The following is a 225,186-nucleotide window of genomic DNA, read 5'->3' as shown; positions in this document are numbered from 1 at the left end:
ACGACCCCCGCGCCCAGGACGAGGTCTGGGGCGCCGACCCCGACACCCGCATCTGCTCCTCCTACGCCCCCACCGGCAAGGTCACCCCCGTCGACGGAGGATTCACCCTCACCGGCCGCTGGCACTTCTCCTCCGGCTGCGACCACGCCGACTGGGCCCTGCTCGGCGGGCTCGTCACCGACGCCGAGGGCCGGCCCGTGGACATGCGGACCTTCCTCGTCCCGCGCACCCAGTACCGCATCGACGAGGTCTGGGACACCGTCGGGCTGCGCGGCTCCGGCTCCAACGACCTCGTCCTGGAGCAGGTGTTCGTCCCCGAACACCGCGCGCTGAGCTTCGGCCCGGTCACCGCCCTCAAGGTCCCCGGCCACGCGGTCAACCCCGAACCGCTCTACCGGCTCCCGTACGCCGCCGTCTTCACCACCACCATCTCCACCCCGATCGTCGGGATCGCCGAGGGCGCCTACGAGGGCTACGTAGCCGCGACCCGCGACCGGCTGCGCGTCTCCTACGGCCAGCAGGTCGCCGAGGACCCCTTCGCCCAGGTCCGCATCGCCCGCGCCGCCAGCGACATCGACGCCTCCTGGCTCCAGCTCCGGCGCAACATCGACGAGCTCTACGCCCTCGCCGAACGCGGCGCCGAACTCCCGCTGCCGCTGCGCACCCGGGCCCGCCGCGACCAGGTCATCGCCACCGAACGGTGCGTCGCCGCCGTCGACCTGCTGATGGAGAACGCGGGCGGCAGCGCCATGCGGACCGGCCCGAACCCGGTCCAGCGGGCCTGGCGCGACGTCCACACCGGGCGGGGGCACGCCGCCAACGACCCCGAGCGGGCCCTGGTCCTCTTCGGCCAGGGTGCACTCGGCCTCGACATCCAGGACACGATGTTGTGATGATCACTTACGAGAACACCTCGCGCACCGCCCGGGCCGGAAAGCTCACCCTCCACTTCCACGAGGCGGGTCCGAGCGAAGCCCCCGTCCTCATCCTGCTCCACGGCGGCGGACCCGGCGCTTCCGCATGGTCCAACTTCGGCCGCAACCTGCCCTTCTTCGCCGAGCGGTTCCGCACCCTGCTCGTCGACCAGCCCTGCTACGGCCGCTCCGACAAGCCCGAACCCGACCGCGACTACTTCAGCTTCAGCGCCGCCGCGATCGCCGCCCTCATGGACGAACTCGGCATCGACAAGGCCCACTTCATCGGCAACTCCCTGGGCGGCGGCGCAGCCGTCCGGATGTCCCTCGACCACCCCGAGAAGGTCGACAAGCTCCTGCTCATGGGCCCCGGCGGCATCTCCGTCAACCTCTTCTCGGCCGACCCCACCGAAGGCATCCGGCGCCTCTTCGAGTTCAGCCTCGCCGCCGAACCGACCCGCGAGCAGATGCGCGCCTTCCTCACGACCCTCGTGCACGACCCCTCGCTCGTCACCGACGAACTCGTCGAGGAGCGCTACACCCAGGCCATGGACCCCGACGCCCGGCTCGGCAACGCCCGGATGGGCGCCTCCTTCGCCAACCCGGCCTGGCAGCAGGACACCCTGCTCTGGCGCGAGGCCCACCGCATCTGCCACCCCACCCTGCTCACCTGGGGCCGCGAGGACCGCGTCAACCCCCTCGACGGCGCGCTGCTCGCGCTCAAGGCCATCCCCGACGCCCGGCTGCACGTCTTCCCGCGCTGCGGCCACTGGGCGCAGACCGAGGCCTTCGACGAGTTCAACCGCCTGGCCGCCGACTTCTTCGCGCATTGACCACAGAACCGAGGACACCCATGGGTACGGACATCCGCACGCTCGGCTACCTCCGCATCGAGACCACCGACCTCCCCGCCTGGCGCACCTACGTCCTGGACGTCCTCGGCATGACCGAGGCCGAGGGCACCACCGACACCCTGCTGAACGTCCGCATCGACGACCGCGTCCACCGCTTCCAGTTCGTCGCCGGCAGCCGGGACCGGCTGCTCGCCGCAGGCTTCGAAGTCGCCTCCGCCAGGGCCCTGCAGGAGGCGGCCGCCGTCCTGGAGGCCACCGGGCACGCCGTCAAGGCGGCCGACGACGAGACCCTCGCCGACCGGCGCGTCCAGGGCCTGATCCACTGCACGGACCCCAGCGGCAACCCGTTGGAGATCTACTGGGGCCAGGCACAGGACCACAGCCCGCTCGCCGCCCCGTACGGGAACCGCTTCGTGACCGCGACCGCCTCCGGCGAGCCGCTGGGCCTGGGCCACGTGGTCCTGCCCGCCCCCGACACCGAGGCCACCCTCGACTTCTACGAGAACCTCCTCGGCTTCCAGCTGCGCGACTCGATGAAGCTGCCCCCGGCCGCGGTCCCCACCGGCAGGCCCGGCCGGGACCCCTACCGGATGCACTTCCTCAGCCCGAACCGCCGCCACCACAGCCTCGGCCTCTACCCCGGCGAACTGCCGCCCGGCATCGTCCACTTCATGGTCGAGCTGGCGACCCTCGACGACGTCGGCTACTGCCTGGACCGGATGAACGCCGCGGGCATCCCCATCGCCTCCACCCTCGGCCGGCACTCCAACGACCACATGGTCTCCTTCTACGCGCAGGCCCCCGGCGGGTTCCAGGTCGAGTACGGCTGGGACGGGCTCGTCGTGGACCCCGCCACCTGGACGGCGAAGGAGATCACCGCGGACAGCTTCTGGGGCCACCAGTGGAGCGCCTGATCGACCCACGGGCCTTCCGCGAGGTCCTCGGAGCCTTCGCCTCCGGCATCACCGTCGTGGCGGCCGTCGGGGAGGACGGCCGCCCGGCGGGCCTGGCCTGCCAGTCCTTCGCCTCGCTCTCCCTGGACCCGCCGCTGGTCCTGCTGTGCGTGGGCAGGTCCTCCTCCAGCTGGCCCGCCGTACGGGCGGCCGGCCGCTTCGGGATCAGCATCCTCGCCGAGGAGCAGCGCACGGTCTGCGAGCAACTCGGGCGCCGGGGAGGCGACAAGTTCCAGGGGGTGGGGTGGGAGGCGTCGCGGCACGGCGCCGTCCACATCACCGGGGCGCTCGCCACCCTCGACTGCGCCCTCGAAACCGTCCACGAGGCCGGGGACCACCACCTCGTGACCGCCCGGATCCTCGGCCTGGCCGCCCGCGACGGCGGCGCGCCCCTGCTCTACTTCCGCAGCGACTACGCCACCGGAGCCTTCGCATGACCTCTGTGAACGACCCCGAGTACGACGTGGTGGTCGTGGGATCCGGCGCCGCCGGCTTCGCCGCGGCCGTCACCGCCCGGCTGCGCGGCCTGAGCGTCCTCGTGGTCGAGAAGACCGACAAGTACGGCGGCTCCACCGCCCTGTCCGGCGGCGCGATCTGGGTCCCCGGCAACCTCCACCTCGACCGGGCGGCCCTCGCCGACACCCGGGAGAAGGCCCGCGCCTACCTCGACGCCACCGTCGGCGACCGGGTCCCGGCCGCCCGCAAGGACGCGTACCTCACCCACGGGCCGCGCATGGTCGCGGAGTTCCACGAACGCACCGAGATCCGCTTCATGTACACCCCCGGCTACTCGGACTACTTCCCCGAGGCCCAGGGCGGCATGGCGCAGGGCCGCTCCGTCGAACCGTGCATCGTGGACCTCGGTCGGCTGGGGGAGGCCCGCCACACCATGCGCCGGGCGGGCCTGCCCACGTACGGACTGACCATGACGTCCCACGACTTCCGCTTCCTGAACATGGCCGGCCGGACCTGGGCGGGCCGCAGGACCTCCCTCAAGGTCGCCGCGCGGGCGCTCGGGGCCCTGGTCACCGGCCGCAGGCTGCTCTCCCTCGGCGAGGCGCTGATCGCCCGGATGCGGCTCTCGCTGGACCGCCTCGGCGGCGACCTGTGGCTGTCGGCGCCGCTGACCGGGCTGGTCACGGACGCGGCGGGCCGGGTGACGGGCGTACGGGTCACCCGGGCCGGGCGGACGGTGACCGTACGGGCCCGGGGCGGGGTGGTGCTGGCCTCGGGCGGGTTCTCGCACGACCAGGCGCTGCGCGAGAAGCACCTGCCGCACCCGACGTCGACGGCCTGGACGCACGCCTCGGAGGGCCAGACCGGCGACGCCCTGCGCTGCGGTGAGGCGTTGGGGGCCGCCACCGACCTGCTGGACCAGGTGTGGGGCGCGCCCTCGGTGTGCCCGCCCGGCGAGAAGCCGTTCTTCCTCGTCGCCGACCGGGGCATCCCGGGCATGGTCATCGTCAACGAGGCGGGGGAGCGGTACGCCAACGAGGCCGCCCCCTACCACGCGTTCGTCGACCGGATGTACGCCGCCGACCGCCCCGGGGCGCGGACCGTACCGTCCTGGCTGGTCCTCGACGCCCGCTCCAAGGCCCGGTACCTCTTCGCCGGCCTCCTCCCCGGACAGCCCTTCCCCGGGCGGTGGCTGGAGAGCGGGTTCCTGAAGAAGGCCGACACGGTGGAGGAGCTGGCCCGCCGGATCGCGGCGCCCGGCCTGCCCGCCGCGATCCGCCGCTTCAACGGCTTCGCCGAGCGGGGCACCGACGAGGACTTCGGCCGGGGGACCAGCGTCTACGACCGCTACTACGGCGACCCGACGCTGGCCAACCCCAACCTGGCGCCCCTCGACAAGGGGCCCTTCTACGCGGTCCCCGTGCACCCGGGCGACATCGGCACCAAGGGCGGCCTCGTCACGGACGGGGACGGCCGGGTGCTCCGCGAGGACGGCGCGCCGATCGCCGGCCTCTACGCCTCCGGGAACTGCTCGGCGGCGGTGATGGGCGCGACCTACCCGGGCCCGGGCGCCACGATCGGCCCGGCGATGGCCTTCGGCTGGGCGGCGGCCAACGCCATCGCCGCGGCGCTCGCACCCCCGGGCGGGGAACCCTCGGGTCAGGACAGCTTGCCGTTGTAGTCCGGCAGCTTGACGGTGCGTTCGGCGTGACCGCCGACGAGGTCGGTCGGGCTGTTGCCGATGTTGGCGATGATCGTGTAGCCGCGGGCCTCGATCTCCGCGCGCTTGCCCGTCTTGTAGGCGCTCACCTCGTCGAACAGGTCGGGCAGGTCACGGACGTAGAGCCCCGAGACCGGGTAGCCGACCGCCTTGAGGTTGCGCTCGGTGAGGGAGTGGATGATCCCCGGGCGGGCGGTGACGAAGAAGACGGCGACCCCGTGCGCGTTCGCGTACTGGGTCAGGTCGCGGACCTTGGCGATCGCCGGGGTCGGGAACGTCCAGAACCAGTGGAAGTCCGTCTCCAGCGAGGTGTTGTCGATGTCGAGGACGAGGGCCGGCTTCTCGCCGGCGGTCGAGGCGGCGATGCGCTGCTCGATGCCGGGGCGGGCCGCGTCGACGGCGGCGGCCACGTCCCGCTGCCAGGTGGCGTAGTCGATGCCGAGGATCGCCGCGTTGCCGCCGGGAGCGGAGGCGGACACGGAGACGGACGCGGGCGCCGTCGCCGGCGCGGCGGCGGGGGCCGCCTGGGCGGCGGCGGCCGGAACCAGCGTCATGACGGTGGCGGCTGCGGCCACGCCGACGGCGGCGGTACGGGACATGCGGGTGCGGCGGGTGCTGCGCATGGGGGGCGCTCCTCGGTCACGAATTGACGTGTACGCGACCAGAGTTGGCGAGATCCGCCCCCATGTCTACTGGCCGGTAAGAAACTTTTCGTGGCCGACCGGTGAATGAAGATCGTCCGGATGCCTCCTGGCACTAGGTCTCGCAGTCGAGCACGGTGCGGCACAGGCCGCACCGGGCCCGGAGCCGCCCGCGCACCGGCAGCCGCAGCCGCTGCCCGCAGACCGGGCAGGGGAAGCTCACCCGCAGTCCGGGTCCGGAGCCGTCGGCCTCGAAGCGGTACCCCGGTCCGTCCGCGGGTCCGTCCGCCGGTCCGTCGGTCGAGGTGATTCCGGCGCGCCGCGCCTTCGCGTACCGCCGCCGGGCCAGCGGGCCCGCGGCCGCCAGCGGGGGCCGGCGGTGGTCCCGCTCGGCCTGCGCACGCCCGCGCACGTACGCCTCGTACGCCTGCGGGCTGGTGAACCAGGTGGAGGGGTCCTCGCCGAACAGGGCCGCCCGTCGGGCGAGGACGTAGCCGAACTCCTCCGGTGTGAGGTAGCCGAACTTCTGATGGGTGAGCGCGTCCTCGCGGTAGGCGTCGAGCAGCAGCCAGCCCGCCCCGAGGTAGACGGCGGCGGTGTCGGTGAGGATCTCGTTCGCCCCGGTGCCGGGGGAGCGCAGGCCCAGCCGGTGCAGCAGCACGTGGGTGACCTCGTGGGACAGAGCCGCCGCCAGGTCCCGGCGGTGGGTGCGGAAGCGGTCGCTGACCTCGACGAAGTACTCGGGGCCCGCGGCCAGTTCCACGGTGGCCGCCTGCTCCATCGGCCGGAAGGCGACCACCATGCGCGCATCGGGCAGCCGGAGGGCGCGCACCATGGCCGAGGCCACCCGCTGCGCGCCCAGGTGCAGGTCGTCGGCGGCGTCGAAAGCGGCGTCGGCGGGCGCGACGCTCGCGGCGTAGGCGCGGATCCCCTCCGCCGACAGGCGCCGGAAGAGCGCGGTGATCGCGGCCCGCACCGTCGCGAGGTGCGGAAATCCGTGCTCGATCGGACCTCCCGGCCCGCCGTTCTGCGTCATCGCGTCCCCTTCGCCGCAATCCCTGCCGTTCGAACGAATGATTGGCCGAAAATGCGTTCTTGATGGCGCCCGCACCTCTGATGTGTCATGGACCCGTCATTCACCCAATGACACGCACGGCCCAACCCCCCACGAAAGGCAGTGTGTTGACTGTGACCACCCTTGTGCAGTTCATGAAGCGCAGCCTCGCCGTCGGAGCCGTCGCCCTCGCGGCCGTCAGCCTCCAGCCCGGCTCCGCCTCGGCCGGAACGGCCCCCGTCGTCGGCGGCACCCGCGCCGCGCAGGGCGAGTTCCCCTTCATGGTGCGCCTCTCCATGGGCTGCGGCGGCGCCCTCTACACCCAGCAGATCGTCCTCACCGCCGCCCACTGCGTGAACGGCTCCGGCAACAACACCTCCATCACCGCCACCGCCGGAGTCGTCGACCTCAACAGCTCCAGCGCCATCAAGGTCAAGTCCACCAAGGTCCTCCAGGCCCCCGGCTACAACGGCAAGGGCAAGGACTGGGCCCTGATCAAACTCGCCAAGCCCATCAACCTCCCCACCCTCAAGATCGCCGACACGAAGGCCTACGACAACGGCACCTTCACCGTCGCCGGCTGGGGCGCCGCCCGCGAAGGCGGCGGCCAGCAGCGCTACCTCCTGAAGGCCCAGGTCCCCTTCGTCTCCGACGCCAGCTGCCAGTCCTCCTACGGCAGCGACCTCGTCCCCGGCGAGGAGATCTGCGCCGGCCTGCCCCAGGGCGGCGTCGACACCTGTCAGGGCGACTCCGGCGGCCCCATGTTCCGCCGCGACAACAACAACGCCTGGATCCAGGTCGGCATAGTCAGCTGGGGCGAAGGCTGCGCCCGCCCGAACTACCCCGGCGTCTACACCGAGGTCTCCACCTTCGCCGCCGCGATCAAGAGCGCCGCGGCGAGCATGTAGCACCCCCTCGTCCTTTCGGCCGGGCGCGCACGGCGCGATCCGGCCGGAAGGACGAGGCGCACCGCCCCGCCCGTGCGTAAGGTCGGTCGGAGCACCGCACGAGCCACCCGGCGGTCCGCCGTGCGGTTGCGGGCCGACGCGCGCACCGGTCCCATGGGAAGCAACCGGAGGCGGCAGCGGCGGGCGAGAGCGGGGCAGGTGGCGCATGGCGATCAGAGTGGTCATCGCGGACGACCAGGACATGGTCAGAACCGGCTTCCGGATGATCCTCGAAAGCCAGCCGGACATCGAGGTCGTCGCCGACGTCGTCGACGGCGAGGCGGCCCTGGCGGCCGTCGCCGAGCACCGCCCCGATGTCCTCCTCCTCGACATCCGGATGCCCAAGCTCGACGGCCTCGAAGTGACCCGGCGCCTGTCCGGCAGCGACACCCCGCACATCGTCATCGTCACCACCTTCGACCTCGACGAGTACGTCCACGCGGCACTTCACGGCGGAGCGTCCGGCTTCCTCCTGAAGGACGCCAGCCCGGCCATGCTGGTTGAAGCGGTCCGCGCGGCGGCCGTCGGCGACTCCCTCGTCTCGCCCGCCATCACGGTGCGGCTGCTGCGCGAGTTGGCCCCGAAGACCCCGGCCTCCCAGGCCCGCCGCCCCGCCGAACCCCTCACGGAACGGGAACGCGAGGTCGTCCGCTGCCTCGCGCGCGGCCTGACCAACGCCGAGATCGCCGGGGAACTCTTCGTCTCCCTGTCCACGGTCAAGACCCACCTGGCCAACGTCCAGGCCAAACTCGACGCCCGCAACCGCGTCGAGATCGCCGCCTGGGCCTGGGAAAGCGGCCTGGCCGCCAGTGCGGCGTGACGCCGCACCCCGAACAGCCCACCACCCCCACGGCCAAGGCCCGCCCAGCCACCCCGCGCGCGCCCCGACCGCGCACCATTCAGCGCCGCGGGCGTTCGAGGGGCGGGGGTCCGGGGGCGGGGCACTCAGCTGGCCTGCGGGCGCCTCTGCCGGGGCTTCTGGTGCCGGTGTGCCCGAGGGCCGAGCTCTCGGCAGCCCTGCCCGCGGCCCCGCCATGGCCTCCGGCGCGGCCGCGCACCATTCAGCCCCGCCGGCGGTTGAGGCGCGGGGTCCGGGGTGGGGCCCCGGGGGGCTTCGGCGCAGCCGGGCCGTACCCGCGCAGCCGGGCCCGCACGTGCACCCGTACCCGGCCAGGGGGCACCCGGTGAGCCCCCTGTCCAGCTGGGCCCGCCGCCACCCGCACACCGCCGACGGGCTCCGCCTCTCCCTCTCCCTCGTCCTCCTCGCCCTCGTCACCTTCGAGGGCGTCGTCCTGGCCCGCCAGCCCAGCCTCCCGCACGCCGCCGTCTGGGTGTCCGGCATCCTCGTCTGCCTCAGCGCCGCGCCCTGGCCCGCCATCCCGCTGCTGACCCGCGCCTGGTTCGCCGCCGCCGTCACCTGGACCGTCACCCTCTTCCTGATGTTCGGCCACCACCCGCTGGTGGTCTGGGGCGGCGGCGAGGCCATCGCCCTCCTCGTCCTGCTCTCGCAGGTCCTGCTCCGCGCCCCCGCCCGCACCGCCGCCGTCCTCGGCCCGCTGCTCGGCCTCGGCTGTATGGCCGTACCCGTCCGGGACACCGACCCCGGCCGGTTCACCCTGCTCTTCTCCGTCCTCGCCGTCGTCGTCGGCGCGTACTCCCTCCTCCTGCGCCTCCAGTCCGTGCAGCGCGTACGCGACCTGCACGCCGTCCGCACCGCCGAGCGCCTCGAACTCGCCCGCGAGCTCCACGACCTCGTCGCCCACCACGTCACCGGCATCGTCGTCGAGGCGCGGGCCGCCCGCTTCACCCAGGTCTCCGCCGAACGCGCGGGCGAGATCTTCGGCCGCATCGAGACCGCCGGGGACGAGGCCCTCGTCTCGATGCGCCGTCTCGTCAAGATCCTCCGCGAGAACGACGACGGCTCCACGGCCGCCACCGCCACCGCCCCCGTCGCCGGACTCGCCGAGATCCGCGGGCTCACCGAGCGCTTCGCCCGGACCGGACCGCCCGTCGCCCTTTACATCGAGAACGGCCTGGAGGACCGCCTCCCCGCCCACGTGGCGGCCACCGCGCACCGCATCGTCCTCGAAGCCCTCACCAACATCGGCAAGCACGCCGCGACCGCGACCGCCGTCCGTGTCGGCCTGCGCGTCGTGCCCGCCGGGCTCGAACTGCGCATCGCCAACGACGGCGGTCGCCCCGCCAGGCTCTCCGAGGACGCGCGCGGTGGTGGCTACGGCCTGGCGGGCATGGCCGAACGCGCGGAAGCCCTCGGCGGGTCCCTCACCGCCGGCCCCACCCCCGAAGGCGGCTGGCTCGTCACGGCGACCTTGCCGCTGTAACGCCGCCGCCTCCCGGTGCGGCCCCGCCACTGGTGTCCGCCCGGCCCCCGCGCCTCAATCGCCGGCGAGGCTGGACGGTGCGGCTCAAAGCCCGGGGCTCGGCCCCGCACCCCGCGCCTCAATCGCCGGCGGGGCTGAATACGGTGCGGCGAAGCCGGAGGCGGTGCGGCTCAAAGCCCGGAGCTCGGCCCCGCACCCCGCTCCTCAATCGCCGGAGGGGCTGAATACGGTGCGGCGAAGCCGGAGGCGGTGCGGCTCAAAGCCCGGGGCTCGGCCCCAGACCCCGCGCCTCAAACGCCGGCGAGGCTGGATTTGGTGCGGCGGGGTCGGATTGTGCGGCGAGGCTGGATTTTGGTGCGGCGAGGCCGGAGGTGGTGCGGCGGGGTTGGATGGTGCGGGTCAAAGATCGGGGCTCCGCCCCGGACCCCGCGCCTCAAACGCCGGCGAGGCTGGAGTGGTGCGGCGAGGCTGGACTTGGTGCTGCGAGGCTGGAGTGCTTTCGGCGTAGCCGAATGGTCGCTGGAGCTGGGATCGAAGCGGGCCGGTTGGGGCGGGGTCGGGTGTGTGTCGGGGTGATCCCCGCAGGGCGTCGAACGCACTGCCGCCGAGGTCTCCGACCCCTCGTCACGTTCGGCGTCCGAGGAGACACCCCGGCGCGCGCCCGGCCCCGCCCCAACCGGCCCCCGCCGTACCCGGCTCGAGCGGCGCAGCCAACCGGCGCCCGGCCCCGCCCCAACCGGCCCCCACGCACCCGGCCCGAGCGGCGCAGCCAACCGGGGCCCGGCCCCGCCCCAACCGGCCCCCGCCGTACCCGGCTCGAGCGGCGCAGCCAACCGGGGCCCGGCCCCGTCACAACCGGCCCCCCGCCGTACGCGGCCCGAGCGGCGCAGCCAACCGGGGCCCGGCCCCGCCCCAACCGGCCCCCGCCGTACCCGGCTCGAGCGGCGCAGCCAACCCGCGCAACCGGCCCCCGCCCCGCCCGCTCGGCCTCGGCCCAACCGGCCCCCCGTACCCCGCCCGAGCGGCGCAGCCAACCGGTCTAGCCCAGCGCGATCGCCCGCAGTGCGGCCAGGTGGCGCTGGTAGACGGTCCGGCCCTCGGGGGTCAGTGAGAGCCAGGTGCGCGGGCGACGCCCGACGCGCCCCTTGCGGACCGCCACCCATCCCGCCTCCTCCAGCGCCGCGACCTGCTTGGACAGCACCGAGTCCGTGACCTCGACCAGGTCCCGTACGAAACCGAACTCGGCCTTGTCCAGCGGTTCCAGTGCCGCCACCACCGACAGCCGTACGGGCGCGTTGAGCAGCGGCGCGAGGTCGTGCCGCGGATGACCGGCCCGCTTCCCCTCCGCGCCCCCGGCCGGGCCGGCCGGGCCGGCCGGGCCCGCCCCGGCCGTGATCCCCTCGCCCGTCATGCCGCACCCCGCATCTCCGACCACGCCCCCAGCGCGAGCGGCAGCGCGCACGCCAGCGCGGCCCCCGCCGCGAACGGCACGCTGCGGCCGAACACCGTGGTGCCGAGCAGGACCATCAGGGCGAAGACCACCGCCCAGGACCCCACCAGCACCCCGTGCTTCACCCCGAACCCCCGCCGCACCACGCGCTGCCGCGCCGCGTACAGGCTCAGCCCGCTCACGAGCAGCACGTTGATCACCCCCATCAGGATCACCGCGACCGGACCGCGCCCCAGTACGGCCAGTGGTACGAGCACCAGCTGCCCCGCGGCGAACGCCCACAGGTAGCGCGCGTACCAGCCGCTCCGCGCCCGGGCCGCCTTCTCCATCCCGGCCGCCCGGCCCAGTGCCCCGGCCGCCTCCACTGCCTTGCCCATGACTCCCCCTTGCTCGAACTCAACGCAACGCAACGCAACGCATCGCAACGCAACGCATCGGTCAATTTCCAATATGGCGAGTACTTTCCACTTTGGCAAGTGTCTGGCCCGGGCACACCCCGCCGCCCGCCCCCGTCTCACAGATCGACTGCCCGGAGACTCACCGGCCGGCGCCACGTATTCTCGGGAACCATGAACATCAGCGACCTCGACAACGGCGCGGGCCCGGGCGCGGGCACCGGCAAGGGCGCCGCCGGCGGCATCGACGAGAGCGTCACCGCCGAACTCGCCCGCCTGCGGGACAGCATCGACAACATCGACGCGGCCGTGGTCCACATGCTCGCCGAACGCTTCAAGTGCACCCAGCAGGTCGGCCACCTCAAGGCCCGGCACCAGCTGCCGCCCGCCGACCCGGGTCGCGAGGCCAGCCAGATCGCCCGGCTGCGCCAGCTCGCCGAGAACGCCAAGCTCGACCCCGCCTTCGCCGAGAAGCTCCTCAACTTCATCATCGCCGAGGTCATCCGCCACCACGAGACGATCGCCGCGGGCGAGGAGTAGCCGCTCGGGAGCCGCGGACCGGAGCAGCGGCCGCGCAGCGAAAGACGGAACCCTAGGGCGGGCCCGGTAGACGGAACCGGCCGACCGAAGCGGCCGGCGGACCGGAAGATCGAGCTCCGCCGCCCGCTGGGGCAGCATGGCCCCCATGTCCGCACTGACGCGCAACGAAGCGCAGCTCCGAGCCCGGCTCCTCGACGTCCACCACTACGCCGTCACCCTCGACCTCACCGGCGACGACGACGAAACCTTCGACTCGACCACCGTCATCCGGTTCACCGCCCGCACCGCCGGTGACACCTTCGTCGAGCTGAAGCCGCAGGAGCTGCGCTCCGTCACCCTCGACGGCAGCCCCCTCGACCCGGCCGCCCTCGAGGACAACCGCCTCCCGCTCACCGGCCTCACCCAGGGCCCCCACGAGCTGCACCTCGACACCCGCATGCGCTACTCCCGCACCGGTGAGGGCCTGCACCGCTTCACCGACCCCGCGGACGGGGAGACGTACCTCTACAGCCAGATGTTCATGGACGACGTGCAGCGGGTCTTCCCGGCCTTCGACCAGCCCGACCTCAAGGCCGTCTTCGAGTTCACCGTCACCGCCCCCGCACACTGGACCGTCCTCGCCAACGGCATCACCACCCGCCTCGCCGACCGTGACACGGACGGCGCCGGCATCTGGCAGTCCGCCCCCACCCCCGTCATCTCCACCTACCTCGCCGCCGTCGCCGCAGGCCCCTGGCACAGCGTGACCACCGAACACGCCGGGCTCCCCTTCGGCATCCACTGCCGCCAGTCCCTCGCACCCCACATGGACGCCGACGCCGACGAGATCCTGTCCATCACCAAGGACTGCTTCGACCGGTACCAGGAGAAGTTCAGCGAGCCGTACCCCTTCGACTCGTACGACCAGGCCTTCGTCCCCGAGTTCAACGCCGGCGCCATGGAGAACCCCGGACTGGTCACCTTCCGCGACGAGTTCATCTACCGCTCCGCCGTCACCGACACCGAACGCCAGTCCCGGGCCATGGTCATCGCCCACGAGATGGCCCACATGTGGTTCGGCGACCTCGTCACCCTCGCCTGGTTCGACGACATCTGGCTCAACGAGTCCTTCGCCGAGTACATGGGCTACCAGACCCTCACCGAAGCCACCCGCTTCACCGACACCTGGACCGACTTCGGCGTCACCCGCAAGCCCTGGGGCTACGACGCCGACCAGCGGCCCTCCACCCACCCCGTCGCCCCCGCCCCCGACGACGTCCCCGACACCGCCTCCGCCCTCCTCAACTTCGACGGCATCTCCTACGCCAAGGGCGCCTCCGCCCTGCGCCAGCTCGTCGCCTGGCTCGGCGAGAAGGACTTCCTGGCCGGCATCAACACCCACTTCGCCCGCCACAAGTTCGCCAACGCCTCCCTCGCCGACTTCATCGACTCCCTCGCCGCCCACACCGAACGCGACGTCCGCGCCTGGGCCGACATCTGGCTGCGCACCACCGGGATCGACACCCTCACCCCGCGCATCGAGGAAGCCGCCCACGGCGCCGCCGGCTGGACCCTCACCGTCGACCGCCGCGGCAGCCGCCCGCACCACATCACCGTCGGCATCTACGACCGCCACCCCGCCGACGGCAGCACCCTGGAACCCCGCGAACCCCTCGCCCTCGACATCCCCTCCGACGAGGTCGTCTCCGTGAGCGGCGCCCGCCCCGCGCTGCTCCTCCTCAACGACGGGGACTTCACCTACGCCAAGGTCCGCCTCGACGAAACCTCCCTCGAAACGGTCCTGCGCGGCCTGTCGGGCATCCCCGACGCCCTCACCCGCGCCGTCGTCTGGAACGCCCTGCGCGACATGGTCCGCGACGGCGAACTGGACCCGCAGGACTACCTGTCGACCGCCGGGGCGCACCTGCCGCAGGAACACGACCTGGCCATCGTCCAGGGCGTGCTCTCCTTCGCCCGAACCCAGGTCGCCGTCCGCTACGTCGCCCCCGAGGACCGGACCGCCGCCCTGGCCACCCTCACCACCATCGCCCGCGACCTGATCCGCCGCACCGAGGACGGCTCGGAGCCCGGCCTGCGGCTCACCGCCGTACGCACCCTCATCGACAGCGCCACCCGGCCCGACACGATCGACTCCTGGCTCGCCGACGACACCGTCCCCGGCGGCCCCGCACTCGACCCCGAGCTGCGCTGGCGCATCCTCGCCCGCCTCGCCGTCCTCGGCACCATCGAGGAGGAGGACATCGACGCCGCCCTCGCCGCCGACCCCAGCGCCACCGGCCAGGAAGGCGCCGCCCGCTGCCGCGCCTCCCTCCCCACCCGCGAGGCCAAGGCCGCCGCCTGGGACCGGCTCTTCCACGACGACAGCCTGTCCAACTACCTCTTCAGCGCCACCGCCCAGGGCTTCTGGCAGCCCGAGCAGGCCGAACTCGTCGAGGAGTACGTCACCCGCTACTACCCCGACGCCGTCGCCCTCGGCGCCCGCCGCGGCCCCGCCATCGGCGAAGCCGCCGGCCGCTGGGCCTTCCCCGCCTACGCCATCGACGAGGCCAACCTCCAGGCCGGCCACGCCTGCCTCGCCGACCCGGACATCCTCCCCCTCCTGCGCCGCAAACTCGTCGACCAGCTCGACGACCTCACCCGCGCCCTCCGCGTCCGCACGGGCTGACCGGCCCCACCCGGTCCCCGGGGCTCCGCCCCGCTCCTTCAGCCCCTCCGGCGATCGAGGAGCGGGGTCCGGGGCGCAGCCCCGGGTCTTCGAGCCCCGCCGGCGACGGAGGCGGGGCCGGGGCGCCACACCCACCGGAAACACCGGACAAACCCCGGCGGTTACCCCATTCGGGTCGGATCGTTGTACTGGCAGGGTGCCCCGCACCGCACCCCTCCCAGCACCGGAGGACCCGATGACCGCGCCGCCCGGCACTGGCACTGGCACAGGCCCAGGCACACCGCCCCCGCTCGCCGGCGGAGCCGGCGGCCCCGCGGCCCTGCGGCCCCTCCTCGACACCGTCCTCGACGCCCTGCAGGCCGGAGCCCGCGACCGCGGCGGGCCCCTGCCCGCCGGCGGACCCGAGGCGCAGGCCGCCCGCGTCCGGGCCGCACTGGGCGACGTACTGCCCACACGCGGAACCGGCGACCACGAAGCGCTCCGCACCCTCGTACACACCCTCGCCGCCGGCGCCGCCGACCCCGCCGACCCCCTCTGCGCGGCCCACCTGCACTGCCCGCCGCTCGCCGTCGCGGCCGCCGCCGACCTCGCCGCCAGCGCCCTCAACCCCTCCCTCGACTCCTGGGACCAGGCGCCCGCCGCCTCCGCCGTCGAAGCCCTCCTCACCCGGGCCCTCGCCGCCGAGTTCTACGACACCCCCCACGCCGACGCCCTCGTCACCACCGGCGGCACCGAAGCCAACCAGCTCGCCCTGCTCCTCGCCCGCGAACGCCACGGCCCCGCCCTGACCGTCCTCCACGGAGCCAACGCCCACCACTCCATCCCGCGCGCCGCCTGGCTCCTCGGCCTCCGCCCGGCCACCGAACTCCCCACACCCGCCGGCGTCCTCGACCCGGCCCGGCTCGCCGTCGCCCTCGCCGCCACCCCCGGCCCCACCCTCGTCACCGCCACCGCCGGCACCACCGACGCCGGACTCATCGACCCCCTCCACCGCATCGCCGACCTCTGCGACCGGTACGGCGCCGACCTCCACATCGACGCCGCGTACGGGGGCCTCCTCGCCCTCAGCCCCCGCCACCGCGGCAAACTCGCCGGACTCGGCCGCGCCCGCTCCCTCACCGTCGACCTGCACAAACTCGGCTGGCAGCCCGTCGCCGCAGGACTCCTCGCCGTTCCCGACCGAGCCCTGCTCGCCCCCCTCGCCCACCAAGCCGACTACCTCAACGCCACCGACGACACCGAAGCCGGCCTGCCCGACCTGCTCGGCCGCTCCCTGCGCACCACCCGGCGCCCCGACGCCCTCAAGATCGCCACCACCCTGCGCTCACTCGGCCGCGACGGCCTCGCCCGCCTGATCGACCGCACCTGCGAACTCGCCCACGACCTCGCCGCACTCCTCGACGCCCACCCCGGCTTCGAACTCCACTCCGTCCCCACCCTCACCACCGTCCTCTTCCGGCCCACCCACGCCGACGACGACCAGCTCGCCACCCTGCGCCGCACCCTCCTGCACGAAGGCCGCGCCGTCCTCGGCCGCACCCACGCCGACGGCCGCCTGTGGCTCAAAGCCACGCTGCTCAACCCGCACACCACCGCGGGGGACATGGACACCCTCATCGCCCTCCTGGAAGGCAGCACCCACCGATGACCGCCCAGCTCGATGCCCCCCACGACCTCGTCGGAATCGGCATCGGACCCTTCAACCTGTCCCTCGCGGCCCTCGCCCACGGCCTGCCGCAGCAGGGCGTGGGCGAACTCGCCACCGCCTTCTACGACCAGCGCCGCGACTTCCGCTGGCACCCGGGCCTCCTCATCGAAGGAGCCACCCTCCAAGTCCCCTTCCTCGCCGACCTGGTCACCCTCGCCGACCCCACCAGCCCCTGGAGCTTCCTCAGCTACCTCAGGCACAAGGAACGGCTCTTCCCCTTCTACTTCGCCGAGCAGTTCCACATCCACCGCGCCGAATACGACGCCTACTGCCGCTGGGTCGCCGGCCGCGTCCCCGGACTCCACTTCGGCCACCAGGTCGACGCCGTCCGCTGGAACCCCGAACGCGACCTCTTCGAAGTCGACTTCACCCAACTCGACGCCGACGGCGAAGTCGAAGCCCTCGGCCGCACCCACACCCGCCACCTCGCCCTCGGCATCGGCACCGCCCCCTACGTCCCCGAACCCCTGCGCCCCCTCGCCGAAGCCCCCACCGTCCCCGTCATCCACTCCGCCGACTACCTCGACAACCGCCAACGCATCCTCGGCGCCGACCACGTCACCGTCATCGGATCCGGCCAGTCCGGCGCCGAGGTCTTCCTCGACCTCCTCCGCGCCCGCCCCGCCGGCCGCGAACGCCTCACCTGGCTCGCCCGGACCCCCTCCTTCGCCCCCATGGAGTACTCGAAGCTCGGCCTCGAACACTTCACCCCCGACTACACCCGCTACTTCCACTCCCTCCCCGAACCCGTACGCAACCAGCTCGTCCCCGCCCAATGGCAACTCCACAAGGGCATCGACGCCGACACCATCGCCGCCATCCACCAAGAGCTCTACCGCCGCACCCTCCACGGCGGCTGGCCCGACGCCGTCCTCACCCCCGGCGTCAGCGTCCGCACCGCCGGCCGCGTCGCCACCACCAAGGTCGAACTCCACCTCGAACACGTCGAGCAGGGCACCCGCTCCCGCCTCACCACCGACGCCGTCGTCCTCGCCACCGGCTACCGCGAACGCCCCCTCACCAGCCTCCTCGCCGGCCTCGACCCCTACCTGCGCAAGGACTCCGCCGGCCGCCCCCGCATCGACGACCGCTACCGGATGATCACCGACCCCGCCGTCACCGGCTCCGTCTTCGTCCAGAACGGCGAACGCCACACCCACGGCGTCGGCGCCCCCGACCTAGGCCTCGCCGCCTGGCGCAGCGCCGCCATCCTCAACACCCTCACCGGCAAAGAGCCCTACCCCCAACCCACCCGCACCGCCTTCACCACCTTCGGCCTCGAACAGCGGGAGCACACCCGCCCCCGACCCGCGGGCGAACTGCTCCCCCTCGTCGAACACCCCTGACCCGCCACCCAGCCCGCCGCACCGCCGCGCACACACTCCCGCACGACGACGCTCCTCCTCGACGGCGGGCCGCCCCCCCCCCGGCCGCCCCGGCGACCTCCCCGCCCCCACGCACAGCGGCCGGGACCCCGCCCCAGCAGGTCCCGGCCGCACCACCCGCGAACGGACTAGAACACCGGCACGCCGGCCCGCGTCAGCCGCCAGTCCACCGAAGCGAACTGCGCCGGATCGATCGTCCCCTTCGCCTTCACCCACTGGATGATCGTGTTGCGGATCTCGTCCGAGTTGGACCACAGCTGCTTGGCCTGCGGCACGTGCGGGAAGTTCCCACCGCCCGACGCCCGGTAGTTGTTCACCGCGAACACGAACTGAGCCGCCGGATCCACCGCCTTCCCCTGGAAGGTCAGCCCCGTGATCCGCGAACCCGCCGGCTGCGCGATGTCGATGTCGTACGCCAGCCCGTACACGGCGTCGTAGTTGTAGTCCGGAATGCTCTCGGCGTTCGTCAGCTTCGCCGGATCCACCGCGTCACCCGGCGCCGTCCGCACGAAGTAGCGCGCCGAGTACTCCAGGTAGTCCTTCAGCTGCGCACCCGTCAGCAGCCGCGCCTCCATCGTGTTCTCGAACGGGTACAGCCCCGCCGCGTCCTTGATCGTCACCTGACCGGCCGGGATCGCCGCCGTCCGCGAGAAGCACGAGGCCTGCGACAGCACCGGAAGCGCCGCCCACTCCGTACCCGCCAGCGCCGCCTTCACCGTCTCCGCCTGTACGTGGTTGATCAGATCGATGATCGCCACGTCCTTGACCGGGCCGTCCGCCGAGGACATCGCCTGCGTGGACGTACCGATCACCTGGTTCACGTACGCCACGACCTTGCGGTGCTCGTCCGACAACAGCCGCGTGATCTTCGGGTCCTCCGCCACCGTGTTGGAGTTCAGCACCTTCGCCGCGACCTTCGCCACCGACCAGCGGCCCTTCGCCCACGTCAGCTCGAAGTCGAACAGCGTCAGCCGCTGCCCCCACTTCAACGGCTCCGACAGCACCACGTCCTTGCCGGTCGCCTTGTTCTTCACCCGGTACTCGGGGATCTCCGTGTGCGCGTGCCCCACCAGGATCGCGTCGATCCCCGGCACCTGTTCCGCCACCAGCCCGGCCGCGTTCTCGATGTGGGGCAGCTGGTCCCCGTACGAGGACGTACCGCTCGACCCCGAGTGCGCCGACACGATCACCACGTCGGCGCCCATGGAACGCAGCTTCGGCACGTACTTCGCCGCCTGCTCCTCCAGCCCCGGGAACGTCATCTTGCCCTGCACATTGGCCTTGTCCCAGATCGCGATCCCCGGGTTCGTCAGCCCCAGCACCGCCACCTTCACGTCCCGCCCGCAGGGCGTCCGCAGCCGGTGCATGCTGTACGGCGCGAACGCCGGCCGCAGCGTCTTCGCATCCAGGGCGTTCGCCCCGAGCAGCGGGAAGTCACACTGCTCCTCGAACTTCCGCAGCACCGGTATCCCGTAATTGAACTCGTGGTTCCCCAGCGCCGCCGCGTCATAGCCGATCGCGTTCATCGCCTGCGCCATCGGGTGCACCGGGCCCCGCCGCGCCGTGATCGGATCCACCTTGGCGTAGTAGTAGGACAGCTGCGTGCCCTGGATCGTGTCACCGGCATCGATCAGCAGCGTGTTGCGCCGCCCCTTCTCCGCCCGCACCTGGTTCACCAGGGTGGAGATCTTCGCCAGACCGACGTCGTTGTGCGCCTTGTCGTCGAACTCCTTGTCCGTGAAGTAGTCCCAGTTGAATACGTTCCCGTGCAAGTCGGTCGTGCCCATCACCGTGAACGCGTACGTCCGCGGCGCCGGGCCCTTCACATCCTGCTGCTGCGCGGCGGCCGGGGTGCTCGTGGCCCCCGCCAGCGCGACGGCCGCACCTGTCGCGGCCGTGGTCCCCAGAAAAGTCCTGCGGTCGAACGCCATGCCATCTCCCCTTTTGAGGCGTGAACAACGCGCGTAGATTCTGACCCACCGGTAACAGGCGGCAACACCCCCGTCAGGTTTCGATCCGGTGACCACACCCCCGTACGGGCGACAGTGCGAGAGTGAATCCATGACCCAGGACGCATCGCACCAGCCCTACGGCACCCCCGAAGTACCCCGCGTCGCAGTCCGCGGCGAAGCCCACATCGAAGTCGACCCCGAGATCGCCCGCATCGGCATCACCGTCAGTGCCCGCGGCGCCGACCGGCGCACCGCACTCGAAGACCTCACCCGGCGCAACAACACCGTCCTCGACCTCATCAAGAGCTACGGCGAACCCGTCGAGAAGCTGGAAACCGGCTCCTTCTCCATCACCCCCGAACTCACCCGCCACGGCCGCGCCGAACGCGTCCGCGCCTACCACGGCCGCGTGCACATCACCGCCGAGGTGAGCGACTTCACCGCCCTCGGCGAACTCACCACCCGCCTCGCCGACCTCGAACTCACCCAGGTCGACGGCCCCTGGTGGGCCCTGCGGCCCACCTCGCCCGCCCACGGCCAGGCCCGCCGCCAGGCCGTGCTCGAAGCCGTCCAGCGCGCCCGCGAATACGCCGAGGCACTCGGCGCCCAACTCGCCGCCCTCGTCGAACTCGCGGACCTCGGCGCCGAAGACGCGAGCCCCTACCCCGTCCCCGCCGGCGCCGGAATGCGCACCATGGCCTTCAGCGCCGCCGAGGACGCCGGCCCCCCGCCGCTCGACCTCGAACCGCAGCGCCAGACCGTCCACGCCCAGGTGAACGCCCGCTTCACGATGACCCCTCCGCGGCTCTGAAGAACCCGTGAAATCGGCGCGCCGGGGGTGCTCATCAGAGCACCCCCATGCACATTCAACAGTTGTCAACAACCTTTTGCTCAAAGGTTGTTGAGTGGACACCCGGAAGCGATTACCTACTCTCTGGTAGGGGAATACGCTCGCCTCATGCGCCGAGCGAAAATCGTATGTACCCTGGGCCCCGCCACCGACTCATACGACCAGATCAAAGCCCTGGTCGAAGCCGGAATGGACATCGCCCGCTTCAACCTCAGCCACGGCACCTACGCCGAACACGAGGAGCGTTACCAGCGCGTACGCAAGGCCTCCGACGAGACCGGCCGCAGCGTCGGCATCCTCGCCGACCTTCAAGGCCCGAAGATCCGCCTCGGCCGCTTCCGCGAAGGACCCGTACTCCTTGAACGCGGTGACGAGTTCACCATCACCGTCGAAGAACACGAAGGCGACCGCCACACCTGCGGCACCACCTACAAGGGACTCGCCACCGACGTCACCACGGGCGAACGCATCCTCGTCGACGACGGCCGCGTCACCCTCGAGGTCACCGCCGTCGACGGACCCCGCGTCCACACCCGCGTCATCGAAGGCGGCATGGTCTCCGACCACAAGGGCCTCAACCTCCCCGGCGTGGCCGTCTCCGTCCCCGCCCTGTCCGAGAAGGACATCGAAGACCTCCGCTGGGCCCTGCGCATCGGCGCCGACGTCATCGCCCTCTCCTTCGTGCGCAGCGGCCGCGACATCGAAGACGTACACCGCATCATGGACGAGGAGGACCGCCGCCTCCCCGTCATCGCCAAGATCGAGAAGCCCCAGGCCGTCGACAACATCGACGACATCGTCGCCGCCTTCGACGGCATCATGGTCGCCCGCGGCGACCTCGGCGTCGAAATGCCCCTGGAACAGGTCCCGATCGTCCAGAAGCGAGCCGTCAAGCTCGCCAAGCGCAACGCCAAGCCCGTCATCGTCGCGACCCAGATGCTCGACTCGATGATCGAGAACTCCCGGCCCACCCGCGCCGAAGCCTCCGACGTCGCCAACGCCGTCATCGACGGAACCGACGCCGTCATGCTGTCCGGCGAGACCAGCGTCGGCAAATACCCCGTCGAAACCGTGCGGACCATGTCCCGCATCGTCGAAGCCGCCGAAGAGGACATCCTCGCCAAGGGCCTGCCGCCCCTGACCGACCGCAACAAGCCCCGCACCCAGGGCGGAGCCGTCGCCCGCGCGGCAGCCGAAATGGGCGACTTCCTCGACGCCAAGTTCCTCGTCGCCTTCACCCAGAGCGGAGACACCGTCCGCCGGCTCTCCCGCTACCGCTCACCCATCCCCCTCCTCGCCTTCACCCCCGACCCCTCCACCCGCTCCCAGCTCAACCTCACCTGGGGCGTGGAAACCTTCCTCGGCCCCCACGTCGACTCCACCGACGCCATGGTGGCCCAGGTCGAGGAAGAACTCCTGCGGATCGGCCGCTGCGTCCCCGGCGACACCGTCGTCATCACCGCCGGCTCGCCCCCCGGCGTCAGCGGATCCACCAACCTCGTCCGCATCCACCACATCGGCGACGCGGTCCGCTGAACCCGCCCGCCGCGGCAGCCGCGGCCACGGCACCCCCCGTACGAGACGCACCGCGTCGGGCGGCCCCACCGGCCCGACGCGGTCACCGCACCCGGCCCTACCAGCCGAAGCGCCGATCGACCACGGCCGCGAACTCCTCGAAGGTCAACACCTCGTCCCCGTTCGCATCGGCCGCATCGAACAGAGCCGACGACGCGTGCGCGTCACCCAGGCCCCAGAACGGCAGGTCCCCGCGCGCGGCCAACGTCGGCCCCTTCGACCGCAGGGCCGAAATCACCTCCACCCGGGTCAACTGACCGTCCTCGTTCAGATCGAGCGCGTCGAACAGCCTGCGGGCCTTCTCACTCATCACGGAGTCCCCTCTTCCTTGTCGCCCTTGACCTCAACCTAACCTGAGGTCATACGGTCATCACATGACGATCAAGGAATACCCCCAGGAGCAGCTCGCCGCCCAGCCCATCGGCTACTGGACCCGCGAAGCCGCCAACCTCGTCATCGGCGGCCTCCGCGCCGCCCTCGCCGAGGAGAACCTCACCCAACCCCACTGGTGGAGCCTCAACCACATAGCCGGCGCCCCGGGGGAATGGACCCGCGCCGCCCTCACGGCGAAGCTGACCCCCTTCGACGACCAGCACACCGACTTCGAAGCCCTCTACGCCGACCTCACCGCCCGCGGCTGGATCGCCGAAACCGACGACCGCCTCACCCTCACCGAAGCCGGCGAAGCAGGCCGCCTCCGCGCCCACGACCGCAACGCCAAGGTCCACGCCCGCATGCGCGAGGGCATCGACGACGCCACCTACGCGGCCACCATCGACACCCTCCGCCTCGTCGTCGCCAACCTCGGCGGCAACCCCGACCTCCCCTGATCACGGACCGGATCAGCCGCCACGAGCGGCTCGATCCGGTCCCACATCAAGGCGACAGCGACACGCGTCAGCCCTCGGCACCGGCCGGTGACGTGGCCCCCACCGGGGTGGGGGCGTTGGGGCGATCGGACTGACAGCGCTGCTTCTCCGAGGCCGTCAGAGGGCCGGTCCGCTGATAGATGCGGTCGGAGAGATCGGTCGAGGGGTGATCGAGAACGGTGTGGATGCGCCAGTCGTTATTGGGGTCAGCGGCCTTCGTGGTGGCGGTGAACCACCCCTCGGTGCGCCGGCGTCCCGCCTGCGTCTCGATCCAGGAAACCTCCGCCGGCTGGACGATCTCGGTGACCGAGCGCTCCTGGCTGGTGCTCCAGGCGGGGCTGAGACCCGTGCCCCGCGTGTACTGCTGGGCCATGTTGGTCGGAGCTCCGGTACCGCTCCCGGGCAGCCCGGCGACCGCGGGCAGATCACCGTAGGACCGGTTGGCCGTGGAGACGGGACGGATGCGGTTGAGGGTGTTGCGGGTGCAGTTGAGGTAAGTCTCCGCAGCAACGCGGGCGGGGGCGTAGTAGCTGAACGAGTAGTCCTCCTCGGCCGTGAACGTGCAGCGGTTCACGGCGCCGTTGCAGTACGCGACAGCGTCCGCAGTGGTACTACGGCGATCGTTGCCCATGAAGGCTTCGGAGGCCGGCAGGGCGCCGGCCGGGATGGTCTTGTCGACAGGCGGAGGCTCCTGGGTGGCACGGACATTGGTGATCATCGGCCCGCAGTTGCCGCTGGCGTTCTGCGCGTTGGGGACGCTGGAGGTGAAGGTGATCAGCGGCTCGTTCGCGTTGGCGGTGAAGCTGTAGGTGACGTTGGTGCGCCAGGCCGGCTTCCAGTAGTTGCTGGGCAGTTTCTCGGTGGTGGGCAGGGTGGTACCGCTGGTGAGCGGGCCGCCTTCGCCCTCGATGGTGTAGGTCTGGCCCTCAGCGAGTGCGGCGGCGGTGCAGGTGTTGATAACGCCGGGGCTTTCGTCATAGGTGACGGTGACCCGTGCCCCGCTGCGCACACCGCGCAGCCGCTGCTTGAGGCCGTGGGCGGCGTTGGGGAAGCGGAGACTGGCGGCGGTCAGGCCGTCGGGGTGGCCGCTGGTGGCGGCGTTCCAGCGGTAGACACCGGTGGTGGTGCCGGTCCCCGCGGTGGAACCGACCGACCAGGCGTACGGGTTGACGCCGGTGTAGGCGGCGGTGAAGGCGGGTTGGGCGAAGTCGCCGTTGAGGACGGTGACCGGTACGGGGGCCGCGGCCCGGGCGGGCGGGACGGCCGCGTGGGCGAGGGGTGTTCCGGCGAGCAGGCCGAGGGACAGACACACGCCGATGACCGGCGCGGTACGGGTGAGGACGCCGGCGGGGGCGGCAGAGCGTGGGCGGGATGCCATGGGGTTCTCCACAGTGGTTCTCGCGGGTGGTCAGGACGTGGCGGGGGTGAGCACGTCACGGTCCTTGAACCGGGAACCCTCGGGCAGGTTCGCGGGCGTCAGGCCGCGGGGCGGGGCCGGTGCGGTGGTGTCCTCGGTACCGGTCTTGCCCTCCGGCCGCAGGCGGTCGCAGGTGTTGCCGGGCACGGTGAAGGTGTCCGCGACGAAGGTGCTGGTGTTCACCGTGGAGGGCCCGTCGACGACGACCCTGCGGATACCAGAGCCGGTGCCGGTGGTGATCTCTCCCGCGATGCGCTGCATGGCGGAGCTCGCACCGAAGACGAGCGCGTCGCCCGGGCGGACCTTGGTGCTGTAAGTGGTCTTCTCGGTCTGCTCGGTCGTCCAGCTGCGCTGGTAGGCGAGCTTGAAAGCGCCCTCGAAGGCTCCCTTGACGCCGAGGGAACCGGCGATCTTCCCGCTGCCCGAGGCCCCGGCCTCCGCGCCGACGGTGGCGGTCGGGCCCTTCGACTTGTCCGGGGTGGAGAACTCGCCGGTCGCCTTCCCGTTGACGCCGGCGGTCACCTCGCCGGAGGTGTTGATCGTGCCCTCGATCGCGATCTTCCCGGTGATCTCCCCGCCGAGGTTGTCGCTGCTCGCGGTGCGCAGGGTGATCTCCCGCGCGACGGTGATCTCGTCCTTGGTGCAGTTCACGACCGCGTTGCCCAGCGACTTGACGGCGCTGTAGTAGTCGCCGGACCCGGCACGGTTGATCTCGAACCGGCAGCCTCCGGGATGCGAGGCGCAGTACTCGGTGACCTTCTGCGTCGTGGCGAGCTCGGTGTTGCCCTCGTAGGCGACCGGAGTCGGTACCTCGGGCGGCGCGGCCGCGTACGAGGAGCCGGTGGTGCAGGTCAGGGCGAGGAGGGCTGCCGTGGCGGCCAGGGCCGCGCGCCGTCCGGGCATGGCGATGGTCATCTTCACCGGTTCATCTCCCCGCACAGAGAGGTCATTTCGGGGGCATCGGACAGACCGGCCGGGAGGTCGGCGGAGAAGGAGGCGCAGCTGCCGTCGAGGGCGGTCTCGGCGTTGCCGGACGGCGCCGGCTTCATGGTGTCCAGCTCGCCGCGGGCCTGTGCCATATCGGTCTCCTGCGTCGTGCCGCCGCCGATCAGCTCAGTCATGCACGCCTTGGACTCCGCCGTGCACTTCTGGGCGGCCTGCTTGGCGGCCCCGATGTCCTCCTTCGCCGCGGCGGCGTCCTGCTTGGCGGCAGCGCGGTCCCCGTCGACGGCCCCGCGCTCCTCGGGAGAGGCCGAGCACGGCTTGGCCTCTCCACCGGGGCACGGCTCCTCGTCATCAAGGGGCGCCAGGACAGCGGCGGTTCGGTGGAACTGGACGGGTGAGGCGGGCAGTAGTGGGGAGGCCGCCGCGGGCGAGAGCCCGCAGACGAGGGCGAGGACCGCGATGGACGCGGCGATGGGGATACGGGGGAATCTGCGCATGCCGAATAGGCCCCTTCCGGGGGTAACGGGACGAACGAGAGTTCGCAGTCCGAATGGATGCGCACGCAAAGTAACAGACGACTACCGACCGTTACCAGTTTCGTGATCATGGTTCCCCGGATTGGCCGCATGCACACAACAGGCCACCGCCTGAGGTGAGGCCGTCGAGGCCGTCGGGTGCGTCAGTCGACGCGCCGGGCCAGCACCTGGCCCGGCCAGTCCCCGGACAGGAAACGCTCGGTGGCGGCGAACCCGTTGCGCTCGTAGAACCCGACCAGCTCGCCCCCGCCGCCCGCCCAGCAGTCCACCCGCAGCAACTCCACACCGGCCCGCCGGGTCTCCTCGGCGGCGTGCTCCAACAGGGCCGCCCCGATCCCCAGCCCCGCGTGGCGCCGGTCCGAGACCAGCAGCCGGACGTACCGCTCCGGCTCGTCGGCCGGCGCGATCGGCATCTGCGGACTGGGCCCGGTGTCCAGCACCAGGGCCCCGACCGGTACCCCGCCCAACTCCGCGACGTAGGGCACGTTCTCGGTCGTGTACCGCTCGACGCGCTCCACCCCACCGGGCCGCTGCGAGTACGGGATCGTGCCCCACTGCTCGGTATTGCCCCGCGCGTTCATCCAGGCGACGGCGGAGTCGAGCATCCCGAGAATGCCCGCCGCGTCGTCCGGTCCGCCCGGCCTGATCCGTATGCCATGAGTCGTGTCGTTCACGAAGGCAGCCTAAGTCGGGTGGGTACGCAGCCTGATCGAATTCCCGGCCCGTACACCTCGGACAGTCGGTGTTCGGCCACGACTTGCTCCACGCTCAGGAGCTTCGCCATTGTTCGTCCGGTTGGCCGCAATTCGAAGTTTCGTTCACCGTGACGAGTGAAGATCGCAGAATAGGCTTGGCGACCTTGAAATTGAAGGAGAAGTACCCCGGGTCGGATTCGAACCGACGCTGAATGGGTTTTGAATCCATTGCCTCTACCGCTGGGCTACCGGGGCCCCTTCGAAACGAAGGATACAGAAGACCCTCCGTGTCACAAACATACAGGAGCTAGGTAGGCTCGGGGGAGCTGAATCGCCTTGCACCAAGGAGCCCCCGTGACCGCCGAGCACGAGTCGACGCCCACGCCCGACGCCGACCAGTCGCACGTTCCGCCGCTGACGACCCGCGTCGTCATCGCCGAGGACGAGGCGCTCATCCGCCTGGACCTGAAAGAGATGCTGGAGGAGGAGGGCTACTCCGTCGTCGGCGAGGCCGGGGACGGCCAGACGGCCGTGGAGCTCGCGCGTGAGCACCGGCCCGACCTCGTCATCCTCGACGTGAAGATGCCCGTCCTGGACGGGATCTCCGCGGCCGAGAAGATCGCGGAGGAGTCCATCGCCCCCGTGCTCATGCTCACCGCGTTCTCGCAGCGCGACCTCGTCGAGCGGGCCCGGGACGCCGGGGCCATGGCGTACCTGGTGAAGCCGTTCAGCAAGAGCGACGTGGTGCCGGCCATCGAGATGGCCGTCTCCCGCTTCGCGGAGCTGCGCGCGCTGGAGCAGGAGGTCGCCGACCTCTCCCAGCGGCTGGAGACCCGCAAGCTGGTGGACCGGGCGAAGAGCATCCTGCAGACGCAGTACGGGCTCACGGAGCCGGCCGCGTTCCGCTGGATCCAGAAGTCCTCCATGGACCGCCGGATGTCCATGCAGCAGGTCGCCGAGGTGGTCATCGAGGACGCCGAGGCGAAGAAGAAGGACAGCGGCAAGTAGGTCCACCCCGCACATGCGTGAGGCCCGCCTCCCCCCGAGGGGAGGCGGGCCTCACGCGTACAGGACGGCTCAGTCCTCGCCGAGGTAGGCCTTGCGGACGTCCTCGTTGTGGAGGAGGTCCCGGCCGGTGCCGGAGAGAACGACCTTGCCGATCTCCATGACGTGCGCCTGGTCGGCGAGCGAGAGCGCCGCCTGGGCGTTCTGCTCGACGAGCAGGATCGTCATGCCGGTGGCCTTGAGCTCCTTGATGGTCGCCATGATCTTCTGCATCATCAGCGGGGACAGGCCCATGGAGGGCTCGTCCAGCATGAGCAGCTTGGGCTGGGACATGAGCGCGCGGCCCATGGCGAGCATCTGCTGCTCACCGCCCGAGAGGGTGCCGGCGGCCTGCTTGCGGCGTTCGCCCAGGATGGGGAACATCTCGTAGGCGCGCTGGATGTCCTTCTCGATGCCCTCCTTGTCGGTGCGCAGGAAGGCGCCGAGCTGGAGGTTTTCGGCGATCGTCAGCCGGGGGAAGATGTGGCGTCCCTCGGGGGAGTGGGCGAGGCCCAGGGAGACGATCTTGTGGGCGGGGACGCTGGCGAGGGGCTTGCCGTCGAAGGTGATGCTGCCGCTCTTGGGCTTGATGAGCCCGGAGAGGGTGCGCAGGGTGGTCGTCTTGCCGGCGCCGTTGGTGCCGACGAGGCAGACGATTTCGCCTTCGTTGACTTCGAAGGAGATTCCCTTGACGGCTTCGATCTTGCCGTAGGCGACCTTGAGGTCCTCGACCTTGAGCAGTGCGGTCACTTGGCCTCTCCTTCCGTGCTGGTGGTGCGGGTGGTGCTGTCCGAGTCGGTGTCCGTGGCGGTGTCCGTGGACTCCGCGTCGGCCTGGGTCTCCGGCTCGGCTTCCGCCTCGGCGGTGGCTTCGGCCTCGGCCTCGGCTTCCGGCTCGGCTTCGGCCTCGGCCTGGGGCTCCGCCTCGGCTTCGGCTTCCGCCTCGGCCTCCGGCTCGGCGGCGGCCTCGGTCTTGGTCTCCGCGGCCTCTTCCGCAGCGGCTTCCGCTGCCTCGACCTCGGCGACCTCCGCGGCGCCCGGGTCGCCCTCGAAGGGCTCGCCCAGGTAGGCGGCGATGACGCGCTCGTCGCCCTGGACCTCGGACGCGGTGCCTTCGATGAGCTTCTCGCCCTGGACGAGGCAGGCGACGCGGTCGCAGAGGTTGAAGATGAAGCGCATGTCGTGCTCGATGACGAGGACGGCGATGCCCATGTCGCGGATGGCGAAGATGAGTTCTTCGGCAGCGCGGGTTTCCTGCGGGTTCATGCCGGCGGTGGGCTCGTCCAGGAGGATGAGTCCGGGGTCGCTGGCGAGGGCGCGGGCGATCTCCAGCTTGCGCTGCTCGCCGTACGGGAGGTTCTTGGCCAGGTGCTGGGCCTTGTTCTCCAGGCCGATGAACTCCAGGAGTTCCATGGCGCGCGCTCCGCTGGCGGCTTCGGCCTTCTTGAAGCCGGGGCCGCGCAGGAGTGCGGACCAGAGGCCTTCCTTCGTGCGGGTGTGGCGTCCGACGAGGACGTTCTCCAGCACGGTCATGTTGTGGAAGAGCCGGATGTTCTGGAAGGTGCGGGCGATGCCGGCTTCGGTGACCTTGTGGGGCTTGGGGGGCAGGACCGTGCCCTTGTAGCTGACGGAGCCCTCGGTGGGGACGTACAGCCCGGTGAGGCAGTTGAAGAAGGTGGTCTTGCCGGCGCCGTTGGGGCCGATGAGTCCGACGATCTCGCCGGCGTTGACCTGGAGGTCGACGCCCTTGACGGCGGTGAGGCCGCCGAAGCGCATGGTGACGCCCTTGGCTTCGAGAACCGTGGTCTTGGTGGTGGTGTCCGTGGTGGTCGCGGTGTTCGTCATGGCCGTTATGCCCCCGCCTTGGCGGTGGCCAGGTCCGTGGGGGCCTGGTCAGCGGTGTCGTCGTGGAACTCGAGCTGCGCGCGCTTGTTGGCGATGAGGCCTTCGGGGCGGAAGCGCATGAGCAGGATGAGGGCGATGCCGAAGGCGAGGAGCTGGTAGTCCTGGAGGAAGGCCAGCTTCGCCGGGATCAGGAAGAGGAGTGCGGCGCCGAGGATGGGGCCGCGGATGGTGCCCATGCCGCCGAGGATGACGGCGGCGAGGAGGAACGCGGAGTTCGGCGGGACGGGCCCGGCGAAGACGTAGTTCTCGGGGACGACCGTGCTGTTGACGTGTGCCTGGACGGTGCCGGCGAGGCCGGCGAGGGTGGCGCCGAGGGCGAAGGCGATGAGCTTGACCTTGAAGCCGTTGATGCCCATGGCTTCGGCGGCGGTCTCGTCCTCGCGGATGGCGACCCAGGCGCGGCCGATGCGGCTGCTGCCGGCGCGGGCGAAGACCACGACGACGAGGGCCATCACGAGCAGCATCAGGAAGTAGTAGTTGGCGTAGGCGCCGAGGGTGATGCCGCCGACCACGTGGGATTCCCCGAAGTTCCACCCGAAGATTTCGAGGTGGGGGATGTTGGGGATGCCGTTGGGGCCGTTGGTGATGTCCGGGCCGGAGGTGCCGTCGAGGTTGCCCATGGCGATGCGGAAGATTTCTCCGAAGCCGAGGGTGACGATGGCGAGGTAGTCGCCGCGCAGGCGCAGGGTCGGGGCTCCGATGACCACGCCGAAGATGAGCGAGGCGAGGGCGCCGACGATGACCGCTGCCCAGAAGGGCAGGTGGATGCCGAAGGCGGAGGCGGTGCTTCCGGAGACCAGGGCCGCGGCGTAGGCGCCGACGCCGAGGAAGGCGACGTAGCCGAGGTCGAGGAGGCCGGCGAGGCCGACGACGACGTTGAGGCCGAGGGCGACGGTCGCGAAGATCAGGATGTTGACCGCGATGAGCGTGTAGGTGTCGCCGCTCTGCTGGATGAACGGGAAGGCGATCGCCGCGGCCGCGGTTCCGATGAGGGTGACCTGGCGGTGCTTGGCGGTGATGCCGCCGAGGCGGGCGAAGAGGCCTGCCTTGTTCAGCGCGAGGGCGACGAAGCCGACGGTGATCAGGTAGGCGACGAAGAGCTGCGGTTCCTTGTCATCGGTGTCGATGCCGAAGGTGATGACGAAGAGGCCGATGGCGAAGACGCCGGTGATGATGAGGATTTCGGCCCAGGAGGGCAGCTGCTTGGCGGGGGCCGCCTTGCGGGTGTCGTCCGGGAGCTTGTACGCGGCGAGGGCCGGGATGAGCGAGCCGACGAGGGCGACGTACGCGCCGGGTTCGAGGTTGATCACGCCGCCGAGGACGACGGTGATGGAGATGACCGTGAACCAGGTGGCGGCGAGGCTGCCGAGGGCCAGGAACCAGACGGCCTTGCGGGTGCCGGTGGGGGCGAGCCAGCCGAGGCCCTTGATGCCGAGCGCGGAGAGCGCGTAGGCGAGGGTGAGGGCGGCGCCGGCGAGGGTGACGTACTGGAGGCCCGCGGGGCTGCCGTAGTAGGTCAGGTCGCCGGGGAACTCGGCGGTCCACGTCCACGCGAGGAAGGCGCTGACGATGGTGAGGAGGCTGCCGCCGATGACCGCGTACAGGAGTGCGGTGGGCGCGGGGCCCTGCTTGACCGTGTCGGTCTGCGGGGTGGTGTTGGTGGTGGTCATGGTTCTCACGCCCGATCCGCGACGCGCTCACCGAGCAGGCCTTGTGGCCGCACGAGGAGGACGACGATGAGGAGTACGAACGCCCAGACGTTGGACCAGGCTCCACCGCCGAGCTGCTGCATGCCGGGGATCTCTTCGATGTAGGCGATCGAGAGGGCTTCGGCGAGTCCGAGGACGACGCCGCCGACCATGGCTCCGTAGATGTTGCCGATGCCGCCGAGGACGGCCGCGGTGAAGGCCTTGAGGCCGAGGATGAAGCCCATCTCGAAGTTGATCTGACCCTTGTCGAGGCCGTAGGCGACGGCGGCGACCGCCGCGAACGCCGCACCGATGGCGAAGGCCATGACGATGATGCGGTCGGTGTTGATGCCCATCAGCTTCGCGGTGTCCGGGTCCTGCGCGGTGGCCTGCATGGCGCGGCCGCTGCGGCTCTTCTGGACGAAGATGCCGAGGGCGAGCATGCAGAGCGGGGCGAGGATGAGGACGAAGAGGTCCGCGCGCTGGATCGCCAGGCTGTCGGTGATCTTGAAGGCCGCGCCCTTGAACTCGGGGAAGCTGACTGCCTTCTTGGCGTCCGGGTAGAACTGCCAGACGAGCTGCTGGAGCGCGATCGAGAGGCCGATTGCGGTGATGAGGGGTGCGAGCCGGGGGGCGCTGCGCAGGGGGCGGTAGGCGAAGCGTTCGGCTGCGCAGGCCACGGCGACGGAGGTGGCAGCACCTCCGACGATCATGACGGGTATCGCGATCAGCAGGGAGGTGCCGGTCGGGAGGATGGCGTAGGCGCTGAGCGCGCCGAAGCCGCCGATCATGAAGATCTCGCCGTGGGCGAAGTTGATGAGCTGGACGATGCCGTAGACCATGGTGTACCCGATGGCGATGAGACCATAGAGAGCACCGAGGGCCAGGCCGTTGGCCAGCTGTTGCGGCAGTTCGTGCACCGCAGGGCCTCCGATGAGCGTGTCGGATAAGACTCCGCGCGAGGGCGCTGTTTGCGCCCTCGCGCGGCGTTGGTTCAGGTGGTGCGGGTGGTGCTGGGGACTACGGGCTTACTGGTTGAAGGTGTCGCTCTTGACGTCGACCCACTTGCCGCCCTCAACCTTGTAGACGGTGAGCTGCTTGTTGGTGGTGTCGCCGTACTCGTCGAAGGCGACCTTGCCGGTCACGCCTTCGAAGGAGACCTTGCCGAGCGCCTCGACGACCTTGGCGCGGGCGTCGGCGGGGAGCTTGCCGCTGTTGGCGGCGACGGCGGCCTTGACGGCCTGGATGACGGCCCAGCCGGCGTCGTAGGAGTAGCCACCGTAGGCGGCGTACGGGTCCTTGTAACCCTCGGCCTTGTAGTCCTCGATGAACTTCTTGGCGGTGTCCAGCTTCTCGACCGGGTAGCCGATGGAGGTGGCGAGGTCGCCCTCGTTGGCCTCACCGGAGGCGCTGATGAAGGCCGGGTCCTGGATGCCGTCGCCGCCCATGAGCGGGATGTTGGCGCCGGTCTTCTTGATCTGGTCGGCGAGCAGGCCGCCCTCGGGGTACTGGCCGCCGAAGTAGACGGAGTCGGCGCCGGAGGACTTGACCTTGTCGGCGGTGGAGGAGAAGTCGGTCTCCTTCACGGTGACGTGGTCGGTGCCGACGACCTCGCCGCCGAGCTTCTTGAACTCGTCGGCGAAGATCGCGGCGAGGCCGGCGCCGTAGGTCTGCTTGTCGTCGACGATGAAGACCTTCTTCTTGCCGGCGTCCTTGAAGAGGTACTGGGCGGCGAACTTGCCCTGGACCACGTCGGTGGCGGCGGTGCGGAAGTAGGTCTTGAAGCCGCGCTTGAACTCGCCCTTGCCCCAGTTGTCGCCCTGGCTGAGCGAGGGGTTGGTGTTGGCGGGCGAGACCTGCGCCAGGTTGGCGGAGGCGAAGACGCCCTGCATCTGCTGGGCGACGCCGGAGTTCAGCGGGCCGACGACGCCGAGGACGTCCTTGTTGCCGACGAGCTTGGTGGCGTTGGCCTGGCCGGAGGCGGGGACGGCCTGGTCGTCCAGGGCCTCGACCTTGAACTCGATGCCCGGGACCTCGTTGTTCTTGTTGGCCGTCTTGGCCGCGAGGTCGACGGAGTTCTTGATGCCCTGGCCGAGCGCGGAGAGCGAGCCGGTGAGCGGGGCGTCCACGCCGATGACCACGACGGTCTTCTTGCCGCCGCCGTTGTCCTTGGAGTCTCCGTCGCGCGATCCGCAAGCGGTGAGGGTCAGTGCTCCCGTGGTGATCACGGTGGTGAGGACGAGCAAAGAACGGTGTCGCACGATTCTTCCTTTCCCTGGCGCGGCTCTCTCGTGAGAGGTGCCGTTAGGTCGCCGGGCCGCACTGGGAGGTCCACGGCCGTGCTGATTCGCGCCCTGCGGCGCGGTGACTGGCCGTGACTCTAGGCCCGAGGTGGCGAGCACCGGGAGGCGGGAAAGGAGGATGTGACGCTCTTGTTATGCCAAGGCCAAGAATGTGTGGCGGGAGTGTGGACACAACGGACATTTGGTGACGGTGAATAGTGTCCGCATCCTGAGAAATACCTGTTCCCCTAAGGGGCTTGAGGCCTCCATGCACCTGTCTTAGATCAAATTCGGCCGAATGTGGCGGTGCGTGTCTGAAGGAATCCCCCCAGTGGCGATTCTCGGAGGAAAAGACGGATTACGTACGGCATGTGAATTACTCAGAGTAATGACGTGCGCGATCCGGCCCGGTCGGATGGATCTTGTCCGGGTCGCCGACATGGCCTCCGACCTGCGGTTCGGCCGTATGCGCGAATCTGCCCGGAAGCCGGACAGTGCGCTCGGGAATGCGGTGACCCGGGTCACGTCGGGGGTCGCCAGTTCTCCGAGCTGCCCGTCGCGCCGTTCTGCTCGCTGCAGCGCTGGGCCACGAAGCGGTCGATCAGCTCAAGTGCCTTGTCCCGTCCGGCAGTTCGCTCCTCGGTGCGGCCCGCGGCGACGGCGTCCTCGTGGATCGCGTACTGCTCGTTCGACAGGCCCTTCTGCTCCCAGTCGAGACCGGACCACTTGGTGCCCAAGAGGGTCTCCTTCGCCCAGTACGAGACGAGGCTCGTGCAGACCTGTGCGGGCGAGGAGGGGCTGGCGGACGGGCTCTGCGAGACCGCCGCGCGGGGTGGTGCGGAGGAAGAGCATCCGGCCAGGGCGAGCACCGCGAGGAGGGTGTGGGCGGCGTACCGGGCCGGGCGTGGCATGGTCCCCATGAGGGGAAGGTAGGCGGTCACCATCGGTGACACAACAGATGTCACCGCGAAGCGTGCGGACTGGCGGATTCCGGGCGGTTGCGGGTGCGGACCGGTCCGGGAACGTGCGCAGGCCCGGATCCGCCGCCCCGGGGCGGCGGATCCGGGCCTGTGGAGCCGGGCCTGCGGGCCGGGTCAGGCCCCCGCGGGGGTCTCGGTGGCGGTTCCGGCGGACTGGTCGACGTCGCGCAGCAGGCAGGTCAGGCGGGCGGTGCAGATCCGCTTGTCCTGCTCGTCGGTGATGACGATCTCGAAGGTGGTGGTCGAGCGGCCGCGGTGCACGGGGGTGGCGACGCCGGTGACGATGCCGGTGCGGGCGCCCCGGTGGTGGGTGCAGTTCAGGTCCACGCCGACGGCGATCTTGTTGATGCCGCCGTGCATCATCGCGCCGATCGAGCCGAGGGTCTCGGCCAGGACCGCCGAGGCCCCGCCGTGGAGCAGACCGTACGGCTGCGTGTTGCCCTTGACGGGCATGGTGGCGACGACGCGGTCGGCCGAGGCCTCCAGGATGCGGATGTCCATCCGCTCGCCGAGGTCTCCCGCAGAGAACAGTGCGGGGAGGTCGATGCCCAGGGCCGCGTACTCGTCGAGGACCTCCTGCGGGAACTTCACTGCGTGCTGCTCGCCCATGGTCAGGCTCCGTTCGTCAACGCTCGTTAACCTTCTTGTCCTGAGGTCGTTCTATCAGGCCGGTTCGAAACGCACGACGACGGACTTGCTCGCCGGGGTATTGCTGGTGTCCGCGGTGGAGTCCAGCGGGACCAGCACGTTCGTCTCCGGGTAGTACGCGGCTGCGCAGCCGCGGGCCGTCGGGTAGTGCACGACGCGGAAGCGGGGCGCCCGCCGCTCCACGCCGTCCCTCCACTCGCTGACCAGGTCGGTGTACGAGCCGTCCGCCAGGCCGAGCTCGGCCGCGTCCTCGGGGTTGACCATGACGACGCGGCGGCCGCCGGTGATGCCGCGGTAGCGGTCGTCGAGGCCGTAGATCGTGGTGTTGTACTGGTCGTGGCTGCGCAGGGTCTGCAGCAGCAGCCGGCCCTCGGGGATCTTCGGGTACTCCACGGGCGCGGCGGTGAAATTGGCCTTGCCGGTGGTGGTGGGGAAGCGGCGCTCGTCGCGCGGGGCGTGCGGCAGCCGGAAGCCGCCGGGGCGGGCCACCTTGGTGTTGAAGTCCTCGAAGCCGGGGATCACGCGGGCGATCCGGTCGCGGATCGAGGCGTAGTCCCGCTCGAACTCCTCCCACGGGGTGGCGGAGGCGGCGCCGAGGACCGCGCGGGCCATCCGGGCCACGATCGCGGGCTCGGAGAGCAGGTGCGGGCTCGCGGGGGCGAGGTTGCCGCGGGAGGAGTGGACCATGCCCATGGAGTCCTCGACCGTGACGAACTGCTTGCCGGAGGCCTGTACGTCCTTGTCGGTGCGGCCGAGGGTGGGCAGGATCAGGGCGCGCCGGCCGGTGACCGCGTGGGAGCGGTTCAGTTTGGTGGACACGTGCACGGTCAGGGAGGCGCGCCGGATCGCGGCCTCGGTGACCTCGGTGTCGGGGGTGGCGCCGACGAAGTTGCCGCCCATGGCGAAGAGGACCTTGGCCTTGCCGTCGCGCAGGGCCTCGATGGAGCGGACCACGTCGAAGCCGTGCCCGCGCGGCGAGGTGATGCCGAATTCCTTGTCGAGGGCGTCGAGGAAGGCGGGCGCGGGCCGCTCGAAGATCCCCATGGTGCGGTCGCCCTGCACGTTGGAGTGGCCGCGGACCGGGCAGACGCCGGCGCCGGGCCGGCCGATGTTGCCGCGCAGCAGGAGCAGGTTGACGACCTCGCGGATGGTGGCGACGGCGTGCTTGTGCTGGGTGAGGCCCATGGCCCAGCAGACGATGGTGCGCTCCGAGGCCAGGACCATGGCCAGCGCCTGCTCGATCTCCGGCCGGGTCAGCCCGGTGGCGGTGAGGGTCTCCGCCCAGTCGGCCTTCTTGGCGGCGGCCGCGAACTCCTCGTAGCCGTGGGTGTGCTCGCGGATGAAGGTCTCGTCGGTGGCGCCGTCCGCTTCCATGACCAGTTTGTTCAGGAGGCGGAAGAGGGCCTGGTCGCCGCCGATGCGGATCTGCAGGAAGAGGTCGTTGAGGGCGGTGCCCTTGAGCATGCCGAGGGGGGTCTGCGGGTTCTTGAACCGTTCGGTGCCGGCCTCGGGCAGCGGATTCACCGAGATGATCTTCGCGCCGGCGGACTTGGCCTGTTCGAGGGCGGAGAGCATGCGCGGGTGGTTCGTGCCGGGGTTCTGCCCGGCGACGATGATCAGGTCCGCCTGGTGGAGGTCCTCCAGGGAGACGCTGCCCTTGCCGATGCCGATGGTCTCGTTCAGCGCGGAGCCCGAGGACTCGTGGCACATGTTGGAGCAGTCGGGCAGGTTGTTCGTGCCGAACTCGCGGGCGAAGAGCTGGAAGAGGAACGCGGCCTCGTTGCTGGTGCGGCCCGAGGTGTAGAAGAGGGCCTCGTCGGGGGAGTCGAGGGCGGTCAGCTCCTCGGCGAGGACCGCGAAGGCCCGCTCCCAGCTGATCGCCTCGTAGCGGTCGCCGCCCTCGGCCAGGTACATGGGCTGGGTGATCCGGCCCTGCTGCCCCAGCCAGTACCCGGAGCGGGTGGCCAGGTCGGCCAGCGGGTGCGCGGCGAAGAACTCCGGGGTGACCCGGCGCAGGGTGGCCTCCTCCGCGACGGCCTTGGCGCCGTTCTCGCAGAACTCGGCGGTGTGCCGCTTGTCGCCCTCGGGCCAGGCACAGCCCGGGCAGTCGAAGCCGTCCTTCTGGTTGACCTTGAGCAGGGTGCGGGCGGTGCGGGCCACGCCCATCTGCTTCTGGGCGATCCTCAGGGTGTGCCCGATCGCGGGCAGCCCCGCGGCCGCGCGTTTCGGGGGCGCGACCTGCGGCGCATCCTGTGCCGGATCACCTGCGGGCGGCTTGGTGGCCATGACGCTCCCCTTTGAACAGTCCTGTCGTATCCGCCGATCCTGCCACGCCCCGCCGACATCGCCGACGGCGGATTTGCCCCTGCGCGCAGGCCGTCCGGATTTGTCGGTGGGGGCGCCTAGGATCGGGGGCGTGGCAGAGACAGCATCGAAGAAGACGGACCAGACGACCGCAGCGGACCGCCCCCGCCTGATGCTCATGGACGGGCACTCCCTGGCGTACCGGGCGTTCTTCGCGCTGCCCGCGGAGAACTTCACGACCGCGACCGGCCAGCCGACCAACGCCATCTACGGCTTCGCGTCGATGCTGGCGAACACGCTGCGCGACGAGGCGCCCACGCACTTCGCGGTGGCGTTCGACGTCTCGCGCAAGACGTGGCGCTCGACGGAGTTCCCCGAGTACAAGGCGAACCGCTCCAAGACCCCCGACGAGTTCAAGGGGCAGGTCGAGCTGATCGGCGAGCTGCTCGACGCGATGCACGTGCCGCGGTTCGCGGTCGACGGCTTCGAGGCCGACGACGTGATCGCGACGCTGGCGACGCAGGCGGAGGCCCTCGGCTTCGACGTGCTGATCGTCACCGGCGACCGGGACTCCTTCCAGCTGGTGTCCGAGCACACCACGGTGCTCTACCCGACCAAGGGCGTCTCCGAGCTCACCCGGTTCACGCCCGAGAAGGTCGAGGAGAAGTACGGCCTCACCCCGCAGCAGTATCCGGACTTCGCGGCACTGCGCGGCGACCCGTCCGACAACCTGCCGGGCATCCCCGGCGTCGGCGAGAAGACCGCGGCCAAGTGGATCACCCAGTTCGGGTCGTTCGCGGAGCTCGTGGAGCGCGCCGAGGAGGTCAAGGGCAAGGCCGGGCAGAACTTCCGGGACCACCTGGAGGCCGTCAAGCTCAACCGCGTCCTGACCGAGATGGTCAAGGACGTGGAACTGCCCAAGGCCCCCGCAGACCTGGCCCGCGTCGCCTACGACCGGACCGCCATGCTCGGCGTGCTGGACGTCCTGGAGATCCGCAACGCCTCGCTGCGCGAGCGGCTGCTCGCCGTGGACCCGGGCGCGGCCGAGGAGGAGCCCCCGGCTCCGGCGGCCGGCGTGGAGCTGGACGCCTCCGTCCTGGGCACGGGCGAGCTGGCGCCGTGGCTGGAGGCCCACGCGGGCGGACCGCTGGGCATCGCCACCGTCGACAGCTGGGCGCTGGGCGCCGGCCGGATCACCGAGGTCGCGCTGGCCGCGGCCGGCGGGGCGGCCGCCTGGTTCGAGCCGCTGTCGCTGGACGAGACCGACGAGCTGGCCTTCCGCGCCTGGGCCTCGGACGCGGCGCGCCCCAAGGTCGTGCACAACGCGAAGGCGCTGTGGCGGGTCTTCCCCGAGCACGGCTGGTCGCTGGGCGGCGTCGCCATGGACACCGCGCTCGCCGCGTACCTGGTCAAGCCCGGCCGCCGGTCCTTCGGCCTGGACGTCCTGTCCATGGAGTACCTGCACCGCGAGCTGGCGCCCGCCGCCGCCGACGGCCAGCTGGCCTTCGGCGCCGACGACACGGCCGAGGCCGAGGCGCTGATGGCGCAGGCCCGCGCGGTCCTCGACCTGGGCGACGCCTTCACCGACAAGCTCGCCGAGGTGGGCGCCGCCGAGCTGCTGCACGACATGGAGCTGCCGACCTCCGAGCTCCTCGCCCGGATGGAGCGGGCCGGCATCGCCGCCGACCGCGACCACCTGGAGGCAATGGAGCAGCAGTTCGCCGGAGCCGTGCAGCAGGCGGTGAAGGAGGCGCACGCGGCCGTCGGCCACGAGTTCAACCTCGGCTCGCCCAAGCAGCTCCAGGAGGTCTTCTTCGGCGAGCTGGACCTGCCGAAGACCAAGAAGACCAAGACCGGTTACACCACGGACGCGGACGCGCTGGCCTGGCTGGCCACGCAGACCGACCACGACCTGCCCGTGATCATGCTCCGCCACCGGGAGCAGGCCAAGCTGCGCGTCACCGTCGAGGGCCTGGTCAAGACCATCGCCGCCGACGGCCGGGTGCACACCAGCTTCAGCCAGACCGTCGCCGCGACCGGCCGGCTGTCCTCCACCGACCCCAACCTGCAGAACGTGCCGGTGCGCACCGACGAGGGCCGGGCCATCCGCCGCGGCTTCGTCGTCGGCGAGGGCTTCGAGTCCCTCATGACGGCCGACTACAGCCAGATCGAGCTGCGCGTGATGGCCCACCTCTCCGAGGACGAGGGCCTGATCGAGGCCTTCGCGACCGGCGAGGACCTGCACACCACCGTCGCCTCCCAGGTGTTCGGCGTGGAGCGGTCCCAGGTCGACGCCGAGATGCGCCGCAAGATCAAGGCCATGTCGTACGGCCTCGCGTACGGGCTCTCCGCCTTCGGCCTCGCCCAGCAGCTGAACATCGAGCCCGCCGAGGCGCGCGGCCTGATGGAGACCTTCTTCGAGCGCTTCGGCGGGGTCCGCGACTACCTGGGCCGGGTCGTCGACGAGGCTCGCGCCACCGGATACACGGCGACCGTCTTCGGCCGCCGCCGGTACCTGCCCGACCTCAACAGCGACAACCGCCAGCGCCGCGAGGCCGCCGAGCGGATGGCGCTCAACGCCCCGATCCAGGGCACGGCCGCCGACATCGTCAAGGTCGCGATGCTGCGCGTGGACAAGGCGATCACCGGAGCCGGCCTGCGCTCGCGGATGCTGCTCCAGGTCCACGACGAAATCGTGCTGGAGATCGCCCCGGGCGAGCGCGAGCAGGTCGAGGAGCTGGTGCGCCGCGAGATGGGCGCCGCCGTCGAGCTCCGGGCCGCACTGGACGTGTCCGTGGGCGTCGGCCCGGACTGGGAGTCCGCCGCGCACTGAGGCCCGTACGGCCAGGGCAGCGCCCGTCCCCGCTCAGGCGGTGGGGACGGGCGTCCGCGTTTCCTCGTCCGTACGGGCGGCGCGGTCGCCGCGGTGCCGCAGCCGTACGAGCACCCCGTACAGCAACAGGGCCACGGCGAGGCCGCCGCCCGCCCCGAAGCAGATCGTGGGGATGATGTCGAGCGGCGTACGGATCCGGTCGAAGAAGGTGAAGAAGCGGATCACGCGCATCGTGACGCCGACCGCCACGCACCCCACGACCAGGGCGAGCGCGCCCCAGATCTCCGCCCGGCCGAGCACCGGCACGGACGCGGGGGCGGGGGAGGCGGGCAGCCGCCGCAGGGCGGTCACCGTGAACCAGAGCAGCGCGCAGGCCGCGGCCGCCGAAGTGCCGTACTGCAGGTACGAGTAGAGCGGCAGGTCGAAGGCGAGCGGCTCCTCCAGCTCCGGCAGCGCGTTCGTCCCCCAGCGGTCGATGTGCGTGAAGCTGTCCCACACCACGTGGGTGAGGGAGCCGACGACGGCCGACACGTAGAACCACGCGGCGAGCGCGGGCAGTCGGCGGCGCCCGCGCCACTCCTCGCCGCGGACGAAGGCGTGCACCCTGCCCCGCCACCCGCGCGGCAGGAGCGCGATCAGCGGCTCGCGCAGCAGCAGCCAGCACCCCACCAGGGCGGCGGTGAGCACGGCGTCCAGGGTGAACACCCCCGCAAGGGAGTGCGTGAAGGTTCCGTAGGCCATGACGCCCTCGACGACCGCGTCCGTGAAGTAGAAGGTGTCCGGCGCGAACGACCCGAGGACCAGGGCCGAGGCGACGAGGGGCCCGCGCGCACGCCCTGTCCGGCGGATGGCCGGAAGTACGGCGGCCGCATGGCTGAGAGTGAACGGCATGACACCTCTCCTGGATGTTCTCGGGGACGCTCTCGCAGGTGTTCCTTACTTCGGGCCAATGCGCTCGAAGGGTCCCGACAGTATGCGTGACCTGCGCACGGACGTGGCGATGTGGTGAATTCCGGCCCTCTTTCCGTGCCCTTTACAGGGAGCTGACGTATGGTCACGCGGACGTCGAGGGGGAGGGGTCCGGATCATGTCGGCTCGAATAATCGGACGCAGGCTGCGCAAGGGGGCGGCAGCCGCCCTGGTCTCCGCGCTGGTGGCCGCCGCGCTCACCGCCTCGCAGGGGCCGGCGGGCGCGGGCGAGGACCGCACGCTTGCCGTCGGCGAGGGCGAACCGGCCCTCCCGGCGGAGGCGAGCGGCGGCGACTCCGACTACTTCACCGAACTCCCGCCCCTGGCGAGCCCGGAGCCGCCCGCCGTGGTGCTGCCGGACGAGGCGCAGCCGGCGCAGCCGCAGACCCCGGAGACGGCGACGGTGCCGGTGCTCGCCGGGACCGGACCGGCCGAAGGGGCGCAGGGGATACCGGCGAGCGTGCTCGCGGCGTACCTGGGCGCGGAGAAGAAGGTCGGGCAGAGCGACCCCGGTTGCGGACTGCGCTGGCAACTCCTCGCGGCGATCGGCAAGGTGGAGTCCGGGCAGGCGCGCGGCGGCCGGGTGGACGCGGCCGGGACCACATTGCGGCCGATCCTGGGGCCGGTGCTCGACGGCAACGGCTTCGCGAACATCTCCGACACGGACGGCGGGGCCTACGACGGGGACGCCCGGTACGACAGGGCGGTCGGGCCGATGCAGTTCATCCCCTCCACGTGGGCGGCGTGGGGCCAGGACGCGGACGGCGACGGGCGGCGCAACCCGAACAACGTGCACGACGCGGCCCTCGCGGCCGGACGGTACCTGTGCGCGGGCACCCGGGACCTGCGGGTGGACGCGGACCTGGACCGGGCGGTGCTCTCCTACAACCGGTCCACGGAGTACCTGCGGACGGTCCGGTCCTGGTTCACGTACTACCTCAAGGGCACGCACGAGGTCCCGGACAGCGCCGGCACGGCGGCGGGCACGCCGACGGCGCCGAAGCCGAAGCCCAGCCCCACGCCGACGCCTACGCCGCCCCCCACGCCGAAGCCGACTCCGGACCCCAAGCCCACCCCTACGCCCACCCCTACGCCGACGCCGACTCCGGACCCGAAGCCCACGCCGACCCCGAAGCCCACGCCGACCCCGACGCCGACTCCCACCCCGACGCCGACTCCCAGCCCCACGCCGACTCCCAGCCCCACGCCGACGCCGACCCCCTCTCCCACGGCGACCCCCAAGCCCTCGCCCACGACCACCACGCCCCCGAAGGCCACCCCGGCGCCGAAGCCCACGCCGTCCGCGTCCTCGACACCGGGGGAGGCCAGGCCGGCTCCCGGGGAAACTCCGTAGTCACTCGGAGGGGGCCGGGGCGCCCTTCGGCGGGCGTACCGATGCGCCGGCGGACTTCAGATGCGGAACCAGCGTGGGGTGGGCGTTCGGGCGCAGCTTGTCGATGGCGGCCTGCAGCGTGTCCCAGGCGTCGTCCTCAACGGCCAGGGGAGTGGCCCCGCACCGGGTGAGGTAGGCGGCGTGCCGGCGGAGGTAGTTCTTCTGTTGCCGGCTGGGCTGGCGCGCCTGCAGCAGTCCCACCACGCCCCGCAGCGCCTCCAGGTACATCGGGTCCGCGCTCTGCTCGTGCAGCTTCCTGAGGGGGACGCCCATGTTCACGAGGGCGTACACGCGCTGGTGCTCCTCGAGGGGCAGCGCCAGCGCCGCGCCGATCAGGAGGGCGTTGCTCTCGGGACGGTGGTCCTGCCCGGCCAACGTTCCCCACTCCAGGAGGAAGCCGAACTTCGACTCGGGGTCGGTCATGGACGGCATCTCCTTGACCGCACGCTCGACGGCCTTGTCGGCCTCCTGAAGCCGTTTGGCGATGCGCAGGGCGGCGACGAGGCTCGTCCGGTAGCTGAGCCGGGCCGGTGCGACGGCGACGGCGGTTTCGGCGGCCGCGACGGACTCCTCCGCGATCCCGAGCCGGGAGGACAGGTACGCGGCCGAGTAGAGGTCGTGGTCCGGGGAGCTCGTGGCGGGGGACAGCCGCACGGCCGCCCCGACCACCTTGCGGATGAGGGGGACGAGTTCGTCGGGGCGCTGCTCACGGCTGATCCGGAGTGCGGCCTCCGCGATGGAGACGTGACGCACCCAGAGGTTCTCGCCGTGGTCGGACAGGCCGGCCTCCTTGCGGAGGGTGTCCTCGACCCGCATCTCGATGTCCTTCTGCTTCATCTCCAGGGCCTGCGCGAGGATCCGCAGGGACAACGGCCGGATGCGGCGGTCCTTGTCGTGGAAGGCGGCGTGCAGCACGGAGATCATCAGGAAGGCCTCGCGCAGCATGGGGTGCCGTTCGATCCGCCGCAGCAGCTCCTCTACGTGCTCGCCCAGCAGAGGGCCGTACCGCAGGGTCAGCATGGCCCCCACGAGCGAACTCTCCTGCTGCCCGAAGGTCGCCTGCGACAAGTCGACCAGCTTGCGGGCCCGTTGGCGTTCGGGTGTCTTGGCGAGTTCGCGCAGTGCGCCGGAGTCCCGCCAGGCGGTGACGATGTCCTCCCCGTCCTGCTCCAGGAGACCGTGCACCTTCACGGTGTCGGCCAGGAAGCCGCCGAGGTCCTGCCAGGGGCGGCGGTTGCGCCACTCCCACTCCTGAGCGGCCAACAGCACGTGGATGTCCGTACGGCCCTGCGCCTTGGCCAGGGGCATGAGCCGTTTCAGGTCTTCGATGACCTGGGATCCGTCGTCGCTGACCAGCAGGACGTGCTGCCCCGCGCGCTGCGGAATGGCCAGGACCGCTTCGGGGTCGACGGACGTACCGCGCTCCCGCCACAGAACGGTGACGTCGTCGCGCGTGCGCGCCAGATCGACGGTGACCTGGCGCAGGGCCATCGACTTGCCCTCACCCATCGGGCCCACCGCCGCCACGATCCGCCCGTCACCGTCACCGTCGGCGTCGTCGAGGCACCGGCCCACCGCTTCGGTGAGCTCCCCGACGAGCGACAGGCGCGGAATCCGGGGGTTCACCGCCTCCGGCCAGTCCGGCTGCGCGCCGTCGAAGAAGGCGACGGCCTCCGCCTCGCCCGGTGTCCTCGTACCCAGGTCGTCGAGGAGGGTGCGGTCGATGCGGCGCCAGCCGTGGGGGCACTCGACCGCCGCCACGTAGCTGTCGACCAGCCCGGGGAACAGGCGGTTGGCGTCGATCCCCTGGTAGAAGCTCCGCCGGGGGGCTTCGAGCAGTTCCCCCAGCAGGCCCGAGGAGAAGCTGTCGTCGGTGAGCGGATCGTAGGAGCACCAGATCAGGTCGGTGCGCTGCATGTCCTGTTCCCGGACGAACTCGCGCAGCGAGCGCGAGAAGGCGTCGTCCCAGCCGCTGTAGCCCACGACGACGACGGCGTGGCCGCTCAGCGAGCCGCGCAGGCTGCCGTGGAGCTGGGGCCGCGGCTTCTGCAACTGGTGCACGGTGTGCAGGGTGTCGCCCTGGCGCCAGTAGCCGTGGACGTGCGCGATGTCGACGGCGTCCTCGTCCTCACCCCGGCTGAGCTTGCCGTCGAGGTCGATCTGCTGCCAGCTCGCGCGGGCGCCGGCCCGGCGCACCGCGATCTCCAGCAGCGGATCGAAGTTCGTGGTGATCACCGGCCCGCGGCGCTCCCGGGGCAGCAGCTGGAGGAGACGGCCCAGCGCCTGTGTGGCGGGGTTCAGGCGCCACAGCGGGGAGTTCCGTTCGAATGTCTCCAGTTCCTTCTCGTCGGCCCGGGCGAGCCGGCTCCGCTCCTCGGGCGTGAGGTCCGGGCAGGCGCCCAGGACCGCCTGCCGGATGACGAGGTTGAGCCAGTCCTGGTCCCGGAACTCCAGGGCGAAGTCGGCCGCCTGCTGGTACTTCTCCGCGTCGGAGGGGCCCGTCACCTGTCCGTCGAACAGGGCGATCTCTCCCGGATCGCCGATCATCGTGCGCATCGAGGCCACGATCGCCCGTACGCCGTCGACCGCACCCGCACTGATGCCCGATCCGACGATGAAGGCCACGGGCCGGCTGCGCTCGGTCAGCAGCGACCTCAACCGGTAGATGAGGGCCTTCTCCTCGCCCGCCTTGATTCCGATCGTGTTCATCGAACGTCCCTCGTGCGTCGCGTTGCCCTGCAGAGGCCTGGGAGTCTATTGCCGCGTGCGGGCCCGCCGTGTCCCAACGAACTTGTGATGCTCGGTACTTGAGCGACATAGTGAGGCACCGGACGGGCGACGGCCGGTCGCACCCGGACAAGCGATCGACAGGGGCGAACGGGTGAGCGGGACAGTACCTCGGCAGCACGACGAGGCGGTGGAGCACACGGACGGCGCTGCCGCCGGCGCTCGGCAACACCACCTGCCGACGGCGGCCACAGCGGCCCTGGGCGTCCTGCTGCTGGTGGAAGTGGTCCTGCTGTGCGGCGGGTTGCTGAGCCTGTGGCCGATCCTCCTCGCCCTGGTCGCACCCGGGACGGACGCGACGGCCACGGTGCGGTGGTCGCCCCTGGGCCTGGGCGAATGGGCCCTCACCGCCGATGTGGCGATGCTCCTCGCGGTGATCCTCTGCAGCGCCCTCGGCAGCTTCGTCCACGCGGCCACCTCGTTCGCGACGTACGTGGGCAACCGGCGGCTCTACGCGAGCTGGCTGTGGTGGTACCTGCTCAGGGCGGGCATCGGCGTCGCGCTGGCCCTGCTGGTGTACCTGCTCCTGCGGGGAGGCCTGTTCGCGGGGAGCTCCGGGGCGGGGGCGACGAACCCGTACGGCTTCTCCGGCATCGCCGGACTGTGCGGCCTGTTCTCCAAGCAGGCGACGGACAAGCTGCGCGAGATCTGCGACACGATCCTCAGCACCAAGGGCGACGGCGACCGGGACCGACGGGACAAGCTGGCCGCCGTGCAGACCTCCGCCGTGCAGACCACCGCCGCGCAGAACAGGGATCCGGACCCCGCCGCGCCGTGAACCGGGCCGCGGTGAACCGGTCCCACCGCAGGAAAGCGCCCTCCGACATGCGGCTCGCTCGCAGGTCAGGGGGCGTTTCACGTGATCCGCCGCGCAGACGGTTCTCATCTCGCCTCCGCATTGCTACGGTGCCTCCGCCCTGACGCCCTATCAGATTCCGGAGGCCCGGCATGCGCGCATTCATCGCCGCCGCCAGCGGGCTCGTCCTCGCGGTACTCCTCGTCCTCGCCGTCACGGCGTTCGGGGCGCCCGAGGGCAAGACCTCACCCAGGCCCCTGCTCACCACCGCGCCCCCCGCGCCCGGAAAGTAGAGGAGGGCCCGGCCGTGCGACGCAGAGCGAGCCTTGTCCTGCTGGCCCTAGCCGTGTTCTGCGCAGCCCTCGCGCCGCTGCTGCGCTGGTACGCGTACCCCCGCCTCGCCAAGATCCCGCCGAGCCAGTACCAGGAGATGGTCCTGGAGGCGAAGGACGCGACCCTCCTCGACTACACCGGCGGCATGCAGCCCAAGAAGGTCGACAAGGTCACGATCGTCCAGACCCTCAAGGGGAACGTGGAGGCGTCGAAGGAGATCGAGGCGAGCGCGGGCAAGGACGTCGTCGTCTGGGACACGCTGTCCTACATCATCGGCCCCGACGGCAAGATGGTCTCCCAGATCCCCGAGCGCTACATCTTCGACGCGCACACCCAGGACCCGGTGCACGCCACCGGGGAGATGGTCGACGGGGACGCGGTCAAGCGCGAGGGCATCGAGTTCAAGTGGCCGTTCTTCACCGAGCCGCGCGACTACCTGTACTTCGACGCGCAGACCCGCACCTCCTCGCCGATCCACTACGTCGGACCGCGCACCTTCAAGGGCATGGACGTCTACTACTTCGAGCAGACGATCCCCTGGACCAAGGTCGCCATGCCGAAGAAGATGCCGATCGAGGGCATCGACCCGTCGACGATCGAGGCGGCCACCGGAACCACCCTCTGGTACACCGCCAAGGTGAGGTTCTGGGTCGACCCGGTGACCGGAGCGCCGGTCAACGCCGAGCAGGACATCCAGCAGGAGATGCGCGGCGGCATCGCGTCGGGCGGCCCCGACGGCAAGCTCACCGCCTTCGCCGGGCACGTGACGATGCGCGAGGACTACTCCGACTACACCGTCGACCTGGTCAAGTCCAACCGTACGAAGGTCCTCGCGCTGCACACCTACGCGCCGATCGGCCTGACGGCCGGCGGGCTCGCGCTGCTCGGGCTGGCGCTGTGGCTGGAGGCCCGCTCCCGACGGGGGCGGGAGGAAGAGGACGGGCTCAGCGCCTGAGGCGGGCGTTCGTGTGGCGGGTGGGCTCGGCGGTGGCCGGGTCCTCCGGCCAGGGGTGCTTGGGGTACCGGCCGCGCAGCTCGGCACGGACGGCGCGGTAGCCGCCCTGCCAGAAGGAGGCGAGGTCGGCCGTGACGGCCGCGGGCCGGCCGGCGGGCGACAGCAGGTGCACCAGCACCGGCACACCGGCCACCTTCGGGGTCTCGGCCAGCCCGAACAGCTCCTGGAGCTTCACCGCGAGCACCGGCTGCCCGTGCTCGGCGGAGTAGTCCAGCCGGATCCGGGATCCGCTGGGCACCTCCAGCCGTTCCGGAGCCAGCTCGTCCAGCCGGGCGGCCTCGCCGGTGGCCCACGGCAGCAGCCGGTTCAGGGCCTGCCCGGCGTCGATCCGCCCGAGGTCCGCGCGCCGCCGGGCCCGCGACAGCTCGGGCTCCAGCCAGTCGTCGGCGCGGTCCAGCAGGGCGCCGTCCCCTTCCACGTCGGGCCACGCGCCGCCGAGCGTGCGGTGCAGGAACCCCAGCCGGGCCCGGAGCGCCTGCGCGTCCGGGGACCAGCGCAGCAGGCCCAGGCCGTCGGTGCGGAGCCCGTCGAGGAGGGCGGCCCGTACGAGTGCCGGGTCCGGGGTGCGCAGGGGGCGTACGGCGAGCTCGATCGCCCCGAGCCGTTCCGCGGCGCGGGCGATCAGCTCCCCGTCCTCCCAGCGCACCTCTTCGCCTTCGGTCCACAGGTGGGCCGCGGCGGCCCGGGCGGTGTCCTCGTCGACGACGGCGGCCAGCCGGATCCGCGCGGAGGCGGAGTGCGGGGGCCTGTCGGCGACGGCGACGGCCAGCCAGGGCGCGCTGCGCAGCGGTGAGCCGGCGGCGAGCTCGGCCCCGGTCCCGGAGGCCATGAGGAAGGCGTGCTCCCCCTTGCCCTTGGCCACCCGCTCGGGGAACGCGAGCGCGGCGACGAGCCCGGCGGCGAGGTCATCGGGCGCGGCGGCGCCACTGGGGCTCCGCCCCAGACCCCGCGCCTCAAACGCCGGCGAGGCTGAAATACCGGAGCCCACGGTTTCGGGAAGGGGCGGGGTGGGGGAGAGCCCCGCAGGGTCCCGGACGGCACGCTCCAGGCGGCCGACCTCCGCGCGCCAGCGGCCCGCGTACGGGTCACCGCCCGCACGCGCCCGCCGCCAGGCCCCGGCCAGATCGTCCCCGTACTCCCGCGGCGGCTCCTCGCTCAGCAGCGCCACCAGCTCCGCCGCCCGGCGGGCACCGAGCGCGGCCGAGCCGTCCAGCAGGGCGCGGGCCAGCCGCGGGTGCAGCCCCAGCCGCGCCATCCGCAGCCCGCGCGCGGTCGGCCGCCCCGCCGCGGACACCGCGCCCACCGCGAGCAGCACCTCCCGCGCCGCGGCCATCGCCCCGGCCGGCGGCGGATCGAGCAGCGCCAGCCCGGACGCGTCCGGATCGCCCCAGCACGCCGCCTGCAGGGCGAACTGCGCCAGGTCGGCGATGCGTATCTCCGGCGACGGGAACGCGGGCAGCCGGCCGTCCTCCGCCTCCGCCCAGCAGCGGTACACCGCGCCCGGCGCCTCACGCCCGGCCCGGCCCGCCCGCTGCCGGCCGGCCGCGCGGGACGCCCGTACGGTCGCCAGCGCGCCCAGCCCCCGGGCATGGTCCACCCGGGGCTCGCGGGCCAGCCCCGAATCCACCACCACCCGGACCCCGGGAACGGTCAGGCTCGACTCCGCCACGGCCGTGGAAAGGATCACCCGGCGGTGGTCCGAGGCGGTCAGCGCCGCGTCCTGCACGGCAGCGGGGGCCCGGCCGTGGACCTGGAGCACCTCCGCGTCCACCCCGCCCAGCTGCCCGGCGACGCGGGCGATCTCGCCCACGCCGGGCAGGAAGCACAGGACGTCGCCGGCGCGCTCCGCCAGCGCCCGCCGCACCACCGAGGCCACGTGCGTGAGCTGCGCCGGATCCACCCGCATCCCGTGCGGGGGCCGCACCGGCCGGGCCGGCGGCGCCCAGACGGTCTCCACCGGGTACGAGACGCCCGCGGCCTCCACCACCGGCGCGCCGCCCAGCACCCGCGCCCAGCCGGCGGAGTCCGTGGTCGCCGAAGCCGCCACGAGCCGCAGCTCCGGGCGCAGGGTCTCCCGTACGTCGAGGAGGAAGGCGGCGACCGTGTCGGCGTCCAGGTGCCGTTCGTGGCACTCGTCCAGGACCACCACATCGACACCCGCGAGCTCCTGGTCGCGCTGGAGCCGCTGGAGCAGTACGCCCGTGGTCACGACCTCGACCACGGTGTCCGGTCCGGCCACCCGCTCGCCGCGCACGGTGAAGCCCACCGCACCGCCGACCTGCTCGCCCAGCAGCCAGGCCATCCGCCGCGCCGCCGCCCGGGCGGCGATCCGGCGCGGCTCGGCGACCACGACCCGGCGCCGCGGCCCACCGCCCACCAGCCCGGCCAGGGCCAGCGGCACCAGCGTGGTCTTGCCGGTGCCGGGCGGGGCGCAGAGCACCGCCGTGCCGTGGCCGTCCAGCGCGGAGACCAGCGCGGGCACGGCCTCCCGTACGGGAAGGGCGTCGAGGGCGGCCTGGCGGATCAAGGGATCAGTCCCTCTCGCACACGAAGATCGCGGTGCCGGGGATCAGGTTGCCGCGCAGCGGGGACCAGCCGCCCCACTCCTGACTGTTCCACTCGGGCCACTCCGGCTCGACCAGGTCGACCAGGCGGAAGCCGCCCGCCACCACGTCGCGGACCCGGTCGCCGAGGGTGCGGTGGTGCTCGACGTACACCGCGCGCCCCTGCTCGTCCTGCTCCACGTACGGGGTCCGGTCGAAGTAGGAGGCGGCGACGGACAGCCCCTCGGGGCCGGGCTCGTCGGGGAAGGCCCAGCGGATGGGGTGGGTGACGGAGAAGACCCAGCGGCCGCCGGGGCGCAGGACGCGGCGCACCTCGCGCATGACGTTGACGGGGTCGGCGACGAAGGGGACGGCCCCGTAGGCGGAGCAGGCCAGGTCGAAGGAGCCGTCGAGGAAGGGGAGCCGGCCGGCGTCGGCCTCGACCAGGGGGACGTCGTCGCCGATGCGCAGGGCGTGCTGGAGCTGGCGGTGCGAGAGGTCGAGGGCCACCGGGCGGGCGCCCTGCGCGGCGAGCCAGCGCGAGCACTGGGCGGCGCCGGCGCCGATCTCCAGGACGTCCTTGTCCTTGAGGGAGGCGGCGGGGCCGAGGAGGGCCGCGTCCGCCTCGTCCAGTCCTTCGGGTCCCCAGACGAAGCGGTCGTCACCGAGGAAGGCGCCGTGCTCGCTCTGGTAGTCGTCGGCGTTGCGGTCCCACCAGCCCCGGCTCGCCCGGCTGCTCTCCGCTTCCCCCGCGTCACGCCGTGTGGCCTCGGCGTCTTCCACGGAGCCGGGATCGGCTTCGTACGCGTCTTCGGAGGCGTAGTCCTCTTGGTTCATGGGGCCCGTCGTCGTAGTCTGCGAATGTGTTCTGAATGTGGCAGGAAGCGTCAGGAAGTGCTTCCCGCCCATAAATTGTGCCGGTCTTGCGGCGATCTGCCCGGGGTGTGCGCCTTCGCGCATTGACCCTGTCCGGCTGCCCCCGTATGCTACAAGTTGCGCTGCGAGCCTGTGCTCCTCAGACCTAGCAGGCTGCGCTTGCATCTGTTGATGTCCCCTCGGTTTTCGAGGCCCCGCCGCTCTTCTGCGGATTGGGGGCTCCTTGGCTGTCCGGTCTTCGGTGGATGCCGATAAGGGCTCCCGGCGTAGCAGTACCTACGACTTTCTGTCCGTAACCGGAGCCCTTTCCCACATGACGAGCAGCACCGAGACCACCGCCACCACTCCGCAGGTTGCGGTCAACGACATCGGCGACGCGGACGCGTTCCTCGCGGCGATCGACGAGACGATCAAGTACTTCAACGATGGCGACATCGTCGACGGCGTCATCGTCAAGGTTGACCGGGACGAGGTTCTCCTCGACATCGGTTACAAGACCGAAGGCGTGATCCCCAGCCGCGAGCTCTCGATCAAGCACGACGTCGACCCGAACGAGGTCGTCAAGGTCGGCGACGAGATCGAGGCCCTGGTTCTCCAGAAGGAGGACAAGGAAGGCCGCCTGATCCTCTCGAAGAAGCGCGCTCAGTACGAGCGTGCCTGGGGCACCATCGAGAAGATCAAGGAAGAAGACGGCATCGTCACCGGTACCGTCATCGAGGTCGTCAAGGGTGGTCTCATCCTGGACATCGGCCTCCGCGGCTTCCTCCCGGCCTCTCTCGTCGAGATGCGTCGTGTCCGCGACCTCCAGCCCTACGTGGGCAAGGAGCTCGAGGCGAAGATCATCGAGCTGGACAAGAACCGCAACAACGTGGTCCTGTCCCGCCGCGCCTGGCTCGAGCAGACCCAGTCCGAGGTTCGCCAGACGTTCCTCACCACCCTGCAGAAGGGTCAGGTCCGCTCCGGCGTCGTCTCCTCGATCGTCAACTTCGGTGCCTTCGTGGACCTGGGTGGCGTCGACGGTCTCGTCCACGTCTCCGAGCTGTCCTGGAAGCACATCGACCACCCGTCCGAGGTTGTCGAGGTCGGCCAGGAGGTCACCGTCGAGGTTCTCGACGTTGACATGGACCGCGAGCGCGTCTCCCTGTCGCTGAAGGCGACGCAGGAGGACCCGTGGCAGCAGTTCGCCCGGACCCACCAGATCGGTCAGGTCGTCCCGGGTAAGGTCACCAAGCTGGTTCCGTTCGGTGCGTTCGTCCGCGTGGACGAGGGCATCGAGGGTCTGGTCCACATCTCCGAGCTGGCCGAGCGCCACGTGGAGATCCCGGAGCAGGTCGTCCAGGTCAACGACGAGATCTTCGTCAAGGTCATCGACATCGACCTTGAGCGTCGCCGGATCTCGCTGTCGCTGAAGCAGGCCAACGAGTCCTTCGGTGCCGACCCGGCGTCGGTCGAGTTCGACCCGACCCTGTACGGCATGGCCGCGTCTTACGACGACCAGGGCAACTACATCTACCCCGAGGGCTTCGACCCCGAGACCAACGACTGGCTCGAGGGCTACGAGAAGCAGCGCGAGGCCTGGGAGACCCAGTACGCCGAGGCGCAGCAGCGCTTCGAGCAGCACCAGGCCCAGGTCATCAAGAGCCGCGAGGCCGACGAGGCCGCTGCTGCCGAGGGCGCTGCCGCCCCGGCCGCCAGTGGCAACGCCGGTGCGGGCATCTCGGGTGGTTCGTACTCCTCGGAGTCGGATGAGACCTCCGGCGCCCTGGCGTCGGACGAGGCCCTGGCCGCGCTCCGCGAGAAGCTGGCCGGCGGCCAGAGCTGATCGCAGCGCGCATCACACTCCGGTGTGAGCAGAGCTGAGCTGAGTTGAACGGTGAGGCCCGTCCCCTTCGGGGGGCGGGCCTCACCGCGTTTTCCCCTTCGAACCGTTCGTTGATCCGTTGCGTTCCTGTGAATGCGGCCAACTGGGGAATGGTGGCGCCGTCTTGGACGTTCTTGGCAGAGAACGCGGCGAGGAGGAGTGGTGACGGTGCTTGATCCACAGGGTTTGTACGAATGGGATGCCAAGGGCCTGGCGGTGGCCGACCTGGCGGTCGCCCAGGACTCGGCCGGGCTGGTCATGCTGTACCACTTCGAGGGGTACATCGACGCCGGTGAGGCCGGCGAGCAGATCGTCGAGCGGCTGCTGGACACGCTGCCCCACCAGGTGGTCGCCCGCTTCGACGCGGACCGGCTGGTGGACTACCGGGCGCGCCGCCCGCTGCTGACGTTCCAGCGCGACCACTGGACCGAGTTCGAGGAGCCCCGGCTGGAGGTCCGGCTGGTCCAGGACGCTACGGGTGCGCCCTTCCTGCTGCTGTCCGGCCCGGAGCCGGACGTGGAGTGGGAGCGCTTCGCCGTCGCCGTCCGGCAGATCGTCGAACGCCTCGGGGTCCGGCTCTCGGTCAACTTCCACGGCATTCCGATGGGCGTTCCGCACACCCGTCCCGTGGGCATCACCCCGCACGGCAACCGGACCGACCTCATGCCGGGGCACCGCAGCCCCTTCGACGAGGCCCAGGTGCCGGGCAGCGCGGAATCCCTGGTGGAGTTCCGCCTGGCCCAGGCCGGGCACGACGTGCTGGGTGTCGCCGCGCACGTACCGCACTACGTCGCGCGCTCCCCGTACCCGGACGCCGCGCTGACGGTGCTGGAGGCCATCACGGCGGCGACCGGGCTGGTCCTGCCGGCCGTGGCGCACGCGCTGCGGACCGAGGCGCACCGCACGCAGACGGAGATCGACCGGCAGATCCGGGAGGGCGACGAGGAACTCGTCAGCCTGGTCCAGGGGCTGGAGCACCAGTACGACGCGGCCGCCGGAGCCGAGACCCGGGGCAACATGATCGCCGAGCCCGCGGAGATTCCGTCGGCGGACGAGATCGGCCGCGAGTTCGAGCGGTTCCTGGCGGAACGCGAGGGCGAGAACTGACGCCGACGGGGCTGTAGGGGCGCCGGGGGCAGGGCCTAGGCTGCGGGCATGCTGAAAGTAGGACTGACGGGCGGAATCGGTGCCGGCAAGAGCGAGGTCTCGCGGCTGCTGGCGGGGTACGGGGCGATCGTCGTCGACGCCGATCGGATCGCGCGCGAGGTGGTGGAGCCCGGTACGCCGGGGCTCGCGGCCGTCGTGGCGGCCTTCGGCGAGTCGGTGCTGACCGCCGAGGGGGTGCTGGACCGGCCGAAGCTCGGGTCCATCGTGTTCGCGGACCCGGCGAAGCTCCAGACGCTCAACGCGATCGTGCACCCGCTGGTCGGGGCCCGGTCGGCCGAGCTGGAAGCCGCCGCGGGGGCCGACGCGATCGTCGTGCACGACGTACCGCTCCTCACGGAGAACGGCCTGGCACCGCTCTACGACCTGGTGGTCGTGGTGGACGCGGCGCCGCAGACGCAGCTGGCGCGGCTGACCGCCCTGCGCGGGATGGCCGAGGACGAGGCGCGGGCCCGGATGGCCGCGCAGGCCACGCGGGAGCAGCGGCTCGCGGTGGCGACCCTCGTGATCGACAACGACGGGCCGCTGGAGGCGCTGGAACCTCAGGTGCGCAAGGTGTGGGAAGACCTCGTGGAGCGGGCCTCCGGCGGGGCCGTCTGACGTGTGCATGGAATAGCGGGTGGGGCGGGGGCGTTGAACGCGCCCGTAGAGGGAAGGATTTCGACCGTGTCCGAGACCACGCGCCCCACCCCGTCCAGCCCGGAAACCCACGTCATCGACTACCGGGCCGCCGAGCACCTGCTCGCCGCCCGGGACCCGCGCGGCGCGATCAAACTGCTCGACTCGGTCATAGCCGCGCACCCGGAGAACACGGCGGCCCGGCTGCTGCGCGCCCGGGCCTTCTTCGCCGCTGCGCAACTGCGTTCGGCGGAGCTGGAGTTCGAGCTCGTGCTGGAGCGGGAGCCGGACAACGCCTTCGCCCACTTCGCGCTGGCCCGGACGTTCCAGCGCTCGGGCCGGCCGGAGCAGGCGCGCAAGCACTTCCGCCTGGCCGCCGCCCTCGACCCGCAGCCCGAGTACCTGGCGGCGGCCCGCTTCGAGGACCCGGCCGCGGACGACTCCGCCTGACGCACCCGCTCACCCGCTCACCGGTTCCCCGGCGGCTCGTACGGTGGGACGTCCCGGCCCGGCTGGTAGTGCGGCCCCTGGCGCATATGGCGCACGATCATGAACAGGTCGACGGCCACGACCACCGCCAGCACCCCGCAGGCGGCCGCCCATCCCGGGCGGCCCACCAGCGAGAACACGACCGTGCCGGCCGCGGCCCAGACCAGCCCCCACACACCCAGCCAGAACCGCAGCCGCAGCGGACTGCGCGCGGTCACCGGTTCGTTTCCGGAACGCATGGACATCGCCTCTCCTGTCCATGGTCCCACTCCGGTCGGTCCCACTCCGGTCGTCCGTGGCCGCGGGCCCGGGCTACGGGTTCAGCTTGTTCACGGCCTTGGTGGTCGTCTGCTTGAAGTCGGCGACCGGAGCCTGGGACAGGTCGCCCATCTGACCCCACTGCACGACGGTCACGGTGGAGCCGTCGCGCCCGATCCCGAACAGGTGCACGCCGGGCTCGGACTCGGGGATCGACACGTGGACCCCGTAGACGTGCGCGCCCTCCTCGACGGGCAGCGTCCCGTAGTCGTCCCAGGAGGCCGTGCCGCCCGGGGTCGTCCGCAGCCAGTCCGCGGCGCATGCCGCGACCTTGCGCTCCAGCGTGCCGACGAGCTGGGCTGCCGCGGAGGGCGAGGCGGACCGTACGGAGACCTGCACGGCGCCGGTGTCGAACTCGGTGCCGAAGGTGCGGTGCCAGCTGCCCGCGGCGGGCAGTACTCCGTCCAGGCAGAACGGCGCGAACTCGGGCAGCCCCTTGGTGATCTTGCCCGGGTACCAGGCCGAGCCGGGGTGCGGCGGCAGGTCGGTGCCGGCCAGGAAGCCGGGCGGGACGGGCGTCGCGGTGGCGGCTCCGGCGGAGGTCGAGGCGGTGAGGACGAGTGCGGCGGCCGCCGCGACGAGCGCGGTGGCGAGCGTGGCGACGGTGTCGGTGCGTCGGAACATGAACGGTCTCCCCCTGAGTGGTTCGGTGTGCCTGACGAGCCTGTTCCCCGGGCCGCCCCGCCGGCCACGGTTTGGGGCGAACTCGGGACGCTGGAACGGCCGTGCGGGCTTTCACCTGGGGGAACATCTCAGGCATGGAACGCAGTCACGGGACGCGGGACGGGGGAATCCGGTGAGTGAGGCCGAGAATTTCGCGCGGCTGATGCGGGAGCTGAAGGAGCGTGGCGGGCTGAGCTACGGCGCCCTGGCGCGCCGCCTGCACACGAGTACGTCGACCTTGCACCGCTATTGCAACGGGGATGCGCTGCCCGCGGAGTTCGCGGTGGTGGACCGCTTCGCACGGGCCTGCGGGGCGCCGCCGGGGGAGGCGGTGGACCTGCACCGGGCGTGGCTGCTGGCCGACGCGCGGCGGCGGGCGGGGGTGCCGTCGGAGCCGGCGGCGGAGCCGGTGCCGGTGCCGGTGGCGGATTCGGATTCGGGGGCGGGGGCCGGGGCGGGGGCGGGATCGGACTCGGGGGCGGAAACCGCCGTCGTCGTCGTGGGGGAGCCGGCCGTCGTCGGCAGGCCCTGGTACCGGCGGCGCGCGGCCGTGGTCGCCGCCGCGGGGGTGGCGGCGGGCGCGGTGGCCGTGGCCCTGCTGGCGGTGGCCGGTCCCGAGGCCCGCGCGCCGCGGACCGGAGCGTGGACGGGCGGGGGGACGGGGCCCGGACCGGGCACGGCGGCGCCCGCGGCAGCCGCCGGTGCCTCCGGAACGGCATCTGCCCCGGGAACGGGAACGGCTACGGCATCGGCATCCGGGACCGCGACCGCACCGGAGCCCTCGCCACCGGCCGGTGGTTCGGGTCAGGCGAGCGGCGGTCCCGCCACCTCGTCACCGGTGGTCCCGGCCCCGTCCGCGGCGCCGGCCGCACCGCTGCGGGCGGCGGTGCGGTCGCACGTGTGGACCGCGGGCTGCGATCACGCCTACCTGTCGGAGCGGGGTCCGGGATCGGTGCCCCCGCCGCCCGTGGAGGCGGACGCGCCCGCCTGGGCGTCGAAACTGCGCGCCGTGCACGCCGGGACGCAGATCGTGGAGGTCACCCTGCACGGCACGGGCCCGGGAGCCGTGGTCCTGGAGGACCTGGAGGTCCGTGTGACGGGCCGCCGCACCCCGCCGGCCTGGAACGTCTACCAGATGTCGCAGGGCTGCGGCGGGGCGCTCACCCCGGCCGTCTTCGCGGTCAACCTGGACGCGCCGCGCCCGCTGGCCCGCCCGGTCGCCGGCAACGACGCCGGGAGCACGCTGCCCGCGCCCGCCTTCCCGATGCGCGTCTCGGCGGCCGAACCGGTCGTCCTGCGGGTCGAGGCCGTCACCACGGGCTGCGACTGCGACTGGTCCCTCGACCTCCGGTGGTCCGGGCCGTCCGGCTCGGGCACCCTGCGCATCGACGACGGCGGGCGGCCGCTGCGCACAAGCGCCGCTCCTGGTCGGCCGGTGTACGGGTACGCGACGGAGCAGGGCCGCTGGGGGCGCTGATCCGCAGGTCAGAGCCGTTGTCGGTGGCCGCGCCTAGACTCGTCGGCAGGGGATGTCAGCAGATCCGCAAGCAGATCCGCAAGCAGATCCGCAAGCAGATCCGCAAACAGGTCGACGGGAAAGACGGGGGAGGGGGACACGTGACACCGCAGTGGCAGTCGCAGCCGCAGTCAGGGTCGCAGCCGCAGTTGCAGTCGGGGTCGCAGCCGCAGCCGCGGGCAGCCGCGCTGTTGCGCCACGCCGCCGTCTTCCTGCCGGCCGCCGTCCCCCGCGAGGGGCGGGTCGCCTTCTGGGCGCCCGAGGGGGACGCCCTGCCCGAGGTGGGTACGCCGGCGCCGCTCACCGTCGTACGCGCGCACGGCGACGGGGTCCGCAGCCGGACCGTGCCCGCCGTCACCTTCTCCGTCGCCTCCGCCCTGCCCCTGCTCGCGCGGGCGCCCCGGAGCCCCGCCGCACACCCCGCCACCCGCGCCTGGGGGACCGCCGCCGCGCAGGCGCTCACCCTGGCCGCCCGCGGCCGGCTGCTCCCCGGACTCACCCCCGAGGGCATGGACGCCTGGCGCGCCGGGCCGCTCGACGCCGCCGACATCGACCACCTGCGCGCGGTCGCCGCGGCCCTCCCGCACGAGGGGTACGCCACGCCCCTGGCCGGCCGCCGTCCGCTCCAGCTGCCCGAACCGGAGGCGCTGGTCCGCGCGTTCCTCGATGCCGTCGCCGACAGCCTGCCCCGCACCCCGGCCGCGGCCGTGGCCGCCGGGCGGCCGTTCGCCGCGCGGGAGGCGCAGCGGGTGCCCGGGATACGGGACTGGGCCGCGCAGGTCGCGGCCGGAGCCGACGCCGGGGTCGGGATCTCGCTGCGGCTCGACCTGTCGTCCTTCCGCCTCTTCGACGAAGCCGAGGGCGAGGACGTCCGGCGCGCCGGGGCCGCCGTCGTCCAGGTGCACAGCCTGGCCGATCCGACGCTGGTCACCGATGCGGCGCGGTTGTGGGCGGGCACGGCGGCCGCCGGGTTCGGCCCGCGCGCCCGGATCGACGCCGTGCTCGCGCTGCGCCGGGCCGCACGGGTCTGGCCGCCCCTGCTGCGGCTGCTGGACCAGCCCGTGCCCGATGCCCTCGCCCTGTCCGACCCGGAGCTGGAGGACCTGCTGGGGGTGGCCGCGAGCCGGCTGGCGGCCGCCGGCGTCCTGGTCCACTGGCCGCGCGAGCTGGCCCGTACGCTGTCCGCGACCGCCGTCGTACGGTCCACCGCGCCCGGTTCCGCCACCGACGGCACCGCCTTCTTCGACGCCGAGCACCTCTTCGCCTTCTCCTGGGAGCTGGCGCTGGGCGGGGACCGGCTCACCCCGGGCGAGATGGACGCGCTGGCGCAGGCCCACCGGCCCGTCGTGCGGCTGCGGGACCAGTGGGTGCGGGTCGATCCGGAGCTGGTGCGCAAGGCGCGCAAGCGGCAGCTGGGCGTGCTGGACCCGGTGGACGCGCTGGCCGTCGCGCTGTCGGGGACGGCCGAGGTCGACGACGAGCCGGTCGAGGCGGTGCCGGTGGGATCCCTGGCCGCCCTGCGCGAGCGGCTGACGGGGGAGCTGGCCCCGCTCCCGCAGCCCGCCGCCCTCAAGGCCACCCTGCGCGACTACCAGGCCCGCGGCCTGGCCTGGCTGGACCTGATGACCTCCCTCGGTCTCGGCGGCTGCCTCGCCGACGACATGGGCCTGGGCAAGACCGTCACCCTGATCGCGCTGCACCTGCACCGGGACCGGCCCGAGCCGACGCTCGTGGTGTGTCCCGCGTCCCTCCTGGGCAACTGGCAGCGGGAGATCGAGAAGTTCGCCCCCGGCACGCCCGTGCGCCGCTTCCACGGCGGCGGCCGCAGCATCGAGGACCTGACGTCCTGTGAGGGCGGGTTCGTGCTCACCACGTACGGCACGATGCGCGCCAGCGCCGCCCTGCTGGCGGAGCAGAGCTGGGGCATGGTCGTCGCCGATGAGGCGCAGCACGTCAAGAACCCGCATTCGGCGACCGCGAAGGCCCTGCGCACGGTGCCGGCGCCGGCCCGGGTGGCGCTGACCGGCACCCCGGTGGAGAACAACCTCTCCGAGCTGTGGGCGCTGCTCGACTGGACCACGCCGGGTCTGCTGGGGCCGCTCACCGCCTTCCGGGCCCGCCACGCCCGTCCGGTGGAGCACCAGACGGAGGAGGACGGCGGCAACGAGGCGGCGGTCGCCCGGCTGTCCGCGCTCGTACGGCCGTTCCTGCTGCGGCGCAAGAAGTCCGACCCCGGGATCGCGCCCGAGCTGCCGCCGAAGACGGAGACCGACCACCCCGTCTCGCTCACCCGGGAGCAGGCCTCGCTCTACCAGGCCGCGGTGGACGAGGCGATGGCCGTGATCGAGTCGAGCGAGGGCATGGAACGACGCGGCATGATCATGAAGTTGCTGGCCTCGCTCAAGCAGATCTGCAACCACCCGGCGCAGTACCTCAAGGAGGAGCAGCCCAGGATCGGACACCGTTCGGGGAAGCTCGCCCTGCTGGACGAGCTGCTGGACACGATCCTGGCCGAGGGCGGCTCGGTGCTCGTCTTCACCCAGTACGTGACGATGGCCCGCCTGATCGAACGGCACCTGTCGGCCCGGGGGATCTCCCACCAGCTGCTGCACGGCGGGACGCCGGTGCCGCGCCGGGAGGAGCTGGTCGACAAGTTCCAGGCGGGCGAGGTCCCCGTCTTCCTGCTGTCGCTGAAGGCGGCGGGCACGGGCCTGAACCTCACGCGGGCCGGGCACGTCATCCACTTCGACCGCTGGTGGAACCCGGCCGTCGAGGAACAGGCCACCGACCGCGCCTACCGCATCGGCCAGACCCAGCCCGTACAGGTCCACCGGATCATCGCCGAAGGCACCGTCGAGGACCGCATCGCCGAGATGCTGGAGGCGAAGCGGGCCCTGGCCGACGCCGTCCTCGGCTCGGGCGAGTCGGCGCTGACCGAGCTGACCGACCGCGAGCTGGCCGACCTCGTCTCCCTGCGGAGGCCCGCATGATCACCGCGCGGGACGAACGCCGCCGCACCTTCGAGACCGTGCCCGCCGGGGTGGCGGCGGTGAGCTGGTGGGGCCGGGCGTGGGTGACGGCGCTGGAGGAGGTCTCCCACGACACGGCCCGGCTGGCCCGGGGACGTGCGTATGCCGAGGAGGGGCACGTCGACGCCGTGACCGTCACCCCCGGCCGGATCGTGGCGTACGTCCGGGGCAGCCGGGCCCGCCCGTACCGCACGGAGCTGACCCTGCCCGCCTTCGCGGACCCGGAGTGGAACGAGCTGCTGGAGGCGGTCGCGGCCGACCCCGCCGCGCTCGCCGCCCTGCTGGAGCGGGAGGTTCCGCAGTCGCTCGCAGAGAGCGTCCTGCCCGGCGCGGGCGAGCTCGTCCCGCACTGCTCCTGCCCGGACTTCGGGCGTCCGCCGTGCAAGCACGCGGCGGCCCTCTGCTACCGGGCGGCCCGCCTCCTCGACGAGGACCCCTTCGTCCTGCTGCTCCTGCGCGGCCGGGGCGAGCGGGAGCTCCTCGACGAGCTCACGCGCCGCAACGCCGCCCACGCCGCGCGCGAACAGCCCGACGCGGCGCCGGACTTCCCGGGGGTGCCGGCCCGAGCGGCGCTCGCCCGCACCGGCCTGCCGCTGCTGCCCGCGCCGCTCCCGGCGCCCGCCGCCGCGGGCCTCCCGCCCGCGTACCCGGCCGATCCGGCGGCCCCGGACCCGCTGGTCCTGGACCAGCTCGCCTGCGACGCGGCCGCCCGCGCCCTGGCCCTCCTCACCACCGGCGAGGACCCGATCGCGGGGCTCGGCCTCTGGGAGGACGCGGTCCGGCTCGCCTCCGCGCACCCCACGGCGGGTCTGACGGGCACGGCCCGCACCCTCTACCGGGACCTGGCCCGTGCCACCGGCCGTACCACCACCGAGCTCGCCCGGGCCGCCGCCGCGTGGCGCCAGGGCGGCCGCCCGGCACTGGCGGCCCTCGAAGAGCCCTGGGACCCGCCGGCCGGCCCCTTCGACCGGGCCCGGCCGGCCCTGCTCGCCGCGGGCCAGGGTTCCTTCCGCCCGGACCGCAACCGCCTGACGATCCGCGCCCGCCAGCTCCGCCTCGGCCGCGATGGCCTCTGGTACTGCTACGAGGACCGCTTGGGGGACAACGACTGGTGGCCCAGGGGCCGTCCCTCCGCGGACCCGGTCACCGCTCTGCTGGGCTGAGCCCGGCGGCCCAGCGCGTCAACGTGGTGAAGTCGCGGTCCCGCAGACCGTGGCGGGGATGGATGCGCAGGAGGAGGGCCGGGGCCGGGTAGTGGGCGGCGACCCAGGCGCGGTCGCGGGGGTTGATCATGTCGTCGACCCAGGCGAAGGGCCGGCCCGCCGCCCATGCGACGAGATGGCGGGTCTTCCAGGAGAGCCCGTCGGGGTCCTCGACGAAGAGTTCCGGCCAGTCGATGACGGACAGGTCGCCGGGGAGTCCGATGTGCGGGGCGATCAGCGTGTTGGCCTGGTGCGTCCAGGCGGTGGCCCAGGCGAGCTCGAAGGGCAGGGCCAACAGCCGGGCGCCGTGGGACGGGTGGAGGCGGACCCGCGCGCCGCGCCGGGCGCTGCGCGACTCCGGGTCGCGGTAGGAGAGCCAGACGTCCGGCCGCATCCGGTGGCTCCGGTAGCCGCGCAGGCCGGCGAGGGGCGAACGGAAGGGATTGAGCGGTCCGTCCACGTCGAGGAGGAGCAGCGGGCGATCAGTCATGAAGTAGGCACTACCCAGTACACGATGGAGTGAAATGCCTACCGCCTCTATAACCCGAATGGGTTTACCGCGTTATCTCCGGTGCGGGTGCAGCACCCGCTGAATCCTCCGGAAGGCAGGGAAACTCATGCGTCACAGTCGTCGGAATGGCTTGATCGCGGCGGTGGTTGCGGGAGGTGGACTGGCGGTCGCGGGCGTGGGCGGCTTCGCCTACGCCGATGCGGACGCGGGCGGACGGGCCGAAGGCTCGCCGGGGCTGCTGTCCGGGAACCTGGTGCAGCTGCCCGTGCACGTCCCGGTGAACGTGTGCGGGAACACCGTGAGCGTGGTCGGCGTGCTCAACTCGGCCGCCGGGAACCGCTGTGCCAACGAGACACCGGGAGGCGGCGGCGGGCATCCCGGGCCGAGGGCCTCACATCCGTCGAAACCGGGAGCGGGAAACGGGGGAGGGGCCGTGGCCGAGGGGCGCGGAAAGGATTCGCCCGGGGTGCTGTCCGGCAACGGCCTGCAGCTTCCCGTCGAGCTTCCGCTGAACCTCAGCGGCAATTCCGTGAGCGTCGTCGGCGTCGGCAACTCCTCGCACGGCAACACCTCCGTCAACGGCGAGGAGCCCACCGGTGGCAAGCCCGTCCAGCCGCCCGTCACCGAAACGCCCGTCACCGAAACGCCCGTCACCGAACGGCCGGTCACCCCGCCCGCACCGCCGCGGCACACCGAGGCCCTCGCCCACACGGGGGCCGACGGCCTCGGATACCTGCTGCCCGGCAGCGGAGCGCTCCTCCTCGGCGGCGTCCTCCTCTACCGCCGCTTCCGCCTCAACTAGCCGCGGAACGCCACCCGTCGAGGATGGCGTCGATCCGCGCGGCCAGTCGGGCGCGGGCCGCGAAGCGGGGGACGCCCGCCATCAGCAGCGCGTCGTACTCGGTGTCGGTGTGCCGCACCGCCGCCCGCACCGCGACCGAGACCGCCGTCTCGTCGAGGGCCCGGCCGGCCGCGGTGCGGCCCACCCGGCCGCTGCCGCGCACCGAGGCGTGCAGGGCGATCGCCACCGCCCGGTCGGCCGGACACCCGGGGAACAGCCGCACTATCTCGGCGGCGAAGGCCGCCGTGAACCGGGTGTCCTCGGCCGCGCGGCGCAGCCGGTCTCGCTCCCGCCGGCGCGCCCGGGCCTCGGCGTCCGCGAGACAGTCGCGCTCCGCCCGGGCCAAGGCGGCGTCCTCGACGAGCAGCCCCAGCCGCTCGTACCGACGGCGGCGCTTGTGGAAGCGGACGACGACGGCCGAGAGCGAACTGGCCTCACGCGAACGGCGGGTGAGCGCGGCGTCCCCGCGCGGCAGGTAGACCAGGTGCCCCAGATCCGCGCAGTCCAGGCAGCGCGGCACGCCCGCCTCGCGCACGAGGTGCCGGAGCGGGCCCTGCCGGCACTCGGCGCAGTGGATCTGCTTCAGGGACTCGAACACCACCAGGCTCATACAGGTGTGATACCGCCGTAGGGGCCTCATATCACCTGGTGGGGAGGGGCGGTTGATGTTTCACCAACTCTTCCTGGATGCCGGGACGCCTTCTACGGTGGGGCCGTGGGCCGGGGGTCGGTCCACGGAGGAGGGCACATGGGTGGACGGCAGGCGACGACGGCACGGCCGGGCAGGGCACGTGGTGCCGCGGCCCCGTCGGGCCGGAAGATCGTCATCCCGCCCGGCGGCTGCACCGGCTGGCACTTCCACCGGGTCCGGCTGGACGCCGTGGTGCTGGCGGGGACCCTGACCCGGGTCCTGCACGACCGCACCGTCGAGGTGCATCGGGCCGGGACCACCTTCGTGGAACCCGCGGGCATCGGGCACATCCACCTGGGCCACAACCTCGGCACCGAACCGGTCGTGCTCTACGTGACCCCCGCGCTCCCCGAGGGAACGCCCTTCGCGATACCCACCCCGGCCCCGACGGGTGCCACCCCGGCGGACTGCCGCTCACACAAGCCGTCGTATCTCTCCGCGGACCCGGTAGAAGCCACCTGAGGCCGCGTGCAGCCCCTCCACCACGTACCGGGCGCCCGGCTCCCGTATCCCGCGCGGGAACTGCACGTTCCACGAGGGCTCGAAGCCGTCCGACACCACCTGCACCCGCATCCGGCCGCCCTGCTGGACGCACTCCACCACCACACCGCCGGCCGGCTCCGAGGCCACCACGGCCATCGAGACCGTCGCCACCGCCGAGGCCGAAGCGGCCGGGGTGAACACCGGCAGCGCCGCAGCCGACTTCACGTCCACCGCAGCCGGCACCGAGCCCTGCTGGGCCGCCGCGATCGCCTGCTCGCTCGCATCCACGCAGACCAGCGAACCGTCCGTGGTGACCAGGTACAGCCGCTCGTCCAGATACTGCATGGACAGCGCCGACCCGCTGCCCGTGCCCAGCTTCCACAGCCGCTGCCCGTCGGCGTCGAAGCAGTACACCGAGGAGGAGAGGTCGCCGGCGAAGACGTGCCGTCCGTCCGGTGAGGTCGCGCACGAGTACACCGCCGCGTCGCACCGGTAGGTGGCCTCCACCGCGCCCGTCGCCTTCGACAGCCGCTGCACGGTGTTCCGCCCGGTGCCCGCGTACACCGCGTGGTCCTCCTGCCAGCCGAACAGCACCGATCCGTTGGTCGCGGTGTGCCACAGCTCCCGGCCGCCGTCCGGGGCGTACGCCGTCACCCCCTTGCTGTGGCCGTGGTAGACGGCGTCCGCGTCCGCCCGGACCATCCACGCGTTGGAGCCGGCCGAGCGCCTCGACCACTGGAACTCGTCCTCGTGGTCGATGACCGTCAGCCCGCCGTTGCGGTCCGCGACGCTCAGGACGCCCTCGCGGATGTCGAGCCAGAAGATGTCCACGTCCTCCGCGATGTCGTACGCACCGAAGGGAACCTTCGACGACAGGTCGTACACCGTGCCGTCGTCACAACCCGCGTATATCCAGAACTCGTCCGCCACCAGGCACTTCACCCCGTCCGGCAGCGAATACCGGGCCAGCACCTCACCGCCGTGGCTCAGCGTGTAGACGTCGCCGGCCTGGTTGCCGACCCAGCAGCGGTCCTCGTCCACGTGGATCCCGAAAGCGGAGGAGCCCGTACGGAAACGCCACAGCACCGGGGCCACCGCCCGCGCCGTCGACGGCGCCGACGTCACCTGGCGGCGGGTCACCGAGCGGGCGGCGCGCTGCCCCCGCACCGCCGGGGCGTAGCCCTTGCGGACCTTCTCGCCGATCTTCTTCGCGGCGGCCGCCCGGGCCTTCTCGGCGGTCGGGAACGAAGAGCTCTGCAACTGGCCGTCCGCGCCGATCCGTCCGTACCGCACGGAGACGGCCGTGCCGTCGACGGTCACCTCGTAGAACTTGTGCGCCCCGCCGTCGTCCTGCGACAGCTCCAGGTACGTCGTCTCCCGAGCCATGACAAACCCCTCCCCGAAGGCCGGGCCGCCGGCTCCGTTTCCGCCGGTGATCCCTCGTGAAAAACGCTAAGTCCCACCACTGACAATGGGCCGGTGAAGTGGGAAGCGATCACATGGCAGCGGATGGCCGAGCGGCTCGCCGGTCACCTGGACGACCCTGAAAACCTGCCTGAGCAGGTCAGTTGGCAACGGGTGGGTATCGACGGCGCGCCGGCCGCCGGGACCGGCGTGCTCGCGGAGGAGCTCGCGGAGGCGTTGCGCAGGCGCGGACGGGCGGTGCTGGTGGTGGGGGCCGACGGGTTCCTGCGGCCCGCCTCCCTGCGCTTCGAGTTCGGGCGGCAGGACGTGGACCAGTACCTCGGCGGCTGGTACGACACGTCCGCGCTCTGGCGGGAGGTGTTCGGCCCGACGGACCCCGGCGGGAGCGGGCGGGTGCTGCCGGACCTGTGGAACCCGGTGACCGACAGGGCGACGCGCAGCCCGTACGTCGAACTCCCGCCCGGAGGGGTGCTGCTGGTGCACGGTCCGCTGCTGCTCGGGCAGTGGTTCCCCTTCGACCTGAGCGTCCACATCCGGCTGTCGCCGGGGGCGCTGGGCCGTCGGACGCAGGAGTCGGAGCGGTGGACGGTGGCGGCGTTCGCGCGGTACGAGGCGGAGGTGGACCCGGGGGCCGGCGCCGACGTGGTGGTGCGGGCCGACGATTCCAGGCATCCGGCGTGGACGGGGGTTCGGGGCCGCGGCCGGTGACGTGGGCGCGGGGCGGTGTCCTTCCGGGGGCGCTGCCCCCGCGCCCCCGCGCCTCAAACGCCGGCGGGGCTGAAAGATCGGGGCTCCGCCCCGGACCCTCCCCCAGACTCCGTCCGGGGACCCCCCCGCCTCAAACGCCGGCGGGGCTGGAGTGGCCCGGCGGGGCCGGAAGGGGCTCGTGGCTACGGGCGGCCGCCCGGGCGGGTTACCGAGAGGGCGGCGGTGCGGCAGCCGGCTCGGGTGGCTTCCGTGGGGTCCGCGCCCTGGAGGCGGGCGGCGAGGAAGCCGCCGGTGAAGGCGTCTCCGGCGCCCGTGGAGTCCACCGCCTCGGCCGGCTCGGCGGCGACCTCGGCGGTGATCCGGCCGTGCTCGGCGACCAGCGCGCCGGCCGAGCCCAACGTCACCACCACCAGCGGTATCCGCCGGCTGAGCTCCACCGCCGCGCGGGCCACCCCGGCCGGCTCCGGCAGCCCGGCCAGCAGCCGGGCCTCGTCCTCGTTGGGCAGCAGGACCTCCGCCCCCGCCACCGAGTCCAGGAAGCGCCGCGGGCCCAGGGCGGCCAGGAATCCGGCCGAGGCGGGGTCCACGCTCACCGGCACCCCCCGGGTCCGGGCCGCCCGCAGCGCGACCAGGGCGAGCTCCCGGCTGCTGTCGGCGAAGAACAGGTAGCCGGACAGGTGGAGGTGGGCCGCCCCGTCCAGCAGCGACGGGGCCCAGTCGGCGGGGCACAGCCGCAGCGAGGCCCCGCTGTCGGTCAGGAACGTGCGTTCCGCGTCCTTGCCGACCAGTGCGACCACCGTCCCGGTCGGCTCCTCCGGGTCGATCACCAGCCGCGGCCGCACCCCCGCGTCCACCAGCGCGCGTTCGTGCCACCGCGCCGACTCGCTGCCCACCCGCGCCAGGAGGCGCACCTCCGCGGTCCCCGTACGGGCCGCCCAGCAGGCGGCGTTGGCTCCGGCGCCGCCCGGCAGGGTGCGGATGCGGGCGGCCGTGTCCGTGGCCGGGGCGAGCGGTTCCGGGTGTATCGCCACCACGTCCGTCACCACGTCCCCGACGACGACCAGCGCTCCCGGCGCGCTCATGCCCGGGCCGCCCAGGCCCCCGCGATCCGGGCTCCGAGCCGCACGTTGCCGCGTACCGCCGCCAGGTTGGCCTCCAGCGAGGCGCCATCGGTGGCCCGCACCAGGAACCCCAGCAGGAACGGTGTCACCGCCTGCCCCGTGATCCCCCGTTCGCGGCATTCCGCGAGCGCCTCCGCCAGCACCCGGTCGTGCAGCTCCGGGTCCAGCTGCTCCGCCTCGGCCACCGGATTGGCCACCAGCAGCGCCGACTCCGTTCCGCCCAGCGCGTCCTGAGCGGCCATCACCGCCGCGACCTCCTCGGGCCGGTGCACCGTCCAGTCCACCGGTTCGCCGGAATCGGCCAGGTAGAACCCCGGGAAGCGGTCGGTCCCGTACCCGAGCACCCCGACCCCCAGCGTTTCCAGCCGCTGCAGCGTGGCCGGCACGTCCAGGATCGACTTCACCCCCGCGCACACCACCGTGATCCGCGTCCGCGCCAGCAGCGCGAGGTCCGCCGACTCGTCCTGCGTCTGCGCCCACTCCCGGTGTACGCCGCCCAGCCCGCCCGTGGCGAAGACCCGCAGGCCCGCCCGCGCGGCCAGGAAAGCCGTCGCGGACACCGTCGTCGCGCCGGTCGCCCGCGCCGCCAGCGCGGGGGCCAGGTCCCGGTGGCCGAGCTTGCGCACGCCGTCGCCGCCCGCGATCCGCTCCAGCTGGGCCTTGTCCAGGCCCGCGTACGGCACGCCGTCCACGACCGCCACCGTCGCCGGAACCGCACCCTCCGCGCGGACCAGCGCCTCCAGTTCGAGTCCCACGGCCAGGTTGCGGGGGCGGGGCAGGCCGTGCGCGAGGATGGTCGACTCCAGGGCCACCACGGGCTTGCCCCGGACGAGCGCGTCGCGTACCTCTTCCGACAGGACCGGTCCGTCCGACAAGGGTGCAGTTGCTGTGTGCTGTGACATGTCCCCATCCATGGCACGGGATTGACGCCCCCAAACGCACTCCCGCCACACCCGTCCCAACCTGTCCGAGTAGCGTTCCCCCATGGACACGCGCGGGTTCTACGACGAGCTGGCCGACCGCTACGACCTCCTGTACGCGGACTGGAACGCCTCCGTCGCCCGGCAGGGCCGGGCCCTCGACACCCTCCTCACCACCGCGCTGGGCCCCGGACCGCACACCGTCCTCGACAACGCCTGCGGCATCGGCACCCAGGCGCTGGGCCTCGCGGCCCTGGGCCACCGGGTCACCGGGACCGATCTGAGCCCCGCCTCCGCGGCCCGCGCCGCCCGGGAGGCAGCCGGCCGGGGACTCGACCTGCCCGTCGCGGCCGCCGACATGCGGGCCCTGCCCTTCGCGGACGCCTCCTTCGACGCCGTGGTCTGCGCCGACAACGCGCTGCCGCACCTGCTCACCGCTCCGGACGTGCGCGCCGCGCTGGCCGAAACCCGGCGGGTCCTGCGCCCGGGCGGACTGCTGCTGCTCTCCACCCGCCCGTACGGGGAACTGCGCCGGTCCCGCCCGCAGAGCGAGGCACCGCACGTGCGCACCGGCCCCGAGGGGCGGACCATCACCTTCCAGCTGTGGCACTGGCACGCGGACGGGGAACGCTACGACCTGGAGCTCTTCCAGCTGCTGCCGACCGGCGACACCTGGACCACGCGGACGTCGAGCGTGACGTACTGGGCACTGCCGCAGGAGCGGACCGCCGAGTTCGCCCGGGAGGTCGGCCTGCGCGACCCGATCTGGCACGCGCCGGCGGACACCGGGTTCCACCAGCCGGTCCTCACCGCCAACCGTCCGCCGCCCGGTTCCGGCTGACTGGACAGGGTGACTCGTGGGCCCGGCCGTTCCTGGACGCTGTGGTCACCGCGCCGCGGGGGCCGGCCGGTCTAGGCTGGCGCGCCATGAGCACCATTGATCACTCCGCCGCCCCCGCCTCCTTCTCCGTCTCCGTCGCGGACGTGGAACTGGAGCCCGAGGACCTCGACCCCGACCAGATCGTCTCCGGGGAGCCCGTCGTGACGGGCAAGGTGCTCTGGGAGTCGCCGGACGGCAGCCAGGTGCGCGGGATCTGGCAGATCACCCCGGGCGTGGTCACCGACACCGAGGCCAACGAGCTGTTCGTGGTGGTCAGCGGCCGCGCCACCGTCGAGGTCGAGGGCGGCGAGACCCTGGAGGTGGGCCCCGGCTCCGCCTGCGTCCTGCGCGAGGGCGACAAGACCACCTGGACCGTGCACGAGACGCTCCGCAAGGCCTATCACATCAGCTACTGAGGCCGGGGCCCCTCAGCCGGTGGCGCCCTTCGCGGCGACGGGGTGGCGGCGCGCGGTGAACAGGGCGAGCGCCGCCATCGGCAGCAGCAGCGCGGCGCCGACGGCGTTCAGCCAGCCGTAGCCCGCCTGGGACATGACCAGGCCGGCGGCCGCGCCGCCCACCCCCGCGGCCGCGTTCATCGTGAGGTCGCTCAGGCCCTGTACGGCGGCCCGCGCGGGCTGCGGCACCGAGTCGGTCAGCAGGGCCGAACCGGACACCATCCCGGCGGACCAGCCGAGCCCGAGCAGGAAGAGCCCGAGCACGCTCCGGCCGTGGCTGGGCCCGGCCGTCCCGGCGAGCAGCGCGGCGACCGACAGGAGGCCGGCGGCCAGGCCGATCACGGACAGCCGTCCGAGCCGGTCCGCGAGCCATCCCATCAGCGGGGAGAAGGCGAACATGCCCGCGATGTGAATGCTGATGACCAACCCGATGAGCTCCAGGCCGGCGCCGTGGTGGCCCAGGTCCATCGGGGTCATCACCATGATCGAGACCATGACGGTGTGCGACACGGCGACGGTGACGAGCGCCAGGCGGGCCCGCGGGGAGGCCTTGACGGCCGCGAACCCGGCGCGCAGCGAGCGGCCCTCGCGGGTCTGCTCCGCCGGAGCGGCGAGCGCCCGGGCCGTCAGCAGCGGGTCGGGGCGCAGGAGTACGCCGATCAGCGTGCCGGTGAGCAGGAAGACGACGGCGGCCCACACGAAGGGCCCCGCCGTCTCGGGTATCGCGGTCCCGGCGAAGCTGCGGCTGGCCGGCGCGGAGAGGTTGGGGCCGAGCACCGCGCCGAGGGTGGACGCCCACACGACGACGGAGATCGCCCGGGCCCGCCGGTCCGGCGCGGCGAGGTCCGCGGCGGCGAACCGGGCCTGCAGGTTGGCGGAGGAGGCGGCGCCGAAGGCGGCCATGCCGAGCAGCAGCAGCGGGAAGTTCCGGATCGTCGCGGCGAGGACGACCAGTCCCGCTCCGACGGCGCCGATCGCGTAGGCGAGGACCAGGCCGGGGCGGCGGCCGCGCGCGGTCATCAGGGCGGCGAGCGGCAGCGAGACCAGGGCGGTGCCGATCACCGCGGCGGTGGAGGCGAGGCCGGACATCGCCTCGGTGCCGCTGATCTCGGTGGCGAGCACCGGGGCCAGGGCGATGCTGATGGGCACGCCGAGGCCGCCGAGGATCTGGCCGGCGATGAGGACCCGGGAGGTGCGCCGCTGCAGCCGGGCCACGTCCGGGAGGCCGAGCGGCGGAGCCGGCCGGTCCGTGCCGGGGGAGGCCGTCATGCCGCACCCCGCTTCCGCGGGTGCGTGACGCGGGGCCCGGAGGGCGCGGAGGAGCCGGGTGCGGCGGCGGCAGTAGTCACCGCCGCAGTGTGCCACCCCTTACGCTCCGGCGGAACCGTCCCTGCGTACCGGCCGGCCCGCAGGTCAGGACCTCCCTCAGAACAGCGGCTGCGGAAGCACGCCCTCCAGTGCGAGCAGCTGCCGTTTGGCCTCCACCCCGCCGCCGAACCCCCCGATGCCCCCGTCGTTCTCCACGACCCGGTGGCAGGCCACCACCAGCGGCAGCGGATTCGAGCCCATGGCGTTGCCCACGGCCTGGGCGGCGCCGGGCTGTCCGGCGCGGGCGGCCAGTTCCCCGTAGCCGACGACGGATCCGTACGGCACGGTACGGTCCAGCTCCTGGAGCACCTGCCGGTTGAAACCGGAGCTGAGGCGCCAGTCCAGCGGCAGCTCGAAGCGCCGCAGCGTGCCGGCGAAGTACGCCGTGAGCTGGCGTATGGGCTCGGCCAGCAGGACCTCCTCGCCCGGCGCGGGACGGCGGGCGTCGGCGCCCAGCCGGGAGACGAGCGGGCCGATCATCTTCTCGACCCGGTCCGGGGTGGCATGGAACTCGACCCGGACCAGACCCTCCGGGGTCGCGGCCAGGAGCAGGGGGCCGATGTCGCTGGCGACGACGGTCCATTCGAGGTGCGGCCCGCGGGGCCGCTCGGTGGTGTCCACGCCTCCACCGTACGGCTCCCCCCTGACAACGCCGGCCGCTTCGGTCACATCGCCCGCATCACCCACATCATCCGCATCGCCCGCATCACCCACGCCCGCCGTGGCACGGCGGCCGGCTCAGAACCCGTCTACCGCCTCCTGCACCACGTCCGGGGCGTTGGTGATGATCCCGTCCACGCCCATGTCCTGGACCTTCCGCGCGGTCGCCGCGTCGTCCACGATCCAGGTGTCCACCTCCATGGCCTTGCCGTGGGCCCCCAGCAGGCCGTGCACCGCCGCGACCCAGTCGGCCGAGATCGTGGTGTGCCACGGGTTGATCCGGTCGGTGAACTCCGCGTACACCGGCAGGTCCGCCACGGTGGGGGTGCCCAGGAAGGCCGTCAGCAGGTCAGGGCGCAGCCGGTGCACGATCCGCACGCTGTCGGCGCTGAAGCTCTGCACGACCAGGCGCTGGCTCACGTGCCGCTCGTCGAGCCAGCCGGCCTCGTCCAGCACCTTCAGGGTCTGCTCCTCGATCCCCGGGTAGAGCTCCGGCTTCTTGATCTCCAGCAGCAGTTTCTGCTGGTTGCGCTGGACCCGGCCGAGGTACTGGCGCAGGGTCGGCACGCGGGCGCCCGCGTACTCCTCGCCGAACCAGCTGCCCGCGTCCAGCCGGGCGATCTCGGCCGCCGTGAAGTCCTTGACCTTCCAGGGGGAGCGGCCCGGGAACACCTGCTCGACGTTCGTGGTCCGGGCCAGGGTGTCGTCGTGGATCACCACCAGCTCGCCGTCCCTGGTGCGCTGCACGTCGTTCTCGACCCAGTCGAAGCCCAGCCGCATGGCCAGGTCGATCGCGGCCAGGGTGTTCTCCGGGGCGTACGCCGAGGCCCCCCGGTGGGCGTACACGACGGGTTCCCCCAGCGCCGCCCGGTCGGTGGCGGAGCCGGGGCCGGTGGCGGCGTACGAGGCCGTCCCGCCCAGCAGCGTGAGGGTGAAGCCCAGGAATGCGGCGGCGGCCGCGGCGGCGGGTCGGACGTACATGTGCGTTCTCCTCGGGTCGTGAGCCCTGTTCCTGCGTCAGACTGGTGCGGAGCGGCAGACGTTGTGGCGATGCACTTCACGGCGATCATGGGGTTGAAGATCACCGAGCCGCCACCGAACTACGACAAACGGACCAGAGCGAATGACGGGGCCGCCGGGCGTCCGGAGCCGCCGGAGCGCGCCGCTGCCCGGCGGGGATGCGTGAGTGTCAGTGGGGGGTCGTACGGTTGACTCATGCGGCCCGTATCGAAGATCGAACGCACGGTGGCGCCTTTCGAGGTCGTCAGCCCGTACCAGCCCAGCGGCGACCAGCCGGCGGCCATCGCCGACCTGGAGAAGCGCATCCGCGCAGGTGAGAAGGATGTCGTCCTGCTGGGTGCGACCGGCACCGGCAAGTCGGCGACCACCGCCTGGATGATCGAGAAGCTTCAGCGCCCCACCCTGGTCATGGCGCCGAACAAGACGCTCGCCGCCCAGCTGGCGAACGAGTTCCGCGAGCTCCTGCCGAACAACGCCGTCGAGTACTTCGTCTCGTACTACGACTACTACCAGCCCGAGGCGTACGTACCGCAGTCGGACACGTACATCGAGAAGGACTCCTCGATCAACGAGGAGGTGGAGCGGCTGCGCCACTCGGCGACCAACTCGCTGCTGACCCGGCGCGACGTGATCGTCGTCGCCTCCGTGTCCTGCATCTACGGCCTCGGCACCCCGCAGGAGTACGTCGACCGGATGGTCTCCCTCAAGGTCGGCGAGGAGATCGACCGGGACCAGCTGCTGCGCCGCTTCGTCGACATCCAGTACACGCGCAACGACGTGGCCTTCACCCGCGGCACCTTCCGGGTGCGCGGCGACACCATCGAGATCTTCCCGGTCTACGAGGAACTGGCCGTCCGGATCGAGATGTTCGGCGACGAGATCGAGGCCCTCTCCACCCTCCACCCGCTGACCGGCGAGGTCATCAGCGAGGACCGCGAGCTGTACGTCTTCCCCGCCAGCCACTACGTCGCCGGCCCCGAGCGCATGGAGAAGGCGATCAACGGCATCGAGGCCGAGCTGGCCGAGCGCCTCGCCGAGCTGGAGAAGCAGGGCAAGATGCTGGAGGCGCAGCGGCTGCGCATGCGCACCACGTACGACCTGGAGATGATGCGGCAGATCGGGTCCTGCTCCGGCATCGAGAACTACTCGCTGCACATGGACGACCGCGAGCGCGGCTCCGCGCCGAACACCCTCATCGACTACTTCCCGGAGGACTTCCTCCTGGTCATCGACGAGTCGCACGTGACCGTGCCGCAGATCGGCGCCATGTACGAGGGCGACGCCTCCCGCAAGCGGACCCTGGTCGACCACGGCTTCCGGCTGCCGTCCGCCCTCGACAACCGTCCGCTGAAGTGGGAGGAGTTCCAGGAGCGCATCGGCCAGACCGTCTACCTGTCCGCGACCCCCGGAAAGTACGAGCTCTCGCGCGGAGACGGCTTCGTCGAGCAGATCATCCGCCCCACCGGCCTCATCGACCCCGAGGTCGTGGTCAAGCCCACCGAGGGACAGATCGACGACCTGGTCCACGAGATCCGGCAGCGGGTGGAGAAGGACGAGCGGATCCTGGTCACCACCCTCACCAAGAAGATGGCCGAGGACCTCACCGACTACTTCCTGGAGCTCGGCATCCAGGTCCGCTACCTGCACAGCGACGTGGACACCCTGCGCCGCATCGAGCTGCTGCGCGAGCTGCGGGCCGGCGAGTACGACGTCCTGGTCGGCATCAACCTGCTCCGTGAGGGCCTCGACCTGCCCGAGGTGTCCCTGGTGGCGATCCTCGACGCCGACAAGGAGGGCTTCCTGCGCTCCGGGACCTCTCTGATCCAGACCATCGGCCGCGCGGCGCGCAACGTCTCGGGCCAGGTCCACATGTACGCGGACAAGATGACCCCGGCGATGGAGAAGGCCATCGACGAGACCAACCGGCGCCGGGAGAAGCAGATCGCCTACAACACGGCGAACGGCATCGACCCGCAGCCGCTGCGCAAGAAGATCAACGACATCGTCGCCACGATCGCCCGCGAGGAACTCGACACCGAGCAGCTCCTCGGCACCGGATACCGGCAGGGGAAGGACGGCAAGGGGGCCAAGGCGCCGGTGCCGGCGCTCGGCGGCCGGGCCGCCGCCCAGGCCAAGGCGGGCGGCAAGGGCGCGAAGGGGGCCAAGGCGGCCAAGGGCGCCGAGGTGCTCACCGACCGGCCCGCCGAGGAGCTGGCCGCGCTCATCGAGCAGATGACCGAACGCATGCGCGGGGCGGCCGCGGAGCTGCAGTTCGAGGTCGCGGCCCGGATCCGGGACGAGGTGGGCGAGCTGAAGAAGGAGTTGCGGCAGATGAAGGAAGCGGGCCTCGCCTGACCCGGAGCGGGTCAGTAGGGTTGAATCACAGCCGCAGGTACACCCTGCGCGCCCGTTAATGGGGCGGGCCATGGAGAGGGGACAGCACGTGACGGTCAATATGACCAAGGGTCAGGCCATCAGTCTGCAGAAGGCGGACGGGGGCACGCTGACCGCGGTCCGGATGGGCCTCGGCTGGCAGGCGGCGAAGCGCCGCGGACTGTTCGGCTCGCGGACGCGGGAGATCGACCTCGACGCCTCGGCCGTGCTCTTCGCCGACAAGCAGCCGGTGGACGTCGTGTTCTTCCGTCACCTGCAGAGCGACGACGGCTCCGTCCGGCACACCGGTGACAACCTCGTCGGCGGCGTCGGCCAGGGCGGGGACGACGAGGCGATCCTCGTCGACCTCCAGCGCGTGCCGGTCCACATCGACCAGATCGTCTTCACGGTGAACTCCTTCACCGGCCAGACGTTCCAGGAGGTGCAGAACGCGTTCTGCCGCATCGTCGACGAGACCAACGGCCAGGAGCTGGCCCGCTACACCCTCGACGGCGGCGGTCAGTACACCGCGCAGATCATGGCGAAGGTGTCCCGCGTGGGCGCCGGCTGGCAGATGACGGCCCTCGGAAACCCGGCCAACGGCCGCACCTTCCAGGACCTCATGCCGGCGATCCTGCCGCACCTGTAGCAGTACCGGACGAGACGAAGGCACGAGAGAAGAAGGCACGGGGGAGGGGCTGCACGATGACGGCCGAACTGGTCCGGGGGCAGAACCACCCCGTGTCCCACAGCCGGGTGGAGATCAGGGTCTCGGCGGGCACAGCCGTGCTCGCCCTGGCCTCGCTCGCCGACGAACAGGGCCGGTTCGCCGGCGACGCGGTACTGGCCCACCCGGGGGCCAGGTCCCTCCCCGGCGTGCAGGCGCCCGGGGAGCTCGCCGACCGGCACACCTTCGCCGTCGACCTCGACGCGGTCGCGGCGGACGTCCACCGGGTCGGCGTGCTGCTCGTCCTGCCGCCCGGCGGCCCGGCGCGCTTCGGCTCCGTCCCGGCCTCCCACGTGGCCGTGGCCGACCCGGCGGGCGCCGAGCTGGCCGGCTACACCCTGACCGGGCTGGACGCCGAGACCGCCGTCGTCGCCTTGGAGCTGTACCGGCGCCAGGGCGCCTGGAAGGTCCGCGCCGTGGGCCAGGGCTACGCCGACGGCCTCGGCGCCCTGCTGACCGACGGCGGACTGCCCGCGGCGGACGCCGCCGCCCTGGCCGCCGCCGCGCTGCGCACGGCCGCCCCGGCCGCGCAGGGCGACGCCACGCTCGCGGCCCTGCGGACCCTGGCCGGTGACCTGCGCGCCCCGCAGACCCCGGACCAGAACCCCGCCCAGGGCCCCGCGGCCGCCCCCGAGCCGCCCGACCCGATCCCCGTCTCCGGGGTCCCGTACGCCGGTACGCCCGGGCCCGCGCCCGCCGGCGACACCGGGGGCTCGCCGCCCACCATCAACTACGCGCACCCGCGGCGCCGCCGCACCAGCACCGAGCCGCCCGAGCCGGCGCCGCGGGCCGCCGCGGCGCAGGAGCCCGGACAGCCGCCGCGGCCGGTCGCCGGGGACGCCAGCGGCTGGTCCATGGAGGAGCGCCTCTACAACCAGGTCTGGGGCATGTTCGAGGACCTGGCCCGCACGGTGGCCGCCTACCGCAGCGCCGTGGAATTCGCCGACTCCCGCATGGACCGCGAGCTCGACGAGGCCCTCTCCGACCCGCGCCACCGCCTCGGCGGCTCCGGCGGCGCCGCCCGCGACACCGCCCGGGCCCGCCGCGAGGAGCTCGTCGCCCAGGCCCAGGCCGTCCTCGACCGGGACCTCGCCCAGCTGATCGCCGAGTCGGAGGTGGTCGAGCCCGCGCTGCCGGCCGCGTACGCCCGCTGGGGCAACCCGGTCTGGCACGACAGCCGGGCGACCGCGCCGCCCGAGGAGAACCCGCTGGCGCTGCGCCTGGGCGACCTCTCCCTGCCCGAGCGCCCCGACCTGCGGATCCCCATGCTGATGAGGGTCCCGCTGGAGCGCGGGATCTGGATCGACAACGGCCGTACCGGTTCCGAGGCCGCGATGGCCATGGACACCGACCGGCTGCGCCGGGCCGCCATGGACATGGCCGTCGCGCACGCGGTGCGGCTGCTCGCGGTCCACCCCGCCGACCGGTTCTCCGTCCACGTCATCGACGCGGCCGGGGCGGGCACCGCCTCCCTGGCGCCCCTCGTCCGCGCCGGGGTGCTGGCCGGACCGCCCGCCGCGGGGGCCCACGGGGTCACCGAGACGCTGGCGCGCCTCACCCGGCGGGTGGACCTCGTACAGATGGCGCTGCGGGCCGGCGCGCCCGAGGACCTGCCCCCGGACGTGGACACGGCCGAGCAGCTGCTGGTCGTGCACGACTTCCCGCACGGTTTCGACGACCGCGCCGTCACCCAGCTGCGGTACCTCGCCGACGAGGGCCCGGCGGTCGGCGTGCACCTGCTGATGGTCGCCGACCGCGACGAGGCCTCGGCCTACGGGCCGCTGCTGGATCCGCTGTGGCGCTCGCTGATGCGGCTGTCGCCGGTCCCGGACAGCCACCTCGCCGATCCCTGGGTCCACCACGCCTGGACCTTCGAACCGGACCTTCCGCCGCAGGGCAGCCGGGTCCTCGAACAGGCCTTGGACCGGGTGGCGGAGGCGCGGCGCACTACCCGCCCGTGACCATCACTTGGCATTCCCTTTACCTTTTCGGCCCTTGATGGGTATGCTCGTGTGTGCGGAGGGGAGTATTCCTGCTTTCCTGCTACGGCGTACCCGTCAATACGGACCACTGCGGTGATGTGAGCGCGGTCGGTCCCGGGGCGTCGGCCCACGGCCTCCTGGCCGCCCGGGTGGAAGAGACCTCCGGCAGCGATGACGCTGACGTAGTCCTGAGCCATCCGCCGGAGGCGTGTTCACCATGGAAGTTTCCTGGGCCCTGTGGGCCGCGACCATCCTCGGTCTGTCCCTCCTCATCGGTGCCGATTTCTTCATCGGCCGCAAACCGCACGACGTGTCGATCAAGGAAGCCGGCACCTGGACGGTCGTGTGGATCGTCCTCGCCGCACTCTTCGGCCTCGGCCTGTGGTTCTTCGGCAACCCCCAGGCGTCCCAGGAGTTCTTCGCCGGCTTCATCACCGAGAAGTCGCTGAGCGTCGACAACCTCTTCGTCTTCGTCCTGATCATGGCGAAGTTCGCGGTGCCGTCCCACCTCCAGCAGCGCGTGCTGCTCATCGGCGTACTGATCGCCCTGGTCCTGCGCGCGGTCTTCATCGCCGCCGGCGCCGCGATCATCGCCAGCTTCTCGTGGGTCTTCTACATCTTCGGCGCGTTCCTGATCTACACCGCGTGGAAGCTGATCCAGGAAGCCCGCAAGGACGAGGACGACGAGGAGTTCGAGGAGAACCGCCTCCTCAAGTCCGTCGAGAAGAAGTTCGGCGTGGCCGACCAGTACCACGGCACCAAGCTCTTCATCGTCAACAACGGCAAGCGCGTGCTGACCCCGCTGATGGTCGTCATGCTCGCCATCGGCACCACCGACGTGCTGTTCGCCCTGGACTCGATCCCCGCGATCTTCGGCCTCACCCAGGACCCGTACATCGTCTTCACCGCCAACGCCTTCGCCCTGATGGGCCTGCGCCAGCTGTACTTCCTCATCGGCGGCCTGCTGAAGAAGCTGGTCCACCTCAGCTACGGCCTGTCGATCATCCTGGGCTTCATCGGGATCAAGCTGGTGCTGCACGCCCTGCACGAGAACGGGGTGCACGTCCCGGTGATCTCGATCCCGGTCTCCCTGGGCGTCATCTGCGGTGTCCTGGTCATCACCACGATCACCAGCCTGATGGCCTCGAAGAAGCAGGCGGCGGCCGAGGCCGCCGCCCGCCAGGAGAGCATCGACGCGTAACCGCGGCCACGGAGCTACGCGGGGGCGGCCGCTTCGGCCGCCCCCGCCTCCGTTTCCCTGCCGGCGCCCGATCCTGCCCGTACGGCCAGCGGGCTGGTCTCCGGCAGCAGCGCGAAGCAGCCCAGACTGAGCAGGGCGATCCCGGTCAGGTACACCGCGACGCCCCACGGCGGACCCGGGCCGTCCGCCAGCGCCGTCGCCACGATCGGGGTGAGCGCCCCGCCCAGCACCCCGCCCAGGTTGTAGCCGACGGCCGCGCCGGTGCAGCGGATGCGCGGGGCGTACAGCTCCGGCAGGTACGCACCCATCACCGCGAACATCGTCACCATGCCCAGCAGCGCCGCCGCGAAGCCCAGCGTCATCAGCAGCGGGTCGGCCGTACCGAGCAGCGCCACCAGCGGGAACATCAGCAGGGCGCAGGCGGTGCACCCGGCCAGGCACAGCGGCCTGCGGCCGTACCGGTCGCCGAGCACCGCCACCAGCGGGGTCACCAGGCCCATCAGCGCCACGGCGCCCATGATGCAGGCCAGCACCACCGTCCGGCCCAGGCCGAGGCGCTCGGTGGCGTACGCGAGGGCCCAGGTGGTGACCGCGTAGAAGACGGCGTAGGCCACGGCCAGCGCCCCGCCGGTCAGCAGGAGCAGCCGCCAGTGGCCGCGGAACACCTCGGCCAGCGGTGCCTCGGCCCGCCGCCCGGTCTCGGTCAGTGCCTTGAACTGCGGGGTCTCCTCCACCGAGCGGCGCAGCCACAGACCGGCCAGGGCCAGCAGCCCCGCGGCCCAGAACGGCACCCGCCACCCCCACGAGGTGAACTGCGCGTCGCTCAGCGACGCGGACAGCCCCAGCATCAGGCCGTTGGCCAGCAGGAAGCCCACCGGCGGGCCGATCTGCGGGAAGCTCGACCACAGTCCGCGCCGCCGTTCGGGCGCGTGCTCGGCGGTCAGCAGCACCGCGCCGCCCCACTCGCCGCCGAGCCCGAGGCCCTGCAGGAAGCGCAACAGGAGCAGCAGCACGGGCGCGGCCACGCCGATCGAGCCGTACGTGGGCACGCAGCCGACGGCGACCGTGGCGAGGCCGGTGAGGAGCAGGGAGGCGAGGAGCACCGGGCGCCGGCCGTAGCGGTCGCCGATGTGGCCGAAGACCGCCGACCCGAGCGGGCGGGCGAGGAAGCCGACGCCGAAGGTGCCGAACGCGGCGAGGGTCCCGGCGAGCGGGGAGAAGGAGGGGAAGAAGAGCGGGCCGAGCACGAGGGCGGCGGCCGTTCCGTACACGAAGAAGTCGTAGAACTCGATCGCGGTCCCGGCGAGCGAGGCCGAGGCGAGCCGCAGCATGCCGGGGCGGGTCGAGTCGTCGGCCTCGGCCTCGGCTTCGGCCTCCGCGGGCCGGGCGTCGGCGGGGGATGCGGGGGAGGGAATGGAGACGGGGGAGGACGCGAGGGGCGGGGATGGGTCCTGGTGCATATTGCACCAAATACCCGTTCCCCGCCCCTGAGGACGTGCGTTCGGCCGTCAACGACCGGAAGGAGTGCGCCGCGTACCGAAGTTGACGCGTTGCCCCGGCTACCAGCCGCGCTCGCGCCATTCGGCCAGGTGCGGCCGCTCCGCGCCGAGCGTGGTGTCGTTGCCGTGGCCGGGGTAGACCCAGGTCTCGTCCGACAGCTGCTCGAAGAGCTTGTGCTGCACGTCGTCGATCAGGCTCGCGAAGGCCTTCGGGTCGTCGTGGGTGTTGCCGACGCCGCCCGGGAAGAGGCAGTCGCCGGTGAACACGTGCGCGTGGCCGTGCGGGTCGTCGTAGATCAGGGCGATCGAGCCGGGGGTGTGTCCGACCAGGTGGCGGGCGGTCAGCGAGACCCGTCCGACCTTGATCGTGTCCCCGTCGCCGACCAGGACGTCCGTGCCGACGGGGATGCCCTCCGCGTCGAGGGCGCCCGCGTACGTCCGCGCTCCGGTGGCCTCCACGACGGGCGCGAGCGCGCCCCAGTGGTCGCCGTGCCGGTGGGTGGTGACCACGGACGCGATGCCGTCGTCCCCGATCAGGCTCAGCAGCGTGTCCGCCTCGGCGGCCGCGTCGATGAGCAGCTGCTCGTCGGTGGCCCGGCAGCGCAGCAGGTACGCGTTGTTGTTCATGGGGCCCACCGAGACCTTGGAAATCATCAGGTCCGCGAGCTCGTGCACGTCGGCCGGACCGCCGACCTTGACCTCTCCGGTGTACGTCATGCCTTGATCCTAGAGCGGCGGGAGCTCGGGCAGGGGGCCGCCCGTGGTGGTCAGGGAGGCGCCCTTGTCGCCGCGGCCGGCCAGCCAGGCCAGCAGCCCGGCGGCGGTGCCGGACACGGTCACGGTCGGCTCCCCGGCGGAGCCGGTGCGCCAGGTGCGCCCGTCGGCGGTGGTCAGGGCCGTCGGCGGCACTTCCGGACGCGCGGACCAGCGGTCGGCGAGGAAGGTGATCTCGCGGTCGGTGAACTCCGCCGGCAGGTCTTCGAGCTCGTAGCCGATGTTCAGGTCGACGTGGTGCAGGTCGACCTCGACCCAGCGGCGGAACGGCACGTTGGCGGCGAGGTCGGTGATGCCGTTGCGCAGTTCGACGGTGCGGGACCAGTCCTGGTCGGGCTCCGTGGTGGCGAGGAAGCGGGCCCCGGAATCACGGAGGTCCGTGAGGTGTTCTTCCAGGGGCCGGCCGGCGTCGCGTGCGATGTCCGTGTCGCGCGCGGCGGCGCTCTCGTACATGGGGCGCCCCTCGAAGACGTTCACGAGGGCGTCGGCGTTGCGCGCGAGGTGGGCCAGGATGTGGCCGCGGGTCCAGCCGGGGAGATGTGACTCCTCGGCGAGGGCTGCGTTGTCCATTTTCGCGACTGCGGTCAGCAGCCGGTCCGTGGCTTCACGTACAGATCGCAGGTCGTGCACATGATCAGTCATGAGTCGAGCCTAGTGGTCCCGGGGCTTCGGCCACACGATCGGGTGAAGAGGTCTTCGGAGTGCCGTAAATCGAATGTGCGTGCTATACGCTCGAAGTCCAGACTCCATCTCCACCGCAGAGGCGCCCCCCATACCCTGGGACGGGGGCCCGGTGCCCCCGCTCTCTCAAGAAAGGTGCGGACCGGCGTGACCGACCGTCTCATCGTTCGTGGCGCTCGCGAGCACAACCTCAAGAACGTCTCGCTCGACCTGCCCCGCGATTCGCTCATCGTCTTCACCGGACTCTCCGGCTCGGGCAAGTCCTCCCTGGCCTTCGACACGATCTTCGCCGAGGGTCAGCGCCGCTACGTCGAGTCGCTCTCGTCGTACGCACGCCAGTTCCTCGGGCAGATGGACAAGCCCGACGTCGACTTCATCGAGGGCCTCTCCCCGGCCGTCTCGATCGACCAGAAGTCGACCTCGCGCAACCCGCGCTCGACCGTGGGCACCATCACCGAGGTCTACGACTACCTGCGCCTCCTCTTCGCCCGCATCGGCAAGCCGCACTGTCCCGAGTGCCGCCGCCCCATCTCGCGCCAGTCGCCGCAGGCGATCGTCGACAAGGTGCTCGCGCTCCCCGAGGGCAGCCGCTTCCAGGTGCTCTCGCCGCTGGTGCGCGAGCGCAAGGGCGAGTTCGTCGACCTCTTCGCCGACCTGCAGACCAAGGGCTACAGCCGGGCCCGGGTGGACGGGGAGACCATCCAGCTCTCCGAGCCGCCCACCCTGAAGAAGCAGGAGAAGCACACGATCGAGGTGGTCATCGACCGCCTCACCGTCAAGGACAGCGCCAAGCGCCGGCTCACCGACTCCGTGGAGACGGCCCTCGGCCTCTCCGGCGGCATGGTGATCCTGGACTTCGTCGACCTCGCCGAGGACGACCCCGAGCGCGAGCGGATGTACTCCGAGCACCTCTACTGCCCGTACGACGACCTCTCCTTCGAGGAGCTGGAGCCGCGCTCCTTCTCCTTCAACTCGCCCTTCGGCGCCTGCCCCGAGTGCACCGGCATCGGCACGCGCATGGAGGTCGACCCCGAGCTGATCATTCCGGACGAGGACAAGTCCCTGGACGAGGGCGCGGTCTCCCCGTGGTCCCTCGGCCACACCAAGGACTACTTCCAGCGGCTGATCGGCGCGCTCGCCGGGGAGCTGGGCTTCCGGACCGACATCCCGTGGGCCGGGCTGCCGGCGCGCGCCAAGAAGGCCCTGCTCTACGGGCACAAGACGCAGATCGAGGTCCGCTACCGCAACCGGTACGGGCGGGAGCGGGCGTACACGACGGCCTTCGAGGGCGCCGTGCCGTTCGTCAAGCGGCGGCACGCGGAGTCGGAGAGCGACGCCAGCCGCGAGCGCTTCGAGGGCTACATGCGCGAGGTGCCCTGCCCGACCTGTGAGGGCACCCGCCTCAAGCCGATCGTGCTCGCCGTGACGGTGATGGAGAAGTCCATCGCCGAGGTCGCGGCCATGTCGATCAGCGAGTGCGCGGACTTCCTGGGCCGGATGCGGCTCGACGCCCGCGACAAGAAGATCGCCGAGCGGGTCCTGAAGGAGGTCAACGAGCGGCTCCGCTTCCTCGTCGACGTCGGTCTGGACTACCTCTCGCTCAACCGGGCCGCCGGCACCCTGTCGGGCGGCGAGGCCCAGCGCATCCGGCTCGCCACGCAGATCGGCTCCGGCCTGGTCGGCGTGCTGTACGTACTGGACGAGCCCTCGATCGGCCTGCACCAGCGGGACAACCACCGGCTGATCGAGACGCTGGTACGGCTGCGGGACATGGGCAACACGCTCATCGTCGTCGAGCACGACGAGGACACCATCAAGGTGGCCGACTGGGTCGTCGACATCGGTCCGGGCGCGGGCGAGCACGGCGGCAAGGTGGTGCACAGCGGTTCGCTGAAGGACCTGCTGAAGAACACCGAGTCGATGACCGGGCAGTACCTGTCGGGCAAGCGCTCCATCGCGATCCCGGACGTGCGCCGGCCCGTGAACGGCGAGCGCAGGCTCACCGTCCACGGCGCCAAGGAGAACAACCTGCGGGACATCGACGTGTCCTTCCCGCTGGGCGTGCTCACGGCCGTGACCGGTGTGTCCGGCTCGGGCAAGTCGACGCTGGTCAACGACATCCTCTACACGCACCTGGCGCGCGAGCTGAACGGCGCCCGCTCGGTGCCGGGACGGCACACCCGGGTGGACGGGGACGATCTCGTCGACAAGGTCGTGCACGTCGACCAGTCGCCGATCGGCCGGACCCCGCGGTCCAACCCGGCCACGTACACCGGTGTCTTCGACCACGTGCGCAAGCTCTTCGCGGAGACGATGGAGGCGAAGGTGCGCGGCTACCTGCCGGGCCGCTTCTCCTTCAACGTGAAGGGCGGCCGGTGCGAGAACTGCTCCGGCGACGGCACGATCAAGATCGAGATGAACTTCCTGCCGGACGTCTACGTCCCGTGCGAGGTGTGCCACGGCGCCCGGTACAACCGGGAGACGCTGGAGGTCCACTACAAGGGCAAGTCCATCGCCGAGGTCCTGAACATGCCGATCGAGGAGGCGCTGGGCTTCTTCGAGGCGGTGCCGACGATCGCGCGCCACCTGAAGACGCTGAACGAGGTCGGGCTGGGCTACGTCCGCCTCGGCCAGTCGGCGCCGACGCTGTCGGGTGGTGAGGCGCAGCGCGTGAAGCTCGCCTCCGAGCTGCAGAAGCGGTCGACGGGCCGCACGGTGTACGTGCTGGACGAGCCGACGACGGGTCTGCACTTCGAGGACATCTCGAAGCTGATCAAGGTGCTGTCGGGGCTGGTGGACAAGGGGAACTCGGTGATCGTCATCGAGCACAACCTGGACGTCATCAAGACCGCGGACTGGGTCATCGACATGGGCCCGGAGGGCGGCTACGGCGGCGGCCTGGTGGTGGCCGAGGGCACGCCGGAGCAGGTGGCGTCGGTGGGGGCCAGCCACACGGGCAAGTTCCTGCGGGACATCCTGGGGGCGGACCGGGTCTCCGACGGGACGCCTCCGGCGCGGGCGGCGGCGAAGAAGGCGCCCGCCGCGAGGAAGGCGACTGCCGCCGCTGCGAAGAAGGCGGCGCCGGCCAAGAAGACGGCGTCGCGGGCCCGCAAGGCGTAGCCGCTGCGCGGAGCTCGGCGGGAGGGGCTCGGCTGCGGCCGGGCCCCTCTTCGTCTGCGGCGCCGCTGCGGGGGCTCTGCCCCCGGTCCCCCGCGCCTCAAACGCCGGCGAGGCTGAAAGCCCTGCCGGCGTTTGGGGCGCGGGCGCGGAGCGCCGTTAGGAGGCGACGCCCAGCGTGTGGGCGGTGTAGGTCGGGTCGGTGAGGGTGGTGAGGAGGGCGTCGGCGACGTCCGCGCGGGGGATGGCGCGGCCGCCGCGGACGTTGGCGTCGAGCGCGCGGCGGTACGTGCCCGTGTGCGGCTTGTCGCGGAGCATCGGCGGGCGGATGACCGTCCACTCGGCTCCGCTCGCGCTCAGCTCCGCCTCCATCACCGCGAGGTCCGCGTAGAGGTCGCGCAGCAGCCGGCGCAGCAGCGGGTAGACCACCGCCCGGGTGAGCACGCTCTCGCCCTGCGCCGGCGGGCCCACCGGGGCCGCGCTGACGACCGAGAGGCGGGTCACGCCCGCCCGGTCCATCGCCGCGAGGACGGCCCGCACCGCCGGACCCGTCACCGGGGCCGCCTTCGCCTGCTTGTTGCTCGCCGCGCCGAGCGCCGAGATCACCGCCGACCGGCCCGCCAGGACGGGGACCAGCGCGTCCTCGTCCGTCAGATCGGTGACGACGGCCACCTGGAGGCGGTCGTGGGCCGGCACCGACAGCCGGGCCGGGTCGCGGACGACCGCCGTGACCTCGTGTCCCGCGGCCAGCGCCTGCCTGACGACCTCGCGGCCGACGCCGCCCGTGGCTCCGAACACCGTGAGTTTCATCCTGGCTCCCGGACATAGGGGGTGAGGGGGTGGGTGAGTGTTTACTCACCTGTGCCTGCCTTTAGAGTGAGTGAATGCTCACCCCGAAGTCAAGCCGTCCCACCCCGGAGCGGCTGCTCGACGCCGCCGAGAAGCTGATGCGCACCAGCGGCCTGGCCAACGCCACCACCAAGGCCATCGCCCGCGAGGCCGGCTGCTCTGAGGCCGCGCTCTACAAGTACTTCGCGAACAAAGAGGAACTGTTCGTCCGCGTGCTGATGGAGCGCACCCCCAACGCGGGCCCGCTCATGGCCGCCCTGGACGCCGATCCCGATCCGGGGGAGCAGGGGGTCGAGGAGGCGCTCACCGACATCGCCCGGCACGCCTCGCTCTTCTACGCCGACGCCATGCCCATGGCCGCCTCGCTCTTCGCCGAACCCGCCCTGCTCATCCGCCACCGCGAGGGCGTGCAGAAGATCGGCTCCGGGCCCCACGTGGTCCTCGACGCGCTGGCCGGCCGGCTGCGGCGGGAGCTCGACGCCGGCCGGCTGCGGGCCGACGCCGATCCGGCGGCCGCCGCCGCCCTGCTGCTCGGCGCCTGCTTCCAGCGGGCCTTCTTCCTGCACTTCTCCGGCGCCCAAGTGGTCCAGCCGGTGGAGGAGTTCGCACCGGCCGTGGCCGGGACCGTGTGGGCCGCTATCCGCTGAGCTCCGCCGCGTACGGGGGCTCCGCGCCCGCCCGCGTGCAGGTCAGGGCCGCCGCGTGGGCGGCGTAGGCCAGGACGTCCGGCCAGTCCACCGGCTGCCCCGGCGCCCCGGCGAGCCGGTGCAGCAGGGCGGCGTTGACGGTGTCGCCCGCCCCGATCGTGTCGGCCACCGCGACCCGGCGGGCCGCCACCGAGTGCTCCGCACCCTCTCGCGTCCAGACGGTCAGACCCGCCGCGCCCCGGGTCAGAACCACCGCCGAGGGTCCCGCCGCCAGCCAGTCGCGGACCCCGCCGCCCAGCCAGGCCGCGTCCTCCTCGGACAGCTTGAGGACGGTCGTGCTCGGCAGCAGCCGCTCCAGGAAGCGTGCCCGGTACGCCGCCGGTTCCGCGATCAGCGCCGGCCGGATGTTGGGGTCCAGCAGGGTCAGCAGCCCGCGCCGCGACTCCCGGCGCAGCAGGGCCTCGTACGCGCTCGCGCCCGGTTCCAGGACCAGCGAGCAGGTGCCGAGCGCGAGGGCCCGTACCCCGTCGGGGAGGGCGGGCGGCAGGGTGAACAGCCGGTCCGCCGTGCCCTCGACGTAGAAGCCGTACGAGGCCGAGCCGTCCGGGGCCAGCGAGGGCACGGCGAGGGTGGTCGGCTCCGGTCCGCGCTGGACCAGGGACACGTCGACCCCGGCCGCGCGCAGCCCGGCCAGCAGGCTCTCGCCGAAGCCGTCCGTCGAGACCCGCGAGCAGAAGGCCGCCTCGGCGCCGAGCCGCCCGAGGGCGAGCGCGGTGTTGTACGGTCCGCCGCCCGGCCGGGGCAGCAGCGCGCCCGGCGGCCGCTGCGCGGGCACCAGGTCGATGAGGGCTTCTCCGCCGACGACGATCACGCGGGGGAAGGTACCCCATGCGGCGGCGGTATCGTCGGGTGGGCCGGTGCCCCGGCCGGGCCCCGGCCCGCGCCACGGCCCGTGCCCGTACCCCGCCCCACCGTGCCCGCACCCCAGGAGAACCGCATGCCCGCGCCGCAGTCAGCCGCCCGCCGTACCGTCCTCAAGGGCGCCGCAGCGCTCGCCGGGGCCGCCGGCGCCGGAGTGACGCTCGCGGCCTGCTCCACCGAGACCGACAGCGGGGGCAACACCCCCGCCACGCCCACCGCGCCGGTGGAGCTCGGCGCCGCGGCCGACGTCCCGGTGGGCGGCGCCAAGCTGTACCGGGAGCGGAAGCTGATCGTCAGCTGCCCGGCGGAGGGCCGGTACACGGCGTTCAGCGCCCAGTGCACGCACGCCGGCTGCGTGCTCGACAAGATCGTCGAGGGTCAGGGCAACTGCCCCTGCCACGGCAGCCGGTTCGACGTGGCCACCGGCAAGGTCCTGCGCGGCCCGGCGGCCTCCCCGCTGCCCGCCGTCCCGGTCCGGGCCGAGAACGGCAAGCTCATCGCGGGCTGACCCCGCGCAGGTCACTCCCAGTCCCAGGTGATCCCGAGGATCCCGCGCCGCACCGTCTGCTCCACCAGGTGCACCGCCCGGTGCCGGCCGCCGGGCGTCAGGTCCACGAGGCCCGTGCGCGGGGCGTTCGGCCCGGTGCGGGCGAAGCGCCGGCAGCGCACCGGCAGGGCCGCCTCGTCGAAGCGGACCTGGAGCATGTACTGGCCGCCCGCGTAGCTGAAGCCGCGCACGTACTCGCCGCTGCGGGCGCCCGTACCGTCCTCGATGCCGTAGCCGAAGACGTAGGTGTCCCCGCGCCGCAGCCGCGCGTCGAAGAGCAGCTCCGCGACCACCACCCCGGCCTCCGGATGGCAGCGCACCCGGCCCGTGCGGCAGTTCTCGTACGCCGCCACGCGGATCCGGGACACGTCGCAGCCCGGGTCGCCGTGGTGGACGGCGAGGTAGCGGTCGACCCCGTCGCGGTGCGCCCGGACGATCTGCTGCGACTCGCGGACCCGCAGCTCGCCCGCCGGGCCGATGCGGACCCGCTCGTGGTGGCCGAGCGAGTGCAGTCCGCCGTCGGGCGGCAGCTCCATCCCGTCCAGCAGCCGCTCCACCGTGCCGCCCATGCTGAACAGGGCCCGGTACGAGCGGGTGGCCGGACGGGCCGGCCCCGGGCCGGGCTCCGGCGTGGCGAGCAGGCGCAGGAGGGCGCCGTCGGGCAGCTCCAGGATCTGCTCCAGGGCCGTGACGGCCCGCAGCGACTCCGCGTGACGCGGCCGCCGGGCGCCCTGCTGCCAGTAACTGAGGCTGGTGACACCGACCTTGATGCCCCTGGCCGCCAGCCGGTGCTGGACCCGGTGCAGGGGCAGTCCGCGCGCGGCGAGGGCGGCGCGCAGGGCGAGGTGGAAGGGGCCGCCGCGCAGTAACCGGCCGAGTTCGGCCGTGTCCCCGGTCGGCGCCATCACGACTCCTCTGTGAACGTTCACACGCGTCGGCGCGGAGGATCGCGCCCGAGGCTCCGGGGGACCAGGTGGAACGACAGCAACCGTTCACACCACAGCCCCACCGTTCACACTGCAACGTCACCGCGTATTGAAGCGTGTTGACCTGATCGCGACAACTGCTTGATGCTCCTCCACAGCGTCCGGACGCGCTCCTCCACCCCCCAATCCCCACACTGGGAGGAACGCGATGCGCAACCGAAACCGGCGGCTTTCCCTGGCCGCCGCCCTCACCGCCGTGCTGTTCACCCTGCCCGTCGGCACCGCCACCGCCACGGCAGCCGAGACCGGCACCGACTCCGCCCTGGCCTACAAGCGCCTGAACATCACCATGCAGGCGCAGCAGAAGACCAACTGGTGCTGGGCCGCGGGCGGCAACACCATCGCCACCTGGTTCGGCCGGAACTACAGCCAGAACCAGTTCTGCAACGCCGCCTTCAACCGCCAGCAGGGCGGCGAATGCCCCAACAACCAGGCCACCCTCGGCAACGTCCAGACCGGGCTGCGCTGGGCCGGCATCAACCCCGGCTCGTACGTCACCGGCTGGCTCCAGTACTCCACCGTCCAGACCGAGATCAACGCCGACCGGCCGATCGAGACCCGGATCCAGTGGTCGAACGGCGGCGGCCACATGCACGTCGTCTACGGCTACGACACCGCCAGCAACTGGGTCTACTGGGGCGACCCCTGGCCCTCCAGCGACCGCTACAACTGGGCCTCGCACGCCTGGTACGTGAACAACAGCACCTTCTCCTGGACCCACTCGCTCTACCGGATCGGGGCGTGACCGCCATGACCCTGCGCGTCACCGCCGCCGCCGCGGTCCTCGCCGCCACCGCCCTCCTCGGCCTCGCCCCGCTCGCCGCCGCGGCTCCCGGGGGCCCCGTGCCGCAGCCCGAGGCCGCCACCGCCGAGAACCGGGCCGCCGCCGCGCGGGCGGCCACCGCACCCGACACCCTGGCCACCGTCTCCCGCTTCTTCGCCCGGGAGGGCAAGGTCTCCCTCGCGGCCGCCCAGCCCCGGATCGAGGGCGAGGCGATACCGGTCAACCACCTCTCCCCGGACTTCGTCGCGGGCCGGCCGGGAGCGTCCGTCGCCCGCCTGGAGTTCCTCGCAAGCAAGGCGGTCTCCTCCGACGGGCAGCAGGCCGCGCTGTGGACGGCGCGGACGGAGGCGGGCTGGCAGGTGGTGAACATCGCCACCGGCGACGACGAATTCCGCTACGCGCGGCTGGGCGCGGAGAAACTGCCCGGCGGGACGGTGTTCCGGGAGCCGCAGATCGACGCGTGGTACGTGGCCGGGGGCGATCGGGTGCTGCCGCTGGACGAGGACGCGGTGCGGGCCGTGGGCGCGGGGGGTGCGAGCCTGGACGGGTACCGGGCCCGGGTGACCGCCGCCTACGGGGACAAGCTGCCGGGCTCCGCGTATGCCTCGCGGGGCATGGCGGGCGGGTATGCCGAAGCCTCGGCCGGGGCCGCCGGGACTCCCGTCGGGGTGGTGGCTGCCGCCGGGGCGCTCGCGCTGGGCGGGGCGGGGGCGCTGGCCCTGCGCCGCCGCCGAGCCGTCGTGGCGTAGCTCCCGGGGCTCCGCCCCGGACCCCGCGCCTCAAACGCCGGCGAGGCTGAAAGACGGGGCTCCGCCCCGGACCCCGCGCCTCAAACGCCGGCGGGGCTGGATATTTCAGCCCGTCCGGCGTTTGAGGACCGGGCTCCGGGGCGGAGCCCCGTTCTTTCGGGGGCGGGCGGAGCCCGGGGAGCTTACGGACGGACCCGGGGGCTACGGCCGGTTGTCGGACCGCGCCAGTAGGGTGGTTGGCATGGCCGACCCTTCCAGCTATCGCCCCCAGCCGGGGCAGATCCCCGACTCCCCGGGGGTCTACAAGTTCCGCGACGAGCACCGCCGGGTGATCTACGTCGGGAAGGCCAAGAGCCTGCGCCAGCGCCTGGCCAGTTACTTCCAGGACGTCGCCGGGCTGCACCCCCGTACCGCCACCATGGTGACCACGGCCGCCTCCGTCGAGTGGACCGTGGTGTCCACCGAGGTCGAGGCGCTCCAGCTGGAGTATTCGTGGATCAAGGAGTTCGACCCCCGGTTCAACGTCAAGTACCGGGACGACAAGAGCTACCCCTCCCTCGCCGTGACCATGAACGAGGAGTACCCCCGGGTCCAGGTCATGCGCGGGCCCAAGAAGAAGGGCGTGCGCTACTTCGGTCCGTACGGGCACGCCTGGGCCATCCGCGAGACCGTCGACCTGATGCTCCGGGTGTTCCCGGTACGGACCTGCTCCGCCGGAGTGTTCAAGCGCTCCGCCCAGATCGGCCGCCCCTGCCTGCTCGGCTACATCGGCAAGTGCTCCGCGCCCTGCGTCGGCCGCGTCACCCCCGATGAGCACCGCGAACTGGCCGAGGACTTCTGCGACTTCATGGCCGGGCGGACGGGGACGTACCTCTCCCGCCTGGAGCGGGAGATGCACGAGGCCGCCGAGGAGATGGAGTACGAGAAGGCCGCCCGGCTGCGCGACGACGTGGGGGCGCTGCGCCGGGCCATGGAGAAGAACGCCGTCGTGCTGGCCGACGCCACCGACGCCGACCTGATCGCGGTCGCCGAGGACGAGCTCGAAGCGGCGGTGCAGATCTTCCACGTGCGCGGCGGCCGCGTCCGCGGCCAGCGCGGCTGGGTCACCGACAAGGTGGAGGCCGTCGACACCGCCGGGCTCGTCGAGCACGCCCTCCAGCAGCTGTACGGCGAGGAGAAGGGCGAGGCCGTCCCCAAGGAGGTGCTGGTCCCGGCGCTGCCGGAGGACACGCCCGTGCTGAGCCAGTGGCTCGCCGACCGCCGCGGGTCCCAGGTCAGCCTGCGGATACCGCAGCGCGGCGACAAGAAGGCCCTCATGGAGACCGTCCACCGCAACGCGCTCCAGTCCCTCGCCCTGCACAAGACCAAGCGCGCCAGCGACCTCACCACGCGCTCGCGGGCCCTGGAGGAGATCGCCGAGGCCCTGGAGCTCGACGGCGCCCCGCTGCGCATCGAGTGCTTCGACATCTCCCACCTCCAGGGGGACGACGTCGTCGCGTCGATGGTGGTGTTCGAGGACGGGCTGGCCCGCAAGAGCGAGTACCGGCGCTTCCAGATCAAGTCGTTCGAGGGGCAGGACGACGTCCGCTCCATGCACGAGGTGGTCTCGCGGCGCTTCCGCCGCTACCTCCAGGAGAAGCTGAAGACCGGCGAGTGGGAGGCCGAGGAGGGCGAGGGCGCGGTGCCCGAGGACGACGGGCGGCCCAAGCGCTTCGCGTACCCGCCCCAGCTCGTCGTCGTCGACGGCGGACAGCCGCAGGTCGCCGCCGCCAAGCGGGCCCTGGAGGAGCTCGGGGTGGACGACGTCGCCGTGTGCGGCCTGGCCAAGCGGCTGGAGGAGGTCTGGCTGCCCGGCGAGGACGACCCGGTCGTGCTGCCCCGCACGAGTGAGGGCCTCTACCTGCTCCAGCGGGTGCGTGACGAAGCCCACCGCTTCGCCATCCAGTACCAGCGCAACAAGCGCGGCAAGCGCCTGAAGGCGGGCCCCCTGGACGAGGTGCCCGGCCTAGGCGAGAGCCGCAAACAAGCCCTGGTCAAGCACTTCGGTTCGGTGAAGAAGCTGAGACAGGCGACAATCGACCAGATCTGCGAGGTCCCGGGCATAGGACGCAAGACGGCCGAGACCGTGGCCGCGGCCCTCGCCGGGGCGGTCCCCGCCGGCCCTGCCGTCAACACGGCGACAGGAGAGATCATTGAGGATGAGACCCCGCCCCCGCGGGTGGGGGCACCTCCCGGCGACAGCCGGGAGCCATCGTCCGAACGGGGGACCGAGCAATGACCGAGCACGAGACCACGCACGACCGAGACGGAGCACAGGTGAGTACGGGCACGACAGCGGAGCCCGGCGAGACCGCCGAGGCGGCCATCCCCGAGCTGGTGATCATCTCCGGCATGTCCGGGGCCGGCCGCAGTACGGCGGCCAAGTGTCTGGAGGACCTCGGCTGGTTCGTCGTCGACAACCTCCCGCCGGCGCTGATCCCCACCATGGTGGAGCTCGGCGCCCGCTCCCAGGGCAACGTGGCGCGCATCGCCGTCGTCGTGGACGTGCGCGGCCGCCAGTTCTTCGACGCACTGCGCGAGTCCCTCGCCGACCTCGACAGCAAGGGCGTCACCCGCCGGATCGTCTTCCTGGAGTCCTCCGACGACGCGCTGGTCCGCCGCTTCGAATCGGTCCGCCGTCCGCACCCGCTCCAGGGTGACGGGCGCATCACCGACGGCATCGCCGCCGAGCGCGACCTGCTGCGCGAGCTGCGCGGCGACGCCGACCTGGTGATCGACACCTCCAGCCTGAACGTGCACGAGCTGCGCGCCAAGATGGACGCCCAGTTCGCCGGGGACGAGGAGCCCGAGCTGCGGGCCACCGTCATGTCCTTCGGCTACAAGTACGGCCTCCCCGTCGACGCCGACCTCGTCGTCGACTGCCGCTTCATCCCGAACCCGCACTGGGTCCCGGAACTGCGCCCCTTCACCGGGCTCAACGAGGAGGTGTCGGGGTACGTCTTCAGCCAGCCCGGCGCCAAGGAGTTCCTCGACCGCTACACCGAGCTGCTCCAGCTCATCGCCACCGGCTACCGCCGTGAGGGCAAGCGGTACGTGACCATCGCGGTCGGCTGCACGGGCGGCAAGCACCGCAGCGTGGCCATGTCCGAGAAGCTCGCCGCCCGCCTCGCCTCCGAGGGAGTCGAGACCGTCGTCGTCCACCGGGACATGGGGCGCGAGTGACCGCACGGACCCCGCGGCTGAGCCGTCTGCGCCGCCTCACCCCGGGACGGGGCGAGGACGGCGCGGGCCGCTCCGGCCGCCGGCGCGGCGCCGCGCCCAAGGTGGTCGCGCTCGGCGGCGGCCAGGGCCTGTCGGCCTCCCTCGCCGCCCTGCGCCGGATCACCGGTGACCTCACGGCCGTGGTCACCGTCGCCGACGACGGCGGCTCCAGCGGCCGGCTCCGGGAGGAGCTCGGCGTGCTGCCGCCCGGCGACCTGCGCAAGGCGCTGGCCGCCCTGTGCGGGGACGACGACTGGGGCCAGACCTGGGCCCGGGTCATCCAGCACCGCTTCCAGTCCGAGGGCGACCTGCACGGGCACGCCGTCGGCAACCTGCTGATCGTCGCCCTGTGGGAACAGCTCGGCGACCCCGTCCAGGCCCTCGACCTGGTGGGCAGGCTGCTCGGTGCCCAGGGCCGGGTGCTGCCGATGTCGGCGGTGCCGCTGGAGCTCCAGGCTCTGGTCAGGGGGCACGATCCGGCCAGACCCGAGGACGTGGACACCGTCCGCGGGCAGGCCACCGTGGCCCTGACCCCGGGCGAGGTGCTCTCCGTACAGGTGGTGCCCAGCGACCCGCCGGCCGTGCCGGAGGCCGTCGCGGCGGTCCTCGACGCCGACTGGGTGGTGCTCGGCCCGGGGTCCTGGTTCTCCTCCGTCATTCCGCACCTGCTGGTGCCGGAATTGCTCGACGCACTGGTCGAGACGAAGGCCCGGCGGGTCCTCTCGCTGAACCTCGCGCCGCAGCCCGGCGAAACAGAGGGCTTCTCTCCGCAGCGTCATTTGGAGGTTTTGGCCCGACACGCCCCTAAACTCGCCCTGGACGTGGTGCTGGCCGACGAGGCCGCCGTGCCCGACCGCGAGTCCCTCGCCGATGCCGCGAAACGGTTCGGTGCCGCGGTCGAGCTGGCCCCCGTGGCCAGGCAGGACGGTTCTCCGAAGCACGATCCGGAGCTGCTGGCCGCCGCGTACGACCGTATTTTTCGGATGCATGGAAGGATCGGCCCATGGCGATGACGCCCGCGGTGAAGGATGAGATCTCCCGCCTCCCCGTCACCCGGACCTGCTGCAGGAAGGCGGAGGTCTCGGCGATCCTTCGGTTCGCGGGCGGCCTGCACCTGGTGAGCGGCCGCATCGTCATCGAGGCGGAGCTCGACACCGGGATCGCGGCCAGACGCCTGCGCAAGGACATCCTGGAGATCTTCGGCCATTCCTCGGACCTGGTGGTGATGGCCCCCGGCGGACTGCGCCGCGGCAGCCGCTACGTGGTCCGCGTCGTGGCCGGCGGCGACCAGCTGGCGCGCCAGACGGGCCTCGTGGACGGCCGTGGGCGCCCCATCCGGGGCCTTCCGCCGCAGGTGGTCTCCGGGGCCACCTGTGACGCCGAGGCGGCGTGGCGCGGCGCCTTCCTGGCCCACGGCTCGCTCACCGAGCCGGGCCGGTCCTCCTCCCTGGAGGTCACCTGCCCCGGCCCGGAGGCCGCCCTGGCCCTGGTGGGCGCCGCACGCAGGCTCTCCATCGCCGCCAAGGCGCGCGAGGTGCGCGGGGTCGACCGGGTCGTCGTCCGTGACGGTGACGCGATCGGCGCCCTGCTGACCCGCCTCGGCGCCCACGAGTCCGTGCTGGCCTGGGAGGAGCGGCGGATGCGGCGCGAGGTGCGCGCCACCGCCAACCGCCTCGCCAACTTCGACGACGCCAACCTGCGCCGCTCGGCGCGGGCCGCGGTGGCTGCCGGAGCCCGCGTGCAGCGTGCGCTGGAGATCCTCGGCGAGGAGGTCCCCGAGCACCTCGCCGCGGCCGGCCGGCTGCGGATGGAGCACAAGCAGGCCTCCCTGGAGGAGCTGGGCGCGCTCGCCGACCCGCCGCTGACCAAGGACGCCGTGGCGGGCCGGATCCGCCGCCTGCTGGCGATGGCCGACAAGCGGGCCCAGGACCTCGGCATCCCGGGCACCGAGTCGAACCTCGACCTCAGCGAGGAGATGGCCGACAACATGGCCGGTTAGCCGACGGTCCCTGTACGGCAAAGGGGCCCGCACGATCACTCGTGCGGGCCCCTTTGCCGTAGGCCCCATTGACATGAGCATGGGCCGGTCTTGAGTCTGGCGTCCAACGCTTTCGTGGCAGACGACGCCCAGGGGGGCACATGAGGCACCGCGCGAGATCGATCCTCGCCGCAAGCGCACTCGTCTTCGCAACCACACTCGCCGCGCTGCCCGCGGCGGCCCAGGCCCAGCCCGGTTCCGGCACCGCATCCGGAGCCGACGAGGTGCGGGTCTACGACGCCGACATCACCCGGGAACAGGTCCCGCTCGTCCTCGCCGCCGGCCAGGACGCCCACGAGCTCAGCGAGCGCGCCCCGGAGAGCGGGACCGCCCGGGTCGAGCTCTTCCTCACCGGCGGCCAGGCCGAGGAGCTCGCGGCCCAGGGCGTCAAGCTCGCCGAGCGGAAGATCGGGGCCCAGGGGCTGGCCCGGGCCAAGGCCGCCGGCGACGGCGTGTTCCGCCCGTACAGCGGCAAGGGCGGCCTCCAGGAGGAGATCCTGCGCACGGCGCAGGAGAACCCGGCGCTCACCAAGGTCGTCTCCATCGGCAAGACCCTCCAGGGCAAGGACATCCTCGCCCTCAAGGTCAGCAAGAACGCCAAGAAGACCAAGGACGGCGCCAAGCCCTCCGTGCTCTACATGTCCAACCAGCACGCCCGTGAGTGGATCACCCCCGAGATGACCCGGCGGCTGATGCACCACACGATCGACAACTACGGCAAGGACCAGCGGATCACCAAGCTGGTGGACTCCACCGAGCTGTGGTTCCTGCTCTCCGCCAACCCGGACGGGTACGACTTCACGCACCAGCCGGACGGCGATCGGCTGTGGCGCAAGAACCTGCGCGACAACAACGGCGACGGCAAGACCACCGCCGGCGACGGGGTCGACCTCAACCGCAACTTCGCCTACAAGTGGGGCTACGACAACGAGGGCTCCTCGCCGAACCAGGCGAGCGAGACCTACCGCGGCCCGAAGGCCGCCTCCGAGCCCGAGACCACCGCCCTCGACGCCTTCGAGAAGCGCATCGGCTTCGACTACGCCATCAACTACCACTCCGCCGCCGAGCTGCTGCTCTACGGCGTGGGCTGGCAGGTGGCCTCTCCCACCCCCGACGACGTCGCCTACAAGGCGCTCGCCGGCACCCCGGAGAACCCCGCGGTCCCCGGCTACTACCCGCAGCTCTCCTCCGAGCTCTACACCACGAACGGCGAGGCCGACGGCCACGCCTCCAACGTCAACGGCGTCATGATGTTCACGCCGGAGATGACCACCTGTCAGACCGCCTCGGCGGCCGACCCGAACGACCAGTGGAGGCCCGAAGACTGCGCCTCCGGCTTCAACTTCCCGGACGACGAGAAGCTCATCCAGGCGGAGTTCGCCAAGAACGTCCCCTTCGCCCTGTCCGTGGCCGAGAGCGCCGAGCACCCGGACCAGCCGAAGTCCTCGTTGGGCCTGAAGGCCGCCGACTTCACCGTCGACCCCTTCACCACCTCCTACGTCGCCCGAGGCGAGGACCAGACGGTCTCCGTCACGGCCCGCAAGGCGCTGAAGGACAAGGAGCTCAACTTCCGGATCAACGGCGGCCGCACGCACGACGAGGAGCTCAGGGCCTGGAAGGGCGGCGAGACCTACGGCGGCGAGGACAACAACTGGTTCGACGAGTACCGCGCCAAGGTGGACGGCGCGAAGCCCGGCGACAAGGTGGAGGTCTGGTTCACCGGTCGCGACCGCTCCGGCAAGCAGGTCTCCAGCGAGCACTTCACGTACACGGTGGCCGAGCGGCCGCGCGCGGACGTCCTGGTGATCGCCGAGGAGGGGGCCAAGGCCCAGCACGCCCAGAGCTACGTCGACGCCCTGCGCGCCAACGGGAAGTCCGCGGCGGTCTGGGACGTGGCGACGCAGGGTGTCCCGCACCACCTCGGCGTGCTCTCGCACTTCCGTACGGCCGCTCACTACACCGGGGCCAAGACCCCCGGCGGTGACACCCAGCTCGCGGTGCGCGACTTCCTGAACGAGGGCGGCAAGCTGATCGAGGCCGGTGAGCTGGCGGGCGGCAACGCCCAGGTCGGCCGCGCCGTGACCAACGACTTCAGCCAGTACTGGCTCGGCGCGTACAGCCGGATCAGCACGCCCGGCGCCAGCGGCTTCACCGGCGCCGGCTCCCTGACCGGGGCGCAGGGCGGCCTCGGCGACGCCGCGGGCAACCCGCTGAACGCCCCCGGCGCCTACACCGTCACCTCCGAGAGCCTGGCCCCCGCACAGTTCCCGCAGTTCAAGAGCGCCCAGGCGGGCCGGTTCACCGGGGTCGTGAACCCGTACGCCCCCTACGCGGGCACCGCCATGGCCTCGGCCCTGCACACGGACGACGACTGGAAGCGCCTCGTCCGCACGATCGACCTCACCGGCGTCACCGCGGCCGACCAGCCGCAGCTGAAGCTCGCCCTCAACTGGAACACCGAGGAGGGCTACGACCACGCCGCACTGGAGGCCCGTACGGCCGGCGGCGACGACTGGACCACGCTGCCCGACCGGGAGGGCCTGAGCAGCACCGCGGTGCCGGAGGAGTGCGCGGCCGGGTTCTTCATGAACGGCCACCCCTTCCTGCGGCGCTACCTCACCCTGGACTCCGGCGGCTGCACCGCGCACGGCACCAGCGGCGCGTGGAACACCTTCACCGGTTCCTCCGGCGGCTGGAAGCAGGTCTCCTTCGACCTGAGCGCGTACGCGGGCAAGACCGTCGAGGTCTCGCTCTCCTACATCACCGACCCGGGCTCGGGCGGCCGCGGCGTCTTCGCGGACGAGGCGCGCGTGTCCGTCGGCGGCACGGAACAGGCCGTCGAGGGCTTCGAGTCCTCCCTCGGTGTCTGGACGGCCCAGGGCGCACCCGCCGGAAGTCCCGATGTTCCCGGCGATTGGTCCCGGTCCGGCGAACTGTTCAAGTCCTACGCGGCAGTCACTACCCGTGACACCGTCCTGCTGGGCTTCGGACTGGAGCACGTGCCCGCCGCCGCGGACCGTGCCCTACTCGTCGGTAAGGCACTGCGCACGCTGAACCACTGATCAACAGCCCCTCGGTCACTCACCCTGAGTGACCGGGACCAAAGTCCCCCGGTCCCGTTCCGGAGCGTCAGGAACGGGACCGGAGCGGGGGTCCCCCACGAACTGGGGGGAGTGTCAGGCTCCGACCGATGTCACCCAAAAGCTCACGGAGAGGTAGGGTCGTAAGCGGTCGGGGACATCCCATTTCAGCTCGCCGGCGCACTAACCGGCGCACCAACGAGGAGATCGGTTCGTGACGATCCGCGTAGGCATCAACGGTTTTGGCCGCATTGGCCGTAACTATTTCCGGGCGCTCCTGGAGCAGGGAGCGGACATCGAGATCGTCGGTGTCAACGACCTGACTGACAACGCCACCCTGGTGCACCTTCTCAAGTACGACACCATTCTGGGCCGGCTGAAGCACGAGGTCAGCCACACCGACAGCAGCATCACCGTCGGTGGCCAGACCTTCAAGACCTTCGCCGAGCGCGACCCCGCGAACCTCCCCTGGGGTGAACTGGGCGCCGACATCGTCATCGAGTCGACCGGCATCTTCACCAAGAAGGCCGACGCCGCCAAGCACATCGCCGCCGGCGCGAAGAAGGTCCTCATCTCGGCTCCGGCCAAGGACGAGGACATCACCATCGTGATGGGCGTCAACCAGGACAAGTACGACGCGGCCAACCACCACGTCATCTCCAACGCCTCTTGCACCACCAACTGCGTGGCGCCGATGGCCAAGGTCCTCGACGAGAACTTCGGCATCGTCAAGGGCATGATGACGACGGTCCACGCGTACACGAACGACCAGCGCATCCTGGACTTCCCGCACTCGGACCTGCGTCGCGCCCGCGCCGCCGCCGAGAACATCATCCCGACCTCCACCGGCGCCGCCAAGGCCACCGCCCTGGTCCTGCCGCAGCTCAAGGGCAAGCTGGACGGCATCGCCATGCGCGTCCCGGTTCCGACCGGTTCGGTCACCGACCTGGTCCTGGAGCTCTCCCGTGAGACCACGGTGGAAGAGATCAACGCGGCCTTCCAGAAGGCCGCCGAGGGGCAGCTGAAGGGCATCCTCGACTACACCGAGGACGCGATCGTCTCCTCCGACATCGTGAACTGGCCCGCGTCCTGCACCTTCGACTCCTCCCTGACCATGGTCCAGGAAGGCACGCAGGTTAAGGTCGTCGGCTGGTACGACAACGAGTGGGGCTACTCCAACCGTCTCGTCGACCTCACCGTCTTCGTCGGCGGTCAGCTCTAAGCACATAGGCAAGGCACCACGATGTGAGCACAGGGTCCGAGCAGCGCGACGAAGCGCCGCACGGGCCCTGTTGTTTGCCTCGTTCTCCCTTCCTCGCCCTTCGAGTGAAGGGCACAAAGGAGTAGGTACACATGAAGACGATCGATGAACTCCTCGCCGAGGGCGTCAAGGGCAAGCGGGTCTTCGTCCGCGCGGACCTGAACGTCCCGCTGGACGGAGCCCGCATCACCGACGACGGCCGCATCCGCGCCGTCCAGCCCACGATCGCGAAGCTCGCCGCCGCCGGCGCCCGCGTCATCGTGGCCTCGCACCTGGGCCGCCCGAAGGGCACCGGCGTGGAGCCGGCCTTCTCGCTCGCCCCCGCCGCCACCCGCCTCGGCGAACTGCTCGGCGCGGACGTCGCCTTCGCCACCGACACCGTAGGGGCCTCCGCCAAGGAGACCGTCGCGGCCCTCGCCGACGGCCAGGTGGCCGTCATCGAGAACCTGCGCTTCAACGCCGGTGAGACCTCCAAGGACGACGCCGAGCGCGGCGCCTTCGCGGACCAGCTCGCCCAGCTCGCCGACGTTTACGTCGGCGACGGCTTCGGTGCCGTCCACCGCAAGCACGCCTCGGTCTTCGACCTGCCCGCGCGCCTCCCGCACGCGGCTGGCTACCTCATCGCCACCGAGGTCGGCGTCCTGAAGAAGCTCACCGCCGTGGTCGAGCGCCCGTACGTCGTGGTCCTCGGCGGCGCCAAGGTCTCCGACAAGCTGGCCGTGATCGACGAGCTGCTCGGCAAGGCCGACCGCATCCTCATCGGCGGCGGCATGGCCTACACCTTCCTGTACGCCAAGAACTACGAGGTCGGCATCTCCCTGCTCCAGAAGGACCAGGTGGACGTCGTCAAGGAGTACATGGCGCGCGCCGAGAAGCTGGGCGTAGAGCTGGTCCTCCCGGTCGACGTGCTCGTCTCCGCGGACTTCCCGGACCTGAAGGGCAAGACCCCGGCGACCTTCGAGACCGTCGACGCGGACAAGATCCCCGCCGACAAGGAGGGCCTGGACATCGGTCCCAAGACGCGCGAGCTGTACGCGTCGAAGATCGCCGATGCCAAGACCGTCTTCTGGAACGGCCCCGTCGGCGTGTTCGAGCACCCCGACTACGCCGGCGGTACCACGGCCATCGCCCAGGCCCTGCTCGACAGCAGTGCCTTCACCGTCGTCGGCGGCGGAGACAGCGCCGCCGCGGTCCGCATCCTCGGCTTCGACGAGAATGCTTTCGGCCACATCTCTACCGGTGGCGGCGCCTCCCTCGAATACCTCGAGGGCAAGACGCTCCCCGGCCTCGCCGCCCTGGAGGGCTGACCCCTTATGTCTGACGCTGTAAACGGCCGCACCCCGCTGATGGCGGGCAACTGGAAGATGAACCTCAACCACCTCGAGGCCATCGCCCACGTCCAGAAGCTCGCCTTCGCGCTCGCCGACAAGGACTACGACGCCGTCGAGGTCGCGGTCCTGCCGCCCTTCGTCGACCTGCGCTCGGTCCAGACCCTGGTCGACGGCGACAAGCTGAAGATCAAGTACGGTGCCCAGGACCTGTCCGCGCAGGACTCCGGCGCCTACACCGGCGAGATCTCCGGCTCCATGCTGGCGAAGCTGAAGTGCACGTACGTGGCCGTCGGCCACAGCGAGCGCCGCCAGTACCACGGCGAGACCGACGAGATCTGCAACGCCAAGGTCAAGGCCGCCTACCGGCACGGGATCACCCCGATCCTGTGCGTCGGCGAGGGCCTGGACGTCCGCAAGGCCGGACAGCAGGTCCCGTACACGCTGAGCCAGCTCGACGGCGGCCTCAAGGACGTCCCGGCCGAGCAGGTCGAGTCCATCGTGATCGCCTACGAGCCCGTCTGGGCCATCGGCACCGGCGAGGTCGCCACCCCCGACGACGCCCAGGAGGTCTGCGGGGCGATCCGCACCCGCCTCGCGGAGCTGTACTCGCAGGAGCTGGCCGACAAGGTCCGCATCCAGTACGGCGGCTCGGTGAAGTCCGGGAACATCGCGGCGATCATGGCTCAGCCCGACGTCGACGGCGCCCTGATCGGCGGCGCGGCGCTGGACGCGGAGGAGTTCGTCAAGATCGTCCGCTTCCGCGACCAGTGAGTATGCGGTAGGGCGGATCCGTCGTACCCTTGCGGGGGCCAGAGGCTGAACCACCAGCCACTGGCCCCCGCGCACATCCCGCAAAGCCGGAAAGCCTGAAAAAGCCAGAAAGTAGGAATCAGCCGTGATTATGGGGTTCTCGATCGCCCTGATCGTCTTCAGCGCCCTGCTGATGCTGCTCGTGCTGATGCACAAGGGCAAGGGCGGCGGCCTCTCCGACATGTTCGGCGGCGGAATGCAGTCGTCGGTCGGCGGTTCCTCCGTCGCGGAGCGCAACCTGGACCGCATCACCGTCGTCGTGGGTCTGCTGTGGTTCGCGTGCATCGTCGCGCTCGGTCTGCTGATGAAGTCGAGCAGCTGACCGTTCTGGCCATTCCGGCAGTCCTGTCGGTGGTGCCCGGCCTATCATGAGGTCCGGCGTTCACAGCGCGGAATCAGTAACTCCGCTCACTGGACGTGCGTTGGGCCTTACGTAGACTTGGGCGCTCCGCGGCGGAAATTCCACTCACACTCCGCGGCACCATCACGCAGGGAGTTACGACCGTGGCAAGTGGCAACGCGATCCGTGGTAGCCGGGTCGGAGCGGGGCCGATGGGTGAGGCAGAGCGCGGCGAGTCCGCGCCCCGCCTGCGCATCTCCTTCTGGTGCTCGAACGGGCACGAGACGCAGCCGAGCTTCGCCAGCGACGCGCAGGTGCCGGACACCTGGGACTGCCCGCGCTGCGGGTTCCCGGCCGGCCAGGACCGGGACAACCCGCCCGCGCCGCCGCGCACCGAGCCGTACAAGACGCACCTGGCGTACGTACGGGAACGGCGCTCCGACGCCGACGGCGAGGCGATCCTCGCCGAGGCGCTCGCCAAACTCCGCGGCGAGATCTGACACCGCCCCGAATGTGTGACGTGAGGCCCGGCCCCGCAGGAATCATCTCCTGCGGAGCCGGGCCTCTTTGTGTGCGTTGCGCCGCTTCCGATCCCTTAAGTTGGAGCCGGCGGGGCACGACAGGACGGAAGAAACGGGTTGATGTCCGAGATGAACGCAGACAGCAGGACGAAGCTCAACCGGACGCCGGAGTGGCTGGCACTCGGCAAGCACCGGGAGGAATTCGGGCAGACGCATCTGCGGGAGCTGTTCGAGGAGAATCCCGGCCGCGGCGCCGACTACACCCTACGGGTCGGTGACCTGCACATCGACTACTCGAAGCACCTCGTGACCGACGAGACGCTCGCGCTCCTGCGCGAACTGGCCGCGGCCACCGGCGTGGCCGAGCTGCGCGAGGCGATGTTCCGCGGCGAGAAGATCAACACGACCGAGGACCGGGCGGTCCTGCACACCGCCCTGCGCGCACCCAGGGACGTCGTCGTCGAGGTGGACGGCGAGGACGTGGTCCCCGCCGTGCACGCCGTCCTGGACAAGATGGCGGCCTTCGCCGACCAGGTCAGGTCGGGGGAGTGGACCGGCTTCACCGGCAAGCGCATCAGGAACGTCGTCAACATCGGCATCGGCGGCTCCGACCTCGGTCCGGCCATGGCCTACGAGGCCCTGCGCGCCTTCGCCGACCGCGCCCTGACCGTGCGCTTCGTGTCCAACGTCGACGGCGCCGACCTGCACGAGGCCGTGCGGGACCTGGACCCGGCCGAGACGCTGTTCATCATCGCCTCCAAGACCTTCACCACCATCGAGACCATCACCAACGCCACCTCGGCGCGCGGCTGGCTGCTGGCCGGCCTCGGCGGAGACCAGGCGGCCGTGGCACGGCACTTCGTGGCGCTGTCGACCAACGCCGAGAAGGTCACCGACTTCGGCATCGATCCGGTCAACATGTTCGAGTTCTGGGACTGGGTCGGCGGCCGCTACTCCTTCGACTCGGCCATCGGCCTCTCCCTGATGATCGCGATCGGTCCGGGCGCCTTCCGCGACCTGCTGGCCGGCTTCCGCCTGATGGACCAGCACTTCCGCACGGCGCCGCCGGAGGAGAACGTCCCGCTCCTGATGGGCCTGTTGGGGATCTGGTACGGCGCCTTCTTCGACGCGCAGTCGCACGCCGTGCTCCCGTACAGCCACTACCTCTCGCGCTTCACCGCGTACTTGCAGCAGCTGGACATGGAGTCCAACGGCAAGTCCGTGGACCGCGACGGCAATCCGGTGGAGTGGCAGACGGGCCCGGTGGTCTGGGGCACGCCCGGCACCAACGGACAGCACGCCTACTACCAGCTGATCCACCAGGGCACGAAGGTGATCCCCGCGGACTTCATCGGCTTCGCCAAGCCGGTGGCCGAGCTGGAGGCGGCCCCGGCGGCCCAGCACGACCTGCTGATGGCCAACTTCTTCGCGCAGACCCAGGCGCTGGCCTTCGGCAAGACGGCGGACGAGGTGCGCGCCGAGGGGGCCCCGGAGTCGCTGGTCCCGCACAAGACCTTCCACGGGAACCACCCGACGACCACCATCCTGGCGACCGAGCTCACCCCGGGGGTGCTGGGCCAGCTGATCGCGCTGTACGAGCACAAGGTGTTCGTACAGGGGGCGGTGTGGAACATCGACTCCTTCGACCAGTGGGGCGTCGAGCTCGGCAAGGTCCTCGCCAAGCGCGTCGAACCCGCCCTGACCGAGGGCGTGGACGTCGAGGGCCTCGACGCCTCGACGAAGGCCCTGGTGGCCACGTACCGGAAGCTGCGCGGCCGCAGCTGACGGCCGGACGACCGAAGGGCCCGCTCTCCTCGGGAGAGCGGGCCCTTCGCTTCGTAGGGGGTCAGGAAGAGGCCGGGGGGTACATCCCGGTCGGGAGCTTCGCCGCCGCCGCGCGGTCCAGGAGCCACAGGGTGCGGGAGCGGCCGTACGCCTCGGCGGCCGGGGCCTGCACCCCGCCGGCCCCGCCGAGGGCGATGGAGACCGCGCCGGCCTTGTCCTCGCCGGCCGCCAGCAGCCAGACCTCACGGGCCGCCCGGATCGCCGGGAGCGTCAGCGAGATGCGGGTGGGCGGGGGCTTCGGGGCGCCGTGGACGCCCACCACCGTCCGCTCGCTCTCGCGGGCCGCCGGGTGCTCCGGGAAGAGCGAGGCCACGTGCGTGTCAGGGCCCACGCCCAGCATCAGCACGTCGAAGGTGGGGACCGGACCGTGGTCCTCGGGGCCGGCCGCCTTCGCCAGCTCGGCCGCGTAGGCGGCCGCGGCCGCGTCGACGTCGGCCCCGTACGGGCCGTCCGAGGCCGGCATCACGTGCACGCGGGCGGGGTCCACCGGGACCGAGTCCAGGAGGGCCTCGCGGGCCTGCGTGTGATTGCGCTCGGGGTCGTCGGCGGGGACGTACCGCTCGTCGCCCCACCAGAGGTCCAGGCGCGCCCAGTCGACGGCGTCGCGGGCGGGGGCGGTGGCCAGTGCGGCGAGGAGGCCGTTGCCGTTGCGTCCGCCGGTCAGGACCACGGACGCCGTGCCGCGGGCCGCCTGCGCGTCCACGATCTTCGTGATGAGCCGGGCCGCGGTGGCCTGGGCCATCAGTTCCTTGTCCCGGTGGACGACGACCTGGGGAGTCGTCATACCCATGTGCTGCCGCCTTTTGTGTAGTTCAGGGGTGCGGGTGCCGCTGCGCGGAGCAACCGGGCTCCGCCCGGACCCGGTCCTCAAACGCCGGACGGGCTGGAAGATCCAGCCTCGCCGGCGTTCGAGGCGCGGGGCCCGGGGCGGAGCCCCGGTTTCCCGCAGGGTCCCGCTACTTGTTCGCGGCCTTCTTCGACGGCTTGGCCGCCGGCTTCGGGGCCTCCGGCTTGGCCTCGGCTTCCGGCTTGGCCTCGGGCTTCGCCGGGGCTTCGGCCTTGGCCGGAGCCGACGGCTGCAGCCTCGCCACGCCGAACTTCAGCGCGGACTCGTACGTGTTGTCCGGGTCCAGCCGGCGCAGCTCCTCCGCCAGGAGCTCGGCCGTCTCGCGGCGCTTGAGCGCCACCGCACGGTCGGGCTGCCCCGGCATGCACAGCGTGGCCAGTGCCCCGTCCGCGCGGTCCAGGACGATGTCGCCGTCCTTGGTCGACAGGCGTACTGCCGTCAGGCCGGGGCCCGAGGACAGCGTGCGCGTGACCGGGACCTTGAGCCGGTCCGCCAGCCACATGGCCAGCAGCTCGCAGCTCGGGTTCTCGTCCTCGCCCTCGACGGTCGCCGAGTCGACCGAGAGGTTCTGCTGGTCCAGTGCGGCGGCCAGCATGGAGCGCCACGGGGTGATGCGGGTCCACGACAGGTCCGTGTCCCCCGGGGCGTACGACGCCCCCCGGGCGCTGAGCTCCCGGATCGGGTCCTCGCAGGAGTACGTGTCCGAGATCCGGCGCTGGCCCAGCGTCCCCAGCGGATCGCCCGCCAGGTCCTGGGGCGCACCGTCCGGCCACCAGACGACCACCGGGGCGTCCGGCAGGAGCAGCGGGAGAACCACCGACTGGGCGTGGTCGACCAGTTCGCCGTGAAGGCGGAGCACGACCGTCTCACCGCTGCCGGAGTCCGCCCCGACGCGGATCTCCGCGTCGAGCCGGGCGTCGCGGCGGCTGCGCGGCGAGCGGCTGGCCCGCTTGATGACGACGACGATCCGCGAGGGGTGTTCGTGGGACGCGTCGTTCGCCGACTTGAGCGCGTCGTACGCGTTCTCCTCGTCGGTCACGATCACCAGCGTGAGGACCATGCCGATGGCCGGCGTGCCGATGTCCCGGCGCGCCTGCACCATCGCCGCATTGATCTTGCTGGAGTTGGTCTCCGTGAGGTCGATCTTCATGGCCGGCGCCAGCTCCGTCCGTCTCGTGCGAGCATCTCGTCCGCCTCGACCGGACCCCAGGTGCCCGCCGGGTACTGCGCGGGCTTGCCGTGCTTGTCCCAGTACTCCTCGATCGGGTCGAGGATGTTCCAGGACAGCTCGACCTCCTGGTGACGCGGGAAGAGGTTCGCGTCGCCGAGGAGCACGTCGAGGATGAGCCGCTCGTACGCCTCGGGGCTCGACTCCGTGAAGGACTCGCCGTAGGCGAAGTCCATCGTGACGTCCCGGACCTCCATGGAGGTGCCCGGAACCTTGGAACCGAAGCGCACCGTCACGCCCTCGTCCGGCTGGACCCGGATGACCAGGGCGTTCTGCCCCAGCTCCTCGGTCGCGCCCGATTCGAACGGCAGGTACGGGGCGCGCTTGAAGACCACGGCGATCTCGGTCACCCGGCGGCCCAGGCGCTTGCCCGTCCGCAGGTAGAACGGGACGCCCGCCCAGCGGCGGTTGTTGATCTCCAGGCGGACGGCCGCGTAGGTGTCGGTCTTCGACTTGGGGTCGATGCCGTCCTCTTCGAGGTACCCGACGACCTTCTCGCCGCCCTGCCACGCGCCGGAGTACTGGCCGCGCACGGTGTGCTTGCCCAGGTCCTCGGGGAGCTCGACGGCCGTGAGGACCTTGAGCTTCTCCGCCACCAGCGCCTTGGGGTGGAAGGAGCCGGGCTCCTCCATCGCGGTCAGCGCGAGCAGCTGCAGCAGGTGGTTCTGGATGACGTCACGGGCCGCGCCGATGCCGTCGTAGTAGCCGGCACGGCCGCCGATGCCGATGTCCTCGGCCATGGTGATCTGCACGTGGTCGACGTACGACCGGTTCCAGATCGGCTCGAACATGGTGTTGGCGAAGCGGAGCGCCAGGATGTTCTGGACGGTCTCCTTGCCGAGGTAGTGGTCGATCCGGAAGACCTCGTCACGGGGGAAGACCTCGTGAACGACCTTGTTGAGCTCCTCGGCGCTCTTCAGGTCGTGCCCGAAGGGCTTCTCGATGACGGCACGCCGCCAGGAGCCCTCCTTCTGCGCCAGACCGTGGTTCTTGAGCTGCTGGACCACCTTGGGGAAGAACTTCGGCGGGACCGACAGGTAGAAGGCGAAGTTGCCGCCCGTGCCCTGCGCCTTGTCCAGGTCGTCGATCGTCGCCTTCAGGGTCTCGAAGGCCGCGTCGTCGTCGAAATCGCCCTGCACGAACCGGCAGCCCTGCACCAGCTGCTGCCAGACCTCCTCCCGGAAGGGGGTGCGCGAGTGCTGCTTGACGGCCTCGTACACCTCCTGGGCGAAGTCCTCGTGCTCCCACTCGCGGCGGGCGAACCCGATCAGCGAGAAGCCCGGCGGGAGCAGGCCGCGATTGGCCAGGTCGTAGATCGCAGGCATCAGCTTCTTGCGCGACAGGTCACCCGTAACGCCGAAAATGACCAGGCCGGACGGCCCCGCGATGCGCGGGAGCCGCCGGTCCTGTGCGTCACGAAGCGGGTTCGCTCCGTTCACAGACAAGGTGTTCAGGCCTCCGTGGGGGCAAGGCGCTCAAGCTCCGCCTCGGTCGACTTCAGCAGGTCGTTCCAGGACGCCTCGAACTTCTCGACGCCCTCGTCCTCGAGCAGCTGCACCACATCGTCGTACGAAATGCCCAGCTTCGCGACCGCGTCGAGCTCGGCACGGGCCTGCTCGTAGGAGCCGCGCACGGTGTCGCCCGTGATCTGCCCGTGGTCGGCGGTGGCCTCCAGGGTGGCCTCCGGCATGGTGTTCACCGTGTTCGGGGCGACCAGGTCGTCCACGTACAGGGTGTCCTTGTACGCCGGGTCCTTGACGCCCGTCGAGGCCCACAGCGGACGCTGCTTGTTGGCTCCGACGCGCTCCAGGGCGTTCCAGCGGTCCGAGGAGAAGACCTCCTCGTACGCCTCGTAGGCCAGACGGGCGTTGGCGAGCGCCGCCTTGCCCTTGAGGGCCTTGGCCTCGTCGGTGCCGACCGCGTCCAGACGCTTGTCGATCTCGCTGTCCACGCGGGACACGAAGAAGGAGGCGACCGAGTGGATCAGGGACAGGTCCAGGCCGGCGGCCTTGGCCTTCTCCAGACCCGCCAGGTACGCGTCCATGACCTCGCGGTAGCGCGCCAGCGAGAAGATCAGCGTGACGTTGACGCTGATGCCCTTGCCGATGACCTCGGTGATCGCCGGCAGACCGGCCTTGGTCGCCGGGATCTTGATGAGCGTGTTCGGGCGGTCCACCAGCCAGGCCAGCTGCTTGGCCTCGGCGATGGTCGCCGGGGTGTTGTGCGCCAGGCGCGGGTCGACCTCGATCGACACGCGGCCGTCCTGGCCGTCGGTGCGGTCGTAGACCGGGCGCAGGATGTCGGCGGCGTCGCGGACGTCCGCCGTGGTGATCATGCGCAGGGCCTCTTCCACGGTGACCTTGCGGGTCGCGAGGTCGGTGAGCTGCTGCTCGTAGCCCTCGCCGCCGCTGATGGCCTTCTGGAAGATCGCCGGGTTGGTGGTGACACCGACCACGTGCGACTGGTCGATGAGCTCGGCCAGGTTGCCGGACGTGATGCGCTTGCGGGACAGGTCGTCCAGCCAGATCGCCACGCCTTCGTCGGAGAGGCGCTTGAGTGCGTCTGTCATGGGATTACATCTCCTACTTGGTTCTGGACCGGCGTCAGCGCGCGGCGGCGGCGAGAGAGTCCTTGGCGGCGGCGGTCACGGCCTCGGCGGTGAAGCCGAACTCGCGGAACAGCACCTTCGCGTCGGCGGAGGCGCCGAAGTGCTCCAGCGACACGATGCGGCCGGCGTCGCCGACGTACCGGTGCCAGGTCAGGCCGATGCCGGCCTCGACCGCGACGCGGGCCTTCACCGAGGAGGGCAGGACGCTGTCCTTGTACTCCTGCGACTGCTCCTCGAACCACTCGACGGACGGCATGGACACGACCCGGGTCGGGACGCCCTCGGCCTGGAGCTGCTCGCGGGCCTCGACGGCGAGGTGGACCTCGGAGCCGGTGCCGATGAGCACGACCTGGGCCGGACCGCCTTCGGCCTCGAAGAGCACGTACCCGCCCTTGGCGGCGTCCTCGTTGCGCTCGTAGGTCGGCACGCCCTGGCGGGTGAGCGCCAGACCGTGCGGGGCGCCCTTGCCGAAGACCTTGGTGTGGCGCTTGAGGATCTCGCGCCAGGCGATCGCGGTCTCGTTGGCGTCGGCCGGGCGGACCACGTTCAGGCCCGGGATGGCGCGCAGCGAGGCGAGGTGCTCGACCGGCTGGTGCGTCGGGCCGTCCTCGCCGAGACCGATGGAGTCGTGCGTCCACACGTAGGTCACCGGCAGGTGCATCAGCGACGACAGGCGCACGGCGTTGCGCATGTAGTCGGAGAACACCAGGAAGGTGCCGCCGTAGATACGGGTGTGGCCGTGCAGGGCGATGCCGTTCATGGACGCGGCCATGGCGTGCTCGCGGATGCCGAAGTGGATGGTGCGGCCGTACGGGTCGGCCTCCGGCAGCGGGTTGTCCTTCGGCAGGAACGAGGAGTTCTTGTCGATGGTCGTGTTGTTGGAACCGGCCAGGTCGGCCGAGCCGCCCCACAGCTCCGGGATGACCGCGCCGAGGGCCTGGAGCACCTTGCCGGAGGCGGCACGGGTGGCGACGGCCTTGCCGGCCTCGAAGACGGGGAGCTCGTCCTCCCAGCCCGCGGGCAGCTCGTTGGCGTTGATGCGGTCGAAGGAGGCGGCGCGCTCCGGGTTGGCCGTGCGCCAGGCGGAGAAGTCCTTCTCCCAGGCGGCCTTGGCCTCGCGGCCGCGGTCCCCGAGGGCGCGGGTGTGCGCGATGACCTCGTCGGCGACCTCGAAGCTCTGCTCCGGGTCGAAGCCGAGGACGCGCTTGGTGGCCGCGACCTCGTCGTCGCCGAGCGCCGAGCCGTGCGCGGCCTCGGTGTTCTGGGCGTGCGGGGCCGGCCAGGCGATGATCGAGCGGGCCGCGATGAAGGACGGGCGCCCGGTCTCGGCCTTGGCGGCCTGGAGGGCGGCGAACAGCGCCTTCGGGTCGAGGTCGCCGTTCTCCTGCTGCGCGACGCGCTGGACGTGCCAGCCGTAGGCCTCGTAGCGCTTGATGGTGTCCTCGGAGACGGCCGTCTCCGTGTCGCCCTCGATGGAGATGTGGTTGTCGTCCCACAGCAGGACGAGGTTGCCGAGCTTCTGGTGGCCGGCCAGCGCGGACGCCTCGTGGGAGATGCCCTCCTGGAGGCAGCCGTCGCCCGCGATCGCGTAGATCATGTGGTCGAACGGCGAGGTGCCCGGGGCGGCCTCCGGGTCGAACAGGCCGCGCTCGTAGCGGGCGGCCATGGCCATGCCCACCGCGTTGGCGACGCCCTGGCCGAGGGGGCCGGTGGTGGTCTCCACGCCGGCCGTGTGGCCGTACTCCGGGTGACCGGGGGTCTTGGAACCCCAGGTGCGGAACGCCTTGAGGTCGTCCAGTTCGAGCCCGAACCCGCCGAGGTACAGCTGGGTGTAGAGCGTCAGGGACGAGTGCCCCGCGGAGAGCACGAAACGGTCGCGGCCCACCCACTCGGGGTCCGCCGGGTCGTGCCGCATCACCTTCTGGAAGAGGGTGTACGCGGCGGGGGCCAGGCTCATCGCCGTACCGGGGTGGCCGTTTCCGACCTTCTGGACCGCGTCAGCGGCCAGGATGCGGGCGGTGTCGACGGCCCGCTGGTCCAGTTCGGTCCACTCGAGCTCTGTGGTGGTCGGCTTGGTGCTCACCGTGGGTCAGGGCTCCTCTCCACATGTATGAATCCCGGTGACGAACGGTGCACCGGCGCGATTCCGAGCCTACCCCCGCAACGGCGTGCAGCTATTCGAGTGCAGGCAGTCCGTCACCGCGCCGCCGACCCGTGTTCACCCGCGCGCGGGGGCGCGGGCCGCGTCGTCCACCGTAGGTATGCACGGTCCGATCGGCCCAACACGAGGCGACCCCGGCGCGGGGCGACGTAAGTGCAACGTCTACAGTGGCGTGGTACGCGCAAGCCTTAACCGGGCCTTCATGCAAGTGGTGGTCCGAGTCGTAGCTTGCTGGATTCTCTCTCAGGGGTGTGCGTGACGGCCGTCGAATCCCGTCCAGCGGCGGTGCTCGGGACGAGCCCCGGTCACCGGCCGTTCGGGGCCCGCGTCATGGCTTTCGTGGCATTGACCAAGCCGCGGATCATCGAACTTCTGCTGATCACCACAGTGCCGGTGATGTTCCTCGCCGAGCAGGGTGTGCCGTCCTTGTCGCTGGTCCTCGTGACCTGCTTCGGCGGCTACTTGTCGGCGGGCGGCGCCAACGCGCTGAACATGTACATCGACCGCGACATCGACGCGCTGATGGACCGGACCTCGCAGCGCCCGCTGGTGACCGGCATGGTCAGCCCGCGGGAGTGCCTGGCCTTCGGCCTCACCCTCGCGCTGGTCTCCACCGTGTTCTTCGGTCTGCTCGTCAACTGGCTGTCGGCGGCGCTGTCGCTCGGCGCGCTCCTCTTCTACGTCGTCGTCTACACGATGCTGCTGAAGCGGCGCACCGCGCAGAACATCGTGTGGGGCGGCATCGCGGGCTGCATGCCGGTGCTCATCGGCTGGTCGGCCGTCAAGAACGAGGTCTCCTGGGCCGCGGTCATCCTCTTCCTCGTCATCTTCTTCTGGACGCCGCCGCACTACTGGCCGCTGTCGATGAAGGTGAAGGACGACTACGCGCGCGCCGGCGTGCCGATGCTCCCCGTCGTGGCGGGCAACAAGGCCGTGGCGAGCCAGATCGTCCTCTACAGCTGGGTGATGGTGGCGGTCTCGCTGCTGCTGACCCCGATGGGGTACACCGGCTGGTTCTACACCTCGGTCGCGCTGGTCTCCGGCGGCTGGTGGCTGTGGGAGGCGCACGCGCTGCACGCGCGGGCCAAGGCGGGCGTGACGGGCGCGAAGCTCAAGGAGATGCGCCTGTTCCACTGGTCGATCACCTACGTGTCGCTGCTGTTCGTGGCGGTGGCCGTGGATCCCTTCCTCCGCTGATTACTCGCCGGTAGCATGCCCTCCATGGGAGACACCGCAGACACCGCAGCCGCCGCAGGCGCCGCGGACAAGAAGCAGGACCGTACGGCGGCGAAGCTCGCCAAGCAGATCGGCGCCTTCGCCAAGAAGCACGGGGGCGCCGAGGGCCAGCTCGCCCACATCGGGCAGGCCGGCACCCGGATCGTGCTCGTGGGAACGGACGGCGGCTGGGGCGACCTGGTCGCGCCGACGTTCCCGGTGGCGCAGCTGGCCGCCGAGAAGGCCGGGCTGACCCTCCACGAGGAGTTCGACGGGGAGTTCGCCGCGCGCGTGCGCACCGGCCCGTACGAGTGGACGCGGATGGCCGGCATCCAGCTCGGCGGACACGAGAACTAGGTCCTCGGTCAACAGCGCGAGCAACACCTCACACCCCGCTCACCCGTTAGGACGTGTGGAAGCCCCTTCCTCACGTCCGCAACGGGATGCCCGGATGATCGAAACGCCGCCCATGGTGGACCAGTACTGCCACGGAGTACTCCGTACGGAGCTGGGCCTGGGCACCTTCGAGGCCCAGCTGATCCGCTCGGCCGGCCCGCCCGCCGCGGGCACCACCTTCTTCGACACCCAGACCGGTTTCGCGGTGCGCCGCTGGTGCCCGCCGCTGCTGGGGCTGGAGCCGCACGCCGCCCCCGCCCGCTATCTGGCGCGGCGGCGCGAGCTGGGCGCGGCCGAGTCGACCCGGCGGCTGCTCAGGGGGGCCGGGGTCGCCGCGTACCTGGTCGACACCGGGGTGGCCGGGGACCTCACCGGGCCCAAGGAGCTGGCGCTCGCCGGGGACGCCGAGGCCTTCGAGTCGGTCCGGCTGGAGTTACTGGCCGAGCAGGTCGCCGACACCTCCGGGACGGTGTCCGCCTTCCTCGCCAATCTCGCCGAGGCCGTCCACCACGCCGCCGCCGGGGCCGCGGCCTTCACCTGCGCGGCCGCCTTCGACGGCGCCGGCGCCCCGGTCTCCGTACCCGATCCGCCCGGTCCCGGAGAGGTGCGCGGGGCGGCCGGGCGGTGGCTGGCCGGGCGGCCCAGGGGCGGGGCCGTACGGGATCCCGTACTCCTGCGGCACCTGCTGTGGAGCGCGGTGTCGTCCGGGCTGCCGCTCCAGCTGCACACGGGCGCGGGCGATCCCGCCCCGCTGACGGAGTTCGTACGGGCCACCGCGGGCCTGGGCGCGCGGCTGGTGCTGATCGGCGGCTACCCCCACCACCGGCACACGGCGCAGCTCGCCGCGGCCTTCCCGCACGTCTACGCCGATGCCGGTGCGGCCCTCGGGCAGACCGGGGCGCGGGCGGCGGCGGTCCTGGCGGAGCTGCTGGAGCTGGCGCCGTTCGGGAAGGTGCTGTTCTCCAGCGGCGGCCGGCAGCTGCCCGAACTGCACGCGGTGGGCGCCCTGGTGTTCCGGGAGGCGCTGGGCCGGGTGCTGGGCGGCTGGGTCGCCGAGGGGTCCTGGTCCTGGCGGGACGCGGACCGGGTGGCCGGGCTGGTCGCGGCGGGCAACGCCCGCCGGGTCTACCGCCTGGACGGCCCCGACGGGTCCTGACGGGTCCTGACGGGGCCCGACAGGACCTGACGGGTCTTGGGGGATCAGACGGCGGAGAGCTGGGGGTCGCCCTGGGAGGGGATCTCCGCCTGCTCGGCCGGCCGCTCGCGCAGGCTCAGCGCGACGCGGACCACGGCGATCCACACCAGGCAGGAGCCCAGCATGTGGGCGGCGACCAGGAGCTCGGGGACCTGGGTGGCGTACTGCACGTAGCCGATGGCGCCCTGGGAGAGCAGCACGACCAGCAGGTCGCGGGCGCGTGCCCGGGTGTCGACCGGAGCGTCCACGACGCGCAGGACCAGCCACATCGCGACGGCGAGGGCGCACACCAGCCAGGCGGCGATGGCGTGCACGTGGACGGTGGCGTCCCAGTCGAAGGGCATGCGCCGGATCTCGCTGCTGTCACCGGCGTGCGGACCGGAGCCGGTCACGACGGTGCCCGCCGCGATCAGGACGAGGGTGGTCGCGGCCAGCGCCCACGACAGCTTGCGCACCGGGCCGGGCACGCGCGGCCTGGGGGAGCCGTCGCCCTCGCGGGTGCGCTGCCAGGTGACCGTCGTCACGGTGATCAGCGCGGTGGCGAGCAGGAAGTGCCCGGCCACGCTGTAGGGGTTGAGCCCGGTCAGGACGGTGATGCCGCCCAGTACGGCGTTCGCCATCACGATGAAGAACTGCACCCAGCCGAGCTTCGTCAGGGAGTGCCGCCAGGGCTCGGCCGAGCGGGCGGCGATGATGGCCCAGCCGACGGCCGCGCTGAGCACGTAGGTCAGCATGCGGTTGCCGAATTCGATGGCGCCGTGGAAGCCCTGCTCCTGCGTCACGATCAGGCTGTCGTCGGTGCACTTGGGCCAGGTGTCGCAGCCGAGGCCGGACCCGGTCAGCCGTACCGCGCCGCCGGTGACGACGATGACCACGCTCATGACGAGCGCGGCGAGTGCGGCCCGCTGGACGGTCCGGGGTGACGGGGTCCAGCGGCTGGCGATGTGGGCGAGGGGGTTCAACACGCCCCATATCGTAGGCGACCCCTTGTGCAAAGTTTCACGAGGGGGTGCCCATGGTGGCGTCCGGGCCGACGACCAGGCGGTACTTCGCTCCCGCGGGTTCGCCCTCCTCGTGCCACCACAGCAGGATGCGCCAGGGGGCGCCGTCGCCCGGGTGGTCCGCCGAGCCGGTGAATCCGCGCAGCAATTCGCCCGCTACGTCCTCGGCCGTCCGATTCCTTACTTCTGTGGCGCTGTGCCAGGGATGCTCGAGTACGTTCCACAGTCCGTCAGGACCGCGCACCTCGAAGCGCCACACCGCGAGCCAGGGCGTGACCTCCAGCATCGTCCGCACCTGTTCGGGGTCGAGGCGCAGTCGGGCCGCGACCTCGGATTCCTCCACCCCCTGGATGCGGGCGGCCACCACGGCCTGCGGCAGCAGCCGTTCGGGCATCAGCCCCCGCGCGCGCAGGCCGACCAGGGACTCGAAGGCCAGGAAGCGCAGGCGCAGTTCCAGCTGGCGGCCGATGTGGTCCAGGGCCTCCTCGGCCTCCTCCGACTCCTCCGCGGCGGGATCCGCGAGCAGCAGCTGCCGGAAGTCGGACTCCGCGTCCACCGCCCAGGCCACCGCGTCCTCGGCGAAGCCCAGCTCGGCGAGGCGGTCCCCGAGGAACACCTTGGCCTGGGCGAGGCCCCGCCGGTTGACCGGATCGTGCTGGTCCAGTCCCGCCCACACCTCCACCGCGCTCCGGGTCAGGTCACGGGCCCGCTCACCGGCCGCCCGCTCCATGGCGCTCGGCCCCTCGCCGGCGGCCGGGCCCAGCGGGTGCTTCGGCAGCCGGGCCCCGTCGCTCAGCGGCCAGGCCAGCCACACCCCGTGGTTGATCAGCCCGCGGGCGTACCAGCGGGCGAACTCGGGGGAGTACCGGGCCGCGCGCTCGGAGCTGCGCAGTCCCTCCTCGATCGTGGCCAGCGCGCCCGCGCGGTCCCCCGCGGCGAACCTCAGGGCGGCCCGGTCGGCGAGGCGCAGCCCGAGCAGCGCGGTGCACTGCGGGTCGTCCGCGAGGGGGCGCAGGGCGCCGATCAGCTCGTCGAGGAGCCGCTCGCGCTCCTCCGGTTCCGCGTGCGCCGCCCCCGACCGCACCTGTGCCCACTGCTCGTCCAGCCGAAGTACGGCCTCCCGCTGCACCATGTCCGCCCCCCGGCTTCATGTGTGGAGGCGCCCATCCTCGCGGCATTCTCAGCGCGAGGGGAAGGGTTTCATTCCCAGCGGAAGAGCCGCGCGGCGGCGCCCAGACCGAGTACGGCCCAGCCGGCGAGCACGGCCGCGTCGCCCCACGGCAGCGCGGCCCCGTGCTGGAGCACCTCGCGCAGACCGTCGGACAGGGCGGCGATGGGCAGCAGCCCCAGGACGGACTGCGCGGCCTCCGGGAACTTCTCCAGGGGCACGATCACCCCGCCGCCGACCAGCAGCAGCAGGAACACCAGGTTGGCGGCGGCGAGGGTCATCTCGGCCTTGAGCGTGCCCGCCATCAGCAGCCCCAGCCCGGAGAAGGCGGCGGTGCCCAGCAGGATCAGCGCGGCCACCGACAGCGGGTTCCCGTGCGGGGACCAGCCCAGGGCGAAGGCGATCACCGTCAGCAGGGCGATCTGGAGCACCTCGGTGACCAGCACCGACAGGGTCTTGGCGGCCATCAGGGCCCAGCGCGGCAGCGGGGAGGCCCCGAGCCGCTTGAGGACCCCGTACCGGCGGTCGAAGCCGGTGGCGATGGCCTGGCCGGTGAAGGCGGTGGACATCACGGCGAGCGCCAGGATGCCGGGGGCGAGGAAGTCCACGGACTTCTCGCCGCCCCCCTCTTCAATGGGCACGGTGACGATGTCCACGGCGGAGAAGAGGGTCAGCAGCAGCGCCGGGATGATCACGGTCAGCAGCAGCTGCTCACCGTTGCGCAGCAGCATCCGGGTCTCCAGAGCCGTCTGCGCGAGGATCATGCGGGAGACGGGCGCGGCCCCCGGATTGGGGGTGAACGTGCCGGCGCTCATGCGCGCAGCTCCTTACCGGTCAGTTCCAGGAACACGTCTTCGAGGGTGTGCCGCTCCACCGTGAGGCTGTCCGGCATCACGCCGTGCTGTGCGCACCAGGAGGCGACGGTGGCCAGCAGCTGCGGGTGGACGTCGCCGGTGACCCGGTAGGTGCCCGGGAGGAGCTCGGCGGCCTGGGTGCCGTCGGGCAGTGCCTTCAGCAGCGAGGCGAGGTCGAGCGAGGGGCGGCCGGTGAAGCGCAGGGTGTTCTCGGCGCCGCCCCGGCAGAGCTGCTCGGGGCTGCCGTGCGCGATGACCCGGCCCGCGTCCACGATGGCGACCTCGTCCGAGAGCTGCTCGGCCTCGTCCATGTGGTGGGTGGTGAGGACGACGGTGACCCCGTCGGTGCGCAGCTCCCGTACGAGGTCCCAGGTCGCGCGGCGGGCCTGCGGGTCCAGGCCGGCGGTGGGCTCGTCCAGGAAGACCAGCTCGGGGCGGCCGACGACGGCCATGGCCAGGGCCAGGCGCTGCTGCTGGCCGCCGGAGAGCCGGCGGTAGGCGGTGCGGCCGCAGCCGCCGAGTCCGAGGCGTTCCACCAGGGTGTCGACGTCGAGCGGGTCGGCGTACAGCTTGGCCATGTGGCGCAGCATCTCGACGGCGCGGGCTCCGGAGTAGACGCCCCCGGACTGGAGCATCACGCCGATCCGCGGGCGCAGGGCCTCGGCCTGGGCCACGGGGTCGAGGCCGAGGACGCGGACGGTTCCGGCGTCGGGGCGGTGGTAGCCCTCGCAGGTCTCCACCGTGGTCGTCTTGCCCGCGCCGTTGGGACCGAGGACCGCGGTGACGGAGGCCGTACGGACGGTGAGGTCCAGGCCGTCCACCGCTGTCTTGGTGCCGTACCGCTTCACCAGTCCGCGGATCTCCACGGCGGGGTCGTTGCTCATGAGGGGTGAGTCTACGGAGCCGCGGGAGGGGGCGCGGGCCCCGGGGTCGAGGGGTGAAAGGCGGCCCGACACCGACCTGGCGTAGCGAAATACGGCTCTTTTCGATCCGACTCTCCTGGATGACCCAGCCGCTTTCCGTGAGCTTTTCCGGAACTCGGTGTTCGCTGTGACGGGGAACGCCAATGGGTCGAGGTGTGCTGGTGGGGAGCGGTTTACCGGTTCACAGGAGCGGCCCGGGAGGATTGCGGAATGTCCCCCTCCAAATAACTCTGCGTCGACAAATAAGGTAACCCTTAGTGATGGAGGCCACCAGGAGTGGCCTCCGTCACGGCTTGTCGGGGCTCGACTAATTACGCAACAATGGCGTTGTGAAATACGGCGAACGGCAGAACGAGACCCCCCAGGGGGAGCTCGCCACCGGGGAGCGGTCAACCCGCAACCGAGTGGCGCGCTCGATCCTGGACCACGGTCCGTCCACCGTCGCCGACCTCGCGCAGCGCCTCGGCCTCACCCAGGCCGCCGTCCGCCGCCACCTCGACACGCTCGTCACCGACGACGTGGTCGAACCCCGTGAGCAGCGCGTGTACGGTGCGCGCACCCGGGGTCGGCCCGCCAAGGTCTTCGCGCTCACCGACTGCGGCCGCGACGCCTTCGACCAGTCCTACGACACCCTCGCCGCCGACGCCATGCGCTGGATCGCGCAGTCGGTCGGCGGCGGCGAACAGGGCGAGGCGGCCGTCGCCGCCTTCGCCAGGGCGCGGATGGAGACGCAGGCGCGGGGCTACCGGGAAGCCGTCGAGGCGGCCGCCCCCGGGGACCGGGCGGAGGCCCTGGCCAAGGCGTTGACCGCGGACGGGTACGCTGCTACGGCGAAGAGCGCTCCCGGTCCGCACAGCGGTGAACAGCTCTGCCAGCACCACTGCCCGGTCGCCCACGTGGCCGAGCAGTTCCCACAGCTCTGCGAGGCGGAGACCGAGGTCTTCTCACGCCTGCTGGGAACGCACGTGCAGCGCCTCGCCACGATCGCCCACGGCGACGGAGTGTGCACGACGTTCATTCCGCGCAGCGCGGGCACCACACAGACCGACACATCAGTATCTGCAAGTACGGCCGGGAGGAACCCCGCATGACCACGGAGACTGCTCACCCTGAGCTCGATGGCCTGGGCACCTACGAATACGGCTGGGCCGACTCCGACGCGGCCGGTGCCGCTGCCAAGCGGGGTCTGTCCGAAGAGGTCGTCCGCGACATCTCGGCGAAGAAGTCCGAGCCCGAGTGGATGCTGAACCTCCGCCTCAAGGGTCTCAAGCTCTTCGACAAGAAGCCCATGCCGAACTGGGGCTCCGACCTCTCGGGCATCGACTTCAACAACATCAAGTACTTCGTGCGCTCCACCGAGAAGCAGGCCGCTTCCTGGGAGGACCTGCCCGAGGACATCAAGAACACGTACGACAAGCTCGGCATCCCGGAGGCGGAGAAGCAGCGCCTCGTCGCCGGTGTCGCCGCCCAGTACGAGTCCGAGGTCGTCTACCACCAGATCCGTGAGGACCTGGAGGAGCAGGGCGTCATCTTCCTCGACACGGACACCGCGCTCAAGGAGCACCCGGAGCTCTTCCAGGAGTACTTCGGCACGGTCATCCCGGTCGGCGACAACAAGTTCGCGTCGCTGAACACCGCCGTGTGGTCCGGCGGGTCGTTCATCTACGTCCCCAAGGGCGTCAAGGTCGACATCCCGCTCCAGGCCTACTTCCGTATCAACACGGAGAACATGGGCCAGTTCGAGCGGACGCTGATCATCGTCGACGAGGACGCCTACGTCCACTACGTCGAGGGCTGCACCGCCCCGATCTACTCCTCGGACTCGCTGCACAGCGCCGTCGTCGAGATCATCGTCAAGAAGGGCGGCCGCTGCCGCTACACGACGATCCAGAACTGGTCGAACAACGTCTACAACCTGGTCACCAAGCGCGCCGTGGCGTACGAGGGCGCGACCATGGAGTGGATCGACGGCAACATCGGTTCCAAGGTCACCATGAAGTACCCGGCCGTCTACCTGATGGGCGAGCACGCCAAGGGCGAGACCCTCTCCATCGCCTTCGCGGGCGAGGGCCAGCACCAGGACGCCGGCTCCAAGATGGTCCACATGGCGCCGAACACCTCCTCGAACATCGTCTCCAAGTCGGTGGCGCGGGGCGGCGGACGCACCTCGTACCGCGGTCTGGTCGAGATCGGCGAGGGTGCCCACGGCTCGAAGTCCAACGTGCTGTGCGACGCGCTCCTCGTCGACACCATCTCCCGCTCGGACACGTACCCCTACGTGGACGTCCGCGAGGACGACGTCTCCATGGGCCACGAGGCCACCGTCTCCAAGGTCTCCGACGACCAGCTCTTCTACCTGATGAGCCGCGGCATGACGGAGTTCGAGGCAATGGCCATGATCGTGCGCGGCTTCGTCGAGCCCATCGCGCGCGAGCTGCCCATGGAGTACGCCCTGGAGCTGAACCGGCTGATCGAGCTGCAGATGGAGGGTTCGGTCGGCTAGTTCCGGCCGCCCGCCCTTCCCGCAGCACATTCTTCTAGACGCAGACACGAGAGCGAGCAAGACGACAGCCATGGCTGAGGCTCAGAACATTCCGGCGGGTTCGACCACCGCCGGCGCGATCGCGGTGGCCGCCGAGTCCACCGTCGCCACCCGGATGAGTGCCCCCCCGTCCTTCGACGTGGCGGACTTCCCCGTGCCCCACGGCCGCGAGGAGGAGTGGCGCTTCACCCCGCTGGCCCGCCTGCGTGGTCTCCACGACGGCACCGCGGTCGCCGACGGCGCCATCAAGGCCCAGATCGACGCGCCCGAGGGCGTCACCGTCGAGTCGGTGGACCGCGGCGACGCGCGCATCGGCAAGGCCGGCATCCCGGTGGACCGGATCGCCGCCCAGGCGTTCTCGTCCTTCGCCAAGGCCACGGTCGTCACCGTGCCCAAGGAGGCCGTCCTGACCGAGCCGGTGCGCCTCACGCTGCACGGCGAGGGCGGCACCACCTTCGGGCACACCGTCTTCGACGTGCAGGCCTTCGCCGAGGCCGTCATCGTCATCGACCACACCGGTGACGCCGTGCGCGCCGCCAACGTCGACTTCCTGGTCGGCGACGGCGCCAAGCTCACCGTCGTCTCCGTGCAGGACTGGGACGACACCGCCGTCCACTGCTCGCAGCACAACACGCTGATCGGCCGCGACGCGACCTTCAAGTCGATCGTGGTCACCTTCGGCGGCGACGTCGTCCGCATCCACCCGCGGATCACCTACGCGGGCCCCGGCGGCGAGGCCGAGCTCTTCGGCCTGTACTTCACGGACGCCGGCCAGCACCAGGAGCACCGCCTCCTGGTCAACCACGTCGCGCCGCACTGCAAGTCGAACGTGGTCTACAAGGGCGCGCTCCAGGGCCAGGACGCCCACGCGGTGTGGATCGGTGACGTGCTCATCGAGAAGACCGCCGAGGGCACCGACACCTACGAGATGAACCGCAACCTCGTCCTCACGGACGGCGCGCGGGTCGACTCGGTGCCGAACCTGGAGATCGAGACCGGCGAGATCGTCGGCGCCGGCCACGCCTCGGCGACAGGCCGCTTCGACGACGAGCAGCTCTTCTACCTCCAGGCCCGCGGCATCCCGGCCGACGAGGCCCGCCGTCTGGTCGTCCGCGGCTTCTTCGCCGAGCTCGTCCAGCAGATCGGTGTCCCGGACATCGAGGAGCGTCTGCTCACCAAGATCGAGACCGAGCTCCAGGGTTCCGTCTGATGAATTACGTCAAGGCCTGCACGCTGAGCGAGCTGGAGGAGAACACCCCGAAGAGGGTGGAACTCGACGGCACGCCGGTGTCCATCGTCTCCACCGACGGGGAGGTGTTCGCGATCAACGACATCTGCTCGCACGCGAACGTCTCCCTCTCGGAGGGCGAGGTCGAGGACTGCATGATCGAGTGCTGGCTGCACGGGTCGGCCTTCGACCTGCGCACCGGCAAGCCCTCCGGTCTGCCCGCGACGCGCCCCGTTCCCGTATACCCCGTAAAGATCGAAGGGGACGACGTGCTCGTCTCCCTCACCCAGGAGTCCTGAGGTATCCATGGCAACGCTTGAAATCCACGACCTGCACGTCTCCGTCGAGGCCGAGAACGGCGCCCGCGAGATCCTCAAGGGCGTCGACCTCACCGTCAAGCAGGGTGAGACGCACGCCATCATGGGTCCGAACGGCTCCGGCAAGTCCACCCTCGCGTACTCGCTCGCCGGTCACCCGAAGTACACCATCACCGGTGGCACCGTGACCCTCGACGGCGAGGACGTCCTGGAGATGTCCGTCGACGAGCGTGCCCGCGCCGGCGTCTTCCTCGCCATGCAGTACCCGGTCGAGGTCCCCGGCGTCTCGGTCTCCAACTTCCTGCGCACCTCGGCCACCGCCATCCGCGGCGAGGCGCCGAAGCTGCGCACCTGGGTGAAGGAGGTCAAGTCCGCGATGGAGCAGCTCCACATGGACCCGGCCTTCGCCGAGCGCAACGTCAACGAGGGCTTCTCCGGCGGTGAGAAGAAGCGCCACGAGATCCTGCAGCTGGAGCTTCTGAAGCCGAAGATCGCGATCCTCGACGAGACCGACTCCGGCCTCGACGTCGACGCGCTGCGCATCGTCTCGGAGGGTGTCAACCGCGTCCGCGAGACCGGTGAGGTCGGCACCCTGCTGATCACCCACTACACGCGCATCCTGCGCTACATCAAGCCCGACTTCGTGCACGTGTTCGCGAACGGCCGCATCGCCGAGTCCGGTGGCGCCGAGCTCGCCGACCAGCTGGAGAACGAGGGTTACGACAAGTACGTGAAGGGTGGCGCGACCGCGTGACACAGCTGCCTGGCCTCCTCGACATCGAGGCGATCCGCAAGGACTTCCCCCTGCTGGATCGTGTGGTCCACGACGGGAAGAAGATCGTTTACCTGGACAACGCGGCTACTTCGCAGAAGCCGCGCCAGGTGCTCGACGCGCTGAACGAGTACTACGAGCAGCACAATGCCAACGTCCACCGTGGCGTGCACGTGCTGGCCGAGGAGGCCACGGCGCTGTACGAGGGTGCTCGCGACAAGGTCGCCGCCTTCATCAACGCGCCGAGCCGCGACGAGGTGATCTTCACCAAGAACGCCTCGGAGTCGCTCAACCTGGTCGCGAACATGCTCGGCTGGGCGGACGAGCCCTACCGGGTCGACCGCGAGACCGAGATCGCCATCACGGAGATGGAGCACCACTCCAACATCGTGCCGTGGCAGCTGCTCTCGCAGCGCACCGGCGCGAAGCTGAAGTGGTTCGGCCTCACCGACGACGGCCGGCTCGACCTGTCCAACATCGAAGAGGTCATCACGGAGAAGACGAAGATCGTCTCCTTCACGCTGGTCTCCAACATCATGGGCACGGTCAACCCGGTCGAGGCGATCGTCCGGCGCGCCCAGGACGTCGGCGCCCTGGTGCTGATCGACGCCTCCCAGGCCGCTCCGCACATGCCGCTGGACGTGCAGGCGCTCGGCGCCGACTTCGTGGCCTTCACCGGCCACAAGATGTGCGGCCCGACCGGCATCGGCGTCCTCTGGGGCCGCCAGGAGCTCCTCGAGGACCTGCCGCCGTTCCTCGGCGGCGGCGAGATGATCGAGACCGTGTCGATGCACGCCTCGACCTACGCCCCGGCGCCCCACAAGTTCGAGGCCGGTACGCCCCCGATCGCCCAGGCCGTCGGCCTCGGCGCGGCCGTGGACTACCTGTCCGCGATCGGCATGGACAAGATCGCCGCGCACGAGCACGCGATCACCGAGTACGCGATCAAGCGCCTCGCCGAGGTGCCCGACCTGCGGATCATCGGCCCCACCACGGCCGAGGACCGCGGCGCCGCGATCTCCTTCGTCCTCGGCGACATCCACCCGCACGACGTCGGCCAGGTGCTGGACGAGCAGGGCATCGCGGTCCGCGTGGGACACCACTGCGCGCGCCCCGTCTGCCTGCGCTACGGAATTCCGGCGACGACGCGAGCGTCTTTCTATCTGTACTCCTCTCCGGCCGAGGTCGACGCGCTGATCGACGGGCTGGAGCACGTACGGAACTTCTTCGGGTGACGACGAGTCGACGACGATGAGGCTGACGAGGACGCTGTGAAGCTGGATTCGATGTACCAGGAACTGATCCTGGACCACTACAAGCACCCGCACGGGCGTGGCCTGCGCGACGGCGACGCCGAGGTGCACCACGTCAACCCGACGTGCGGCGACGAGATCACGTTGCGCGTGAAGTACGACGGCGAGACGCTCACCGACGTCTCGTACGAGGGCCAGGGCTGCTCCATCAGCCAGGCCAGCGCGTCCGTACTCAATGAGCTGCTGGTCGGCAAGGACCTGGCCGAGGCGCAGAAGATCCAGGCCGTGTTCCTGGAGATGATGCAGTCCAAGGGCAAGGTCGAGCCCGACGAGGCCATGGAGGAGGTGCTGGAGGACGCGGTCGCGTTCGTCGGCGTCTCCAAGTACCCGGCTCGCGTGAAGTGTGCTCTGCTGAGTTGGATGGCGTGGAAGGACGCGACCGCCCAGGCTCTGGGCGACGCGGAGAGGAAGACGGCATGACCGAGAACGCGACGCCCGAGGCGTCGATCAAGCCCGCCACCGAGGAAGAGGTCCGCGAGGCCCTCTACGACGTGGTCGACCCCGAGCTGGGCATCGACGTCGTCAATCTGGGCCTGATCTACGGCATCCACATCGACGACGCGAACATCGCCACCCTCGACATGACGCTGACCTCGGCGGCCTGCCCGCTGACGGACGTCATCGAGGACCAGGCGAAGTCGGCGACGGACGGCATCGTCAGCGAACTCCGGATCAACTGGGTCTGGATGCCGCCGTGGGGCCCGGACAAGATCACGGACGACGGTCGTGAGCAGCTCCGCGCGCTCGGCTTCAACGTCTGATCACCGCCTGCGGATGAGGGCCCCCGGCACGGTCGTGCCGGGGGCCCTCTCTGCGTTCCGGCCCCTGCCCTCCCGCTCCGTCCCGCGCATGTCTTCTTGATCCGGAACGCTGTTCTCCGGGTGGACGGACGGCGTGCACCCGGAGTTGTCCACCGTCGCCGAACCTTCTCGACGGCCGTCACGACGTGGCGCCGCATACGAGAGGACCCTCCGTGACCGTTCGTTTCGCCGCCGGGACAGCCGGCGCCGCCGCCCTGCTGATCGTCGGGCTGACCGCGCCCGCACAGGCCGTGACGTACGGGACGCCGACGATCGCCCTGTCCGCGTCCTACTTGTCCGGGGCCGTCGGGGCCGTCGGGGACCCGGTCGTGAACGTCACCGTCGGCCAGAGCGGGGCCGATGCCTCCGCCCTGACGGTCAGCGCCTCGGCGTCGAGCAAGGCCTCGGTGGCCGGGACCGGCGACGTCACCGTCACCGGCGCCGGGGCGGTGCGGCAGCTGGCCGTCTCCGCGCGCGGCCGCGGCTACACCAACCTCACCGTCAAGGTGACCGGGCTGGGCGGCAAGACCGCCACCAAGACCCTCTCCTACGCCGCCTCGGCCGCGGTGCAGAACCCGGCCGACGCGCGCTACTTCACCGGTTCCGCGGACGCCTCGGCCGCCGTGGACGTGGGCGGCGGGTACGCGGTGGTGGCGGACGACGAGTCCAACGTGCTGCGCCTGTACGACCGGTCCCGCTCGGGCGCGCCCGTGAAGACCTGGGACTTCAGCTCGCAGCTCGGGGTCAGCAAGGAGGTGGACATCGAGGGGGCGACCCGGATCGGCGACACCATCTACTGGACGGGCTCGCTCGGCAACAACAAGGACGGCGAGTACAAGGCGCCCCGGAACACGGTGTTCACCACCACGGTGAGCGGGTCCGGCACGGGCACGCAGCTGGCGTACGGGCGCTCGTACAAGAAGCTCCGCGAGGACCTGGTCGCCTGGGACGAGGCGAACGGCAACCGCTACGGCTTCGCGGCGGGCACCGCGGACGGCGAGGCGCCCAAGCAGATCGACGGCTTCAACGTCGAGGGCCTGGAGTTCGCGCCCGGCTCCACGACCACCGCCTACCTGGGCTTCCGGGCCCCCCTGGCACCGGCCGTGCCGGGCGGCAGGGCGCTGATCGTGCCCGTCACCAACTTCGACAAGGTCCTGGCGAACGGGTCCAAGGCCGTCTTCGGGGCGGGCATCGAGCTGGACCTCGGCGGGCTGGCCGTCCGGGACCTGCGCAAGAACGCGGCCGGGCAGTACCTGATCCTGGCCGGCTCGTGGGCCGCCGACGACAACTCCGACCCGTACGCGCTCTACCAGTGGGACGGCGTCGCCGGGCACTCCCCGGTCAAGCGGGCCGACCTGCCGACCACCGACCCCGGCGGCTGGGAGGCCGTCGTGGAGGTCCCGGACCTGACGGCCGCGGGCGCCCGGGTGCAGCTGGTCACCGACAGCGGGTCCGCGGACCTCTACGGCGACGGCACCGAGGCCAAGGACCTGACGCACGCCGAGTGGAAGAAGGCGCGGGCGGCCTGGTTCACGCTGAACCCGTGATCAGGGGCTCCGCCGTGAGGGACCCGGAGAGGTGCTCACGGCGGAGCCGCCGGTCGGCGTAGAGCAGGCCGGCGGTCAGCTGGGGGAAGGCCGGCAGCAGGGCCGGCGCGAGCAGCACGCCGAGGGCGCCGAACCAGTACTGGAGGGCGTACGCGGCCCCCAGCGCCGACGCGCCCGCCGGAGCGGTGACGCACAGGGTCCGCCACCAGGCGCCGCGCACCAGGCGGGCCGAGCGGCGCAGGGCCGCCACGGGGCCGAGCCCCTCGTACCCGGCGGCCGTGGGCGCCAGGGCGAAGAGGACGGCGAGCCACAGGGCGACCGGGGCCAGGGGGAGCAGCGCGAGCGGCGGCAGCCCGGCGGCGAAGGCGGCGGCCCCCGGCCCGACGGCGGCGAGCAGGGACAGCAGCCGGGCGCCGAGCACCGCGGGCGTCCGGGGCAGGGCGGCCCGCAACAGCTCGCGCACGGCGACGCGGCGCCCGAGCACGGCCGGCCGGAGCAGGGCCGCGGCCAGGGCGCCGGAGAGGGCCCAGCCGAACAGCAGGAACAGGGCGAAGGCCGGGACGAGGGCGTAGACGAAGGCCCGGCTGCCGGCGGTGCGGGTCAGGGAGGCGAGGGTGGCCGCCCCGGCGACCGCGGCGACCAGCAGCAGACCGCCGAGCTGGCCGAGGAGCAGGGCGCCGAGCAACCGGCCGCCGTAGCGGCGCAGGGTGACGAGGGCGCCGCCGAGGATCTCCCCCGGTGTGAGGGGGCGCAGCGGTATCACGCCGGGCCGGGGAGAGCGCGGGGGCAGCCAGCCGCCGCCCTGATGGGTCCAATGCTGCGCCATGCGCGGGCCGCCCCTTCGTCTCCCCAGGAGGCGGACAGGGTAGCGCCGCGGGCCGCAGGAGTCCCGGGTCGTGCGGCGGGTCGCTTTATGTACAGGTGTACGCATCGATGTGTACCCTTGTACACATGCCCTACGTACTGCTTGCCGCGGCCATCGCCGCCGAGGTCGCCGGAACCACCGCCATGAAGTACAGCGACGGTTTCACCAAGCTGTGGCCCTCGCTGGGCACCCTGCTGGGGTACGTCATCGCCTTCACCCTGCTCGCGCAGACGCTCAAGTCGATGTCGGTCGGAACGGCCTACGCGATATGGGCGGGCGTCGGCACCGCCGCCATCGCCGCCATCGGCATGGTGTTCATGGGGGAGGCGGCCACCGCCGCGAAGATCGCCGGGATCGTCCTGGTGATCGGCGGGGTGGTCCTGCTGAACCTCGGCGGAGCGCACTGATGTCCCCCGGCGTGCGGCGCTACGACCCGGACCGGCGGCAGCGGATCATCGACGCGGCGATCCGGGTGGTGGGGGCCAAGGGCATCGCGGGGCTGAGCCACCGCAGCGCGGCCGCGGAGGCCGACGTACCGCTCGGGTCGACCACGTACCACTTCAAGACGCTGGACGACCTGCTGGTCGCGGCGCTGCGCCAGTCCAACGAGAGCTTCGCGCGGGCGCTGGCGGACTCGGCGGCGCTGGCCGACCCGGACACGGACCTCGCCCGGGCCCTGGCCCGGCTGCTGGGGGAGTTCCTGGCGGCGGACCGGAGCCGGGTCGAGCTGGAGTACGAGCTCTACCTCGCGGCCCTGCGCCGCCCGGCGCTGCGGCCGGTGGCGTCGGAGTGGTGCGCGTCCATGTCCGCCGCGCTCGCCCTGCGGACGGATCCGGTGACGGCGCGGGCGCTGGTGGCCGTCATGGACGGCATCGGCCTCCAGGTCCTGCTGACGGACGCCCCGTACGACGAGCCGTACGCCCGCGAGGTCCTGGGACGGGTGCTCCGCGGCGCCTAGGCCGTGCCGACCCGTGGCCGTGCCGACCCGTGGCCCGGCTATCGCGCGGAGCGGACCGTCGTCAGCGCCGTGGCCACGCTCGCCTCGATGTCCCGGATCGGGTAGATCACCTCGCGGACCGTGCGGTCGCGGTCCACGACCAGGGTGAGCCGCTTGATCCGGGTCACCCCCGCCGCACGGAACGTCGGCAGCCGCAGCGCCGCCGTCAGCGCCAGGTCCGCGTCCGAGAGCAGCGGGAACCGCAGCCGCTCGTGCTCCGCGAACTCCCGCTGCTCGTCCGGGCGCTGGGCCGACACCCCGTGCACGGTGGCGCCGGCCGCGGTGAACTCCGCGAGCTGGTCGCGGTACGTGCACGACTCGAACGTGCAGCCCTTGGCGCCGGGGATGCCGGCCCAGCCCGGCGGGTAGGCCTCGGCGCGCGCGTACGCGCCCGGGAAGCAGTACAGGACCGTGAACGGGGTGTCCGCCACCGGGTCGCTCAGCCCGCCGAAACGGTCCGGCAGCAGCAGCTCCGGCACCCGCGTGCCGCGCAGCGCGTGCACCCGTTCCGCCTCCCGCGAGGCCTCGTCGGTCGTCGCCGTCATCTCTCCCTCTCCCAGGACCCAGGTGTCTCCCCAGTCCTGGAGGGCCACCAGGACCGGCAGCAGCCCCCGCCCGCGCGGGGTCAGCCGGTACTCGTACCGCACCGGTCGTTCCTGGTACGGCTCGCGCGTCAGCACCCCGGCCTCGACGAGCATCTTCAGCCGCTCCGTCAGCACCTTGCGGGACATCCCCAGCTCGCGCTGGAGCTCGTCGAAGCGGTGCAGGCCGCGCGCGGTGTCGCGCACGATCAGCAGCGTCCACCAGTCGCCCACCACGTCGAGGGCCTGGGCGATGGCGCAGTCCGCGTCGCCGAGGTGTGTGCGCTGGGCCATGGGAGCTCCTTTGTCCGTTGACCCGAGGTTGTCATGCTGACATAGTCAGTTCCCAAAAGGAACTAACTCGGGGGCGGGACGTGCTGCAAGGCTTCAAAGAGGTACCGAGAGCGATCTGGATGCTCTCGCCCGGCGTGTTCGTCAACGCCGTGTCCAGCTTCACCTTCGTCTTCGTCTTCGTGTACCTGACCGGCCCGCGCGGACTCTCCGTCACCGAGGCCGGCCTCGTCACCGGAGTCGGCGGCATCGGCCTGATCGCGGGCAACTTCACCGGCGGCGGGTACGGAGACCGCTACGGCCACCGCCGCGTCCTGCTCATCGCCTCGTTCCTCGCCGGCGCCGGCCTCGTCCTCCTGCCGGCGCTGCCCACCGGCGCGCTGCTCGCCGTCCTGCCACTGGCCCAGTACGCCCTCGGGGCGATCCGCTCCGCCAACGCCGCGCTCGTCGCCGTGCTCGTCCCGGAGGGGGCGCGCCGCCAGGCCTTCGCCGTCGTCCGCTGCGTCTCCAACGGCGGCTTCACCCTCGGCCCGCCGCTGGGCGCACTGATCGCGACCGGCCTCTCCTACGACTGGCTCTTCGTCGCCGACGGCGTCGGCATCCTCTTCTTCGCGCTGTGGACCGCCCGGGTCGTCCCGGCACGCAGCGCGGACCGCACCCCCGCCGCGGCCCCGGACGGGGGTCTGGGCCGCGGCGCATGGGGGGAGCTCCGGGCCAGGCCCGCGGTCCTCGTCCTGCTGGGCGCGATCCTGGTGGTCGACGTCATCTACCGCCAGCAGTACTCGACCTTCCCCGTCTACCTCGCCGACCACGGCCTCGACACCGGCGCCTACGGGCTGATCATCGCCCTCAACGGCGCCGTCATCCTCGTCCTGGAACTGCCGGCAGCCGTCGCCCTGCGCGCCCGCCCGCCGCTGCGCGTCGTCGGCACAGGGCTCCTGCTCGTGGGCGCCGGGTACGGGGCGCTGCTGCTCGGGACCGGGATCGCGGCGGCCGTCGCCATGATGGTGCTGCTGAGCCTCGGCGAGATCCTCTACAAGACCCCCGCCACGGCCTACGTCGCCGACCAGGCGCCCCCGCACGCCATCGGGCTCTACCAGAGCCTGTACGCCGGGGTCTCGGCCAGCGGCGTCGTACTCGGCCCGCCGCTGGGCGGAGCGCTGTACTCCGCCGCGCCCGGGCTGCTGTGGCCGCTGTGCGTGGTGCTGGCGGCGGGGGCCGGCGGGGCGGTCCTGTGGGCCCACGCCAGGCAGCGGCGACACGCGGTCCGACCGGCACATGAGACCGGTTCGCAACCTCATGCCGTCGCCGGTTAGGTTTCGGGCATGACTGCTACGCGTACCACCGGCGCCGTCGCCGCCGGACTTGCCACCCTCACCGCCGACGGCACCGTCCTCGACACCTGGTTCCCCGCCCCCGAGCTGACCGCCGAGCCCGGCCCGGCCGGCACCGAGCGCCTCACCGCCGAGCAGGCCGTGGAGCTCCTCGGCGCCGCCGCGGCCAAGGCGATCCGCACGGACGCGGTCCGCGGCGTCGAGGTCGTAGCCGTCCGCACGGTGATCGCCTCCCTGGAGGACAAGCCGCTGGACGCGCACGACGCGTACCTGCGCCTGCACCTGCTCAGCCACCGCCTGGTCAAGCCGCACGGCCAGAACCTCGACGGCGTCTTCGGCCTGCTGGCCAACGTCGCGTGGACCTCGCTGGGTCCGGTCGCGATCGACCAGGTCGAGACCGTCCGCCTCAACGCGCGCGCCGAGGGCCTGCACCTCCAGGTGACCTCGATCGACAAGTTCCCGCGGATGACCGACTACGTCGCCCCCAAGGGCGTGCGCATCGCCGACGCGGACCGCGTCCGCCTCGGCGCGCACCTCGCCGAGGGCACCACCGTCATGCACGAGGGCTTCGTCAACTTCAACGCGGGCACCCTCGGCACCTCCATGGTCGAGGGCCGCATCTCCGCGGGCGTCGTGGTCGGCGACGGCTCCGACATCGGCGGCGGCGCCTCCACCATGGGCACCCTCTCGGGCGGCGGCAAGCAGATCATCTCGATCGGCGAGCGCACCCTGATCGGCGCCGAGGCCGGCGTCGGCATCGCGCTGGGCGACGAGTGCGTCGTGGAAGCCGGCCTGTACGTGACGGCGGGCACCCGCGTCACCCTGCCGGACGGCCAGATCGTCAAGGCCCTGGAGCTCTCCGGCGCCAGCAACATCCTCTTCCGCCGCAACTCGGTCACCGGCGCCGTCGAGGCCCGCCCGTACAAGGCGGCCTGGGGCGGCCTGAACGAGGTCCTGCACAGCCACAACTGACGTACCCCCGCACCCGCCTGCGACTGAGCGCCCTTCCGTGGACCGGGAGGGCGCTCGGCGTACGTGCCGGGTGTGGACGAGTCCGGCGTCAGTGCAGGGGGATCGTGCGGATCAGGCCGGCGAAGGCCTGCTGTTCCGCCTCGGTCAGCTCCACCGTCTCCATCGGGTGCCCGGCGGAGCCGCGCTGGGCCGGGATCATCGGCAGACCCTCGGGGGCGGCCGGCTCCGGCAGGTGGAAGCGGCTGTCCCACAGCATGTGGCCGAGGCCGACGACCCAGACGATCACGGCCACGAGCAGCACGGCGAGGCCGATTTCCTGGGCGAGGGAGATGGAGGGGAACACGCGGATCCTCCAGGGAGGCGGGCAGTACAAGCCGGACAAGATCGGGCGTGCAGACACTCAACACCACAAGCGGTGGAATCGGTAGGGATGTGTCGAGCGTCACGCCAGGGCCGAAAGTCCCCCATCTTGCCCGGGAAGCGCCCGTTACGGCTTCAGCTGCAGCTTGAAGCCCTCGTGGCTGCGTGCGAAGCCCAGCCGCTCGTAGAAGCGGTGGGCGTCGGTGCGCCGGTTGCTGCTCGTCAGCTGGACCAGGCCGCAGCCGCGCTCGCGGGCCCGCTCGACGGCCAGGCGCATCAGTTCCGCGCCGAGTCCCGCGCCCCGCCGGTCCGCGCGGACCCGTACGGCCTCCACCACGGCCCGCTCCTGGCCGTTCTGGCCCAGGCCCGGTATGTACGTCAGCTGGAGGCACCCGAGGACGACCTCGCCCGTCTCGCCCGCCCCATCCGTCCGGTCCGCCCCGTCCGTGAGGACCAGCATCTCGTTGCGGGCGTCCGCCTCGATGGCGGCGAAGGCCCGCTCGTGCGCCTCGCCGACCACGATCGAGGCCGGGTCGAGGACCTGGTCCTCGTCGGCGAGCAGGGCGAGTACGGCGGGCAGGTCCCGGCGCGTGGCGTTGCGGAAGGTCATGGCCGGATTGTGGCAGGGGGTCCGGCCGTGACGGCGGCCGGACCCCCTGCGGCTCGTGGGAGCGGGGTGTTACGGGCGGAAGCGCAGCACCTGCGGGTCGTGGTCGCTGTTCTGCGCCGCGAACTCCGCGTTGATGTGCACGCTGTCGTACGTGAACTTCTTGATCGCCGGGCTGGTCAGGATCTGGTCCAGCACCTGCGCGTTGCCCTGGTAGACGTACGAGTAGCGCTCCGCCTTCGGCAGCGACTTGATCGCCGGGTACAGCGCCCCGCCGTCCGCGAGCGCGTCCGTCGTCGCCGAGAACTCGAAGTCGTTGATGTCACCGAGGACCAGGACGTTCGCGTTCTTGTCCGCCGCCAGGATCTCCTTGACGAAGCCGTTCACGGCCTGCGCCTGCAGGAGCCGCTTGGCCTCCGAGGAACGGACCGGCGGCTGGTGGTGCGAGGTCAGGCCCTCGTCGCCGCCCTTGGAGCCGAAGTGGTTGGCGATCACGAAGACGGTCTTGCCGCGGAAGACGAACTCGCCCGCGAGCGGCTTGCGGCTGTCCGCCCACGCCGGGTTCGCGGGGTCGACGCGGCCGGGGGAGTGGGTCAGGGCGGCCTTGCCGTTCTCCTTGACCACGCCGGTCGCCGTCACCGCGTCGCCCGGGGCGCGCTCGGTGAAGGAGACCCGCGCCGGGTTGAAGAGGAAGACCTGGCGGATGTTGCCGCCGGGCTCGCCGCCGTCCTTCTTGTCCTCCGGGTTGACGGTCCGCCACTGGTAGGCCGGGCCGCCCGCCGCCGTGATCGCCGCGGTGAACTTCGTCAGCGTCTGCTCGGCGGAGACGGTGCCGTCGTTCTTGGCGCCGTTGTCGTCCTGGATCTCCTCCAGGGCGAGGACGTCGGGGGAGGCGAGGTTCTCGACGACCGCCTTCGCCAGCGCGTCGAACTTCTCCTGCGGGTCGGTCGGGTCGAGGTTCTCCACGTTGTACGTGGCCACCGCGAGCTCCTGCTCGACCTGCGGCTTGGTCTTCTCGGGGGCGAGGGTGCCCGCCTTGACCGTGCCGAGGGTGCGGGCCACCAGCGTGTAGCCGCCGAACTGGTTGAAGTCCAGCGGGCCCTCGGTGGTGCCGGTCAGCTTGTCGCCGACGTTGGCCACCGGGAAGGGCTGCTGCGCGAGGGGCGCGAGCTGCTGGATCTGGAGGCGGCCGGTGTTCTGGGACTCGTAGGAGCCGTAGATCGTGCCACCGCGCTTGGCGGTGTTCTCCCAGCCCTTCACCGTGACCCACAGCTCCGAGTACGGGTCGGTGGCGCCGACCACGCGGGAGGTGCCGATCTTGACGTTCATGCCCTCCAGGGACTCGTAGTAGTCCAGGGCGTAGCGCGCGGGCTCCAGGGTCAGGCCGTTGATGCTGCCGGCGGCGGCCGGGTCGCCCGCCGGGGCGTACTCGGCGGGCACCGAGTACTCGTTGATCGCGGTGGCCTCGGGCAGCGCGTTGCCGGAGGAGACCACGGTCACCGTCGGCTTGGAGATCTGGGTCACCGACTGGTTGCCGGAGGTCAGGCCGCCGGGGACGTACTCGCCGACGGTGCCGGAGACCTTGACCGCGTCGCCCACGGCGACGGTCGGGGCGGAGCTGGTGAAGACGAACACGCCCTCGCTGGTGGCGTCGTTGTCGTCGGCGTCCGGGTCCTGGATCCAGAAGCCGCGCGAGCCGTACGTCCGCACGCCCGTCACGATGCCCTCGACGTCGGTGACCTGCTTGCCGTTCAGCGGGGATATGCGGGTGGTGCCCTGGATGTCGTGGATGCGTATCGGATCGGCGGACACGGCGCCTTCGGCCGCGTCGGCGGAGCCCGCGAGCAGGCCGGTGGCCAGTGCGGTGGCGACGAGGGCCGCGACGGCGGCGGAACGGGGATGCGAGGAGCGCATGGGCAGGAACTCCGGTGTGGGAGAGGGAAGGAGGGGCGCGGCAGCGGGGTCGCAGCGAGATCTGCGGGAGGCGTGCCGCTCCCGATACATCTACGCGCGTCAATTTCCTGTGTGGCCAGCAAAGTTGTCAAGCCCTCCAGGGAATACGACAGCTGACTGTGGGATGAACCAAAGGTGATGGCCCGCCGGATGGTCCCGAAATGCGTCTACGCTGGGGCGCCGAACGACGGCCACCGCTGTCATCTGCGCCACATCTGCCCTGCGCCGCCCTGCCTGTCATGTCGGCCATGTCGCCGATGTCCGCGCGCACATGACGGACCAACCGGCCGTTTCGACCCGCCCGCCCGGCTGCGCGCCCGGCCCCACCGCGTCCGCGAGGAGAACAGCACCATGTCCGCAGAGTCGCACCCCACGCTGCCGCCGGTACGGCTGCACTCCGACGCGGAACTGGCCCGCGACGCCCTCGTCGCCCCGCTGTTCGCGCGCGCCGTACGCCTCGCCCGCTGGGCCGGACCCGGAACGCGCGTCGACATCGGCGGCGAACTCGTCGCGGACCAGCTGCCCGAGGCCGTCGCGGTGCTCGGCCTCGACGCCGCCGACGAGGACTCCGCCGGGTACGCGGGGCAGGCCTGGCGGGTGGCCGTGGACACCGGCCTGGTCGATGTGACGGAGCCGGAGGAGGACGCCGGACAGGGTGACGGCCCCGGGAAGGGCGACGGCGCCGGGCAGGGCGGCGAGGAGGCGTTCGGCACGGCCGCGCCCGGCGAGGACCTGGCACTGGTGACGAGCGGCGCCCCCGGCGACGTGCTCGACCTCTGGCTGGCGGCCCTGGACACCGTGCTCGCCGACGCGGCGGTGCCCGACCTGGACGGCCTCGTCGACGCGCTGGACGCGGGCGGCGAGATCGACTTCGACCAGCTGGACTGGAACCCGGGCCGCGAGGCGGACTTCCTCGACGGGGTCCTCGCCAACCTCTACCTGCTCACCGTCACCGAGGGCGGGGCGGCGGACCGTCCGGTTCCGCTGCCGGTGCTCGCCGCGTCGATGGTCGTGCCCGACGGCATGGGCGAGCCCACCGACGCCGTGCTGGAGCAGGTCTCGGACGCGATGATGCGCCTCGACGACCAGTTCAGGCAGCTGGAGCCGATCGGGCTGGTCGAGTTCCGGCCCGTCGACGAGGAGCTGATGGCGGAGGCCGACGGACCCCTGGAGCCGGAGACCGCGGGCGCCGCGGACGAAGAGGACGTCTCCCGCTACGGCATGGTCCGCCTCACCCCGCTCGGCCTGTACGGGATCCGGGCCCGGATGCTGGAGGCCGGGGTCGAGGCCCCCGCCGTCGGCGAACTGGCCGACAAGGGCGCCGACGCACTGCTCGACGCGGTCTCCTTCTACCCCGAGAACGCCGCCCAGGCCGAGATCGAACAGTGGCTGGCAGGCCGCGAACTGCCCGCCGCGGTCGCCGAACTGCTGGCCGCCGCGCGCGGTGACGACGAGGGCGGCCCGCTGCGCCGGCTCCGGTGCCAGCAGGCCCTGGCGCCGGCCGGGCCCGAGGCCGAGCCGGCGGTCCGGGCGGTGCTGGACGACGCGGAGCTCGGCGGGCTCGCCCGGGTCTGGCTGGCGGAGCGCGGGGTGGCCGACGTACCGGCGCCGGACCCGGAGATGGTGTTCTGGCTGACGGTCGACACGATCGCGGCGCAGCTGGCCGCCGACGGGGAGACGGAGGAGCTGCCGCTCCTGATGGAGACCCTGACCGCGCATCACGCGGGATTCTTCGAGCAGGTGTGGCGGGTGGAGCACCCGGCGACGGCGTACGTCCTGGAGGCGATGGGCCGGCTGCACCCGGACAAGAAGGCGGCGAAGGAGGCCCGCAAGGCCGCGTTCAAGGCGCGCTCCCGCCGCCCCTGAGCCGGGCGGCCGGTGGGGCGGCCGGCGGAGTGGCGGGTGGGGCGGCTGGTCGGGTGGCTGGTCCGGTGGCGACAATGCGCCGTTCCTGGGGCCGGAGTTGGCCATTCCGACCACCGGCAAGGGGACTGATCCTCTTCGTGGGTAGTTCAGCCGCCGTTCACGTGCGGGCGAGAGCGTGTGCGCCGACGACCGCACGACAGGCGCACCACCTCCCCATCCCAGGAGACCCGATGCCGCTCAGCCGTAGAGACTTCACCGCCCGTACCGTCATCGCCGGCGCGGGCGTGGCCCTCACCGGGACGGTCGGCGCACTCGCCACCGCCCCGGGAGCGCTGGCGGCCGACGACAGCACCCACCGCGACGAGCACGGGCGGCCCTGCGAGCCCGGCTACGGCCCGCTCGTCCCCGACCCGGCCGGCATCCTCGCCCTCCCCGCCGGGTTCAAGTACCGCGTGATCACGCACAGCGGGGTCACCACGCTGGAATCGGGCGAGAGCACCCCGTCCAACCACGACGGGACCGCCGCCTTCGAGGGCCACCGGGGAGTCACCCTCCTCGTCAACAACCACGAGCTCAAGGGCCCCCGTTCGGGCTGGACCCACCCCGTCCCGCTCACCGAGGGCCTGGTCTACGACCCGGCCGCGGCCGGCGGCTGCACGGTCGTCGAGGTCCGGCGCGGCGGCGAGGTCGCCGAATGGGTGGGCATCGCCGGTACGTCCACCAACTGCGCGGGCGGCTCCACCCCCTGGGACACCTGGCTGACCTGCGAGGAGAACTCGGACCTCGCCGGCAAGAACGGCATGACCAAGGACCACGGCTACGTCTTCGAGGTCGACCCGCACGACCGCCGCGCCAACCGCGACCCGCGCCCGATCAAGGCGTTCGGGCGGTACGACCACGAGGCCGTGGTCATCGATCCGCGCCAGGGCCACGCCTACCTGACCGAGGACGCCTCCGGCCCCAACGGGCTGCTCTATCGCTGGACCCCGCCCCGCGGCTTCCACCACGGGCGCGGCAGGCTCCGTACGCTCGCGGCCGACGCCGGCGTGCTCCAGGCCGCCAAGTGCATCGACAGTTCGGGACGGTTCGTCGACGACTTCTCGCGCGCGACGCGGATCGGCACCGTCTACGGGGTCGACTGGGTGGACGTCACGGACCGCGACGCCCGCACCGTGCCGGTGCGCAAGCAGTTCGCGGACGGGGTGGTGACGCGCGGGCGCAAGCTGGAGGGCATGTGGTGGGCCGACGGAGGCGCGTACTTCGTCTCCTCCTACGCCCGTGAGGAGAGCCCGGGCGCGGCCCACGACGGCCAGGTCTGGTTCTACGACCCGAAGCGGCGCACGGTCCGGCTCACGGTCCTCATCGGGGTCAACGCCGACCCGTCGGTGGACGGCGGCTACGACGGCCCCGACAACATCACCGTGTCCCCGTACGGCGGCCTGGTCATCGCGGAGGACGGCTCGGGGCTGCAGCACCTGTTCGGCGCGACCGAGTCGGGCCGCACCTACCCGCTGGCGCGCAACGAGCTGAACGCCGGGTCGGCCGAGGAGCCGGAGTACTCCGAGTTCACCGGGGTCTGCTTCTCCCCGGACGGGCGCACGCTGTTCGCCAACATCCAGAGCCCGGGGATCATGCTGGCCATCACCGGGCCGTGGCGGCGCGGCCACTGACGCGGACGGGGCGCGGCGGGCCCGTGCGCACGGGGTGCGGGCGGGCACGGGCGCGCGGACGGGCGTGGGCGGCCGGCCGCCCACGCTCACGGGCCTGCGGAAACCTCCGCACGCGAGGCCTCGGCCCACTCGGAGAGCAGGAACTCATACGCCTCCGAGGGCCACTCGCCGTCCACCCGGGTTTCGACGAGGTGCCGTATCGCCTCGTTCGCCTCGGCGGCGGACGGGCGGGCGGGCCCCGCGGGTGTGAGTGTCTCGTGCATGGTTTCAAGGCTACGGGCGGACACTGACAGCCACTTACGGATTACGCGTGGCATCCATCACCCGGGATGCGCCGCCGTGGCTGCCGGTGCCCGCCCACCTGCTCAGAGTGCCTGTGCGGCGGGCTTGACCATGCCGCGCACTGTGCGCGACTTCACAAACTCGCCCATGGCCGTCATCTCCCACTCCCCGCTGAACTGCTTGATCAGCTTGGCCATCATCACGCCGGTCTGCGGCTCGGCGGTGGTCAGGTCGAAGCGCACCAGCTCCTCGCCGCTCGCCGCGTCGATCAGGCGGCAGTAGGCCTTCGCCACCTCGGTGAACTTCTGGCCGGAGAAGGAGTTGACCGTGAAGACCAGGCCGGTGGCCTCGGCGGGGAGCCGGCCGAGGTCCACGACGATCACCTCGTCGTCGCCGGCGCCCTCACCGGTGAGGTTGTCCCCCGAGTGCTTGACGGAGCCGCCGAGGATGGACAGCTTGCCGAAGTAGCAGCTGTCGATGTGGTTGCGCTGGGGGCCGTACGCGATGACGGAGGCGTCGAGGTCGATGTCCCGGCCGCCGAAGGCGGGCTCCCAGCCCAGGCCCATCTTGACCTGGGAGAGCAGCGGGCGGCCGCCCTTGACCAGGGAGACGGTCTGGTTCTTCTGGAGGCTGACCCGGCCCTTGTCGAGGTTGATCTTCCCCGCGCCGGCCGGAGCGGCCGGGGGTGCGGCGGGGGCCGCCGCCGGGACCGGTGCGGCCGGGGTGGGCGCCGTGGGGGTGGTGGCGCCGCCGAGCCAGGGGGAGGGCGGGTAGGAGACCGGCGGGGCGGGCGGGGCGGGGGGCGCCGGGGCGACGGGCGGGGCGACGGCGGTGGCCGCGGGAGCCGGCTCCTCGTCCACGGAGACGCCGAAGTCGGTGGCGATGCCGGCGAGGCCGTTCGCGTACCCCTGGCCGACCGCGCGCACCTTCCACGCGCCGCCGCGCAGGTAGATCTCCACGACGACGAGCGCGGTCTCGGAGCCCAGCTGCGGCGGGGTGAAGGAGGCGATCACCGCTCCGCCGTCGGCGCCCCGCACGGTGGCCGTGGGCTCGATGCCCTGGAAGGTCTGCCCGGCGGCGTCGGGGCTGGCCGTGACCACGATCCGCTCGATGCCCGGCGGCACCGCGCCGGTGTCCACGGTGATCGAGTCCGGCGCCGCACCCCCGCCGGACCGGTAGCTGACACCGGGGCCGGAGGGCTGGTTGAAGAAGATGAAGTCGGCGTCGGAGCGCACCTTGCCGTCGGCCGTCAGGAGCAGGGCCGATACGTCGAGCCGCACCGGCGCAGCCACGTCCACCGTCACACGGACGGCATTGAGCGGCAGGTTGGAACCAGGGGTCATAGCGGTCATGCCCGGAGAACGACCGGAGGGGCTTTGCCGTTCCCTTACCCTCGGGCGAGATTTCAGCGCCGGTAGCGGGGGCGCGGCCCTGTCCCGGCCGGGGGGTGCGGCCTCCGTCGAGGCGCGGCCCGTACCGGCCGGGTGCGGCCCCGTACCGGCCGGGGTGCCGGCTCCGCTCAGCCGCCGGTGACCCGGCGCGGCAGCCCCAGCGGGTTCGCCTCGCGCAGCTCCGCCGGAAGGAGCGCGTCCGGCACCGACTGGTAGGCCACCGGCCGCAGCCAGCGTTCGATCGCGGTCCCGCCCACCGAGGTGGAGTGCGAGGTCGCCGCCGGGTACGGGCCGCCGTGGTGCTGGGCCGGGGCCACCGCCACCCCGGTCGGCCAGCCGTTGACCACGATCCGCCCCGCCAGCCCCGTGACCTGCCCGATCAGCTCGGTGGCCGGGCCCGGTGCGCCCTGCGTCTCGGCGGCCGACAGCTGGAGCGTGGCGCTCAGGTTCCCGGGGAGCCGGCCGAGGACCGCGCCCGCCTCGCCCTGGTCGGCGTACCGCACGACGACGGTGACCGGGCCGAAGCACTCCTCCAGGAGGAGGTCGTACGCCCCGCCGCCGAGCAGGTCCCCGGCGGCCACGGTCAGGTAGCCCGCGCCGACGGTGTGCTCCCCGCCGGAGCCCGGGGTGACGGGCGCGTCGACGCCGGGCAGCCCGGCCCGCTCGCGCACCCCGGAGATGAAGTTCTCGCGCATCCGGTGGTCGAGCAGCACCCCGGGTTCGGTCTCGCCGAGCGCCTTGGTGAGCGCGCCGGTGAGACGGTCGCCCGCAACCCCCTCGGGGACCAGCACCAGCCCGGGCTTCACGCAGAACTGGCCGACGCCGAGGGTGACCGAGCCCGCGAGTCCGGCGCCGATCTCCTCGGCGCGCTCGGCGGCCGCGGCCGGGGTGACCACGACGGGGTTGAGGGAGCCCAGTTCGCCGTGGAAGGGGATCGGTACGGGCCGGGCGGCGGCCGCGTCGAACAGCGCCCGCCCGCCGCGGACGGAGCCGGTGAATCCGGCGGCGGCCACGAGCGGATGGCGGATCAGCTCCAGGCCGGCGTCGAACCCGTGGACCACGCTCACCACTTCGGCCGGGAGTCCGACGGCGGCCGCCGCCCGGCGCAGCAGCGAGGCGCACAGCTCGGAGGTGGCCGGGTGGTCGGGGTGCGCCTTGACGACCACCGGGCAGCCGGCGGCCAGCGCGCTCGCGGTGTCCCCGCCGGGGACGGAGAAGGCGAGCGGGAAGTTGGAGGCGGCGTAGACCGCGACCACGCCGAGCGGCACCTTGTAGCGGCGCAGTTCGGGGCGGGGCGGGCTGAGGGAGGGGTCGGCGCGGTCGATCCGGACGTCGAGGTAGGCGCCCTCGTCCACGGCGTCGGCGAAGGCGCGCAGCTGGCCGGTGGTGCGGGCCAGTTCGCCGGTGAGCCGGCCCGGGCCGAGCGCGGTCTCGGCGTCGGCGGCCTCGATGACGTGGGCGGCGGCCTCGTCGAGCAGCGCGGCGGCGGCGCGCAGGAAGGCGGCGCGGACGGTGGCGTCGGCGAGCGCGCCGCGGGCCGCGTGGGCCGCCCGTACGGCTTCGTCCACCTCCTGGGACGTGGCCTCCACCGCAACCTGCTCGCGCTGCTTCCCGGTGCGGGGGTCCACACTCCAGACTGGTGTCGTTGTCATGGCCCACTGCCTCCTGGATCGTTCAGTATTCTGAACGCGGTTCCGGTGGATGAATGATCACATCTGCTGCGGACTCTATTTCCGCGTCCTCCGCGTGACAAGAGGCGACCAGAGGGGAAGCAGGCGTATGACGACGACCGAGTCGGGGATCCCGGTTGCGGCGGCGCCGGTCAAATCGGCGGTACGGACGGTCCTGCTGCTGGAGCACTTCGCGGCCCGGCCCGGACTGCACAGCCTGGCCGACATCCAGCACGACCTCTCCCTGCCGAAGTCCAGCCTCTACATGCTGCTGCGCACGCTGGTGAACCTGGGGTGGGTGGAGACCGACGCGACGGGCACCCGGTACGGCATCGGCGTACGGGCCCTGTTGGTCGGCAGTTCGTACATCGACGGCGACGAGGTGGTCGCGGCGGCCAGGCCCACCCTGGACCGGCTCTCCGACGACACGACGGAGACCATCCACCTGGCGCGGATGGACGGGACGAGCGTGGTGTACCTCGCCACCCGGCAGTCGCAGCACTACCTGCGGCCCTTCACGCGGGTCGGGCGGCGGCTGCCCGTGCACTCGACGGCGCTCGGCAAGGCGCTGCTGGCCACGCACACGGACGACGAGGTGCGCGCCCTGCTGCCGAAGCGGCTGGAGGCGGTCACCGAGCACACCATCACCGACCGCGAGCGGCTCGTCGAGGAGTTGGCGCTGGTGCGGGAGCAGGGGTACGCGCTGGACCGGGAGGAGAACACGCTCGGGCTGCGCTGCTTCGGGGTGGCCGTCCCGTACCGGACGCCGGCCCGGGACGCGGTGAGCTGCTCGGTGCCGGTGGCCCGGCTGACGGCGGCGCACGAACAGGTCATCAAGGCGGCGCTGTTCGAGGCACGGGACCGGCTGTCGGTGGTGACGCGCCGGATGTGAGTGGGGCGGCGGAGTGTGTGCTTCCTCCCCCGGGTGGGGGAGACGGTTCCCCTTTGAGGGGGAGGCGGTGGGGGCGGTCGGCGCGGGAACGTTGGGTCATGAGCACACGAGCCGTGAGGACGGCGTACGCGACGAGGCCGACGGCCCCCGCCCGGGGGGCCGGGCGGCGGATCCTGGGGGCGGTGGCCATCGCGGCCACCGTGCCCTACCTGGCACTGAAGACCGCCTGGCTGGCCGGGAGCCGGATCGGGATACCGGACGGCAGCGTGCTGCTGGAGCCCGGGCCGTTCTTCACCGCCGCCAATGCCGTCACGATGGTCATGGACGCGAGCGTCGTCCTGCTCGTCCTGGTGCTCACCAGGCCCTGGGGCATACGGGTGCCCGCCTGGCTGCCTGCCGTCCCGGTCTTCGTGGCGACGGGACTGCTGACCCCGATCGTCATCGCGTTCCCGGGCCAACTTCTCATACGGGCGCTCGGCTTCGGGGCGGACCCCGCCGTGGTGGCCGCCCGCGAGCCGTTCCTGGACCCCTGGGTGTTCAACGTGGTCTACGGCGGCTTCATGGTCCAAGGACTCGCCCTGGCCGGGCTGTTCGTGCCCTATGCGCGAGAGCGCTGGCGCCGGCGGTGGCAGGGCGTGACGGGGGTGCGGCTGCCGTCGTCCACGGGGGTGGTGGCGGCAGCCGCAGCCGCGGCCGGCCTGGCGGTCGCGGCGGTGTACGCGTACTGGGCCTTCGGCGGCACGGCCGGGCTGGGAACAGAGCAGGCGGCCGCGCACTCCGCGGAGACGGGCGTCGTGGCGGTGGTCCACATGACGTGCGCGCTCGCCGCCGGAGCGGGGGCGATGCTGCTGGCGCGTGGCAGGGGGCTCCGGGCGCGGTGGCCGCTCGCTCTCGCCTGGGTGGGCTCGTCTGCGGCCCTGTGCTGGGGGACCTGGGTGCTGCTCGCTTCGCTGGGACCGCAGCTGGACGGTGGTGAAGGACCTTCTTCCGCAGCCCTGTTGGCCTACGCTAGCCAGATGATCACCGGATCGCTCGCCGCCGTCGTCGTCAGCCGGTTCCTCATATCCCGCCGCGAAGGATGACGCGGGGCGCCCTGAGCCGGCTGCTGGGGGCACGGGCCCGGCTGCGCTGGGTGCACCTGATCCTCGGCGGGGCGCTGCTGATGCCGTACTTCCTGCTCACCCAGGTGGGGGTGGGGATCGTGGCCGGCGGGGTCAATGCCCTCAGTTCCCTCCCACTGACGCTCGCGGCTTATACGGCGGCCCTGCCGCTGGTCGCGGTGACCGCCGTCTTCGGACTGGTCCGGCCGTTGTCCGTGGCGGCTGTTCGGGCCATGTGCGGGGTGCCGGGGGAGCGGCTGGCCGAAGGGCCGGCGCGGTCCTGGGCGGCGCGGGGCCGGACCTCGGCGTGGTGGACTCTGCACCTCGGGCTCGGCGCGCTGATCAGTGGGATGACCCTCGCGGTGCCGCCCATGGCGGTGGTGCTGATCACGCTGCCGCTCGTGAGCGGACTGCGGAGGGCCGAGCTCGGACTGGGCTGGTTCAGCACCGGGGCCGATCCGTACGTGGCCCCCCTGTTCGGGATCGGCCTGCTGGGCGGGCTCGTCCTGTGCGCCGCGGGGGCCGGGGCGCTGGTGGCCAGGATGGCGCCCGTACTGCTCGGGCCGACGGCGGCGGACCGGCTGGCCGCAGCCGAGGAGCGGGCCGCCGACCTGGCGGTGCGCAACCGGCTGGCCCGGGAGCTGCACGACGCGGTCGGGCACGCGCTGAGCGCCGTCACCCTCCAGGCGGTCGCCGCCCGGCGGATGCTGGAGCGGGACCCCGGTTTCGTACGGGAGGCGCTGGCCGCGATCGAGGACACCACCCGGCGGACGGTGGGCGAGCTGGACGCCGTACTGGGCCTGCTGCGGGACGGGGACCCGGCCCGGCCGGACGCCACGCCCGCGCCGACCCTGGCCGTCGACCTCGACGGGCTGCTGGCCCGTACCCGGGCGGCCGGCGCCACCGTCACCGCGCACCAGGACCCCGGCCCCGTGGGGGACTGGGCAGGGCTTCCGGCCATCGCCTCCCGCGAGGCGTACCGGATCGTCCAGGAGGGCCTCAGCAACGCCCTCCGTCACGGCACCGGCCCGGTGGACGTGAGGATCCGGGTACGGGCCGGCCACGAGAACGGACATCGCGAACTGGAGATCACCATGACCAATGCGCCCGCCGCCCCCGGCGAACGGGAACCCCGCACCACCGGGGGCCGCGGACTGCGCGGCTCTGCGGAACGGGCCGCACTGCTCGGCGGCAGCGTCGAGGCCGGACCGTACGAGGACCGGTGGCGGCTGCGGGCCGTCCTCCCGCTCGCCGGAGGCGGCCGATGAACGTGCCGACGCCGCCCACCCCGCCGGGGCGTCCGCGGCTGCGCATCGTGCTCTGTGACGACGAGCGGATGGTCCGCACCGCGTTGCGGGTCATCCTGGAGGCCGAGCCCGACCTGCAGGTCGTCGGCGAGGCCGCCACCGGCGCCGAAGCGGTCCCGCTGGTCCGCTCGCTCGCCCCGGACGTGGTGCTGATGGACGTCCGGATGCCCGAGATAGACGGGATCCGGGCCACCGAGCAGATCCTCGCCACCATGGCCGAGCCGCCCCGGATCGTGGTCGTCACCACCTTCGAGAACGACGCCCACGTCTACGACGCGCTGCGCGCGGGAGCCGCGGGCTTCCTCCTCAAGCGGGCCGACCCCGACGAGCTGATCGGCGCGGTCCGGCTCGTCGCCCGCGGCGACTCGCTGCTCTTCCCCGCCGCGGTGCGCTCCCTCGCGGCCGCCCACACGGCCGGCGGCGCCCCGGCCGCCACCGCCCCCTGGGTGGCCCGGCTCACCGACCGCGAGGCCGACGTACTGCGCCTGATGGCCACCGGGCTGTCCAACCACGAGATGAGCGAGCGCCTCGGCGTCGGACCGCAGACGGTCAAGACACACGTCGCGTCGGTCCTCACCAAAACCGGCTCCCGCGACCGCACCCAGGCGGTCATCGCGGCCTACGAGGGGGGCTTCATCATGAAGAAAAGCTGAGAACCCCGCCACAATCGGGGCAGAGCGGAACGGCTGGGGCCACTGAGACGTCCTTCTGGGGGATGAACAAGACGATCAGGCGTGCGTCGGTCTTCTGTCTGCTTCTGGTGCTGGCCCTGCTGGTCCGCGTCACCTGGGTGCAGGCATACCAAGGCCAGGCCCTCGCAGACGACAAGCACAACCGCCGGAACCTCATCGGGCAGTACGAGAACCCGCTGGGCAACATCATCGTGGGCGGGGAGGCGATCACCGGCTCGGTGAAGACGGGCGGCAAGGACTTCGGCTACAAGCGGACGTACGTCGACGGCCCCCTCTACGCGCCGATCACCGGGTACAGCTCCCAGGCCTACGGCACGAGCATGCTGGAGGGCATCTACAAGAACGTCCTCAACGGTTCGGACAACCGGCTGAAGACCGTGATGGACATGCTCACCAACAAGCGGGCCGCCCCCGGCAACGTCCTCACCACCATCGACAAGGACGTGCAGAAGGCCGCCTACGACGCGCTCCAGGGCAAGCAGGGCGCGGCCGTCGCCATGGACCCGAAGACCGGTGAGATCCTCGCCGTGGTGAACAACCCCTCCTTCGACCCGGGCAGCATCGCCGGCGCCAACGACCAGAAGGCCTGGGACGAACTGTCCGCGGACAAGGGCAAGGCCCTGGAGAACGTGGCGCTGCGCAAGCCGCAGGCGCCCGGCTCCACCTTCAAGCTGGTCACCCTCGCCGCGGCCATCGAGAACGGCCTCGTCACCAACCTCGACCAGCAGACCGGCATCGCCGACCCGTACACGATCCCCGGCACCCGCACCCTGCTGCCCAGCGAGGCGGGCTCCGCGGCCTGCAACAACGTTTCCGTGCGCACCGCCCTGCGGCTGTCCTGCAACAACGTCTTCGCCGAGCTCGCGTCAAAGCTCGGCCAGGACAAGATGCGTGCGACGGCCGAGAAGCTCGGTTTCAACGTGCAGATCGACACCCCGGTCCGCACGAACCCGGCGAGCAAGTACCCGTCGAAGAAGATGTCGATCGACCAGGTCGCGCAGACGGGTATCGGCCAGTTCGACGTGCAGGCCACCCCGCTCCAGATGGCGATGGTGACGGCCGCGATCGAGAACGGCGGCAAGCTCGTCGCCCCGCACATGGTCTCCGAGGTCACCGACGGCAACGGCGACGTGCTGGAGAGCTTCAAGGACCCGAAGTCCCAGCAGGTGATGAACGAGAAGACCGCGTCGATGATCCGGGACGCCATGCGCACGGTCGCCACCGAGGGAGGCGGCAAGCCGGCCCAGGTGACGGGCGCCGAGGTGGGCGGCAAGACCGGCACCGCCCAGCGCGGTGTCAACAACAGCCTCGCCCCGCTGGCCTGGTTCACCTCGTACGGCAAGCTGGGCGGCAAGCAGATCGCGGTCGCCGTGGTGATCGAGAACTCGGACACCGACCGCTCCGAGATCGGGGGCGGCAAGCTGGCCGCCCCCATCGCCCAGAAGATGATGGAGGCGTGGCTGAAGAAGTAGCCGCGCCGCGGACAGCGCCGACGCGCCGGGAACCGACGGGGTTTCCGGCGCGTTTGCCTTCCCGTGATCAGAGCCGCGGAGCCCGCAGACCTCGACGCCATCGCCGCCCTGCACACCCGGGCCCGGGCCACGTACTACCGGGGCCACATCCCCGAGCAGGCCTACGCGGGCGACATCGAGTTCCGGCGGACGCGCGAGGGCTGGTCCCGGGCCGTCGCCCGTGACCCCGCCGAGGGCGCGGTCCTCTGCGCCGAACAGGACGGCGAGCTCACCGGGGTCGCCGCCTTCCGCACGGAGCACGGCGAGACCACCCTCACCCAGCTCCACGTCGACCCGGTCCACTGGCGCCGGGGCACCGGGGCCGCCCTGCACGCCGCCTGCCTCGACGTCTGGCGCCGCGCGGGAGTCACCCGGGTCCGCCTCGAGGTCTACGAGCACAACCTCCGTGCCCAGGCCTTCTACGCCACCCACGGCTGGCGCCCGGACCCGTCCACCGCCCACGCGGGCACCCACCGCACCCTCTGGCTCCGGATCGGTCCCCCGCCCGCCGCGGACCCGGCCGGGGAGCCCGCGGGCGCTCCGGGTGCGGAGCGCGCCCTTCGCGGAGAAGCTTGAAGCGACCGGCATTCCGTAGAGAGGACGCCCCATGTCCATGTTCGACAAGCTCAAAGACCTGATCAAGGGACACCCTGACCAGGCCCGTCAAGGAGTCGAGAAGGCCGGAGACGCCTTCGACTCGAAGACCGGGAACAAGTACCAGAGCCAGGTCGACACGGCACAGCAGAAGCTCAACGAGCAGATCGGCGGCAACGAGCCCCCCGCCCCCGGGGACCCCAGGCCGCCCCAGCGCTGACTCCAGGTCTCCGGATCCGCATGCCCACGGGGACTGCGCCCGCTCACCCGGCGGTGCAGTCCCCGCATGCCGCCCGTACGCCCGCGGCCCGTACGCCCGCTGCCGTACGTCCGCTCTCCGCCGTGTCCGGGGAATGAGACGGGCCCCGGGGTGGTTGAAGGGGAAACCGTTTTGTCCCCCGAACCCGGAGAGAAGAAGGATCATGCGCGTCGAGATCTGGAGCGACATCGCCTGCCCCTGGTGCTACATCGGCAAGGCCCGCTTCACGAAGGGGCTGGCCGAGTTCGCGCACCGCGACGAGGTGGAGGTCGTGTTCCGGTCCTTCGAGCTCGACCCGGGCAGTGCCAAGGGGGTCACCGCTCCCGTCGTGGAGATGCTCGCCAAGAAGTACGGCCGCACCCTCGACGAGGCGCGCGGCATGGAGGAGCACGTCGCCGGCAGCGCCCGCGCCGAGGGGCTGGAGTACCGGACCGAGGGCCGCGACCACGGCAACACCTTCGACGTCCACCGCCTGCTGCACCTGGCCGCCGCCCGCGGCCGGCAGGAGGAGCTGCTCGACCTCGCCTACCGGGCCAACTTCGCCGAGGAGCGCTCCGTCTTCGACCCCGAGACGCTGGTCGTGCTCGCCGTCGAGGCCGGACTGGACGAGGCCGAGGCCCGCGCCGTCCTCGCCGACGACTCCGCCTACGCCGCCGAGGTCCGGGCCGACGAGCGCGAGGCCGCCGAGCTGGGCGCGAACGCCGTGCCGTTCTTCGTCCTCGACCGCCGCTACGGGATCTCCGGCGGGCAGCCGGCCGAGGTGTTCACCCGGGCCCTGGAGCAGGCGTGGGCCGGGCGGGAGATCGAGGAGCCGGCCGCCGGGGCCGAGGCGTGCGAGCCCGACGGGGCCTGCGCCGCCCCGCAGGCATAAGGATGACTTGGGGTGGGCGCAGATAACTCGGCAATGGACTTTGGGTCGTTCCTGTCGCAGAGTTGACGGCATGGATCTTCTCGCCGAAGCAACCCGTGCCGAGTTCGCCCACTCCACCACCTACCTCAACACCGCCACCTGCGGGGTGCTCCCGCGTTCCGCCGTCGCGGCCGTACGTGAGCTGGCCGAGGCGGCGGGGGCCGGCGCTCCCACCGGCTTCGGCGACTTCGACCGCGTCGACCGCTCCCGTGAGGCATTCGCCCGCCTCGTCGGAGTGGACGCCGAGCGGGTGGCCGTCGGCTCGGCCGTGTCCACCCACGTCGGCCTCATCGCGGCCTCGCTCCCGCCCGGCGCCGAAGTCCTGTGCCCGGAGGGCGACTTCGCCTCGGTGATCAACCCCTTCGTGGTGCGGAGCGACCTCAAGGTCCGCTTCGCGCCGCTGGAGTCCCTCGCCGAGGCCGTCGGCCCGGACACCGCCCTGGTCTCGCTGAGCGCCGTACAGTCCGCGGACGGCCGGACGGCCGACCTGTCCGCGGTGCGCGCGGCGACGGCGGCGCACGGGGCCCGGATGCTCGTGGACGCGTCGCAGGCGGTGGGCTGGCTGCCCTTCGACGCCTCGCCCTACGACTACACGGTCGCCGTCGGCTTCAAATGGCTGCTCGCCGTCCGCGGGGCCTCGTTCATGACCGTGTCGCAGGAGGCCCAGCGCACCCTGACCCCGCTGCACGCCGGCTGGGTCGCGGCCGAGTCCATGTGGGACTCCACCTACGGGCCGATGCCGGAACTGGCCCACGGGGCGCGCCGGTACGACGAGTCCCCGGCCTTCCTCGCCTACCACGCGTCCGAGGCCTCGCTGGCCCTGATCGAGCGGATCGGCATCGAGGCCATCCACGCCCACGACACCGCCCTCGCCGCGCGATACCGGGCCGGCCTCGCCCGCCTCGGCCACGAGCCCGTGCCCGGCACGGCTGCCATCGTCTCGGTGCCGGGGCTCGCGGACCGGCAGCCCGGCCTGCAGGCGGCCGGCATCGCCACCTCGGCCCGCGCCGGATCCCTGCGGGCCTCGTTCCACCTCTACAGCACGGAGGCGGACGTGGACCGGCTGCTGGACGTCCTCTCCGCGCCCTGAGGCGGAGGGCGCGCCCGTACGCCGCGCACGTACAGTGCCGCCATGAGCGATGTGCTGCACGTGAAGGGGCGGGTGCTGGTCGGGCCCGACGAGGTCCGCGACGAGCTCTGGGTGGTCGGCGGGCGGGTCTCGTACGAGCGCCCGCCCGGGGCCCGCGAGGTCACCACGGTGACCGGCTGGGCCCTGCCGGGGCTGGTCGACGCGCACTGTCACGTGGGACTGGACTCCCACGGCCCGGTCGACGCCGCGACCGCCGAGCGCCAGGCCCTCACCGACCGCGACGCCGGCACCCTCCTCATCCGCGACGCCGGATCGCCCTCCGACACCCGCTGGATCGACGACCGCGAGGACCTGCCGAAGATCATCCGGGCCGGCCGGCACATCGCGCGCACCCGCCGCTACATCCGCAACTACGCGCACGAGATCGAGCCGGCCGACCTGGTCGAGTACGTGGGCCGCGAGGCGCGGCGCGGCGACGGCTGGGTGAAGCTGGTCGGCGACTGGATCGACCGTGACGCCGGGGACCTGGCCGCCTGCTGGCCGCGCGCCGAGGTCGAGGCGGCCATCGCCGAGGCGCACCGGCTGGGCGCCCGCGTCACCGCGCACTGCTTCGCGGAGGATTCGTTGCGCGACCTGGTCGAGGCGGGCATCGACTGCGTCGAGCACGCCACCGGCCTCACCGAGGACACCATCCCGCTGTTCGCGGAGCGCGGGGTCGCGATCGTCCCGACCCTGGTGAACATCGCGACGTTCCCGAAGATGGCGGCGGGCGGCGAGGCGAAGTTCCCGCGCTGGTCGGCGCACATGCGGCGGCTGCACGAGCGCCGGTACGACACCGTACGGGCCGCCTACGACGCGGGCATCCCGGTCTACGTCGGCACCGACGCCGGCGGTTCCCTGCCGCACGGCCTGGTCGCGGCGGAGGTGGAGGAGCTGGTGAAGGCCGGGATCCCGCCGCTGGACGCCCTCTCGGCGACGGCCTGGGCGGCGCGCGAGTGGCTCGGCCGGCCCGGTCTGACAGAGGGGGCGCCGGCGGACCTCGTGGTCTACGGCGCCGACCCGCGGGCCGACGTACGCGCGCTGGCCCAGCCGCTGCGGGTCGTCGTGAACGGCAAGGTCAGGGCCTGAGCCGGGAGTCGGCGCCCTGTTGACGCCGCGTGACATCGCAGGCCCGTCGGTCGTTGAAGACGGCCGCACGGGCCGACCGTCCGTGAAAGGAGGGAACTCGCGTTCCTCCTGAGGCGCGGCAAATCGAATACGTGCATGGAAACCACCCTTTGGAGTGAACTCACGTCAGGTTGCCGCCCGTTCACTCACAGTGCGTAAAGATTCCGGGGTCGAGGCCGTCGGCGCGCGCAATGTCCCCCATTGGCGGCGCGACGGCACCCATCTCCCCGGGGGTTCCACCACCTTGAACAGCAACACCTTCCGCATGCCCGCGGCCGTCCTGCTCGCCACGGGAGCGGTGGCCCTCCTCACCGCCCCGCCCGCCCTCGCCACGGGAGGCGGCGGAGCCGGGGCGGGCGGCGAGGGCAAGGCCGGCGCCGTCGTCCTGCGCGCGGGTCTGGACGTGGGCCTGCTCAACAAGACCGTTCACGTCCCGCTGAAGGCGACCCTCAACGAGGTCAGCGCCCCGGCGACGGCCGAGAAGACGGCGCTGACGGTCACCCTCGACGGGGTCGAGGGCAACAAGCCGGTCAGCGTCCTGCGCGCCGACGTGGCCACCTCCAAGGCGACCGCGGACAAGAACCGGGCGGAGGCGGAGGCGAACCTCGCCAAGGCCTCGGTGCACGTGCCCGGGCTGCCCCTGCTCTCGCTCGTCGAGGTGGAGAAGGTCACCTCCAAGGCCGTCTGCGAGGCCGGCAAGAAGCCGGTGGCCAGCGCGAACGTCCTCGGGAAGGTGACGGCGCTCGGCAAGAAGGTCACCCTGTCGGCGGGCGGCCCCACCAAGCTGGAGGTCCCGGGCGTGGGCGTGGTCAACCTGGAGCTGTCCGGGACGCAGACCACCTCCACCACGGCCGCCGCGGTCGCGCTGCGCCTGAAGGTCTCGGTGAACCCGCTGAACCTGAACGTGGCGCAGGTGGACGGCGAGATCGTGCTCGCCGAGGCGCACTGCGAGACCCCGGCGGGCCCGGCGCCCTCGTCGGCGCCGCCGGCGGCGGACCCGGACATCAAGCCCCAGACCGGGACGGGCAGCGGGTCCGGGACCGGCTCCGGCATCGCCTCGGGCGTCACCGCGGACGCCAACCTGGCCGAGACCGGCGGGGGTTCGCTGACCCCCTACGTCGCGGGCGGGGCGCTGTTCCTGCTCGGCATCGGCGGGGTCGCGCTCCTGGTGACCCGTCGGGGCAGGGCCTCGTAGGACCGCGGGCCCGCCCCACCCGGGCCGCTCGGACCACCCGGGCCGCCGCCCCGAGGAGCACACGGAGGGGAGTGCTCAGCGGGTGGCGTGCTCGGCGGGAGGCGCGCCGCTCAGCGGGTGGCGTGCTCCAGCCCCTGCCCGCCCGCGCCGCGTGACATCACGGCCTCGGTGACCTGCTGGTCGATCCGGGCGTACTCACTCCGCTTCGCGGCGGGCAGGGCGGTGTCGGAGGCCGCGCAGGAGGCGCAGACGACACGGAACGGCGGCCCCATGTCCGAGTACTGCGTGAGGTATTCGGCCTTCACGACCTCCCAGCGGCCGGGGTGGGCCGCAGCCGGGGCGAAGGTGAACCGGGGCACCGAGGACTGGTTGCCGCGCAGTTTGTCGGCCGGTACGAAGCTGGCGACCTGGTCGCCCATCCCGAAGACCACCCAAGTGCCGTTGATCTTCTCGTAGGGCTGTGGCACGTGGTTGTGCGTGCCGATGATCAGATCGATGTCGGGGAGGCCGTCGGCCGAGCGGGAGGCGGTCAGTGCCTGCGCCAGTTCCTTCTGCTGCTCGTCCGGCGCCGTCTGCCACTCGGTGCCCCAGTGGACGCTGAGCACCACCACGTTCGCGCCGCCGGCCCGGGCGGCGCGGGCGTCGGCGATGATCCGGTCCTTGTCGATCAGGTTCACGGCCCACGGCTTGTCCTGGGGGAGCGGGATGCCGTTCGTGCCGTACGTGTACGAGAGCTGGGCGACCTGCGCACCGCCGGCCGTGAGCCGGGCCGGGGACTTGGCCTCCTCCGCGCTGCGGGCCGAGCCGACGTGCGGGATGCCGACCCGGTCGAGGTGGTCCAGGGTGCGGGCGAGACCCTCGTAGCCGTCGTCCAAGGTGTGGTTCGAGGCGGTGGAACAGCCGTCGTACCCGGCGTCCTTGAGGGCGTCCGCCAGCTGGTGCGGGGCCTTGAAGGTGGGATAGCCCGTGTAGGGGCCGCCGGGGCGCCCGTACGGTATCTCGTGGTGGCATATCGCCAGGTCGGCGGCGGAGACCAGGGGTTTGACCCCGGCGAGTATCTTCCGGAAGTCGTACTCCCCGGCCCCGTCGGCGTCGTCCGCCGACCGCTGGACGATCGAGGGGTACGGGATGATGTCGCCGGTCGCCACCAGGGTGAACGGGCCGTGCCCCGGCCCGGTGGGGGCGGGGGTCGTGGCGCTCGCCGCCGGGACGGGCTCGCCCAGCCGCTGCTCCGGAGCCGTCGCGCTGCCGCCGTCGCCGAGGAGCCGCGGCGCGGCGAGGACCCCGCCGCCGATCACCACCAGCCCCGCCCAGGCCGACCCCTATCCGCCCCGCCACCTTCATGGACCGCCCCCGTCATCGGTTGTCCCGCCATCGTAGGCGCGGCCCGTCCCGCCGGCCCGGCGACCCGGTCCACGGCCCGGGCGCCGAACATCGAAGCCCGTCCCGGATGACACCCCACCCCGGCACCGGCCCGACCGCAGCCGGCCGGGCCCCGGTTCAGTGCGCGGCGAGCGCCAGGGCGTGGTCCAGGGCCTGGAGCAGCCGGCCCGTCGTCACCCGGTCCCGGACCGCCAGCCGCAGCCAGGAGCGGTCCAGGCCCGGGAAGGTGTCCCCGCGGCGGACGGCGAAGCCGAGGGCGCGCAGCCGGGTGCGGACCTCCGCGGCCCCCGCCACCTGGATCAGCACGAACGGCCCCTCCGCCACCCCCACGACCGTCACCTCGTCGAACTCCGCGAGCCCGGCCAGCAGATGGGCCCGGTCCACCGCGATCCGCCGCGCCGCCTCCTCCGCCTCGGCCAGCGCCGCCGGAGCCACACAGGCCTCGGCCGCCACCAGGGCCGGGGTCGACACCGGCCACAGCGGCTGCGCGGCCGCCAGCTTCGCGATCACCTCCGGCTCGGCCAGCACGTAGCCGATCCGCAGTCCCGCCAGCCCCCAGGTCTTCGTCAGGCTCCGCAGCACCACCAGCCCCGGCAGGTCCACCCGTCCGGCCAGGGCCTCCCGCTCGCCCGGGACGGCGTCCATGAACGCCTCGTCCACCACCAGGATCCGGCCCGGCCGGGCCAGCGCGGCCAGCGTCGCCGCCGGGTGCAGGACGGACGTCGGATTGGTCGGATTGCCGATCACCACCAGGTCCGCGTCCTCCGGCACCGCCGACGGGTCCAGCCGGAACCCGTCCGCCGCCCGCAGCACCACCCGCTCCACCCGGCGCCCCGCGTCCCGCAGGGCCGCCTCCGGCTCGGTGAACTGCGGATGCACCACCACCGGCCGTACGGCGCCCAGCGCCCGCGCGATCAGGACGAAGGCCTCCGCGGCCCCCGCCGTCAGCAACACCCGCTCGACCGGCAGCCCGTGCCGGGCCGCCACGGCCGCGCGGGCCGCCCGGCCGTCGGGGTAGGCGGCGAGGTCCCCGAGGGAGGCGGCGATCCGCTGCTTGAGCCAGGCCGGCGGGGTGTCCGCCCGTACGTTGACCGCGAGGTCCACCAGCGCGGAGCCCGCGTCGACCACCTCGGCGTCCCCGTGGTGGCGCAGGTCGTGCGCGTGCGCCGTGGCCACCGCGCAGGTGGCCGCCATCGACCGCCGCTTGGGCACGAGGAGTTCCCCGCCCGTCGCGAGGGCCGCGGCCTCCGCCACCGAGGGGGTCCCGGCGGCGGTGCGGGCCGTGTCCGAGGGGTGCGGCACGCCGATCGCGGCCAGCTGCTCGGCGGGATAGCCGACGAGGGGTACGCCGAAACGTTCCGCCGCACCCGCGATCCCCGCCTCGCCCACCTTCGACTCCACCGTGGCCAGGGCCGTCACCGCCTCCGCGGTCAGCCCGGCCCCCCGCAACGTCTCCTCGATCAGGGCGCAGACCTCCGCGACGGACACCCCCGCGCGTCCGCCGACCCCGACCACCAGACGCGTCGTGTAATCGCCCACCGGGAGTCCTCCCTCCGTAGTCATCGTCACCCTCACCCTCACCGGCACATCACCGGCACGTCACCAGTACCCGTACGTCACCGGCAGCGGTACGTCGTCAACACTCCGATGCCCGCCACCCGCGCGCGGAAGTGCGCACGGCGCGCGGAGTCTGTATTCAGGGGCACATGGCCGTGATCGTGGCGTTGGGTGCGTTCCTGATGACCCTGGCGGGCGGATGGGCGGCGCAGCGCGTCACCGACCGCCGCCACCTCGTGCTGGGCCTGGCCGGCGGGCTGATGCTCGGAGTCGTCGGCCTCGACCTGCTCCCCGAGTCCCTCCACGCGGCGGGCGACGAGGTGTTCGGCGTCCCGCTCGCCCTGCTGCTCTTCGTGGGCGGATTCCTGGTCGCGCACGTCGTGGAGCGGCTCCTGGCGGTCCGCCAGGCAGCGCACGGCGCCGAGGACGGCGCCCGCGTCCCGCAGGTCGGGCTCACCGCGGCCGCGGCGATGGTCGGCCACAGCCTCGCCGACGGGGTGGCCCTGGGCGCGGCCTTCCAGGTCGGCGGCGGAATGGGCGTGGCCGTGGCGCTGGCCGTCATCACCCACGACTTCGCCGACGGGTTCAACACGTACACGCTCACCCGCCTCTACGGGAACGACCGCCGCAAGGCCCTGATGATGCTCTTCGCGGACGCCGTCGCCCCGGTCGTCGGCGCGGCGTCCACTCTCCTGTTCACCCTTCCGGAGGAACCTCTCGGCGCGTACCTCGGGTTCTTCGGCGGCGTCCTGCTCTACCTCGCGGCCGCCGAGATCCTGCCCGAGGCCCACCACAAGCACCCCGCCCTGTCCACGCTGATGTGCACGGTGGGCGGGGTGGCCGGGATCTGGCTCGTGGTCGGCATCGCGGACTGATCTCACGGCCGGGCCGCCGCCGCTTCGACGAAGCGGAGCGCGACGGACGGCTCCGCCGCCCAGTGCGTGTGCAGGTAGCTGGCGTGCACGCCCTGCTGCACGAAGCCCTCGACCCGGCGTTCGGGGTGCGTGAACCCCCACGCCGGCGCGGCCCCGGCGCCCGGCTCGATCACCGTCCGGTGGAACTCGTGCCCGCGCAGCCGGGTGCCGTTGGCGGCGAGCACGCTGTCCGACACCGCGACCGCCTCGCGGTAGCCGAGGGTCAGTCGCTCCGACATCCGGGCGTCGGCGTCGAGCACCCCGCACATGGGCTTGCCGTCCAGCGACCGCGCGAGGTACAGCAGCCCGGCGCACTCGGCGGCCACCGGGCCGCCGGCCCCGGCGAAGCGGGCCACGGCCTCGCGGAGCGGTTCGTTGGCGGACAGCTCCGGCGCGTACACCTCGGGGAAGCCGCCGCCGATCACCAGGCCGGTGGTTCCGGCGGGGAGCGCCTCGTCCCGGAGCGGGTCGAAGGTGACGACGTCCGCCCCTGCGGCTTGCAGCAGCTCGGTGTGCTCGGCGTAGGAGAACGTGAACGCCGGTCCGCCCGCGACGGCGACCACCGGCCGCGTGCTGGGATCCGCGGGCGCGGCGCCGTTGCCGGGGCTCCGCCCCGGACCCCGCGCCTCAAACGCCGGCGAGGCTGAATGGGGCGACCAGGCCTCGCAGGCCAGCGCAGGGGCCGTGCGGGCCAAGGCCATCAGGGCGTCCAGGTCGCAGCCTTGGCGGACCTGCTCGGCCAGCGCCGCCACCGCGGCCAACGCATCCGCGCGCCGCTCCGCCACCGGCACCAGGCCAAGGTGGCGCGAGGGGGTGGCCACCTGCGGAGCCCGACGCAGGACGCCGAGCACCGGCATCCCCGCTTCCTCCAGCGCCTCCCGCAGCATCACCTCGTGCCGGTCGGAGCCGACCTTGTTCAGGATCACGCCCCCCAGCCGCACCTGCGGGTCGAACGAGGCGAAGCCGTGGACGAGCGCCGCCACCGACCGCGACTGCGAGGAGGCGTCGACCACCAGCACCACCGGCGCCCGCAGCAACTTCGCGACCTGCGCCGTCGACGCCAGCTCTCCCCTGCCCGCCGCCCCGTCGTAGAGCCCCATCACGCCCTCGACCACGGCGAGGTCGCACCCGGCCGCCGCGTGCGCGAACAGCGGAGCGACCAGCTCCGGCCCGCACATGAAGGCGTCGAGGTTGCGCCCCGGCCGGCCGGTGGCCAGCGCGTGGTAGCCCGGGTCGATGTAGTCGGGCCCGGCCTTGTGCGGGGACACGGCGAGGCCGCGCTCCGAGAAGGCCGCCATCAGCCCCGTGGCGACGGTGGTCTTGCCGCTGCCCGACGAGGGCGCGGCGATGACCAGCCGGGGAACGTTGAACGAAGTCACCACTCGATGCCCTTCTGGCCCTTCTGGCCGGTGTCCATCGGGTGCTTGACCTTGGTCATCTCGGTGACGAGGTCCGCGAACTCCACCAGCTTCTCCGGCGCGTTGCGGCCCGTGATCACCACGTGCTGCGCACCGGGACGGTTGCGCAGCACCTCGATGACCTCGTCGACGTCGATCCAGCCCCAGTGCATCGGGTACGCGAACTCGTCCAGCACGTACAGCTTGTGCGTCTCGGCGGCCAGATCGCGCTTGACCTGCTCCCAGCCCTCCTTGGCCGCCTGCTCGTTGTCGAGCTGCGCGTCCCGCTGGACCCAGGACCAGCCCTCGCCCATCTTGTGCCAGGCGACCGCGCCGCCCTCGCCGGAGGCGCCGAGCACCTTCAGCGCGTTCTCCTCGCCGACCTTCCACTTCGCCGACTTGACGAACTGGAACACCCCGATCGACCAGCCCTGGTTCCAGGCGCGCAGCGCCAGCCCGAACGCAGCCGTGGACTTGCCCTTGCCGGGGCCGGTGTGCACGAAGACGAGCGGACGGTTGCGGCGCTGGCGCGTGGTGAGTCCGTCGTCCGGAACGACGGACGGCTGTCCCTGAGGCATTACGCGGCCCTCCTGTTGCTGTCGGATGTCACTGCGGTACGTACGTTCTTCACGAGCCCGGCCAGCGAGTCGGCCCGCAGCCCGTCGAGCGTGACGGCGGGTCCGCCGAGGTCGGCGGCCAGTACGCCGGCCAGCCCCAGCCGGACCGGCCCGGACTCGCAGTCCACGACCACCGAGGCGACACCCCCGGCCTGCAGCAGCCGCGCGCTGCGCCCCGCCAGCTCCCGGGGGGTGCCGTCGGTCCGGCCGGCCGCGGTCCCGGCCGAAGTGGCCCGGCCGTCGGTGACGACGACGAGCAGCGGCCGGCGCGAGGGGTCCCTGAGCCGTTCGATCCGCAGCACCTCGTGGGCCTTCAGCAGCCCGGCGGCCAGCGGGGTGCGGCCGCCCGTCGGCAGCTGCTCCAGCCGGGCCGCGGCCGCGTCCACCGAGGAGGTCGGGGGCAGCGCCAGCTCGGCCGTGGCCCCCCGGAAGGTGATCAGGCCGACCTTGTCCCGGCGCTGGTAGGCGTCCAGGAGCAGCGACAGCACGGCGCCCTTGACCGCGCTCATGCGCTGTCGGGCGGCCATGGAGCCGGAGGCGTCGACGAGGAAGAGGACGAGGTTGCCCTCGCGGCCCTCCCGCGTGGCCTGACGCAGGTCGTCCTTGCGGATGACCAGGCCGCGCCCGTCCCGGCCGCGGGCCCTCTGGTGCGGGGCGGCCGCGTGCACGGTGGCCATCAGGTGCAGCTTCGTCAGGTGGCCGCGGGGGCGCTGGGCGCCGGTGGTCCGGCCGTGGGCGGTGCGGGCGCGCGAACGCCGTCCGGCCGCGCCCTCGCCGAGCCCCGGCACGCTCAGCATCTTCGTCCGGAACGGCTCGGCGGCCCGTACGGCGGCCTGCTCGGGCCCGCCGCTCTCCTGGGCGGAGGGCTGCGGGGACTCGGGTGCCTCCGGTGCCTCCGGTGCGTCCGTGGGCTCGGACTCGGGCTGCCGCTCCGGCCCGGGAGCGTCGGGGCCGTCGCCCTGCGGGGGCGTGCCACCGGGACCGCCGTCGGGGCCGCCGTCCTCGGGGCCGCCGTCGTCGGGACCCTCCGGCTCCGGGTCGGGCTCCGGGTCGGGCTCGGGCTCCTCGTCGGGGAACTCGTCCAGGATCCGGTCGAGCATCTCCTCGTCGAGCCCGGGCGCGTCGAACGGGTTGCGGCGCCGCCGGTGGGGGAGCGCCAGCAGCGCTGCCTGCCGTACGTCCTCCTTCCGTACGGAGGTCCGCCCGGCCCAGGCGGCCAGCGCGGTCGCGGTGCGCGCCATCACGATGTCGGCCCGCATGCCGTCGACCTCGAAGCCGGCGCAGGTCGCCGCGATCTGGAGCAGCGCCGTGTCCCCGAGCACGACCTGCGGGAGCAGCGCCCGCGCGGCCACCACCCGGGCACGGACCTCGTTCTCGTCCCCGGCCCAGCGGGTGGCGAAGCCCGCGGGATCGTCCTCGTACGCGAGCCGGCGGCGCACCACCTCCACCCGCTGGGCGGGCTCGCGGGAGGCGGCGACCTCGACCGTCAGCCCGAAGCGGTCGAGCAGCTGCGGGCGCAGCTCGCCCTCCTCGGGGTTCATCGTGCCGACGAGCAGGAAGCGGGCCGCGTGCCGGACGGAGACGCCCTCGCGCTCCACGTACGAGGCGCCCATCGCGGCGGCGTCCAGCAGCAGGTCGATCAGGTGGTCGTGGAGGAGGTTGACCTCGTCGACGTAGAGGATCCCGCGGTGGGCGTCGGCGAGGAGGCCGGGCTCGAAGGCCTTCACTCCCTCGGCGAGGGCCCGCTCGATGTCGAGGGCGCCGACCAGGCGGTCCTCGGAGGCGCCCACGGGCAGCTCGACCATGCGGGCGGGCCGGGCGCGGCCGGGGCCGTTCTCGTGCGGGCCGTCGGGGCAGGCCGGGTCGGGCGCGCCCGGCGCGCACGAGAACCGGCAGCCGGGCACGACGTCGACCTGCGGCAGCAGCGTCGACAGCGCGCGCACGGCGGTGGACTTCGCGGTCCCCTTCTCGCCGCGCACGAGCACACCACCGACCGCCGGGCTGACGGCGTTGAGAAGGAGCGCCAGCCGCAAGTCGGCTTGGCCGACCACTGCGGTGAACGGGTAGGGCGTGCTCATGCGTTGCTCACTCCTTGGAAGGTGGTGCGGACCGTTGCCGTGTGCGGCTCCGCTGCCGGGGCTCCGCCCCGAACCCCGCGCCTCGATCGCCGGCGGGGCTTGATTCGGCTGGTGCCGTGCGCCTGGTGCGGCCGGATCGCCCGCAGAGGCCGGCCGGTCACGGCGCGCCCGGCGGGAGGAAGGGGAGGCCCGCCGGGGCTCCGCCTTCGATCAGCCGCAGCAGGGCGTCCGTATCGGCGTGCTCCTCGATCAGGTCGCCCAGCAGGTCCAGCTGCTCCTCCCGGAGGGAGGCGAACGAGGTGTCCGGGGCGGGGACGAAGCGGCGCCCGGCCGCGGCGGCCACCTCGCGCAGGAACGCCCGGCGGAAGCCGTCCGACTCCAGCGAGCCGTGCCAGTGGGTTCCCCACACCGACCCGACGCGGCAGCCGTCCAGGAAGGGCTCCCCGCCGAGGACCTCGGCCACCCCGTGGTGGATCTCGTACCCCTCGACAGGCTCGCCGAGCGCCGAGCCCACCGGCCGAGCCAGGGTCTTCTCCCGCTCGAAGCGCACGCGTACGGGCAGCAGCCCGAGGCCGTCGACCTCGCCCGCCCGCGATTCGACCTCGTCCGAGATCCGCTCGCCCAGCACCTGGAACCCGCCGCAGACGCCCAGTACCGGCCGCCCTTCCGCGGCCCGCCGGACCAGGGCGTCGGCGAGGCCGCGCTCGCGCAGCCACGCCAGGGCCTTCACCGTGCCGCGCGTCCCCGGTACGACGACCAGGTCCGCGTCGGCCAGTTCCTCGGCCCGGTCCACGAACCGCACCACGACCCCGGGCTCCGCCGCGAGCGCGTCGACGTCCGTGAAGTTCGACATCAGCGGCACCGCGCACACCGCGACCCGCAGCACGTCCTCGCCCACGGGCGGCGCCACCACGGACTCCCGTACGGCACCCCGCAGGGACACCCGCAGGCCGTCCTCCTCGTCGATGCCCAGCCCGTGCTGGAACGGCAGGACACCGTAGGTCGACCGCCCCGTCAGCCCGCGGAGCATCTCCATGCCGGGCTCCAGCAGCGAGACGTCGCCGCGGAACTTGTTCACCAGGTACCCGGCGATCAGCGACTGGTCCTCCGGCGACAGCAGCGCCGTCGTCCCGAAGAAGGACGCGAAGACCCCGCCCCGGTCGATGTCCCCGACCACGACCACCGGGAACCGCGCGGCCCGCGCGATCCCCATGTTCACGATGTCGGTCCGGCGCAGGTTGATCTCGGCCGGACTTCCCGCCCCCTCGCAGATCACGGCGTCATACGTGCCCCGCAGCTGCTCCAGGCAGTCCGTGACGATGCCGAGCAGCTGCTCCTGCCTGCCGCCGTGGTAGCCGCGGGCGCTCATCTCGCCCACCGGCTTGCCCAGCAGCACCACCTGGCTGCTCCGGTCGCTGCCGGGCTTGAGCAGCACCGGGTTCATCAGCGCGGTCGGCTCCACGCGCGCCGCCTGGGCCTGCATCGCCTGGGCGCGCCCGATCTCGGCGCCCTCCCGCGTGACGAAGGAGTTCAGCGACATGTTCTGCGCCTTGAACGGCGCCACCTTCACGCCCCGGCGGGCCAGCCAGCGGCAGATGCCCGCCGTGACCACGCTCTTTCCGGCGTCCGACGTGGTACCGGCGACCAGGAGTCCACCGCCGAGCTTCGCGCCGCTCATCGACGTCCCTTCCTCGTCCTGCCGGATGCGCCGGATGCGCCAGATACGCCGGATACGCCGGAGACCAGCGTCCGGGCGGCCACACAGGCCCCGAGCGCCAGCCAGGTCACCTGTCGCGACAGCCGTACCGCCCGCTCGATGTCCGCGACCTCCACCGGCCGCCCGGCCCCGCCGTTCAGCACCGCCCGGTGCTCGACGCGCCCGCCGTACGCGAGGGTGCCGCCCAGCCGTACGCCGAGCGCTCCCGCGAAGGAGGCCTCGACGGGCCCGGCGTTCGGGCTCGGGTGCGCGGCGGCGTCCGCGCGCCAGGCGCGTACGGCTCCCCGCCGGTCGGGACCGGCCAGTACGGCGGCGGCGGCCGTCAGCCGGGCACCGGGCCAGCCGGCCAGGTCGTCGAGGCGGGCGGAGGCCCAGCCGTAGCGCAGGTAGCGGGGGGACTTGTGGCCGACCATCGCGTCCAGGGTGTTCACGGCGCGGAAGGCCAGCAGGCCGGGGACACCGCCGATGGCGCCCCACACCAGGGCCCCGACCACCGCGTCTGAGGTGTTCTCGGCGACCGACTCCACGACGGCGCGGGCCATCTGCTGTCCGTCCAGGGACTGCGGGTCGCGCCCGCACAGGTGCGGGAGCCGCTCCCGGGCCACCTCGGTGTCCCCGGCGGCGAGCGCCCCGCCGATGGCGCGGGCCTCCCGGCCCAGCGAGGTGCCGCCCACGACGGCCCAGGTGGCGGCGGCGGTCAGGGCGATACGGGCGGCAGCGGGCCGGGAGCGCACGGCGCGGGCGCCCAGCGCACCCACGGCGGCCGCGCCTCCGGCGCACACCAGCGTGTGCAGGAGGCCTCGGGCGCGGTCGTCGCGCCACAGGGCGCGTTCGACGGCGGCGGCGGCCCGTCCGAAGGCGGCCACGGGGTGCCCTCGGCGGGGATCACCGAGGATCCGGTCGCCGATCAGGCCCGCCGTGGCGCCGTACGCGAAGACGCGATCGGCACGCATGGTGACAGGTATGTCCTCACTCAGGGTCCGCGCCCTGGTTCGACGTGTCCGGCGGCGAGAGTTCCTGGCTCCCGGGGCGCACGCGCGGCGTGCGCTCCCCGGTGACAGTGGCGGGACCGCGCCGGATTCGCACCGGACTTCCTCTCCATGCCGCCGTATTGGCTCGGGCAGTCCACCACGCACCGAGAAGGCCCGTCAACTCGCCGTTGACCTGCGGTGCGGCACGGGTGGGGATGCGAAAAGCTCCCTCCGGGACAAACCCGGAGGGAGCCTTCACGCCTGGTCGGCCGCGGGGCGGCGGATCAGGCGACGATCAGGTAGATCCCGTAGCCCACGGCTGCGGTGATGACCGCGAAGCAGGCGTACGCGCCGCTGCGGGCGAGGGTGGCGGTGCCGCCCTGCTCGGTGGCGGTCTCGTGCTTGGACAGGCCCACCAGGCCCAGGGTGAAGAGGGCCACGAGGGCGACGGTGGCGAAGAGGCTGACCCCGAAGACGGAGCCGAGCGCTTCCCAGTCGATCTTCATACTGCCGCTTTCTGAATGTCCGGGTCTCGGTGTGTCTCGGTCAGACCGCCGCGGCCGGAGCCGCCGGGGTCTGCGTCGCGGCCGGGATGGTGGCCTTGAGGTCTTCGTCCGTGACCGCGGCGGTGGTGCCGGCGGCGGCGACGGTCGGCGGGACGGTGACCGCGGCGATCGCCGTGGTGACGACACCCGGCTCCTCGGCGCGGGCCGGCTCCACCTCGTTGACGTTGTTGTGGTCGACGACCTGGCGGCGCGAGATGAACCAGATGGCCAGGCAGGAGCCGATCAGGAAGAGCGTGACCGCGGCGATGCCGATGTCACCGGCGCGCATGACCAGCTCGGCACCGGCCGAGACCAGCGCGGCGGCCGGCAGGGTCAGGCCCCAGGCGACGAACATGCGGGTCGCGGTGGACCAGCGGACCACACCGCCCTTGCGGCCCAGGCCCGCACCCATGACCGCACCGGAGCACGAGTGGGTGGTGGAGAGCGAGAAGCCCAGGTTCGAGGAGGCGAGGATGACGGACGCGGCCGAGGTCTGGGCGGCGAAGCCCTGCTGCGGGTGCAGGTCGGTCAGGCCGCTGCCCATGGTGCGGATGATGCGCCAGCCGCCCAGGTAGGTGCCCATCGCGATGGCCATGCCGGCGGAGACGATGACCCAGACCGGCGGGTTCGCGTCGGGCGCGATCGCGCCGCCGGCGATGAGGGCCAGGGTGATGATGCCCATCGTCTTCTGCGCGTCGTTGGTGCCGTGCGCGAGGGAGACGAGACCGGCCGAGGCGATCTGACCGGCGCGGTAACCCTTGGCGGAGGTCTTCTCGCCGACCTTGTCGCCCAGCTTGTAGGTGAGCTTGGCGGCCAGGTACGCGGCGATGCCGGCCACCAGCGGGGCGGCGATCGCGGGGATGAGCACCTTGGTGACGACGACGCTGCCGTTGACCGCGCCGATGCCGGCGGAGGCGACCGCGGCACCGATCAGGCCGCCCATCAGGGCGTGCGAGGAGCTGGAGGGCAGTCCGACCAGCCAGGTGACGAGGTTCCAGAGGATCGCGCCGACCAGGGCCGCGAAGATCACTTCTGGCTGGATGCCCTCTTCGTTGACGAGGCCCTTGGAGATCGTCTTGGCGACCTCCACGGACATGAACGCGCCGACGAGGTTGAGCACGGCGGACATGGCCACCGCCGTCTTGGGCTTGAGGGCGCCGGTCGAGATGGTGGTGGCCATCGCGTTGGCCGTGTCGTGGAAACCGTTCGTGAAGTCGAACACGAGAGCGGTAATGATCACGATCCCGAGGAGAAGCGTTATGTGCTCCATTTACCCAGGCTTCTGTTTGACGTCAGTGGCTCGGCGACCGTAGGCAACCTGGATGAACGGAAGGTGAACTGACTCGGGCGGAGCGGTGTACTGGCCCGGGGTGCGATCGGGACATTCGTCCTGATTCTGACGTAGATAACTCGATAAATGCACGTCAAAGCCGGGTGAATGCACCCCTCCGCAGCACGGCGGAGGTGTACGGGAGCCCCCACCCGGACCCCGGAAAGAGACCCAGATCACTCCACCCCCGGCGGTCACGCGGCGAACTGCGGAGCGATCTCCTCCGGTGAGCCGTCGGCGGCGCTCCGGTGGCCCTCCGCACCCCCCGCCGGGACACTGAAACCGTGCGTACCGCGACAGCAACGGCAGCGGCCGTCACCACGACCCTCCTCGGCGCCGGTGCGGCCGCGGTCGCGGCCGGCCGGCACGCCGCCGACGCGGCCCTGCGCTCCGCGCCGGGGCGCCCGCTCTCCGGCGGGCAGCGGCTCAGCGTCCACTCCACCGCAGCCGGCCGGGTTTCGCTGACCCGCTCGCTGACCTCCCTGCGCCCCGGCACCTACGGCCTGGTCGCACCCGGGGTGCACGCCGTGGTCGGGCCCGTCGTCAGCGACGCCGACCACTACCCGGACACCGTCGTACGGCGCCTCCTCACCGTCAACCACGGCGCCCTCGCCCCCGGCACCCGTGTCACCCTCACGCCGCAGGTGTACGTCGGCAACCCGAGCACCGCCCTCGGGCTCGACCACGCCGACGTGGACGTCCCCGGGGAGCTCGGCGCGATGCCCGCCTGGTTCGTGCCCGCCGCCCGGGACACCTGGGTGATCACCGTGCACGGCCTCGGCGGCACCCGCGAGCACCCGATGGTGGTCATGCCCTTCCTGCACCGCCACCAGCTGCCCGTCCTGGACCTGGCCTACCGCGGCGACCTCGGCGCCCCCGCCTCCCCCGACGGCATCGGCCACCTCGGCGAATCGGAGTGGCGCGACCTGGACGCCGCCATCCGCTACGCCGTGCGCTACGGGGCCCGCCGCGTGATCCTCCACGGCTGGTCCACGGGCGCCACCATGGCCCTGTACGCCGCCGAACGCTCGGCGCTGGCCGACCGGATCTCCGGACTGGTCCTGGACTCGCCGGTGCTCGACTGGCACACGACCCTGCGCGCGCTCGCCGCGGCGCGCCGCACCCCCGCCGTGGTGCTGCCGCTGGCCGTCTGGGCCGCCGAGGGCCTCACGGGCCTGCGCGCCGACCGCCGCCCGCCGGGCGCGGATCCCGGAGCCCTGCGCGTCCCCGTACTGATCTTCCACGGACCGGACGACACGCTCGCCCCCTGGGGCCCCTCCCGCCGGCTCGCCGCGGCCCGCCCCGACCTCGTCGGCCTGCACACCGTGCCCGGAGCCGGACACGGAGCCATGTGGAACGCCGACCCGGCCGGCTACGAGGAAGCCCTGCGCCGCTTCCTCACCCCGCTCATGTGAAGGCCTGTTGAAGGCCTGTCATGTGAAGGCCGTGTGACGGACATGTTCCTGCGGGCGTGTTGTCCCGGTCTGCACCGCGGGCAGCTGGTGGCAACGGCTGATTCCGTTTGGGCTTTCGGCCAGTGACGGGCGAGACTGCTTCCGTGACGTCCCGAAAGCCTGATGAGCAGTTGGCTCGCGACTCCAGACTCCGACTCGTCTCCCCGCGTTCCGTCGCCGCGGCACGCAAGGCGGTGACCGACCGACGCAGCCGGCCCGCCCCGAGGCCCCCGGCGGGCACCCCCGCCACGGCCGACCTCGCGAACCGGGCCCGTGCCTCGCTCGCCGACGCCGTACGCCTGACCCGCTGGGCCGAGCGCAACCTCGGCGCCGGAGACGGCGGACGGCCCGCCCCCACGGGCGCCCTGCCGCCCTCGGACGTCGAACGCGCCGCCGGGGAACTGGGCCTGACGCACGGGCAGATCCGGGTCGGCTGGGACCGCGCACGGCTCGCCGGCCTGGTCGAGGTGCACGGCGGCCACGCCCGGCCCGGCTGGCGGCTGCGGGCCTGGGACCGCGACGACACCGCCGTACTGCGCGGCTGGGTCGCCCTCTTCGACGCCTGGTCGCTCGTCCACCCCGCCCCCGCCGACATCGCCCCCGCGGCCGTCGCCGAGGTCGTCGAGGCGATGCCCCAGCTCCTCTCCCTGCTCCAGCTCTCCGACGGCCCGGTGACCGTCCCCGACCTGCTCGACCTGCTCGGGCAGCGCGTCACCGAACTGCGCGACGAGCGGTGCGAGATCCCGTACGACGCCGAGCCCGCGGCCGCCGGAACCGGCTCCGAGGAGGCCCGCCCCGCCCCCGTCCCCCTCGCCCGGCTGCTGCGCTGGGCGCTCGGCGGACTCGCCGCCGTGGACGCCGTCACCCTCGGCCCCGCCCGGGCCGCGCTCACCCCGCTCGGCAGCTGGGCCGTCTGGGTCAAGCTGGAGCAGATCTGCGTCGCGGCGCAGAGCCCCGCCGGGAACATCGAGCAGTCCGCCGCCGCCATGCTGCACGGCTGCGCCCGGCTCACCCCCGGCCCGGCCCGCGCCGAGTACCAGGCCTGGCTCGCCGCCCGCCCCGTCGGCCACGCCGTCGCCGAGCTCCTCCAGGCCGCCCGCGGCGAGGACGCCCTGCTGCGCGGCCTCGCCTTCGAGGCGCTGCGCGTGGTCGGCGCCCCCGCCGAACCCGAGGTGCGCGCGACCGTGCGCGAGCCCGCGCTGCGCCCCTACGCCCTGCTCTGGCTCGCCGAGCACGACGGGATCGACCCCGACGAGGCGCAGCACGTCCTCACCGCCGAGGAGTCGACCTGGCTGTGGGTGGACACGGCGGCCGCCATCGCCGACCACGGCGAGGCCGAGCTGCTGGCCCGCCACCTGGACTCGGCCGTCCGGACCACCGTCCCCCGGCTGCTGGACGAGGTCCGCGCCGTCGGCCACCCGCGCACCGTCCAGGTCCTGGTCGCGCTGGCCGCCGCCCATCCGGACCCGGCCCTGGCCAAGGCCGTCCGCCGCGCCGCCTTCCAGGTCCACACCGGCGGCGCCTGAGCCCTGGCCGGGCGCCATGCGGTGAGAGGCCGCCGTGCCCGGCCGTGCCCGGGCCGTCCCCGCACGGGGCCGCGTACCGCTGCCCCATGCGGACATCCGTGCCGCCGTGCTCCGGCCAGGGCGAGGCGGGGCACGGACCCGCGCAGACAGCCGTCCGGCCTTGCCCTCGGCCAGGGCGCGCCGCCGCGGGTCTCAGACCTGCGGCGCGTACGTGCCGAAGCTCCAGATGTTCCCCTCGGCGTCCCGGGCCATGTAGTCGCGCGAGCCGTAGTCCTGGTCCTTGGGCTCCATCACGATCTCCACCCCGTGCTCGGCGGCCCGCCGGTGGTGGGCGTCCACGTCGTCGACCACGACATAGACCCCCGAGGGGCCGGCGCCCTCCATGGCCTTGTCGAAGACCCCGCCGGTGCCCTTGCTGCCCAGCATCACCATGCCGTTGCCGTAGGCCAGCTCCGCGTGCACCACCGAGCCGTCCTCACCCTCGTACACCGCGACCTGGCTGAACCCGAAGGCCTCGGTCAGCAGCCGGATGGCCGCCTTCGCGTCGCGGTAGACCAGCGTGGGACAGATGGACGGAACGCCTGCCATGACGATCACTCCCTCTCGTGACGGTGACCCGCGTCACACCAGCATGGCAGGCGGCGCCGACAGTCAGCGGAAGGTGTTGCACTGGGCCATGTCGCCCGTGCGGTAGCCCTGGTAGAACCACTGCTGCCGCTGCTCGGCCGAGCCGTGCGTCCAGGACTCCGGGGTCACCCGGCCCTGGAACTTCTCCTGGATCCGGTCGTCGCCGACCGCGGCCGCCGCGTCCAGCCCGTCCCTGATGTCCTGCTCCGTCAGGTTCGTGATCAGCGGCCGTCCGGTGGACTCGTCCGGGGTGCGCGTCGCGTTGTGCGCCCACACCCCCGCGTAGCAGTCGGCCTGCAGCTCGACCTTGACCGCGTTGCTGTTCGCGCCCTGCCGCCCGTCCTGGGAGCGCTGGAGCGTGCCGAGCAGGTTCTGGATGTGGTGCCCGTACTCGTGGGCGACGACGTAGGCCTGGGCGAAGGGACCGCCGCTCGCGCCGAACTTCGTCCGCAGCTCGTTGAAGAAGCCGAGGTCCAGGTAGACCTGCCGGTCGGCGGGGCAGTAGAAGGGGCCCACCGCCGAGGTGGCGGTCCCGCACGCGGTGTTCACCCGGCCGGTGAAGAACACCGTCGACGCCGGGCTGTACTGACCACCGCGCCGGGCGAACTCCTGCCTCCAGAAGTCCTGGGTGCTGTTGACCACCGCGACCAGCCGGCAGTCCTCCCGCGCGTTCGCGTCCTGCCCCGTCCTGCACTCCTGCTGCACCTCGTTGACGGAGGACGCGGCCGGCCCCGGCTCCTGGTCCCCCGAGGACAGTCCGAGCTGGTCCGGACCCACACCGAAGAGCAGTCCCAGGACGAGCGCGATGATGCCGACGAGGCCGCCGCCGACCGTGGCCCTCCCGCCGGGGATGCGGCTGCCACGCACATCCTTGACCTCGGAGGTGTCCAGGTTGGCGTTGTCGTCGAACTGCATCCCCGCACCGCCCTCTCTTCGTGGGACCGGTGGGCCACGTGACCGTCCCTGCGGCGAGTATCGGCCCATTCCTCCCGGTACGCGCCCCGGCACTCCCCGGGATCCCTGGGCCGAACGGGGGACGCTGCGGAGCGGCTCCCGGCCGCCGGGCGGTCCGGCCCGCGCCCGGAAACCAGTTGCACACCCCCGGTAGAATGTCTCCCATGGCAAATCTCCTCGCGGATTAGCGGCGTCGAAGCATCGCGTCCTGCCCCCCTTCCGCCGTCCCGACCCGCCCTGGAGTATTTCCGTGATCACCGCCACCGGCATCGAGCTGCGCGCCGGCGCCCGCATCCTCATCGAGTCCGCCTCCTTCCGTGTCGCCAAGGGCGACCGCATCGGCCTGGTCGGCCGCAACGGAGCGGGCAAGACCACCCTCACCAAGTGCCTCGCGGGCGAGGGACAGCCCGCCGCCGGCTCCATCGCCCGCTCGGGCGAGGTCGGCTACCTCCCGCAGGACCCGCGCACCGGCGACCTCGACGTCCTGGCCCGCGACCGGATCCTGTCCGCGCGCGGTCTCGACGTACTGATCAAGAAGATGCGCGCCAACGAGGAGCGCATCGCCACCGGCGCCGGCGCCACCCGCGAGAAGGCGCTCAGGCAGTACGAGCGCCAGGAGACCGAGTTCCTCACCAAGGGCGGGTACGCCGCCGAGTCCGAGGCCGCCACCATCTCCGCGGCGCTCAGCCTCCCCGACCGCGTGCTCGGCCAGCCGCTGCACACCCTCTCCGGTGGTCAGCGCCGCCGCGTCGAGCTCGCCCGGATCCTCTTCTCGGACGCCGACACCCTGCTCCTCGACGAGCCCACCAACCACCTCGACGCCGACTCCATCGTCTGGCTGCGCGACTACCTGAAGAACTACCGCGGCGGCTTCATCGTGATCTCCCACGATGTCGACCTGGTCGAGACCGTCGTCAACAAGGTCTTCTACCTCGACGCCAACCGCGCCCAGATCGACGTCTACAACATGGGCTGGAAGCTCTACCAGCAGCAGCGCGAGGCCGACGAGAAGCGCCGCAAGCGCGAGCGCCAGAACGCCGAGAAGAAGGCCGCGGCCCTGAACTCGCAGGCCGACAAGATGCGCGCCAAGGCCACCAAGACCGTCGCCGCGCAGAACATGGCCAAGCGCGCCGACCGGCTGCTCGCCGGCCTGGACGCCGTCCGCGTCTCCGACAAGGTCGCCAAGCTGCGCTTCCCGGACCCGGCACCCTGCGGCAAGACCCCGCTGACCGCCGAGGGCCTCTCCAAGTCCTACGGCTCGCTGGAGATCTTCACCGACGTCGACCTGGCCATCGACAAGGGCTCCCGCGTCGTCATCCTCGGCCTCAACGGCGCCGGCAAGACCACGCTGCTGCGCCTGCTGTCGGGCACGGAGAAGCCCGACACCGGCACCGTCGTCCCCGGTCACGGCCTCAAGCTCGGCTACTACGCCCAGGAGCACGAGACCCTGGACCCGGAGCGCACGGTCCTGGAGAACATGCGCTCCTCCGCGCCCGACCTGGACCTGGTCGCCGTGCGCAAGACGCTCGGCTCCTTCCTCTTCTCCGGGGACGACGTGGACAAGCCCGCCGGGGTGCTCTCCGGCGGTGAGAAGACCCGTCTGGCCCTGGCCACGCTGGTCGTCTCCTCGGCGAACGTGCTGCTGCTCGACGAGCCCACGAACAACCTCGACCCGGCCAGCCGCGAGGAGATCCTGGGCGCCCTGCGCACGTACAAGGGCGCAGTCATCCTCGTCACGCACGACGAGGGCGCCGTCGAGGCGCTGGAGCCCGAACGGATCATCCTGCTCCCGGACGGCGTCGAGGACCTGTGGGGCCCGGACTACCGGGACCTGGTGGCGCTCGCCTGACCCCGGAGGGGCCCCGTCCGATCACGGTCCGGGCCTGCGGTGACCCTGATCCAGTTCCTTATGGATCATTCGGCTCAGGGGTGATCCATCATCTGAGTGAGACGGTCTCGTACCGTTGCGCGTCGTACGACGGCCCCGGCCGCACCCGTGAAGGTGCGCGACCGGGGCCGCTCGTTTTCCGCCGCCCCGCCTCTGACCTGGCGATTCCCGGTGGAGGTGGCGAAGTGTGACGGAAGTCATGCAGCGGAAGAGAAGATTCCGTTCTGCTCGTGTGTCCACGGCTCGGGAAATGCCGCCGTACCGACCTTGCTGAATGGGTGGCCAGGAAGCGTGGGAGGGGTGATCATGAGAAGTCCAGAGCGCACTTCCCATGAGGAGGCACGGGTGGCCGAGACTCTGAAGAAGGGCAGCCGGGTAACCGGCGCCGCGCGCGACAAGCTCGCGGCAGACCTGAAGAAGAAGTACGACTCCGGTGCGAGTATCCGGGCGCTGGCCGAAGAGACCGGTCGGTCCTACGGATTCGTCCACCGGATGCTCAGTGAGTCCGGGGTTTTGCTGCGCGGTCGCGGAGGCGCGACGCGCGGTAAGAAGGCGGCTTCGGCCTGACCCCGGACCCATCGGTTCCAACGCTCCAAAGGCTCCAACGGCTCCACAGCTCACTTGTTCCGACGTTTCCTTCGGTGACCCCCGGTCGGCCCCGTGGTCGACTGGGTGGTTACTGTGCAGTCACTTAGGCCGGGCTTGCGGCCGACTGCACACCGGAGGCATACACAGATGGCTCTGCTCGACAAGGACGGCGTACGACTCACCGTCGACGACACGGTCGCCACGGTGACACTGACCAATCCGGCCAAGCGAAATGCCCAATCCCCCGCGCTCTGGCGGGCTTTGGCCGAGGCCGGGAGGTCGTTGCCGGGCACCGTCCGGGTCGTCGTGCTGCGCGGTGAGGGCAAGTCCTTCTCCGCAGGGCTCGACCGGCAGGCGTTCACCCCCGAAGGCTTCGAGGGCGAGCCGTCCTTCCTCGATCTGGCACGTGGATCGGACGAACTGCTCGACTCCACGATCGCCGAGTACCAGGAGGCGTTCACCTGGTGGAGGCGTAACGACATCATCTCCGTCGCCGCCGTGCAGGGGCACGCGATCGGCGCCGGCTTCCAGCTCGCGCTCGCGTGCGATCTGCGCGTGGTCGCGGACGACGTGCAGTTCGCCATGCGCGAGACCAGCCTGGGCCTGGTCCCCGACCTGGCCGGAACCCAGCCCCTCACCTCCCTGGTCGGCTACGCCCGCGCGCTGGAGATCTGCGCGACGGGCCGCTTCGTGCATGCCGAGGAAGCCGAGCGGGTCGGCCTCGCCAACCTGGTCGTCCCCGCCGACGAGCTCGACGCCGCCGTCCAGGACCTCACCACCGCGCTGCTGGCCCCGCCGCGGGACGCCGTGATCGAGACCAAGGTACTCCTGCGCGCCGCGCACTCCCGTCCGTACGACGACCAGCGCACCGCCGAGCGCGCCGCCCAGGCCCGCCGCCTGCGCGACCTTGCGGGGCTGTCCGACTGACGTGTCGGGGGCTCCGCCCGCCCGCGCCCGCGGGCGGGCGGAGCCCCCGGGCACGGCCGGAGCCGGTGAACCGGATCCGGCCGAGCGGCGTAGTCCCGAGGCGCGAGCGCGGCCGCGCGCTTAACGTGGTGCGGAGTGAGTCCGATTCCGCACGCGCGAAAGGGCACGCCATGACCGAATCCTCATCCGGTGGCGGTGGCTACGCCAAGGAACCCGGCGACCGGGGACGCACGAGCATCTCCGACGGCGTGGTCGAGAAGATCGCCGGGCTGGCCGCCCGCGAGGTGGTCGGCGTACACGCCATGGGCAGCGGCACCGCCCTCTCCCGTACCTTCGGCGCCGTCCGCGACCGTGTGCCCGGCGGCCAGAAGGCTTCCGTCAGCCGCGGGGTCAAGGCGGAGGTCGGCGAGGTCCAGACCGCCCTCGACCTGGAGATCATCGTCGACTACGGCGTGTCGATCCGCGACGTGGCACGGGCGGTCCGTGAGAACGTCATCTCGGCGGTCGAGCGGATGACCGGCCTGGAGGTCGTCGAGGTCAACATCGCCGTCAGCGACGTCAAGCTGCCGGACGAGCCCGACGAGGAGCCGGAGACCCGTCTCCACTAGCCGAGAGGAGCCGTAATGAGCATGGCGATCGCCGGCCTGTTCGCCGGAATGGCCCTGGCGTTCGCCGGGTACTTCGGCGGTTTCGGCGCCTTCCTCCTGGTGGCGGCCCTCGGCGCCCTCGGGTTCGTCGTCGGACGCTTCCTCGACGGGGACCTGGACGCCGGGGACCTGTTCCGCCGCCGTGACGACCGGCGCGGGTGAGGGGCCGATGAGCACCACGCAGCCCCGGGCCACCCCGCCGCGGGTGGCCGCCGCCGACCGCGGGTCCACCCTCATCGCCGACCGGGTCGTCGCCAAAATCGCCGCCCAGGCCGCCAGGGAAGCCCTCGCAGCCCCCTCGGGCGCGCCCCCGCACGCCACCGTCACCGTCCACCACGACATCGCGCGGGTACGGGTGAGCCTGGAGCTCGACTACCCCTCCGACGTCGCCGCCCAGTGCGCCGCCGTACGCGCCCGGGTGGCCCAGCGCGTCGAGGAGTGCGCGCAGATGTCCGTGCCCGAGGTGGACATCGAGATCGAGCACCTGCACTCCGCCCACACCCGGACCGCCGCGGGGCGGGACCGGCGGCTGCGGTGACGGCCCCCGGCCCCGGCCGCGCCCACCGGTTCCGCTCCGCCCGGCGGGTGCCCGCCGCGCTCACCGCCCTGGCCGTGCTGGGGGTGGCGGGCCTGTTCCTGTACGACCTGGCCGCCGTACGGTCCGGCCGGCCGGCCATGAGCTGGCGCAGCGACCTCGCCCACTGGCTGGAGACGGCGACCCCCGCCGACCTGTCGGTGCAGCTGACCGGCGCCGCCCTGGCCCTGGCCGGGGCGGTCCTCCTGCTGCTGGCGCTCACCCCCGGGCTGCGCCGGATCCTGACCATGCGGACGCCCGGCCAGGGCGCGGCGGTACACGCCGGGCTCGGCCGCAAGGACGCCGCGCAGGTCCTGCGGGACCGGGCGATGGAGGTGTCCGGGGTGCGCTCGGTCCGGGTCAAGGTGGGCCGGTCCCACGTCGGGGTGCGGGCCACCTCGCACTTCCGCGAGCTGGACGACGTACGGGCCGACCTGGACGCCGTGCTCGCCGTCGGCATCGAGGAGCTGGGCCTCGCGCACCCGCCGCGGGCGCGCGTACGGGTCAGGAGGTGAGCGGGATGCTCGCGGTGGTGAACCGGATCCTGCTGGCGGTGGCCGGAGCGGTCCTGCTGGCGGCCGGCATCGTGCTGCTGATGGGCTGGTGGCCGCTGCACGGGCGGCACGCGCCGCTGCTGACGGCCCAGACGAGGCACCGGTACTGGCACGCCGACGGATGGTGGTGGTGGGCGGTGCTCGCCGGGCTCGGCGTGGTCGTACTGCTGGCCCTGTGGTGGCTGCTGTCCCAGCTGAGGCGCCCGCGGCTGCCCGCGGTGGTCGTGGACACCGGGGACGGAGCCTTCGCCCTGCTGCGCGGGCGCGCGCTGGAGGCGGCGGTGGCCGCGGAGGCCGGCGCGCTGGAAGGCGTCGCCGGCTGCCGGGTCGCGCTGCGCGGGCGGCGCGGCTCGCCCGCACTGCGGGTCGCGCTGGAACTGGAACCCCACGCGGTCCCCGCCGACACGCTGGCCGCCGTGGCCGGCCCGGTCCTGACCCACGCCCGTACCTCGGCGGGCCTTGCCGAACTGCCGACGGAGGCCCGCCTCAAGGTGGCGTCACACCGGGCGCAGCGGGTCACTTAGGCCGGGCCCGGAGCCCCACGCGGGGTCAGAAGCCGTGGCGGGAGCCGCCGTCGACCGGGAGCATGATGCCCGTCAGGTACGAGGCGGCCGGGGACAGCAGGAAGGCCGCCGTGCGGCCGAACTCCTCCGGGGCGCCGTAACGCCGCAGCGGGATCCGGGACTCGTTCCCGGCGCGGGCCGCGTCGGCGTCACCGCCGAGCGCGTCGAGCTCCCGTACGCGGTCGGTGTCGATGCGCGCCGGGAGCAGGCCGATCACCCGGATCCCGCGCGGGCCGAGCTCCACCGAGAGGGACTTCGCGAAGCCCGCCAGGCCCGGGCGCAGGCCGTTGGAGATGGTCAGCCCGGGGATCGGCTCGTGGACCGAGCCCGACAGGACGAAGCCGATGACCCCGCCCTCGCCCAGCTCGGCCGCCGCCGCCCGCGCGAGGCGTACCGCGCCCAGGAAGACCGACTCGAAGGCCGCCGACCACTGCTCGTCGGTGTTGTCGGCCGCGAAACCGGGGGCCGGGCCGCCGACGCTGATGAGGATGCCGTCGAATCGGCCGAAGCGCTCGCGCGCGGTGGCGACGAGCCGCCCGGCCACCGCCGGGTCGGAGTTGTCCGCCGCCACACCCACGGCGTTCGGGCCGAGCTCGGAGGCGGCGTCGGCCGCCCGCTTCTCGTCCCGGCCCGTCACGAGGACCTTCGCGCCGTCGGCGGTCAGTTCCCGGGCGGAGGCGAAACCGAGGCCGCGCGTGGCCCCGGTGACGATGTAGACACGGTCTTTCAGTCCAAGATCCATGCCGACACGCTACGCCGTCGCGGGCTCCTGTTCGACGGCTTCGGCCTTGGCCGCCGCTTCCTCGCGGTCGCGCTTCTCCCGCCGCACGAGGACCACCCAGCCGACCGGCACCGCGGCCGCGAACAGCCACCACTGGACGGCGTACGCCATGTGGGGACCGATCGAGTCGTGGTCGGGATCGGCGACGGTCTCGGGGCCGGCCTCGGGGGAGGGGGCGGTGAGCTCCAGGTACCCGCCGAGGACCGGCTTGCCCAGGTACTCCGCCTGCTGCGCGCTGTTGATCAGCATGACCTGGCGGTCCGGCAGGCCCTTGCGGTCCTTGATGCCGCTGCCGCCGCTCGTCTCGTCGGCCTTCAGCCGGCCGGTGACGGTGACCTCGCCCGAGGGCGCGGCCGGCACCGGCGGGTAGGCGCGGGGGTCGTCGCCGCCCGGCACCCAGCCCCGGTTGACCAGCACCACCCGGCCGTCGGAGAGGACCAGCGGGGTCAGGACGTGGAAGCCGACCTTGTCGTCGTTGTCGGTGCGCATCCGTACGACGACCTCGTGCGCGGAGTCGTACGTGCCGGTCGCGGTGACCGCACGCCAGAAGTCCGCGCGGGGGACCCGGTGGCCGGGGGAGGTGACCTCGGTCATGGGGACCGGCTCGGCCCGCAGGTTCGCCTCGATCAGCTGGTTCTGCGCGACCCGGTGCTCATGGCGGTGGTACTGCCAGAACCCCAGCTTGATCATCACGGGGATGAGGGCGAGGGTGATGAGGGTGAGGCACACCCACTGCCGGGTCAGCACAAAGCGGTACACGCCCACGACGGTACCCCCAGCGCGGAGGACCCCGGCGGCCGGGTGGCCGTCCGGGGTCACGGGGTACGGGATCGGGGGCGGGGCGAGGGGGAGGACGTGGGGGAGGAGGTGGGAGTCAGACGCGGTCGACGATGCCCACCTTCCCCTCCGCGCGGGCGCAGTGCGCCCCGCAGAACCACTGCCCCGAGACCTCGACGCCCTGCCCGATGATCGAGACCCGGCAGTGCTCGCAGACGGGCGCCATGCGGTGGATGGCGCAGGAGAAGCAGTCGAAGACGTGCACGGCGCCCTGCGCGTGCACCTCGAAGGACATGCCGTAATCGTTTCCGCAGACCTCACAACGTGCCATGCGCCGAATGCTGCGCACGGCGGGGGAGCGGAACAAGATCCAGCGGGGTGAGTCGCCGCGCCTGCACCCGGCCGGCGCAACGGCACTTCCCCGTCCCGGCCCCCGTCCCCGTTCCCGTCCCGGCCCTCGGGCTCAGCACTCGGCCGGGGCCACGTCCCGCAGCAGCTGGGTGAAGGCGGCCTCGTCGACGACCGGCGTGCCGAAGGACTTCGCCTTGACCGTCTTCGACGTCGCCGAGTCGGGGTCGTTCGTCACCAGGAGACTGGTGAGCCGCGACACGCTCGTCGCGATGTGCAGACCCGCCTCGACCGCGCGGTCCTCCAGCAGCTCCCGCTCCACCGAGGTGTCACCGGAGAAGGCGATCCGCATGCCCTGCTTCAGCGGCTCGCCGTCCTTGTAGCGCCCCGGATTGGGGTGCGGGCACGGCGGTCGCTTGCGCGAGGGCCGCCAGCCGCTGCCCCGGTACGAGGACTGGTACCCCACGCGCGGGGCGGCGGCCGAGTCCGACCACTCCGTCAGCGGCCGGCACTCCAGCAGGGGCAGCCGTACGCCGCCCTCCGCGGCCGCGTGCAGCGACGGGCGGAAGGCCTCCGCCAGCACCCGGGCGTCGTCGAGCGCGTGGTGGGCGCGCTGCTGGACCACGCCGAAGTGCGCGGCGAGCGACTCCAGCTTGTGGTTGGGCAGCGGGAGGTTCAGTTCCTTCGACAGGGCGATGGTGCACAGCCGCTGACGGACCGGCGCGGTCTCGGCGGCCCGCGCGTACTCCCGGGCGATCATCTGCCAGTCGAAGATGGCGTTGTGCGCGACCAGCACCCGGTCCGCGAGGCGGCCGGCGAACTCCTCGGCGATGTCCTTGAACAGCGGGGCTCCGGCGAGCACCTCGCTCGTCAGCCCGTGGATCCACACCGGTCCCGGGTCCCGCTGCGGGTTGACCAGGGTGTACCAGTGGTCCTCGACATTGCCCTGCGCGTCGAGCCGGTAGACGGCGGCGGAGACTATCCGGTCGTCGCGGGCGAGCCCGGTCGTCTCCACGTCGACGACCGCGTACCCCTGTGGGTAGGCGGTCGGCCACGTCGTCTCTGCGGTCGTACGGTCGTCGAGCATGGTCACAGAGGATATCGGCCCCGACTGACAGCCGTTGCCGCGATGCCTCTTCGGCCCGGCTGCGCGGCCGGTTCGCCGGCGCTCACGATCCGGGTTTCAGCAGGGAGGCCGTCAGGGCGCGTACGGACAGCAGGAACAGGCGTTCCGGGTCGGCCGGGCGGGCCAGGGCGCGGGCGAGGGCCGGGTCGTGGGGGGCCGCGGCCGGGTCCCAGAGCTCGCTCTCGGCCGGGGACTGGGCGGGGGAGCGCTCACGGTTGCGCTCGACGAGCAGGAAGCCGACGATCTGGAACTGGATCGCGCGCACCGCGTCGGCCGCGCGGGCGCCGCGCAGTCCCGCGGCGTGCACCTCGTGGACGAGCGCCTGCTGCGCGGGCAGGAACATCCGCTCGGTGAGGCCGCGCTCGTGGACCATCGCGATCAGGTGCGGGCGCTCGCGCAGTTCGCGGCGCAGGGTCCGGGCCACCGACTGGATGCGGTCGGCGGGGGTGCGGCCGACGGGCCTGATCGCGCCCATCTCCTCCACGGTCCGCCGGACGAGGGCGTCGAGCAGCGATTCGCGGTTGCCGACGTGCCAGTAGATGGACGTCACCGCGGTGCCCAGTTCGGCGGCGAGCTTGCGCATGGTGAGGGCGGCCGGACCGTGCTGCTTGACCAGGGACGCGGCGGCGTCCAGCACCTCGTCACGGGTCAGCGTTGATCTGGCCATGGCTGCGGGCCGCCGATCTGTCGGAGTGTCAGTTCCAGTCCGTGCACGGGTCTTTACCCTTTATCCAAGGCGGTGTAACTGTGTTACAGAACCGATTCCGCTCAATGACGAGGGATGGGGCGACACATGGCACGCGTACGGTACGGAGCGCGGACCGAGGCCGAGATCGCGGCGTCGCGCGAGAAGAGTTCCAAGCTCCCCGACATCTGGTCCACCGGCGTGGTGGCCGTCTGGGAGAGCGACCCCGACGTCGTGGCGGCGGTCCTGCCGCCGCCCCTCAAGCCGGCCGACCGGCCCCTCGTACGGGCCAACATCAGCAAGGTCGACCTGCCCGGCTACCCGCTCGGCGCCGGCTCGGTGGCCGTCGCCGCCCAGCACGGCGGGGTCGAGGGCTGGTACCCGCTGGTCATGCCGATGACCCACGAGCGCGCCCTGATCGGCGGCCGCGAGGTCTTCGGCGAGCCGAAGAAGCTGGGCGAGGTCACCGTGGAGCGCGACGGCCTCGTCGTGCGGGCCGTCCTCGCCCGGCACGGGATCGCCTTCGTCGAGGTGCGCGGGGCGGTGGACCGCGCGCTGCCGCTGCCCGAGCCCACCCAGAAGACCGACTTCTACTTCAAGTTCCTTCCGGCAGTGGACGGTTCGGGCTTCGACGCCGACCCGGTCCTCGTCCACTGCACGCGCAACGAGAAGGTCCGCAAGCTGGAGCACATCACCGGGGACATCGTCCTGCGCGAGTCGATGTTCGACCCCATCGCCGACCTCCCCGTCCGCCGGATCGTGGAGATCACCATCGGCGAGAAGACCACCGACCAGAAGGGCCGCGTCGTCGAACGGGTCAGCGCCCAGGCCCTCCTCCCGTACATCCACCAGCGATACGACGACCCGATGCAGATCCTCGACGCGCCCCCGGAGGGATCGTCAGGGGGGAGGGGCTGACATGCGGATCGAACCCGGACAGGTGGCCGTCGTCACCGGAGCCGCCAGTGGCATCGGCCTCGCGATGGCCCGCCGCTTCGCCGCCGAGGGACTCAAGGTGGTCCTCGCCGACGTGGAGGAGGGCGCCCTGCGCAAGGCCGCCGACGAGCTCACCGCGGACGGGGCCCAGGTGCTCGCACGGCTCGTCGACGTCAGCGACCGCGACTCCGTGACCGCGCTGGCCGACGCGGCGTACGAGGGCTTCGGCGCCGTGCACGTGCTGTGCAACAACGCGGGCGTCGGCTCCGGCGCCGAGGGCCGGATGTGGGAGCACGAGCCCAACGACTGGAAATGGGCCTTCTCCGTCAACGTGTGGGGCGTCTTCCACGGCATCCAGGCCTTCGTCCCCCGCATGATCGCGGGCGGCGCGCCCGGTCACGTCGTCAACACCTCCTCCGGCGACGGCGGCATCGCCCCCCTGCCCACCGCCTCCGTCTACGCCGTCACCAAGGCGGCCGTGGTCACCATGACCGAGTCGCTCTACGCCCACCTCAAGGCGGAGGGCGCCGCCGTCGGGGCCTCCGTCCTCTTCCCCGGACCGCACATGCTGCGCACCGGACTGTGGGAGTCGCACCGCAACCGGCCCGAGCGGTACGCGAAGGAGCGGCCGCGCAAGTCCCCGTACCGCAGCCTCGACCAGTACGAGGCCGCCATGAGGCAGGCCGGCCACCAGGTGGACTTCACCCCCGTCGAGGACGTCGCCGAGCACGTCCTCGACGGCATCCGCGCCGACCGCTTCTGGATGCTCCCGGCCAGTGAGCACAGCGACCGGCAGATCCGGGCCCGGTCGCAGTCGATGCTCGACCGTGCCAACCCCGCCTACCTGGAAAGCTTCATCCTCGACTGAGGGGCGTTCGTCGTGAGTGACATAGCGAGTGACACACCGTACGAAGACCCGTACCTGATCATCTCCTCCGACTGCCACGCGGGCCTGCCCACGGAGCAGTACCGGCCCTACCTCGACTCCCGCTTCCACCCCCAGTTCGACGAGTTCCTCGGCGAGCGCGACGCCCGCCGCGCGGAAGCCACCCGGCTCGGCGTCCGCAACGAGGCCTTCGCCGAGAAGTGGTTCCACGACCACGAGGAAGGCCTGCGGGGCGGCTGGGACACCGGGCAGCGGCTGAAGGAACTCGACGGCGACGGCGTGGCCGCCGAGGTCGTCTTCCCCGACGCGGACGCCGTCGACAGCCAGACCGCAGCCCCCTTCGGAGTGGGCCTCGGCCTCTCCGGCGACCAGGACCCCGAGCTCGGCATGGCGGGCGCGCAGGCCCACAACCGCTGGCTGGCGGAGTTCGTCTCGGAGAACCCCGAGCGCCACTGCGGGGTCGCCCTGCTCCCCATCACGGGCGAACCGTCGAAGGTCGTCGCCGAGATCCACCGGGCCAAGGAGTCCGGGCTGGGCGCGCTGATGATCCCCGCCATGTGGGTGGACAAGGCGCCCTACCACGACCGCCGCTACGACCCCGTGTGGGCGGCGGCGGCCGAGACGCGGATGCCGATCGTCACCCACTCCGGGTCCTCGCCGCGCCACGAGTACGGCGACCACCTGGGCATCTTCGTCTCCGAGGTCACCTGGTGGCCGGCCCGCCCGCTGTGGTTCCTGCTCTGGTCGGGGGTCTTCGAGCGCCACCCGGGCCTCAAGTTCGGCGTGGCCGAATCCGGGTGCTGGTGGCTGCCGAACCAGCTGTGGTTCATGGACCGGCTCTACCTCGGCGCGCACGGCGGCAAGAAGCTCTCCCCGTTCGAGGAACTGAAGCGGCCGCCGAGCGAGTACCTGGACCGCCAGGTCTTCGTCTGCGCGACGAACACCAAACGGCGCGAACTCGCCCAGCGCTACGAGATCGGCGTGGACAACATCCTGTGGGGCTCGGACTTCCCGCACCCGGAAGGCACCTGGCCCGACACCCGGAACTGGCTGCGCAAGACCTTCCACGACATCCCGGTCGACGAGACCCGCCGGATGCTCGGCCTCGCGGCGGCCGAGGTCTTCGGCTTCGACACGGAGAAGCTCGCTCCCGTCGCCCGTCGGATCGGCCCCACCCCGGCCGAGCTGGGCCAGTCCCCGGACCAGGCGGCGGTGGCGGCCTCCTGGGCCCGCTCCCGCGAGACGGGCCGCCACTGGCTCACAGGCGGCGACTTCCCGGTACTGGGGGTCTCGTGATGACGGACGACCAGGACCGCTACACGGTCATCTCGGCGGACTGCCACGCGGGCGCCGACCTGCTGGACTACAAGCCGTACCTGGAGAAGCGGTACCACGACGACTTCGACGCCTGGGCCGCCGGCTACGTGAACCCGTACGAGGACCTCCTCGCGGACACGGCGGACCGCAACTGGAACTCGGCGCGGCGCCTCGCGGAGCTGGAGGCGGACGGCATCGTCGCCGAGGTCGTCTTCCCCAACACCATCCCGCCGTTCTTCCCCAAGGCCTCGCTGATGGCGCAGCCGCCGACGGCCGCCGAGTACGAGATGCGCTGGGCCGGCCTCCAGGCCCACAACCGCTGGCTGGCGGACTTCTGCGCGGACGCGCCGGGCCGGCGTGCGGGCGTGGTGCAGATCCTGCTGAACGACGTGGACGCGGCGGTGAAGGAGATCCGCCGCACGAAGGAGGCGGGCCTCACGGGCGGCGTCCTGCTGCCCGGCGTCCCGCCCGGATCGCCGGTCCCGGAGCTCTACTCGGCGGCGTACGACCCCATCTGGGCGGTCTGCGACGAGCTGGACGTCCCGGTAAACCACCACGGCGGCTCGGCGTCGCCGCCGCTGGGCGACGAACCGGCCGCCCGCGCGGTCTTCATGGTGGAGACCACGTGGTTCTCGCACCGCGCCCTGTGGCACCTCATCTTCGGCGGCGCCTTCCGCCGCCATCCGGGCCTCAAACTGGTCCTGACGGAGCAGGGATCCGGCTGGATCCCGGGCGTGCTGGAGATGCTGGACTACTACCACGGCCGCCTTGTCGCGGCCTCGGCCACGGCGGAGGCCAAGTTCGGGGCGGGCCTCGCGGAGTCGATGGGCAGCGGCCCGAGCGAGGTCTGGCGGGAGAACTGCTTCGTGGGCGCCAGCTTCATGCGCCCCCACGAGGTCCCGCTCCGGGACCGGATCGGCCTCGACAAGATCATGTGGGGCAGCGACTACCCGCACGACGAGGGCACCACCCCCTTCTCCCGCGAAGGCCTCCGCATCGCCTACGCGGGCCTCCCGCGCGAGGAGGTCGCGGCGATGGCCGGCGGCAACGCGGCCCGCGTCTACGGCTTCGACCTCACCCTCCTGGACCCCCTCGCGGCCAAGCACGGCCCCCTGGTCTCGGAGATAGCCGAACCCCTGACGCACACCCCACCGCAAGCCACCAGCCCGGCCTTCGCCAAGGGGGGCTCGGTCCGGGTCTGGTAGCGCAGTTCCCGCCGGAGTGGATCACTGCAGGCAGGTGATCCGCTCCGGCGGGAACAGGTGGGCGCCGAGGATCTCCGTGCCGCGGTACACCTGGACGGTCAGCTCCGGCAGCCCCGCGAGCTCTGTGAGGTCGACCGTGCCGCAGGCACTGAAGGTGAGGGTGGTCAGGCCGGTCAGCTCCCGCCAGACGTCGGGGGCGGAGGTGAGCCGGCAGTCGGCGAGCCACAGCGTCCTCAGCCGCGGGAACCGCAGCACGTCCCGGGGGTCGAGCTCGTGCTGGTGGATCATCTGCAGCCGGGTGAGGTCCGGTGCCCGCTCCAGTTCCCGCAGCTCACGTCCTTGCCGCTTCCCCGCGATGCTCAGGAAGCCCAGTTCGGGCCAGCGCTCCAGTCCGTCCAGGGACATGGACTCCGTCCCCTCGTTGAGCCACAGGCCGGTCAGAGACTGCTCCCCCGGAAGCTCTCGTACGGACCGGTGCCCGCCCGTCCCGCCGAGTCCTAGAGACAACAGGCCGGGCAGTCGCTCCAGGACGTTCAGTTCGACGTGGCGGCTGCCGATGGTGAACAGGTGCTTGAGCGGGATCCCGGCCAGGGGCCCCAGGTCCGACAGGCCCGGGCAGTGCAGGCTGAGGTGTTCCAGCTCCCGCAGCGCCGCCAGCGGCCCGATGTCAGTCAACCGGGGGGAGTCCAGCACGTACAGCTCCCGCAGTCGTTCCCGCCGGGCGATCTCGGAGGGGACCTGCCGGACGTCGAACAGCCGCAGGCGTTCGAACTGGCCGAGCCCCTCCAGGCAGGCGAGTTGCTCGGCCGTGCGCAACGACAGCACCCCGGAGCCCAGGCTGGCATCGGCGAGCACCGCTTCGGCGTACCTGCGGGTGTCGAAGCGGCCCCAGGCGTCGTCGAGTTCCTGCGTCGCCCTCGGGCGGGTCTCCTCGCGGAACCGGCGAATCACCGACAGGGCGCGCTCCCCGCCCAGCAGGGCCGCTGTACGGATGGTCCCCGCCACCTCCAGCTCGCTCGGCCCGTCCGCCGGGGACGGCAGCAGGTCCAGGACCAATTCGCCCGCCCCGGCCAACTCCTCAGCCTGCTCCGGGCCGCGCGGCGGCAGCAACTCCAACGTACGGTCCATGACAGCCACCCCGACCTCCCGGTCAAGCTCCGGGGCGTGTTCCAGGCAGGTCACCGAGAGAAGGATCAGCCGGTTCCGGACCCCCTTGACCTTGTCGGCCCGCCGCATCAGGCCCCGCAGCAGGCGGCTGCGCTCGTCGGGGCGGGCGTGGCCCACCGCCATGCGGACCACGTCGTCCCAGGTGTCGTCGTGGGCGTTCTTCACCAGCACACCGAAGTCCCTGGACTCCACGGCCGCTTTGGCTCCCAGGTAGTCCTGGAAGGTGCGGTGGACGAAGATCACCGAGCCCGGTACCGGCTCCAGGAGCAGGCCGCTTCGGATCAGCAGGTGGGTGAAGACCTGCTCCGCGCCGCCCTGCGCCCGTACCTGAGGCATGGATTCGAGCCATTTGCCGAGGAGTTCCACGGCTTCGTCGCGGCCCGCCTCCAGCTGCCCGTTGCGGATCAGCCAGTACGCGAGCCGCTGGAGCAGCGAGATCTGCTCGTCCCGGGTCAGGTACACCCCCTCGACCCCACTGATCTCCCGCTCCGTGTCCCGGCGGACCAGCAGCATGTCCAGCGCCGCGTCGTACAGCTCTTTGCGGGCCCGGGGCAGCTGCATGCGCCGGTCCTGGTTCAGGGCGCAGAGCAGTGCGCACATCAGTGGATTGGTGGCCAGCCGGGCCAGGTCCCGCCGGGAGGCGACCGCTTCCAGCAGTGAGGCCTCGTACGCGTCCACCTCCTGCCCCTCCGAGCGGGCCGCCGCGTGCCAGTGTGCGACGAAGGCGCGGATGTCCCTCTGCTCCATCGCCAGCATCGACTGTGTGGCGAAGCCGATGCCCGAGAGCCAGTCCTCCGGGACCGCGGACGGGCGGGTGGTGACCACGTACCGGGCCTTCGGGAAGGCGGAGACGAGCGAGCGCAGCCAGGCCTCCGTGCGACCGCGCAGCCGATGCGGGACCTCGTCCACACCGTCGACCAGAACCAGCGCCCGTCCACTGAGCATGAGGTCCTCCACCCAGCCGGGCGGGGCCGAAAGCGGGACGCCGCCGGCGCGCAGGAAGTCCTCCGGCAGCGGCAGGGTGCCCGGCGCGGTGAAGGAGCGCAGCCGGAGCACGAACGGGACGCACGTGCTCCACGGCCCGTCGGTCCGCCGCGCCGCGTTGAGCGCCAGCCACTGCACCAGCGTGCTCTTGCCCGAGCCCGCCGGGCCGCGCAGCAGGACCCGGTCGGCCGAGGCGAGGGCCTGCTCCGCCCGCACGGGGGTCTGGTGCACCTCCGGCTCGCCCGGCAGCAGCAGCTGCTCGCTGCTGACCGCGAGGCTGATGTAGGCCACGTCCAGCGGCAACTCCTGGCGGGAGCGGCTGAGGGTGAGGCCGAAGAGTCGGAGGCGGCCGTGGGTCCGGGCGATGTACTCGGCGTAGCGCTCCTCGAAGGCGTACGCCGTGCCGTCATTGGCGGCGCCGAGGCGGTCCACCGCGCGCGCCAGCTCCCCGGTGCGCCGCACCAGTTCCACATCGGTCCGGGCCCCGAAGCCCGGCAGGGTCGTCACGTGCTCCACCGCGTGCTCGCAGCACAGCCGGACCAGTCGCCCGTACAGGGCCTCGGCCGCCGGGGCGAGACCGGCCGGCGGCGGGGGCACGGCCGCCGCCAGGGCCGCCGGGTCGAGGTCCGCCGAGTACAGGGCCTCCGCGCCCAGCGGGCCGAGCGCGGCGAAGGAATCGGCCACCGCGTCCAGTGCCGCCAGTCGTTCGTGCTCCGGGAGGCGGGCGGTGGCGTCGGCCAGGCGGGCCGCCAAGGTGTCCGCCAGGCGGCGCATCTCCCGTTCGCCCAGCTCGGCCGGCGGCCGGCGCCAGGGCTGCGCCGGGCGGGCCGGGGCCGGGGTCAGGCCCGCACCCGGGGCGCGGGCCAGGAGGGACTTCAGCAGGGTGCTCGCCGCCGTCCCCGCGACCCGTAAGAGAACCGTCTCGATACCCGTCATTCCGCAGCCTCCCCTCGGCTGGACATCATCTCGCGAACCATCGGTAACCCCGATGGATACCGATCGGTAACAACCTCTAGCGGTGTCCCCGGAGGCGCCTCTATGGTGCGCTCATGCCGAACCTGCCCGATGTCGTGCTGTGGTCCATACCGGCCTTCGTGCTGCTCACCGTCCTGGAGGTGGTGAGCTACCGGATCCATCCCGACGACGACGCGGCCGGGTACGACACCAAGGACGCGGCCACGAGCATCACCATGGGGCTCGGCAGCATCGGCTTCGACCTGCTGTGGAAGATCCCGGTCGTCGCCGTCTTCACCGCGGTCTACGAACTCACCCCGCTGCGGGTGCCGTTCCTGTGGTGGACCGCCCTGCTGATGCTGCTCGCGCAGGACTTCCTCTACTACTGGCAGCACCGGCTCCACCACGTCATCCGCATCCTGTGGGCCTGCCACGTGGTGCACCACAGCAGCCGGCGGTTCAACCTCACCACCGCCCTGCGCCAGCCCTGGACCAGCGCCACCACCTGGTGGTTCTACCTGCCGATGGTGGCCCTCGGCGTGCATCCCGCGGCGATCCCGTTCTGCTACGGACTCAACCTCCTCTACCAGTTCTGGGTCCACACCGAGCGCATCGGCAAGCTGCCCCGCGCCTACGAGTACGTCTTCAACACCCCCTCCCACCACCGCGTCCACCACGCCTCGCAGGGCGGATACCTGGACCGCAACTTCGGCGGGATCCTGATCGTCTGGGACCGGATGTTCGGCTCCTGGGTGGGGGAGACGGAGCGGCCCGTCTACGGGCTCACCAAGAACATCGGCACCCACAACCCGCTGCGCGTGGCCACCCACGAGTACGCGGCCATCGCGCGGGACGTGCGCGCCGCCGCGAACTGGCGCGAGCGCGCCGGACGGGTCTTCCGCGGCCCCGGCTGGCAGCCCGCCCCCGCCGGAGCCCCCGCCCCCGCCGAAGCCCCCGCCGCCGCCTCCGCCGAAGCCCAGGCCCCCGCCGTGGACGCCGCCGCCGACGCCCGGACCTCCGTACGGGAGACCACCGCGTGAGCACCGCACCGTCCCCCGAACGCCCGGCCCCCTCCTGGGCCGCCGGCCGCGCGCCGGGCGGCCGGGACCGCCTCGGCCGCCTCGCCCTCGCGGCCTTCGCCGCGGCCACCGCCGTCGACCTCGTCTCGCTGCTGGCCGACTGGCACCTCGGGCACCTCATCGCCAAACCGCTGCTGATGCCGCTGCTCGTCACCTACGTGATCACCCGCGGCGCGCCCCGGCTGCTGGTCGCCGCCCTGCTGTTCGGCTGGGGCGGGGACCTGGCCCTGCTCTTCGACGCCGAGCCCGCCTTCCTCGTCGGCATGGGCTCCTTCGCCGTCGGGCACGTCTGCTACCTCGTCCTCTTCGGCAAGCGGCCCGCGAACCCGCTGCTCGGGGGCGCGTACGCACTCGCCCTCCTCGGGACCGTCGCCCTGCTCTGGTCCGACCTGCCGGCCGACCTGCGGATCCCGGTCGCCGGCTACAGCCTGCTGCTCACCGCCATGGCGTTCCGCTCCAGCGCCCTCGGTCTGCGGGCCGGGATCGGCGGGGCGCTGTTCCTGCTCTCCGACACCCTCATCGCCTCCGGGGTCGCCGAATGGCCCCAGCTGCCCCGCCCGGACTTCTGGATCATGGCCACCTACCTGGCCGCCCAGTACCTCCTGGCCACCGGTTCGACAGCCACCCGGGAAGCAGGCGTACCGTAGGACGGTCCTCAGTCGTACAAGACTGAACAACCCCGAGCCGGAGGACTGCACCACCATGCGCGCCACCGTCATCCACGCCCCGCACGACATCCGTGTGGAGGAGGTGCCCGACGCTGCGATCCAGCGCCCCGAGGACGCCGTCGTCCGTGTCCTGCGCGCCTGCATCTGCGGCAGCGACCTGTGGGCCTACCGCGGCGAGGCCGAGCGCCAGCCCGGCCAGCGCATCGGCCACGAGTTCCTGGGCATCGTCGAGGAGACCGGCTCCGCCGTGTCCGGCCTGCGCGCCGGCGACCTGGTCGTCGCGCCCTTCATGTGGTCGGACGGCACGTGTGAGTACTGCAAGGAGGGCCTGTTCACCTCCTGCGACCACGGCGGTTTCTGGGGCTCGGTCGGCCACGACGGCGGCCAGGGCGAGGCCGTCCGCGTCCCGCACGCCGACGGCACCCTGGTCAAGCTGCCCGCCGAGGCCGTCTCCGACGACCACCTGCTGACCGGTCTGCTCGCGCTCTCCGACGTCATGGGCACCGGTCACCACGCCGCGCTGGGCGCGGGGGTCCGCCCGGGCTCCACGGTCGCCGTCGTCGGTGACGGCGCGGTCGGCCTGTGCGGTGTCCTCGCCGCGAAGCGCCTGGGCGCCGAGCGGATCATCGCACTGGGCCGCCACACCGTCCGTACGGACATAGCCAGGCTCTTCGGGGCCACCGACGTCGTCGCCGAGCGCGGTGAGGCCGCGGAGGCGGCCGTGCGCGAGCTCACCGGCGGCCGGGGCGCCCACGCGGTCATCGAGGCGGTCGGCACCGAGCAGTCGATGCGCACCGCCGTGAACATCACCCGCGACGGCGGGGCCGTCGGCTACGTCGGCGTCCCGCACGGCAGCGGCACCGGCCTCGACCTCGGCGTGATGTTCGACCGCAACATCACCCTGCGCGGTGGCGTGGCCCCGGTCCGGGCGTACATCCCGGAGCTGCTGGATGACGTGCTGAGCGGCGCGATCGACCCGTCGCCAGTCTTCGACCGGGCCGTGTCGCTGGACGAGGTCCCGGACGGCTACCGCGCGATGGACGACCGCAGCGCGCTCAAGGTGCTGATCAAGCCCTGACCTGTCGAACGCACGGGCCGGGCGGGGTGATCCCCGCCCGGCCCGTTCCGTCCGTCCGCTCACGTCCTCCGCTCGTGCCGCAGGGCTACTTCACGGCCTTGAGCGCGTCGATCACGCCGTATCCGTAGTACCCCGTCTGGCCCCACTTGGCCTTGCAGGTGGTGGCGTCGACCAGCGCGCCCGCGGCGTCGTAGATCTGCGTCGGGCAGGCCGCCTTCGTGGACTGCGCCTTGAGCATGGCCTGCAGCTGGGAGGGCGTGGCCCCCGGGTGGGCGCTCTTGAGGAGCGCCGCGACGCCCGCGACGTGCGGGGCGGCCATCGAGGTGCCCTGCTTGTAGCCGTAGCCGCCGCCCGGGACGGTCGACAGCACGCGTCCGTTCGCGTCGGGGGTGGCCGGGACCTGCCACCTGTCGCCGCCGGGGGCGGCCACGTCCACGACCCCGAGGCCGTAGCTGGAGTAGTACGAGCGCAGTCCCTTGTCGCCGGTGGCCGAGACGCTGACCACGCCCGGCAGCTGCGTGGGCAGGTCCAGACAGACGCTCGGGTCGATGGTGCGCGGCACCGGGGTGGTGTCGTTCGGGCTGCTCTCGTCGACGAGGGAGTCGGCCGCCAGGTCCTGGTTGGAGTTGCCGGCCGAGGCCACGTGGAGCGTGCCCTTGCGCTCGGCGTACTTCGTGGCCCGGCCGATGGCCTCCACCAGCGCCTTCTGGTCGTCGTCGGTCCTGCAGTTGAAGAGGTACGGGTCGACGTAGTAGCTGTTGTTGGTCACCTCGATCCCCTTCTCGGCGGCGAACATGAAGCCGCAGACGACTGCCTCGGTGTAGAAGAGGCTGGTCCCGGGCTCGCTCACCTTGATCGCGGCGATCTTCACGCCCGGTGCGACACCGCTGATGCCGAGGCCGTTGCGCGCGGCGCCGATGGTGCCGGCCACGTGCGTGCCGTGGTCGCTGCCGTCGGGGTACGGACGCCAGGCGCCCTCGGTGGTGTCCGCGACACCGCCGACGCAGTTGGCCGACTGGCCCTTGGAGAAGTTCGGGGCGAGATCGGGGTGGGTGTCGTCCACCCCCGTGTCGATGATGCCCACGGTGACGTTCCGACTGCCATCGTTGATCTTGTGAGCCTCGTCGGCCTTGATCGTCCGCAGGTCCCACTGGTTGGGCTCCAGCGGCTCCTGACCCTCCTGGGCCAGCGCCGCGGCCTTGGCGGCGTCCGCCGCGCTCAACCGCTGTGTCGTGCCTTCCTCGGTGGTCTGCACCGCCTGCATCGGGGCCGTCCGGGTGGCGCCGACCGACACGAACAGACCGCGCTGGGCGCGCAGCTGCCCGGCGAAGTCCGGGTTCTGGGAATGTGCGACGACGACCCCGATCTGCTCATAGGCCGTCACCACCGTTCCACCGGCCCGCTCGACGGCCTTCTTCGCCGCCTTCACCGTGGCGTACGCGTTCAGGTTCGCCACGTACGACAGCTCGGGCCCGGAGGCCGTGGGCTTCGAGGCCGTCGCCGCGTCCGCCGTGGTGCCGAGCGGTGCGGCGGAGGCCGCGACCGAGGGCAGGAAGGCGAGCGAGGCGGTGAGCGCCAGGCCGACCGGCACGGCGAGGGCGCGCCGGCGGACGGATCCCAGATGAGCCATGGGTTCTCCAGATCATCTTTGGAAAAGCCGTCCGCACGCGGTCGCGTCGGACGGGTTCATGACAAGCGAACCTAGCGCTGCCGTTCGTCCCTACGCCATCAGTTCGAGAAATCGGAATCCGAAGAATCCATGGGTGTTGAACCGTCCCGACACGCCGTACGTGCCGTTGACAGGGGGGCTCAGCACCACCGGCCCCCCACACGGAGGTTGTTTTGTCCGTCGTCCCCACCGCACCCGCGTCACAAGGAGATCCCCCCGTGACCACCGAAGCAGCGCCGCCGCCGGGCAGCGCGGGAACGCCCCTGGCGGGCCCCACGGCCGAAGATTTCGCGAGCGTCCAGCAGAGCGCCGAGTTCGCCGAACTGCGGAGCTCCTACCGCTCCTTCGCCTTCCCGCTCACCGTGGCCTTCATCGCCTGGTACCTGCTCTACGTCCTGCTGTCCAACTACGCGGGCGGCTTCATGGGGACCAAGGTCTTCGGCAACATCAACGTCGCCCTGGTGCTCGGCCTCGCCCAGTTCGCGACGACCTTCCTCATCGCCTGGCTGTACGCGCGGCACGCGGCCACCCGGCTCGACCCGAAGGCGGAGGCCATCAAGGCGCGGATGGAGGCCGCGGAATGAGCGGAGCGCTCCACCTGACGACGGCCGCGGGCGCCTCCGAGCACCGCCCGCTGATCATCACCCTGTTCGGGCTGTTCGTCGTCGCCACCCTGATCATCACCGTCTGGGCCGGCCGCCAGACCAAGGACGCCGCCGACTTCTACGCGGGCGGCCGACAGTTCACCGGCTTCCAGAACGGCCTCGCCATCTCCGGCGACTACATGTCCGCCGCTTCCTTCCTCGGCATCGCCGGAGCCATCGCCCTCTTCGGCTACGACGGCTTCCTCTACTCGATCGGCTTCCTCGTGGCGTGGCTGGTCGCCCTGCTGCTCGTCGCCGAGCCGCTGCGCAACTCCGGCCGCTACACGATGGGCGACGTACTCGCCTACCGGATGCGCCAGCGGCCCGTCCGGACCGCCGCCGGCACCTCCACCATCGTGGTCTCGATCTTCTACCTGCTCGCCCAGATGGCCGGCGCCGGCGTGCTCGTCTCGCTGCTCCTGGGCATCACCAGCGACGGCGGCAAGGTCGCCATCGTCGCGCTGGTCGGCGTCCTGATGATCGTCTACGTGACCATCGGCGGCATGAAGGGCACCACCTGGGTCCAGATGGTCAAGGCCGTCCTGCTCATCGCAGGCACCCTCCTGATCACCTTCCTGGTGCTGGTGAAGTTCAACTTCAACATCTCCGACCTGCTGGGCAAGGCCGCGGAGAACAGCGGACAGGGGGCGAAGTTCCTCGAGCCGGGATTGAAGTACGGCAAGGACTCCACCTCGAAGCTGGACTTCATCTCGCTCGGCATCGCCCTGGTCCTGGGCACCGCCGGCCTGCCGCACATCCTGATCCGCTTCTACACGGTGCCCACCGCCAAGGCCGCACGGAAGTCCGTGAACTGGGCCATCGGCATCATCGGCGCCTTCTACCTGATGACCATCGCCCTCGGGTTCGGCGCCGCGGCCCTGCTCGACCGGGCCGAGATCATCAAGTCCAACAAGGCGGGCAACACGGCGGCGCCGCTGCTCGCCCAGGCGGTCGGCGGAGGCCCGGACTCCACCGGCGGTGCCGTCCTGCTCGCCGTGATCTCCGCGGTCGCCTTCGCCACCATCCTCGCCGTGGTCGCGGGCCTCACCCTCGCCTCCTCCTCGTCCTTCGCCCACGACCTGTACGTGAACGTGATCCGCAAGGGCAAGGCCACCGAGAAGGAGGAGGTGCGCGCCGCCCGCTGGTCCACGGTCGTCATCGGCGCCGTCGCCATCGGCCTGGGGGCGCTGGCCCGCGACCTCAACGTCGCCGGGCTCGTCGCGCTCGCCTTCGCGGTCGCCGCCTCCGCCAACCTGCCGACGATCCTCTACAGCCTCTTCTGGAAGCGCTTCACCACCCAGGGCGCGCTCTGGTCCATCTACGGCGGGCTGATCTCGGCGGTCGGCCTGGTGCTCTTCTCCCCGGTCGTCTCCGGGAAGCCCACCTCGATGTTCAAGGACGCGGACTTCTTCTGGTTCCCCCTGGAGAACCCGGGCATCATCTCGATCCCCCTCGGCTTCTTCCTGGGCTGGCTCGGAACGGTCCTCTCCAAGGAGAAGGCCGACCCCCAGAAGTTCGCCGAGCTGGAGGTGCGCTCCCTCACCGGAACAGGGGCGCACTGACATCATCCGAACACCCAGCGTGGCCGCGTCGTAGGTCCCTACGACGCGGCCACGTTACGTCTCGTTCATTTGGGCACCCCTTCGCGACACGGGCGTCGCGTAGGCTCGAAATAGAACGCGTGAAGTAGATCCAAAGATCGCGCGTACCTCTAGATCCGGACAGGGGAGGGGGCCCACAGTGCTTCTCGACACCTACGGCCGCGTGGCCACTGACCTGCGCGTCTCACTCACCGACCGGTGCAACCTGCGCTGCACGTACTGCATGCCCGAAGAGGGGCTGCAGTGGCTCGGGAAGTCCGATCTGCTCAGCGACGACGAGATCGTCCGGCTGATCCGCATCGCCGTCACCCGGCTCGGCATCACCGAGGTCCGCTTCACCGGCGGCGAGCCGCTGCTCCGACCCGGCCTGGTCGGGATCGTCGAGCAGTGCGCGGCCCTGGAGCCCCGCCCCAAGATGTCGCTGACCACGAACGGCATCGGTCTCAAGCGCACCGCGCAGGCCCTCAAGGCCGCCGGCCTGGACCGGGTGAACGTTTCCCTGGACACCCTGCGCCCCGAGGTCTTCAAGACCCTCACCCGCCGCGACCGGCACAAGGACGTCATCGAGGGCATGGCCGCGGCCCGCGAGGCCGGCCTCACCCCCGTCAAGGTCAACGCCGTGCTCATGCCCGGCCTCAACGACGACGAGGCCCCCGACCTGCTGGCCTGGGCCGTGGAGAACGAGTACGAGCTCCGCTTCATCGAGCAGATGCCGCTCGACGCCCAGCACGGCTGGAAGCGCGACGGCATGATCACCGCCGGGGACATCCTGCAGTCCCTGCGCACCCGCTTCACGCTCACCGAGGAAGGCGCCGCCGAGCGCGGCTCCGCCCCGGCCGAGCGCTGGGTGGTCGACGGCGGCACGGCCACCGTCGGCGTCATCGCCTCCGTCACCCGCCCGTTCTGCGGCGCCTGCGACCGTACGCGGCTCACCGCCGACGGACAGGTCCGTACGTGCCTGTTCGCCACCGAGGAGTCGGACCTGCGCGCCGCCCTGCGCTCGGGCGCCCCGGACGAGGAGATCGCCCGGCTGTGGAAGGTGGCGATGTGGGGCAAGAAGGCCGGGTCCGGCCTCGACGACCCCTCGTTCCTGCAGCCCGACCGCCCGATGTCCGCGATCGGCGGCTGACCCGGACCGCGGCAGCGGTCAGCGCAGGCGTTCCGAGCCCTCCGGCTGCACCCACTCGTCGAGCTTCACGACGTCCTTGAGGAAACCGCGGACCCCCAGGAACTGGGAGAGGTGTTCGCGGTGCTCCTCACACGCCAGCCAGGTCTTGCGCCGCTCCGGCGTGTGCAGCGTCGGGTTGTTCCACGCCAGGACCCACACGGCCGCGTCGCGGCAGCCCTTGGCGGAGCAGGTGGGAGTCTCGTCGGAGCCGGGGGCGCTGGAGGAAGTCACAGGCCCACATTAGAACGGAATGGCGACGCCGAGCAGCCACGGGGGGAGCTGCCCGGCGTCGGTCCGTCGCTCCGACGGGGGATGCGGAGCGCGTGAGCAGTATGTCACGCAGGACCCGGTGCAGTGCACCGGAACTTCATGATTGATCTGAGCTTTTCTTGAGGTTTCCCGCGTCCAGCGCCGGCCGCACCGGAGCGGGGATGAAGTGGGAGGGCAGCGAGGGCGTCGACTCGCGCCCCGCGTTGGCGATGACCACGGCCACGTACGGCAGCAGGGCTCCCGCGACGAGCGTCACGATGGCCACCGGGCGCTGCACGTTCCACAACAGCACGGTCGCGATGACCGACAGCGTCCTGATCCCCATCGAGATCACGTACCGGCGCTGGCGGCCCCGCACGTCCTCGTCGAGGCCCATCCGCGCACCGGTGATCCGGAACACCTCGGCCCCGTTCCGCTTCTGCCGCTTCGTCCGTTCCACGCTCCACCACCCGATCGCCCGCCGGGCGCACCCCGGCCCGGACCCTCCCACCGTACGCCGCCCCCGCATCCGCGAGGAGAGGGGGCACCCCCATTGGGGCGTGCCCGAAATGCGCGGTACGCCGGACGGGCCGAAACTGGGCCCACGTGCGCACAACGCGCCAGGAGGAGGCTCGACATGTCTTGGTTGTGGGCGATCATCGTCGGTTTCGTGCTGGGGCTGATAGCCCGGGCCATCCTGCCGGGCAAACAGCACCAGCCCCTCTGGCTGACCACCCTCTTCGGCATCGCCGGCGCGGTCCTCGGCAACGCCGTGGCCACCTGGATCGGCGTCGGGGAGACCAAGGGCATCGACTGGACCCGGCACCTGCTGCAGCTCGCCGGCGCGGTCCTCGTGGTCGGGCTGGGCGAAATGCTCTACGGAGCGATCCGGGGCCGCAAGCGGCAGATGACCTGAGGCTCTCCGGATCATGACGGAGGGGCCGGCCGGACCCATCGGATCCGAACCGGCCCCTCCGCCGTGTTCCGTGCGCCGTCGTACGAGGCGAGGCCTCAGGCGCCGGTGACCTCGACGGCCGCCAGGTTCTTCTTGCCCCGGCGCAGCACCAGCCAGCGCCCGTGCAGCAGGTCCTCCTTGGCCGGTACCGCGTCCTCGGCGGTGACCTTCACGTTGTTCACGTAGGCGCCGCCCTCCTTCACGGTCCGGCGGGCGGCCGACTTGCTCGAGACCAGGCCGGTCTCCGCGAGCAGGTCCACGACCAGGCCCAGCTCCGGGATCCGGGCGTGCGGCAGCTCGGACAGGGCCGCCGCCAGCGTGGCCTCGTCCAGCTCCGCCAGCTCGCCCTGACCGAACAGCGCCTTCGACGCGGCGATCACGGCGGCGCACTGGTCGGCGCCGTGCACGAGCGTGGTCAGCTCCTCCGCCAGCGCCCGCTGCGCGGCACGCGCCTGCGGCCGCTCGGCGGTCTGCGCCTCCAGCGCCTCCAGCTCCTCACGGGACTTGAAGGACAGGATCCGCATGTAGGTGGAGATGTCCCGGTCGTCCACGTTCAGCCAGAACTGGTAGAACGCGTACGGCGTGGTCATCTCCGGGTCGAGCCAGACGGCCCCGCTCTCGGACTTGCCGAACTTGGTGCCGTCCGCCTTGACCATCAGCGGGGTCGCCAGCGCGTGCACCACCGCTCCCGGCTCGACGCGGTGGATCAGGTCGAGTCCGGCCGTCAGGTTGCCCCACTGGTCGGAGCCGCCCTGCTGGAGCACGCACCCGTAGCGCCGGTACAGCTCCAGGAAGTCCATGCCCTGGAGCAGCTGGTAGCTGAACTCGGTGTAACTGATGCCCTGGTCGGAGTCGAGCCGCTTGGCGACCGAGTCCTTCGTCAGCATCTTGTTGACCCGGAAGTGCTTGCCGATGTCCCGCAGGAACTCGATGGCGGACATGCCCGCCGTCCAGTCCAGGTTGTTCACCATGAGCGCCGCGTTCTCGCCCTCGAAGGACAGGAACGGCTCGATCTGGGTGCGCAGCCGGGTCACCCAGTTCGCGATGGTCTCCGGGTCGTTCAGGGTCCGCTCGGCGGTCGGCCGCGGGTCGCCGATCTGCCCGGTGGCCCCGCCGACCAGCGCCAGCGGCCGGTTCCCGGCCAGCTGGAGCCGGCGCACGGTGAGCACCTGCACCAGGTGCCCCACGTGCAGCGAGGCGGCCGTCGGGTCGAAGCCGCAATAGAACGTGACCGGACCGTCCGCGAAGGCCTTCCGCAGCGCTTCTTCATCGGTGGACTGGGCGAAGAGCCCGCGCCACTTCAGTTCGTCGACGATGTCCGTCACGGTCTCTCGACTCCTTCGGATGATGGAAATTGCAACACTTCGTTGCAACGGTCAGTCTAGGCCGGTCAGACGCCCTTGCTGACCGAACTCATGTTGAAATCCGGGATGCGCAGCGCGGGCATCGCGGCCCGGGTGAACCAGTCGCTCCACTCGCGCGGCAGGGTCTTCTCGGTCCGGCCGGCCTCCGAGGCCCGCGACAGCAGGTCCACGGGGGACTCGTTGAAGCGGAAGTTGTTGACCTCGCCGACGACCTGGCCGTTCTCCACCAGGTAGACGCCGTCCCGGGTCAGCCCCGTGAGCAGCAGCGTGGCCGGATCCACCTCGCGGATGTACCAGAGGCAGGTCAGCAGCAGACCCCGCTCGGTCCCGGCCACCATCTCCTCCAGGGACTTCTCGCCGCCCCCGTCGAGGATCAGGTTCCCGAAGCCGGGGGAGAGCTGCATGCCGGTCAGGCCGGCGGTGTGCCGGGTCGTGGTCAGCCGGGCCAGCTCCCCGTCGCGGATCCACTCGGTCGCGGGGACCGGCAGGCCGTTGTCGAAGACCGACGCGTCGTCCCCGGAGCTGTGCGCGATCACGAACGGCGCGCTCTCCAGGCCCGGCGCGTTCGGGTCGCTGCGCAGCGTCAGCGGCAGCTCGGACAGCTTCTCGCCGAGCCGGGTGCCGCCGCCGGGCTTGGAGAAGACCGTACGGCCCTCCACCGCGTCCCGGGCCGCCGCCGACCACATCTGGTAGATCAGCAGGTCCGCCACGGCGGTCGGCGGCAGCAGGGTCTCGTACCGCCCGGCGGGCAGGTCGATCTTCCGCTCCGCCCACCCCAGGCGTACGGCGAGCTCCGCGTCCAGCGCGGTCGGGTCCACGTCCTTGAAGTCTCGGGTGGAGCGGCCGGCCCAGGCCGAGCGCTGCCGGTCCGGCGACTTCGCGTTGAGCTCCAGCGTGCCGTTGGGCTGGTCGTGGCGCAGCCGCAGCCCGGTGGAGGTGCCGACGTACGTCGAGACCAGCTCGTGGTTGGCGAAGCCGTACAGCTCCCGGCCGCCCGCCCGGGCCCGGGCGAAGGCCTCGCCGAGGGCCGGGGCGAAGTCCGCGAACACCGCCGAGGTGGTCTCGGCCGGGGCGTCGGTGAAGTCCGGCGAGGCCGGGGTCCCGGTGACCAGCGGCTGCGCGTCCTCCGCCGGGCCCGCCCCGCGCGCGGCCGCCTCGGCGGCCCGCACCAGCGGCTCCAGGTCGGCCGCGGTCACGGCGGAGCGCGAGACGACCCCCGAGGCCGTGCCCTCCTTGCCGTCGACCGTGGCGATGACCGTCAGGGTCCGGCCCCGGGTGACGCCGTTGGTGGTGAGCGCGTTGCCAGCCCAGCGCAGGTTGGCGCTGGACTCCTCGTCGGCGATGACGACACAGCCGTCGGCGGTGGACAGCTCCAGCGCCCGCTCGACGATCTCGTGGGGCTTGGTGCGTCCGTTCGAAAGCGTGCTCATCGGCCGGCCTCCTGCGTGGTGTTCAAGATGTTCACGTCGCGGAACAGCGCGGACGGGCAGCCGTGCGAGACCGCCGCGACCTGGCCGGGCTGGGCCTTGCCGCAGTTGAAGGCGCCGCCCAGGACGTAGGTCTGGGGGCCGCCGACCTTCTCCATCGAGCCCCAGAACTCGGTCGTGGTGGCCTGGTACGCGACGTCGCGCAGCTGTCCGGCCAGTCGGCCGTTCTCGATCCGGAAGAACCGCTGCCCGGTGAACTGGAAGTTGTAGCGCTGCATGTCGATCGACCAGGAGCGGTCGCCGACCACGTAGATCCCGCGCTCCACCCCGCCGATGAGGTCCTCGGTCGAGAGCCCGCCCGGATCCGGCTGCAGCGAGACGTTCGCCATGCGCTGGACGGGCACGTGCCCGGGGGAGTCGGCGTAGGCGCAGCCGTTGGAGCGGCCGAGGCCGGTCAGCTTCGCGATCCGCCGGTCCAGCTGGTAGCCGACCAGGGTGCCATCCTTGACCAGGTCCCAGGACTGCGCCTGGACGCCCTCGTCGTCGTACCCGATGGTCGCCAGACCGTGCTCCGCCGTGCGGTCACCGGTCACGTTCATGATCGAGGAGCCGTACGTCAGCTTGTTCAGCTGGTCGAAGGTGGCGAAGGAGGTCCCCGCGTACGCCGCCTCGTAGCCCAGCGCCCGGTCGAGCTCGGTGGCGTGGCCGATGGACTCGTGGATGGTGAGCCACAGGTTGGACGGGTCCACCACCAGGTCGTAGCGCCCGGCCTCGACGCTCGGCGCCCGCATCTTCTCGGCGAGCAGGACGGGGATCTGCTCCAGCTCGGTGTTCCAGTCCCAGCCGGTGCCGGTCAGGTACTCCCAGCCGCGGCCGGCGGGCGGGGCGATCGTGCGCATCGAGTCGAACTCGCCGGTCGTGCCGTTCACGGCGACGGCCGTGAGCTGCGGGTGGATCCGCACCCGCTGCTGCGTGGTCGAGGTGCCCGCGGTGTCGGCGTAGAACTTGTTCTCGTGCACGGCGAGCAGCGAGGCGTCCACGTGCGCCACCCCGTCGGCGGCCAGCAGCCGCGCGCTCCAGTCGGCGAGCAGCGCCGCCTTCTCCGCGTCCGGTACCTCGAAGGGATTCACGTCGTAGGCGGAGATCCAGGTGCGGTCCGCGTGCACGGGCTCGTCGGCGAGCTCCACGCGCTCGTCCGAACCGGCGGCCTTGATCACCTGGGCGGACAGCTTCGCCATGGCCACGGCCTGCGAGGCCACCTTGGCGGCGGCGTCCATGGTGAGGTCCACGCCTGAGGCGAATCCCCAGCTGCCCCCGTGGACCACCCGGACCGCGAATCCGAGGTCGGTGGTGTCGGACCCGCCGGCGGGCTTGGCGTCCCGCAGGCGCCAGGAGGCGCTGCGGATCCGCTCCAGCCGGAAGTCGGCATGATCGGCGCCCAGCGCGCGGGCCCGGGCGAGCGCCGCGTCGGCGAGCGCCCGCAAGGGAAGCGCGGTGAAGGCCGCGTCGATGGAATGGGGCACGGAAGTCCTCCCGGGGTCGGAGCCGGTCGCCCCGATCATGTCGCGATCGGGGCCTTCGTGCCTACATCTTTCTGTAGGGACTCGACAGAGCCCGCCGCAAGGCCCTGTGGGGGGTCGATTCTCCGTACGACCGATGCGACCTATAGGTTTTTGGTATTCAGACCGCTAGCGAAAGGGTGATCCGTTGAGCCGCTCGGTTCTCGTCACCGGAGGAAACCGGGGCATCGGCCTCGCCATCGCCCGAGCCTTCGCGGAGGCGGGCGACAAGGTCGCGATCACGTTCCGGTCGGGTGAGCCGCCGGAGGCCCTCACCTCCCTCGGTGTCCTGGCGGTGCGGTGCGACATCACCGACTCCGAGCAGGTGGAGCAGGCCTACAAGCAGATCGAGGACGCGCACGGCGCGGTCGAGGTGCTGGTGGCCAATGCCGGCATCACCAAGGACACGCTGCTGATGCGGATGTCCGAGGAGGACTTCGCGTCCGTCGTCGACACGAACCTCACCGGCACGTTCCGGGTGGTCAAGCGCGCGAACCGTGGCATGCTCCGTGCCAAGAAGGGCCGCGTCGTACTGATCTCCTCGGTCGTCGGACTGCTCGGCTCGGCCGGCCAGGCCAACTACGCCGCCTCGAAGGCCGCGCTGGTGGGCTTCGCCCGCTCGCTCGCCCGCGAGCTGGGTTCCCGCAACATCACCTTCAACGTCGTCGCCCCCGGTTTCGTGGACACCGACATGACGAAGGTGCTCACCGACGAGCAGCGCGCGGGCATCGTGGGCCAGGTGCCGCTCGGCCGTTACGCGCAGCCCGAGGAGATCGCGGCAGCCGTCCGCTTCCTGGCGTCCGACGACGCCGCGTACATCACCGGAGCCGTCATTCCCGTTGACGGCGGATTGGGCATGGGTCACTGATCGCCATGAGTGGAATTCTCGACGGCAAGCGCATCCTCATCACGGGGGTGCTGATGGAGTCGTCCATCGCCTTCCACGCCGCCCGGCTGGCCCAGGAGCAGGGCGCCGAGGTCGTCCTCACCGCGTGGCCGCGTCCGAGCCTGACCGAGCGCATCGCCAAGAAGCTGCCCAAGCCGGTCAAGGTGATCGAGCTCGACGTCACCAACGAGGAGCACCTCGCCCGCCTGGAGGGCCTCGTCCGCGAGGAGCTCGGCGGCCTCGACGGCGTCGTCCACTCGATCGGCTTCGCGCCGCAGGACGCCCTCGGCGGCAACTTCCTGAACACCCCGTTCGAGTCGGTCGCCACCGCGATGCACGTCTCGGCGTTCTCGCTGAAGTCGCTGACCATGGCCTGCAAGCCGCTGTTCCCGGCGGAGGGCGCGGCCGTCGTCGGCCTCACCTTCGACGCGCAGTTCGCGTGGCCGCAGTACGACTGGATGGGCCCGGCCAAGGCCGCCCTGGAGGCCACCAGCCGTTACCTCGCCCGCGACCTGGGCAAGGAGAACATCCGCTGCAACCTGGTCTCGGCCGGTCCGATCGGCTCGATGGCCGCGAAGTCCATCCCGGGCTTCGGCGAGCTGGCCGAGGTCTGGAACTCCCGCTCCATGCTGGAGTGGGACATGAGCGACCCGGAGCCGGCGGGCAGGGGCATCGTGGCCCTGCTGTCGGACTGGTTCCCGAAGACCACCGGCGAGATCGTCCACGTGGACGGCGGCCTGCACGCGATGGGTGCCTGACCTCGGGTCGGCGCTCCTGCGTCCGTACGGCGGCGGCCGCGCTTCCCTTCCGGGAGGCGCGGCCGCCGCCGTTTCGCGTGGTCCGCGGCCGTCCCTCGCTCGTATGTTCACCGGCCGACCGGATCTTCCCGAGTCGAAAACCGGGACAGATGCCTGCAAACTGGCCAGGTCGGGATCTTCCCGGCTCCTGCGGGGAGGAGGGTAGGAGTGCGAGCGAGGCCGAGCCGAACGGTATCGATGCTGGTCACCTCGGTGATCCTGACCGGACTCCTGGTCCCCGGAGCGGCCGCGGAACCCATGGGAGACGAATCGGCACCCGGCCCGGAAGCGGTGGCCCCCGCCGTCGTGGAGCTCGCCGAGATCCCCGCCGAACCCCCCGCCCAGCCCTCTCGCCCCGCCGCGCGGGACCTCTTCGGAGCCGACTGCGACACCACGATCGAGGGCTCACAGGTGACGGCGAACTGCCACAACGCCTACCCGGAGACCGACCTGCTGCGCCTGCACGTCGAATGCGACCGCTGGTGGGACGTGGACGGGGACGGCGCAGCCGTCGCCGTCGGACCCGCCGGGCGGGTGGAGCTCACCGGGCGCTGCTGGAAAGAGGTCCGCTCGGCCTGGGTCACCCACCAGCGGGCGTGACCGGGTCCCCGTCCGTGTTCTTGCCGAGGCAGGCGAAGGGGTAACCCGCCGCCTCCGAGGCGGCCGCGTCCCCGTCGCCCCGCCGGATCGCCTCGATCAGCCGGGCGTGGTCCAGGTGGGCCGACGGGTGCAGCTCGGTGCCCACGTCCGCCCGCAGCCAGTCGGCCACCAGGTCGCCGAGGTCCGCGTACAGCTCGATCAGCACGTCGTTGTGCGAGGCCGTCACCACCGCCATGTGCAGGCTCACGTCCGCGGCCACGAAGACCTCCGCGTCCCCGCCCGCCCAGGCCTCCTCGCGGCGCGCCAGCAGCGCGTCCAGCTGTACGAGGTCCCGCTCGGTGCGCCGCTCCGCCGCCAGCCGGGCCGCCGAGGACTCCAGCGTCGAACGCAGCTCGGCGATGTGCCGCGGCTCGGCGCCGGCGAACCGGCGGTGCATGACGCCGGCCAGCTCGCTCGTGGCGATGACGTACGTGCCCGAACCCTGCCGGATGTCCAGGAGCCCGTTGTGCGCCAGCGCCCGCACGGCCTCGCGCACCGTGTTGCGCGCGACGCCGAGCAGCTCGACCAGCTCCGGCTCGGTCGGGATGCGGGCGCCGACCGGCCACTCGCCGGAGGTGATCTGGTTCCGCAGCTGGGTGATCACCTGATCGACGAGAACGGAGCGCCGTGGCGAGGTCAGCGGCATGGGTTCCTCTCAAGAGCGACTGGACAACCAATCATCCCATGATTCTATGATGGTGGGATGTCCGACGAAGAACTCCAGACGCTCGACCGGCCCACCGCGAGCCACCGGCCCGCGCGGCGGACCGCGGCAGACCGCGCGGCGGCCGCCACCAATACGCAGCCGGCCTGGCTCGGCCCGGTGCTCATCGTCGGAATCGTGCTGGCCGCCCTCAACCTGCGGCCCGCCATCACCAGCCTCGGCGCCCTCTTCGAGGAGACCCGCACGGGCCTCGGCATGAGCGCCACCGTCGCCGGACTGATCACCTCCGTCCCGGCCCTCTGCTTCGCCGTCTTCGGCGTCACCGCGCCCCGGCTCTCCCGCCGCTTCGGCCCGGCCGCCGTCGTCTGCGCCGGCATGGCCGCCGTCGCCACCGGCCTGGTGATCCGCCCGTTCACGAACGGGGCCGTGGGCTTCCTGGCCGCCAGCTCCCTGTCCCTGGCCGGCATAGCCCTGACCAACGTCCTGCTCCCGGTGATCGTCAAGCGCTACTTCCCGGACCGGGTCGGCACCATGACCGGCCTGTACTCCATGGCCCTGGCCGCGGGCACCTCGCTCGCCGCCGCCGCGACCGTCCCGCTGACCGCCGCCCTCGGCGGCAGCTGGCGCACCGGCCTGCTCATGTGGGCCTCCCTCGCCGTCGTCGCCGCACTGCTGTGGCTGCCCATCGCCCGCGCCGCCCGCCGCGCCGACCGGGCCCAGGCCGCGGCCGCCGCCGGCACGGGCGGCGCCCTCCGGGCCGACGCGGGCCCGCGGGTCGTCCGCAGCCGCACCGCCTGGGCCCTCGCCTGCTACTTCGGCCTCCAGGCCACCGGCGCGTACATCACCATGGGCTGGCTCCCGCAGATCTTCCGCGACGCCGGAGTCTCCGCCTCCACCGCCGGCGTGCTCCTCGCCGTCACCATGGTCATGGGCGTCCCCCTCGCCTTCGTCATCCCCGGTCTCGCCGGCCGGATGAAGAACCAGGGCGCCATCGCCGTCGTCCTCGGCGTCTTCGGCCTCACCGGCTACCTCGGCCTCTACTTCGCCCCCGCCGCCGGAGCCTGGGCCTGGGCGCTCCTGCTCGGCATCTCCAACTGCGCCTTCCCCCTCGTCATCACCCTCATCGGGCTGCGCGCCAAGTCGCCGGCCGGCGTGGTCAAGCTCTCCGCCTTCGCCCAGAGCACCGGCTACCTCATCTCCATCCCCGGCCCCCTCCTCATCGGCGCCCTCTACCAGCACAGCGGCGGCTGGGACCTGCCGCTCGCCCTGATGGCGGGCCTGCTCGTCCCGCAGATCGCACTCGGCGTCCTGGCGGGCAGGGACCGCACGATCGAGGACGAATGCGGCATGCGAGACTGACGGACATGTCGCCCGTACTTGAACCGAACCCGCAGGACGGCCGCAAGAAGCTCGGCCTCGTGCTCGGCGCGATCCTCGCCATCACCGTGGTCATCTCGGTGATCGCGACCATCGCGTCCCCCTGAGGACCACCGGCCCGCCGTGGGGGTGGGGACAACCCCACCACCCCTAGGGGGCCAGGCTCAGGGTGAAGTGGGGTGTGCCCCGGATGGGAACGGCCGCAGCGGATCCATAGATTCGTGAACAGCGAGCCAGTCCCGTCCGCACACCCACGGAGGCGGCTATGTCGGCCCCCACGCACACCCGGTCCCTCCCGTCCGCCGCAGCCCCCCGGGCCCGCGCCACCGCCGGCGCGAGCGCCCGGCTGCACTGGTGGGCGCTGGCCCTGCCCGCCCTCGCCTTCGGCCTCCTGCTGATGCTCCTCGCCGGCTCCGGCGAGGCCCACGCGGCCACCGGCGAGGTCTCCTCCCTGGTCCAGGTCGCAGAGCAGCTGCTGCGCGCCGTGGAGTGACCTCCCGAGCGCCCCTCCTCCTGGGGTGAGCCCCCTCAACACCCTGCGCCCCGTGGCTCGTTTCATGCGAAGCTGGGAGTCATGAGCGCCGACACACCCCGCAGGATCGCCCTCCTCAGGCACGCCAAGGCCGACTGGCCCGAGGTGTCCGACCACGACCGCCCCCTGGCGGAACGAGGCCGCAAGGACGCGCCGGCCGTCGGTCTGAAGCTCGCCGAGACCGGCATCGTCTTCGACCTGGCCCTCTGCTCCACCGCGGCCCGCACCAGAGAGACCTGGAAGCTCGCCGTCCAGGAGATGCCGCACCGGCCGAAGACCCACTACGAGGAGAGGCTCTACGACGCCTCGCTGGGCGAGCTCATCGCCCTGCTGAACGAGACCTCCGACGAGGTCTGCGACCTCCTCCTCATCGGCCACAACCCCGGCATGCACGCCCTCGCCGACGCCCTCTCGGGGCGCGCGGAGGGAGACACGCTGGCACGGATGACCCGTACGGGATTCCCGACCGCGGCCCTCGCAGTCGTCTCCTTCACCGGATCGTGGAAGTCCGTGGAGCACGGGGTGGGCACCCTGCTCGACTACTGGACCCCCAAGGGACACTGACCGGCCCGACCGGCCGCGTACGCGCGAACGGGCCCCGGCAGCCGCACCGGCCGCCGGGGCCCGTTCGCATCCCGTTCGCGTCCCGCGGGTCAGGCCAGGTCGGCGGCCTCGATCTCCTCACGGGTGATCCCGAGCAGGTACAGCACCGCGTCCAGGAAGGGCACGTTCACCGCCGTGTGCGCGGCCTCGCGGACCACCGGCTTGGCGTTGAAGGCCACGCCCAGCCCGGCCGCGTTCAGCATGTCCAGGTCGTTCGCCCCGTCACCGATCGCCACCGTCTGCGACAGCGGTACGTCGGCCTCCGCGGCGAAACGGCGCAGCAGCCGGGCCTTGCCCGCCCGGTCCACGATCTCGCCGGTGACCTTGCCCGTCAGCTTCCCGTCGACGATCTCCAGCGTGTTGGCGGAGGCGAAGTCCAGCCCCAGCCGCTCCCGTAGGTCGTCCGTGACCTGCGTGAACCCGCCGGAGACCACACCGACCTGGTAGCCGAGCCGCTTGAGCGTACGGATCAGGGTCCGCGCGCCCGGCGTCAGCTGAACCTCGGCGCGGACCTTGTCCACGACGGAGGCGTCCAGGCCCGCCAGCAGCGCCACCCGGGCGTGCAGCGACTGCTCGAAGTCCAGCTCGCCGCGCATGGCGCGCTCGGTGACCTCGGCGACCTCGGCCTCGCACCCGGCGTGCGCGGCGAACAGCTCGATGACCTCGTCCTGGATCAGCGTCGAGTCCACGTCCATGACGACGAGGCGCTGGGCCCGGCGGTGCAGCCCGGCCGAGACCACGGCCACGTCCACGCCGATGTGCGCGGAGGCGGTGGCCAGGGCGGTGCGCAGCGGCTCGGTCTCGACACCGGAGACGGCGAACTCCACCGCCGTCACCGGGTACTTGGCGAGACGGAAAATACGGTCGATGTTGCCGCCGGTCTCGGTGATCCGGGCGGCGATGGCGGCCGTGGACTCGGCGGTGAGCGGGTGCCCGAGCACGGTGACGTGGGAGCGGCCGCTGCCGCGCGGCCGGTTGTCACCGGTACCGGAGAGGATCTCGGCCTGCATCTTGAGGGACTCGGCCCAGCTGTGGACGGTGGCCCGCAGGTCGCCTTCGGCGCCGCCGGCGGGCTTGGTGACGAGGGCGCACAGGACGATGCGGCCACGGGTGACGACCTGCTCGATGTCGACGACATCGACGGAGTAGGCGGCGAGGGTGTCGAACAGCCCGGCGGTGATCCCGGGACGGTCCTTGCCGAAGATCTTGACGAGGAGGGTGGGGACGTCGGAGGTCTGCGATGCGCTCATGGTGCCCTCACCGTATCTTCCCGCCCCCACCCCAAGGACCCCCGTCCCACGTCTTGAACGCGCGCCTCAATCGCCGGCGAGGCTTCAAGACCGGGGCTCCGCCCCGAACCCCGCGCCTCACACGCCGGCGGGGCTGGATCTTTCAGCCCCTCCGGCGTTTGAGGAGCGGGGTCTGGGGCGGAGCCCCAGGGAACGGTGGAAGGGTGGGGCGGGGAGACGGCTCCGCGCAGCGGCCCTGCCCTCACCTCACCGCGGCGGCGCAGGCGGCTTGGGCGGGGGCGGCGCTCCCGGCGGGGGAGGCGGGGTGAACGGCTCCCGCCGCGGCGGCTTCGGCTGCCGGGGAGACCACGGCGGGACGCCGGTCACCGTCACGTCCCACGAGCCGTCCGCCTCCCCGCCCGCCCCGGGCCGCGGACCGTAGACCGCCCCGGGACGGGCGGCGGTCGGCGCCTCCGGGTCGGGCCACCCCTGGACGGGGCGCGGAAGGGCGGCCCGGCGCCGCGGGGCCAGCAGCGCACCCGCCGCCCCGGCCCCCGCCCCCCACACCGCACCCAGCACAAGGGCCGGCGCAAGGGCACCCCGCAGCTCCACCCCGGCATCCACCGCGTCCACCCCCAGCACCGCCAACGAGGCATCCGCCGACAGCCCCGTCAGCCACACCAGCCCCGCCAGGGCCACCGCCGTCACCGCCGACATCCGCGCCGCACACCCGAGCACCCCGCGCCCGGGAGCCCGTACCGAAGCGCGTACGGGGGTCCGTACGGCCGCCAGCACGCCCGCGTAGAGCAGCAGCAGCGCCACCCCCGCGACCAGCAGCCAGACCCGCTCGTCGTACTCCGCGAGGCGCGCCACCGTCACCGGCTCCCGCGCGGGCCCGGCCAGCAGATCGTCCAGCGGATCGGGCAGCAGCCGGGCCGGCGCCCCCTCGGCCCGCCCGCGCACCGGTACGAACAGCCCCAGCAGCACGCCCAGCCAGCTCCCGTTCGGCGCCCCCAGCAGCGCGGCCCCCACCACCCGCCGCGGATGGGCGTCGCCCTGCGCCGCCCACACCGCCGCGGCCAGCCCGGCCGCCACCGCGACCAGCAGCATCGTCAGCACCGCCGAGGCGGCCGGGCGGATCCGGGCGAGCGCGGCCGGCCCGCGCCGCGAGACCAGCAGGGCCACCGCCAGGACGGCGAGCGCCCACGCCCCCGAGCCCAGCAGCGTCGGCCCCGTCTCCACCGAGAACCCGATCCGGGTCCGTGTCTCGATCAGGTCCCCGATGCGGTCCGGGAGCAGCCCGCCGATGTCCCCGATCCCCGGGATCTCCACCTTCGCCGGGGTCTTCGGCAGCTCCGCCCCGTCCAGGGTGACCACGTCGTGCCCGGCCCAGGCCAGCCCGCCGGCCGTCGCGACGAACAGCGCCGTGAGCACGAGGACCCGGGCGGCCGTCTCGCCGGGCCCGGCCCCGGCCCGGAGCGAGCGCGCGAACACGAGGCCCAGGACCAGTGCCCCGGCCAGGGCCACCCCCAAGGGCATGACGTCCAGGGAGGTTTCGGCACCCGCCCCGACGACCCCGAAGGCCGCCACGTCACCCGAGGGGGTCACGGTGCCGCCGACCGCGAGGACCACCACGGCGGCCGTCATCGCCCCGAGCGCCCCTCCCGCGGCGTCGGCGCCCAGCAGGTGCAGCCCCAGCGCGGCCACCCCCGCCATCACGATCAGGGACCAGCCCACGGCGGCGACCGCGGACACGAGCACGTCTCCCCAACGAATGCGGCGCATGCGGTGAACCCCCGATGCCTACCGAGCGGTACGCGAGGGGACCCCCGGGCGAGAAGTCCCGTATCTCACTCTCCGGGTGACTTTCGACCCCGTCAACGGGCAGTCGTAGACGCCCCGGCAAGGCCCGGATTCCACATACGGCTGTGGGCCTGAAATAGTTCCCCCGGATGTTCGCCATCCCTAGACTCCCTGACGTCATGGGGGATTCTCGGGGGACTTAAGTGGGGCTGGAGTGCCGGAACTCGTACTGGAATTGAATGGAAGGACCTGGACGCTCGATCCGTCCAGGTCGTACTCGCTGGGGCGCGATCCCCAGGGAGATGTGGTGATCGACGACGCGCGGGTGTCGTGGCGGCATGCCACCATCGCCTGGAACGGCCAGAGTTGGGGCATCGAGGACCACGGCAGCACCAACGGCACCTACGTGCACGGGGCGCGGGTCCAGCAGACCCAGCTCGTGCCCGGCACGCCGGTCCACCTCGGCAACGCGACCGACGGCCCGCGGCTGAACCTGAGCGCCGCCGCCGCGCCGCAGCCGGCCGTGGCCCAGCAGGCCCCGGCGCAGCAGGCGCAGGCGTACGCCCAGCCGCAGGCCCCGGCGTACCAGGCCCCGCAGCAGCAGCCCCAGCAGCAGGCCTGGGGACAGCAGCAGGCGCAGCAGCCGCAGTACCAACAGCAGCCGCAGGCGCACGTCCCGCACCAGCAGGGCGGCGCCGCCGCGTCCCGCCCGGCGCAGGGCGGGGCCCCGGCCTACGGCGACCGCAGCCCGACGACGTTCCACCAGCTCTCGCTGGGCCACGTCATGCGGATCGGCCGTGCGCTGGAGAACGAGCTGGTGGTCTCCGACCTCCAGGTCTCGCGCCACCACGCCGAGTTCCGCTCGATGCCCGGCGGCCGGTTCGAGATCCACGACCTCGGCAGCCACAACGGCACCTACGTCAACGGTCAGCCGCTGGCGAAGTCCGGCACCGCGCTGCTCGGCCCGAACGACATCGTCGGCGTCGGCCACTCGACGTTCCGGATCGTCGGCGACCGCCTCGAGGAGTTCGTCGACACCGGCGAGGTCTCCTTCTCGGCCCGCCACCTCACGGTCACCGTCGACGGCGGCAAGCAGATCCTCAAGGACGTCACCTTCGGTGTCCCGGAGAAGTCGCTGATCGGCGTGATCGGCCCCTCCGGCTCCGGCAAGTCCACCCTGCTCAAGGCGCTGACCGGTTACCGGCCCGCCGACCAGGGCGACGTCCTCTACGACAACCGCAACCTGTACAAGCAGTTCGCGGAGCTCCGCCAGCGCATCGGCCTGGTCCCGCAGGACGACATCCTGCACAAGGAGCTGAAGGTCAGCACCGCGCTCAAGTACGCGGCCAAGCTCCGCTTCCCCGGCGACACCGCCGAGTCCGAGCGGGCCGCCCGCATCGACGAGGTGCTGCGCGAGCTCAAGCTCGACATCCACAAGGACAAGAAGATCACCGCGCTCTCCGGTGGTCAGCGCAAGCGCGTGTCCGTGGCCCTGGAGCTGCTCACCAAGCCCTCGCTGATCTTCCTGGACGAGCCGACCTCCGGCCTCGACCCGGGCATGGACCGCGACGTCATGCAGCTGCTGCGCGGGCTCGCCGACGACGGCCGCACGGTCCTCGTCGTCACGCACTCGGTCGCCGAGCTGGCCATCTGCGACAAGCTGCTGGTCATGGCCCCCGGCGGTTCGGTCGCGTACTTCGGTCCGCCGGACGAGGCGCTGAACTTCTTCGGCTACACCACGTGGGCGGACGTCTTCTCGGCCTTCGAGAACTACCGCGACTACGACTGGGCCGGCCGCTGGAAGGGCTCGCAGCACTACCAGCTGTACGCCGCCGACATCGACGCGGTCGCCCCGCAGTCCGTCGCGATGCCGTCGCCGCAGCAGATGATGCCCCCCAAGCCGCAGGGCTGGGGTTCGCAGCTGTGGACGCTGATCCGCCGCTACGTCTCGGTGATCGCCTCCGACAAGGGCTTCATCGGCCTGATGCTGATCCTGCCCGCGGTCCTCGGCGTGGTCTCCACGGTCATCCCCGCGACCTTCGGCCTCGCCCCGCCGACGCCGCCGTCCCAGTTCAACGGCGACGCCGGCACGATCATGCTGATCCTCGCGGTCGGCATGTGCTTCTCGGGCGCGGCCAACTCGGTCCGTGAGCTGATCAAGGAACGCGTCATCTACGAGCGTGAGCGCGCGACGGGCCTGTCCCGGTCGGCGTACCTCATGTCGAAGGTGATCGTCCTCGGCGTCATCACGGCCATCCAGGGCGTGATCATCTGCGGGATCGGCTTCTTCCCGCGCGACCTGCCCGCCGAGGGCCTGCTGATGCCGCCGGCCGTCGAGCTCTGCCTGTCGGTCATCGCGCTCGGCTTCACCTCGATGATGTTCGGCCTCGTGATCTCCTCGCTGGTGAAGACCGCAGAGAAGACCATGCCGCTGCTGGTCATGTTCGCGATCGTCCAGGTCGTCTTCACCGGCATCCTCTTCCAGGTCTACGACTCCCCGGGCCTGGAACAGTTCGCCTGGCTGATGCCGTCCCGCTGGGCCGTCGCCGCTGCCGGCACCACGCTGAACCTCGGCAAGCTCATGCCGCCGTGGGACCGCGACAACCCGACCAACACCGACCCGCTCTGGGACGCCACGGTCGGCCAGTGGAGCCTGAACATCACCGTTCTGCTGCTCCTCGGCATTGCCTGCGGCTTCCTGGTGCAGCGCCTGCTGCGCCGCCACGAGCCCGAGGTCATGCGCGCGGGCAAGTAGCCCGCGGCCGGGCCCGTACGCAGGGCCCGTACGCAGAACCCGTACGCGGGACCTCACGCACGAAACGCCTCAGGGCGGCACCCGGAAGTCCGGGTGCCGCCCTGAGGCGCATGGGGGGCTTGGGGCTACGCCAGTGGCCTAGTAGGCGCTGTTGACGTTGTCCATCGAGCCGTAGCGGTCGGCCGCGTAGTTGCAGGCGGCGACGATGTTGGCGACCGGGTCGTACTGGTCGAACTTGGTGCCCTTGACGTGGTACGTCTTGAAGGTCGGGTAGATGACCTGGAGCAGACCCTTGCTGGGGATACCGTTCTGGGCGTTGATGTCCCAGTTGTTGATCGCCATCGGGTTACCGCTGGACTCGCGCATGATGTTCTTGTGGATGCCGGCGTAGGTGCCCGGAATGCCCTCCTTCTTCATGATGAAGAGGGCTTCCTTGATCCAGCCGTCCAGGTTGTTCGCGAAGACGGGGGTGCGGGCGGCGGACCGGCTGGCGGCAGCCTTGTCCTCGCGGGCCTTCTTCGCGGCGGCCTCGGCCTTGGCCTTGGCGTCGGCGTCGGCCTTGGCCTTCGCCTTGACGGCGGCGGCCTTGGCGTTGGCGTCGGCGATGACCTGCTGCGCGGAGAGGTGGCCGTGCATTGCCTTCGTCTGCGTGCCGTTGACGGCCTGGGCCCAGGCAACGGGGGCGGCGGAGACCACCGTCTCGGCCTCGGCGGCGTCGGCCGGGACGAGGGAGAAGGCGAGCGCGGCGGCGCTGAACGTGGCGACGCCGGCAATGGACAGCTTGTGTGCCTTCGTCAGACGACTGTGACCGGGAGTGCTGGAAGCAGACATGGCGGGGCAACCTCTTCGAATCGCGGGAGCCGCAGGAAAGCGCCACGAGGATCCGGGATCCGGTGCGGCGCTGTGCGACGAGGGCAATTCTTAGCGGTGGCAAAAACCTGTGGCAAAGGTGTGACGTACGATCCGGCTTAGTGGATCAGGGGCGGGCGCCGAGGCCGCAATTCGGGCCTCGACGCTACGCCCGCCCGCACTGACAGGGCCTTTATCCGTCCACTAGGCAGCTTCGTAAGTGATGTGCGTCCTATGCGCGGGCTCACATCGGGCACGCGACGGTCTCACCGTGCGTTGCTGAAGCAATTCAATCCGTCACGGTTCTCATCCTTGAGTAGCAGATGGACGTCCCCGAACTCGTGCCAAAGGCAGAGCCGGGCCACCGCCTCGGCATACCCGAGCCGTACGGCGGCCCTCCCCGCGACCGCCTCCAGCATCAGGAGGTGGGAGGCCTGCGGCTCGTGCAGCCCGGTCAGCAGCCCGTCCACCACCCGCACCCCCCGCTCCGGCGTCACCACCAGATCCGTCCACCCGCCGGCCGGGCGCACCACCCCGCGGTCGTCCACGGCCGACTCCAGGGCCCGTACCGCCGTGGTCCCCACCGCGATCACCCTCCCGCCCGTCACCCTCGCCGCGTTCACCAGCCACGCCGTGGCCGCCGGCACCTCGTACCGCTCCGGGTACGGCGGCTCGTGCGCCTCCTGCGAGGCCACCCCCGTGTGCAGGGTCAGCGGCGCGAACTGCACCCCCCGGCTCACCAGCCGCGCCACCAGCTCCGCGGTGAAGGGCCGCCCCGCACTCGGCATCTCCGCCGAGCCCGACCCGTCGGCCGCTGGCACCGCGAACACCGTCTGATAGGCGGACAGCGGCTGGTCCCGCTCCGTGTACGCGTACCGGATCGGCCGCCCGTACGCCCGCAGCAGCGCCGGTACGTCGTCCCGCGAGGGCCGCGCCCACCACAGCCGGTCCGCGCCCGCCGCGAGCGGCTCCTCCAGTACGAGGGCCTGCCCGCCCGGCAGCTCCACCACCGCCCCCGCGGGGCCCCCGGCGCGGGGCCGGGTCGTCCCCCCGCCCGCCGGGCCGCGCAGCTCCACCGCCCAGCGGCCGTCGTCGCCCCGGGTCGAGAAGTGCACCACCAGGTCCTCGCCGCCGAGCCGGGCGCCCACGGCGGCCGCCAGCGTCGCCGAGGTGTTCACCACCAGTACGTCCCCGGCCCGCAGCAGGTCCGGCAGCTCCCGGAAGGCGCGCAGCGACACCTCTTGACCGCCCCCGGACACCAGCAGCCGCACCGCGTCCCGCCCGAGCCCCGGCCCCCGCTGCTCGGCCGGAACCCGGGCCAGCAGGTCCGGCGGAATGTCCGGTATATACAGTCCCTTCTCCGGGGGCGCCGAACGCCCGCTCACCGCAGGACCCCCGCGTCCGCCGTGCCGTCCGCCGTGCGCGACGCCGCATCGCCCGCCCTGCGCCGTGCCGGACCGTCCGCCGTGCCTCCCGCTGTCCCGTCCGCTGTCCCGTCCGCCGGGGTGCCCGACGTACCGCCGGGCTCCGGGTCCGGCCCGCCGCCCCTTCCCGCCTCCTCGGACGCCCGGCCCGCCGCCAGGCGCTCGGTCAGGCGCTCGGCCAGGCGCTCCGCCGTGTACCGCCCGCTCGGCAGCCCCTCCGCCACCAGCCGCAGCAGCACCGGTGCCACCTCTTCCGGCGTCGGCAGCCCCGCCAGGTCCTCCCCGGGCTCGGCCGCCGCCATCATCCGCGTACGCATCGAGCCCGGGTCCGCCCACCACACCCGCAGCCCGGGCTCCTCCACCGCCAGCACGCCCGACAGCAGGTCCCCCGCCGCCTTGGTCGCCCCGTACGCCCCCCACGTCGCGTACGCCACCACCGCCGCGTCCGAGCTGATGTTCAGCACCGCCCCGGCCTCCGCGGCCCGCAGCAGCGGCAGCCCCTCCTGGACCAGCCCCAGCGCCCCCACCACATTCACCTCGAAGGCCTCGCGCAGCCCCTCCAGCGAGTGGACCGCCAGCGGCACCAGCGGCTCCGCCCCCAGCACCCCCGCGTTGTTCACCAGCAGGTCCAGCCCGCCCAGCTCCCGCGCCGCCGCCACCAGCGCCGCCCGGTGCGCCCCCGAGGACACGTCCCCGGCCACCGGCACCACCCGCACCCCCGAGGCACGGGCCCGCGCCGCCGTGTCCTCCAGCGCCGCCGCGCCCCGCGCACCCAGCACCAGGTCCCAGCCCCGCGCCGCCAGCTCCCCGGCCAGCGCCCGGCCCAGCCCCCTGGACGCCCCCGTCACGATCGCCACCGACATGACAGCTCCCTCACCCTCGCGTTCCGATCAGCAGATGCCCCCAACGTAGGAAGGGCCCGCCCGGCGCCGCGTCGGCCGCGGGCCCCACCCGTACGGGTCCCTTGGACCTACGTCCACCGGGGGATGCCCAGGTCCGATCCCGCAGGTCAGGCCCGCGGGTACGGTGAGGCCATGACCGCAAGCCCCCTGCAGGGCGGACCCCGCAGCGGCCTGGCCGCCGTGAGCACCGCACTGCTCGCGATGAGCCGCCGCCTGGAGGTCCGCGACGTCCTGCGCACGATCGTGGCGTCGGCCCGCGAGCTCCTGGACGCCGAGTACGCGGCCCTGGGCGTCCCGGACGACCACGGCGGCTTCGCCCAGTTCGTCGTGGACGGCATCACCGCGGAGCAGTGGCGCCGCATCGGCCCGCTGCCCCGCCAGCACGGCATCCTCGCCGCGATGCTCCACGAGGACGACCCCCAGCGGCTGGCCGACGTACGCGAGGACCCGCGCTTCGAGGGCTGGCCCGAAGCCCACCCCGACATGTCCGACTTCCTCGGCATGCCCGTCCGGGACGGCGAGGAGACCCTCGCCGCGATCTTCCTCGCGAACAAGCGGAGCGCCCCCGGGGGCCCGCGCGGCTTCACCGACGAGGACCAGGAGCTCCTCTCCCTCCTCGCCCAGCACGCGGCCATCGCCCTCACCAATGCCCGCCTCTACGAGCGCAGCCGCGAGCTCACCATCGCCGAGGAGCGCTCCCGGCTCGCCCACGAGCTGCACGACGCCGTCAGCCAGAAGCTCTTCTCGCTCCGCCTGACCGCCCAGGCCGCCGCTGCCCTCGTCGACCGCGACCCGGCCCGCGCCAAGGACGAGCTCCAGCAGGTGGCCGCCCTCGCGGCGGAGGCCGCCGACGAACTGCGGGCCGCCGTGACCGAGCTCCGCCCCGCCGCACTGGACGAGGACGGACTGGTCGCCACCCTGCGCACGCACGTCCACGTACTCGACCGCGCCCACACCGCGCACGTCACCTTCACGTGTGACGGCGTACGGGCCCTCCCCGCGACCCAGGAGGAAGCGGTCCTCCGCGTCGCGCAGGAGGCCCTCCACAACGCCCTGCGCCACTCGGGCGCCGACCGCGTCGAGGTAGTCCTTACCCGGACGCCCGCCGGCGGCGCCGTCCTCAAGGTCGTCGACTCCGGCAAGGGCTTCGACCCCCGGTTCGTCCGCCGGGCGGGCCGCCACCTGGGCCTGGTCTCCATGCGGGACCGAGCGGACGGCGTCGGCGGCCGGCTCACCGTGCACTCGAAGCCCGGTCAGGGCACGACGATCGAGATGGAGGTACCCGGTGGCTGAGAGCCCCGGCCGCGGCGGCAGCCGCGTTCGCGTACTGCTGGTCGACGACCACCAGGTGGTCCGGCGCGGCCTGCGCACCTTCCTGGAGGTCCAGGAGGACATCGAGGTGGTCGGCGAGGCCTCCGACGGCGAGGAGGGCATCGCCCGCGCCGAGGAGCTGCGGCCCGACGTGATCCTCATGGACATCAAGATGCCGGGCACCGACGGGATCGAGGCGCTGCGCAGACTGCGCGAGCTGGCGAACCCGGCGCGGGTGCTGATCGTCACCAGCTTCACGGAGCAGCGGACCGTGGTCCCCGCACTGCGGGCCGGCGCCGCCGGATACGTCTACAAGGACATCGACCCCGACGCCCTGGCCGGAGCCATCCGCTCCGTCCACGCCGGCCACGTGCTGCTCCAGCCGGAGGTCGCGGTGGCCCTGCTCTCCCAGGAGGACCAGGGCCCCTCGGCGGGCCGGCCCGGCTCGCTGACCGACCGCGAGCGCGAGGTGCTCGGCCTGATCGCGGACGGCCGGTCCAACCGGGAGATCGCCCGGGCGCTGGTGCTGTCCGAGAAGACGGTCAAGACCCACGTCTCGAACATCCTGATGAAGTTGGACCTTTCCGACCGTACTCAGGCCGCATTGTGGGCGGTCAGGCACGGACTCGCCGAATAAGCGACGTAAATCGGACCGTCTAGTTCCGGACTGAGATTCATACGGTCGGGTGTATGTCGCCCACATGGCGTATCCCCGCCGCGGCGCGACCGTTCTCCATGACGTGCCGCGGCGGCTGGTCGCGGCAGACGTACTGGAGGACGAGAACGTGAAGAACTTCAAGAAGGCCGCAGCCGTCACCATGATCGCGGGCGGCCTCCTGGCCGCCGGCGCCGGTGTCTCCTCGGCGCACGGCGGTGCGTCGGCGGAGGGCGAGGCCCTGAACTCGCCCGGCGTGGCCTCCGGGAACCTGCTCCAGGTCCCCGTCCACGTCCCCGTGAACGTGGTCGGCAACACGGTCAACGTGATCGGCCTGCTCAACGGCGCCTTCGGCAACACCGGAGTCAACGCCTGACGCGCCCCTCGCGCACCACGGCCCCGCTTCCCCCCTCTCCCCGGGAAGCGGGGCCGCGGCACGTCTCCCACTCGGCCCTGCTTTCCAGCGCCGCCGGGCACGTCCAGCCCCTCCGGCGTTTGAGGCGCGGGGCTGGGGCGGAGCCCCAGGAGCCCCAGGAGCCCCGGCGCAGCCGGCCCGGCCTAGCCCGCCTCCACGGCCGAGTTGTACGCCGCGACGAGCGCCCGCCGGGCCACCCGCTCCACGGGCCGCAACACCTCCGCCCGAGCCGCCATCTCCGAGGCGGCCACCGCACCCCCGTGCCCGTTCTCGTACGCCAGCGACACCATCAGGTCCACCCGCTGCGCCAGCGCCAGCACCCGCACCGCCCGCGCCGGGTACCCCGGAGCCAGCGCGTCCCGCCCCGCCTCCGCCCGCGCCCGGTACGCCGACAGCGCCGCCTCCGCCACCGGCCCCGACCCGGCCACGTCCAGCCGGGTCAGCGCCACCGTCGCCTCGCGCAGCGCCTCCGCCAGCTCCCGCTCCGCCTCGCTCAGCGACGGCACGTCCGCCGGCGGTGCCTCCCGTACCGGCAGGCAGTGCCAGGTCACCGACACGTGCACGTCACCCTCGGGCCCCACCTCGGCGACCTCGGGTACGAGCCCCAGCGCGGCCCCCGCGCACACCACGGCCTCCTCGGCCTCCAGCGCCCGCGCATTGAACTCCGGCGGCCCGCTCAGCCCCAGCGGATGCCCCGGCGCCGGCAGCGCCACCCGCAGCCCCGTCACCCCCAGCGCCCGCAGCCGGCCGAGCGCCAGGGTGAGCCCCACGGGGCCCGTCTCACCCGGCAGCCCCTCCACCCGGTGCACGGCGTCCTCGCCCACGATCGACAACACGGCCTCGTCGGGCGAGACCAGACCGGCCAGCAGAGCGTTCCCCCAGGCGGCCAGCCGCCCTGAACGTGGTTCGAAAAGCATCCCCCCACTTTACGGATCGCACCCGGCACCGGGCCCCGGCCCCGGACCCCTCTCCGAGTGGCGTAGGTTTTCCCCTGGGGCTGCGTCTACCGGCGCACAGAGAACCGTGACTGCAAGGGGTGACAACACGCTCATGAGCGATGTTCTGGAGCTGGTGGACGTATCCGTGGTCCGCGAGGGCCGGGCTCTGGTGGACCAGGTCTCCTGGTCGGTGAAGGAGGGGGAGCGCTGGGTGATCCTCGGCCCCAACGGTGCCGGCAAGACCACTCTGCTGAACCTCGCCTCCAGCTACCTCTTCCCCACCAAGGGAACCGCCACCATCCTCGGCGGCACCCTCGGCAAGCCCGGCACCGACGTGTTCGAGCTGCGCCCCCGCATCGGTGTCGCCGGCATCGCGATGGCCGACAAGCTGCCCAAGCGGCAGACCGTGCTGGAGACCGTCCTCACCGCCGCCTACGGCATGACGGCGACCTGGCAGGAGGAGTACGAGGAGATCGACGAGCAGCGCGCCCGCGCCTTCCTCGACCGCCTCGGCATGACCGAGTACCTCGACCGGAAGTTCGGCACCCTCTCCGAGGGCGAGCGCAAGCGCACGCTGATCGCCCGCGCCCTGATGACCGACCCCGAGCTGCTGCTCCTCGACGAGCCCGCCGCCGGTCTGGACCTCGGTGGCCGCGAGGACCTCGTACGCCGCCTCGGCCGGCTCGCCCGCGACCCGCTCGCCCCCTCCATGGTCATGGTCACGCACCACGTCGAGGAGATCGCCCCCGGCTTCACCCACGTCCTGATGATCCGTCAGGGCAAGGTCGTCACCGCGGGCCCGATCGACCTCGAACTGACCTCCCGCAACCTCTCCCTCTGCTTCGGCCTCCCCCTGGTCGTCGAGCGCAACGGGAGCGACCGCTGGACCGCCCAGGGTCTCCCCCTGGGTCAGTAACGGGCCCCCGCACCCTGTCCGGACCGCGCCCGTCGGACCTACCATGACCATGTGGACATCGACGCATGGGTGTGGTGGCTCATCGGCGCGGTCGGACTGGGCATCCCCCTGGTCCTGACGGCGATGCCGGAATTCGGCATGTTCGCCGTCGGCGCCGTCGCGGCCGCCGTCACGGCGGCCCTCGGCGGGGGAGTGGTGGCACAGGTCCTGGTCTTCGTGATCGTGTCGGTCGCGCTCATCGCCGTCATACGGCCCATCGCCAACCGGCACCGGGACCAGCGCCCCCAACACCGCAGCGGCATCGACGCGTTGAGGGGCAGAACCGCCGTCGTCCTCGAACGCGTCGACGGCACCGACGGCCGCATCAAGCTCGCCGGCGAGATCTGGTCCGCGCGCACCCTCGACGCGGACAGCAGTTTCGAACCGGGCCAGTCCGTGGACGTCGTGGAGATCGACGGGGCGACCGCCGTCGTCATGTGACAAGCAGCCTGCTCGCAGCCCGCGGGTCTGCGAGACTCCGTTCAACGGGGCAGCACAGACAGCCGGAAGGGCACGGGGAACCGCATGTCATCGATCATCATCGTCCTGATCATTCTGGTGGTTCTGGTCTTCATCGCACTGGTCAAGACGATCCAGGTGATCCCGCAGGCCAGCGCCGCCATCGTCGAGCGGTTCGGCCGCTACACCCGCACGCTCAACGCGGGCCTCAACATCGTCGTCCCGTTCATCGACTCGATCCGCAACCGCATCGACCTCCGCGAACAGGTCGTCCCCTTCCCGCCGCAGCCGGTCATCACCCAGGACAACCTGGTCGTCAACATCGACACCGTCATCTACTACCAGGTGACCGACGCCCGCGCCGCGACGTACGAGGTGGCCAGCTACATCCAGGCCATCGAGCAGCTCACCGTCACCACGCTGCGCAACATCATCGGCGGCATGGACCTGGAGCGGACCCTCACCTCCCGCGAGGAGATCAACGCGGCACTGCGCGGGGTCCTCGACGAGGCCACCGGCAAGTGGGGCATCCGCGTCAACCGCGTCGAGCTCAAGGCCATCGAGCCGCCGACCTCCATCCAGGACTCGATGGAGAAGCAGATGCGCGCCGACCGCGACAAGCGCGCCGCGATCCTCCAGGCCGAGGGTGTCCGGCAGTCCGAGATCCTGCGCGCCGAGGGTGAGAAGCAGTCCTCCATCCTGCGCGCCGAGGGTGACGCCAAGGCCGCCGCGCTGCGCGCCGAGGGCGAGGCCCAGGCCATCCGCACGGTGTTCGAGTCCATCCACGCCGGCGACGCCGACCAGAAGCTCCTCGCCTACCAGTACCTCCAGATGCTCCCGAAGATCGCCGAAGGCGATGCCAACAAGCTCTGGATCGTGCCGAGCGAGATCGGCGACGCCCTCAAGGGCCTCTCCGGCGCCATGGGCAACTTCGGCCCCATGGGCGGCGGTTCCGGCTTCAACCCGCAGAACGCCGGCAAGGACGGCGGCGGCATCCCCGGCGCACGGGACAAGGACGCCGCGGAGCGCCGCGAACAGCCCCCGATCGACTGAACGGCCGTCCCCTCCTGCATGATCAGTGAGGCCCCTCGACCTTCATGGCGGGGAGGCGACTCACTCATGCAAAGGGGATGGCACAGTCCATGTCCATCTGGGAATCACTCGCGGTCCTCGCCGCCGGCATCGGCGCGGGCACGATCAACACCATCGTCGGCTCCGGCACCCTGATCACCTTCCCGGTGCTGCTGGCGACCGGCCTGCCGCCGGTCACCGCCAACGTGTCCAACACCCTGGGCCTGGTCCCCGGTTCGATCAGCGGAGCCATCGGCTACCGCAAGGAACTCCAGGGTCAGCGCGCCCGCGTCGTGCGGCTCGGCGCCGTGTCCCTCGTCGGCGGATTCGCGGGCGCGGTCCTGCTCCTCACCCTGCCGTCGGACTCCTTCGACACGATCGTGCCCGTCCTGATCGGACTCGCCCTCGTGCTCGTCGTCCTCCAGCCCCGGCTCGCCGCCGCCCTGCGCCGACGCCAGGAAGCGGCCGGAGGCGATACGAGCCACCCCGACGGCGGCCCGGTCCTGCTCGGCGGCATGCTGGTCTCCAGCGCGTACGGAGGCTACTTCGGAGCCGCCCAGGGCGTGCTCTACCTCGGCCTGATGGGCCTGCTGCTCCGCGACGACCTGCAACGGATCAACGCCGTCAAGAACGTCATCGCCGCCATGGTGAACGGCATCGCGGCCGTCGTCTTCCTCTTCGTCGCCGACTTCGACTGGACGGCCGTCCTCCTCATCGCCGTCGGCTCCACCATCGGCGGCCAGATCGGCGCCAAGGTGGGCCGCAAGCTCTCGCCGACCGTCCTGCGCGCGGTCATCGTGACGGTCGGCCTCATCGCCATCGTCCAGCTGCTGGTCAGCTGAGCGACGTAGGAAAGCTACGTCGCCCAGCGCGCACGACTACCAGGCGAGCGGGTATCCGACTAGGCGGAGCGCTCCAGCCACTCCGGCAGCGCCTCCCGCGCACCCACCCCCAGGGCCAGCAGCATCGCGTCCGCCGGAGACGGCACGAAGGGCTTCCGGAGCAGCGGCATCCCCGCCTCCTCCGGAGTCCGGGCCGCCTTGCGGTGGTTGTCCTCGGCGCAGGACGCCACCGTGTTCAGCCAGGTGTCCCCGCCCCCCTGGGCCCGCGGCAGCACGTGGTCCACGGTCGTCGCGCGCTTCCCGCAGTACGCGCAACGGTGCTGGTCCCGGACCAGCACCCCCCTCCGTGACCAGGGAGCATGTCTTCGGAAGGGCACCCGGACGTACCTGCAGAGCCTGATCACCCGGGGCATCGGAAGATCCATGGTGGCGGCGCGCACGCGCAGTTCGGGATGCGACTGTTCGACGACGGCCTTGTCCTGCAGTACCAGGACGACAGCCCGGTTCAGGGTCACCGTCGACAGCGGCTCGAAGCTCGCATTCAGCACCAGCGTGTCCCGCATCTCGCCCACCTCCCGTGTGCAGGCCCGCGACCACACTGGCGGCAGGGCCCGCGACCACTCTGGCCGCGCGCGCCACGCGGGACAACGCAATAAAAATGCCCGGTCCTGGCCTTCTTTAGACCAGGACCGGGCAAACGCTCGGAGAACGATCAGCGGGCGGGCGACTCGTACTCGGCGATCAGCTGGGCCCGCCCGAGGGCGTGGAACCGCAGATGGAAACCGACCACCGCGGGCGACGAGTCCGCGTCCGGGCCGAGCTGCTCCGTGTCCACCGCGTACACGGTGAACACGTAGCGGTGCCGCTCGCCGCGCGGCGGAGCCGCCCCGCCGAAGTCCCGCGTGCCGTAGTCGTTCCGCGCGTGCACGGCCCCCTCCGGCAGCCCCGTGAAGTCCCCGCTGCCCGCCCCGGCCGGCAGCTCCGTCACCGACACCGGCAGGTCGAAGAGCACCCAGTGCCAGAACCCGCTGCCCGTGGGCGCGTCCGGGTCGAAGCAGGTCACGGCGAAGCTCTTCGTGCCCTCGGGGAAGCCCTCCCACCGCAGCTGCGGCGAGATGTTCTTGCCCGTGAGGACCTGGGCCGCGTGCAGATCGGCTCCGTCGGTGACGTCCTCGCTGGTCACCGTGAAGGACGGCACCTCGGGGTGGAAGTCGTGCGGAAGGGGCGCCCTGCTCTGGTCTGACACTGCTGAACCTCCGGGAGGGGGAGACAAAGGATCCGCGTCCGCGCACGGACGCGGATCCGAGCCTAGAACCAGTTGCGCTGCGAACCGACGCCGGCGATCCACTGGTTCAGGTAAGCCGCCCAGTCGGTGTCCTGGTACGAGTGCAGACCCACCTGGAAGCAGCGGTAGGTGTCGCTGCCCTCGCTGAACAGACCCGGCTTCTTGTCCATCTCCAGGACGACGTCCATCTCCCGGCCGTCCGAGACGAAGGTCAGCTCGACCTGGTTCAGCCCGCGGTACTGCGACGGCGGCAGGAACTCGATCTCCTGGTAGAAGGGCAGCGACTGGCGCGTCCCGCGGATGTGCCCGCGCTCCATGTCCGCGCTGCGGAAGGAGAAGCCGAGCTGCCGGAAGGCGTCGAGGATCGCCTGCTGCGCCGGCACCGGGTGCACGTTGATCGGGTCGAGGTCACCCGCGTCCACCGCGCGCGCGATCTCCAGCTCGGTGCTCACCCCGATGTTCATCCCGTGCAGGTGCTGCCCCCCGAAGTGGGTGATCGGCGTCTCCCAGGGGATCTCCAGCCCGAACGGCACCACGTGCAGTGCGCCGGCCTCCACCTTGAAGGCACCGCCGAGACGCTGCTTCGTGAAGACCACGTCCTGCTTGTACTCCTGGTCACCACCCTCGACCTCGACCCGCGCCTGCAGCCCGACGGACAGCCCCTCGATCTGCTGCTCCACGGATCCGCCCTGGATCCGGACCTCGCCCTGGACGATTCCGCCCGGCACGACGTTCGGCTCGGTGATGATCGTGTCCACCGAGGCACCACCGGCACCCAGGCTCGCGAACAGCTTCCTGAACCCCATGCTCAAACTCCCTGATACGGATCTAAGGACTGGCGACTACGCAGCGCCTACCCCTTACCAACGCGGAACCTTAGGCCCCGGTTGCAGGAGAGCGCGTTCCACTACGCTCGACCGGATGAGCGCGCGCCCCGACCGTACGCCCCTGCCCCGGTCCTTCTTCGACCGCCCGGTCCTCACCGTGGCCCCTGACCTCCTCGGCCGCACCCTGGTGCGCCGTACCCCGGACGGCCCCATCGAACTGCGCATCACGGAGGTGGAGGCGTACGAGGGGGAGTCCGACCCCGGCTCGCACGCCTACCGCGGCCGCACCGCCCGCAACGCATCGATGTTCGGTCCGCCCGGACACGCGTACGTCTACTTCATCTACGGCATGTGGTTCAGCCTCAACCTGGTGTGCGGCCCACCGGACCACGCGAGCGGGGTCCTGATCCGCGCCGGGGAGATCACGGCGGGCGCCGACCTCGCAGTCAAACGTCGACTTTCAGCCAGAAGCCCGAGGGAACTCGCCAAAGGCCCGGCCCGTCTGGCCACCGCGCTGGAGGTGGACCGGTCCCTCGACGGCACCGACCTCTGCGCCGGCCCCGATTCCCCCTTGTCCCTCCTCGCCGGTCTCCCCGCCTCGCCCGACCTGGTGAGCAGTGGCCCGCGCACGGGAGTCGGCGGAGCCGGCGCCGCTCATCCGTACCGGTTCTGGATCACCCACGACCCGACGGTGAGCCCGTACCGTGCCCATGCGCCACGCCGCCGCTCAACTTGACTCGGCCCGGCCACACGCCTAACGTAGCCCGAGCCGCTTGAACGGGGCACTGCCATCAGCAGACCCCCGGGGCGGCCAACCCACTACCTACGACTTACCCCTGGCGGGGTCCTATTCGGCATGCCCGAATTCCTTCGCCAACCACTCGATTATGAATGGCAAGGGATAAGCGCTAACGTGGTGGAGCGCCGAAAGGCAAAGACCCCCAACGGTCACCGAATTCAAATCCAAGTCGGAAACGACGCGGAAATGATCTGGTAGAGTTGGAAACGCAAGAACACAGAACGAAAGCCCGGAGGAAAGCCCCAGCGAATGTAGCTGCGGGTGAGTACAAAGGAAGCGTCCGTTCCTTGAGAACTCAACAGCGTGCCAAAAATCAACGCCAGAAGTTGATACCCCGTCCACTTCGGTGGATGAGGTTCCTTTGAAAAAGACCTGTGAGGTCGCCTTCGGGTGATGCTTGCAGGCAATTACACAGCGAGGACGCAGTGGTCAGTCGGTCATATTCCGACATGACTGGCCCGCTCTAAGTGCGTGTGCACCCGATTACGGGTAAACATTCATGGAGAGTTTGATCCTGGCTCAGGACGAACGCTGG

General features: G+C 72.1%; 207 protein-coding genes, 1 tRNA gene, 1 pseudogene and 1 riboswitch (1 of these 210 only partly in view). Of the genes and pseudogenes, 120 read left to right on the top strand and 89 right to left on the bottom strand.

Annotated elements, in window-relative coordinates; all coding sequences use genetic code 11:
- The 5 genes in view from hsaA to AB0D29_RS13100 are tightly spaced (at most 20 nt apart) and all read left to right on the top strand, a layout consistent with a single transcriptional unit that may run on beyond the window.
- Window positions 1-893 carry the 3' portion of a 3-hydroxy-9,10-secoandrosta-1,3,5(10)-triene-9,17-dione monooxygenase oxygenase subunit gene (gene hsaA, locus AB0D29_RS13120; RefSeq protein WP_362853880.1) on the top strand. It extends 277 nt beyond the left edge of the window, so the window shows 893 of its 1,170 coding nt (coding positions 278-1,170); its start codon lies off the left edge, out of view; it ends in the stop codon at window positions 891-893.
- On the top strand, window positions 893-1,747 hold the full coding sequence (gene hsaD / locus AB0D29_RS13115) for a 4,5:9,10-diseco-3-hydroxy-5,9,17-trioxoandrosta-1(10),2-diene-4-oate hydrolase (RefSeq protein ID WP_362853879.1): 855 nt from the start codon (window positions 893-895) through the stop codon (window positions 1,745-1,747). The genes hsaA and hsaD overlap by 1 nt, the downstream gene beginning before the upstream one ends.
- 20 nt (window positions 1,748-1,767) lie before the next feature.
- Complete coding sequence (locus AB0D29_RS13110) at window positions 1,768-2,682, top strand: VOC family protein (RefSeq protein WP_362853877.1); 915 nt, start codon at window positions 1,768-1,770, stop codon at window positions 2,680-2,682.
- A complete protein-coding gene (locus AB0D29_RS13105; protein WP_362853876.1) occupies window positions 2,670-3,158 on the top strand; it encodes a flavin reductase family protein in 489 nt (162 codons plus the stop codon). Before AB0D29_RS13110 ends, AB0D29_RS13105 begins: the two co-directional genes overlap by 13 nt.
- Window positions 3,155-4,858, top strand: a complete 1,704-nt coding sequence (locus AB0D29_RS13100; protein ID WP_362853874.1) for an FAD-dependent oxidoreductase — start codon at window positions 3,155-3,157, stop codon at window positions 4,856-4,858. The genes AB0D29_RS13105 and AB0D29_RS13100 overlap by 4 nt, the downstream gene beginning before the upstream one ends.
- Here AB0D29_RS13100 and AB0D29_RS13095 read toward each other — a convergent pair.
- Window positions 4,837-5,520 (bottom strand): HAD family acid phosphatase, encoded by a 684-nt coding sequence (locus tag AB0D29_RS13095; protein ID WP_362853873.1) that lies wholly within the window; start codon window positions 5,518-5,520, stop codon window positions 4,837-4,839. The genes AB0D29_RS13100 and AB0D29_RS13095 overlap by 22 nt on opposite strands.
- Before the next feature lie 133 nt (window positions 5,521-5,653).
- Complete coding sequence (locus tag AB0D29_RS13090; protein ID WP_362853871.1) at window positions 5,654-6,574, bottom strand: hypothetical protein; 921 nt, start codon at window positions 6,572-6,574, stop codon at window positions 5,654-5,656.
- Between the two features lie 152 nt (window positions 6,575-6,726).
- Between AB0D29_RS13090 and AB0D29_RS13085 the strand changes: the two genes are divergently transcribed.
- The 3 genes from AB0D29_RS13085 to AB0D29_RS13075 all read left to right on the top strand — a co-directional run bounded on the left by AB0D29_RS13085 (window position 6,727) and on the right by AB0D29_RS13075 (window position 9,881).
- Window positions 6,727-7,500 carry a serine protease gene (locus AB0D29_RS13085; RefSeq protein ID WP_362853869.1) on the top strand — a complete coding sequence of 258 codons (774 nt, stop codon included), beginning with the start codon at window positions 6,727-6,729 and terminating at the stop codon, window positions 7,498-7,500.
- A 205-nt stretch (window positions 7,501-7,705) separates the two neighbouring features.
- Entirely contained in the window at window positions 7,706-8,359 is a 654-nt protein-coding gene (locus AB0D29_RS13080) for a response regulator transcription factor (RefSeq protein ID WP_362853868.1), read from the top strand.
- A 364-nt stretch (window positions 8,360-8,723) separates the two neighbouring features.
- Window positions 8,724-9,881: a histidine kinase gene (locus AB0D29_RS13075; protein ID WP_362853866.1), complete on the top strand. Its 1,158-nt coding sequence runs from the start codon at window positions 8,724-8,726 to the stop codon at window positions 9,879-9,881.
- Window positions 9,882-10,920: 1,039 nt separating this feature from the next.
- Here AB0D29_RS13075 and AB0D29_RS13070 read toward each other — a convergent pair.
- On the bottom strand, window positions 10,921-11,292 hold the full coding sequence (locus tag AB0D29_RS13070) for a transcriptional regulator (protein ID WP_362853865.1): 372 nt from the start codon (window positions 11,290-11,292) through the stop codon (window positions 10,921-10,923).
- Window positions 11,289-11,708 carry a hypothetical protein gene (locus AB0D29_RS13065; protein WP_362853863.1) on the bottom strand — a complete coding sequence of 140 codons (420 nt, stop codon included), beginning with the start codon at window positions 11,706-11,708 and terminating at the stop codon, window positions 11,289-11,291. Before AB0D29_RS13065 ends, AB0D29_RS13070 begins: the two co-directional genes overlap by 4 nt.
- A 192-nt stretch (window positions 11,709-11,900) precedes the next feature.
- Here AB0D29_RS13065 and AB0D29_RS13060 point away from each other — a divergent pair, with 192 nt between their 5' ends.
- From AB0D29_RS13060 to AB0D29_RS13045, 4 genes are all read left to right on the top strand, one after another.
- Window positions 11,901-12,266, top strand: a complete 366-nt coding sequence (locus AB0D29_RS13060; protein ID WP_234323432.1) for a chorismate mutase — start codon at window positions 11,901-11,903, stop codon at window positions 12,264-12,266.
- Window positions 12,267-12,411: 145 nt separating this feature from the next.
- Entirely contained in the window at window positions 12,412-14,931 is a 2,520-nt protein-coding gene (gene pepN / locus AB0D29_RS13055) for an aminopeptidase N (RefSeq protein WP_362853862.1), read from the top strand.
- A 235-nt stretch (window positions 14,932-15,166) separates the two neighbouring features.
- On the top strand, window positions 15,167-16,579 hold the full coding sequence (locus AB0D29_RS13050) for an aminotransferase class V-fold PLP-dependent enzyme (RefSeq protein WP_362853860.1): 1,413 nt from the start codon (window positions 15,167-15,169) through the stop codon (window positions 16,577-16,579).
- Window positions 16,576-17,985, top strand: a complete 1,410-nt coding sequence (locus tag AB0D29_RS13045) for a SidA/IucD/PvdA family monooxygenase (protein WP_362853859.1) — start codon at window positions 16,576-16,578, stop codon at window positions 17,983-17,985. The genes AB0D29_RS13050 and AB0D29_RS13045 overlap by 4 nt, the downstream gene beginning before the upstream one ends.
- A 167-nt stretch (window positions 17,986-18,152) precedes the next feature.
- Here the strand turns inward: AB0D29_RS13045 and AB0D29_RS13040 are convergent, their stop codons facing one another.
- On the bottom strand, window positions 18,153-19,955 hold the full coding sequence (locus AB0D29_RS13040; protein ID WP_362853858.1) for a 5'-nucleotidase C-terminal domain-containing protein: 1,803 nt from the start codon (window positions 19,953-19,955) through the stop codon (window positions 18,153-18,155).
- 130 nt (window positions 19,956-20,085) lie between these two features.
- Between AB0D29_RS13040 and AB0D29_RS13035 the strand changes: the two genes are divergently transcribed.
- Together AB0D29_RS13035 and pyk are read left to right on the top strand one after the other, a co-directional pair.
- Window positions 20,086-20,787 (top strand): SIMPL domain-containing protein, encoded by a 702-nt coding sequence (locus tag AB0D29_RS13035; RefSeq protein WP_362853857.1) that lies wholly within the window; start codon window positions 20,086-20,088, stop codon window positions 20,785-20,787.
- Between the two features lie 147 nt (window positions 20,788-20,934).
- Window positions 20,935-22,362: a pyruvate kinase gene (gene pyk, locus AB0D29_RS13030; RefSeq protein ID WP_362853855.1), complete on the top strand. Its 1,428-nt coding sequence runs from the start codon at window positions 20,935-20,937 to the stop codon at window positions 22,360-22,362.
- A gap of 97 nt (window positions 22,363-22,459) precedes the next feature.
- Here pyk and AB0D29_RS13025 read toward each other — a convergent pair whose 3' ends face one another.
- Window positions 22,460-22,711: an EF-hand domain-containing protein gene (locus AB0D29_RS13025; RefSeq protein ID WP_362853854.1), complete on the bottom strand. Its 252-nt coding sequence runs from the start codon at window positions 22,709-22,711 to the stop codon at window positions 22,460-22,462.
- Between the two features lie 64 nt (window positions 22,712-22,775).
- On the opposite strand from AB0D29_RS13025, the gene AB0D29_RS13020 reads away from it, so the two are divergent.
- The gene (locus tag AB0D29_RS13020) at window positions 22,776-23,231 is read left to right on the top strand and encodes a MarR family transcriptional regulator (RefSeq protein WP_362853853.1); all 456 of its coding nucleotides are present in this window, start codon (window positions 22,776-22,778) and stop codon (window positions 23,229-23,231) included.
- Window positions 23,232-23,298: 67 nt separating this feature from the next.
- Here AB0D29_RS13020 and AB0D29_RS13015 read toward each other — a convergent pair whose 3' ends face one another.
- The 5 genes from AB0D29_RS13015 to AB0D29_RS12995 form a co-directional block, all read right to left on the bottom strand.
- Window positions 23,299-24,648, bottom strand: a complete 1,350-nt coding sequence (locus tag AB0D29_RS13015) for a hypothetical protein (RefSeq protein WP_362853851.1) — start codon at window positions 24,646-24,648, stop codon at window positions 23,299-23,301.
- A 30-nt stretch (window positions 24,649-24,678) separates the two neighbouring features.
- Window positions 24,679-25,608 carry a hypothetical protein gene (locus tag AB0D29_RS13010; protein WP_362853849.1) on the bottom strand — a complete coding sequence of 310 codons (930 nt, stop codon included), beginning with the start codon at window positions 25,606-25,608 and terminating at the stop codon, window positions 24,679-24,681.
- Window positions 25,605-26,129, bottom strand: coding sequence for a hypothetical protein (locus AB0D29_RS13005; RefSeq protein ID WP_362853847.1), 525 nt, complete (start codon window positions 26,127-26,129; stop codon window positions 25,605-25,607). The genes AB0D29_RS13010 and AB0D29_RS13005 overlap by 4 nt, the downstream gene beginning before the upstream one ends.
- Window positions 26,130-26,311: 182 nt before the next feature.
- Entirely contained in the window at window positions 26,312-26,842 is a 531-nt protein-coding gene (locus AB0D29_RS13000; RefSeq protein ID WP_362853845.1) for a GNAT family N-acetyltransferase, read from the bottom strand.
- Window positions 26,843-27,045: 203 nt separating this feature from the next.
- Window positions 27,046-27,118 (bottom strand) — tRNA-Leu (locus AB0D29_RS12995).
- A gap of 99 nt (window positions 27,119-27,217) precedes the next feature.
- Between AB0D29_RS12995 and AB0D29_RS12990 the strand changes: the two genes are divergently transcribed.
- Window positions 27,218-27,871: a response regulator gene (locus AB0D29_RS12990; RefSeq protein WP_362853843.1), complete on the top strand. Its 654-nt coding sequence runs from the start codon at window positions 27,218-27,220 to the stop codon at window positions 27,869-27,871.
- 69 nt (window positions 27,872-27,940) lie between these two features.
- On the opposite strand, the gene AB0D29_RS12985 is transcribed toward AB0D29_RS12990, so the two are convergent.
- From AB0D29_RS12985 to AB0D29_RS12950, 8 genes are all read right to left on the bottom strand, one after another.
- Window positions 27,941-28,657, bottom strand: a complete 717-nt coding sequence (locus tag AB0D29_RS12985) for an ABC transporter ATP-binding protein (protein ID WP_351591614.1) — start codon at window positions 28,655-28,657, stop codon at window positions 27,941-27,943.
- Entirely contained in the window at window positions 28,654-29,751 is a 1,098-nt protein-coding gene (locus AB0D29_RS12980; RefSeq protein WP_362853842.1) for an ABC transporter ATP-binding protein, read from the bottom strand. Before AB0D29_RS12980 ends, AB0D29_RS12985 begins: the two co-directional genes overlap by 4 nt.
- Before the next feature lie 5 nt (window positions 29,752-29,756).
- Window positions 29,757-31,481, bottom strand: coding sequence for a branched-chain amino acid ABC transporter permease (locus AB0D29_RS12975; RefSeq protein WP_362854031.1), 1,725 nt, complete (start codon window positions 31,479-31,481; stop codon window positions 29,757-29,759).
- 5 nt (window positions 31,482-31,486) lie between these two features.
- Entirely contained in the window at window positions 31,487-32,419 is a 933-nt protein-coding gene (locus tag AB0D29_RS12970) for a branched-chain amino acid ABC transporter permease (protein ID WP_030707127.1), read from the bottom strand.
- A gap of 108 nt (window positions 32,420-32,527) precedes the next feature.
- The gene (locus AB0D29_RS12965) at window positions 32,528-33,760 is read right to left on the bottom strand and encodes a branched-chain amino acid ABC transporter substrate-binding protein (RefSeq protein ID WP_362853840.1); all 1,233 of its coding nucleotides are present in this window, start codon (window positions 33,758-33,760) and stop codon (window positions 32,528-32,530) included.
- Window positions 33,761-34,302: 542 nt separating this feature from the next.
- Window positions 34,303-34,701: a hypothetical protein gene (locus AB0D29_RS12960; protein WP_362853838.1), complete on the bottom strand. Its 399-nt coding sequence runs from the start codon at window positions 34,699-34,701 to the stop codon at window positions 34,303-34,305.
- Window positions 34,702-34,875: 174 nt separating this feature from the next.
- Entirely contained in the window at window positions 34,876-35,370 is a 495-nt protein-coding gene (locus AB0D29_RS12955) for a hotdog fold thioesterase (protein ID WP_362853837.1), read from the bottom strand.
- 54 nt (window positions 35,371-35,424) lie between these two features.
- Window positions 35,425-37,695: an FdhF/YdeP family oxidoreductase gene (locus AB0D29_RS12950; protein WP_362853835.1), complete on the bottom strand. Its 2,271-nt coding sequence runs from the start codon at window positions 37,693-37,695 to the stop codon at window positions 35,425-35,427.
- 130 nt (window positions 37,696-37,825) lie between these two features.
- Here AB0D29_RS12950 and polA point away from each other — a divergent pair, with 130 nt between their 5' ends.
- Window positions 37,826-40,546, top strand: a complete 2,721-nt coding sequence (polA, locus tag AB0D29_RS12945) for a DNA polymerase I (protein WP_362853834.1) — start codon at window positions 37,826-37,828, stop codon at window positions 40,544-40,546.
- A gap of 33 nt (window positions 40,547-40,579) precedes the next feature.
- On the opposite strand, the gene AB0D29_RS12940 is transcribed toward polA, so the two are convergent.
- Window positions 40,580-41,437 carry a DUF4184 family protein gene (locus AB0D29_RS12940; RefSeq protein WP_362853833.1) on the bottom strand — a complete coding sequence of 286 codons (858 nt, stop codon included), beginning with the start codon at window positions 41,435-41,437 and terminating at the stop codon, window positions 40,580-40,582.
- Window positions 41,438-41,633: 196 nt separating this feature from the next.
- Between AB0D29_RS12940 and AB0D29_RS12935 the strand changes: the two genes are divergently transcribed.
- On the top strand, window positions 41,634-42,869 hold the full coding sequence (locus AB0D29_RS12935) for a lytic murein transglycosylase (protein ID WP_362853831.1): 1,236 nt from the start codon (window positions 41,634-41,636) through the stop codon (window positions 42,867-42,869).
- On the opposite strand, the gene AB0D29_RS12930 is transcribed toward AB0D29_RS12935, so the two are convergent.
- Entirely contained in the window at window positions 42,870-45,617 is a 2,748-nt protein-coding gene (locus AB0D29_RS12930; protein ID WP_362853830.1) for an SIR2 family protein, read from the bottom strand.
- A gap of 172 nt (window positions 45,618-45,789) precedes the next feature.
- On the opposite strand from AB0D29_RS12930, the gene AB0D29_RS12925 reads away from it, so the two are divergent.
- The 3 genes from AB0D29_RS12925 to AB0D29_RS12915 all read left to right on the top strand — a co-directional run bounded on the left by AB0D29_RS12925 (window position 45,790) and on the right by AB0D29_RS12915 (window position 47,779).
- Window positions 45,790-46,473: a hypothetical protein gene (locus tag AB0D29_RS12925; protein ID WP_362853828.1), complete on the top strand. Its 684-nt coding sequence runs from the start codon at window positions 45,790-45,792 to the stop codon at window positions 46,471-46,473.
- 170 nt (window positions 46,474-46,643) lie between these two features.
- Entirely contained in the window at window positions 46,644-46,784 is a 141-nt protein-coding gene (locus tag AB0D29_RS12920; RefSeq protein WP_107050459.1) for an SPW_0924 family protein, read from the top strand.
- Between the two features lie 14 nt (window positions 46,785-46,798).
- Window positions 46,799-47,779 carry a DUF3068 domain-containing protein gene (locus AB0D29_RS12915; protein WP_362853827.1) on the top strand — a complete coding sequence of 327 codons (981 nt, stop codon included), beginning with the start codon at window positions 46,799-46,801 and terminating at the stop codon, window positions 47,777-47,779.
- Here AB0D29_RS12915 and hrpB read toward each other — a convergent pair.
- Together hrpB and AB0D29_RS12905 are read right to left on the bottom strand one after the other, a co-directional pair.
- On the bottom strand, window positions 47,769-50,366 hold the full coding sequence (hrpB, locus tag AB0D29_RS12910; protein ID WP_362853825.1) for an ATP-dependent helicase HrpB: 2,598 nt from the start codon (window positions 50,364-50,366) through the stop codon (window positions 47,769-47,771). The genes AB0D29_RS12915 and hrpB overlap by 11 nt on opposite strands.
- A gap of 4 nt (window positions 50,367-50,370) precedes the next feature.
- Window positions 50,371-51,219 (bottom strand): class I SAM-dependent methyltransferase, encoded by an 849-nt coding sequence (locus AB0D29_RS12905; protein WP_362853823.1) that lies wholly within the window; start codon window positions 51,217-51,219, stop codon window positions 50,371-50,373.
- A gap of 352 nt (window positions 51,220-51,571) precedes the next feature.
- On the opposite strand from AB0D29_RS12905, the gene rpsA reads away from it, so the two are divergent.
- The 4 genes from rpsA to AB0D29_RS12885 all read left to right on the top strand — a co-directional run bounded on the left by rpsA (window position 51,572) and on the right by AB0D29_RS12885 (window position 55,351).
- Window positions 51,572-53,080 carry a 30S ribosomal protein S1 gene (gene rpsA, locus AB0D29_RS12900; RefSeq protein ID WP_362815093.1) on the top strand — a complete coding sequence of 503 codons (1,509 nt, stop codon included), beginning with the start codon at window positions 51,572-51,574 and terminating at the stop codon, window positions 53,078-53,080.
- 207 nt (window positions 53,081-53,287) lie between these two features.
- Complete coding sequence (locus tag AB0D29_RS12895) at window positions 53,288-54,226, top strand: PAC2 family protein (RefSeq protein WP_362853822.1); 939 nt, start codon at window positions 53,288-53,290, stop codon at window positions 54,224-54,226.
- A gap of 48 nt (window positions 54,227-54,274) precedes the next feature.
- On the top strand, window positions 54,275-54,883 hold the full coding sequence (gene coaE, locus AB0D29_RS12890; RefSeq protein WP_362853820.1) for a dephospho-CoA kinase: 609 nt from the start codon (window positions 54,275-54,277) through the stop codon (window positions 54,881-54,883).
- A 66-nt stretch (window positions 54,884-54,949) separates the two neighbouring features.
- Complete coding sequence (locus tag AB0D29_RS12885; RefSeq protein ID WP_362853818.1) at window positions 54,950-55,351, top strand: tetratricopeptide repeat protein; 402 nt, start codon at window positions 54,950-54,952, stop codon at window positions 55,349-55,351.
- A gap of 17 nt (window positions 55,352-55,368) precedes the next feature.
- Here the strand turns inward: AB0D29_RS12885 and AB0D29_RS12880 are convergent, their stop codons facing one another.
- The gene (locus tag AB0D29_RS12880; protein ID WP_362853817.1) at window positions 55,369-55,635 is read right to left on the bottom strand and encodes a DUF6343 family protein; all 267 of its coding nucleotides are present in this window, start codon (window positions 55,633-55,635) and stop codon (window positions 55,369-55,371) included.
- Window positions 55,636-55,702: 67 nt separating this feature from the next.
- On the bottom strand, window positions 55,703-56,332 hold the full coding sequence (locus tag AB0D29_RS12875; protein ID WP_362853815.1) for a hypothetical protein: 630 nt from the start codon (window positions 56,330-56,332) through the stop codon (window positions 55,703-55,705).
- 172 nt (window positions 56,333-56,504) lie between these two features.
- Between AB0D29_RS12875 and AB0D29_RS12870 the strand changes: the two genes are divergently transcribed.
- The 3 genes from AB0D29_RS12870 to AB0D29_RS12860 all read left to right on the top strand — a co-directional run bounded on the left by AB0D29_RS12870 (window position 56,505) and on the right by AB0D29_RS12860 (window position 62,079).
- Window positions 56,505-57,848: a helix-turn-helix transcriptional regulator gene (locus tag AB0D29_RS12870; RefSeq protein ID WP_362853813.1), complete on the top strand. Its 1,344-nt coding sequence runs from the start codon at window positions 56,505-56,507 to the stop codon at window positions 57,846-57,848.
- A gap of 188 nt (window positions 57,849-58,036) precedes the next feature.
- Complete coding sequence (locus AB0D29_RS12865) at window positions 58,037-60,877, top strand: DEAD/DEAH box helicase (RefSeq protein WP_362854029.1); 2,841 nt, start codon at window positions 58,037-58,039, stop codon at window positions 60,875-60,877.
- Window positions 60,874-62,079, top strand: a complete 1,206-nt coding sequence (locus AB0D29_RS12860) for an SWIM zinc finger family protein (RefSeq protein WP_362853811.1) — start codon at window positions 60,874-60,876, stop codon at window positions 62,077-62,079. The genes AB0D29_RS12865 and AB0D29_RS12860 overlap by 4 nt, the downstream gene beginning before the upstream one ends.
- Here AB0D29_RS12860 and AB0D29_RS12855 read toward each other — a convergent pair.
- Window positions 62,060-62,608, bottom strand: coding sequence for a hypothetical protein (locus tag AB0D29_RS12855; RefSeq protein ID WP_351595939.1), 549 nt, complete (start codon window positions 62,606-62,608; stop codon window positions 62,060-62,062). The genes AB0D29_RS12860 and AB0D29_RS12855 overlap by 20 nt on opposite strands.
- 163 nt (window positions 62,609-62,771) lie before the next feature.
- Here AB0D29_RS12855 and AB0D29_RS12850 point away from each other — a divergent pair, with 163 nt between their 5' ends.
- On the top strand, window positions 62,772-63,431 hold the full coding sequence (locus tag AB0D29_RS12850) for a chaplin (protein ID WP_362853810.1): 660 nt from the start codon (window positions 62,772-62,774) through the stop codon (window positions 63,429-63,431).
- Here the strand turns inward: AB0D29_RS12850 and AB0D29_RS12845 are convergent.
- Window positions 63,424-64,080: a DUF2293 domain-containing protein gene (locus AB0D29_RS12845; protein ID WP_362853808.1), complete on the bottom strand. Its 657-nt coding sequence runs from the start codon at window positions 64,078-64,080 to the stop codon at window positions 63,424-63,426. The two genes, AB0D29_RS12850 and AB0D29_RS12845, sit on opposite strands and share 8 nt — an antisense overlap.
- Window positions 64,081-64,218: 138 nt before the next feature.
- Between AB0D29_RS12845 and AB0D29_RS12840 the strand changes: the two genes are divergently transcribed.
- On the top strand, window positions 64,219-64,623 hold the full coding sequence (locus AB0D29_RS12840; protein WP_362853806.1) for a cupin domain-containing protein: 405 nt from the start codon (window positions 64,219-64,221) through the stop codon (window positions 64,621-64,623).
- Here AB0D29_RS12840 and AB0D29_RS12835 read toward each other — a convergent pair.
- Window positions 64,576-66,030: a WGR domain-containing protein gene (locus AB0D29_RS12835; protein ID WP_362853805.1), complete on the bottom strand. Its 1,455-nt coding sequence runs from the start codon at window positions 66,028-66,030 to the stop codon at window positions 64,576-64,578. The two genes, AB0D29_RS12840 and AB0D29_RS12835, sit on opposite strands and share 48 nt — an antisense overlap.
- Window positions 66,031-66,123: 93 nt before the next feature.
- On the opposite strand from AB0D29_RS12835, the gene AB0D29_RS12830 reads away from it, so the two are divergent.
- Window positions 66,124-66,777 (top strand): uridine kinase, encoded by a 654-nt coding sequence (locus AB0D29_RS12830; RefSeq protein ID WP_362853803.1) that lies wholly within the window; start codon window positions 66,124-66,126, stop codon window positions 66,775-66,777.
- Window positions 66,778-66,959: 182 nt separating this feature from the next.
- Here AB0D29_RS12830 and AB0D29_RS12825 read toward each other — a convergent pair whose 3' ends face one another.
- Window positions 66,960-67,859, bottom strand: a complete 900-nt coding sequence (locus AB0D29_RS12825; RefSeq protein WP_362853802.1) for a PfkB family carbohydrate kinase — start codon at window positions 67,857-67,859, stop codon at window positions 66,960-66,962.
- Window positions 67,856-68,800, bottom strand: coding sequence for a pseudouridine-5'-phosphate glycosidase (locus AB0D29_RS12820; protein ID WP_362853800.1), 945 nt, complete (start codon window positions 68,798-68,800; stop codon window positions 67,856-67,858). The genes AB0D29_RS12825 and AB0D29_RS12820 overlap by 4 nt, the downstream gene beginning before the upstream one ends.
- Window positions 68,801-68,882: 82 nt before the next feature.
- On the opposite strand from AB0D29_RS12820, the gene AB0D29_RS12815 reads away from it, so the two are divergent.
- Both AB0D29_RS12815 and AB0D29_RS12810 read left to right on the top strand, forming a co-directional pair.
- On the top strand, window positions 68,883-69,659 hold the full coding sequence (locus AB0D29_RS12815) for a class I SAM-dependent methyltransferase (RefSeq protein ID WP_362853798.1): 777 nt from the start codon (window positions 68,883-68,885) through the stop codon (window positions 69,657-69,659).
- 86 nt (window positions 69,660-69,745) lie between these two features.
- On the top strand, window positions 69,746-70,114 hold the full coding sequence (locus AB0D29_RS12810; RefSeq protein ID WP_362853797.1) for a cupin domain-containing protein: 369 nt from the start codon (window positions 69,746-69,748) through the stop codon (window positions 70,112-70,114).
- A gap of 12 nt (window positions 70,115-70,126) precedes the next feature.
- Here AB0D29_RS12810 and AB0D29_RS12805 read toward each other — a convergent pair whose 3' ends face one another.
- The 3 genes from AB0D29_RS12805 to AB0D29_RS12795 all read right to left on the bottom strand — a co-directional run bounded on the left by AB0D29_RS12805 (window position 70,127) and on the right by AB0D29_RS12795 (window position 73,162).
- Entirely contained in the window at window positions 70,127-71,422 is a 1,296-nt protein-coding gene (locus tag AB0D29_RS12805; RefSeq protein WP_362853795.1) for an MFS transporter, read from the bottom strand.
- Window positions 71,423-71,578: 156 nt separating this feature from the next.
- Window positions 71,579-72,142, bottom strand: a complete 564-nt coding sequence (locus AB0D29_RS12800; protein WP_362853794.1) for a methylated-DNA--[protein]-cysteine S-methyltransferase — start codon at window positions 72,140-72,142, stop codon at window positions 71,579-71,581.
- Between the two features lie 117 nt (window positions 72,143-72,259).
- Window positions 72,260-73,162 (bottom strand): glycerophosphodiester phosphodiesterase family protein, encoded by a 903-nt coding sequence (locus AB0D29_RS12795; protein WP_362853792.1) that lies wholly within the window; start codon window positions 73,160-73,162, stop codon window positions 72,260-72,262.
- Window positions 73,163-73,396: 234 nt separating this feature from the next.
- Here AB0D29_RS12795 and uvrB point away from each other — a divergent pair, with 234 nt between their 5' ends.
- From uvrB to AB0D29_RS12775, 4 genes are all read left to right on the top strand, one after another.
- The gene (gene uvrB / locus AB0D29_RS12790) at window positions 73,397-75,556 is read left to right on the top strand and encodes an excinuclease ABC subunit UvrB (RefSeq protein ID WP_362853791.1); all 2,160 of its coding nucleotides are present in this window, start codon (window positions 73,397-73,399) and stop codon (window positions 75,554-75,556) included.
- A gap of 88 nt (window positions 75,557-75,644) precedes the next feature.
- Window positions 75,645-76,223, top strand: a complete 579-nt coding sequence (locus AB0D29_RS12785) for a TerD family protein (protein WP_030720460.1) — start codon at window positions 75,645-75,647, stop codon at window positions 76,221-76,223.
- 56 nt (window positions 76,224-76,279) lie between these two features.
- Window positions 76,280-78,262, top strand: coding sequence for a TerD family protein (locus AB0D29_RS12780; RefSeq protein WP_362853789.1), 1,983 nt, complete (start codon window positions 76,280-76,282; stop codon window positions 78,260-78,262).
- 238 nt (window positions 78,263-78,500) lie between these two features.
- Complete coding sequence (locus tag AB0D29_RS12775) at window positions 78,501-79,484, top strand: TerC/Alx family metal homeostasis membrane protein (protein ID WP_362853787.1); 984 nt, start codon at window positions 78,501-78,503, stop codon at window positions 79,482-79,484.
- A gap of 14 nt (window positions 79,485-79,498) precedes the next feature.
- On the opposite strand, the gene AB0D29_RS12770 is transcribed toward AB0D29_RS12775, so the two are convergent.
- The 3 genes from AB0D29_RS12770 to AB0D29_RS12760 all read right to left on the bottom strand — a co-directional run bounded on the left by AB0D29_RS12770 (window position 79,499) and on the right by AB0D29_RS12760 (window position 82,399).
- A complete protein-coding gene (locus tag AB0D29_RS12770; RefSeq protein ID WP_362854027.1) occupies window positions 79,499-80,815 on the bottom strand; it encodes an MFS transporter in 1,317 nt (438 codons plus the stop codon).
- A gap of 228 nt (window positions 80,816-81,043) precedes the next feature.
- Entirely contained in the window at window positions 81,044-81,700 is a 657-nt protein-coding gene (locus tag AB0D29_RS12765; protein WP_362853785.1) for an MBL fold metallo-hydrolase, read from the bottom strand.
- Window positions 81,701-81,709: 9 nt separating this feature from the next.
- On the bottom strand, window positions 81,710-82,399 hold the full coding sequence (locus AB0D29_RS12760; RefSeq protein WP_362853784.1) for a maleylpyruvate isomerase family mycothiol-dependent enzyme: 690 nt from the start codon (window positions 82,397-82,399) through the stop codon (window positions 81,710-81,712).
- Between the two features lie 186 nt (window positions 82,400-82,585).
- Here AB0D29_RS12760 and uvrA point away from each other — a divergent pair, with 186 nt between their 5' ends.
- Complete coding sequence (gene uvrA / locus AB0D29_RS12755; RefSeq protein WP_362853783.1) at window positions 82,586-85,558, top strand: excinuclease ABC subunit UvrA; 2,973 nt, start codon at window positions 82,586-82,588, stop codon at window positions 85,556-85,558.
- 156 nt (window positions 85,559-85,714) lie between these two features.
- Here the strand turns inward: uvrA and AB0D29_RS12750 are convergent, their stop codons facing one another.
- Window positions 85,715-86,365, bottom strand: a complete 651-nt coding sequence (locus AB0D29_RS12750; RefSeq protein WP_362853781.1) for an NAD(P)H-binding protein — start codon at window positions 86,363-86,365, stop codon at window positions 85,715-85,717.
- Between the two features lie 74 nt (window positions 86,366-86,439).
- Between AB0D29_RS12750 and AB0D29_RS12745 the strand changes: the two genes are divergently transcribed.
- Window positions 86,440-87,051, top strand: coding sequence for a TetR/AcrR family transcriptional regulator (locus AB0D29_RS12745; protein ID WP_362853779.1), 612 nt, complete (start codon window positions 86,440-86,442; stop codon window positions 87,049-87,051).
- Here AB0D29_RS12745 and AB0D29_RS12740 read toward each other — a convergent pair.
- A complete protein-coding gene (locus AB0D29_RS12740) occupies window positions 87,041-87,922 on the bottom strand; it encodes a carbohydrate kinase (protein WP_362853778.1) in 882 nt (293 codons plus the stop codon). The two genes, AB0D29_RS12745 and AB0D29_RS12740, sit on opposite strands and share 11 nt — an antisense overlap.
- Before the next feature lie 126 nt (window positions 87,923-88,048).
- Between AB0D29_RS12740 and AB0D29_RS12735 the strand changes: the two genes are divergently transcribed.
- Entirely contained in the window at window positions 88,049-88,480 is a 432-nt protein-coding gene (locus tag AB0D29_RS12735) for a Rieske (2Fe-2S) protein (protein ID WP_362853777.1), read from the top strand.
- Between the two features lie 11 nt (window positions 88,481-88,491).
- On the opposite strand, the gene AB0D29_RS12730 is transcribed toward AB0D29_RS12735, so the two are convergent.
- Window positions 88,492-89,424, bottom strand: a complete 933-nt coding sequence (locus tag AB0D29_RS12730) for a hypothetical protein (protein WP_362853775.1) — start codon at window positions 89,422-89,424, stop codon at window positions 88,492-88,494.
- A 229-nt stretch (window positions 89,425-89,653) separates the two neighbouring features.
- On the opposite strand from AB0D29_RS12730, the gene AB0D29_RS12725 reads away from it, so the two are divergent.
- From AB0D29_RS12725 to pgi, 13 genes are all read left to right on the top strand, one after another.
- Window positions 89,654-90,250 (top strand): papain-like cysteine protease family protein, encoded by a 597-nt coding sequence (locus tag AB0D29_RS12725; protein WP_362853773.1) that lies wholly within the window; start codon window positions 89,654-89,656, stop codon window positions 90,248-90,250.
- Between the two features lie 5 nt (window positions 90,251-90,255).
- Entirely contained in the window at window positions 90,256-91,038 is a 783-nt protein-coding gene (locus AB0D29_RS12720) for a hypothetical protein (RefSeq protein ID WP_362854025.1), read from the top strand.
- 241 nt (window positions 91,039-91,279) lie between these two features.
- Complete coding sequence (gene uvrC / locus AB0D29_RS12715; protein WP_362853771.1) at window positions 91,280-93,316, top strand: excinuclease ABC subunit UvrC; 2,037 nt, start codon at window positions 91,280-91,282, stop codon at window positions 93,314-93,316.
- Window positions 93,313-94,260: an RNase adapter RapZ gene (gene rapZ, locus AB0D29_RS12710; protein WP_030388929.1), complete on the top strand. Its 948-nt coding sequence runs from the start codon at window positions 93,313-93,315 to the stop codon at window positions 94,258-94,260. Before uvrC ends, rapZ begins: the two co-directional genes overlap by 4 nt.
- Window positions 94,257-95,312 (top strand): uridine diphosphate-N-acetylglucosamine-binding protein YvcK, encoded by a 1,056-nt coding sequence (gene yvcK, locus AB0D29_RS12705; RefSeq protein ID WP_362853770.1) that lies wholly within the window; start codon window positions 94,257-94,259, stop codon window positions 95,310-95,312. The genes rapZ and yvcK overlap by 4 nt, the downstream gene beginning before the upstream one ends.
- Window positions 95,303-96,298, top strand: coding sequence for a DNA-binding protein WhiA (gene whiA / locus AB0D29_RS12700; RefSeq protein ID WP_030009075.1), 996 nt, complete (start codon window positions 95,303-95,305; stop codon window positions 96,296-96,298). Before yvcK ends, whiA begins: the two co-directional genes overlap by 10 nt.
- Window positions 96,299-96,438: 140 nt before the next feature.
- The gene (locus AB0D29_RS12695; protein WP_362853768.1) at window positions 96,439-99,399 is read left to right on the top strand and encodes a M14 family zinc carboxypeptidase; all 2,961 of its coding nucleotides are present in this window, start codon (window positions 96,439-96,441) and stop codon (window positions 99,397-99,399) included.
- 232 nt (window positions 99,400-99,631) lie between these two features.
- Window positions 99,632-100,639, top strand: a complete 1,008-nt coding sequence (gene gap / locus AB0D29_RS12690; RefSeq protein WP_351291391.1) for a type I glyceraldehyde-3-phosphate dehydrogenase — start codon at window positions 99,632-99,634, stop codon at window positions 100,637-100,639.
- Between the two features lie 131 nt (window positions 100,640-100,770).
- Entirely contained in the window at window positions 100,771-101,985 is a 1,215-nt protein-coding gene (locus AB0D29_RS12685; RefSeq protein WP_362853766.1) for a phosphoglycerate kinase, read from the top strand.
- Between the two features lie 6 nt (window positions 101,986-101,991).
- Window positions 101,992-102,780 (top strand): triose-phosphate isomerase, encoded by a 789-nt coding sequence (gene tpiA, locus AB0D29_RS12680; RefSeq protein WP_362853764.1) that lies wholly within the window; start codon window positions 101,992-101,994, stop codon window positions 102,778-102,780.
- A gap of 130 nt (window positions 102,781-102,910) precedes the next feature.
- Window positions 102,911-103,141 (top strand): preprotein translocase subunit SecG, encoded by a 231-nt coding sequence (gene secG, locus AB0D29_RS12675; protein ID WP_030388924.1) that lies wholly within the window; start codon window positions 102,911-102,913, stop codon window positions 103,139-103,141.
- 182 nt (window positions 103,142-103,323) lie between these two features.
- Entirely contained in the window at window positions 103,324-103,659 is a 336-nt protein-coding gene (locus AB0D29_RS12670; protein ID WP_010352468.1) for an RNA polymerase-binding protein RbpA, read from the top strand.
- Between the two features lie 150 nt (window positions 103,660-103,809).
- Window positions 103,810-105,465, top strand: a complete 1,656-nt coding sequence (pgi, locus tag AB0D29_RS12665) for a glucose-6-phosphate isomerase (protein ID WP_362854024.1) — start codon at window positions 103,810-103,812, stop codon at window positions 105,463-105,465.
- Between the two features lie 61 nt (window positions 105,466-105,526).
- Here the strand turns inward: pgi and pgl are convergent, their stop codons facing one another.
- The 5 genes from pgl to tkt all read right to left on the bottom strand — a co-directional run bounded on the left by pgl (window position 105,527) and on the right by tkt (window position 112,291).
- Window positions 105,527-106,309 (bottom strand): 6-phosphogluconolactonase, encoded by a 783-nt coding sequence (pgl, locus tag AB0D29_RS12660; protein WP_362853763.1) that lies wholly within the window; start codon window positions 106,307-106,309, stop codon window positions 105,527-105,529.
- 172 nt (window positions 106,310-106,481) lie between these two features.
- Complete coding sequence (opcA, locus tag AB0D29_RS12655; protein WP_362853762.1) at window positions 106,482-107,522, bottom strand: glucose-6-phosphate dehydrogenase assembly protein OpcA; 1,041 nt, start codon at window positions 107,520-107,522, stop codon at window positions 106,482-106,484.
- A complete protein-coding gene (gene zwf / locus AB0D29_RS12650) occupies window positions 107,519-109,039 on the bottom strand; it encodes a glucose-6-phosphate dehydrogenase (RefSeq protein ID WP_351291407.1) in 1,521 nt (506 codons plus the stop codon). Before zwf ends, opcA begins: the two co-directional genes overlap by 4 nt.
- A gap of 11 nt (window positions 109,040-109,050) precedes the next feature.
- Entirely contained in the window at window positions 109,051-110,169 is a 1,119-nt protein-coding gene (tal, locus tag AB0D29_RS12645; protein WP_362853760.1) for a transaldolase, read from the bottom strand.
- 34 nt (window positions 110,170-110,203) lie between these two features.
- Window positions 110,204-112,291: a transketolase gene (tkt, locus tag AB0D29_RS12640; RefSeq protein WP_362853759.1), complete on the bottom strand. Its 2,088-nt coding sequence runs from the start codon at window positions 112,289-112,291 to the stop codon at window positions 110,204-110,206.
- Between the two features lie 327 nt (window positions 112,292-112,618).
- Here tkt and AB0D29_RS12635 point away from each other — a divergent pair, with 327 nt between their 5' ends.
- The 3 genes from AB0D29_RS12635 (at window position 112,619) to AB0D29_RS12625 (ending at window position 115,136) form a co-directional block, all read left to right on the top strand.
- Window positions 112,619-113,566 carry a heme o synthase gene (locus AB0D29_RS12635; RefSeq protein WP_362853757.1) on the top strand — a complete coding sequence of 316 codons (948 nt, stop codon included), beginning with the start codon at window positions 112,619-112,621 and terminating at the stop codon, window positions 113,564-113,566.
- A 24-nt stretch (window positions 113,567-113,590) separates the two neighbouring features.
- Window positions 113,591-113,941, top strand: coding sequence for a hypothetical protein (locus tag AB0D29_RS12630; protein WP_362853756.1), 351 nt, complete (start codon window positions 113,591-113,593; stop codon window positions 113,939-113,941).
- A gap of 94 nt (window positions 113,942-114,035) precedes the next feature.
- Window positions 114,036-115,136, top strand: a complete 1,101-nt coding sequence (locus AB0D29_RS12625; RefSeq protein WP_362853754.1) for an amidohydrolase family protein — start codon at window positions 114,036-114,038, stop codon at window positions 115,134-115,136.
- A 44-nt stretch (window positions 115,137-115,180) separates the two neighbouring features.
- Here AB0D29_RS12625 and AB0D29_RS12620 read toward each other — a convergent pair whose 3' ends face one another.
- From AB0D29_RS12620 to AB0D29_RS12605, 4 genes are all read right to left on the bottom strand, one after another.
- Window positions 115,181-116,170, bottom strand: a complete 990-nt coding sequence (locus AB0D29_RS12620) for a COX15/CtaA family protein (protein WP_362853752.1) — start codon at window positions 116,168-116,170, stop codon at window positions 115,181-115,183.
- Between the two features lie 4 nt (window positions 116,171-116,174).
- On the bottom strand, window positions 116,175-117,308 hold the full coding sequence (locus AB0D29_RS12615; protein WP_362853751.1) for a hypothetical protein: 1,134 nt from the start codon (window positions 117,306-117,308) through the stop codon (window positions 116,175-116,177).
- Window positions 117,309-117,376: 68 nt separating this feature from the next.
- On the bottom strand, window positions 117,377-118,159 hold the full coding sequence (locus tag AB0D29_RS12610) for an ABC transporter permease (protein ID WP_362853749.1): 783 nt from the start codon (window positions 118,157-118,159) through the stop codon (window positions 117,377-117,379).
- A complete protein-coding gene (locus AB0D29_RS12605; RefSeq protein ID WP_362853747.1) occupies window positions 118,156-119,082 on the bottom strand; it encodes an ABC transporter ATP-binding protein in 927 nt (308 codons plus the stop codon). The genes AB0D29_RS12610 and AB0D29_RS12605 overlap by 4 nt, the downstream gene beginning before the upstream one ends.
- Window positions 119,083-119,450: 368 nt before the next feature.
- Here AB0D29_RS12605 and AB0D29_RS12600 point away from each other — a divergent pair, with 368 nt between their 5' ends.
- From AB0D29_RS12600 to AB0D29_RS12560, 9 genes are all read left to right on the top strand, one after another.
- Window positions 119,451-120,212, top strand: a complete 762-nt coding sequence (locus tag AB0D29_RS12600) for an ArsR family transcriptional regulator (protein ID WP_362853745.1) — start codon at window positions 119,451-119,453, stop codon at window positions 120,210-120,212.
- Complete coding sequence (sufB, locus tag AB0D29_RS12595) at window positions 120,209-121,624, top strand: Fe-S cluster assembly protein SufB (protein ID WP_362853743.1); 1,416 nt, start codon at window positions 120,209-120,211, stop codon at window positions 121,622-121,624. Before AB0D29_RS12600 ends, sufB begins: the two co-directional genes overlap by 4 nt.
- Window positions 121,625-121,694: 70 nt before the next feature.
- Entirely contained in the window at window positions 121,695-122,873 is a 1,179-nt protein-coding gene (gene sufD, locus AB0D29_RS12590; protein WP_362853741.1) for a Fe-S cluster assembly protein SufD, read from the top strand.
- Window positions 122,873-123,190, top strand: coding sequence for a bifunctional 3-phenylpropionate/cinnamic acid dioxygenase ferredoxin subunit (locus tag AB0D29_RS12585; protein ID WP_319723179.1), 318 nt, complete (start codon window positions 122,873-122,875; stop codon window positions 123,188-123,190). The genes sufD and AB0D29_RS12585 overlap by 1 nt, the downstream gene beginning before the upstream one ends.
- Window positions 123,191-123,197: 7 nt before the next feature.
- Window positions 123,198-123,962 carry a Fe-S cluster assembly ATPase SufC gene (sufC, locus tag AB0D29_RS12580; protein WP_362853740.1) on the top strand — a complete coding sequence of 255 codons (765 nt, stop codon included), beginning with the start codon at window positions 123,198-123,200 and terminating at the stop codon, window positions 123,960-123,962.
- On the top strand, window positions 123,959-125,215 hold the full coding sequence (locus tag AB0D29_RS12575) for a cysteine desulfurase (RefSeq protein WP_189973804.1): 1,257 nt from the start codon (window positions 123,959-123,961) through the stop codon (window positions 125,213-125,215). Before sufC ends, AB0D29_RS12575 begins: the two co-directional genes overlap by 4 nt.
- Window positions 125,216-125,251: 36 nt before the next feature.
- Window positions 125,252-125,713, top strand: a complete 462-nt coding sequence (gene sufU, locus AB0D29_RS12570) for a Fe-S cluster assembly sulfur transfer protein SufU (protein WP_362853738.1) — start codon at window positions 125,252-125,254, stop codon at window positions 125,711-125,713.
- Window positions 125,710-126,054, top strand: coding sequence for a metal-sulfur cluster assembly factor (locus AB0D29_RS12565; protein WP_030009139.1), 345 nt, complete (start codon window positions 125,710-125,712; stop codon window positions 126,052-126,054). The genes sufU and AB0D29_RS12565 overlap by 4 nt, the downstream gene beginning before the upstream one ends.
- A 254-nt stretch (window positions 126,055-126,308) precedes the next feature.
- Window positions 126,309-127,640, top strand: a complete 1,332-nt coding sequence (locus tag AB0D29_RS12560) for a hypothetical protein (RefSeq protein WP_362854023.1) — start codon at window positions 126,309-126,311, stop codon at window positions 127,638-127,640.
- On the opposite strand, the gene AB0D29_RS12555 is transcribed toward AB0D29_RS12560, so the two are convergent.
- On the bottom strand, window positions 127,624-128,466 hold the full coding sequence (locus tag AB0D29_RS12555; RefSeq protein WP_362853736.1) for a hypothetical protein: 843 nt from the start codon (window positions 128,464-128,466) through the stop codon (window positions 127,624-127,626). The two genes, AB0D29_RS12560 and AB0D29_RS12555, sit on opposite strands and share 17 nt — an antisense overlap.
- A gap of 125 nt (window positions 128,467-128,591) precedes the next feature.
- Between AB0D29_RS12555 and AB0D29_RS12550 the strand changes: the two genes are divergently transcribed.
- Both AB0D29_RS12550 and AB0D29_RS12545 read left to right on the top strand, forming a co-directional pair.
- On the top strand, window positions 128,592-128,912 hold the full coding sequence (locus tag AB0D29_RS12550) for a multidrug efflux SMR transporter (protein ID WP_362853734.1): 321 nt from the start codon (window positions 128,592-128,594) through the stop codon (window positions 128,910-128,912).
- Complete coding sequence (locus AB0D29_RS12545) at window positions 128,912-129,463, top strand: TetR family transcriptional regulator (RefSeq protein ID WP_362853733.1); 552 nt, start codon at window positions 128,912-128,914, stop codon at window positions 129,461-129,463. Before AB0D29_RS12550 ends, AB0D29_RS12545 begins: the two co-directional genes overlap by 1 nt.
- Before the next feature lie 38 nt (window positions 129,464-129,501).
- Here the strand turns inward: AB0D29_RS12545 and AB0D29_RS12540 are convergent, their stop codons facing one another.
- Complete coding sequence (locus AB0D29_RS12540; RefSeq protein WP_362853731.1) at window positions 129,502-130,377, bottom strand: winged helix-turn-helix transcriptional regulator; 876 nt, start codon at window positions 130,375-130,377, stop codon at window positions 129,502-129,504.
- A gap of 83 nt (window positions 130,378-130,460) precedes the next feature.
- Here AB0D29_RS12540 and AB0D29_RS12535 point away from each other — a divergent pair, with 83 nt between their 5' ends.
- Both AB0D29_RS12535 and dapD read left to right on the top strand, forming a co-directional pair.
- Complete coding sequence (locus AB0D29_RS12535; RefSeq protein WP_362854022.1) at window positions 130,461-131,690, top strand: MFS transporter; 1,230 nt, start codon at window positions 130,461-130,463, stop codon at window positions 131,688-131,690.
- Between the two features lie 9 nt (window positions 131,691-131,699).
- Window positions 131,700-132,680 (top strand): 2,3,4,5-tetrahydropyridine-2,6-dicarboxylate N-succinyltransferase, encoded by a 981-nt coding sequence (gene dapD / locus AB0D29_RS12530; protein WP_362853729.1) that lies wholly within the window; start codon window positions 131,700-131,702, stop codon window positions 132,678-132,680.
- Between the two features lie 88 nt (window positions 132,681-132,768).
- Here the strand turns inward: dapD and AB0D29_RS12525 are convergent, their stop codons facing one another.
- From AB0D29_RS12525 to AB0D29_RS12515, 3 genes are all read right to left on the bottom strand, one after another.
- Window positions 132,769-133,023 carry a hypothetical protein gene (locus tag AB0D29_RS12525; RefSeq protein ID WP_362853727.1) on the bottom strand — a complete coding sequence of 85 codons (255 nt, stop codon included), beginning with the start codon at window positions 133,021-133,023 and terminating at the stop codon, window positions 132,769-132,771.
- 144 nt (window positions 133,024-133,167) lie between these two features.
- Window positions 133,168-133,650 carry a GNAT family N-acetyltransferase gene (locus tag AB0D29_RS12520; RefSeq protein ID WP_362853725.1) on the bottom strand — a complete coding sequence of 161 codons (483 nt, stop codon included), beginning with the start codon at window positions 133,648-133,650 and terminating at the stop codon, window positions 133,168-133,170.
- Window positions 133,651-133,719: 69 nt separating this feature from the next.
- Window positions 133,720-135,561: an endonuclease/exonuclease/phosphatase family protein gene (locus tag AB0D29_RS12515; RefSeq protein ID WP_362853724.1), complete on the bottom strand. Its 1,842-nt coding sequence runs from the start codon at window positions 135,559-135,561 to the stop codon at window positions 133,720-133,722.
- 390 nt (window positions 135,562-135,951) lie between these two features.
- Between AB0D29_RS12515 and AB0D29_RS12510 the strand changes: the two genes are divergently transcribed.
- Together AB0D29_RS12510 and AB0D29_RS12505 are read left to right on the top strand one after the other, a co-directional pair.
- Complete coding sequence (locus AB0D29_RS12510; RefSeq protein WP_362853722.1) at window positions 135,952-137,466, top strand: hypothetical protein; 1,515 nt, start codon at window positions 135,952-135,954, stop codon at window positions 137,464-137,466.
- Between the two features lie 230 nt (window positions 137,467-137,696).
- Window positions 137,697-139,136 carry an alkaline phosphatase PhoX gene (locus AB0D29_RS12505; RefSeq protein WP_362853720.1) on the top strand — a complete coding sequence of 480 codons (1,440 nt, stop codon included), beginning with the start codon at window positions 137,697-137,699 and terminating at the stop codon, window positions 139,134-139,136.
- Window positions 139,137-139,222: 86 nt separating this feature from the next.
- Here the strand turns inward: AB0D29_RS12505 and AB0D29_RS12500 are convergent, their stop codons facing one another.
- From AB0D29_RS12500 to AB0D29_RS12490, 3 genes are all read right to left on the bottom strand, one after another.
- Complete coding sequence (locus tag AB0D29_RS12500; protein WP_199808021.1) at window positions 139,223-139,399, bottom strand: hypothetical protein; 177 nt, start codon at window positions 139,397-139,399, stop codon at window positions 139,223-139,225.
- 102 nt (window positions 139,400-139,501) lie between these two features.
- On the bottom strand, window positions 139,502-140,770 hold the full coding sequence (locus AB0D29_RS12495; RefSeq protein WP_362853718.1) for a TerD family protein: 1,269 nt from the start codon (window positions 140,768-140,770) through the stop codon (window positions 139,502-139,504).
- Between the two features lie 167 nt (window positions 140,771-140,937).
- Window positions 140,938-142,461: an aldehyde dehydrogenase (NADP(+)) gene (locus AB0D29_RS12490; RefSeq protein ID WP_362853716.1), complete on the bottom strand. Its 1,524-nt coding sequence runs from the start codon at window positions 142,459-142,461 to the stop codon at window positions 140,938-140,940.
- A 127-nt stretch (window positions 142,462-142,588) separates the two neighbouring features.
- Here AB0D29_RS12490 and AB0D29_RS12485 point away from each other — a divergent pair, with 127 nt between their 5' ends.
- From AB0D29_RS12485 to AB0D29_RS12435, 11 genes are all read left to right on the top strand, one after another.
- On the top strand, window positions 142,589-143,371 hold the full coding sequence (locus AB0D29_RS12485) for an IclR family transcriptional regulator (RefSeq protein WP_362853714.1): 783 nt from the start codon (window positions 142,589-142,591) through the stop codon (window positions 143,369-143,371).
- Between the two features lie 98 nt (window positions 143,372-143,469).
- On the top strand, window positions 143,470-144,453 hold the full coding sequence (locus AB0D29_RS12480; protein ID WP_362853712.1) for a hypothetical protein: 984 nt from the start codon (window positions 143,470-143,472) through the stop codon (window positions 144,451-144,453).
- On the top strand, window positions 144,450-145,739 hold the full coding sequence (locus AB0D29_RS12475) for a histidine kinase (protein ID WP_362853710.1): 1,290 nt from the start codon (window positions 144,450-144,452) through the stop codon (window positions 145,737-145,739). The genes AB0D29_RS12480 and AB0D29_RS12475 overlap by 4 nt, the downstream gene beginning before the upstream one ends.
- Entirely contained in the window at window positions 145,736-146,431 is a 696-nt protein-coding gene (locus AB0D29_RS12470) for a response regulator transcription factor (protein ID WP_362853708.1), read from the top strand. The genes AB0D29_RS12475 and AB0D29_RS12470 overlap by 4 nt, the downstream gene beginning before the upstream one ends.
- Before the next feature lie 62 nt (window positions 146,432-146,493).
- Window positions 146,494-147,942, top strand: coding sequence for a penicillin-binding transpeptidase domain-containing protein (locus AB0D29_RS12465; RefSeq protein WP_362853706.1), 1,449 nt, complete (start codon window positions 146,494-146,496; stop codon window positions 147,940-147,942).
- A 63-nt stretch (window positions 147,943-148,005) separates the two neighbouring features.
- The gene (locus tag AB0D29_RS12460; protein WP_362853704.1) at window positions 148,006-148,557 is read left to right on the top strand and encodes a GNAT family N-acetyltransferase; all 552 of its coding nucleotides are present in this window, start codon (window positions 148,006-148,008) and stop codon (window positions 148,555-148,557) included.
- A gap of 31 nt (window positions 148,558-148,588) precedes the next feature.
- Window positions 148,589-148,795 carry an antitoxin gene (locus AB0D29_RS12455; RefSeq protein ID WP_362853703.1) on the top strand — a complete coding sequence of 69 codons (207 nt, stop codon included), beginning with the start codon at window positions 148,589-148,591 and terminating at the stop codon, window positions 148,793-148,795.
- 202 nt (window positions 148,796-148,997) lie between these two features.
- Complete coding sequence (locus tag AB0D29_RS12450) at window positions 148,998-149,705, top strand: DsbA family oxidoreductase (protein WP_362853701.1); 708 nt, start codon at window positions 148,998-149,000, stop codon at window positions 149,703-149,705.
- A gap of 70 nt (window positions 149,706-149,775) precedes the next feature.
- A complete protein-coding gene (locus AB0D29_RS12445) occupies window positions 149,776-150,834 on the top strand; it encodes an aminotransferase class V-fold PLP-dependent enzyme (protein ID WP_362853699.1) in 1,059 nt (352 codons plus the stop codon).
- A 42-nt stretch (window positions 150,835-150,876) separates the two neighbouring features.
- Window positions 150,877-151,962 (top strand): amidohydrolase family protein, encoded by a 1,086-nt coding sequence (locus AB0D29_RS12440; RefSeq protein WP_362805629.1) that lies wholly within the window; start codon window positions 150,877-150,879, stop codon window positions 151,960-151,962.
- 283 nt (window positions 151,963-152,245) lie between these two features.
- Window positions 152,246-153,196: an SCO1860 family LAETG-anchored protein gene (locus AB0D29_RS12435; protein ID WP_362853698.1), complete on the top strand. Its 951-nt coding sequence runs from the start codon at window positions 152,246-152,248 to the stop codon at window positions 153,194-153,196.
- 110 nt (window positions 153,197-153,306) lie between these two features.
- On the opposite strand, the gene AB0D29_RS12430 is transcribed toward AB0D29_RS12435, so the two are convergent.
- Entirely contained in the window at window positions 153,307-154,497 is a 1,191-nt protein-coding gene (locus tag AB0D29_RS12430; RefSeq protein WP_362853697.1) for a CapA family protein, read from the bottom strand.
- 199 nt (window positions 154,498-154,696) lie between these two features.
- Entirely contained in the window at window positions 154,697-156,118 is a 1,422-nt protein-coding gene (gene cobC / locus AB0D29_RS12425; protein ID WP_362853695.1) for an Rv2231c family pyridoxal phosphate-dependent protein CobC, read from the bottom strand.
- Window positions 156,119-156,285: 167 nt separating this feature from the next.
- Here cobC and AB0D29_RS12420 point away from each other — a divergent pair, with 167 nt between their 5' ends.
- Window positions 156,286-157,011, top strand: coding sequence for a ZIP family metal transporter (locus AB0D29_RS12420; protein ID WP_351293080.1), 726 nt, complete (start codon window positions 156,286-156,288; stop codon window positions 157,009-157,011).
- Between the two features lie 2 nt (window positions 157,012-157,013).
- Here AB0D29_RS12420 and AB0D29_RS12415 read toward each other — a convergent pair whose 3' ends face one another.
- The 7 genes from AB0D29_RS12415 to AB0D29_RS12385 form a co-directional block, all read right to left on the bottom strand.
- Window positions 157,014-158,432, bottom strand: a complete 1,419-nt coding sequence (locus AB0D29_RS12415) for a cobyrinate a,c-diamide synthase (RefSeq protein WP_362853694.1) — start codon at window positions 158,430-158,432, stop codon at window positions 157,014-157,016.
- Window positions 158,426-159,025 carry a cob(I)yrinic acid a,c-diamide adenosyltransferase gene (gene cobO / locus AB0D29_RS12410; RefSeq protein ID WP_362853692.1) on the bottom strand — a complete coding sequence of 200 codons (600 nt, stop codon included), beginning with the start codon at window positions 159,023-159,025 and terminating at the stop codon, window positions 158,426-158,428. The genes AB0D29_RS12415 and cobO overlap by 7 nt, the downstream gene beginning before the upstream one ends.
- Window positions 159,025-161,142 (bottom strand): putative cobaltochelatase, encoded by a 2,118-nt coding sequence (locus AB0D29_RS12405; protein ID WP_362853690.1) that lies wholly within the window; start codon window positions 161,140-161,142, stop codon window positions 159,025-159,027. The genes cobO and AB0D29_RS12405 overlap by 1 nt, the downstream gene beginning before the upstream one ends.
- Before the next feature lie 157 nt (window positions 161,143-161,299).
- Window positions 161,300-162,820, bottom strand: coding sequence for a cobyric acid synthase (locus AB0D29_RS12400; RefSeq protein WP_362853689.1), 1,521 nt, complete (start codon window positions 162,818-162,820; stop codon window positions 161,300-161,302).
- On the bottom strand, window positions 162,817-163,812 hold the full coding sequence (locus tag AB0D29_RS12395) for a cobalamin biosynthesis protein (RefSeq protein ID WP_362853688.1): 996 nt from the start codon (window positions 163,810-163,812) through the stop codon (window positions 162,817-162,819). Before AB0D29_RS12395 ends, AB0D29_RS12400 begins: the two co-directional genes overlap by 4 nt.
- A gap of 58 nt (window positions 163,813-163,870) precedes the next feature.
- Window positions 163,871-163,957: riboswitch (cobalamin riboswitch) on the bottom strand.
- Between the two features lie 157 nt (window positions 163,958-164,114).
- Entirely contained in the window at window positions 164,115-164,336 is a 222-nt protein-coding gene (locus AB0D29_RS12390; RefSeq protein WP_266598020.1) for a hypothetical protein, read from the bottom strand.
- Window positions 164,337-164,376: 40 nt separating this feature from the next.
- Window positions 164,377-165,645: an inorganic phosphate transporter gene (locus tag AB0D29_RS12385; RefSeq protein WP_362853686.1), complete on the bottom strand. Its 1,269-nt coding sequence runs from the start codon at window positions 165,643-165,645 to the stop codon at window positions 164,377-164,379.
- A 344-nt stretch (window positions 165,646-165,989) separates the two neighbouring features.
- Between AB0D29_RS12385 and AB0D29_RS12380 the strand changes: the two genes are divergently transcribed.
- Window positions 165,990-167,120, top strand: a complete 1,131-nt coding sequence (locus AB0D29_RS12380) for an alpha/beta fold hydrolase (protein WP_362853684.1) — start codon at window positions 165,990-165,992, stop codon at window positions 167,118-167,120.
- Window positions 167,121-167,353: 233 nt separating this feature from the next.
- A complete protein-coding gene (locus AB0D29_RS12375) occupies window positions 167,354-168,685 on the top strand; it encodes a hypothetical protein (RefSeq protein WP_362854020.1) in 1,332 nt (443 codons plus the stop codon).
- A gap of 192 nt (window positions 168,686-168,877) precedes the next feature.
- Here AB0D29_RS12375 and AB0D29_RS12370 read toward each other — a convergent pair whose 3' ends face one another.
- Together AB0D29_RS12370 and AB0D29_RS12365 are read right to left on the bottom strand one after the other, a co-directional pair.
- The gene (locus AB0D29_RS12370; protein ID WP_362853683.1) at window positions 168,878-169,273 is read right to left on the bottom strand and encodes a VOC family protein; all 396 of its coding nucleotides are present in this window, start codon (window positions 169,271-169,273) and stop codon (window positions 168,878-168,880) included.
- A 63-nt stretch (window positions 169,274-169,336) separates the two neighbouring features.
- A complete protein-coding gene (locus AB0D29_RS12365; RefSeq protein ID WP_362853682.1) occupies window positions 169,337-170,227 on the bottom strand; it encodes a neutral zinc metallopeptidase in 891 nt (296 codons plus the stop codon).
- A 289-nt stretch (window positions 170,228-170,516) separates the two neighbouring features.
- On the opposite strand from AB0D29_RS12365, the gene AB0D29_RS12360 reads away from it, so the two are divergent.
- The 8 genes from AB0D29_RS12360 (at window position 170,517) to amaP (ending at window position 175,968) form a co-directional block, all read left to right on the top strand.
- On the top strand, window positions 170,517-172,115 hold the full coding sequence (locus AB0D29_RS12360; RefSeq protein ID WP_362805653.1) for an ABC-F family ATP-binding cassette domain-containing protein: 1,599 nt from the start codon (window positions 170,517-170,519) through the stop codon (window positions 172,113-172,115).
- Between the two features lie 384 nt (window positions 172,116-172,499).
- Complete coding sequence (locus tag AB0D29_RS12355) at window positions 172,500-172,721, top strand: helix-turn-helix domain-containing protein (RefSeq protein WP_362853681.1); 222 nt, start codon at window positions 172,500-172,502, stop codon at window positions 172,719-172,721.
- A gap of 168 nt (window positions 172,722-172,889) precedes the next feature.
- Window positions 172,890-173,669, top strand: coding sequence for an enoyl-CoA hydratase/isomerase family protein (locus AB0D29_RS12350; RefSeq protein ID WP_362853680.1), 780 nt, complete (start codon window positions 172,890-172,892; stop codon window positions 173,667-173,669).
- A 170-nt stretch (window positions 173,670-173,839) separates the two neighbouring features.
- A complete protein-coding gene (locus tag AB0D29_RS12345; protein ID WP_362853678.1) occupies window positions 173,840-174,277 on the top strand; it encodes an Asp23/Gls24 family envelope stress response protein in 438 nt (145 codons plus the stop codon).
- A gap of 15 nt (window positions 174,278-174,292) precedes the next feature.
- On the top strand, window positions 174,293-174,478 hold the full coding sequence (locus tag AB0D29_RS12340) for a hypothetical protein (RefSeq protein WP_030716925.1): 186 nt from the start codon (window positions 174,293-174,295) through the stop codon (window positions 174,476-174,478).
- 7 nt (window positions 174,479-174,485) lie between these two features.
- Window positions 174,486-174,854: a hypothetical protein gene (locus AB0D29_RS12335; protein ID WP_362853677.1), complete on the top strand. Its 369-nt coding sequence runs from the start codon at window positions 174,486-174,488 to the stop codon at window positions 174,852-174,854.
- Window positions 174,851-175,405: a DUF6286 domain-containing protein gene (locus tag AB0D29_RS12330; protein ID WP_362853675.1), complete on the top strand. Its 555-nt coding sequence runs from the start codon at window positions 174,851-174,853 to the stop codon at window positions 175,403-175,405. The genes AB0D29_RS12335 and AB0D29_RS12330 overlap by 4 nt, the downstream gene beginning before the upstream one ends.
- Before the next feature lie 5 nt (window positions 175,406-175,410).
- Window positions 175,411-175,968: an alkaline shock response membrane anchor protein AmaP gene (amaP, locus tag AB0D29_RS12325; protein WP_362853674.1), complete on the top strand. Its 558-nt coding sequence runs from the start codon at window positions 175,411-175,413 to the stop codon at window positions 175,966-175,968.
- 25 nt (window positions 175,969-175,993) lie between these two features.
- Here the strand turns inward: amaP and AB0D29_RS12320 are convergent, their stop codons facing one another.
- The 5 genes from AB0D29_RS12320 to AB0D29_RS12300 form a co-directional block, all read right to left on the bottom strand.
- Window positions 175,994-176,749, bottom strand: coding sequence for an SDR family oxidoreductase (locus AB0D29_RS12320; RefSeq protein ID WP_362853672.1), 756 nt, complete (start codon window positions 176,747-176,749; stop codon window positions 175,994-175,996).
- A 9-nt stretch (window positions 176,750-176,758) separates the two neighbouring features.
- Window positions 176,759-177,547: an SURF1 family protein gene (locus tag AB0D29_RS12315; protein ID WP_362853671.1), complete on the bottom strand. Its 789-nt coding sequence runs from the start codon at window positions 177,545-177,547 to the stop codon at window positions 176,759-176,761.
- Between the two features lie 115 nt (window positions 177,548-177,662).
- On the bottom strand, window positions 177,663-177,896 hold the full coding sequence (locus AB0D29_RS12310) for a hypothetical protein (protein ID WP_030716941.1): 234 nt from the start codon (window positions 177,894-177,896) through the stop codon (window positions 177,663-177,665).
- A 132-nt stretch (window positions 177,897-178,028) separates the two neighbouring features.
- Complete coding sequence (locus tag AB0D29_RS12305; RefSeq protein WP_362853669.1) at window positions 178,029-179,006, bottom strand: DEDDh family exonuclease; 978 nt, start codon at window positions 179,004-179,006, stop codon at window positions 178,029-178,031.
- A gap of 76 nt (window positions 179,007-179,082) precedes the next feature.
- Complete coding sequence (locus AB0D29_RS12300; protein WP_362853668.1) at window positions 179,083-179,706, bottom strand: TetR family transcriptional regulator; 624 nt, start codon at window positions 179,704-179,706, stop codon at window positions 179,083-179,085.
- A 126-nt stretch (window positions 179,707-179,832) separates the two neighbouring features.
- Here AB0D29_RS12300 and AB0D29_RS12295 point away from each other — a divergent pair, with 126 nt between their 5' ends.
- The 4 genes from AB0D29_RS12295 to AB0D29_RS12280 are packed head-to-tail and all read left to right on the top strand — an operon-like array spanning window position 179,833 to window position 184,068.
- A complete protein-coding gene (locus AB0D29_RS12295) occupies window positions 179,833-180,642 on the top strand; it encodes an acetoacetate decarboxylase family protein (protein ID WP_351293040.1) in 810 nt (269 codons plus the stop codon).
- Window position 180,643: 1 nt separating this feature from the next.
- Window positions 180,644-181,528, top strand: a complete 885-nt coding sequence (locus AB0D29_RS12290) for an SDR family NAD(P)-dependent oxidoreductase (RefSeq protein WP_362853666.1) — start codon at window positions 180,644-180,646, stop codon at window positions 181,526-181,528.
- A 12-nt stretch (window positions 181,529-181,540) separates the two neighbouring features.
- Complete coding sequence (locus AB0D29_RS12285; RefSeq protein ID WP_362853665.1) at window positions 181,541-182,842, top strand: amidohydrolase family protein; 1,302 nt, start codon at window positions 181,541-181,543, stop codon at window positions 182,840-182,842.
- On the top strand, window positions 182,842-184,068 hold the full coding sequence (locus AB0D29_RS12280) for an amidohydrolase family protein (protein WP_362853664.1): 1,227 nt from the start codon (window positions 182,842-182,844) through the stop codon (window positions 184,066-184,068). Before AB0D29_RS12285 ends, AB0D29_RS12280 begins: the two co-directional genes overlap by 1 nt.
- Before the next feature lie 21 nt (window positions 184,069-184,089).
- On the opposite strand, the gene AB0D29_RS12275 is transcribed toward AB0D29_RS12280, so the two are convergent.
- Window positions 184,090-187,155 (bottom strand): NACHT domain-containing protein, encoded by a 3,066-nt coding sequence (locus tag AB0D29_RS12275; RefSeq protein ID WP_362853663.1) that lies wholly within the window; start codon window positions 187,153-187,155, stop codon window positions 184,090-184,092.
- 113 nt (window positions 187,156-187,268) lie between these two features.
- On the opposite strand from AB0D29_RS12275, the gene AB0D29_RS12270 reads away from it, so the two are divergent.
- From AB0D29_RS12270 to AB0D29_RS12260, 3 genes are all read left to right on the top strand, one after another.
- Entirely contained in the window at window positions 187,269-188,213 is a 945-nt protein-coding gene (locus tag AB0D29_RS12270) for a sterol desaturase family protein (protein ID WP_362853662.1), read from the top strand.
- Window positions 188,214-188,341: 128 nt separating this feature from the next.
- Window positions 188,342-188,899, top strand: coding sequence for a lysoplasmalogenase (locus tag AB0D29_RS12265; protein WP_362854019.1), 558 nt, complete (start codon window positions 188,342-188,344; stop codon window positions 188,897-188,899).
- 55 nt (window positions 188,900-188,954) lie between these two features.
- Window positions 188,955-189,998 (top strand): zinc-dependent alcohol dehydrogenase family protein, encoded by a 1,044-nt coding sequence (locus AB0D29_RS12260; protein WP_362853660.1) that lies wholly within the window; start codon window positions 188,955-188,957, stop codon window positions 189,996-189,998.
- An 85-nt stretch (window positions 189,999-190,083) separates the two neighbouring features.
- Here the strand turns inward: AB0D29_RS12260 and AB0D29_RS12255 are convergent, their stop codons facing one another.
- Window positions 190,084-191,628, bottom strand: a complete 1,545-nt coding sequence (locus AB0D29_RS12255; RefSeq protein WP_362853658.1) for a S8 family serine peptidase — start codon at window positions 191,626-191,628, stop codon at window positions 190,084-190,086.
- A gap of 257 nt (window positions 191,629-191,885) precedes the next feature.
- On the opposite strand from AB0D29_RS12255, the gene AB0D29_RS12250 reads away from it, so the two are divergent.
- The 3 genes from AB0D29_RS12250 to moaA all read left to right on the top strand — a co-directional run bounded on the left by AB0D29_RS12250 (window position 191,886) and on the right by moaA (window position 195,041).
- Window positions 191,886-192,251, top strand: coding sequence for a DUF485 domain-containing protein (locus tag AB0D29_RS12250; RefSeq protein ID WP_327413178.1), 366 nt, complete (start codon window positions 191,886-191,888; stop codon window positions 192,249-192,251).
- A complete protein-coding gene (locus AB0D29_RS12245) occupies window positions 192,248-193,873 on the top strand; it encodes a cation acetate symporter (RefSeq protein ID WP_362853657.1) in 1,626 nt (541 codons plus the stop codon). Before AB0D29_RS12250 ends, AB0D29_RS12245 begins: the two co-directional genes overlap by 4 nt.
- A gap of 178 nt (window positions 193,874-194,051) precedes the next feature.
- Window positions 194,052-195,041, top strand: coding sequence for a GTP 3',8-cyclase MoaA (moaA, locus tag AB0D29_RS12240; RefSeq protein WP_362853655.1), 990 nt, complete (start codon window positions 194,052-194,054; stop codon window positions 195,039-195,041).
- Between the two features lie 18 nt (window positions 195,042-195,059).
- Here moaA and AB0D29_RS12235 read toward each other — a convergent pair whose 3' ends face one another.
- Together AB0D29_RS12235 and AB0D29_RS12230 are read right to left on the bottom strand one after the other, a co-directional pair.
- Window positions 195,060-195,311 (bottom strand): hypothetical protein, encoded by a 252-nt coding sequence (locus tag AB0D29_RS12235; protein WP_351293020.1) that lies wholly within the window; start codon window positions 195,309-195,311, stop codon window positions 195,060-195,062.
- A 136-nt stretch (window positions 195,312-195,447) separates the two neighbouring features.
- Complete coding sequence (locus tag AB0D29_RS12230) at window positions 195,448-195,726, bottom strand: DUF3099 domain-containing protein (protein WP_361757390.1); 279 nt, start codon at window positions 195,724-195,726, stop codon at window positions 195,448-195,450.
- A gap of 240 nt (window positions 195,727-195,966) precedes the next feature.
- Here AB0D29_RS12230 and AB0D29_RS12225 point away from each other — a divergent pair, with 240 nt between their 5' ends.
- A complete protein-coding gene (locus AB0D29_RS12225; RefSeq protein WP_362853653.1) occupies window positions 195,967-196,245 on the top strand; it encodes a GlsB/YeaQ/YmgE family stress response membrane protein in 279 nt (92 codons plus the stop codon).
- 95 nt (window positions 196,246-196,340) lie between these two features.
- Here the strand turns inward: AB0D29_RS12225 and tyrS are convergent, their stop codons facing one another.
- The 3 genes from tyrS to AB0D29_RS12210 form a co-directional block, all read right to left on the bottom strand.
- Complete coding sequence (tyrS, locus tag AB0D29_RS12220) at window positions 196,341-197,609, bottom strand: tyrosine--tRNA ligase (RefSeq protein WP_362853651.1); 1,269 nt, start codon at window positions 197,607-197,609, stop codon at window positions 196,341-196,343.
- A gap of 65 nt (window positions 197,610-197,674) precedes the next feature.
- Window positions 197,675-199,078, bottom strand: a complete 1,404-nt coding sequence (locus AB0D29_RS12215; RefSeq protein ID WP_362853650.1) for a metallopeptidase TldD-related protein — start codon at window positions 199,076-199,078, stop codon at window positions 197,675-197,677.
- The gene (locus tag AB0D29_RS12210; RefSeq protein ID WP_362853649.1) at window positions 199,075-200,598 is read right to left on the bottom strand and encodes a TldD/PmbA family protein; all 1,524 of its coding nucleotides are present in this window, start codon (window positions 200,596-200,598) and stop codon (window positions 199,075-199,077) included. The genes AB0D29_RS12215 and AB0D29_RS12210 overlap by 4 nt, the downstream gene beginning before the upstream one ends.
- A 184-nt stretch (window positions 200,599-200,782) precedes the next feature.
- Here AB0D29_RS12210 and fabG point away from each other — a divergent pair, with 184 nt between their 5' ends.
- The 3 genes from fabG to AB0D29_RS12195 all read left to right on the top strand — a co-directional run bounded on the left by fabG (window position 200,783) and on the right by AB0D29_RS12195 (window position 202,917).
- Window positions 200,783-201,502 carry a 3-oxoacyl-[acyl-carrier-protein] reductase gene (fabG, locus tag AB0D29_RS12205; protein WP_030717003.1) on the top strand — a complete coding sequence of 240 codons (720 nt, stop codon included), beginning with the start codon at window positions 200,783-200,785 and terminating at the stop codon, window positions 201,500-201,502.
- Window positions 201,503-201,507: 5 nt separating this feature from the next.
- Complete coding sequence (gene fabI / locus AB0D29_RS12200; RefSeq protein WP_362853648.1) at window positions 201,508-202,278, top strand: enoyl-ACP reductase FabI; 771 nt, start codon at window positions 201,508-201,510, stop codon at window positions 202,276-202,278.
- Window positions 202,279-202,515: 237 nt separating this feature from the next.
- Window positions 202,516-202,917, top strand: coding sequence for a hypothetical protein (locus AB0D29_RS12195; RefSeq protein ID WP_362853647.1), 402 nt, complete (start codon window positions 202,516-202,518; stop codon window positions 202,915-202,917).
- Here AB0D29_RS12195 and AB0D29_RS12190 read toward each other — a convergent pair.
- On the bottom strand, window positions 202,898-203,602 hold the full coding sequence (locus AB0D29_RS12190) for a FadR/GntR family transcriptional regulator (RefSeq protein WP_362853645.1): 705 nt from the start codon (window positions 203,600-203,602) through the stop codon (window positions 202,898-202,900). The genes AB0D29_RS12195 and AB0D29_RS12190 overlap by 20 nt on opposite strands.
- A gap of 57 nt (window positions 203,603-203,659) precedes the next feature.
- Between AB0D29_RS12190 and AB0D29_RS12185 the strand changes: the two genes are divergently transcribed.
- The 4 genes from AB0D29_RS12185 (at window position 203,660) to AB0D29_RS12170 (ending at window position 206,093) form a co-directional block, all read left to right on the top strand.
- Window positions 203,660-204,979: an MFS transporter gene (locus AB0D29_RS12185; RefSeq protein ID WP_362853644.1), complete on the top strand. Its 1,320-nt coding sequence runs from the start codon at window positions 203,660-203,662 to the stop codon at window positions 204,977-204,979.
- Between the two features lie 5 nt (window positions 204,980-204,984).
- Complete coding sequence (locus AB0D29_RS12180) at window positions 204,985-205,104, top strand: SGM_5486 family transporter-associated protein (RefSeq protein WP_351299347.1); 120 nt, start codon at window positions 204,985-204,987, stop codon at window positions 205,102-205,104.
- Between the two features lie 158 nt (window positions 205,105-205,262).
- Entirely contained in the window at window positions 205,263-205,490 is a 228-nt protein-coding gene (locus AB0D29_RS12175; RefSeq protein ID WP_362805707.1) for a hypothetical protein, read from the top strand.
- 81 nt (window positions 205,491-205,571) lie between these two features.
- Window positions 205,572-206,093, top strand: a complete 522-nt coding sequence (locus tag AB0D29_RS12170) for a histidine phosphatase family protein (protein ID WP_362853643.1) — start codon at window positions 205,572-205,574, stop codon at window positions 206,091-206,093.
- 89 nt (window positions 206,094-206,182) lie between these two features.
- Here AB0D29_RS12170 and serB read toward each other — a convergent pair whose 3' ends face one another.
- Complete coding sequence (gene serB, locus AB0D29_RS12165) at window positions 206,183-207,382, bottom strand: phosphoserine phosphatase SerB (RefSeq protein WP_030773088.1); 1,200 nt, start codon at window positions 207,380-207,382, stop codon at window positions 206,183-206,185.
- 246 nt (window positions 207,383-207,628) lie between these two features.
- Window positions 207,629-209,146: a streptophobe family protein gene (locus tag AB0D29_RS12160; protein ID WP_362853641.1), complete on the bottom strand. Its 1,518-nt coding sequence runs from the start codon at window positions 209,144-209,146 to the stop codon at window positions 207,629-207,631.
- Window positions 209,147-209,399: 253 nt separating this feature from the next.
- Here AB0D29_RS12160 and AB0D29_RS12155 point away from each other — a divergent pair, with 253 nt between their 5' ends.
- Window positions 209,400-211,919 carry an FHA domain-containing protein gene (locus AB0D29_RS12155; RefSeq protein WP_362854017.1) on the top strand — a complete coding sequence of 840 codons (2,520 nt, stop codon included), beginning with the start codon at window positions 209,400-209,402 and terminating at the stop codon, window positions 211,917-211,919.
- 138 nt (window positions 211,920-212,057) lie between these two features.
- Here AB0D29_RS12155 and AB0D29_RS12150 read toward each other — a convergent pair whose 3' ends face one another.
- The 3 genes and pseudogenes from AB0D29_RS12150 to AB0D29_RS12140 form a co-directional block, all read right to left on the bottom strand.
- Window positions 212,058-212,750, bottom strand: a complete 693-nt coding sequence (locus AB0D29_RS12150) for a transglycosylase SLT domain-containing protein (RefSeq protein ID WP_362853639.1) — start codon at window positions 212,748-212,750, stop codon at window positions 212,058-212,060.
- Between the two features lie 284 nt (window positions 212,751-213,034).
- Window positions 213,035-214,153 carry an S-adenosylmethionine:tRNA ribosyltransferase-isomerase gene (locus AB0D29_RS12145; protein ID WP_362853638.1) on the bottom strand — a complete coding sequence of 373 codons (1,119 nt, stop codon included), beginning with the start codon at window positions 214,151-214,153 and terminating at the stop codon, window positions 213,035-213,037.
- A 227-nt stretch (window positions 214,154-214,380) separates the two neighbouring features.
- A pseudogene (locus AB0D29_RS12140) lies at window positions 214,381-215,055 on the bottom strand (SDR family NAD(P)-dependent oxidoreductase); the annotation flags it as partial.
- Between the two features lie 186 nt (window positions 215,056-215,241).
- On the opposite strand from AB0D29_RS12140, the gene AB0D29_RS12135 reads away from it, so the two are divergent.
- The 3 genes from AB0D29_RS12135 (at window position 215,242) to AB0D29_RS12125 (ending at window position 217,436) form a co-directional block, all read left to right on the top strand.
- Window positions 215,242-216,387 carry a GAF domain-containing sensor histidine kinase gene (locus AB0D29_RS12135; RefSeq protein ID WP_362854016.1) on the top strand — a complete coding sequence of 382 codons (1,146 nt, stop codon included), beginning with the start codon at window positions 215,242-215,244 and terminating at the stop codon, window positions 216,385-216,387.
- Window positions 216,380-217,042 (top strand): response regulator transcription factor, encoded by a 663-nt coding sequence (locus tag AB0D29_RS12130; RefSeq protein ID WP_362853637.1) that lies wholly within the window; start codon window positions 216,380-216,382, stop codon window positions 217,040-217,042. Before AB0D29_RS12135 ends, AB0D29_RS12130 begins: the two co-directional genes overlap by 8 nt.
- A gap of 148 nt (window positions 217,043-217,190) precedes the next feature.
- Entirely contained in the window at window positions 217,191-217,436 is a 246-nt protein-coding gene (locus AB0D29_RS12125) for a chaplin (protein ID WP_362854014.1), read from the top strand.
- 182 nt (window positions 217,437-217,618) lie between these two features.
- On the opposite strand, the gene AB0D29_RS12120 is transcribed toward AB0D29_RS12125, so the two are convergent.
- Window positions 217,619-218,392, bottom strand: a complete 774-nt coding sequence (locus AB0D29_RS12120; protein ID WP_362853636.1) for a hypothetical protein — start codon at window positions 218,390-218,392, stop codon at window positions 217,619-217,621.
- Window positions 218,393-218,525: 133 nt separating this feature from the next.
- Here AB0D29_RS12120 and AB0D29_RS12115 point away from each other — a divergent pair, with 133 nt between their 5' ends.
- From AB0D29_RS12115 to AB0D29_RS12100, 4 genes are all read left to right on the top strand, one after another.
- Window positions 218,526-219,329, top strand: a complete 804-nt coding sequence (locus AB0D29_RS12115; RefSeq protein WP_351299372.1) for an ABC transporter ATP-binding protein — start codon at window positions 218,526-218,528, stop codon at window positions 219,327-219,329.
- A 51-nt stretch (window positions 219,330-219,380) separates the two neighbouring features.
- Window positions 219,381-219,809 (top strand): NfeD family protein, encoded by a 429-nt coding sequence (locus AB0D29_RS12110; RefSeq protein ID WP_362853634.1) that lies wholly within the window; start codon window positions 219,381-219,383, stop codon window positions 219,807-219,809.
- A gap of 84 nt (window positions 219,810-219,893) precedes the next feature.
- On the top strand, window positions 219,894-220,880 hold the full coding sequence (locus AB0D29_RS12105; RefSeq protein ID WP_362853633.1) for an SPFH domain-containing protein: 987 nt from the start codon (window positions 219,894-219,896) through the stop codon (window positions 220,878-220,880).
- Window positions 220,881-220,969: 89 nt separating this feature from the next.
- The gene (locus tag AB0D29_RS12100) at window positions 220,970-221,740 is read left to right on the top strand and encodes a sulfite exporter TauE/SafE family protein (RefSeq protein WP_362853632.1); all 771 of its coding nucleotides are present in this window, start codon (window positions 220,970-220,972) and stop codon (window positions 221,738-221,740) included.
- Window positions 221,741-221,799: 59 nt separating this feature from the next.
- Here AB0D29_RS12100 and AB0D29_RS12095 read toward each other — a convergent pair whose 3' ends face one another.
- The 3 genes from AB0D29_RS12095 to AB0D29_RS12085 all read right to left on the bottom strand — a co-directional run bounded on the left by AB0D29_RS12095 (window position 221,800) and on the right by AB0D29_RS12085 (window position 223,831).
- Window positions 221,800-222,303, bottom strand: coding sequence for an HNH endonuclease (locus AB0D29_RS12095; protein ID WP_030717062.1), 504 nt, complete (start codon window positions 222,301-222,303; stop codon window positions 221,800-221,802).
- Window positions 222,304-222,452: 149 nt separating this feature from the next.
- Window positions 222,453-222,986: a YbhB/YbcL family Raf kinase inhibitor-like protein gene (locus AB0D29_RS12090; protein ID WP_362853630.1), complete on the bottom strand. Its 534-nt coding sequence runs from the start codon at window positions 222,984-222,986 to the stop codon at window positions 222,453-222,455.
- A gap of 62 nt (window positions 222,987-223,048) precedes the next feature.
- Window positions 223,049-223,831 carry a sporulation protein gene (locus AB0D29_RS12085; RefSeq protein WP_030717068.1) on the bottom strand — a complete coding sequence of 261 codons (783 nt, stop codon included), beginning with the start codon at window positions 223,829-223,831 and terminating at the stop codon, window positions 223,049-223,051.
- Between the two features lie 115 nt (window positions 223,832-223,946).
- On the opposite strand from AB0D29_RS12085, the gene AB0D29_RS12080 reads away from it, so the two are divergent.
- Complete coding sequence (locus AB0D29_RS12080) at window positions 223,947-224,588, top strand: DNA-3-methyladenine glycosylase (RefSeq protein WP_362853628.1); 642 nt, start codon at window positions 223,947-223,949, stop codon at window positions 224,586-224,588.
- The last annotated feature ends 598 nt before the right edge of the window (window positions 224,589-225,186 follow it).

Origin of the sequence: Streptomyces sp. NPDC048424, assembly GCF_040651555.1 — a bacterium.
Lineage (GTDB): Bacteria > Actinomycetota > Actinomycetes > Streptomycetales > Streptomycetaceae > Streptomyces.
The sequence above is the reverse complement of the archived record's forward strand: the minus strand, read 5'-3'. Positions and strand labels throughout refer to the sequence as shown.

Bases quoted from the DNA above. Each gene is read 5' to 3' on its own strand.
- uvrB (WP_362853791.1), top strand. From the start codon at position 73,397: ATGCGGCCCGTATCGAAGATCGAACGCACGGTGGCGCCTTTCGAGGTC.
- AB0D29_RS12150 (WP_362853639.1), bottom strand. From the start codon at position 212,750: ATGTCTGCTTCCAGCACTCCCGGTCACAGTCGTCTGACGAAGGCACAC.
- AB0D29_RS13100 (WP_362853874.1), top strand. From the start codon at position 3,155: ATGACCTCTGTGAACGACCCCGAGTACGACGTGGTGGTCGTGGGATCC.
- AB0D29_RS13035 (WP_362853857.1), top strand. From the start codon at position 20,086: ATGACCCAGGACGCATCGCACCAGCCCTACGGCACCCCCGAAGTACCC.
- AB0D29_RS12835 (WP_362853805.1), bottom strand. From the start codon at position 66,030: ATGGCTCGGGAGACGACGTACCTGGAGCTGTCGCAGGACGACGGCGGG.
- sufB (WP_362853743.1), top strand. From the start codon at position 120,209: ATGACCACGGAGACTGCTCACCCTGAGCTCGATGGCCTGGGCACCTAC.
- AB0D29_RS12540 (WP_362853731.1), bottom strand. From the start codon at position 130,377: ATGGCCCAGCGCACACACCTCGGCGACGCGGACTGCGCCATCGCCCAG.
- AB0D29_RS12085 (WP_030717068.1), bottom strand. From the start codon at position 223,831: ATGGGGTTCAGGAAGCTGTTCGCGAGCCTGGGTGCCGGTGGTGCCTCG.
- AB0D29_RS13020 (WP_362853853.1), top strand. From the start codon at position 22,776: ATGACGATCAAGGAATACCCCCAGGAGCAGCTCGCCGCCCAGCCCATC.
- AB0D29_RS12605 (WP_362853747.1), bottom strand. From the start codon at position 119,082: ATGAGCAACGACCCCGCCGTGGAGATCCGCGGACTGGTGAAGCGGTAC.
- rpsA (WP_362815093.1), top strand. From the start codon at position 51,572: ATGACGAGCAGCACCGAGACCACCGCCACCACTCCGCAGGTTGCGGTC.
- AB0D29_RS12880 (WP_362853817.1), bottom strand. From the start codon at position 55,635: ATGTCCATGCGTTCCGGAAACGAACCGGTGACCGCGCGCAGTCCGCTG.
- AB0D29_RS12920 (WP_107050459.1), top strand. From the start codon at position 46,644: ATGCGCGCATTCATCGCCGCCGCCAGCGGGCTCGTCCTCGCGGTACTC.
- AB0D29_RS12550 (WP_362853734.1), top strand. From the start codon at position 128,592: ATGCCCTACGTACTGCTTGCCGCGGCCATCGCCGCCGAGGTCGCCGGA.
- AB0D29_RS12080 (WP_362853628.1), top strand. From the start codon at position 223,947: ATGAGCGCGCGCCCCGACCGTACGCCCCTGCCCCGGTCCTTCTTCGAC.
- AB0D29_RS12230 (WP_361757390.1), bottom strand. From the start codon at position 195,726: ATGGGCCTCGACGAGGACGTGCGGGGCCGCCAGCGCCGGTACGTGATC.
- AB0D29_RS12120 (WP_362853636.1), bottom strand. From the start codon at position 218,392: ATGCTTTTCGAACCACGTTCAGGGCGGCTGGCCGCCTGGGGGAACGCT.
- dapD (WP_362853729.1), top strand. From the start codon at position 131,700: ATGACTGCTACGCGTACCACCGGCGCCGTCGCCGCCGGACTTGCCACC.
- AB0D29_RS12190 (WP_362853645.1), bottom strand. From the start codon at position 203,602: ATGCCGCTGACCTCGCCACGGCGCTCCGTTCTCGTCGATCAGGTGATC.
- AB0D29_RS12465 (WP_362853706.1), top strand. From the start codon at position 146,494: ATGAACAAGACGATCAGGCGTGCGTCGGTCTTCTGTCTGCTTCTGGTG.
- AB0D29_RS12255 (WP_362853658.1), bottom strand. From the start codon at position 191,628: ATGGCTCATCTGGGATCCGTCCGCCGGCGCGCCCTCGCCGTGCCGGTC.
- uvrC (WP_362853771.1), top strand. From the start codon at position 91,280: ATGGCCGACCCTTCCAGCTATCGCCCCCAGCCGGGGCAGATCCCCGAC.
- serB (WP_030773088.1), bottom strand. From the start codon at position 207,382: ATGAGCGCATCGCAGACCTCCGACGTCCCCACCCTCCTCGTCAAGATC.
- AB0D29_RS12175 (WP_362805707.1), top strand. From the start codon at position 205,263: ATGTCGGCCCCCACGCACACCCGGTCCCTCCCGTCCGCCGCAGCCCCC.
- AB0D29_RS12760 (WP_362853784.1), bottom strand. From the start codon at position 82,399: ATGACTGATCATGTGCACGACCTGCGATCTGTACGTGAAGCCACGGAC.
- AB0D29_RS13095 (WP_362853873.1), bottom strand. From the start codon at position 5,520: ATGCGCAGCACCCGCCGCACCCGCATGTCCCGTACCGCCGCCGTCGGC.
- AB0D29_RS13070 (WP_362853865.1), bottom strand. From the start codon at position 11,292: ATGACGGGCGAGGGGATCACGGCCGGGGCGGGCCCGGCCGGCCCGGCC.
- AB0D29_RS12750 (WP_362853781.1), bottom strand. From the start codon at position 86,365: ATGAAACTCACGGTGTTCGGAGCCACGGGCGGCGTCGGCCGCGAGGTC.
- AB0D29_RS12720 (WP_362854025.1), top strand. From the start codon at position 90,256: ATGACCCTGCGCGTCACCGCCGCCGCCGCGGTCCTCGCCGCCACCGCC.
- AB0D29_RS12215 (WP_362853650.1), bottom strand. From the start codon at position 199,078: ATGAGCACGCTTTCGAACGGACGCACCAAGCCCCACGAGATCGTCGAG.
- hsaD (WP_362853879.1), top strand. From the start codon at position 893: ATGATCACTTACGAGAACACCTCGCGCACCGCCCGGGCCGGAAAGCTC.
- AB0D29_RS12770 (WP_362854027.1), bottom strand. From the start codon at position 80,815: ATGCTGCGGCTCGCCTCGGCCTCGCTCGCCGGGACCGCGATCGAGTTC.
- AB0D29_RS12565 (WP_030009139.1), top strand. From the start codon at position 125,710: ATGACCGAGAACGCGACGCCCGAGGCGTCGATCAAGCCCGCCACCGAG.
- AB0D29_RS13040 (WP_362853858.1), bottom strand. From the start codon at position 19,955: ATGGCGTTCGACCGCAGGACTTTTCTGGGGACCACGGCCGCGACAGGT.
- AB0D29_RS12260 (WP_362853660.1), top strand. From the start codon at position 188,955: ATGCGCGCCACCGTCATCCACGCCCCGCACGACATCCGTGTGGAGGAG.
- pyk (WP_362853855.1), top strand. From the start codon at position 20,935: ATGCGCCGAGCGAAAATCGTATGTACCCTGGGCCCCGCCACCGACTCA.
- AB0D29_RS12405 (WP_362853690.1), bottom strand. From the start codon at position 161,142: ATGAGCACGCCCTACCCGTTCACCGCAGTGGTCGGCCAAGCCGACTTG.
- AB0D29_RS12745 (WP_362853779.1), top strand. From the start codon at position 86,440: ATGCTCACCCCGAAGTCAAGCCGTCCCACCCCGGAGCGGCTGCTCGAC.
- AB0D29_RS13015 (WP_362853851.1), bottom strand. From the start codon at position 24,648: ATGGCATCCCGCCCACGCTCTGCCGCCCCCGCCGGCGTCCTCACCCGT.
- AB0D29_RS12450 (WP_362853701.1), top strand. From the start codon at position 148,998: ATGCGCGTCGAGATCTGGAGCGACATCGCCTGCCCCTGGTGCTACATC.
- AB0D29_RS12370 (WP_362853683.1), bottom strand. From the start codon at position 169,273: ATGGCAGGCGTTCCGTCCATCTGTCCCACGCTGGTCTACCGCGACGCG.
- AB0D29_RS12500 (WP_199808021.1), bottom strand. From the start codon at position 139,399: ATGCACGAGACACTCACACCCGCGGGGCCCGCCCGCCCGTCCGCCGCC.
- AB0D29_RS12185 (WP_362853644.1), top strand. From the start codon at position 203,660: ATGTCCGACGAAGAACTCCAGACGCTCGACCGGCCCACCGCGAGCCAC.
- AB0D29_RS12105 (WP_362853633.1), top strand. From the start codon at position 219,894: ATGTCATCGATCATCATCGTCCTGATCATTCTGGTGGTTCTGGTCTTC.
- AB0D29_RS12340 (WP_030716925.1), top strand. From the start codon at position 174,293: ATGAGCATGGCGATCGCCGGCCTGTTCGCCGGAATGGCCCTGGCGTTC.
- sufC (WP_362853740.1), top strand. From the start codon at position 123,198: ATGGCAACGCTTGAAATCCACGACCTGCACGTCTCCGTCGAGGCCGAG.
- sufD (WP_362853741.1), top strand. From the start codon at position 121,695: ATGGCTGAGGCTCAGAACATTCCGGCGGGTTCGACCACCGCCGGCGCG.
- AB0D29_RS13045 (WP_362853859.1), top strand. From the start codon at position 16,576: ATGACCGCCCAGCTCGATGCCCCCCACGACCTCGTCGGAATCGGCATC.
- AB0D29_RS12935 (WP_362853831.1), top strand. From the start codon at position 41,634: ATGTCGGCTCGAATAATCGGACGCAGGCTGCGCAAGGGGGCGGCAGCC.
- AB0D29_RS12765 (WP_362853785.1), bottom strand. From the start codon at position 81,700: ATGACGTACACCGGAGAGGTCAAGGTCGGCGGTCCGGCCGACGTGCAC.
- AB0D29_RS12905 (WP_362853823.1), bottom strand. From the start codon at position 51,219: ATGAACCAAGAGGACTACGCCTCCGAAGACGCGTACGAAGCCGATCCC.
- cobO (WP_362853692.1), bottom strand. From the start codon at position 159,025: ATGCCTCAGGGACAGCCGTCCGTCGTTCCGGACGACGGACTCACCACG.
- rapZ (WP_030388929.1), top strand. From the start codon at position 93,313: ATGACCGAGCACGAGACCACGCACGACCGAGACGGAGCACAGGTGAGT.
- AB0D29_RS12615 (WP_362853751.1), bottom strand. From the start codon at position 117,308: ATGGTGCAGCGGGAGGCCGTACTTCGGCTGGACGAGCAGTGGGCACAG.
- AB0D29_RS12505 (WP_362853720.1), top strand. From the start codon at position 137,697: ATGCCGCTCAGCCGTAGAGACTTCACCGCCCGTACCGTCATCGCCGGC.
- AB0D29_RS12485 (WP_362853714.1), top strand. From the start codon at position 142,589: ATGACGACGACCGAGTCGGGGATCCCGGTTGCGGCGGCGCCGGTCAAA.
- AB0D29_RS13005 (WP_362853847.1), bottom strand. From the start codon at position 26,129: ATGCGCAGATTCCCCCGTATCCCCATCGCCGCGTCCATCGCGGTCCTC.
- AB0D29_RS12365 (WP_362853682.1), bottom strand. From the start codon at position 170,227: ATGCAGTTCGACGACAACGCCAACCTGGACACCTCCGAGGTCAAGGAT.
- AB0D29_RS12875 (WP_362853815.1), bottom strand. From the start codon at position 56,332: ATGTTCCGACGCACCGACACCGTCGCCACGCTCGCCACCGCGCTCGTC.
- AB0D29_RS12290 (WP_362853666.1), top strand. From the start codon at position 180,644: ATGCGGATCGAACCCGGACAGGTGGCCGTCGTCACCGGAGCCGCCAGT.
- AB0D29_RS12115 (WP_351299372.1), top strand. From the start codon at position 218,526: ATGAGCGATGTTCTGGAGCTGGTGGACGTATCCGTGGTCCGCGAGGGC.
- AB0D29_RS12820 (WP_362853800.1), bottom strand. From the start codon at position 68,800: ATGTCACAGCACACAGCAACTGCACCCTTGTCGGACGGACCGGTCCTG.
- AB0D29_RS12095 (WP_030717062.1), bottom strand. From the start codon at position 222,303: ATGCGGGACACGCTGGTGCTGAATGCGAGCTTCGAGCCGCTGTCGACG.
- AB0D29_RS12180 (WP_351299347.1), top strand. From the start codon at position 204,985: ATGTCGCCCGTACTTGAACCGAACCCGCAGGACGGCCGCAAGAAGCTC.
- AB0D29_RS12335 (WP_362853677.1), top strand. From the start codon at position 174,486: ATGAGCACCACGCAGCCCCGGGCCACCCCGCCGCGGGTGGCCGCCGCC.
- AB0D29_RS12625 (WP_362853754.1), top strand. From the start codon at position 114,036: ATGATCGAAACGCCGCCCATGGTGGACCAGTACTGCCACGGAGTACTC.
- secG (WP_030388924.1), top strand. From the start codon at position 102,911: ATGGGGTTCTCGATCGCCCTGATCGTCTTCAGCGCCCTGCTGATGCTG.
- AB0D29_RS12345 (WP_362853678.1), top strand. From the start codon at position 173,840: ATGACCGAATCCTCATCCGGTGGCGGTGGCTACGCCAAGGAACCCGGC.
- AB0D29_RS12295 (WP_351293040.1), top strand. From the start codon at position 179,833: ATGGCACGCGTACGGTACGGAGCGCGGACCGAGGCCGAGATCGCGGCG.
- AB0D29_RS12950 (WP_362853835.1), bottom strand. From the start codon at position 37,695: ATGGCCACCAAGCCGCCCGCAGGTGATCCGGCACAGGATGCGCCGCAG.
- AB0D29_RS12225 (WP_362853653.1), top strand. From the start codon at position 195,967: ATGTCTTGGTTGTGGGCGATCATCGTCGGTTTCGTGCTGGGGCTGATA.
- AB0D29_RS12840 (WP_362853806.1), top strand. From the start codon at position 64,219: ATGGGTGGACGGCAGGCGACGACGGCACGGCCGGGCAGGGCACGTGGT.
- AB0D29_RS12975 (WP_362854031.1), bottom strand. From the start codon at position 31,481: ATGACCACCACCAACACCACCCCGCAGACCGACACGGTCAAGCAGGGC.
- AB0D29_RS12515 (WP_362853724.1), bottom strand. From the start codon at position 135,561: ATGCGCTCCTCGCATCCCCGTTCCGCCGCCGTCGCGGCCCTCGTCGCC.
- AB0D29_RS12495 (WP_362853718.1), bottom strand. From the start codon at position 140,770: ATGACCGCTATGACCCCTGGTTCCAACCTGCCGCTCAATGCCGTCCGT.
- AB0D29_RS12100 (WP_362853632.1), top strand. From the start codon at position 220,970: ATGTCCATCTGGGAATCACTCGCGGTCCTCGCCGCCGGCATCGGCGCG.
- AB0D29_RS12310 (WP_030716941.1), bottom strand. From the start codon at position 177,896: ATGGCACGTTGTGAGGTCTGCGGAAACGATTACGGCATGTCCTTCGAG.
- AB0D29_RS12480 (WP_362853712.1), top strand. From the start codon at position 143,470: ATGAGCACACGAGCCGTGAGGACGGCGTACGCGACGAGGCCGACGGCC.
- AB0D29_RS12775 (WP_362853787.1), top strand. From the start codon at position 78,501: ATGGAAGTTTCCTGGGCCCTGTGGGCCGCGACCATCCTCGGTCTGTCC.
- AB0D29_RS12980 (WP_362853842.1), bottom strand. From the start codon at position 29,751: ATGACGAACACCGCGACCACCACGGACACCACCACCAAGACCACGGTT.
- AB0D29_RS12385 (WP_362853686.1), bottom strand. From the start codon at position 165,645: ATGGAGCACATAACGCTTCTCCTCGGGATCGTGATCATTACCGCTCTC.
- AB0D29_RS12585 (WP_319723179.1), top strand. From the start codon at position 122,873: ATGAATTACGTCAAGGCCTGCACGCTGAGCGAGCTGGAGGAGAACACC.
- AB0D29_RS12170 (WP_362853643.1), top strand. From the start codon at position 205,572: ATGAGCGCCGACACACCCCGCAGGATCGCCCTCCTCAGGCACGCCAAG.
- AB0D29_RS12280 (WP_362853664.1), top strand. From the start codon at position 182,842: ATGACGGACGACCAGGACCGCTACACGGTCATCTCGGCGGACTGCCAC.
- coaE (WP_362853820.1), top strand. From the start codon at position 54,275: ATGCTGAAAGTAGGACTGACGGGCGGAATCGGTGCCGGCAAGAGCGAG.
- AB0D29_RS12780 (WP_362853789.1), top strand. From the start codon at position 76,280: ATGACGGCCGAACTGGTCCGGGGGCAGAACCACCCCGTGTCCCACAGC.
- pgl (WP_362853763.1), bottom strand. From the start codon at position 106,309: ATGACGACTCCCCAGGTCGTCGTCCACCGGGACAAGGAACTGATGGCC.
- AB0D29_RS12245 (WP_362853657.1), top strand. From the start codon at position 192,248: ATGAGCGGAGCGCTCCACCTGACGACGGCCGCGGGCGCCTCCGAGCAC.
- AB0D29_RS12395 (WP_362853688.1), bottom strand. From the start codon at position 163,812: ATGCGTGCCGATCGCGTCTTCGCGTACGGCGCCACGGCGGGCCTGATC.
- AB0D29_RS12940 (WP_362853833.1), bottom strand. From the start codon at position 41,437: ATGCCGTTCACTCTCAGCCATGCGGCCGCCGTACTTCCGGCCATCCGC.
- pepN (WP_362853862.1), top strand. From the start codon at position 12,412: ATGTCCGCACTGACGCGCAACGAAGCGCAGCTCCGAGCCCGGCTCCTC.
- amaP (WP_362853674.1), top strand. From the start codon at position 175,411: ATGCTCGCGGTGGTGAACCGGATCCTGCTGGCGGTGGCCGGAGCGGTC.
- AB0D29_RS12545 (WP_362853733.1), top strand. From the start codon at position 128,912: ATGTCCCCCGGCGTGCGGCGCTACGACCCGGACCGGCGGCAGCGGATC.
- AB0D29_RS13090 (WP_362853871.1), bottom strand. From the start codon at position 6,574: ATGACGCAGAACGGCGGGCCGGGAGGTCCGATCGAGCACGGATTTCCG.
- AB0D29_RS13060 (WP_234323432.1), top strand. From the start codon at position 11,901: ATGAACATCAGCGACCTCGACAACGGCGCGGGCCCGGGCGCGGGCACC.
- AB0D29_RS12455 (WP_362853703.1), top strand. From the start codon at position 148,589: ATGTCCATGTTCGACAAGCTCAAAGACCTGATCAAGGGACACCCTGAC.
- AB0D29_RS12445 (WP_362853699.1), top strand. From the start codon at position 149,776: ATGGATCTTCTCGCCGAAGCAACCCGTGCCGAGTTCGCCCACTCCACC.
- AB0D29_RS12320 (WP_362853672.1), bottom strand. From the start codon at position 176,749: ATGGATCTTGGACTGAAAGACCGTGTCTACATCGTCACCGGGGCCACG.
- AB0D29_RS12510 (WP_362853722.1), top strand. From the start codon at position 135,952: ATGTCCGCAGAGTCGCACCCCACGCTGCCGCCGGTACGGCTGCACTCC.
- AB0D29_RS12420 (WP_351293080.1), top strand. From the start codon at position 156,286: ATGGCCGTGATCGTGGCGTTGGGTGCGTTCCTGATGACCCTGGCGGGC.
- fabI (WP_362853648.1), top strand. From the start codon at position 201,508: ATGAGTGGAATTCTCGACGGCAAGCGCATCCTCATCACGGGGGTGCTG.
- AB0D29_RS12930 (WP_362853830.1), bottom strand. From the start codon at position 45,617: ATGAACACGATCGGAATCAAGGCGGGCGAGGAGAAGGCCCTCATCTAC.
- AB0D29_RS12825 (WP_362853802.1), bottom strand. From the start codon at position 67,859: ATGAGCGCGCCGGGAGCGCTGGTCGTCGTCGGGGACGTGGTGACGGAC.
- AB0D29_RS12695 (WP_362853768.1), top strand. From the start codon at position 96,439: ATGAGGCACCGCGCGAGATCGATCCTCGCCGCAAGCGCACTCGTCTTC.
- opcA (WP_362853762.1), bottom strand. From the start codon at position 107,522: ATGAAGATCGACCTCACGGAGACCAACTCCAGCAAGATCAATGCGGCG.
- AB0D29_RS12685 (WP_362853766.1), top strand. From the start codon at position 100,771: ATGAAGACGATCGATGAACTCCTCGCCGAGGGCGTCAAGGGCAAGCGG.
- AB0D29_RS12475 (WP_362853710.1), top strand. From the start codon at position 144,450: ATGACGCGGGGCGCCCTGAGCCGGCTGCTGGGGGCACGGGCCCGGCTG.
- AB0D29_RS12490 (WP_362853716.1), bottom strand. From the start codon at position 142,461: ATGACAACGACACCAGTCTGGAGTGTGGACCCCCGCACCGGGAAGCAG.
- tal (WP_362853760.1), bottom strand. From the start codon at position 110,169: ATGACAGACGCACTCAAGCGCCTCTCCGACGAAGGCGTGGCGATCTGG.
- AB0D29_RS12960 (WP_362853838.1), bottom strand. From the start codon at position 34,701: ATGGGGACCATGCCACGCCCGGCCCGGTACGCCGCCCACACCCTCCTC.
- AB0D29_RS12195 (WP_362853647.1), top strand. From the start codon at position 202,516: ATGCTGGTCACCTCGGTGATCCTGACCGGACTCCTGGTCCCCGGAGCG.
- AB0D29_RS12845 (WP_362853808.1), bottom strand. From the start codon at position 64,080: ATGAGCCTGGTGGTGTTCGAGTCCCTGAAGCAGATCCACTGCGCCGAG.
- AB0D29_RS12955 (WP_362853837.1), bottom strand. From the start codon at position 35,370: ATGGGCGAGCAGCACGCAGTGAAGTTCCCGCAGGAGGTCCTCGACGAG.
- AB0D29_RS12520 (WP_362853725.1), bottom strand. From the start codon at position 133,650: ATGACCTTCCGCAACGCCACGCGCCGGGACCTGCCCGCCGTACTCGCC.
- AB0D29_RS13110 (WP_362853877.1), top strand. From the start codon at position 1,768: ATGGGTACGGACATCCGCACGCTCGGCTACCTCCGCATCGAGACCACC.
- AB0D29_RS13065 (WP_362853863.1), bottom strand. From the start codon at position 11,708: ATGGGCAAGGCAGTGGAGGCGGCCGGGGCACTGGGCCGGGCGGCCGGG.
- AB0D29_RS12400 (WP_362853689.1), bottom strand. From the start codon at position 162,820: ATGAGCGGCGCGAAGCTCGGCGGTGGACTCCTGGTCGCCGGTACCACG.
- AB0D29_RS12270 (WP_362853662.1), top strand. From the start codon at position 187,269: ATGCCGAACCTGCCCGATGTCGTGCTGTGGTCCATACCGGCCTTCGTG.
- AB0D29_RS12735 (WP_362853777.1), top strand. From the start codon at position 88,049: ATGCCCGCGCCGCAGTCAGCCGCCCGCCGTACCGTCCTCAAGGGCGCC.
- AB0D29_RS13050 (WP_362853860.1), top strand. From the start codon at position 15,167: ATGACCGCGCCGCCCGGCACTGGCACTGGCACAGGCCCAGGCACACCG.
- AB0D29_RS12805 (WP_362853795.1), bottom strand. From the start codon at position 71,422: ATGACGGCCTCCCCCGGCACGGACCGGCCGGCTCCGCCGCTCGGCCTC.
- AB0D29_RS12860 (WP_362853811.1), top strand. From the start codon at position 60,874: ATGATCACCGCGCGGGACGAACGCCGCCGCACCTTCGAGACCGTGCCC.
- AB0D29_RS12610 (WP_362853749.1), bottom strand. From the start codon at position 118,159: ATGAGCGCCGGCACGTTCACCCCCAATCCGGGGGCCGCGCCCGTCTCC.
- AB0D29_RS12795 (WP_362853792.1), bottom strand. From the start codon at position 73,162: ATGTACGTCCGACCCGCCGCCGCGGCCGCCGCCGCATTCCTGGGCTTC.
- AB0D29_RS13080 (WP_362853868.1), top strand. From the start codon at position 7,706: ATGGCGATCAGAGTGGTCATCGCGGACGACCAGGACATGGTCAGAACC.
- AB0D29_RS12440 (WP_362805629.1), top strand. From the start codon at position 150,877: ATGAGCGATGTGCTGCACGTGAAGGGGCGGGTGCTGGTCGGGCCCGAC.
- AB0D29_RS12470 (WP_362853708.1), top strand. From the start codon at position 145,736: ATGAACGTGCCGACGCCGCCCACCCCGCCGGGGCGTCCGCGGCTGCGC.
- AB0D29_RS12275 (WP_362853663.1), bottom strand. From the start codon at position 187,155: ATGACGGGTATCGAGACGGTTCTCTTACGGGTCGCGGGGACGGCGGCG.
- pgi (WP_362854024.1), top strand. From the start codon at position 103,810: ATGAACGCAGACAGCAGGACGAAGCTCAACCGGACGCCGGAGTGGCTG.
- AB0D29_RS12160 (WP_362853641.1), bottom strand. From the start codon at position 209,146: ATGCGCCGCATTCGTTGGGGAGACGTGCTCGTGTCCGCGGTCGCCGCC.
- AB0D29_RS12555 (WP_362853736.1), bottom strand. From the start codon at position 128,466: ATGGCGCAGCATTGGACCCATCAGGGCGGCGGCTGGCTGCCCCCGCGC.
- AB0D29_RS13025 (WP_362853854.1), bottom strand. From the start codon at position 22,711: ATGAGTGAGAAGGCCCGCAGGCTGTTCGACGCGCTCGATCTGAACGAG.
- AB0D29_RS12815 (WP_362853798.1), top strand. From the start codon at position 68,883: ATGGACACGCGCGGGTTCTACGACGAGCTGGCCGACCGCTACGACCTC.
- AB0D29_RS12350 (WP_362853680.1), top strand. From the start codon at position 172,890: ATGGCTCTGCTCGACAAGGACGGCGTACGACTCACCGTCGACGACACG.
- AB0D29_RS12810 (WP_362853797.1), top strand. From the start codon at position 69,746: ATGAGCACCATTGATCACTCCGCCGCCCCCGCCTCCTTCTCCGTCTCC.
- AB0D29_RS12630 (WP_362853756.1), top strand. From the start codon at position 113,591: ATGGGAGACACCGCAGACACCGCAGCCGCCGCAGGCGCCGCGGACAAG.
- AB0D29_RS12730 (WP_362853775.1), bottom strand. From the start codon at position 89,424: ATGGCGCCGACCGGGGACACGGCCGAACTCGGCCGGTTACTGCGCGGC.
- AB0D29_RS12300 (WP_362853668.1), bottom strand. From the start codon at position 179,706: ATGGCCAGATCAACGCTGACCCGTGACGAGGTGCTGGACGCCGCCGCG.
- AB0D29_RS12855 (WP_351595939.1), bottom strand. From the start codon at position 62,608: ATGACTGATCGCCCGCTGCTCCTCCTCGACGTGGACGGACCGCTCAAT.
- tpiA (WP_362853764.1), top strand. From the start codon at position 101,992: ATGTCTGACGCTGTAAACGGCCGCACCCCGCTGATGGCGGGCAACTGG.
- AB0D29_RS12725 (WP_362853773.1), top strand. From the start codon at position 89,654: ATGCGCAACCGAAACCGGCGGCTTTCCCTGGCCGCCGCCCTCACCGCC.
- AB0D29_RS12390 (WP_266598020.1), bottom strand. From the start codon at position 164,336: ATGAAGATCGACTGGGAAGCGCTCGGCTCCGTCTTCGGGGTCAGCCTC.
- whiA (WP_030009075.1), top strand. From the start codon at position 95,303: ATGGCGATGACGCCCGCGGTGAAGGATGAGATCTCCCGCCTCCCCGTC.